Origin of the sequence: Ekhidna sp. (assembly GCF_040220215.1) — a bacterium.
In the GTDB taxonomy this organism is placed as follows: Bacteria; Bacteroidota; Bacteroidia; order Cytophagales; family Cyclobacteriaceae; genus Ekhidna.
Map to the genome: position 1 here is coordinate 691,454 of NZ_JAVJTR010000016.1, position 189,900 is coordinate 881,353.

At 39.9% G+C, this 189,900-nt stretch carries 183 protein-coding genes, 3 tRNA genes and 1 riboswitch (1 of these 187 running past the window's edge); of the genes, 83 read left to right on the plus strand and 103 right to left on the minus strand.

Going from position 1 to position 189,900, the window contains the following annotated elements; all coding sequences use genetic code 11:
• Nucleotides 1-218, plus strand: partial view of a hypothetical protein gene (locus tag RIC88_RS11825; protein WP_350217741.1) — the end only. 352 nt of this gene lie to the left of the window's left edge; only the last 218 of its 570 coding nucleotides appear in the window; its start codon lies off the left edge, out of view; it ends in the stop codon at nucleotides 216-218.
• Here RIC88_RS11825 and RIC88_RS11830 read toward each other — a convergent pair.
• The 7 genes from RIC88_RS11830 to era all read right to left on the minus strand — a co-directional run bounded on the left by RIC88_RS11830 (nucleotide 215) and on the right by era (nucleotide 8,021).
• Nucleotides 215-1,018 carry a ParA family protein gene (locus RIC88_RS11830; RefSeq protein WP_350217742.1) on the minus strand — a complete coding sequence of 268 codons (804 nt, stop codon included), beginning with the start codon at nucleotides 1,016-1,018 and terminating at the stop codon, nucleotides 215-217. The two genes, RIC88_RS11825 and RIC88_RS11830, sit on opposite strands and share 4 nt — an antisense overlap.
• 91 nt (nucleotides 1,019-1,109) lie before the next feature.
• Entirely contained in the window at nucleotides 1,110-1,715 is a 606-nt protein-coding gene (locus tag RIC88_RS11835; RefSeq protein ID WP_350217743.1) for a SprT-like domain-containing protein, read from the minus strand.
• Nucleotides 1,716-1,931 carry a type II toxin-antitoxin system HicB family antitoxin gene (locus tag RIC88_RS11840; RefSeq protein ID WP_350217744.1) on the minus strand — a complete coding sequence of 72 codons (216 nt, stop codon included), beginning with the start codon at nucleotides 1,929-1,931 and terminating at the stop codon, nucleotides 1,716-1,718.
• Nucleotides 1,932-2,170: 239 nt separating this feature from the next.
• Entirely contained in the window at nucleotides 2,171-3,475 is a 1,305-nt protein-coding gene (der, locus tag RIC88_RS11845) for a ribosome biogenesis GTPase Der (protein ID WP_350217745.1), read from the minus strand.
• A gap of 50 nt (nucleotides 3,476-3,525) precedes the next feature.
• Nucleotides 3,526-5,265, minus strand: coding sequence for a DUF885 domain-containing protein (locus tag RIC88_RS11850; RefSeq protein ID WP_350217746.1), 1,740 nt, complete (start codon nucleotides 5,263-5,265; stop codon nucleotides 3,526-3,528).
• A gap of 50 nt (nucleotides 5,266-5,315) precedes the next feature.
• Nucleotides 5,316-7,121 (minus strand): S41 family peptidase, encoded by a 1,806-nt coding sequence (locus RIC88_RS11855; RefSeq protein WP_350217747.1) that lies wholly within the window; start codon nucleotides 7,119-7,121, stop codon nucleotides 5,316-5,318.
• Between the two features lie 15 nt (nucleotides 7,122-7,136).
• A complete protein-coding gene (gene era, locus RIC88_RS11860; protein ID WP_350217748.1) occupies nucleotides 7,137-8,021 on the minus strand; it encodes a GTPase Era in 885 nt (294 codons plus the stop codon).
• A 14-nt stretch (nucleotides 8,022-8,035) separates the two neighbouring features.
• Between era and RIC88_RS11865 the strand changes: the two genes are divergently transcribed.
• Nucleotides 8,036-8,476: a YybH family protein gene (locus RIC88_RS11865; RefSeq protein WP_350217749.1), complete on the plus strand. Its 441-nt coding sequence runs from the start codon at nucleotides 8,036-8,038 to the stop codon at nucleotides 8,474-8,476.
• A 58-nt stretch (nucleotides 8,477-8,534) separates the two neighbouring features.
• Nucleotides 8,535-8,607: transfer RNA gene (locus RIC88_RS11870), tRNA-Met, on the plus strand.
• 442 nt (nucleotides 8,608-9,049) lie between these two features.
• Here RIC88_RS11870 and RIC88_RS11875 read toward each other — a convergent pair.
• The 18 genes from RIC88_RS11875 to RIC88_RS11960 all read right to left on the minus strand — a co-directional run bounded on the left by RIC88_RS11875 (nucleotide 9,050) and on the right by RIC88_RS11960 (nucleotide 24,665).
• Nucleotides 9,050-9,883: a hypothetical protein gene (locus tag RIC88_RS11875; protein ID WP_350217750.1), complete on the minus strand. Its 834-nt coding sequence runs from the start codon at nucleotides 9,881-9,883 to the stop codon at nucleotides 9,050-9,052.
• On the minus strand, nucleotides 9,883-10,440 hold the full coding sequence (locus RIC88_RS11880) for a bifunctional nuclease family protein (RefSeq protein ID WP_288368743.1): 558 nt from the start codon (nucleotides 10,438-10,440) through the stop codon (nucleotides 9,883-9,885). Before RIC88_RS11880 ends, RIC88_RS11875 begins: the two co-directional genes overlap by 1 nt.
• Nucleotides 10,437-11,051, minus strand: a complete 615-nt coding sequence (locus tag RIC88_RS11885) for an urease accessory protein (RefSeq protein ID WP_350217751.1) — start codon at nucleotides 11,049-11,051, stop codon at nucleotides 10,437-10,439. The genes RIC88_RS11880 and RIC88_RS11885 overlap by 4 nt, the downstream gene beginning before the upstream one ends.
• The gene (locus tag RIC88_RS11890; RefSeq protein WP_350217752.1) at nucleotides 11,048-12,148 is read right to left on the minus strand and encodes an NHL repeat-containing protein; all 1,101 of its coding nucleotides are present in this window, start codon (nucleotides 12,146-12,148) and stop codon (nucleotides 11,048-11,050) included. Before RIC88_RS11890 ends, RIC88_RS11885 begins: the two co-directional genes overlap by 4 nt.
• The gene (hypE, locus tag RIC88_RS11895; RefSeq protein ID WP_350217753.1) at nucleotides 12,142-13,161 is read right to left on the minus strand and encodes a hydrogenase expression/formation protein HypE; all 1,020 of its coding nucleotides are present in this window, start codon (nucleotides 13,159-13,161) and stop codon (nucleotides 12,142-12,144) included. The genes RIC88_RS11890 and hypE overlap by 7 nt, the downstream gene beginning before the upstream one ends.
• Before the next feature lie 25 nt (nucleotides 13,162-13,186).
• Nucleotides 13,187-14,290 carry a hydrogenase formation protein HypD gene (gene hypD, locus RIC88_RS11900; protein WP_350217754.1) on the minus strand — a complete coding sequence of 368 codons (1,104 nt, stop codon included), beginning with the start codon at nucleotides 14,288-14,290 and terminating at the stop codon, nucleotides 13,187-13,189.
• A gap of 2 nt (nucleotides 14,291-14,292) precedes the next feature.
• On the minus strand, nucleotides 14,293-14,568 hold the full coding sequence (locus RIC88_RS11905; protein ID WP_350217755.1) for a HypC/HybG/HupF family hydrogenase formation chaperone: 276 nt from the start codon (nucleotides 14,566-14,568) through the stop codon (nucleotides 14,293-14,295).
• Complete coding sequence (gene hypF, locus RIC88_RS11910) at nucleotides 14,559-16,838, minus strand: carbamoyltransferase HypF (protein WP_350217756.1); 2,280 nt, start codon at nucleotides 16,836-16,838, stop codon at nucleotides 14,559-14,561. The genes RIC88_RS11905 and hypF overlap by 10 nt, the downstream gene beginning before the upstream one ends.
• A 3-nt stretch (nucleotides 16,839-16,841) precedes the next feature.
• A complete protein-coding gene (hypB, locus tag RIC88_RS11915) occupies nucleotides 16,842-17,558 on the minus strand; it encodes a hydrogenase nickel incorporation protein HypB (protein WP_350217757.1) in 717 nt (238 codons plus the stop codon).
• A gap of 128 nt (nucleotides 17,559-17,686) precedes the next feature.
• A complete protein-coding gene (locus RIC88_RS11920; RefSeq protein ID WP_350217758.1) occupies nucleotides 17,687-18,031 on the minus strand; it encodes a hydrogenase maturation nickel metallochaperone HypA/HybF in 345 nt (114 codons plus the stop codon).
• Between the two features lies 1 nt (nucleotide 18,032).
• The gene (locus RIC88_RS11925) at nucleotides 18,033-19,514 is read right to left on the minus strand and encodes a hypothetical protein (protein WP_350217759.1); all 1,482 of its coding nucleotides are present in this window, start codon (nucleotides 19,512-19,514) and stop codon (nucleotides 18,033-18,035) included.
• Complete coding sequence (locus RIC88_RS11930; RefSeq protein ID WP_350217760.1) at nucleotides 19,511-19,846, minus strand: hypothetical protein; 336 nt, start codon at nucleotides 19,844-19,846, stop codon at nucleotides 19,511-19,513. Before RIC88_RS11930 ends, RIC88_RS11925 begins: the two co-directional genes overlap by 4 nt.
• A complete protein-coding gene (locus tag RIC88_RS11935) occupies nucleotides 19,839-20,318 on the minus strand; it encodes a hydrogenase maturation protease (protein ID WP_350217761.1) in 480 nt (159 codons plus the stop codon). The genes RIC88_RS11930 and RIC88_RS11935 overlap by 8 nt, the downstream gene beginning before the upstream one ends.
• Nucleotides 20,319-20,375: 57 nt before the next feature.
• Complete coding sequence (locus RIC88_RS11940) at nucleotides 20,376-21,965, minus strand: nickel-dependent hydrogenase large subunit (protein WP_350217762.1); 1,590 nt, start codon at nucleotides 21,963-21,965, stop codon at nucleotides 20,376-20,378.
• A 7-nt stretch (nucleotides 21,966-21,972) separates the two neighbouring features.
• Entirely contained in the window at nucleotides 21,973-22,932 is a 960-nt protein-coding gene (locus RIC88_RS11945; protein WP_350217763.1) for an NADH-quinone oxidoreductase subunit B family protein, read from the minus strand.
• Nucleotides 22,933-23,138: 206 nt separating this feature from the next.
• Entirely contained in the window at nucleotides 23,139-23,681 is a 543-nt protein-coding gene (locus RIC88_RS11950; protein WP_350217764.1) for a TetR/AcrR family transcriptional regulator, read from the minus strand.
• A 7-nt stretch (nucleotides 23,682-23,688) separates the two neighbouring features.
• Nucleotides 23,689-24,042, minus strand: a complete 354-nt coding sequence (locus RIC88_RS11955) for a hypothetical protein (RefSeq protein WP_350217765.1) — start codon at nucleotides 24,040-24,042, stop codon at nucleotides 23,689-23,691.
• A complete protein-coding gene (locus RIC88_RS11960; protein ID WP_350217766.1) occupies nucleotides 24,039-24,665 on the minus strand; it encodes a TetR/AcrR family transcriptional regulator in 627 nt (208 codons plus the stop codon). Before RIC88_RS11960 ends, RIC88_RS11955 begins: the two co-directional genes overlap by 4 nt.
• A gap of 159 nt (nucleotides 24,666-24,824) precedes the next feature.
• On the opposite strand from RIC88_RS11960, the gene RIC88_RS11965 reads away from it, so the two are divergent.
• Nucleotides 24,825-26,363, plus strand: a complete 1,539-nt coding sequence (locus tag RIC88_RS11965) for an aldehyde dehydrogenase family protein (protein ID WP_350217767.1) — start codon at nucleotides 24,825-24,827, stop codon at nucleotides 26,361-26,363.
• 330 nt (nucleotides 26,364-26,693) lie between these two features.
• Here the strand turns inward: RIC88_RS11965 and RIC88_RS11970 are convergent.
• A tRNA-Lys gene (locus tag RIC88_RS11970) sits at nucleotides 26,694-26,769 on the minus strand.
• A 199-nt stretch (nucleotides 26,770-26,968) separates the two neighbouring features.
• On the opposite strand from RIC88_RS11970, the gene RIC88_RS11975 reads away from it, so the two are divergent.
• Nucleotides 26,969-28,267, plus strand: coding sequence for a tyrosine-type recombinase/integrase (locus tag RIC88_RS11975; protein WP_350217768.1), 1,299 nt, complete (start codon nucleotides 26,969-26,971; stop codon nucleotides 28,265-28,267).
• 80 nt (nucleotides 28,268-28,347) lie between these two features.
• Here the strand turns inward: RIC88_RS11975 and RIC88_RS11980 are convergent, their stop codons facing one another.
• The 9 genes from RIC88_RS11980 to RIC88_RS12020 form a co-directional block, all read right to left on the minus strand.
• A complete protein-coding gene (locus RIC88_RS11980; RefSeq protein WP_350217769.1) occupies nucleotides 28,348-28,596 on the minus strand; it encodes a helix-turn-helix transcriptional regulator in 249 nt (82 codons plus the stop codon).
• 37 nt (nucleotides 28,597-28,633) lie between these two features.
• The gene (locus RIC88_RS11985) at nucleotides 28,634-28,888 is read right to left on the minus strand and encodes a hypothetical protein (RefSeq protein ID WP_350217770.1); all 255 of its coding nucleotides are present in this window, start codon (nucleotides 28,886-28,888) and stop codon (nucleotides 28,634-28,636) included.
• 154 nt (nucleotides 28,889-29,042) lie between these two features.
• Nucleotides 29,043-29,420 (minus strand): hypothetical protein, encoded by a 378-nt coding sequence (locus tag RIC88_RS11990; RefSeq protein WP_350217771.1) that lies wholly within the window; start codon nucleotides 29,418-29,420, stop codon nucleotides 29,043-29,045.
• 64 nt (nucleotides 29,421-29,484) lie between these two features.
• A complete protein-coding gene (locus RIC88_RS11995) occupies nucleotides 29,485-29,745 on the minus strand; it encodes a hypothetical protein (RefSeq protein ID WP_350217772.1) in 261 nt (86 codons plus the stop codon).
• Nucleotides 29,746-29,901: 156 nt separating this feature from the next.
• On the minus strand, nucleotides 29,902-30,843 hold the full coding sequence (locus RIC88_RS12000) for a toprim domain-containing protein (RefSeq protein WP_350217773.1): 942 nt from the start codon (nucleotides 30,841-30,843) through the stop codon (nucleotides 29,902-29,904).
• Nucleotides 30,815-31,285, minus strand: coding sequence for a JAB domain-containing protein (locus RIC88_RS12005; RefSeq protein WP_350217774.1), 471 nt, complete (start codon nucleotides 31,283-31,285; stop codon nucleotides 30,815-30,817). The genes RIC88_RS12000 and RIC88_RS12005 overlap by 29 nt, the downstream gene beginning before the upstream one ends.
• 84 nt (nucleotides 31,286-31,369) lie before the next feature.
• The gene (locus RIC88_RS12010) at nucleotides 31,370-31,903 is read right to left on the minus strand and encodes a single-stranded DNA-binding protein (RefSeq protein ID WP_350217775.1); all 534 of its coding nucleotides are present in this window, start codon (nucleotides 31,901-31,903) and stop codon (nucleotides 31,370-31,372) included.
• 98 nt (nucleotides 31,904-32,001) lie between these two features.
• Nucleotides 32,002-32,319 (minus strand): hypothetical protein, encoded by a 318-nt coding sequence (locus RIC88_RS12015; RefSeq protein ID WP_350217776.1) that lies wholly within the window; start codon nucleotides 32,317-32,319, stop codon nucleotides 32,002-32,004.
• A gap of 319 nt (nucleotides 32,320-32,638) precedes the next feature.
• Nucleotides 32,639-33,388: an SOS response-associated peptidase family protein gene (locus RIC88_RS12020; RefSeq protein WP_350217926.1), complete on the minus strand. Its 750-nt coding sequence runs from the start codon at nucleotides 33,386-33,388 to the stop codon at nucleotides 32,639-32,641.
• A 190-nt stretch (nucleotides 33,389-33,578) separates the two neighbouring features.
• Between RIC88_RS12020 and RIC88_RS12025 the strand changes: the two genes are divergently transcribed.
• Both RIC88_RS12025 and RIC88_RS12030 read left to right on the plus strand, forming a co-directional pair.
• On the plus strand, nucleotides 33,579-34,040 hold the full coding sequence (locus RIC88_RS12025; protein WP_350217777.1) for a mobile mystery protein A: 462 nt from the start codon (nucleotides 33,579-33,581) through the stop codon (nucleotides 34,038-34,040).
• Nucleotides 34,025-34,624, plus strand: a complete 600-nt coding sequence (locus tag RIC88_RS12030) for a mobile mystery protein B (protein WP_350217778.1) — start codon at nucleotides 34,025-34,027, stop codon at nucleotides 34,622-34,624. The genes RIC88_RS12025 and RIC88_RS12030 overlap by 16 nt, the downstream gene beginning before the upstream one ends.
• An 82-nt stretch (nucleotides 34,625-34,706) precedes the next feature.
• Here the strand turns inward: RIC88_RS12030 and RIC88_RS12035 are convergent, their stop codons facing one another.
• The gene (locus tag RIC88_RS12035; protein WP_350217779.1) at nucleotides 34,707-34,937 is read right to left on the minus strand and encodes an XRE family transcriptional regulator; all 231 of its coding nucleotides are present in this window, start codon (nucleotides 34,935-34,937) and stop codon (nucleotides 34,707-34,709) included.
• A gap of 110 nt (nucleotides 34,938-35,047) precedes the next feature.
• Between RIC88_RS12035 and RIC88_RS12040 the strand changes: the two genes are divergently transcribed.
• Entirely contained in the window at nucleotides 35,048-35,455 is a 408-nt protein-coding gene (locus RIC88_RS12040) for a hypothetical protein (RefSeq protein ID WP_350217780.1), read from the plus strand.
• Here the strand turns inward: RIC88_RS12040 and RIC88_RS12045 are convergent.
• Nucleotides 35,452-36,249, minus strand: a complete 798-nt coding sequence (locus RIC88_RS12045) for a hypothetical protein (RefSeq protein WP_350217781.1) — start codon at nucleotides 36,247-36,249, stop codon at nucleotides 35,452-35,454. The genes RIC88_RS12040 and RIC88_RS12045 overlap by 4 nt on opposite strands.
• A 208-nt stretch (nucleotides 36,250-36,457) precedes the next feature.
• On the opposite strand from RIC88_RS12045, the gene RIC88_RS12050 reads away from it, so the two are divergent.
• From RIC88_RS12050 to RIC88_RS12115, 14 genes are all read left to right on the plus strand, one after another.
• Entirely contained in the window at nucleotides 36,458-37,339 is an 882-nt protein-coding gene (locus RIC88_RS12050) for a hypothetical protein (protein WP_350217782.1), read from the plus strand.
• 292 nt (nucleotides 37,340-37,631) lie between these two features.
• Nucleotides 37,632-37,943, plus strand: a complete 312-nt coding sequence (locus RIC88_RS12055; protein ID WP_350217783.1) for a helix-turn-helix domain-containing protein — start codon at nucleotides 37,632-37,634, stop codon at nucleotides 37,941-37,943.
• Between the two features lie 117 nt (nucleotides 37,944-38,060).
• Nucleotides 38,061-38,672, plus strand: coding sequence for a hypothetical protein (locus RIC88_RS12060; protein ID WP_350217784.1), 612 nt, complete (start codon nucleotides 38,061-38,063; stop codon nucleotides 38,670-38,672).
• Complete coding sequence (locus RIC88_RS12065; RefSeq protein ID WP_350217785.1) at nucleotides 38,662-39,651, plus strand: DNA-processing protein DprA; 990 nt, start codon at nucleotides 38,662-38,664, stop codon at nucleotides 39,649-39,651. Before RIC88_RS12060 ends, RIC88_RS12065 begins: the two co-directional genes overlap by 11 nt.
• Nucleotides 39,651-40,151 carry an HAD family hydrolase gene (locus tag RIC88_RS12070; protein ID WP_350217786.1) on the plus strand — a complete coding sequence of 167 codons (501 nt, stop codon included), beginning with the start codon at nucleotides 39,651-39,653 and terminating at the stop codon, nucleotides 40,149-40,151. Before RIC88_RS12065 ends, RIC88_RS12070 begins: the two co-directional genes overlap by 1 nt.
• 72 nt (nucleotides 40,152-40,223) lie before the next feature.
• A complete protein-coding gene (locus tag RIC88_RS12075; protein ID WP_350217787.1) occupies nucleotides 40,224-40,571 on the plus strand; it encodes a helix-turn-helix domain-containing protein in 348 nt (115 codons plus the stop codon).
• Entirely contained in the window at nucleotides 40,568-41,500 is a 933-nt protein-coding gene (locus RIC88_RS12080; RefSeq protein ID WP_350217788.1) for a PD-(D/E)XK nuclease family protein, read from the plus strand. Before RIC88_RS12075 ends, RIC88_RS12080 begins: the two co-directional genes overlap by 4 nt.
• A gap of 4 nt (nucleotides 41,501-41,504) precedes the next feature.
• Nucleotides 41,505-43,943 (plus strand): argonaute/piwi family protein, encoded by a 2,439-nt coding sequence (locus tag RIC88_RS12085; RefSeq protein WP_350217789.1) that lies wholly within the window; start codon nucleotides 41,505-41,507, stop codon nucleotides 43,941-43,943.
• A gap of 7 nt (nucleotides 43,944-43,950) precedes the next feature.
• Nucleotides 43,951-44,319, plus strand: coding sequence for a hypothetical protein (locus tag RIC88_RS12090; RefSeq protein WP_350217790.1), 369 nt, complete (start codon nucleotides 43,951-43,953; stop codon nucleotides 44,317-44,319).
• On the plus strand, nucleotides 44,316-45,455 hold the full coding sequence (locus RIC88_RS12095; RefSeq protein WP_350217791.1) for a hypothetical protein: 1,140 nt from the start codon (nucleotides 44,316-44,318) through the stop codon (nucleotides 45,453-45,455). The genes RIC88_RS12090 and RIC88_RS12095 overlap by 4 nt, the downstream gene beginning before the upstream one ends.
• Nucleotides 45,456-47,639 carry an AAA family ATPase gene (locus RIC88_RS12100; RefSeq protein ID WP_350217792.1) on the plus strand — a complete coding sequence of 728 codons (2,184 nt, stop codon included), beginning with the start codon at nucleotides 45,456-45,458 and terminating at the stop codon, nucleotides 47,637-47,639. It abuts the gene before it with no gap.
• 495 nt (nucleotides 47,640-48,134) lie between these two features.
• Nucleotides 48,135-50,885, plus strand: a complete 2,751-nt coding sequence (gene mobF, locus RIC88_RS12105) for a MobF family relaxase (RefSeq protein ID WP_350217793.1) — start codon at nucleotides 48,135-48,137, stop codon at nucleotides 50,883-50,885.
• A complete protein-coding gene (locus tag RIC88_RS12110; protein WP_350217794.1) occupies nucleotides 50,821-51,270 on the plus strand; it encodes a hypothetical protein in 450 nt (149 codons plus the stop codon). The genes mobF (RIC88_RS12105) and RIC88_RS12110 overlap by 65 nt, the downstream gene beginning before the upstream one ends.
• A gap of 308 nt (nucleotides 51,271-51,578) precedes the next feature.
• Nucleotides 51,579-51,968: a single-stranded DNA-binding protein gene (locus RIC88_RS12115; protein WP_350217795.1), complete on the plus strand. Its 390-nt coding sequence runs from the start codon at nucleotides 51,579-51,581 to the stop codon at nucleotides 51,966-51,968.
• Between the two features lie 272 nt (nucleotides 51,969-52,240).
• On the opposite strand, the gene RIC88_RS12120 is transcribed toward RIC88_RS12115, so the two are convergent.
• Both RIC88_RS12120 and mobF (RIC88_RS12125) read right to left on the minus strand, forming a co-directional pair.
• Nucleotides 52,241-52,666, minus strand: a complete 426-nt coding sequence (locus tag RIC88_RS12120; RefSeq protein ID WP_350217796.1) for a hypothetical protein — start codon at nucleotides 52,664-52,666, stop codon at nucleotides 52,241-52,243.
• Entirely contained in the window at nucleotides 52,611-55,451 is a 2,841-nt protein-coding gene (gene mobF / locus RIC88_RS12125; protein ID WP_350217797.1) for a MobF family relaxase, read from the minus strand. The genes RIC88_RS12120 and mobF (RIC88_RS12125) overlap by 56 nt, the downstream gene beginning before the upstream one ends.
• A 220-nt stretch (nucleotides 55,452-55,671) precedes the next feature.
• Between mobF (RIC88_RS12125) and RIC88_RS12130 the strand changes: the two genes are divergently transcribed.
• Nucleotides 55,672-57,195 (plus strand): type IV secretory system conjugative DNA transfer family protein, encoded by a 1,524-nt coding sequence (locus RIC88_RS12130; protein ID WP_350217798.1) that lies wholly within the window; start codon nucleotides 55,672-55,674, stop codon nucleotides 57,193-57,195.
• A gap of 4 nt (nucleotides 57,196-57,199) precedes the next feature.
• Here the strand turns inward: RIC88_RS12130 and RIC88_RS12135 are convergent, their stop codons facing one another.
• Together RIC88_RS12135 and RIC88_RS12140 are read right to left on the minus strand one after the other, a co-directional pair.
• Nucleotides 57,200-57,598, minus strand: coding sequence for a hypothetical protein (locus RIC88_RS12135; RefSeq protein ID WP_350217799.1), 399 nt, complete (start codon nucleotides 57,596-57,598; stop codon nucleotides 57,200-57,202).
• Between the two features lie 62 nt (nucleotides 57,599-57,660).
• Nucleotides 57,661-59,199 carry a hypothetical protein gene (locus tag RIC88_RS12140; protein ID WP_350217800.1) on the minus strand — a complete coding sequence of 513 codons (1,539 nt, stop codon included), beginning with the start codon at nucleotides 59,197-59,199 and terminating at the stop codon, nucleotides 57,661-57,663.
• A 223-nt stretch (nucleotides 59,200-59,422) separates the two neighbouring features.
• Here RIC88_RS12140 and RIC88_RS12145 point away from each other — a divergent pair, with 223 nt between their 5' ends.
• The 6 genes from RIC88_RS12145 to RIC88_RS12170 all read left to right on the plus strand — a co-directional run bounded on the left by RIC88_RS12145 (nucleotide 59,423) and on the right by RIC88_RS12170 (nucleotide 64,098).
• Nucleotides 59,423-60,160 (plus strand): hypothetical protein, encoded by a 738-nt coding sequence (locus RIC88_RS12145; RefSeq protein ID WP_350217801.1) that lies wholly within the window; start codon nucleotides 59,423-59,425, stop codon nucleotides 60,158-60,160.
• A 29-nt stretch (nucleotides 60,161-60,189) separates the two neighbouring features.
• On the plus strand, nucleotides 60,190-61,383 hold the full coding sequence (locus RIC88_RS12150; RefSeq protein ID WP_350217802.1) for a hypothetical protein: 1,194 nt from the start codon (nucleotides 60,190-60,192) through the stop codon (nucleotides 61,381-61,383).
• Between the two features lie 12 nt (nucleotides 61,384-61,395).
• A complete protein-coding gene (locus RIC88_RS12155; RefSeq protein WP_350217803.1) occupies nucleotides 61,396-62,130 on the plus strand; it encodes a hypothetical protein in 735 nt (244 codons plus the stop codon).
• Nucleotides 62,127-62,582 (plus strand): hypothetical protein, encoded by a 456-nt coding sequence (locus RIC88_RS12160; protein ID WP_350217804.1) that lies wholly within the window; start codon nucleotides 62,127-62,129, stop codon nucleotides 62,580-62,582. Before RIC88_RS12155 ends, RIC88_RS12160 begins: the two co-directional genes overlap by 4 nt.
• Before the next feature lie 364 nt (nucleotides 62,583-62,946).
• The gene (locus tag RIC88_RS12165) at nucleotides 62,947-63,390 is read left to right on the plus strand and encodes a hypothetical protein (RefSeq protein WP_350217805.1); all 444 of its coding nucleotides are present in this window, start codon (nucleotides 62,947-62,949) and stop codon (nucleotides 63,388-63,390) included.
• A gap of 39 nt (nucleotides 63,391-63,429) precedes the next feature.
• Nucleotides 63,430-64,098, plus strand: a complete 669-nt coding sequence (locus tag RIC88_RS12170; RefSeq protein ID WP_350217806.1) for a hypothetical protein — start codon at nucleotides 63,430-63,432, stop codon at nucleotides 64,096-64,098.
• 35 nt (nucleotides 64,099-64,133) lie between these two features.
• Here RIC88_RS12170 and RIC88_RS12175 read toward each other — a convergent pair whose 3' ends face one another.
• The 3 genes from RIC88_RS12175 to RIC88_RS12185 are packed head-to-tail and all read right to left on the minus strand — an operon-like array spanning nucleotide 64,134 to nucleotide 66,043.
• Nucleotides 64,134-64,391, minus strand: a complete 258-nt coding sequence (locus tag RIC88_RS12175) for a hypothetical protein (protein ID WP_350217807.1) — start codon at nucleotides 64,389-64,391, stop codon at nucleotides 64,134-64,136.
• A 3-nt stretch (nucleotides 64,392-64,394) separates the two neighbouring features.
• On the minus strand, nucleotides 64,395-64,661 hold the full coding sequence (locus RIC88_RS12180; protein WP_350217808.1) for a DNA-binding protein: 267 nt from the start codon (nucleotides 64,659-64,661) through the stop codon (nucleotides 64,395-64,397).
• A 44-nt stretch (nucleotides 64,662-64,705) separates the two neighbouring features.
• A complete protein-coding gene (locus tag RIC88_RS12185; RefSeq protein WP_350217809.1) occupies nucleotides 64,706-66,043 on the minus strand; it encodes a phage integrase SAM-like domain-containing protein in 1,338 nt (445 codons plus the stop codon).
• A 154-nt stretch (nucleotides 66,044-66,197) separates the two neighbouring features.
• On the opposite strand from RIC88_RS12185, the gene RIC88_RS12190 reads away from it, so the two are divergent.
• From RIC88_RS12190 to RIC88_RS12235, 10 genes are all read left to right on the plus strand, one after another.
• Nucleotides 66,198-66,270, plus strand: a tRNA-Met gene (locus RIC88_RS12190).
• Nucleotides 66,271-66,483: 213 nt separating this feature from the next.
• The gene (locus tag RIC88_RS12195; RefSeq protein WP_350217810.1) at nucleotides 66,484-67,626 is read left to right on the plus strand and encodes a tyrosine-type recombinase/integrase; all 1,143 of its coding nucleotides are present in this window, start codon (nucleotides 66,484-66,486) and stop codon (nucleotides 67,624-67,626) included.
• Between the two features lies 1 nt (nucleotide 67,627).
• On the plus strand, nucleotides 67,628-68,548 hold the full coding sequence (locus RIC88_RS12200; protein WP_350217811.1) for a hypothetical protein: 921 nt from the start codon (nucleotides 67,628-67,630) through the stop codon (nucleotides 68,546-68,548).
• Between the two features lie 157 nt (nucleotides 68,549-68,705).
• Nucleotides 68,706-68,978 (plus strand): helix-turn-helix domain-containing protein, encoded by a 273-nt coding sequence (locus RIC88_RS12205; protein ID WP_350217812.1) that lies wholly within the window; start codon nucleotides 68,706-68,708, stop codon nucleotides 68,976-68,978.
• A gap of 196 nt (nucleotides 68,979-69,174) precedes the next feature.
• Nucleotides 69,175-69,882: a Lin1244/Lin1753 domain-containing protein gene (locus RIC88_RS12210; RefSeq protein WP_350217813.1), complete on the plus strand. Its 708-nt coding sequence runs from the start codon at nucleotides 69,175-69,177 to the stop codon at nucleotides 69,880-69,882.
• Entirely contained in the window at nucleotides 69,882-71,426 is a 1,545-nt protein-coding gene (dnaB, locus tag RIC88_RS12215; protein ID WP_350217814.1) for a replicative DNA helicase, read from the plus strand. The genes RIC88_RS12210 and dnaB overlap by 1 nt, the downstream gene beginning before the upstream one ends.
• A 5-nt stretch (nucleotides 71,427-71,431) precedes the next feature.
• Nucleotides 71,432-71,659 carry a hypothetical protein gene (locus RIC88_RS12220; RefSeq protein WP_350217815.1) on the plus strand — a complete coding sequence of 76 codons (228 nt, stop codon included), beginning with the start codon at nucleotides 71,432-71,434 and terminating at the stop codon, nucleotides 71,657-71,659.
• A gap of 153 nt (nucleotides 71,660-71,812) precedes the next feature.
• Complete coding sequence (locus RIC88_RS12225) at nucleotides 71,813-72,778, plus strand: helix-turn-helix domain-containing protein (RefSeq protein ID WP_350217816.1); 966 nt, start codon at nucleotides 71,813-71,815, stop codon at nucleotides 72,776-72,778.
• Between the two features lie 4 nt (nucleotides 72,779-72,782).
• Nucleotides 72,783-73,280 carry a hypothetical protein gene (locus RIC88_RS12230; RefSeq protein WP_350217817.1) on the plus strand — a complete coding sequence of 166 codons (498 nt, stop codon included), beginning with the start codon at nucleotides 72,783-72,785 and terminating at the stop codon, nucleotides 73,278-73,280.
• A 281-nt stretch (nucleotides 73,281-73,561) separates the two neighbouring features.
• Entirely contained in the window at nucleotides 73,562-73,867 is a 306-nt protein-coding gene (locus RIC88_RS12235) for a hypothetical protein (RefSeq protein WP_350217818.1), read from the plus strand.
• A 29-nt stretch (nucleotides 73,868-73,896) separates the two neighbouring features.
• Here the strand turns inward: RIC88_RS12235 and RIC88_RS12240 are convergent, their stop codons facing one another.
• The gene (locus RIC88_RS12240) at nucleotides 73,897-74,646 is read right to left on the minus strand and encodes a hypothetical protein (RefSeq protein WP_350217819.1); all 750 of its coding nucleotides are present in this window, start codon (nucleotides 74,644-74,646) and stop codon (nucleotides 73,897-73,899) included.
• A 219-nt stretch (nucleotides 74,647-74,865) separates the two neighbouring features.
• On the opposite strand from RIC88_RS12240, the gene RIC88_RS12245 reads away from it, so the two are divergent.
• Nucleotides 74,866-75,888 (plus strand): DNA/RNA non-specific endonuclease, encoded by a 1,023-nt coding sequence (locus RIC88_RS12245; protein ID WP_350217820.1) that lies wholly within the window; start codon nucleotides 74,866-74,868, stop codon nucleotides 75,886-75,888.
• Between the two features lie 33 nt (nucleotides 75,889-75,921).
• Entirely contained in the window at nucleotides 75,922-76,725 is an 804-nt protein-coding gene (locus RIC88_RS12250) for a hypothetical protein (RefSeq protein ID WP_350217821.1), read from the plus strand.
• A 143-nt stretch (nucleotides 76,726-76,868) separates the two neighbouring features.
• Here RIC88_RS12250 and RIC88_RS12255 read toward each other — a convergent pair whose 3' ends face one another.
• The 7 genes from RIC88_RS12255 to RIC88_RS12285 all read right to left on the minus strand — a co-directional run bounded on the left by RIC88_RS12255 (nucleotide 76,869) and on the right by RIC88_RS12285 (nucleotide 82,642).
• Nucleotides 76,869-77,276: a hypothetical protein gene (locus RIC88_RS12255; protein ID WP_350217822.1), complete on the minus strand. Its 408-nt coding sequence runs from the start codon at nucleotides 77,274-77,276 to the stop codon at nucleotides 76,869-76,871.
• A gap of 25 nt (nucleotides 77,277-77,301) precedes the next feature.
• The gene (locus RIC88_RS12260) at nucleotides 77,302-77,517 is read right to left on the minus strand and encodes a hypothetical protein (RefSeq protein WP_350217823.1); all 216 of its coding nucleotides are present in this window, start codon (nucleotides 77,515-77,517) and stop codon (nucleotides 77,302-77,304) included.
• Nucleotides 77,518-77,551: 34 nt separating this feature from the next.
• Nucleotides 77,552-78,109 (minus strand): hypothetical protein, encoded by a 558-nt coding sequence (locus RIC88_RS12265; protein ID WP_350217824.1) that lies wholly within the window; start codon nucleotides 78,107-78,109, stop codon nucleotides 77,552-77,554.
• A 526-nt stretch (nucleotides 78,110-78,635) separates the two neighbouring features.
• Entirely contained in the window at nucleotides 78,636-79,739 is a 1,104-nt protein-coding gene (locus RIC88_RS12270) for a Fic family protein (RefSeq protein WP_350217825.1), read from the minus strand.
• Nucleotides 79,740-79,877: 138 nt separating this feature from the next.
• A complete protein-coding gene (locus RIC88_RS12275) occupies nucleotides 79,878-80,897 on the minus strand; it encodes a metallophosphoesterase (protein WP_350217826.1) in 1,020 nt (339 codons plus the stop codon).
• 78 nt (nucleotides 80,898-80,975) lie between these two features.
• Nucleotides 80,976-82,064 (minus strand): acyltransferase family protein, encoded by a 1,089-nt coding sequence (locus RIC88_RS12280; RefSeq protein ID WP_350217827.1) that lies wholly within the window; start codon nucleotides 82,062-82,064, stop codon nucleotides 80,976-80,978.
• Nucleotides 82,064-82,642, minus strand: coding sequence for an ankyrin repeat domain-containing protein (locus RIC88_RS12285; RefSeq protein ID WP_350217828.1), 579 nt, complete (start codon nucleotides 82,640-82,642; stop codon nucleotides 82,064-82,066). Before RIC88_RS12285 ends, RIC88_RS12280 begins: the two co-directional genes overlap by 1 nt.
• Before the next feature lie 204 nt (nucleotides 82,643-82,846).
• Between RIC88_RS12285 and RIC88_RS12290 the strand changes: the two genes are divergently transcribed.
• Entirely contained in the window at nucleotides 82,847-84,904 is a 2,058-nt protein-coding gene (locus tag RIC88_RS12290) for a helix-turn-helix domain-containing protein (RefSeq protein ID WP_350217829.1), read from the plus strand.
• Between the two features lie 57 nt (nucleotides 84,905-84,961).
• On the opposite strand, the gene RIC88_RS12295 is transcribed toward RIC88_RS12290, so the two are convergent.
• Both RIC88_RS12295 and RIC88_RS12300 read right to left on the minus strand, forming a co-directional pair.
• Nucleotides 84,962-89,938: an Ig-like domain-containing protein gene (locus RIC88_RS12295; protein ID WP_350217830.1), complete on the minus strand. Its 4,977-nt coding sequence runs from the start codon at nucleotides 89,936-89,938 to the stop codon at nucleotides 84,962-84,964.
• A 129-nt stretch (nucleotides 89,939-90,067) separates the two neighbouring features.
• Nucleotides 90,068-91,573: a tetratricopeptide repeat protein gene (locus RIC88_RS12300; RefSeq protein ID WP_350217831.1), complete on the minus strand. Its 1,506-nt coding sequence runs from the start codon at nucleotides 91,571-91,573 to the stop codon at nucleotides 90,068-90,070.
• 80 nt (nucleotides 91,574-91,653) lie between these two features.
• On the opposite strand from RIC88_RS12300, the gene RIC88_RS12305 reads away from it, so the two are divergent.
• Complete coding sequence (locus RIC88_RS12305) at nucleotides 91,654-92,445, plus strand: RMD1 family protein (RefSeq protein WP_350217832.1); 792 nt, start codon at nucleotides 91,654-91,656, stop codon at nucleotides 92,443-92,445.
• A 114-nt stretch (nucleotides 92,446-92,559) separates the two neighbouring features.
• On the opposite strand, the gene RIC88_RS12310 is transcribed toward RIC88_RS12305, so the two are convergent.
• Together RIC88_RS12310 and RIC88_RS12315 are read right to left on the minus strand one after the other, a co-directional pair.
• Nucleotides 92,560-92,769 (minus strand): hypothetical protein, encoded by a 210-nt coding sequence (locus RIC88_RS12310; RefSeq protein WP_350217833.1) that lies wholly within the window; start codon nucleotides 92,767-92,769, stop codon nucleotides 92,560-92,562.
• A gap of 43 nt (nucleotides 92,770-92,812) precedes the next feature.
• A complete protein-coding gene (locus RIC88_RS12315; RefSeq protein ID WP_350217834.1) occupies nucleotides 92,813-93,385 on the minus strand; it encodes an RNA polymerase sigma factor in 573 nt (190 codons plus the stop codon).
• 58 nt (nucleotides 93,386-93,443) lie between these two features.
• On the opposite strand from RIC88_RS12315, the gene RIC88_RS12320 reads away from it, so the two are divergent.
• The 8 genes from RIC88_RS12320 to RIC88_RS12355 all read left to right on the plus strand — a co-directional run bounded on the left by RIC88_RS12320 (nucleotide 93,444) and on the right by RIC88_RS12355 (nucleotide 99,336).
• A complete protein-coding gene (locus tag RIC88_RS12320) occupies nucleotides 93,444-94,178 on the plus strand; it encodes a C39 family peptidase (protein ID WP_350217835.1) in 735 nt (244 codons plus the stop codon).
• Nucleotides 94,156-95,601: a RimK family ATP-grasp domain-containing protein gene (locus RIC88_RS12325; protein WP_350217836.1), complete on the plus strand. Its 1,446-nt coding sequence runs from the start codon at nucleotides 94,156-94,158 to the stop codon at nucleotides 95,599-95,601. The genes RIC88_RS12320 and RIC88_RS12325 overlap by 23 nt, the downstream gene beginning before the upstream one ends.
• 2 nt (nucleotides 95,602-95,603) lie before the next feature.
• The gene (locus RIC88_RS12330; RefSeq protein ID WP_350217837.1) at nucleotides 95,604-96,863 is read left to right on the plus strand and encodes a carboxylate-amine ligase; all 1,260 of its coding nucleotides are present in this window, start codon (nucleotides 95,604-95,606) and stop codon (nucleotides 96,861-96,863) included.
• On the plus strand, nucleotides 96,839-97,561 hold the full coding sequence (locus RIC88_RS12335) for an N-formylglutamate amidohydrolase (RefSeq protein ID WP_350217838.1): 723 nt from the start codon (nucleotides 96,839-96,841) through the stop codon (nucleotides 97,559-97,561). Before RIC88_RS12330 ends, RIC88_RS12335 begins: the two co-directional genes overlap by 25 nt.
• Nucleotides 97,558-97,785, plus strand: a complete 228-nt coding sequence (locus RIC88_RS12340; RefSeq protein ID WP_350217839.1) for a hypothetical protein — start codon at nucleotides 97,558-97,560, stop codon at nucleotides 97,783-97,785. Before RIC88_RS12335 ends, RIC88_RS12340 begins: the two co-directional genes overlap by 4 nt.
• A gap of 53 nt (nucleotides 97,786-97,838) precedes the next feature.
• Nucleotides 97,839-98,198 carry a hypothetical protein gene (locus RIC88_RS12345; RefSeq protein ID WP_350217840.1) on the plus strand — a complete coding sequence of 120 codons (360 nt, stop codon included), beginning with the start codon at nucleotides 97,839-97,841 and terminating at the stop codon, nucleotides 98,196-98,198.
• A 195-nt stretch (nucleotides 98,199-98,393) separates the two neighbouring features.
• Complete coding sequence (locus RIC88_RS12350; protein ID WP_350217841.1) at nucleotides 98,394-99,125, plus strand: hypothetical protein; 732 nt, start codon at nucleotides 98,394-98,396, stop codon at nucleotides 99,123-99,125.
• A gap of 88 nt (nucleotides 99,126-99,213) precedes the next feature.
• Nucleotides 99,214-99,336, plus strand: coding sequence for a hypothetical protein (locus RIC88_RS12355; RefSeq protein WP_350217842.1), 123 nt, complete (start codon nucleotides 99,214-99,216; stop codon nucleotides 99,334-99,336).
• Nucleotides 99,337-99,412: 76 nt separating this feature from the next.
• On the opposite strand, the gene RIC88_RS12360 is transcribed toward RIC88_RS12355, so the two are convergent.
• The gene (locus RIC88_RS12360; RefSeq protein ID WP_350217843.1) at nucleotides 99,413-100,318 is read right to left on the minus strand and encodes a Ppx/GppA phosphatase family protein; all 906 of its coding nucleotides are present in this window, start codon (nucleotides 100,316-100,318) and stop codon (nucleotides 99,413-99,415) included.
• Between the two features lie 59 nt (nucleotides 100,319-100,377).
• Nucleotides 100,378-100,489, plus strand: a riboswitch (SAM riboswitch).
• 45 nt (nucleotides 100,490-100,534) lie between these two features.
• Between RIC88_RS12360 and RIC88_RS12365 the strand changes: the two genes are divergently transcribed.
• From RIC88_RS12365 to RIC88_RS12385, 5 genes are all read left to right on the plus strand, one after another.
• Nucleotides 100,535-101,563, plus strand: coding sequence for a homocysteine S-methyltransferase family protein (locus tag RIC88_RS12365; RefSeq protein ID WP_350217844.1), 1,029 nt, complete (start codon nucleotides 100,535-100,537; stop codon nucleotides 101,561-101,563).
• A 6-nt stretch (nucleotides 101,564-101,569) separates the two neighbouring features.
• Nucleotides 101,570-101,923: a four helix bundle protein gene (locus tag RIC88_RS12370; RefSeq protein ID WP_350217845.1), complete on the plus strand. Its 354-nt coding sequence runs from the start codon at nucleotides 101,570-101,572 to the stop codon at nucleotides 101,921-101,923.
• Nucleotides 101,920-104,613 carry a methionine synthase gene (metH, locus tag RIC88_RS12375; RefSeq protein WP_350217846.1) on the plus strand — a complete coding sequence of 898 codons (2,694 nt, stop codon included), beginning with the start codon at nucleotides 101,920-101,922 and terminating at the stop codon, nucleotides 104,611-104,613. The genes RIC88_RS12370 and metH overlap by 4 nt, the downstream gene beginning before the upstream one ends.
• An 86-nt stretch (nucleotides 104,614-104,699) precedes the next feature.
• Nucleotides 104,700-105,653: a methylenetetrahydrofolate reductase [NAD(P)H] gene (gene metF / locus RIC88_RS12380; protein WP_350217847.1), complete on the plus strand. Its 954-nt coding sequence runs from the start codon at nucleotides 104,700-104,702 to the stop codon at nucleotides 105,651-105,653.
• Between the two features lie 262 nt (nucleotides 105,654-105,915).
• On the plus strand, nucleotides 105,916-106,761 hold the full coding sequence (locus RIC88_RS12385) for a hydroxymethylglutaryl-CoA lyase (protein WP_350217848.1): 846 nt from the start codon (nucleotides 105,916-105,918) through the stop codon (nucleotides 106,759-106,761).
• Here RIC88_RS12385 and RIC88_RS12390 read toward each other — a convergent pair whose 3' ends face one another.
• The 5 genes from RIC88_RS12390 to RIC88_RS12410 form a co-directional block, all read right to left on the minus strand.
• Nucleotides 106,762-109,170 (minus strand): ABC transporter permease, encoded by a 2,409-nt coding sequence (locus tag RIC88_RS12390; RefSeq protein ID WP_350217849.1) that lies wholly within the window; start codon nucleotides 109,168-109,170, stop codon nucleotides 106,762-106,764. It abuts the gene before it with no gap.
• Between the two features lie 130 nt (nucleotides 109,171-109,300).
• Complete coding sequence (gene dprA / locus RIC88_RS12395) at nucleotides 109,301-110,398, minus strand: DNA-processing protein DprA (protein ID WP_350217850.1); 1,098 nt, start codon at nucleotides 110,396-110,398, stop codon at nucleotides 109,301-109,303.
• A 3-nt stretch (nucleotides 110,399-110,401) separates the two neighbouring features.
• A complete protein-coding gene (locus tag RIC88_RS12400) occupies nucleotides 110,402-110,740 on the minus strand; it encodes a MerR family transcriptional regulator (RefSeq protein WP_350217851.1) in 339 nt (112 codons plus the stop codon).
• Between the two features lie 17 nt (nucleotides 110,741-110,757).
• Nucleotides 110,758-111,942 (minus strand): CapA family protein, encoded by a 1,185-nt coding sequence (locus tag RIC88_RS12405; protein WP_350217852.1) that lies wholly within the window; start codon nucleotides 111,940-111,942, stop codon nucleotides 110,758-110,760.
• Between the two features lie 66 nt (nucleotides 111,943-112,008).
• Nucleotides 112,009-112,992, minus strand: a complete 984-nt coding sequence (locus RIC88_RS12410) for a M23 family metallopeptidase (RefSeq protein WP_350217853.1) — start codon at nucleotides 112,990-112,992, stop codon at nucleotides 112,009-112,011.
• A gap of 139 nt (nucleotides 112,993-113,131) precedes the next feature.
• Here RIC88_RS12410 and alaS point away from each other — a divergent pair, with 139 nt between their 5' ends.
• The 3 genes from alaS to RIC88_RS12425 are packed head-to-tail and all read left to right on the plus strand — an operon-like array spanning nucleotide 113,132 to nucleotide 118,322.
• Nucleotides 113,132-115,747, plus strand: coding sequence for an alanine--tRNA ligase (gene alaS, locus RIC88_RS12415; RefSeq protein WP_350217854.1), 2,616 nt, complete (start codon nucleotides 113,132-113,134; stop codon nucleotides 115,745-115,747).
• Entirely contained in the window at nucleotides 115,747-117,207 is a 1,461-nt protein-coding gene (gatB, locus tag RIC88_RS12420; RefSeq protein ID WP_350217855.1) for an Asp-tRNA(Asn)/Glu-tRNA(Gln) amidotransferase subunit GatB, read from the plus strand. The genes alaS and gatB overlap by 1 nt, the downstream gene beginning before the upstream one ends.
• Nucleotides 117,208-117,212: 5 nt before the next feature.
• Nucleotides 117,213-118,322, plus strand: coding sequence for a peroxiredoxin family protein (locus RIC88_RS12425; protein ID WP_350217856.1), 1,110 nt, complete (start codon nucleotides 117,213-117,215; stop codon nucleotides 118,320-118,322).
• 171 nt (nucleotides 118,323-118,493) lie between these two features.
• Here RIC88_RS12425 and RIC88_RS12430 read toward each other — a convergent pair whose 3' ends face one another.
• From RIC88_RS12430 to RIC88_RS12465, 8 genes are all read right to left on the minus strand, one after another.
• Nucleotides 118,494-118,988: a nuclear transport factor 2 family protein gene (locus tag RIC88_RS12430; protein WP_350217857.1), complete on the minus strand. Its 495-nt coding sequence runs from the start codon at nucleotides 118,986-118,988 to the stop codon at nucleotides 118,494-118,496.
• Nucleotides 118,989-119,311: 323 nt separating this feature from the next.
• Nucleotides 119,312-119,560 carry a hypothetical protein gene (locus tag RIC88_RS12435; RefSeq protein WP_350217858.1) on the minus strand — a complete coding sequence of 83 codons (249 nt, stop codon included), beginning with the start codon at nucleotides 119,558-119,560 and terminating at the stop codon, nucleotides 119,312-119,314.
• 4 nt (nucleotides 119,561-119,564) lie between these two features.
• Entirely contained in the window at nucleotides 119,565-120,284 is a 720-nt protein-coding gene (locus RIC88_RS12440; protein ID WP_350217859.1) for a DUF4339 domain-containing protein, read from the minus strand.
• Between the two features lie 271 nt (nucleotides 120,285-120,555).
• Nucleotides 120,556-121,725, minus strand: coding sequence for a type II restriction endonuclease (locus RIC88_RS12445; protein ID WP_350217860.1), 1,170 nt, complete (start codon nucleotides 121,723-121,725; stop codon nucleotides 120,556-120,558).
• Nucleotides 121,682-122,914, minus strand: a complete 1,233-nt coding sequence (dcm, locus tag RIC88_RS12450) for a DNA (cytosine-5-)-methyltransferase (RefSeq protein ID WP_350217861.1) — start codon at nucleotides 122,912-122,914, stop codon at nucleotides 121,682-121,684. The genes RIC88_RS12445 and dcm overlap by 44 nt, the downstream gene beginning before the upstream one ends.
• The gene (locus RIC88_RS12455) at nucleotides 122,874-123,329 is read right to left on the minus strand and encodes a very short patch repair endonuclease (protein ID WP_350217862.1); all 456 of its coding nucleotides are present in this window, start codon (nucleotides 123,327-123,329) and stop codon (nucleotides 122,874-122,876) included. Before RIC88_RS12455 ends, dcm begins: the two co-directional genes overlap by 41 nt.
• A gap of 238 nt (nucleotides 123,330-123,567) precedes the next feature.
• The gene (locus RIC88_RS12460; RefSeq protein ID WP_350217863.1) at nucleotides 123,568-124,254 is read right to left on the minus strand and encodes a response regulator transcription factor; all 687 of its coding nucleotides are present in this window, start codon (nucleotides 124,252-124,254) and stop codon (nucleotides 123,568-123,570) included.
• A 2-nt stretch (nucleotides 124,255-124,256) separates the two neighbouring features.
• Nucleotides 124,257-125,561 (minus strand): sensor histidine kinase, encoded by a 1,305-nt coding sequence (locus RIC88_RS12465; RefSeq protein ID WP_350217864.1) that lies wholly within the window; start codon nucleotides 125,559-125,561, stop codon nucleotides 124,257-124,259.
• A 169-nt stretch (nucleotides 125,562-125,730) separates the two neighbouring features.
• Here RIC88_RS12465 and RIC88_RS12470 point away from each other — a divergent pair, with 169 nt between their 5' ends.
• Both RIC88_RS12470 and RIC88_RS12475 read left to right on the plus strand, forming a co-directional pair.
• Nucleotides 125,731-128,097, plus strand: coding sequence for an ABC transporter permease (locus tag RIC88_RS12470; RefSeq protein ID WP_350217865.1), 2,367 nt, complete (start codon nucleotides 125,731-125,733; stop codon nucleotides 128,095-128,097).
• Nucleotides 128,098-128,267: 170 nt separating this feature from the next.
• Nucleotides 128,268-128,732 carry a hypothetical protein gene (locus tag RIC88_RS12475; protein ID WP_350217866.1) on the plus strand — a complete coding sequence of 155 codons (465 nt, stop codon included), beginning with the start codon at nucleotides 128,268-128,270 and terminating at the stop codon, nucleotides 128,730-128,732.
• Between the two features lie 3 nt (nucleotides 128,733-128,735).
• Here RIC88_RS12475 and RIC88_RS12480 read toward each other — a convergent pair whose 3' ends face one another.
• The 4 genes from RIC88_RS12480 to RIC88_RS12495 all read right to left on the minus strand — a co-directional run bounded on the left by RIC88_RS12480 (nucleotide 128,736) and on the right by RIC88_RS12495 (nucleotide 131,154).
• Entirely contained in the window at nucleotides 128,736-129,266 is a 531-nt protein-coding gene (locus tag RIC88_RS12480; RefSeq protein ID WP_350217867.1) for a YehS family protein, read from the minus strand.
• Between the two features lie 14 nt (nucleotides 129,267-129,280).
• On the minus strand, nucleotides 129,281-129,853 hold the full coding sequence (locus tag RIC88_RS12485; protein WP_350217868.1) for a hypothetical protein: 573 nt from the start codon (nucleotides 129,851-129,853) through the stop codon (nucleotides 129,281-129,283).
• A gap of 3 nt (nucleotides 129,854-129,856) precedes the next feature.
• Nucleotides 129,857-130,378 carry an acyl-CoA thioesterase gene (locus tag RIC88_RS12490; protein ID WP_350217869.1) on the minus strand — a complete coding sequence of 174 codons (522 nt, stop codon included), beginning with the start codon at nucleotides 130,376-130,378 and terminating at the stop codon, nucleotides 129,857-129,859.
• 104 nt (nucleotides 130,379-130,482) lie between these two features.
• Entirely contained in the window at nucleotides 130,483-131,154 is a 672-nt protein-coding gene (locus RIC88_RS12495) for a protein-L-isoaspartate(D-aspartate) O-methyltransferase (protein WP_350217927.1), read from the minus strand.
• 23 nt (nucleotides 131,155-131,177) lie between these two features.
• Between RIC88_RS12495 and RIC88_RS12500 the strand changes: the two genes are divergently transcribed.
• Nucleotides 131,178-131,759 carry a riboflavin synthase gene (locus RIC88_RS12500; protein ID WP_350217870.1) on the plus strand — a complete coding sequence of 194 codons (582 nt, stop codon included), beginning with the start codon at nucleotides 131,178-131,180 and terminating at the stop codon, nucleotides 131,757-131,759.
• Complete coding sequence (locus RIC88_RS12505) at nucleotides 131,760-132,464, plus strand: LytR/AlgR family response regulator transcription factor (protein ID WP_350217871.1); 705 nt, start codon at nucleotides 131,760-131,762, stop codon at nucleotides 132,462-132,464.
• A gap of 13 nt (nucleotides 132,465-132,477) precedes the next feature.
• Here RIC88_RS12505 and hemF read toward each other — a convergent pair whose 3' ends face one another.
• The gene (hemF, locus tag RIC88_RS12510) at nucleotides 132,478-133,380 is read right to left on the minus strand and encodes an oxygen-dependent coproporphyrinogen oxidase (RefSeq protein WP_350217872.1); all 903 of its coding nucleotides are present in this window, start codon (nucleotides 133,378-133,380) and stop codon (nucleotides 132,478-132,480) included.
• Complete coding sequence (tamL, locus tag RIC88_RS12515; RefSeq protein ID WP_350217873.1) at nucleotides 133,380-135,893, minus strand: translocation and assembly module lipoprotein TamL; 2,514 nt, start codon at nucleotides 135,891-135,893, stop codon at nucleotides 133,380-133,382. The genes hemF and tamL overlap by 1 nt, the downstream gene beginning before the upstream one ends.
• A 5-nt stretch (nucleotides 135,894-135,898) precedes the next feature.
• Here tamL and RIC88_RS12520 point away from each other — a divergent pair, with 5 nt between their 5' ends.
• Nucleotides 135,899-136,633, plus strand: a complete 735-nt coding sequence (locus RIC88_RS12520) for a TrmH family RNA methyltransferase (protein WP_350217874.1) — start codon at nucleotides 135,899-135,901, stop codon at nucleotides 136,631-136,633.
• Here the strand turns inward: RIC88_RS12520 and pgi are convergent.
• The 4 genes from pgi to trpS form a co-directional block, all read right to left on the minus strand.
• A complete protein-coding gene (pgi, locus tag RIC88_RS12525; protein ID WP_350217875.1) occupies nucleotides 136,612-138,201 on the minus strand; it encodes a glucose-6-phosphate isomerase in 1,590 nt (529 codons plus the stop codon). The genes RIC88_RS12520 and pgi overlap by 22 nt on opposite strands.
• A gap of 12 nt (nucleotides 138,202-138,213) precedes the next feature.
• Nucleotides 138,214-139,221 (minus strand): calcium/sodium antiporter, encoded by a 1,008-nt coding sequence (locus tag RIC88_RS12530; RefSeq protein ID WP_350217876.1) that lies wholly within the window; start codon nucleotides 139,219-139,221, stop codon nucleotides 138,214-138,216.
• A gap of 114 nt (nucleotides 139,222-139,335) precedes the next feature.
• Nucleotides 139,336-141,060: a phospho-sugar mutase gene (locus RIC88_RS12535; RefSeq protein ID WP_350217877.1), complete on the minus strand. Its 1,725-nt coding sequence runs from the start codon at nucleotides 141,058-141,060 to the stop codon at nucleotides 139,336-139,338.
• Nucleotides 141,053-142,024: a tryptophan--tRNA ligase gene (trpS, locus tag RIC88_RS12540; protein ID WP_350217878.1), complete on the minus strand. Its 972-nt coding sequence runs from the start codon at nucleotides 142,022-142,024 to the stop codon at nucleotides 141,053-141,055. Before trpS ends, RIC88_RS12535 begins: the two co-directional genes overlap by 8 nt.
• A 77-nt stretch (nucleotides 142,025-142,101) precedes the next feature.
• Here trpS and RIC88_RS12545 point away from each other — a divergent pair, with 77 nt between their 5' ends.
• On the plus strand, nucleotides 142,102-143,172 hold the full coding sequence (locus tag RIC88_RS12545) for a DUF1573 domain-containing protein (protein WP_350217879.1): 1,071 nt from the start codon (nucleotides 142,102-142,104) through the stop codon (nucleotides 143,170-143,172).
• 14 nt (nucleotides 143,173-143,186) lie between these two features.
• Here RIC88_RS12545 and RIC88_RS12550 read toward each other — a convergent pair whose 3' ends face one another.
• A complete protein-coding gene (locus RIC88_RS12550) occupies nucleotides 143,187-145,016 on the minus strand; it encodes a M1 family metallopeptidase (RefSeq protein ID WP_350217880.1) in 1,830 nt (609 codons plus the stop codon).
• Between the two features lie 81 nt (nucleotides 145,017-145,097).
• Between RIC88_RS12550 and RIC88_RS12555 the strand changes: the two genes are divergently transcribed.
• Nucleotides 145,098-145,220 carry a hypothetical protein gene (locus RIC88_RS12555; protein ID WP_262485934.1) on the plus strand — a complete coding sequence of 41 codons (123 nt, stop codon included), beginning with the start codon at nucleotides 145,098-145,100 and terminating at the stop codon, nucleotides 145,218-145,220.
• 2 nt (nucleotides 145,221-145,222) lie between these two features.
• On the opposite strand, the gene gyrB is transcribed toward RIC88_RS12555, so the two are convergent.
• A complete protein-coding gene (gene gyrB, locus RIC88_RS12560; protein WP_350217881.1) occupies nucleotides 145,223-147,181 on the minus strand; it encodes a DNA topoisomerase (ATP-hydrolyzing) subunit B in 1,959 nt (652 codons plus the stop codon).
• 305 nt (nucleotides 147,182-147,486) lie between these two features.
• Here gyrB and RIC88_RS12565 point away from each other — a divergent pair, with 305 nt between their 5' ends.
• Nucleotides 147,487-148,281 carry a DUF2490 domain-containing protein gene (locus RIC88_RS12565; RefSeq protein WP_350217882.1) on the plus strand — a complete coding sequence of 265 codons (795 nt, stop codon included), beginning with the start codon at nucleotides 147,487-147,489 and terminating at the stop codon, nucleotides 148,279-148,281.
• On the opposite strand, the gene RIC88_RS12570 is transcribed toward RIC88_RS12565, so the two are convergent.
• Genes RIC88_RS12570 through RIC88_RS12580 form a run of 3 tightly spaced genes read right to left on the minus strand, consistent with a single transcriptional unit; the run spans nucleotide 148,278 to nucleotide 151,430 of the window.
• A complete protein-coding gene (locus RIC88_RS12570) occupies nucleotides 148,278-148,646 on the minus strand; it encodes a CoA-binding protein (RefSeq protein WP_350217883.1) in 369 nt (122 codons plus the stop codon). The two genes, RIC88_RS12565 and RIC88_RS12570, sit on opposite strands and share 4 nt — an antisense overlap.
• Nucleotides 148,643-150,478 (minus strand): toxin-antitoxin system YwqK family antitoxin, encoded by a 1,836-nt coding sequence (locus RIC88_RS12575; RefSeq protein ID WP_350217884.1) that lies wholly within the window; start codon nucleotides 150,476-150,478, stop codon nucleotides 148,643-148,645. The genes RIC88_RS12570 and RIC88_RS12575 overlap by 4 nt, the downstream gene beginning before the upstream one ends.
• Nucleotides 150,471-151,430 (minus strand): tryptophan 2,3-dioxygenase family protein, encoded by a 960-nt coding sequence (locus tag RIC88_RS12580; protein WP_350217885.1) that lies wholly within the window; start codon nucleotides 151,428-151,430, stop codon nucleotides 150,471-150,473. Before RIC88_RS12580 ends, RIC88_RS12575 begins: the two co-directional genes overlap by 8 nt.
• 80 nt (nucleotides 151,431-151,510) lie before the next feature.
• On the opposite strand from RIC88_RS12580, the gene RIC88_RS12585 reads away from it, so the two are divergent.
• Entirely contained in the window at nucleotides 151,511-152,707 is a 1,197-nt protein-coding gene (locus RIC88_RS12585) for an acyl-CoA dehydrogenase family protein (RefSeq protein ID WP_350217886.1), read from the plus strand.
• Between the two features lie 50 nt (nucleotides 152,708-152,757).
• Here RIC88_RS12585 and RIC88_RS12590 read toward each other — a convergent pair whose 3' ends face one another.
• Both RIC88_RS12590 and RIC88_RS12595 read right to left on the minus strand, forming a co-directional pair.
• Nucleotides 152,758-153,291 (minus strand): DUF3124 domain-containing protein, encoded by a 534-nt coding sequence (locus tag RIC88_RS12590; RefSeq protein WP_350217887.1) that lies wholly within the window; start codon nucleotides 153,289-153,291, stop codon nucleotides 152,758-152,760.
• A 27-nt stretch (nucleotides 153,292-153,318) separates the two neighbouring features.
• Nucleotides 153,319-153,501, minus strand: coding sequence for a hypothetical protein (locus RIC88_RS12595; RefSeq protein ID WP_350217888.1), 183 nt, complete (start codon nucleotides 153,499-153,501; stop codon nucleotides 153,319-153,321).
• Nucleotides 153,502-153,806: 305 nt separating this feature from the next.
• Here RIC88_RS12595 and RIC88_RS12600 point away from each other — a divergent pair, with 305 nt between their 5' ends.
• Nucleotides 153,807-154,043 carry a hypothetical protein gene (locus tag RIC88_RS12600; RefSeq protein WP_350217889.1) on the plus strand — a complete coding sequence of 79 codons (237 nt, stop codon included), beginning with the start codon at nucleotides 153,807-153,809 and terminating at the stop codon, nucleotides 154,041-154,043.
• A gap of 15 nt (nucleotides 154,044-154,058) precedes the next feature.
• On the opposite strand, the gene RIC88_RS12605 is transcribed toward RIC88_RS12600, so the two are convergent.
• Nucleotides 154,059-154,871, minus strand: a complete 813-nt coding sequence (locus tag RIC88_RS12605; RefSeq protein ID WP_350217890.1) for a purine-nucleoside phosphorylase — start codon at nucleotides 154,869-154,871, stop codon at nucleotides 154,059-154,061.
• A gap of 86 nt (nucleotides 154,872-154,957) precedes the next feature.
• Between RIC88_RS12605 and RIC88_RS12610 the strand changes: the two genes are divergently transcribed.
• Nucleotides 154,958-156,136, plus strand: coding sequence for an aspartyl protease family protein (locus RIC88_RS12610; RefSeq protein WP_350217891.1), 1,179 nt, complete (start codon nucleotides 154,958-154,960; stop codon nucleotides 156,134-156,136).
• A gap of 5 nt (nucleotides 156,137-156,141) precedes the next feature.
• Here RIC88_RS12610 and RIC88_RS12615 read toward each other — a convergent pair whose 3' ends face one another.
• The 3 genes from RIC88_RS12615 to RIC88_RS12625 all read right to left on the minus strand — a co-directional run bounded on the left by RIC88_RS12615 (nucleotide 156,142) and on the right by RIC88_RS12625 (nucleotide 159,230).
• Nucleotides 156,142-157,326 carry an aspartate aminotransferase family protein gene (locus RIC88_RS12615; RefSeq protein ID WP_350217892.1) on the minus strand — a complete coding sequence of 395 codons (1,185 nt, stop codon included), beginning with the start codon at nucleotides 157,324-157,326 and terminating at the stop codon, nucleotides 156,142-156,144.
• A 75-nt stretch (nucleotides 157,327-157,401) separates the two neighbouring features.
• On the minus strand, nucleotides 157,402-158,358 hold the full coding sequence (locus RIC88_RS12620; RefSeq protein WP_350217893.1) for a transketolase family protein: 957 nt from the start codon (nucleotides 158,356-158,358) through the stop codon (nucleotides 157,402-157,404).
• A 20-nt stretch (nucleotides 158,359-158,378) separates the two neighbouring features.
• The gene (locus RIC88_RS12625; RefSeq protein WP_350217894.1) at nucleotides 158,379-159,230 is read right to left on the minus strand and encodes a transketolase; all 852 of its coding nucleotides are present in this window, start codon (nucleotides 159,228-159,230) and stop codon (nucleotides 158,379-158,381) included.
• A 297-nt stretch (nucleotides 159,231-159,527) separates the two neighbouring features.
• Between RIC88_RS12625 and RIC88_RS12630 the strand changes: the two genes are divergently transcribed.
• From RIC88_RS12630 to RIC88_RS12665, 8 genes are all read left to right on the plus strand, one after another.
• A complete protein-coding gene (locus RIC88_RS12630; RefSeq protein WP_350217895.1) occupies nucleotides 159,528-160,148 on the plus strand; it encodes a hypothetical protein in 621 nt (206 codons plus the stop codon).
• 681 nt (nucleotides 160,149-160,829) lie between these two features.
• Nucleotides 160,830-164,048: a SusC/RagA family TonB-linked outer membrane protein gene (locus tag RIC88_RS12635; protein WP_350217896.1), complete on the plus strand. Its 3,219-nt coding sequence runs from the start codon at nucleotides 160,830-160,832 to the stop codon at nucleotides 164,046-164,048.
• Between the two features lie 20 nt (nucleotides 164,049-164,068).
• Nucleotides 164,069-165,427, plus strand: coding sequence for a SusD/RagB family nutrient-binding outer membrane lipoprotein (locus tag RIC88_RS12640; protein ID WP_350217897.1), 1,359 nt, complete (start codon nucleotides 164,069-164,071; stop codon nucleotides 165,425-165,427).
• A gap of 60 nt (nucleotides 165,428-165,487) precedes the next feature.
• Nucleotides 165,488-166,129: a hypothetical protein gene (locus RIC88_RS12645; RefSeq protein WP_350217898.1), complete on the plus strand. Its 642-nt coding sequence runs from the start codon at nucleotides 165,488-165,490 to the stop codon at nucleotides 166,127-166,129.
• A 1-nt stretch (nucleotide 166,130) separates the two neighbouring features.
• Complete coding sequence (locus RIC88_RS12650) at nucleotides 166,131-167,480, plus strand: M28 family peptidase (RefSeq protein WP_350217899.1); 1,350 nt, start codon at nucleotides 166,131-166,133, stop codon at nucleotides 167,478-167,480.
• A 195-nt stretch (nucleotides 167,481-167,675) separates the two neighbouring features.
• The gene (locus tag RIC88_RS12655) at nucleotides 167,676-170,903 is read left to right on the plus strand and encodes a SusC/RagA family TonB-linked outer membrane protein (RefSeq protein WP_350217900.1); all 3,228 of its coding nucleotides are present in this window, start codon (nucleotides 167,676-167,678) and stop codon (nucleotides 170,901-170,903) included.
• A gap of 21 nt (nucleotides 170,904-170,924) precedes the next feature.
• Nucleotides 170,925-172,310, plus strand: a complete 1,386-nt coding sequence (locus RIC88_RS12660) for a SusD/RagB family nutrient-binding outer membrane lipoprotein (RefSeq protein ID WP_350217901.1) — start codon at nucleotides 170,925-170,927, stop codon at nucleotides 172,308-172,310.
• Nucleotides 172,311-172,396: 86 nt separating this feature from the next.
• Nucleotides 172,397-173,809 carry a hypothetical protein gene (locus RIC88_RS12665; protein ID WP_350217902.1) on the plus strand — a complete coding sequence of 471 codons (1,413 nt, stop codon included), beginning with the start codon at nucleotides 172,397-172,399 and terminating at the stop codon, nucleotides 173,807-173,809.
• Nucleotides 173,810-173,811: 2 nt separating this feature from the next.
• On the opposite strand, the gene bcp is transcribed toward RIC88_RS12665, so the two are convergent.
• The 4 genes from bcp to mtaB all read right to left on the minus strand — a co-directional run bounded on the left by bcp (nucleotide 173,812) and on the right by mtaB (nucleotide 178,136).
• Nucleotides 173,812-174,264 carry a thioredoxin-dependent thiol peroxidase gene (bcp, locus tag RIC88_RS12670; RefSeq protein WP_502880003.1) on the minus strand — a complete coding sequence of 151 codons (453 nt, stop codon included), beginning with the start codon at nucleotides 174,262-174,264 and terminating at the stop codon, nucleotides 173,812-173,814.
• The gene (locus RIC88_RS12675; protein ID WP_350217903.1) at nucleotides 174,261-176,093 is read right to left on the minus strand and encodes a M23 family metallopeptidase; all 1,833 of its coding nucleotides are present in this window, start codon (nucleotides 176,091-176,093) and stop codon (nucleotides 174,261-174,263) included. Before RIC88_RS12675 ends, bcp begins: the two co-directional genes overlap by 4 nt.
• Before the next feature lie 4 nt (nucleotides 176,094-176,097).
• A complete protein-coding gene (locus RIC88_RS12680; RefSeq protein WP_350217904.1) occupies nucleotides 176,098-176,706 on the minus strand; it encodes a fumarylacetoacetate hydrolase family protein in 609 nt (202 codons plus the stop codon).
• A 101-nt stretch (nucleotides 176,707-176,807) separates the two neighbouring features.
• Nucleotides 176,808-178,136, minus strand: coding sequence for a tRNA (N(6)-L-threonylcarbamoyladenosine(37)-C(2))-methylthiotransferase MtaB (mtaB, locus tag RIC88_RS12685; RefSeq protein ID WP_350217905.1), 1,329 nt, complete (start codon nucleotides 178,134-178,136; stop codon nucleotides 176,808-176,810).
• Nucleotides 178,137-178,233: 97 nt separating this feature from the next.
• Here mtaB and RIC88_RS12690 point away from each other — a divergent pair, with 97 nt between their 5' ends.
• Together RIC88_RS12690 and RIC88_RS12695 are read left to right on the plus strand one after the other, a co-directional pair.
• Nucleotides 178,234-180,018 (plus strand): tetratricopeptide repeat protein, encoded by a 1,785-nt coding sequence (locus tag RIC88_RS12690; RefSeq protein ID WP_350217906.1) that lies wholly within the window; start codon nucleotides 178,234-178,236, stop codon nucleotides 180,016-180,018.
• An 89-nt stretch (nucleotides 180,019-180,107) separates the two neighbouring features.
• Nucleotides 180,108-180,869, plus strand: a complete 762-nt coding sequence (locus RIC88_RS12695) for a response regulator transcription factor (RefSeq protein ID WP_350217907.1) — start codon at nucleotides 180,108-180,110, stop codon at nucleotides 180,867-180,869.
• Here the strand turns inward: RIC88_RS12695 and RIC88_RS12700 are convergent, their stop codons facing one another.
• The gene (locus RIC88_RS12700) at nucleotides 180,870-181,544 is read right to left on the minus strand and encodes an arylesterase (RefSeq protein WP_350217908.1); all 675 of its coding nucleotides are present in this window, start codon (nucleotides 181,542-181,544) and stop codon (nucleotides 180,870-180,872) included.
• 100 nt (nucleotides 181,545-181,644) lie between these two features.
• Here RIC88_RS12700 and RIC88_RS12705 point away from each other — a divergent pair, with 100 nt between their 5' ends.
• The gene (locus RIC88_RS12705) at nucleotides 181,645-182,367 is read left to right on the plus strand and encodes an ABC transporter ATP-binding protein (RefSeq protein WP_350217909.1); all 723 of its coding nucleotides are present in this window, start codon (nucleotides 181,645-181,647) and stop codon (nucleotides 182,365-182,367) included.
• A 167-nt stretch (nucleotides 182,368-182,534) separates the two neighbouring features.
• A complete protein-coding gene (locus RIC88_RS12710) occupies nucleotides 182,535-185,087 on the plus strand; it encodes an ABC transporter permease (RefSeq protein WP_350217910.1) in 2,553 nt (850 codons plus the stop codon).
• Nucleotides 185,088-185,285: 198 nt separating this feature from the next.
• On the opposite strand, the gene RIC88_RS12715 is transcribed toward RIC88_RS12710, so the two are convergent.
• The 3 genes from RIC88_RS12715 to RIC88_RS12725 form a co-directional block, all read right to left on the minus strand.
• Nucleotides 185,286-185,660 carry a PIN domain-containing protein gene (locus tag RIC88_RS12715; RefSeq protein ID WP_350217911.1) on the minus strand — a complete coding sequence of 125 codons (375 nt, stop codon included), beginning with the start codon at nucleotides 185,658-185,660 and terminating at the stop codon, nucleotides 185,286-185,288.
• The gene (locus tag RIC88_RS12720) at nucleotides 185,660-185,851 is read right to left on the minus strand and encodes a type II toxin-antitoxin system VapB family antitoxin (protein WP_350217912.1); all 192 of its coding nucleotides are present in this window, start codon (nucleotides 185,849-185,851) and stop codon (nucleotides 185,660-185,662) included. The genes RIC88_RS12715 and RIC88_RS12720 overlap by 1 nt, the downstream gene beginning before the upstream one ends.
• A 171-nt stretch (nucleotides 185,852-186,022) precedes the next feature.
• On the minus strand, nucleotides 186,023-187,195 hold the full coding sequence (locus tag RIC88_RS12725; RefSeq protein WP_350217913.1) for a hypothetical protein: 1,173 nt from the start codon (nucleotides 187,193-187,195) through the stop codon (nucleotides 186,023-186,025).
• 521 nt (nucleotides 187,196-187,716) lie between these two features.
• Here RIC88_RS12725 and RIC88_RS12730 point away from each other — a divergent pair.
• Complete coding sequence (locus RIC88_RS12730; protein WP_350217914.1) at nucleotides 187,717-188,448, plus strand: hypothetical protein; 732 nt, start codon at nucleotides 187,717-187,719, stop codon at nucleotides 188,446-188,448.
• On the opposite strand, the gene RIC88_RS12735 is transcribed toward RIC88_RS12730, so the two are convergent.
• The 4 genes from RIC88_RS12735 to RIC88_RS12750 all read right to left on the minus strand — a co-directional run bounded on the left by RIC88_RS12735 (nucleotide 188,420) and on the right by RIC88_RS12750 (nucleotide 189,706).
• On the minus strand, nucleotides 188,420-188,809 hold the full coding sequence (locus tag RIC88_RS12735; RefSeq protein ID WP_350217915.1) for a type II toxin-antitoxin system VapC family toxin: 390 nt from the start codon (nucleotides 188,807-188,809) through the stop codon (nucleotides 188,420-188,422). The genes RIC88_RS12730 and RIC88_RS12735 overlap by 29 nt on opposite strands.
• A complete protein-coding gene (locus tag RIC88_RS12740; RefSeq protein WP_350217916.1) occupies nucleotides 188,791-188,997 on the minus strand; it encodes a hypothetical protein in 207 nt (68 codons plus the stop codon). Before RIC88_RS12740 ends, RIC88_RS12735 begins: the two co-directional genes overlap by 19 nt.
• A 260-nt stretch (nucleotides 188,998-189,257) precedes the next feature.
• On the minus strand, nucleotides 189,258-189,488 hold the full coding sequence (locus RIC88_RS12745) for a type II toxin-antitoxin system RelE/ParE family toxin (RefSeq protein ID WP_350217917.1): 231 nt from the start codon (nucleotides 189,486-189,488) through the stop codon (nucleotides 189,258-189,260).
• On the minus strand, nucleotides 189,479-189,706 hold the full coding sequence (locus RIC88_RS12750) for a hypothetical protein (protein ID WP_350217918.1): 228 nt from the start codon (nucleotides 189,704-189,706) through the stop codon (nucleotides 189,479-189,481). The genes RIC88_RS12745 and RIC88_RS12750 overlap by 10 nt, the downstream gene beginning before the upstream one ends.
• Between the last annotated feature and the right edge of the window lie 194 nt (nucleotides 189,707-189,900).

The window sequence follows — 189,900 nt, forward strand, 5'->3', positions numbered from 1 at the left end:
ATGACTGCTACTATGAAGAGTGGTTTGAGGATGTAGAAGAGGGTTGGATTGCAGGGGTAAACTTTCAGGAGTTTGTAATTGACGAAATGAAAAATTTCAATATCGATAACTACATCAACATGTCCGGGAGCCTTCAAATAGAAAAGTGGAGGACATTGCCTCCATTAAGATTCTTTGAACTAGTCAATGGATTAATCTCTCGTAGACTGGCTATCTAATGAACAGGTTCGTTGATTTGCTTCAAGGCCTGTAGAAGATCGATACTGTTCATTCGCGCAATTACCTCATCACTGAGTTTGAGAAAATCTTCAGCAACGTCACTTTGCTCTGTGAAAGCATAGATGGGCAAATGCTGTTCATTGGATTCGCTCACCCTGATTGATTCCCTGATCCGTTGATCTAATATCAAATTACCTAGTTCTTTTTCGGCCTCCCTGACAATTTTTTGATGTAACAAGGTTTGCTTTCTGAACTGGTTGAAAAAAATGCCTAGAATGTTTAATGGTTTGTTTCTTTCTACTTCATTCAGATAATTCAGAAGCTTTTTGAAACCTGAAACGGAGAATGATCCCGGAGTTGCAGGTATCAGGATGCCGTTGATGTTGGCAATGAACGACTTGACTGTTATTCCAAAATGCGTGGGAAAATCAAGCAAGATGATGTCGTACTTATGCTTAATAGCCACCAGCAGTTTATAGAAGATGATGTGGGCAAATGAAATGAACTGGGTATTGGATTCCATTTCAGCCATGGAATAGTCTCCGGGTATCAAATGAAGGTATGGATGAATCTCAACAGGGTCAATGTTCGGTAAATCATTATGGAGCAATTTTTTTGTGAGTGTAAACAGAGTGGTTGAATGTGTTTCGGATGTGAGTGCTTGTGTTAGATTAGATTGTGGATCGCAATCAATCACCAAAACCTTAAACGACCGTGACCAGCTATGTGCTAAGCTCAAGGTGGTACTAGTTTTTCCAACACCACCTTTGAAGTTATATACTGCTATTGTATGGGACATCTTTAGGTCAGTTCAATAATTGTCATTCCCAGCAGCGGTGATTAAGTATGTTAAAATAAGGAAAATTTTTCTTAAAATGATCCTAATTTTATTATTCTTCAGATAGGATGACCTCTGCAAGGTCAGAAATTAAATACTTCCTTTTGCTGGTGACTTCCTGGCAGACGGATCGGGTTCGTTTTTTTTCTAGCTTCACGAAAACCTTTTGATTGAACTGGAACATACTTCCAATCGGTATTTCTTTTAGCAAAAGCTTGTCGGATGGCTCGTCAAATTGTTTTAGAATCTGATATAACACCGGATCGGAGCAGCTGGATGCTTTTGGATTTCTAAAATACCTCTTAAGCGCAAGTAGAACACTTTCATGAAATACATCAGGAAGGAGCATAGGTTCAGCAACCTCTTTAAAGCAATTTTTCCATTCTTTTCCATGTGGCTGAATTCTACGCCCGTATTGCTTAAAGGCAATTAGGTGGGCAACCTCGTGAAGGTAGGTTACGAGGAAAGCAAATGGATTAAGGTCATTGTTTACCGTGATGGTATGCTTGTTAGTCTGAGGATTGAATCGATAGTCACCTAATTTGGTCTGGCGGGCTTTTTTTATTTTAAATTCAAAGCCCATGCGCTCGTAAAGCTTCACACAATAGCTGACTGAAGCCTCCGGAACGAACTTTTTAAAGACGTTTTCAGCGGTCAATTAAGCAAATGAAAGTTTCCCTTTTGGTTGAGGAATTAGTCGATTCTCCTCCTTGGCAATTGTCAACCATTCTGAGATTATCTGGTGGGCGTTTTGCAAAGCACTTTCATAGGTGTCTCCATCGGCGATGCACCCGGGAAGCTCCGGTACCTCAGCTATAAATGATTGATCATCTTCGCTCCAATAAATGATGATTTCGTATCTAATATCAAGCATCTTTGAATAATTTATACTTCAAGATAATGTTTCTAACTTGTTTTACTTGATAAGGTTTAGCCTTATTCTTTTAGGCTGAATATTGATAATTTCTTCTATTCCTTCTTTGGTAAAGATGTGATGACTACCCTTTATTCTTTCCCTAAAGGCGAAATTTAGTAAAATAGTTCTAAGAATTTCGAATCTAATTTTAGTATCCTTCGCACCTTATAAGATTGATATAATATCTTTATCACCCATTACTTTTTCCTAAACACCATTTTAATAGGAACTCCTCTGAAGTCAAAATGCTCTCGCATCCGATTGGTCAGGTATCGCTGATACGGCTCCTTTATGTACTGAGGAAAATTGCAGAAATAGGCAAAAGTGGGAGTGTGAGTTGGTAATTGGGTGATGTATTTGATTTTGATATAGTGCCCGCGAACAGCTGGTGGTGGATAATTTTCTATCTCCTTGCCCATAATCTCATTCAGTTTTGAAGTTGAGATTCGTCGCGCTCTGTTTTCAAACACTTGTAATCCAAGCTCCAATGTTTGCATGATTCGCTGTTTGTTGATGACTGAAGTGAAAATAACCGGGATGTAATTAAGTGGCCCGAGTTTCTCTTCCAAAAATTTTCGATAGTTATCAGCTGTTTTGGAATCCTTTTCCTGAAGGTCCCACTTATTCACCATCAGAATAATTCCTTTTCTGTATTTGTGAGCCAGGCCAATGATGTTCATGTCTTGAGATTCTAACCCGGTTTCTGCATCTATCATGACGATGCAGACATCTGAGTCCTGTAGTGCCTGAATCGCACGTAGAACAGAGTAAAATTCAATATTCTCTTTTACTTTCGATTTCTTTCTGATACCTGCAGTGTCCGTAAGAATAAAATCTTTGCCGAAAAGATTATACCGGGTGTTAATGGCATCCCTGGTGGTTCCGGCAATGTTGGTGACAATACTTCGCTCTTTCCCGACCAGTGCATTTACAAAAGAAGACTTCCCAACATTCGGTCTTCCCAAAATAGCAATTCGCGGAATATCCTCCTTCTTCAGTTCCTCATCATCAAACTGCTTTACAACCTCATCCAATAAATCGCCTGTTCCAGCACCACTGGCAGCAGCTATTGGAAACAGGTCTGCGTCTATGCCCAGGTTATAAAACTCATTGGCGGCTAAATGCTTTTCCTGATTGTCTGCTTTGTTGGCTACCAGATAGATTGGTTTGTTAATTTCACGCACCACATTTGCAAAGTCCTGATCCAGCCCGTGAAGTCCGGTATCACAATCCACCATAAAAAGAATGGCTGTAGCTTCTTCCAGTGCTTCTTTAACTTGTGTCCGTATGGCCCCTTCAAATATATCGTCGGATCCTTCCACATATCCACCTGTGTCGATAACGGTGAATTTTTTCCCATTCCATTCCCCGTATCCGTAGTGACGATCGCGAGTTACACCGGATTCATTGTCCATGATGGCTTGCTTCTTCTCCACCAGCCTATTGAAAAGGGTGGATTTCCCTACATTAGGCCTGCCTACGATTGCTAAAATATTTGCCATTTAATGGATGTCAAGAGTTTCAAAGCGCGAAGTTAACGAAAGAGCAAGCGTTAATTTCCTTTTTGTGCCGAGATGTATTTATCTATTTCCTTTTCCAATATTGGGAGCGGTACAGAACCATTCTTCAAAATAGCATCATGGAAAGCCTGAATGTCAAATTGATCGTCCAATTCATCGGTGGCTTTAGCTCTTAATTTTTTGATGGTTAGTTCGCCCATCTTATAGCTTACTGCCTGTCCTGGCCATCCAATGTATCGGTCTATTTCGGTATTTACTTCGTGAAGTGAAAGTGCTGTATTCTCAGCCATATATTTCACAGCTTGTTCACGTGTCCATCCTTTGTAGTGTAGACCTACATCCACTACCAAACGGCAGGCGCGCCACATTTCATAAGTATATCTGCCAAATAGATCATAGGGCGTTTCATACATACCCATTTCTTCTCCGAGGTATTCTGAGTAAAGCCCCCAGCCTTCGCCAAAAGCACTTATGTAGTATCCATTTCTAAATTCAGGAAGACCTTCCAACTCGGAGGCTAATGTTATTTGTAAATGGTGCCCGGGTACTGCTTCATGTAGCGTAAGGGCGGGCAAAGTGTACAACGTTCTGCTTTCCAGATTATATGTGTTGACCCAGTAGATCCCGGGCTTTCCCTGATTTTTGCTTCCGCCCACATATCTGCCACCGGTATATTTGGGAGCAATTGCATCAGGGACTGGCTCAACCGTAAATGGCAATTCATAAAGTTTTGAAAAGAGTTTCGGAAGCTGCCCTTCAGCTTTTTTGCTCAGCCAGGCCGCTTTGTTGAGTAGCTCCTGCCCGGTTTTCGGGTAGAACTGTTCATCGGTTCGTAAGAACTTCAGAAATGCAGCAAAGTCACCCTCAAATTCGACTTCAGCGATTATCTGATCCATTAATTTACGAATTCGTGCCACTTCAGCTAAACCTGTGGCATAAACCGAATCCGGGGTAATATCCAGAGTTGTAAAATGGTGTACTCTGTTTTCATAATAAGCTCTTCCATTTTTTATTTCACTGATCCCCACCTTTTCAGGAGCTGTAGGCAAATAGTTATTTTCAATGAACTGATAAAGGTTTTTATATGCAGGCAGAATGCTTCCATAGATTACCTTTTCCGCTTCTTTTTTGATGGCCAATCGATCTTCATCTGAAATTTCAGCCGGTATATTGAGGATTGGTGCATAGAAGGGATTGGATTGGATATCATCCTGCGTCCAGGACTCCAGTAGGTCAAGTATATTTTGTACAATGATTTTTGGAGCTTGAATTTCTTCCGCGATCCCTTCCTGCATCAACTCCTGGTTGTAAGAGAGGTATTCTGGAAAGGTCGTCAGCCAGGTGAAATAAGCGTCATAATCAGCTTTGGAATTAAATGGAAGATTAGATAGAAAAAAAGAAGGCGAATTGAAGAATCCTCCCTCCGCATTAAAAGGGACTAAGTAGGTTTTGAAATCAATCTGACTTATTTCATTTCTTAATTGAAGTACTTTGATGGATCGATTGATGATTTCCTGGTCGTTCAACTCATTGGACGGAATTTGTTCCAATTCCCGAAGGAGAGGGCGTAGCTGATTTACTTTTTCAACTTTAGAATCAACCTTTTGAAAAATATATTTTTCAGGATGTTTCCCCTGCCAGATAACATTTTCAACTTCATAGGATTCATCCACCTTATCAATTCGGTTCAGGATGGAGGTGAGGCTTTCATTGGATTGAGCCTTTATCAGGATTGAAGCAACCAGAAATAGCAATGCGAGGATGTTTCTCATATTAGTAGTTTTAAAGACAATGAAGATAAGAAACTCTGTCAACGAGTTTGCTATTGTTTTCCGTCTTTGTTGATTTGTAAGGTGTCCATTTGGATTGAATCCATCCGCATATATCTCCTTATAGAATCTTGCCTAATGGAATCCAGCCTTGCAGCTTCTAATCGCGCGGCTTCAGCAAGCACTCGCGCTATTTCCTCTTTGGCTACCTCTATGGCCGTCTCTAGTATTTCATCTCTACCTGCTCGAATTCCAGCGATTGTAGGAGTTACATAGACGTCCTGCGCAATGCCTACCCGTTGAGTAGGCTCCTTATTGGCATAAAAAACTCCCATGCCGGTCATCGAAGTATAAAACCTGGAGTAGATCGGGAAATTAATCGCTTTACCATCTGTGCCGGCTGTTTGACTTCCGATAACCGTCACATTTGGTGCGGTTTGTAAACACATGCAGGTGAACTCCGCATGATCCTGCGTTTTTTCATTGACTAACAAGATCACCTTTCCCTTGTAGTAATCCTCGTTCTTTTCGCCACATTTGTTTTTTCCCTGCCACACAAACTTGCCCGGATAGCTAAAGTCAGGTTTGGTATAGATGGCAAAAGTGGTGTCAGATGTATTTAAATACTTTGAAATGGCCCGGTAGGTACCTTTCGGCTCATTTCTCACATCAAGAATGATGACCGTTTTATCCATAAACTCACCCATCATCTGATCTACGTCCCGCACCAGTAATGCATCCAAATTCACATAGCCGATGGAGTCACCAATGGATTCCCATTTTGGTTTTGGAGGAGACTTGGTGTAGGAGATATCCGAATATTTATACAACAATAGATTTTCCGTTCGGGTAGCTCCATTTCTTTCGATGGTCACTCTTGGAGATTCTTTCAAACCCATAAACAGCGTGTGGTAGATACTTCTGTTTTTCACTGCATCATTCGAGCCCCAGATGTATTTTTTGTTGGCCTTGTGAAGATCGCTTACTGATTGACCGTTGACCGTTTTTATGGCATCTCCTATTTGTAGGTCATTTAATTTCGCTCTTTCCGGATCGATAATTTCTGTGATTACCGCCTGATTTTCAATGTAATCGAATCTGGCTGGTAAGTAATTGCTGTAGGGCATTTCATCTAGAACCGGAGTACTTAAGCCAGCATGGGTATCATCCACTTTGACGATCAGCTCCAGAATGGCAAGATGAAAATCCAGCTTCTTTTCTGCTGCCAGAAATTTTGGAATCATCTCTTTCAAAACTTCATCCCAGTCCTGATCTGTTTGGTATTTGTACGGATAAAAGTATTCGATATAGTTCCAGTACCGAAAGAGTGGAATCAATCGCTCATACTCATCAATCAGGTTCAGGTCATCATGTGGTTGTTCATTTCTTGGTTCAAACAGCTGAAGGTCTCCCTGACCTGCATAGTAGTGATTGCCCTGGAACCGATTGAGCTCAATGTTTTTCAGCGATTTTTTAAGCTCATCGGAAAAGCGACTATCCTGAGTCCACGATAAGTCAAAGTTTTTTAAAAATGCTTCCCCGGACCCGGATTGTCTGCAGGTGGTGCAAGGTGGTACCTGTCCCATGTAGTAGATCCATCGGGACATAAATTCGGAAAACTCAGGATAGGTTTGAATATTCGCTGTGTTCTTCAATACGCTAGCTATTTTATCATCCCAATCAAAAGAACCTTTGCTCACTAATGGATGATAGTATTTCAGAAACCCCCAGATTTTGCAGGTGTAGTAAATCCTGTCAACCTTTGAAAGACTTTGATCAGGATCTGTATTGTGTGGGTTGGCTAAAACGGGAGAGAACAGAAAGCTAAGAACGATTGCAAAAAGGAAAAACTGACGCATGGCTAGTTAGGTTTATTAGTAACCAAACCTAGTCAATTTTCTATCATCTTTTCGCCAGTCTTTTTCCACTTTTACAAAAGTTTGTAGATGGATTTTTTTGTCAAAAAAAGCTTCCATATCTATTCTCGCTTCCATGCCCACTTTTTTGATGGATTCTGCTTTCTTGCCAATGATGATGCCTTTCTGGCTATCCCGTTCTACAAAGATTTCTGCATCGATGTGAATGATCTTTTCTTCCTCCTTGAAGGATGTAACCACCACCTCAGAGCTGTAAGGAATCTCCTGCTGATAGTTCATGAAGATTTTCTCCCGGATGATCTCGGCGCAGATGAAGCGCTCACTTTTGTCTGTGATTTCATCTTTTGGAAAAAATGCGGGATGAACAGGTAGTAATTCCAATATCCGATCCATCAATTCTTGTGTGCCTTGCTGCTCCAGTGCAGATATGTTCATCATCTCCATATCCGGATAAAGCTCCTTCCAGTAGTTGGCCTTATCATATGCCTGAGAACCTTTGCCTGTATCTGTTTTATTCATTAGAAAGATGACAGGAGCTTCGGCTCTTTGAGCCATCTCGATCAATTCCGGGTATTCATTTTTATCCTCAAGAGCTACCATAAACAGGATGATGTCTGCATCGTCCAGTGCGGTGCGCACATATCCCATCATTTTCTCCTGCAGCTTGTACGCCGGATCTATTGCTCCCGGGGTATCGGAAAATACGATTTGATAGTTTTCATGATTTAAGATTCCGAACATCCGGTGGCGGGTAGTCTGTGCTTTACTGCTGGTGATGGCAATCTTCTCATTCATCAGGGCATTCAGTAAAGTGGATTTGCCCACATTAGGACGACCAATGATATTGACAAACCCTGACTTGAACTCTTTCGTTTCTTCCATGAAATGACAAAACTATGCGGATAACACTAACCATACTAATGCTGGCACTATTTACAGGCATAAATGGGCAGGATAAAGAAGTGGAGGCTATAAAATCTCAAATAACACAATTCTCCAAATATCTGATGGCCGGGGAACGGGACAAGGTTGTGGACATGTACACTTCGGATGCGAAAATTTTTCCTTCAGACACTGATATTTTGGAGGGAGAGGAGCTTTCAAATTATTGGAATCCATCGGGAGAAAGAGACTGGAAAACAACCTATCATAAGATAACACCGATTGAAATTAAGTTATTGGGGAATGAAGCTTATGACTATGGATATTATGATGGCACCTCTTCAAATGGAGATCAATCATCTGATTGGCGTGGAAAGTATGTGATTATTTGGAAGAAGGTAGAAGGTGAATGGAAGATCTACCTGGATATTTGGAACAGGATTAAAAATGACTAAGTATATTTTGAATTCTATTTGGTAAGAAAATATTAGCGACGTAATTTTGCAGTCATATCGCGGGGTGGAGCAGTTGGTAGCTCGTCGGGCTCATAACCCGAAGGTCACAGGTTCGAGTCCTGTTCCCGCTACATTGAAAATCAGGCAGTTACGAAAAAGTGACTGCCTTTTTTTTGCTATGGGTAAAACATAGCCAAAACAATTCATTTTTTACTCCTAACATTCTCTGACAAAAGGGCCTCATTTATAGTCACTACAGAAATTCAATAATTTCAGCGCAGTGTAACAATATGATACTGGTTCAGCTTGCAGTAAAAACATGAGCAAGGAGACCACTGACTTGCTTTATAATTGGAAGAAAGCGAACTATACGCTTATCCCAACGACTAATACGGCATAAAACGGATTTTGTGTAAATTTCTTGTTGCTAGATAATGACTACAAGTGGAATTTAAATTTCATTCTTGAATCTAAATGCCTTCATAGTACCAAAATGTAAAAGAGGATTTTTTTTACTCAAAAAGTATTTAGATTGTAATGCAATTTTGGGAAAATCTGAAACGGAGAGACAATCTAATTTGAGGAATGCCTCAAAAAGTAATTATAAATAAGAGTAAGACCTAACACAAAAAGGCCTGCTGTAATTCCCAACATAATATTAATATAAGGTGGAGCTGTTAGTGAAACTCTTATCAGAATTGTAGCAAAAGCAAATGAAGAGTACCTAAATAAATTGTAGTATTTGCTGCTGTATCTTAATGAAAACAATAGAATTAAGATATCGGTAAAAATGAGTACCGTATAGAATGTACTGAATGAATCAACATATTTACCCGTTTGAGCAAAATTCACTAAATCATTTGAACCAAGATAGATAAAGATTAGCAAGAGTATAAATGCTAAAATCTTCTTGAATGATATAAATTCTTGTTGTTCTTCATCTGTTTTTGTAATCTTTTCATGCCTCTGTTTTTTGTAATAAAAACCTATGATAAGGAATATTACCAATGCACCAAATGCGTCACTTAGCATGTGGAAAAGTGGATCATATAAGATGGATGACCATTCTACAGGTTGATTGAAATTGCCAAATTCCTTGAATGCTGATCTTAATAAGATCACTGATAGAATCTCAAATTGCTTTCCTACCGAATCAGCAACTGATCTTGAAAGGACAAAAATCAACCCCAAAATCTCAATAATAAGTAGAATTTGAAATGCAATATCAATTGCAAGAAAGTAGTTGGTTTTAGGAGGAAGGAATGCAATTTCAAAATTTCTTGAAATTGCTACGATCGCTAGCCCAACTAAAAAACCTAAGATCAAGCCTAAACTAATAAAACGGTCTGTCCGATGATTACTCCAGACGTGTCCTAGTGAATCGTATATTCTTACAATCAGATTCATTATTGAATTTTTTTCTTTTGAATGGCATCCCTAATTCTGGTAGCACTCTCGTAATCCTCTTTTTTCAGTACTTTTTCTAGAAGTTCTTCTAATTCGTTTAAAGGAAAATTGATAAAGGATCCCCTTTTATCAACGGGGAGTCCTTCCGTATCAACCGAAAAGCCAGTATTCTCAAGGATAAAGTCAAATGTGTAAATTGGACATTCAAAACGTACCGCTAGCGCAATTGCATCAGAAGTTCTGGAATCAACTGCAATCTTTTCCTGACCTTTACTAAAGATCACTTTGGAGTGATATCGCTCTTCTACTATTTCATTAATGACCACCTCCTCTATTTTCACTCCAAGAGCTTTCATAGAGTTATAAAAAAGGTCATGTGTTTGTGGTCTCAATGGCTTCATTTTTTCTACAACCATTGCTATGGCTTGGGCTTCAACCGCACCAATCGTAATAGGAATTCTTCGCTTCATTTTGACATCCTCAAGTACTAAAGCAAATTGACCAGGATGTGACTCACTATTAGTAAGTGCAACTAGGTTGAGCTCTACTTTTTTCATAGGCCAGAAAAGCTATAGATCATAAATAGGCCATAACCAATACAGAGGATACCTGACAGCATTATAAAACTGTTCTGAATTTTAATGCTTACACCACTTCTAGATCCTATGGGTATTTTAAAGAGCATTGCGACTATTATCATCCCTAAGATAGAACCAGCCCCAAAAAGGAGTATGTAAACAATACTAAGTGAAGATGATTCGATCTCCGACATGGCGATTAGAACCACCGCTCCACTACCTGCCAAACCATGAATTAAGCCGATTGAGTACGCAAGCTTACTATCTGCCGGTGTAGGTTTAGCAATCTTTTGATTGGCTTTTCTCAATTTTCCAATACGAAATATCCCAAGAGCGACTAATGTTACTCCTACGACAACCTCTAAATATTCAAAAGAACCTATGTTTAGCGTGAGTTTACCGACAATGATTATACATCCTACTAGTAGGATTGTAGAGGTATGGCCCAAACCCCAAAAAAGTCCATCGCGTATTGCTTCTAGAAAAGTGTTCCGTCTATTTGCAATGTTACCCACAGCGAGCACATGATCGGCCTCAAAAGCATGGTTGAATCCAACAACAGCAGCAAACAAAAGGGTAGGTAAAGTCATAGATTAATTGATTTTAATAGTACTCGATGATTGCCTGTATCAGCAATCGCTAATAGGTTATCTTCAATACAAATGGAAAAAGGCCAATACAAAGCATTGGCCGTTCCCATCATGGTTTTTGCATTTTCACTTCCAGTCCCAAAATCATCATGACCAATTAGACTATGGGCAGGGGTATTACTTTTTTGGGGAAAGGGAGCAAATCGTAAGATTCGGCTATTGCCTGTATCTGCAACATAAAGGTCTTCTTCATGGAAAAAAGAATCATAGCACCAGTTGAGTGTGAAAGCTGCAGGTTGAAGTCGATATTGATTCTGACCGTTCCCTTCAAAGTCTTCTTGCCCCACAATAACGTCCGCCTTATCTGTCAATCCCTTTCTCCAATCATTCCAAAGTAGCACTCGATAGTACTGTGTGTCAGTGATAGCCATTTTTCCACTTTGACTTATCCTAACAGAATAAGGCCAAATAGGATCGGAATTTTCATAGTCTCTTTCAGTGAAATTTTCTTTCCCTATCACTCCATCAGCTTTTTGATAATTAGTGTTCGGGATTACCTTGTAATAAAGTACCCTTCTGTTACCTGTATCAGCAATCCATAAACTCCGGCCATCTGAATATACACCATAAGGCCAATTAAGACTTCTTGCTGTTGGATCATTACCCACACCACTGACATTGGGTTGATTGCAATCAAAGTCTGGTTGCCCTAAGACAATATCTGCCGGCTGTCCGTTGTGATCTGGGAATTTGTTCCAAATCAAAACACGATGATTCCAAGCATCTGCAATAATCACGCGCTCACCATCTGACCAAATACCTGAGGGGTAGTGTAATGTACTGGCAGATACCTCACTTCCACTGTTTCTTTTGGTGTCTTTTGCCTCAAGTTGACCTAATGTAATATCTGGCTTTTGATACTTTTCTGAAGGAAGTTGATTCCAGATGAAAACCCTATTCTGTCCTGTGTCAGAAACAAACAATTTCCCTTTCTCCATCCACACACCTCTTGGAGCTAGCAAAGGATTACCTTCATCGCCATAAAAGAGCGTACTTTCCAAAAGGAAATCGGTCGTTATTTCATCGAGGTTTAGCATATTCTGGGTAATTGTTCTCCTGGCAGCATGGTAAGTGCACGCTTTCCACCAATTGCACTTGTCATGATTACTTGCTTGGGGTGTTTATCAGTGACAGTTCCTATAATTGAAGCACTTGATGTTGCTTCGTCTCTTTTTAAGAAGTCTACATATTCCTGAGCAATTTCATTCGAAACAATACTTACGAAAACTCCTTCATTGGCCACATACATTGGATCAAGTCCAAGCATTTCGCAAGCACCCTGGACACTTTCGTTGACTGGTATTTGTTTGTATTCCAAGTCCATTCCAAGGTTACGCTTTTCAGCCATTTCTTTAAGCACGGTAGCAACGCCACCTCTCGTGGCATCTCTCAAGACATGAATGTCAGAACCAAATTTTTCAATACTGGATTGAACCACTTTGCTTAGGTTTTTGGTATCGCTTTCAATGTCTGTTTCAAACTCCAGACCTGAGCGGACAGACATGATGGCAATGCCATGTCGAGCGAGTTGATCACTTACTATTATACTATCTCCTGCTTTAATGTTGTTTACCGAGATATTTGACTTTGAATGAACAGATCCAATACCAGTGGTATTGATGAAAATTTTATCTCCTTTCCCTTTATCAACCACCTTCGTATCTCCAGTAACAATTTGAACACCTGCACTTTCTGCAGCACCTTTGATTGAGACCAGTATCTTCCAAAATTCCTCCATAGCTAGCCCTTCTTCTAGTATAAAGCTTAAGGAAAGATATTTTGGAATCGCACCGCACATAGCAAGATCATTGACTGTGCCGTACACAGCCAACTCGCCGATGTTCCCTCCAGGAAAGAAGATCGGGTTGATAACAAAACTATCTGTAGTGAAAGCAGATTCACCTGATAATTCTAAAATAGCTCCATCATGTTGCTCTGAAAGCTTATCATTTTTTAAAAGATCAAAAACGCCCGCATCAAGCAACTTATGAGTCAATATCCCACCACTGCCGTGACCTAAAGTGATTAGATCAAAGTCAAGTTTTGGCATAGGACAACTCAATTCCATTTTCATATCAGGCTTCTGCTAATTCTGTTTCTCCTGAATAATTGTAATAAGCGGCACATGCCCCTTCAGAGGAGACCATAGGGGCGCCGAGCGGGTTGGATGGTTTACACTTCTTTCCGAATTGTGTGCAGTCAAATGGTTTTTTGAGTCCTTTCATGATATCGCCGGCGATGCATTCAGCATGTTCGGGAGCCTCTTCAATAGATACTTCAAATTTTACGTTGGCATCATACTGCTCAAGTTCTTTCTTTACCTGATAGCCGCTAGAAGGAATGACATCCATGCCTCTCCACATGCGATTGGTCACATCAAAAACTTCAAAGATGGCTTGCTTGGCATTGGGATTACCTTCTTCGCTCACCATTCTGGTATATTGATTCTCCAGCTTTGCAATCCCTCCTTCGAGCTGCTTAACTGTCATTAAAATACCTTGAAGTAAATCCACAGGTTCAAACCCTGTTACTACAATCGGAATATTGTACTGCTCGACCAATGGATAATATTCCTCAAGTCCCATGATGGTGCATACATGTCCGGCAGCAAGAAACCCTTGCACCACACTATCCGGATCACTCATGAGTGCAGATATGGCTGGTGGAACAAGTACGTGGGAGGCAAGAATAGAGTAATTAGTCAATTCTGCCCTTTTGCCATGCAATACCGATAGGGCATTGGCAGGAGCAGTGGTCTCAAAGCCTACGGCAAAGAAGACAACTTCTCTTTCAGGGTTTTCCTTAGCAATTTTTACTGCTTCCAACGGCGAATAGAGGATTCGAATATCAGCACCATTCGCCTTTGCTTCTAACAAATTTTTTTCTGAACCTGGTACTCTCAACATGTCCCCGAATGAGCACAGGATTACATCCTTCTCCTCAGCTAGATAAACTGCTTTATCAATCAAATTAAGTGGTGTGACACAAACAGGGCAACCAGGACCATGAACCATGGTAATCTCTTTGGGTAACAAATCCAGTATGCCATACTTTACTAAGCTGTGTGTTTGACCTCCGCAAACTTCCATGATTGTCCAGGGTTGCGTAACGGTTTTTTTGATTTCGTCTAGGTACTGCGTGACCAGCTCCGGATCTCTATATTCGCTCAGATATTTCATGATTATTTATCTTTTAGTTGGTCGATAGAAGCGGGTTCCAACTCATCAAGCTCTCCAGCTTCCTTTAGAAACTCAAACGTTTTTTTGGCTTCCTCTTCATTTACGACACTTATAGCTACTCCCACATGGACAAGGACATAGTCTCCTTCTTTGGCTTGAGGTACCATTTCCAAACTAGCTTCTTTAGTAATGCCCCCAAATTGAACTTTTGCCATCCGCAACATGCCATCCATTTGTGATTCAATGGTCTTTATTTTTCCTGGTATTGCTAAACACATGTTTCTAACTCTTTTAGGTTATGTTTTTTAGTTTTTTTTATACAATTAGCGTATGCGAGCTGCCCATACGCAATATTTTCATCGTTAGGAGAAAGTTCTTCATGGAAGTGCAACTGGAATTCTTTGCCGAGCCTATCGATTAGTAGATCGACTAGAAATCCATTTTGAAACACTCCGCCACTAAAAGCTACATTATGATAGTTTCCTTCTACCGCAATAGATCTCACAATTTCTATGAGCGTTAAATGGAAGCGAGAACCAATAATTTCGGGCCTCTTTACTTTGTCCAGAAACATCTCATCAAAAGCTTCCTCTAAGGAAACTTTAGTTCCTGAAATAGTAAATTGGTAAGGATCAAATTGGTCTACATCAAAGGAGGCCTTTCTAGCTCCTTGCTCTAGTAGCATAGCTGACTGTCCTTCATAAGTGTTTTCAACGGCTAATCCAGATATAAAGGCTACTGCATCAAATACACGTCCCATACTGCTAGTCAGAATCTGTTTTTCTTCAATTGATTTCGAATAGAAGTCCCACTCGGCAGCCTTGAAATAGTGTTCCAGTTTTTCTCTATGATTTCCTGCGAGGGCTAACGCACAAAGTCTGTTATCAATCGACATTCGATCATTGGCTAAATGAGTGAAGTAATCCAGGTGTGCAATTCTTTGAATAGTTCGTGATTCATATTCAAAAAATTCTCCGCCCCAAATGTTGCCGTCTGAACCAAATCCAGTTCCATCCCATACAACTCCTAGCACACGTTCATCCAACAAATTTCTTTCGGTCAAAATACTCATAAAATGAGCCTCATGATGCTGCACTTCAGTCAGCGACAAGTTCTCTTTTGAAGCCAACTCCTTTCCAAGTTGATGTGTAAAGTAGCCGGGATGCATGTCGACAATGATCTCTTCCAGATTCGGCTGAATCAGGTTTTTGAAATCCCAAAGAATACGTTCAAATTGAACCTGATTTTCATACTGACCAAGATTTCCAAGGTATTGAGAAATATAGGTGTTTGAATTGACAGAGAAGCCGAAAGCACCCTTCATTTCAGCTCCTAGCGCTAATCGATCTATGTCCGTATTCTCGATTGCATTAAAGACACTGGGTGCCATTCCCCTTGAGCGTCTTAGGATGATTGGCCGTTTGTGAGAAGGACTAAATTGAACGACTGAATCATCCTGCGGAAATGTAATTACTCTGTTGTGATCAACTATGAAATCAGCGAGCTGAAAGAGGCCTTCTAACTCTTCACCATGAACGATTGGAGCCCCGCTGAGGTTGGCGCTGGTAGCAACCATAGGACCCTTAAAGTTTGAGGAAATCAGCTCAAGTAAAGGAGCGTACGGAATCATGGCACCAATGCTCTCTAAACCAGGGGCAATATGCTTTGAAAGCGGAGAGAAAGCCTCTTTTTTGGTGAGTAGGACGATAGGTGAGATAGCCCCCTCCAACAGTTCTTTTTCTATTTCTCCAATTTGGAATTGACTTTCAATAGATGCTGTATTTTGAAATAGTACAGCGAAAGGTTTGGAAGGTCGTTTTTTTCTCTCCCTTAAAGTTTTAACTGCATGATCAGAATTGGCATTGCAGAGCAATAAGAAACCACCGATTCCTTTTACTGCTATAATTTTATCATCCTCAAGTGCTTCGTTTATATGGCTAAAAACTTCCTCTTGTTTGAGATTGATTTTTCCTTGTGTTGGATCAATTAACGCTAGCTGAATCCCGCAGGTTTGACATGAGTTGGTTTGAGAAAAGTACCTTCTTTCAAATGGATCAGTATATTCCTTTGAGCATGATTCACACATCTCAAATGACTCCATAGATGTGTATGGTCGGTCGTAGGGTAAACCTGTTAGTATAGAATATCTTGGACCACAATGTGTGCAGGTGATAAATGGATATCTATGTCTCCTATTAGTTGAGTCTGAAAGTTCAGATCTACAATCTTTGCAAATACTAAAATCTGGAGTGAGGCTTAATTCAAGCCTGCTATCTTGACTTTCAATGATCTGAAAGCTATCAAACGTTTCAAACTCAACCTTTTCAATAGATGAATCCGTAATGACAGCAAGTTGAGGCTTATGGTAAATACATTTTTGATAAAATTGATTTGCTAGCCCTTCTTCTGCGGAATATCTGATATGCACTCCATCGGTTGTATTGCAAACCCATCCCCTAAGTTGTAACTCAAGAGCCATTTTATAAACAAAAGGTCGAAAACCGACCCCTTGTACTCTTCCTTTGATATGTATATGATACGTATTCAAACTTTAGACAGGCATGCTCTCACTTTCTTTCTTCAACTTCACTTTTTCTTCTAACCAGGAGCACCACTCATCAATACCTTCTCCAGAAGTACTTGATATTTGCAAAGCCTCAATGTCGGGATTCACATCTCTTGCATCCTGAATAGCTGCTTCTACTGAAAAGGGGATGTAAGGAAGAAGATCAGCCTTGGAGACCAACATTAAATCGCTAGTGTAGAACATCTTTGGATACTTTTTAGGTTTGTCATCACCTTCTGTTGAAGCCAGCAGCGTTACTCTAAAATCTTCACCCAAGTCAAATGATGAAGGACATACCAGATTACCCACATTTTCAACAAACAATAATTCTACCCCTTCCAGGTCTATTTGTTCCATTGCTTGCCACACCATTTGTGCTTCCAGATGGCAGATACCTCCTGTTACGATTTGGAGTGCTTCTACGCCAGCTTGCTTGATACGATCTGCATCGCGCTCTGTTTCCAGATCACCAACCAGTACCTTCATTTTGATTTTTGAAGATAACCTCCTGGCAGTTTCCTGCATAAGAGTTGTTTTCCCGCTACCTGCGGAGGAAGTGATGTTAACAAGGAGGATTTGTTTTTCTGCAACGAATTTTCGAATAGTATCTGCTACGAAATCATTTGCCTTTAATAGGTTGAACGAACTGTTGTCACATTGCACGGTACCTCTCGCTGCTTTGTTGGATTTTTCTGCTGCCATAATCAATTTTATAAAAACACTTATTAACTACATCTAGTGAACTAGTCGCTATATGTAGCTATCGAAGATACAATTCGCAAATTGATTAGAAAAGTCTTTCTAGAGTTTAGAAAATTATTTCTAAAATCCTATTCATGGAAATGAACACGTTCAATTGTCAATTCCTCACCTTGTATGATATTTTTAGTTGGGTGTCCGTTACTGCATTTGAAAGAATAGTTTTTGACTTCACTTTCATCTCCACAGAGCTCACACTTAATGATGATGGGTACGACGTTCACTTGCAGCTCAGCTTTCTGGAATCTTTGTTCGTCTTGTGTGACCGCTTCGAATGCATTTTGCATGAGGATAGGTTCTACATTCGATAATAAACCTACCTTGAGATCAATCTGACTTAGCTTTTCAAGCTCATCTTTTTCAAATTCAGCTTCAAGGGTTCTGAAAATGTTTCGAACAAGTGAAATCTCGTGCATATTAGTCTTTCATTATGGCTAAGCCTAGTCCTGATAGTTGATCAAGATGTTCTTGTGCTTGGGCAAGCAATTCCTGATCTTTTGTCAATGCCTTTATTTCTCGCGCCTTTGCCAGCATATCCTTATATCTGGCTCTTTCCATTGTTTTATTAATGTTATGAACTCTCCAGCAAGCCTCCAAATAATTCAAAATGGTGTGAGCTCGTTCAGTTGGGAATTGTTGTGCATCTCTAATTTCTAATGCTTCAAGGTAATAGTAAACTGCTTTTTCTGAGTTGTCTCCTGTCTTGGCTGGAGGGTATTTGAGTAGGGCGTTGGCATAATTATTAGCAACCATCGCGTATTCATAAGGATAAGTTTCTTTCTGATAGAAATCGAGACATTCTTTGAATGATGTGGCTGAAAATGCCGACCACATGGTTTTCTTTTTGTCCTCTACGGGCATTTCAGCATAGATTACAGCTAGGTTATGGTGGATTTCAGCGAATACAGGAGGAAACTCTTCTCTTGTGAATGTCTTCAATGCCTCCTGATAAGTGTCAATTGCTGACTGATAGAACTGTGGGTTTGCATCCTGAGCCCAGGTATATAGAAGCGTTCCCTTTCTCAAGTAAGCCGAAGCTAGAAATTCAGGAAGATCTTCATCTTCATAGATGGAGATAGCCTTTGATATATAGCCAAGAGACTCAGTATAACTTTTTTCAACGTTGGTTACCTCAGATGCACTAGAATATAGACTGGCTGTAGCCCATTGAATCTTTTCTTCTTCGAAGTATTTGATCGAACTCCAAATCATATTTTTCAGTTCTGTCAAATCACTTTCTTTAAGTGAAAATAATTGATCTGATAGCAGTACATTGATCAAGTCGAGCTCAAGGTATCTTTTGGCTTTCTCACTTAAAGCATTTTCATAATATTTTCTTAGAAGGAGTTCCGCCTCCTGATTTTGGCCCCTGTCTAAAAGAAGCACTGAAAGATGCCTCGCTGAAAAAGCTGCGTGCTCATCCGAAGGAGCAACAACAATCGCTTGCTCAAACAATTTTTCAGCAGGAACACCATTATGTAGATGACCTACATAGTGTAACAATATCGCATGATTATGAAGAGAATAATAATCTTCTTCATTGGAGGTGGGATCAAGAACTGATTGTTTAAAATTTCTAAGTTGAAACCTGTATTTCAATGTTTCACTCAGTGATTCAGATCTGCAAAAGCCCAAGGCTTCTTCTTCATATCCAAGCTTAGATAACACAACTGCTAGTAAGTCATCCGTATCGAAAGGGATTGAGTCAAACACTATAGGGGGCTCCATTCCTTCCCATGGGAGAGGTACTTTGATAAAATCAGAATCAATAATCAAATACAGTCCATTTTCATCAATCTCCTTTAAAGATTTTATTTGAACTGACTCGGTCAAGCCTTCAATAGTACTGAGTGTACTTTGTATCTCCTCTTTTTTTTCTTCCGTATAGATTGTGATCATACCTTTTTGAAATTGGGTAATTCAATTTTTAGAAAATTCTTTCTGACATTGATATCGTAATTCAGAGTCTTGTCATTATCATCAATTTCATTATCAATTAATATCTCCCTAATTGCTATGCTTTTGGTGCCCTTCAAATCTTTGCTTTTAACAATAAACTCCAATGATCCATGGAGCTTTGGAAACCAATCGTTTTCTTTGGGCGATACCAAGATCGAATTCAGCTCCTTTTTGTAGGCAACATACGCACTAGTGCTATTACTCAAAACTTGATTTGCTAATACTGCAGGAATGATCAAGTGTGACGACCTTAAGCTGATTTCATTATTCATTTGTAGCAGTTAAGTCGTCTAGCATTAATTGGACTACTTTATCGCCAGCCTCTTTCACTTTTTCTGAAAGTTCAATTTCTAACCTTGTATTATCCACAGCAATGAGGTAGACCTGAATATCTTCTGGATATGCATCAGCCAGGATCCTCTTTGCGTAGGAGAGTGCCTGATCCCATTTCAAACTATGAAGAAATACCATAGGGTCTTCTTGAGGAGCCTTCATGACTTCCTTGGCCGGCACCTTATAGAGTGTTCCAGAAGGCTCACCGGTATTTATCACTGCATCTACAATTAATATCCTATCATGGCCCTTGAGCTGATATAACACCTCAAATGCAGAAGTTCCCATATCCAGGATTGTTACTTCATCGTTATTCCCTAAGGAATCTTTCAACTCCTGGATCACATAGCAACCAATCCCGTCATCACTTCTGACAGGATTCCCAAACCCCATAATTGCAGTTTTGCTCATAAAATCAAAAAAAAACCCGTAAATGAATTTTACGGGTTCTAGTATAATCTTTAATTGTTACAACTTAAACTTTGCAAGCTCTTTTCCAGACTTTTGGTCATGAGCATGAACTGTACAAACCAAACAAGAATCAAAGGATCTAGCCACCATTCCAACTTCTACCGGATCATGTGGATCTTCGATTTCAGTTCCCTCAAGTGCTGCCTCAATAGGACCTGATTTACCTTCAGCATCATTAGGTCCAACATTCCAAGTTGTTGGTGCAACTACCTGGTAATTTTTGATAACACCGCCTTCTATTTCCACCCAGTGTGCTAATGCACCCCTGGCAGCTTCGGTAGCACCAAATCCTTTACCATCTTTTTCTTCTGGTTTGATATAGAATTCATCATCTAGATTGATTTGACTTAACCACTCATCAATGTAATTGTACAACCTTGGTGCTTCATGCACTCTAGCTAATGTTCTAGTGAAAACACTCGGACCTATTTTGTCCATAATGTCTCCAAACAAAGGATCTTGAATTTGATGATCCAAATTGTTTGGGTTTGCATTCATAATTACACGGGAAAGTGGTCCGGCTTCAGCCGCCTGTCCCATGTATCTTGGAGCTTTAGACCAGCTATACTTTCCATTAAAGTCCGAATTTTCCAAATTTTGGGAAACAACAGGAGTAGGAAGCGGCTCATCCCAAGGATGTGCAGGATCTTGATGTTCAAACCATGAATGATCCACATGCTCAAAAATCTGTTTGTGATCAAAATCATGATAGTTTTTACCGTCAAAGAATCCGCTGGAACTAATCAATGCCTGATTTCGTCCGTCAATGGTTGGAGTATTGTATCTGTCCTTGTGTAAATAAGTACCATAGGCAATGTACTTACCAACACCTTGACCAAATTTGTCTAAGCCAAATTCCAGGGAAGCTCTGATGAATAAGCCTAAATCGCTATTGCGCTGTGATTCATTTTCCTCTACCCAAGCCATCAAGTCATCCCATGATTTGATTTGCAAGTATCTCTCAATCGAGCACCCTAGCCATGTAGTTTCCAACCAATCATTTCTAAACTGATTCATAATAGCATGAGCCCTGGTTACATCTTTTAAAGTAGGTGCACACATCACTCCTCCAGGAACCATGTAACTTGAGTGTGGCCATTGTCCACCGAAAAGTGCGTATACTTCCACTGGTCTACCACTGGCAGTCACCCCAGATTGAAATGATGTACCTGTGTATGCTGCAAATCTTTTTACAACCTCTTGATATAGAGGTTTGCTGGCAAACTTCTTATTTGCCATGTCGGTAGCAAAAATTGCGTAAAACCATCTTGGAATACTTTGAATGGTTTCCGTTGCTTGACCAATTGCTCTTAAAAGAAGCGCATTAGGAGAAAGCTTTGTGCCCCATGCGGTATCTAAAGCAGAAGAAGCACAGTAAAGATGCGATCCACCACAGATACCACATATTCGTGGTGTTACTATTAGGCCCGATTGTGGATCTTTTCCGGCCATGATTCGTTCGAAACCACGAAACATTGCAGCTTGGGTGTGTGCTCTCGTCACAACACCACCTTCCATAAAAACTTTTACGTCCAGATCGCCTTCTACACGACCTACTGGAGATATATTTAATTCTTTCGTTGACATTTTTCGATTATTTAGAAGTTTCTGTTACTGCCTTATTAGTTGGCGTTACTTTTTCGATTCCAGCTTTTAGGTAATATCCAACTTTGCTGCTTCCTGTTGGAACTTCTTTAGGAAAAACCCCCATATACTTCATGGTTTTAAGCACGCTTCCTTTTTTAAGGTCATTATGTGGGAATCCTGGCTCGGTACAACCCAAACATGGATGATTTGCTCTTGTCTTACTGGACTGGCGATTCCAAAGAATATTGTTACAACTAGCCCGTGTCATTGGTCCTCTACACCCTACTTCATAAAACAGGCATCCACCTCTTTTCCCAAAACCGCCATCGACCTTTTGTTCGAAGTTTCGAACATTAGGGCAACCAGTTTGTACGAAATCAGTAAAGAACGTTTTTGGTCTGTGATAATCATCAACCAAAACATCACCAATTCTACCTGTTGATATCGCCACAAGAATTTGAGTCACCCAATCTGGGTGAGCAGGACACCCTGGGATATTAATAACTGGAAGACCGCCTTTAGATACGTAATCAGCTCCCAGAATACCGCCTTTTGTCTTCTTAAGGAATTGCATCCCAGTTGATTCACTCGGATTCGGAGGAACTGCAGGGATTCCTCCCCAAGTAGCACAGTCACCAATTGCAACAGTAAACTGAGTAACGGCTGAAAGCTCTTTTACCCACTCCATCATTGGACGTTCAGCGAAGTAATTCATTGTCCCCGTTCCGTTGGGGCCTTGAATGATACTTCCTTCGAAGACGAAAATATCTAACTGAATTTTACCATCAAGGATATCCTTGAGAAGTTCGGTTACTTGCTCACCAATTTCTAATCCGATGGAAGGATGCCAAAGAATGTTAATTCCGAAATCAGTGACTAACTCAACAACTGTAGGCTCCTCAGCATCCAAAAAGGACATTGTGTTACCACTACATGCTCCCCCTTGGAGCCAGAGTACGTTTGCCATGTTTTATTTTGTTAGGTTGAACATTGTTTAATTGATTCGACATTTATTGAAATTTCAATAAAATCTACCCATCAAATTAAGTATAAAGTATGAATTAGAAAAAAATTTCTAGAAAAAAATTTCTAATCTTCAGTAATGTTGTTTGAGGCTACTAGTTGATTGTATTCACCGACTCCTTTCTTAGTCAGAAATGGATAAAGCTGAATCTAAACTGAATTTTTGAAATTGCCAGCTTTCTCTTTTTCACTCTTTATAGCCTGACAGGTATACCAAAATGTAATAATGGTACACATATTATCCGCTACCTGAGAGATATGCTGATCATTCATGCTTTCCTTTATTATTCCCCGGGATTTATTGTACTCCAACCTTTTCTCAAATTGAATACGCATCTTACAAATAAAATCTTTGCGCTCATCGTGTAAGTGGGGGTGATTTCTCTTTACTTCAAGTATATCAATAAAATAGAAGGGAAACTTCTTAATAAATTGATAGTACATGCCAAGTTGATAGTCTAAATCACGCAGATCAGGTGAAGCTCTGTAAGAACTGAGAATTGTGGCTAGTTCCTGACCAATTTGCTCATAGGCCTTAGAAACAATTGCTTCCTTGTTTTTGAAGTGATAGGCTAGGTTTCCAACACTTATTTTCAGATCATCTGCGATGTTTTGTAATCTAACATTAACGAATCCATGCTCGTTGAAAAGGTTTATCGCTGATGTAATTATTCTTTCTTTTGTTTGAGTCATAACGATACTAGTTTTCACAGCTCTTAAAGGTTGTGCTATCGATCTTCAATGTCCCTCGCTGATCCTTAGCTGCAAGCCTTCGCATATAATTGGCTGCAAGTTCGGCCTTCTTTATTGTAGTACATCTGGTTATTTTCTTTTTGATGAGTTTCATTGGATCTAACACATGTGCAAAAACCAAATAAACGTCCCAGTTACCATTCCTTTCAATCACATTGTCAACTACTGCGCTATCCAAAAGCCATTCATCACTGTAGAATAAATCCAAATCCGTGAACTCTCCTCTTTGATCCGAAAATGACTGTATATTCATGAAGTCCATAAGCTTTTCGTAACATCTTCTATCAACATAAACTTTCATAGCGGTATGGATTTGAACTTAATAAGTTGATTGAACTCCTGCCTTCCAATGAGTGAAAGATGAGGAAGTAAAGCCTGCCACATATACGATTTGAAGATTGTGGAATTTGAAAACTCTAGGCCAGATATTAAAGCCCTGGGTAACCATGAATTTTCTATTAACCAAAGTTGCTCAGCTTTTTGCTGGATATCTCCAACTGACTCCATTGGATCTAAGGCACCTCTTGAAACATTAAACTGGATCAACTTAACAAATTGGTCTTTTTCCCAAAAAATATGTTTGCGATACTTTTCTTTAATAGACTCACTAAATCTGAGAACTTCCAATGTGTCCTGATAAAAGAAGGCATATTCTTCTTGCATTTCAAACACATGATCCCAATGCCTATCTAAATTTTCAAAAAGTGGTACCAGGTTTAATTCATTTAAGGATTCTGCCTGTCTTTTGACCAGGTCTTCATAAATTTTATTGAGAATGTCATTCTTAGTTGCGTAGTGATATGCAAGATTTCCAATACTAACATTAGCTTCATCTGCAATATGTTGCAAACGAACACTTGCAAAACCCTTTTTATTAAAGAGAGAAGTAGCAGCGTTGATAATATTGATTTTTGTCTCTTTCACTTTTTCTAGAAACTATTTTCTAATTTATCGAAAATCAGGTAAAAAAACTACGTTCCTCCTTTCGGATAAAATACGGGTTGAATACTCAAATCCCAATTAGAAAATAATTTCTAATAATTAGAATATTTTTTCTAAATTGAAAAATCAGAATTCCTAATTATGAAAAAAATCATCCTACCTCAAGCTGAATGGTCCGTACTCATGGACAGATTGACCAAAGAGTATCCTGAATCATTTGATGAAGAAGGCAATATTCTCAACCTGATCGAGAACAAATGGCAAGAGCCTGGCAATAGAAAGCCTTTTCACTCTGCTGTAGATGGCACGTTGTTGGGTAATTATCCCATGATCACATCTGAGGCTTGTAAAAAGGCAGTGGCGGCATGTTCTCAATCAAAAAGTAAGTGGCGTAAGGAACCTTTGGCCAAGCGTAAGGATAAAGTTTTAAGTGTTCTTGATGATATGGATAAGGCTAAGGAATTTATTGCGTTCCTTTTGGTCTGGGAGATTGGTAAACCTTATGATCAAGCCTTAGACGGTGTTAACAGATGTATTTCAGGGGTTCGTTGGTATCTGGATAATATTGAAGAAATGTTGGGTGATCGTCAGCCAGTAGGTGTGGTGTCAAACATTGCTTCCTGGAATTATCCTTTGTCTGTATTAGTGCATGCGTGTCTTGTTCAATTGCTATGTGGGAATACAGTGATTGCTAAGACACCTTCTGATGGTGGCCTCTTCGCATTGACAGTTTGTTTTGCAATAGGTCACCGGCACGGACTACCCATGTCGTTGGTAAGTGGGTCTGGAGCCGTCTTAAGTGAGGCATTGGTGAAAAATGATCAGGTAGATTGCCTGTCTTATGTAGGAGGAAAAAGTAACGGAAGGATCATAGCAGCCTCTTTGTATGACCGAAATAAACGATACATGCTAGAGATGGAAGGGGTGAACACGTATGGCGTGTGGAACTTTAGTTACTTTGAAGGTTTAGGAAAGCAATTGAAATCAGGCTTCAAATATGGGAAGCAACGATGTACTGCTTATGTGCGGTACGTGATCGAACGATCTTTATTTCCTCAGTTTTTGGAAATGTACTTACCCATTTTGAAATCTCTCAAAGTAGGTCACCCATTATTGGTAGATCAAGGTGAGAGTAAAGCCCCGGACCTTGATTTTGGACCATTGATCAACTCAAGAAAAGTGAGTGATTTGAATGTAATGTTAACTGATGCCATGGGGAAAGGTGCGGTTGCGCTATATCAAGGTAAAATAAACCCATACGACTTTTTGCCCAATCAAGACCTTTCTGCTTATTATGCCCCAACAGCGCTATTGAATATTCCCAAGAATTCGACACTTTATCACAACGAGCCATTCGGGCCACTTGATAGTATCGTTTTGGTAGACTCTAAGGAAGAGCTGGTAAGCGAAATGAATGTTTCCAATGGAGCTCTTGTATCTAGTATTGCTTGTGATGATGAACAAGAAGCAAAGGAAATTGGAGCTCAGCTTAGAGGCTTCAAAGTAGGGATTAATAAGATGAAATCTAGAGGAGATAATGAGGAGACCTTTGGAGGAATCGGCGAATCTTGGAAAGGGTGCTTCGTCGGTGGAAAATATCTTGTCCTGGCTGTTACTACTGGAGATAAAAACGAAAAATTGGTTGGTAATTTTCCGGATTATTCTTTGATGCCTGAATAAATTTTAATTCTACACAAAAATCTTTTTTCTGACCTTGTGTGATTTTAAGCCATTCTGTTTGGGGATTATCAGTCTATGCTAGTAAACAAGTAATCTGGTTGGATGCAAGGAAAAGAATGAATCTGATGTAAGCAAAATAGAAAGCGCTCAGTGGGTGGGTATGATGATCTTGTCGCAAATGAAATTTAACCACGCGTCAGTCCTTTTCGTTTACTCCCGCAACACAAAATTTTGAAGCAACTTGGCATTCTAAGGTTTCAGAATGTTACATATTGTAACATTTGGTAGGTACCCAAAATGGTACCCCAGAGCATATTTTGAAAAAATAAGTGGTGATCGCTCAGGGATTCGAACCCTGGACCTATTGATTAAAAGTCAATTGCTCTACCAGCTGAGCTAAGCGATCACTGCGCGTTTGCGCCAACTTATTTTGAAAATTTCCTTGATGAAAAACATACATTTTTCTCAAAAAAACTCTTTTTGTGATCTTTTAGCTCGACTGATTAAAAGAGGCTAATAATGGAATATTATGGAACTTGACGAAACACAAAAAACGGTCTATAATCATTGATATCATTGACTATTCGCGTTTCAAGAGGTTTCACATGGTTTCAGACGATAATACCATTTTTGGTACCCCAAATGGTACCCCAAAACAAAAAAGTGGTACCCTGAATAATATTGCTTGTAATGAGCTTAGCATAAAGGCGATCAAGCCTAAAGCCAAACGAGTTGATTATTGGTTCAATGATCATCCTGGTTTCGGATTAAGAGTGACACCAAAGGGGGCAAAAAGTTTTGTTTTTGTTTACAGGCTTGCGAACCGAAAATTTAGACTAACCATAGGTCGCTATCCCAGCATCAGTTTAAGAGAAGCGAGAAAGAAGTATGATGAAGCTCTTGATAGTGTCGAACTCGGAGTAAATCCAGTTTTGAAATACAAAAAAGCCAAATCTCGAAGGATAACTGTAAGTGAGGGAATAGATATTTACGAACAACATTGTCTAGCTAAAGGAAAAGTAAGAACCAAAGATGAAATCCGTGCAATAAGAAAGGATTTAGAGCCGCAATTTGGGTCAACCTTTCTCCAAGATATGGAGTCAGAGGATTTTGAAGATGTGATAATGAATGTGCTCGAACGTGGGGCTCCGCAACAAGCTAATCACTTATATGCTTACATGCACAGGATGTGTAAGGTTCTGATGCCAAGATACCTTAAACTGAACCCCATATCGGCACTTGAAAAACCTTCAAGAACTGGAAGGAGAACCAGAGCTTTAACTTTCACAGAAATTCATCAATTGTGGTACACCCTTCCCCAAACACCTATACAATTTCCTATTCAGCTTGCGTTGAAATTCATTTTGGTCACAATGCAGCGTGGTGTAGATGTTCGAACCATGACATTCGCTCAGTACAATCCTAAAGATGCAATATGGACTATTCCAGAGCCAAAGAACAAGAGGGAGTGGCGTGTTCCACTCAATAAATATGGAGTTAATGTTCTTGAAGCAATGAAGCTAATTAGACCAGGATTCGACAAACCGTTTTTGACGGAAACTGGTGAGGAAATGGGTAAGGATACACTTGCTCAGAGTATTAACAAACAAAGAGATATATTAAATATGAGTCATTTTACACCTCATGACCTAAGGCGAACTGCAGCCACCATCATTACTTCTTTGGGTTGTCCTCCGAATTGGGCCGCACTAATGCTCAATCATACCGATAATTCGGTAACCAGTATTTATGACCAATACGGTTATGATTACGAAAAGAGACTAGCAGCTAATGTTTTGGAATTTGCGTTAGACAATATCCTGAGATACAAAAACGCTGATCAAGTTCCCAGCCTTGATGAGATGCGTGAGTTAGTCAAGAAGGCCAACATACTTCAGAGATAAACCATCTGTCTCGATTGCCAATAGTTAATCAAATGACTGAAGTTTCAATTTAGTTTTCCGCGATTTCATTTCAGCTTACCTTAAGCCCGATTATCCAACCAGGTTTGAATGTCGCTTACCCTCCAGCCCTTGATCTTCCCTTTTATGGTCTTCATTTCCGGAAAGGTTCCTTCAATTCTCATGCGGTACCTTTCAGTCCTTGATAGTCCCGTTAATTGTTCAACGGTCTTTTCATCCAAAAACCCATTGAGCTCAATCATCAATGTAGCTACGACTCTTGAGTGATCGGCTTCGGATAGAAGTGGAATGATGGTATTGTCGTTTGGCATTTGTACGTCTCCTTGTTCACGTTTGGTTGGGTTTTAGTCAGTATCCTTTTAAAATCTTCATTAGGTTCTGTTCTGATATGATCATTTTCCGCATGGCTTTATGTAACCGCCATCCGTGTTTGTGCCCCTTGGCCCACTTTTCAACCATTGTTTTTGTAAGCCTTCGGCTTGGATACATCTCATTCCAGCCCCATGACTGAAGCTGTTGAAATGCAGATTCAATATCGTAGTTCCGAGAGATTGATTGTGTTGCAATAGGGTTGGTACCTGAGAGAACATTAAAGTCCTTCATCGTTGCTTTTCCTCCTAAAAAACAAGCTAAGATGATAGCTGCCTAAGTCATTGAAGTAAAACCATTTCTTAGAGGTCGATCCTCTTAGACGTAATGTCTGTGCATTTAAGTAGAGTTACTTTAACCTTAGATTACTTTGCAGCTATAACTAAGATCAAAACAATTCGAGCTGACCTGACAATTGTTTGTCAATATATGTAAGGTGTGCCAGGTCATTGTAGATGTGATTGTGCTTCAAGCTTATATTGGTGTGGACATCACAACAAGGCTCTTGTTTAATCAGACCCTCTTCTAGTCGATATCTATGTAAGGAGAAAGCTAGTTTTCTATATCCGCTGATGTTTTTGTTTAAGGATGAAATGACTTCTTCTTTTAAGGCTTTAAGTTTCGGATCATTGCCGTAAAGCTTACCAATTTCATCTCTCCTGTACCCTTTATAACCAGAAGCGTGAACCAACTTCCATATCTGTTTGATTGATAGTACATCTCCTCCTAAGGCATAATACCAAGGGTGGCCAGAATCATAACTCATGTGTTACTCCTAAAAAGGAGACAAGGGCTAGAAGCCCCTGTCCCAAGTTTTCCTACATAAAACCTTAGTCTTGATAATTGATTTCAAACGTTCTTAAAGTCGTTTTTCCATCAATATCTGGTAACACAGGAATTGCGGTATTGGCCCATGAGATGTAATGAATGTCGCTCTCTTTGGCTTTTTGAAGCCAGCCGCGAGTAATCTCAATGGTTTCCTTGTCCCGGGTCTGCCTTCCATTTGCGTCTATCTTAAAGAATGCTTTTTCTTGTATCAGACGATGTGTGGGTCTGTTTTCCGGGTTTGTGTTTTCACTATTCTCAGTCATGCTATTTCCTTTCTATTTAAGTTGACCGATGGGGCTATGCCCTAGACTGAACCTTCAAATCGTACTCATCTTCAAAAGACAAATTCGAGTTTTCGGGTTCTTTGCATCTCATGATGCAACCTTTGAAGAGCTCACTTGGTGCTTATAAGTGAAGGTCTATATTCCATATTGGGTCAGAACGTCGTTCCAATCCGATCCTCGTTTGAGCGGACTGTGTCGTTCAACCGTGCCTGTGAAAGATGTGGCACTGATTACCTGCTTCAATCGTTTAGCTAAACGATCTCCACCTTCATCGTTATCAACGATCAGTAAGACTCTTTGAATCCACGAAAGCTCAGTGACAAGTCGCTGTATTATTTCTGCTTGCTTTAATGAGAATCCACCGCACGTTGCAGCATAAAAGGCTGAGTTCAGCTCATGATGCATGATCTGGTAACTCATGGCGTCGATAGGAGTTTCTGCAATCGCCAATGTGTCATCGCTTAAAAATCTGTTTGATCGCCAAAGCGTCTTCACACTTCCCTTAATGAAAAGGTGGGTGTTTTCATCAATGAGTTCAAGGCCACATGCTTCACCTTTTTTCAAGTGTGGAAAGACAACATTTCCGAACCGATCACGAAATACTCGCCCTTTAAAACGTTCAGATTGAAGGTCTACATCCTTAATTCCCCTTTTGCGGAGATAGGGGTGGCTTCCCAATGGCATACATGCCTTGAATAACCTTTGGATTCGATTAGGGTCATGGATTCCCCTTTTAGTAATCGAACTAAATCTCTTTGGTATAAGTGAGGGTATGCCAACCCATCTTTCCAGCTCTTTTCCAATTTCATATAAAGACTTGTCAGTCCGATTTTTTATGAAGTCGATAATTGTTCCGTTGTCGCTATCATCATAAACAGAGAAATAAATCCAGACATCTCCTGGCCTTGATATCACAATCTTATCCTTGCCCTTTTGAGACATGACCCAAGAGGTGCCTGTGCTCTTTTTTTTGTCGAGCTCATAGCCTAGTGTATAAGCATATTGAGGAAGGTGAACCTCTTCCTTTATTTTAGAAAAATCAACTTTGTTACCCATGATGAATCCCCCCGCTCTCATTTGAAACAATTGAGCGAAATCCATCAAATGTGACGATTAAATGGTCAAGAAGAGAAATTCTCATCATCTCACCCAGAGACTTAAATCTCTCAGTTAAGCTGATATCTGCTTGGCTTGGCTCAAGGTTACCAGACGGATGGTTATGAGCTAAGATGATGCCGTTGGCTCTTCTCTTTAATGCCGTCGCAAATACAACACGGGGATCAATAATGGCTTCGGTCATCCCCCCGAATGAAAGGGACACTAAGGACATTACCCTCATTTGGCGATCGAGTAATAAGAGTTTACTCTCTTCTATGTTGTCAATTTGATCCTTATCCCAGGAGTTATATAGGATGTTGAATGCATCATTTGCACACTGGACTTTTGGGCGATCTTTCACCTTCATCTTGTTACGATAAACTAGGCGTACTTCTTCAAATTTTGTGAGTAGTTCGTTCATTGGTGGTCTTTCAAAATGGTGTTAAAAAAGTGGGAAAGCCCTCAGGGACAAGGACTTTCCCTAGGTTTGGCGGTGACAAAGAACTTAGGCGGGTTCTACGACTGCTGGTTTAGTGGATTTAGTTGACTTGTTTTTAGTTTCGGATTTGGGAGTATTAGACTGTTCTGGAGTCTTTTCCTTTTTCAAAACGGCGTGATAAGCGAAGATTGTCGAGGCTGTTTGCTTATAGCCTTCCGGTGTATCGAAAGGCTTGGTGCTGTCTTCACCTTTGAAATATGCCCAATCACCTTTCTTAAAACTCTTGGTTAGTTCAAAGGCTTCGTTAAGGTTACTGGAAACCATAACATTGAAGTAATTGGTATTTGTCTTAATCTCACCATCAACTTCATACTGTTTGTTACTGGCAATTCTGACTTTGACATATTTACCGTCTCCTACAATTTCAGGGTCTCTAGTAAGTCGACCAGATTTCATTGTAATATTGGTATCAGCAAATAATTGCGATTGAGAATCATTTGCGTCATCGGACTGTGGGTTTGGTTTGGTTTGCATAGATTTTCCTTTCATGCGGTAAGGGTTGTTGATCTCACTCAAGCAATTCTTGAGGAGGTATTTCATGACGCACCAATAGAGTGCTCGACTCTTGGCTTAGAGCGTCATGAAAATTCGTTAGTAGTGTGGAGGTATTTTTTAGAAAGTAGATTTAGAGAGATGGATTATCGAACACTTTGGCCGCTACGTGAAGCCATGGTGATCATATCCAAGGTATCTAGTTTTTGTCCCTCTAGAAGATGCTCAATTACATCATCAGCATATTCATCGACTGCATTGTCCCAATCAATATGATCGTCATTGCTTAGCTCTTTAACAATGTCCAAGACATTAGCGGCTTTAGCACAAATTGTATAAACCGTGGTGTCTTCGTGGTGCTGATTGATGACTTCATCGATCTGATCCATTTGGTCTGGATTTTGAAAAAGGCGGTTAGACATTCTATCCACCATTTCTCGGTAAAAGAGTTGACTATTACTCATTACACTTCCCCTGTTTTTATAGATAGTTTTTTGAAATGGGGGCGTTAGAAATCTCCCCCGTTGTTCTTATATGATATGACAAAACTTTGAGATATGTCAAGAAAAAATTATCGCATAAGTTGTGAAGCCAATTAATATTTGGCTGAAAAGCTTATGATTTGCGGGGATTCTGTACAACCAGAAATAGTGGCAGGGACACCACACAATGGATAATTCATGCGGGGGAATTACGTCAGAAAAGGGATGTCCCTTGCCTATGTCATCTTTAGATTAACTGGTAGGGAAGACAAGTATTATTGCTTAACTACACACAAGAGTATTAATCGACATAAACATTCTTCCATTCAATAACTTTTTCTCTACCTCGACGATCTATTTCTGTTTTGGCAGGAACTCTTTTGAATTTCCTGTGGAGGCGATGGCCTATAGGTTTGTAAACCTCTTTGCTATTAAAGCTGGAGTCGTAGGCTTTGGAAGCAATTGGATATGCATTTCGTAAGCCGAAGTTGGAATTCATGATTTTCGCAACTTCATCTATCGACGTTTCATTGCTTAGCCAACTCCTGTAAGATTCTGGTGACAAGATCAAGGGCATCTCTTTGCCCATGGGCTGCATACGTTGGTCTGCAGGAGCCATAAGAACGCAGGAAGAAGTCAAAGGCAGATCATACTTATTTGGTTTGAAGCAATCAAAAACAGCCGCAAGACCGAATAAGTGTGTTTCCTCAAGGAAACAAAGAAATGGCGCATCATCATGCCAAGTCAGGTAATAGCTTGCCGGGACTATGCAACGCTGTGTTCTAATCGGTTTGCGTAGCGCTCTTTTCTGAAGAATTTTGTTGGTAGTGGCGGTTGCAGTGTTCTGTGGAAGGTTACTAGAGCTCCACCATTCTGGGACGAGGCCCCAGCGCATATACTTAAGTTTTGCACCTGGAAAGCCCGCTATTACTGGTAGGGAAGAAAAAGGATTTGCATTATAGAACTTATTGACCGGCCTTAAAGAATTCATACTTCCAATCCAATTCAGGAAATGGTCTTTAATCGCCTGTTCATTAAGTGCTAATCCTATTCGCTACATAAAAGTGAAAATACTAATAATTTTAGTAATTCTAATTAAGAAAGGCTCTTGATAGTTCTTAATAAGGTTTTTCTTGAAATGCGTCGATATTTAATATAAGACTTAACTTATTATTTAATTGTATATTTATAATATATATATTATAAGTTAATATTAATTTTATAACCTAAAGCTTATTAAAATGAAATACTGGGAAAAGAAATTGATACGTGAGCAGCTTGATAAGCAATTGTCAGGAACAAACCTGTCGTCATTTCCATCACGTAAGAGCTGGATTAAAGTCATTCGCGAAGCTTTAGGTATGACCCAAAGTCAACTTGCTCAGAGGATGGGTATCTCTCAGCCTCGCGTTATTCAGTTAGAAAAGGCTGAGCCGGATGGAAACCTAAAACTCTCCACAATGGAAAATGTGGCAGAAGGATTGGGGATGAAATTCGTCTATGGATTCATCAGTAAGGAAAGCTTGGAAACCATGGTTCGTGAGCAAGCCATGAAAATAGCTATGCAGCGCATGGGTCGCTTGGATCGTACAATGAGCTTGGAACAGCAAGGCCTTAGCGATGAAGATAAAAAAGCGGCGCTGGAAGATATGGTTGATCGGATTTTATTAGAGGAAGAAAAAGAACTATGGACGACCAATTAATCTTTTCTGAGCCAGAAGGAGCAACCCCTCTTGATCCTGATGAGATTGAGGGGTTACTTCTATCCCACATTCAGACGAAGGCTGAATTAAACCGGTGGGAACAGGACAACATTAATCAAGCTTACACCTGGCTAGAAAGAAGGCGTAACAAAAAGGATGTCATTAGCGAAGAGTTTGTCTTCAAGCTTCATGAAAAGATGTTTGATAAGGTTTGGAGGTGGGCTGGCAATACGCGATTGAGTGACAGAAATATTGGTGTTGATTATCCAAGAATTCGAATTGAACTAGCTCAATTATTGGGTGATGTCCAATACTGGGTTGCGAATGAAACCTATCCTCCTGATGAAATTGCCGCGAGGTTTCATCACAAACTGGTATGGATACATATATTCCCCAATGGTAATGGACGTCACTCAAGGCTTGCTGCTGATACACTACTTGTTGATGTCCTAGGTCAAGAGCCCTTTAGTTGGGGGGATGGAGATTTATATAAGGATGGAGAGATACGCCAAATATATATAGCTGCTTTACGGGCGGCGGATCAACACGATTACGATCCTCTGCTCGCCTTTGTTCGATCTTAGGCAATAGGATTGCATCCGAGCCCTTCTGAGCTCGCCGGTAGCATATAAAGTTTCGTTCGTTGCAACAGAAACAATTAGCAATTTATTTCACACCCTTAAAAAAATCTTCGAGGGAAAGATTGTGAGCATCAACAATACGTAAGAGGGTACTAACCTTGAAGTCGTGTCCCTCTTCCAGTCTCCAATATTGCTTTCCTTGAAAGTCGTGTTTGATGGCAAACTTTTCATAGCTGGTATATCCATTTTCAATTCTTAAGTCTTTTATACGCTTGGCAATTGCCAGTATTCGATCATCTTTTTTTACGTCATCCATGACCGACAAAGTCTGGAATTTATAAGTCAAATATTACGTCATGCATGACGTACTAATGACTATGATTCAGTATATTTACGTCATAAATGACGCACTAAGATTCATCTGTTATGAAAAATTTCCAAATAACGCTTTTATATCTGATTTCATTAGTCAGCATTTTTCTTTCAAATGTGTCTCTTGCACAAGCTGAAATCGAAAACATGTATGATGAGAATTCAGAGCAAACCATCTTTCGTCAAGCTGGGGATTACTCGCAAAAACATGATGTTGTAACAATCGCTGTTTTGAGAGGAACTCATGAGCGAGAGCTGTATGATAGAGTCGTGGCTGTCCTCAGCAGCAAACTTGATTCTCTTCAGGTGCCACATAAGTTCTTTCAGAAGTACCATAATAAGCCAGGAACAGGGTTCGACTATTTTATTGAAAATGATATGAATGGTTCATTTGACGCAAATGAATTTTACGCGTTACTGCCGCATATCCAGAGACGATTTAAGAAAGAATACCCAAATTAATTTAGTCCAGGGAAATTTGATACGCTTATTGTTGTCTTTGCATGTTGGTCAATTTTGTTTTCTTCGATAACTTCATCCGCTTTAGCCGCAACTTCTTCATCATTAACAATCGTTGCTGATCGGTGAAGGGTCTTGCTCCCTACTTCTTGATCTAGTGCCCGAATTGCTGTGACCTTAGCTTCATCAGAAAGAGAGCTGTCTTTTCCGATTATTTCTAATTGTTGTTTTGTGGCAAGTACTTGATCTTCCCTTGCTCGGAAATTCTTATGGTCTGCCTCCATAATGAGGAAGGCCGTATCGAGATCGTCTACCTTCTGGATTGTTTTTTCCCTAACGTCATGTAAATGCGCGATTACTTCTACATCTGTGGCATCATGAGAAACTTCGATTCCTGCTTTTTGGAATGCAGCATAAGCCGCGTCCCTGTCCATATTTCCGCCATCTTCAAAGTTGCAGAACACATCATCGATATCATTTAGGATTTCTGAGTTTAAGTCCCATTCATCTCTATTTTGTTCCATTTCAGTTTCAAGCTCTTTGATGACAGTTCGTAAAGCGTTGAGCTCTGCATTCAATCGTTCCATCAAGGCATCGTAGGCTTCTTGTGCTTGCGTAATTGTATGCAGCAGCTCCGCATAGCGTTCATTCTTCTTACGCTCAGATTTTTCATTGTGCGGATTGTTTTCTGCTTGATCATGAGCAAGTGGAATCGCTCCAATTTCTTCCAAGTCACCTTTTAGTGCATGGTTATGAAAATGCTCTTTTCTTCTTTGTTCTTCAGTAACTTGATCCATAGCCCACTACTGATAGTTGTCATATCGTCCCTATTATTCTGCCATAGATTGGTAAAAATTCAGTTAAGGAAAAGAATGGTTTAGGAATTTTTCAGATGGCTAGTAGAGGTGATATCTGTGGAGTTTATCAAATAACGGCTCTTTTTGATTTTCTTTGAATTGACCTAAGGGATTTAGATTTTAAATTGCTGTTATGTAAACGGTTGATATGAAGAAGTCAGATATTAAGTTTTATAATGATGTATTAATAAATGCAGACCTTGAATTTCTAAAATACCAAATCAAGAAAAGAGGGGTCAATTTGATTTCAGATTCAGGACTTCAGAAACTGATTGATGACTCTGAGGCCTACGTTACTCTTCCGGCGGATGCTCCGGTGTTTAATACCACATTAAAGCCGATATTGGTGCTGTACTCCTTATCCGATGCCCTGCGCATGCTCTGGATGAAGCGGAAAGAGTTTGGAGTTCAGCTATCGGCCATGAATACTGGCAGTTACGCTTATGGAGTTCCTGATGTAGGACATGATCACAATTTTAAAGACTTTGAATTTGAGGTTTACTCGGCAGCATACCTTAATGAATATGGAGTTGAGGCAACACTTCCTCAGAATACTGATGGTAATGATATTTTCTATAAGAACTTGGAGGTTCAATGCAAGCATCCTAATGGTCTTACAAGAGATAAGGTAGATAAATTCCTACGTGAGTTTCAACGCTCTCTACAAAACCGTCAAACCTATGGAGTTTTTGGGATTGCTTTAGATGATTATCTTGAATTTGATGACGATACGTTTCCCACTGATCCAACTGCTTACCATCAAGCCTATCACACTGCTCTACAAAATCATGATACGATTTTGCAGGAAGTTTTTGACTCAACGCTGCCACATTGCCCACGGGTTTTAGGTGTCTTTTCGGTAAACACCTACTTTTCGTTTACCTCAAGTGCAGGTTTGGTGTTAAACAAAACATCGAATTCAGTATTTTGTCAACGACCCAATGCCAAAGCTGTGCAAGAAGAATTGCAAATTCAGGCTTATGAGATCTTATCTGTTTTTAACCCGAAGCCATCGATCAGGACGTATTAGTAGGGTTTTTAGTAACTCATTATTACTTCTTGAATTTACGTAGCTAATATGCTTTGTTTTTTGAGCATCGTGGTAAATCCCACGTGTGGGGACTGCAAACCTCTTTAGCAAGGGTGCCCGAAACTGTTCGGTATTTCTTCGCCTTTTGTGACATCAAAGATGATCCTCCGGTTTCGGCCGGATGGTAAGGAAATGTCCAGGGCAAACGCCTAAATACCTACACCTTCGCTCTTGCAGGGTCTTTGCAGCATCCGGCCACCATCGGCCAAAATTTTACAGTAAAGAGGATTGAATGTCAGGAAACGCAAAAAAAGGAGTTTCAGAAATTGATAGGATTATTGGTAACAATATAAGAATGCAAAGAGACCATGTGGATTTCAGCGCTGAGTATTTAGGCTCAATCCTTGGAGTAAGTTATCAGCAGGTTATAAAATATGAAAAATGTATGAATAAGCTTTCGGCCGCTCAAATACCCATTCTTGCATGTATCCTGGAAGTTCCCGTTATGAGTATATATGAAGGAGTAAATTTGGATATGCTGGATGAATATTGTGAAGGCAGATTACTAACTCATATTAAGAATGGTGCCTTTGATATCCTCTAGGCTAGAGAATCATCCTTATTAATAATCGATCTAATTGTTGACTACGATCAATCTATTGTACGTAACGTTTAGTAAAATATTAGTATCTTTTGCTGGTTTACACCAATTTAACCACATATGATTTTTTTAGAAGCCAACCACCTAGAAAACTTTCGGGCCTTTTGGCATTTGTGCTATTATTTCCCCAAGTCAAGGGATGAATTCTATTCTGCCAAGTTGCTAGATTTTAAGAATGGTGAAGAGGAGGCGATCCAATTTTGGATTGATTGGGTTGAGCATGATTTTATCAATGAAATTTATGATACAATACGTTTTGGATTAATTGTAAGAGTGTTGGGTCATGATGAATTAGAAGTCACGGAAGACAAGCCTTTAGATCAAATAGGAGAAATAATTGCTGATGTTAAGGGTTCTTTATATGAACCAAAAGTGCTTGGAAAGAAGAGAGCTAATAAGAAACTGTCTTTTACTGTGGGCATTGAAGAAAGGCAGGCGGCAATGGAAGACAATTATTATTTAGCGGATGAAGAATTCCAAGATTATGCAGATAATGTGTTGATAATTGATGATATTAAAACGTCTGGGACAAGTCTGTTGGCTGTCCAGGAGACGCTATTGGAAGCTGGGTTTTCAGGGAGAATATACGGGTTTTCACTAGGGCTTACTGAAGGATCAGACTTAACAAAAAATGATGATATTGAGGTTCCGGAATTAGATGATGAGTTATAAAGGGTCAAGTTGGATCATAGCCTTGTTGAATATTCGAGGTATTGGAAGAAAAACAGCATGGGAGTTGGTAAGTAATGTGACCGATCCTGAAGCTGTGGATTTGGAGGAGCTAATAAACCGTAATAAGGAAAAGTTAAGAACAAAGGAATTCTCTTACAATTGGATAGTAGAGGCTGAGGATCGAAGGGATCAAATTTTGGAACAATCCGATGACCACGGTATTAGATGGACAACGATTATTGATGATGACTATCCATCTTCCTTGAAACAAACAACAGACCCTCCATTGGTTCTTTACTACAAAGGGAATATTGATCTTTTGAATGAAAAGAGGGGTGTTGCTATTATTGGTACTCGAAAGCCTACTCCTCATGGGTTGGAAATAGGAAAAAGACTAGGTACAAGGTTTGCCGAGGAGGATTTCAACGTCGTAAGCGGACTGGCTATTGGATGCGATACAGCAGGTCACGAAGGGGCTTTAGCTGGCTCTGGATATACAACGGCCGTCTTAGCGCAGCCTCTTGATAAAATATACCCTAAGGATAATCGACCCTTAGCAGAAAGGATATTATCTCATAATGGGGTGTTGGTCAGTGAATATGCATTTGGTTCAAGAACTGGAAGAAGTGCATTTGTAGAGCGGGATAGAATTCAGGCTGGTTTATCAATGGCCACAGTTGTTGTTGAAACTGATGTAAAGGGCGGAACGATGCACACGGTCGGATTTACACTGGATTATAACCGTTTGCTATTTGCCTACTACAATTCTCAAAAACAAGGATATCACGATAATACTCAAACCAAAGGAAATCAGCTTCTGATAAGTGAAGAGAAAGCAATTCGCTTGTCAAGCGAAGAGGACATTTTGAACGCAGCTAGAATGATTAGAAACAGGATGGCTCACCAAGTTGAAGCCATTAGCCAAAAAAAATCCGATGGTAATACGGATAGTAAGGGCCAGTATAACTTGAAATTTTAATGAATTTGCTTTTTGACTTGGACAACACACTGATCAATTCAGAAAAAGCGAGGCAGTTAAGGACGGGACGACAGTGGGCAAAGGTGTATGCTCAAATCCCAAATTTTGATCCATATGATGATTTGATAGATACCCTAATCGATGTAAACAATAAACATCCTATATACATTATAACTTCTAGCCCAGGAAGCTATGCACAGAGAGTGTGCTCGGCATGGAATATTCCTCATCAAGGCCTCACAGCATATCACGACACGGCTAACCACAAACCGCACCCTCAACCTTTTAGCTATACGCTTGAGCGTTATGGCTTAGATCCTGATGAATGCATTTCTTTTGGTGATGATGTGAAGGATATTGTAGCCTCTCAAAAAGCCGGAATTAGATCCGTAGCTTGCCTGTGGGGTGCCGTTGATGTTAAAACATTGGTTGAAGCAAAGGCTGACCACATTCTAAATACAGTAGAAGAGTTAAGGCCTTTTTTGCAATCTTTGGAGTAATTCGGTGGCTTGCTTGGTATATTTAGCAACGCTTCTTATATTTGCTTGAGATTTCAAGCAAACCAACAAATAATGAGCACTACTGAATATGGTCAATATTTCAAAGCACTACGAGAATCCAAGGGATTAACGCTGAGGAATGTTGAAAAAATCACGGATATATCCAATGCCTATTTAAGTCAATTAGAATCCGGAAAGGTTAAACAACCCTCTCCAAATAATTTATACAAACTCTCTGAGGCTTATGAGGTGCCCTACGAGACCCTCATGGGGAAAGTGGGCTATCCGATACCAAATGGAGGAGACACGTCCTCTGAAAGATCAAAAAGCGCAGAAGTGAGCAATAAGCTTGGTGAGATTTCAAGCGATGAAGAAATCGAACTCCTTCAATATCTAAAATTCATTAGAAACAGAAAGTGAACTGGTCATACTCTGGATATCGCCAATTTAAGAAATGCAACCGTCAATGGTACTATAGCAATATTGTAGCGCATCAGGCGGCCAAAGAGCCGTTCAGAAAAGAAGTTACGATACTATCAAAGCTAAAGACGATAGATGCTTGGCGAGGAGACATTGTAGATCAGGTTATAAGCCAGACCATAATTAATAAGATCCGGAAAGACGAAGGGTTGGATGAAGATAACCTTTTGTGGAGGGCTGATAGGGTTTTTGAAGAGCAGTATGATTTTGCTTTGAAGAAGAAGTATAGAGAGGAGAACTTGGTTCTATCGGAGTATGAATATTATTCAGCCCTAATTGATCTGGATAATGATCGAGGCATCGACCAGGAAACTTTAGACAGAGCTCGGATGGATATTCATCAGTCGCTCAAGAATTTTTTAGATAAAACAGATCTTATTGACTATTTACGATCTGCATCACAATGGCTCACACAGCGGGATATTCAATATCCATTTAGCAGGTTCAGAGCCAAGGGTCGTCCAGATTTAATTGTCTTTTTTGAAGATGAGCCTCCTCATATTTTTGATTGGAAGGTTCACACCTTTGCAACCAAGACATATCAAGACCAACTCCTTTCCTATGCTTTTGCTTTAAACAAAGCAAATGAGATCAAGCCGCACAAGGACTTCCCAAGCAATTTATCGGCGTTTACCGTTTTGGATTATCGTCTCACAGAATTTCAGTTGTTAATCGATGAGGTTCGAGATTACACCATATCTGAAGAGGACATTAATGAAACTGAAAACGAAATTGCTAGTGGCCTGATGGCAATGTACCGAGTTGGTGCCAATAAGAAATATGATGAGTGTTCGTCAGAGGATTTTCCAACGGCTCATAACCCATCATCGTGTGAGAAATGTCAGTTCAAATCAATTTGTAAACAATAGGAGTATGAGAAAAGAGACAAACGTATTTCCGATCAACAATTTAGGTTCATTATCCGCCAACTACCGTCTATTTGAAATTGTGGGACTGAGGAGTACCGGCGATGAATATGACGCAAATATTCAATACATCACCAAGAAACTGTCTTTTTCATTGAGACATCCTGTTATTGTCATTCATAGAGATGGTAAGCCCTATTTGGTAGTCAAAGATGAAGCTGAAGCTATAGGTGCAATACCAAGCGAAGGATTCGAGGCGAAGCGGGGCGAATTTGCGTACTTCAAGGATATCGAAGAGACTAGATATATTGATTTCGAGTCAACCGATGAATCTGAAAAACAGATTATTTTAAGATTCTTACAATTTGACCTTTCAGGGGAAATCAGGAAAGACGATAGACTGTGGCAGCCACGTACGGGGGATGCATTTTTCAGTAAGGAGGATCACAGTAAAGATGGTGACAAGGTGGTTATTTACAATGGGTTTTATGCACGAATTGTAGAGCTTCCAGGCGGTGGATACGGCGTAGCTGTAGACATTACAAAAAAGTATCTTGCCAAGAGATCGTTGCGGGCTCGACTTTCATTAGATGAATTCAATCGTCTGAAGCGTCAAAAGAAGAAACTCATCTATAAATATGGTAAAACCTGGTTTGAAATTAGACCTGATGAGCTCAGTCCTGTTGATATTTCTAAGTATAAATTTAAGAGACCGTCAGATACCACTAGCCTGACTCTGCTTGAGGATATTAAGCAGGTCTACAATGGTACGATGCCCCCTCATTTGGCCAAGCTTCCAGATAGTGCATCAGTACTGGTTTACAGAAATAGAAATGGTGACATGCAATCTAAGGGTGCTCCAGCTGCCATGTGCTATGTGACTTTTGATACGGAAGATTATGAGGTCAAGAAGCTTCACCGGAACTCGATTATTGCACCATTCAAGCGGAGGCGTCTAAGCCGTATGGCAGTAAAAAAATACTTTGGCAAACTGAAGTTTGGAACTACTCCAATAAAATTCGATTTGGAACCAGTAACGCTTGAGTTAGATGTCTTCAAAATGCCTGACCTTGAATTCAATAATGATGTAATTCTGGGATGTGAGCATACAGAGAGAGCGAATATAGAGGTAAAAAAGAGGGAGATTGGTGAGCATAGGAAGAGACTGTTAACGACTGACAATGTGGGCGTTTTTACCAATGGCATCTTTGAGCGTCAGTACATTGTAATTCCAGAGTCTATTTATAACAGCTTCGCCAATGAAACTTACTTTTTAAGAGACCTGTCGGCGGTTGTTGACCAAATGCATCCTACCGATACTGGCTGGAAGCCGATTGTGGTCCCGTACGATGATAGGAACGAACAAAATGCTTTAGAGATAGGCTTTGAAATCATCAATGCCCTAGGAAAGAACATTTCAATGAATAACCGTTCATATGCAGTTGTGATTTTGCCTAGTCACATGCAGAGAGATAAACGGATGCATGATGAAACTGCTGCATTGGTCGTTTCGGAAGCACTAAATGAATACAACGTGATGGCAAGTATTATGCACACCAAGACTTTGGAGATGTGCTTTAGCCATCGGGACGTAAATGGTGAGGCGGAGTATTTCATTAAGCATGATCGCGATAATAAGTTTAAAAGGCTGTATGAGAGATACCTATTTGGTGTGGCATTAAACCAGGTACTTCTAAACAATGAAAGATGGCCTTTCATACTGGCTGAGCCATTGCATGCGGATTTGGTCATTGGGATTGATGTTAAGGAACATGTTGCAGGTTTTACTTTCATCGATAAGCATTCGAAAAATATTCTGACCACTTGGGATAAATCACAGAACAAGGAAAAGCTTACGAAGGATCAGGTCCATCGAATTCTTGTGCAGCATATAAAAACGTTCGCTGAGGATGCAACCGAAGAATTGAAAAATATTACTTTCCACAGGGATGGGCGAATTTTCAGGAGCGAGGTAGATGGGATCAGTGAAGCAATCAGGCACCTAAAAGGTGAAGGATTACTGGCCGAGAGCCTTGAGGTTAGTATTGTTGAAATCCCAAAGAGCTCGAAAATATCCTTCAGAATATTTGAAGTCCAAGAGGAATACGACGTATTGGCAACCTTTAAGGATAATCATAAGGTTAAGAACCCATCAGTTGGAACGTATGTGATAATGAACTCTAACGAGGGTTATGTATGCACGACAGGGAAGGAGTTTAGACGCAATGGTACCTCAAAACCTTTATTTGTAAAATACTTTGAGGGAGCAATGTCCTTTGAACACATAATGGAGGACATATATCGCTTGTCATGTCTCACGTACACCAAGCCAGATGACTGCGCCCGAAATCCTATCACAATTAGTATGACTGATCGGAGAATTAATCTAATGGGCAGCAAATACGATGAACAAAAATATGATCTTTTAAAAACCGTAAATAACTAATAGTCAAATGAGTGATTCAGGATTGAATGCCAATATCTATTATTTAACAAGTAAATATCTTGGGTTGATCAATGATTTTGTGATTGCCATACAAGAAAACTCAGAGGTCTTGCCTACTGAAAAGCGCCAAGAGATTGAAACGCTAATTGTGAGCCTTCAGGATGAAGATATTATTGATACTCGAATTCAAACTTTAAGCATCATAATTGAAAGTGAATTGCGTAAAAGGAGATTATCGCCACCTAAGTTTTATCAGGCATTAAGTGAAGATTTGAATAAGGAAAAGTATGAGGCTTTGGCAAAAAACCTCAATCATGTAATTGATGCACTCGACAATGAATATACAGATGCATTGGCTAAAATGAAGGAAGTATGATGGTGGACTACATAGATGGTGCCATCATGGAGAATATTCAGAAATCGAGGGTTCTGAAGAGCAAATTTCCAAGTGCCAAGAAGTCGAGTCTTTATTTTGAATCTTTAGTTTCTAAAGCGACCTTAGAAATTGAGTCCACTATTCAGGATTTAGTAGGATTACTACATGATCAGGATTATTCTAAGCCAGCCAATTTAAGACGAAAGTTTAGCAAGTTTAAAGCCATTCTTAGTAAGCTTCATGTTTTGGAGAACGTTATCGTTGCCGCCATTAGCAGAAGACATGACGACGATGATTTTGCGAACAAGCTCATGAGAGAGATATGTTCAGAAATCGAGTACCCTACACAAACCCCTGTTGTGTCTTGTCTTTCGCAACATTACTATCGGATATTGCCGTATTACAATTTGGTTTGTATGCCTTTGTTGGAGAGTGATTTTTTGCTACACCTACCAGACCTGTATCATGAAATTTGTCACCCGCTGATTTCCGTAGATAACCCTAAAACTGAGGTTATAAAATCAAGTCGTGGCAAGTTAAATCGAGATGTAAAAAGGCACTTCAATGTGGAAATTGGACGGTTGCAAAAAAACCAGTTTGATAATTCTGAATTTTTAAGAACCTATTACGTGTGGCGTGATAGTTGGATTGATAAATGGTCTGAGGAGCTTTTTTGTGACTTGTTTGCAACGCTTACCCTTGGGCCAGCTTATGTCTGGAGCAACTTACATATGTGTGCGAAGATGGATTGGAACTTGTTCAAAATCCCCTTACTTCAAAAATCCTCACACCCGCCGGCCGGTGCAAGGATGCAGGCGATGTTTTATGGGCTTGATTTGATCGGGTTCAATGAGGAGCGAAAGAAAATTTCTATTAAGTGGGAAGAGTTTATTCAGGTTATAGGTGCTGCACCAGAGCCGGAATATCATATTGCATTGCCTGACAGTTTTCTTAAAAAATCTGCCGAGTATGCTTTGGAAGGTGTTAAGGGGTTGGGCTGCACGCTGGCTTCGGAAAATCAAGATGCCATAATCATCAAGACTCTAAATGAAGCTTGGAAAAGCTTTTGGCGTAGTCCAATGGGTTTTGTGGATACTGAAGAGAGGATTATGAAAGAACTTAAAAAGAATCTGTAGTTGGTTGATTCGAATGAAAATATCGCTTTCGAATTTGTTCGAGATACAAGTAATTCAGTGTTCATCACAGGAAGAGCAGGAACGGGTAAATCTACGTTGCTCAAAAGAATAGTCGATGAAACAGAAAAGAACGTTATCGTACTCGCCCCAACTGGTATTGCTGCATTGAATGTGGCTGGTGCTACTATTCATTCATTCTTTCAGCTCCCGCACAGAACGCTTTTAATCCGGGATAAGGGGATCAAGGCATTTTGGGTAAGTTCTGAAAAGAGGAAGATCATCCGCTCTGTAGACACCATCATCATTGATGAAGTTTCTATGGTTCGAGCTGATGTAATGGATGCAATTGACTATTCATTGCGCATTAATTCAGGGAATCCTCACCTTCCATTCGGAGGGAAGCAAATGGTTTTTGTTGGAGACCTATTTCAACTTGAACCAATTGTTAAGGAGCAGAGTGAAAAATCTTATCTCAAGCAGACCTATGGAGGTCCCTATTTTTTTAATGCTCATGCATTCGAAGAACTAAGCGTAGTAAGCGTCGAGTTAAAAAATGTATATCGACAAAGTGATATGAGCTTCGTTGAAATACTCGATAAAATAAGGGATGGCAGGTTTCAAAGAGATGATCTTGATAAAATCAATGCCAGGGTGATTGATAATGCCAGTGCTCCTGATCGAGCCATAACGTTAACTACTCGGGTGGATGCTTCAGAAAACCTTAATAAAAATAGACTTGACCAACTATCGGGAGAAACGAAAACATACCAAGCTGTTGTCAGTGGAAGTTTTGATCAATCAATATCACCTGCCGACAATAAGCTTACTCTCAAGATTGGCGCACAGGTGATGTTTACCAAGAACGATTCTGAGGGTAGATGGGTCAATGGCACTTTGGGTCGTGTGGTGAAATTAGAAGAGACACAGATTGAGGTGCAATTAAAAAATGGACTTTCTCACAAGGTTGAAAGAGAAATTTGGGACAGTACAAAATACATTTTAGACAGCCAAGCTGAAAGTATCGCTACAGAAAAAACGGGAAGCTACAAGCAGTTTCCGGTAAAGTTGGCGTGGGCCATTACGATCCACAAAAGCCAGGGTATGACATTTGAAGACTTAGTATTGGATTTGGGAGAAGGAGCTTTTGCTAACGGACAAACTTATGTTGCCCTGAGTCGGGTAAGAGCTTTAACAGGCCTGTTTCTAAGCCGTCCAATTCAACAAAGAGATATCCTGGTTGACAGATCGCTTGATGAGATGTGGAACGTGTTCGAACGGGATGAATTGGAAAGTAGGCTAAAGGCGTCCAAAAGTGAGAGCGAGATGAGAAGAGGACGCGGTTTTGTTAGTCTTGGTAATTACTACCTCATGCATGCATTGTCATGTGCTAAGGCTGGATATTGGGGTGAATGCACTGAGTATTTCAAAAATGCCTTTAGTGTATTGCCATCTGATAGTTTTATTGAAAAGAGTCAGGATTACATCACCATGTTACGTGCTGCTAGTGGTATTATTTCCCAGGAGCCTAACCAGCCGGTAAATGTTGTTCAGCAGTTTTCATATGGTATTATCTACTTTCTGGATCATAAATATGGTGAAGCAAAGAAGATCTTTATCAAGGTACTAGAGAAAAAACTGAATGCATTGGTGCTATGCTTATTGGGCCAGTGTCTTCTTGAGGAAAAGCAATATGGCGGTTCGTTGGATTGCATTAACAAATCAATTGAAATTTCACCGTCTTCTCGATCCTACTACTTAAGAGCTTTCATATACGATCCGAAGATTAATCGAAATGAAGATGAAGTTGTCCGAAGCAAGAAATTGTTCATAGAAAATTTGATTTCCGCTTTTAGTGAAGATTTTAGAAATATTGATGCTTTTACAGGTGTTTCCAATTTTGTTATGAATGAGGGGATTGTAATTGAGCGCCTCCCAGATTTAAATAAGTATCGCGAAGAACTACAGAAAACAGAGATAGATACTAGTTTCCTAGATGGCATAAATCAATTGCTACGCAAGAACAAGTCAAAACTCATCCGTATCGCTCAAATTGAGGAGGATGAGAGTGAGAATCTGCAAGACGACTGGGATAACGATGATTCAGATTCATTCGATTTATCAGATGTAAGTGAAGAAGAGCTCTTTGAAGATGAGCTAGACTATTTTGATGAGGATGACTATTAATTTCTTAAGGTCAGATTCAGCAAGATAGAACATGCCTTCCCAGGTGATCCGAAAGACCTTTGTGCAAAAAAAGAAAGCGTAGATGACAAACGAAATTGAAATTAAAGGTGCAAGGACACACAACTTAAAAAACATTGATGTATCTATCCCAAACACAAATTAGTGGCCTTTTCGTATACTCCTCTTTCGTTGTGACCTTCATTGTCAATTAATCTATAATGCAAAAATTTCTGAATGCTGCCAGAAAGGCTTTTCCTACTTTGCTATTTTTTGGCAAAAGGAATTTAGCCAATTAAACGTGTAATTGCGACGAATCTCTGATTTGTATTTAGGGTCTATTTACCATGTTCTCAAGAAGTTTGATTTTTAGTTTTTGCTGGACTCACTGGTAAAGATTTGTTATAACATAACTCAGAACCTAGGAGTATTTTTCAAGCATTACCTTGCTCTCCAGCTTCTCATTTTTCATTTCTCAACAGAACGAATACAGCGCCAATGTTAACGATTACGGTTTCGCATAACGCCGATGGCGCTAAGCGATATTTCACAGATGGCCTGTCCAAAGAAGGTAACTACTACCTTGATCAGCAGATCAAGGCACGCTGGGCAGGCAATACAAGTAAAAGATTAGGATTAGAGGGAATGGAAGTCACCGAAGAGGTGTTTTCCAGGCTCGTTAATAACCTTGCTCCCTATGCTGAGGATCAAACGCTGACACCACGAACTTCTCAAAATAGACGTGCAGGAGTTGACCTAACATTTTCAGCGCCTAAGAGTGTTTCCCTGCTCTATTCACTTACCAAAAATCCTAAGGTTTTAGAGCTGCATCAACAAGCCTATAACAAGGCAATGCGTGAGGTTGAAAGACTCATGTATACTCAAAGCAATACTAGGTATGCTAGAGGGTTTGTTCATACAGGAAATATAGCCTATGCAGCATTTGATCACTTCTTAAGTCGACCTGTAGAGAAGGTAATAGACGGTAAGGTTGTCCATATCTCTGATCCTCAATTACACACTCATTGCTTTCTTCCTAATATAACTTGGAATGAAAAAGCAAGACGTTATCAGTCGTTGGAAATCTATGGTATGCACATGAACTCCGATTACATCCGTTCGGTGTATCACTCAGAATTAAGCAGGGGCCTTGAAAGGTCGGGGTTTCAAACAGAACGTCATCGATCATTCTTTGAACTTGCTGGAGTCTCAAGAGATCTGATTGAGCGTTTCTCATTAAGAAGTCAGGAAATAAATAAAATCTCGAAGGAAAAGGTGCTTTCCGCTCAGCAAAAAGGAGAGCTAGGAAAGAAAACCAGAAACAGCAAGGGTGATCAGTCCCTCAGTGATCAGCAGCTATATAATCACTGGTTAAGCAGGCTAACGGATGAAGAGTTTCATGATTTAAACACATTAAAGGGTAAAGAATTCGAAAGGCCTCCTCCACTCGAGGTTAAGACGGCGATAGACCGGGCGATGGAGCATGTTTTCGAGCGCAACTCCGTTGAAAATCAAAAGAAGGTCATCGCTTACGCCGCCGCCCTTGGATATGGACATCTCAGTATTGATCAGATTGCAAAAGAGCTTCTCTCAAGGGAGAACATTCTCCATTCTCAGTACAACACCATAGAGAATATTACGACGGTTGAACTTGTCCACGAAGAAGATCGAATGATCGATTTGGTAACCTCCGGAAAAGGTAAATTCCCTGCTCTTAATAGGAATTATGAAATAAAGCTCGATTTTCTCAACTCTCAGCAGCGCAAGGCCATTGAGGAAATGTTGAGTACAACTGATCAAACATTCATCTTGAGAGGTGCCGCCGGAACAGGTAAATCAACGATATTTTCTATTGTCAATGACGCCCTTCTACAAACTGGAAGGTCACTGATTGCTATTGCTCCATCCACTCAGGCCGCTCAGGTTCTGGCTCAGAAAGGTTTAGAAAGCTATACCATGGCTAAACTGCTAAATGATCCCAAAGTCCAGAAGAAATTGCAGAACAATGTGCTTCTGATAGATGAAGCGGGAATGGTTGGCGTCAAAAATATGGCGAAGCTTCTAGAGCTTACCAGTAAGTACCAAACCCGAACCATACTAAGTGGCGATACTAAACAACACGGGCCACCAGCGCAATACGGTGATGCTCTGAAAATCTTAGAAAAGCAAAGTCGTTTGCAGGTCTGTGCTGTTAATAAAATAGAGAGACAACGCAATGCACCACCTTATCAATCAGCAGTTCAAGATATTGCTAAAGGTAGGCTTATTGAAGGCTATGAGAAATTAGAGCATCAAGGGGCTATCATTGAAATTATTGATCATGAAAAGAGGATAGAGAGACTGGTGGAAGAATTTGACCGCCTTCACGCTCTAAAGCATTCTACATTGATCGTTTCACCAACTCACCTTGAAGGTGATAAGATTAACAATGAAGTAAGACGCCTCTGGAAGAAAAACAAAAAGCTTCACGGAAAGGATAAAACTTTTGAAGTACTAAGGGATGCAACACTAACTCAAGGAGAAAAGAAAGATCACCTAAACTATCAAAGAGGACAGGTGATAAGGTTTACCAAGAACCAGGTAGGTGGGTTTAAGGCCGGCTCTCATCATGAGGTGGTTGAAATATCCAGGAGCGGAAAAATCGCGATACGTGATCTAAAGACTGGTACTACTTCTCAACTTCCATACGGCAGCCCAGAATTCTATAATGTGTATACTAAACATAGCATCCCTTTAGCTAGGGGAGATCGCATTCGACTGACGAATAATGCAACAACTCTGCAAGGGACGAAGATGGCGAATGGGACTAGTTATACAGTTAAGGGGTTTAGTGAGCAAGGCATTGAGCTAAGCAACAACAAAACAATTCCAGATGACTTGTTTCATTTCAGACATGGATACTGTGATACTAGTCATAGCTCTCAAGGTAAGGATGCTCATACTGTTTTGGTTTCCATGAGTGACTTATCTCAGGGTGGTGTTAATGAGCAATCTTTTTACGTCGGGGTGTCTAGAGGAACGAGGCAGATCAAGTTGTATACCTCTGATAAGGACTCACTGAAAAAATCAATTCTGCGGTCAGCAGATCGGATGAGCGCTGGTGAAGTCGCCAAGGCTGCGCATCTCAAATTACTAATGCAAAAGCAGCGAGCTTACCACAACGAGTTAACCCAGGAAGCTATGAATGAACGAGACAAAAGAGAACACGCACCTTCGCGGAGCATTCCCCAAGACCATACAAGCTGGTAATGGCAATTCGCCCATTGCTGATCTAAACAAGCACAGGAAATCGAGCCAGCTCTTTGCAGTAGCTTCAAAAGGTCAAATTGCAAGTTGCTTTAAGGTGATTACCCGCTATGGAAGGTCTTACTCAATCAAGTATGCCCATTTACCCCATGTGGTTCTTGAAGGTAGTGAGCTCTATATCATACTATATGATTTGCAAGTACTCATTACTGGTAGGGGACTGGAAGTTATTGAGGAGGCCATTGCAAAATCGACCTTGTTTTGGGTCAAGGAATCCCCTTCAGGCAAGGATGATGAAAAATCCAGTGTATTTATTGATGGCATCCAAGTGAAAGGTTCAGTTCATAGGCTGATAGGAAAGTTTGAAAGGTTCAAGGATGACCAATGATACCATGCTCTCGATCAAGTTGAACAGCATCTAAAACATGTAATGGATTCCTCCTCTTTATTCTTGAAGTCTCTACTAGTTTCCTGCAGTGCCTTGTGATGATCAGTCTCTCTTAGGTTATGAAAATATATACGATATTCCTGCAAACGTATTCCCTGTAGTCAATGACGCTGTCCGATAAATCGGATTAACAGCGTTGATTTTTTGTTTCTCAAAAACTTCTAACGCCAGCTATGACAACTAGCTCATAACGCTTGCTTCCTGGAAAGATCGTGATTTTCATTTAACCCAAGAAAGGAACCAAAATCATGACAAATACAGTAACACTGATCGGAAACAAGTCTCTAGAAGTAGATATTTACAATGAAGGAGAAAACCCCTTCGCAGTTTTATCTCTCGCTGAAAACAAACGGTATAGAGACGAGCAAGGCAACTGGCAAACCGTCGACCGGGCAACCTTCCACGATATTTTGCTCTTTGATGATAAGCTTATCAAGCAAGCCAACAATCTTAAAGTTGGCGCTCTCATTAAGGTTACAGGGAGTGTAATTTATCAAAAGAAGCAATTCTTCAAAGAAGATGGATCTCCAGTGTCTGTAAACCAGATGAGCATCAAAGCCCACAAAGTTGAGATGGGAACATTCAGTACTAGTAAGGCTTTAAATAAACACCAAGATAAGGAGGCTGCAAATGCATAAGTAAAAGACCACAATCCAGTAGTGTTTTGGGAAAAAGGAGCTGTAGGACTCCTTTTTCCTTTTTCTTTAAAAGTATGAAGTCATGGCCCCAGCTTATAACAAAAACTGCGAACGCGATGCTTTTTGTCAATGGGCTTGCCGCCGCTATAGCGGTCTCCCGAGAAGCCCATGACAAATTCCCAGATTTGTACGTAGGTCACTTCACGCCTTCAGCGCGAATAAAAGGTGACGCTACGACCGCTTGGTCAGAGGTTCATATATAAAAGTGGTAGTTAGTCCTTGCGTCTATGAATTTGAATCTCACTAATGAATACGTCTCCTTCGCCAGTGTCTTTCCCGCTTTTGCTTTCTTTCAACCATGCCAGTTTTCTTGTTCGAATGAATTTTTTTAAATGATTGAGGCCTCTGCCTTTGACAAGAACCTCATATTCAAAATCCAGAATTCGAAGGATCAGGCCTTCTTGATCATCAGGAACGAACTCTGACCATGGGGTTGGGGCATATGGAATGCCCAAGTCACGTCCGTTCCTGCATTCAATTTCGAGACAAAGGAGCTGATCGGCGTCTAGGTCGACACCATAGTATTTTCCTCCAGCGCCTTTTTGCTTTGAGATTGATGGGGAATCCCCAAGGTCAGGAAGTTCAGGCTTTGTCTGGTTCTCCTCCTTCGAGTGATGTTCTGAGTTCTTGTCTGTCATAGATAGATTTTAATTTCTCAGAAGCAGCAGCTGTGCGCTCCTGATAAAATGCTTTTATTCTGTGTTGTTGCTCTTCACGATCTCTTTGTAACTGCATAGCCTGTTTTTGCCGTTCGGCTTTCTGCTCAATTTCTTTAGCGCTTATTCTGTCACCTGATCTAGCGACAACTTCTCGGAGTGATTGCTTATTGTCAGTATAGACTTTCAAGTTATCCGTTCCCCTTGAAATGCTCACATAAAATTGCTTGTCATTGCCAGCAGCAAAGGATTTTGAACTTTGGCAGAGTAAAACTGTCTCAGAGTTCTTGCTTTGTGCACTATGTGAGGTCCTATAGGTGCCGTAGTTAAAATGCCCAGCATCTTTATGAAGGGTTTTGCCATTGGAAAGCTCAATATGGCCGTCTTGAGTAAAACCCTTGGCATCATAAACCTTACCATTATTAAGGTGTGTCCCTTCGATACTTTTGATGTTTTTGGTAATACGTATTCGATCCTCTTGAGCAAGTGGGATGGTTTGTTTGTTAAACAATTGAAAATGCTCAGCTTTTTCTAATGGGAGAGGCACCGGATGTATGTGCTCATTCCCTCGTACCAATACGTTGTTGTCCTTATCAAATCCCTCGATTTTAAGTTTTGTACCAGCTTTGAATCCACGTACATTCTGATGAAACTCTACGATTTGGCCTTCTTCGTAATTTGAGAAAATTTGACGTTCTGTATCGGTTAGTTGCTGATTGACTAAATGATCAAAAAGCTTGTCTTCCTGTCCCAATCGGTCCTGTTCCTTAAGCTTAGTTCTTATGGCCTTTGTGACGTCCCTGCCCTCACCGTGCGTTGGTGCCACTACAATGACATCATCGGGAGATTTGGCGCTCGCCTGAACATAGTCTTCTGCTATTAGATCATGGCGTTGACCAAGGTTTTCCTCCTCAACTATCAGACCTTGTTTATCCATTTGATCAAAGGCTTCTTTTACTTCAATTTCTCTGTGTTCAGATTTACCTAGGCCTATTCCCTTTGCAACTTTCTCTACTACCTGCTTATAAGCAGGGTTGTTTCTCTGTCGAACGATTTCCTCCACTCGTGTTACAGGCAATCCAGCCTGTTCCATGTGCATCATAGCGTCTCCTCTTTCAATGCTGGGATGCTGTTTCCAGTCTCCGCTTAGCACAATTTTGGAGACTTTCTCTTTCTCGGCTATATCCAGTAATTGGTGCATGGTCGGTGTTCCAATCATGCCAGCCTCATCGATAAGCATGACGTTCCCACGAAGTTTAGACTTAAGCTCAGGGGAGCTTAAGAGTTTGGCTATCGTCTCAGCATTGTCAAATCCTCTATCTCGAAGTTCACCTCTACTTGCATCAGCAGAAGTTGCAAAAGCATACATTTGTTTACCAACGCTTTTAATTGCCTTAGAGAGCTCGACAGCTAGGGTGGTCTTCCCAGTTCCTGCGTCACCACTAATCATGACAATCTTGTTTCGGCTCTTTAGGACATGTTGAACAGCTTCGCTTTGTCCTTCATTTAATAGTGAATTGGTAATCTCATGATCTTCTTTAAGGGGTAGGCTCTTGCCTAGATTGGACATAACCCGTTCTACCAGATAATCTTCCTCACGAATGACATCTTTTGTTGTTATATGTTTTATTGACCCTTCTGTTACATCAACAATATCATCTCGGTTTTTAAGTTCCTGATGGATTTCATTTGGGGGGATTATTCCAGAAGTGAGATCAATTGCAAAACCAAGGACTCTTTTTTCAGGTACTCCACTTTGACGTTCGAAGTAGTGACTGAGTGCAAGATCCACTGCTTTTTGCGCAGTCAGGTTTTCCCTTCCTTTGTCTCCGGATGTAGGGTTATTTCTTTTGAGGTTTTCTACTACTTCAAGCTCAATTGGAGATAGTCTTTTTCTCCATATTTCCGGTAAAACACTATCCTCCACGCTTTTGTGCTTTTCCTTTCTGGTAAGCCTACCGAGCTGAGATTTTGAGCGAGCTGACTTTATGCCGCGTGCCCGAGCTAGTTCTTCAATTTCAAGTGTTCTTCTACTAAACTTATCCCTAATGGCTTTAGTGATTTCATTCACTTCCCAGCGCTTCCCAGTCCCTTTTATTTCATATCCAATTTCCCGCATGCCCAATCCCAATTCACCATGGTAAAGTGCCTCATAGTATGGAGCTAGCTTTTTAACCGACCCAAATTCAACAGCCCTGAATCGATCCTCTTTGTCAAACCAAGTAGCATTAAGAACAGTCGCATGCGTATGGAGCTGCATGTCCGGAACAAACTCTTTTTTCCCGTTTGTCTTTTCACTCTCAAGTGGTCGAGTTGTTTGATGGATAAATTCTGCCCAAATCAGATTGCCAGTTGTTGGATAATGTTTTTGTTTTCCTTGCCCTGATTGTGTTTGGATATCTGCTTCAAGAGCAGCCATGGCACGCCTTACCGCTCGATTATGAATCTGAAGAATTTCATGGTCTCCGGTAAGAGCCAGAAGTATGCTTACTGATTTCGGAGCTGAGAAAGTACAGTCATAGAGGGGGCGTCTGTTGGGAGAATTTCGCGGGGTTAGTCTCTGGTTAGTATTAGGATTAATGTTATCGATGAGTCTCTCGAAGTCGGACTTTTTCACCTCTCCACTCAAGCCCAACATTGCTGCGGTTCTGCCATGCCATTTGCCAGGGATTTCAGCTTTCTCAGAATAGTAGTCTTCGACGGCGAGACTTTCGCGAAAGTATCGTTTTGCTTGTTCAGCATTCCTCGAAGCTTCTATCGATAACATAACTTTTAATGGTCACTTGTGGGTGCAATGCAAACGTAGCTTTTTTATACGTAGACATCTCGTCTTATGATGCTAAGACGTATAATTTAAAGGTAAGGTTTTTCTTATTCGTTTTTAGCATGATCTAGGGAAATTTTTGCGGCTTTCTTGGCTTACTTGCGTTGATGTTCACTATATTCCAAGACATAAAAATCAATGTTTAACTATTAAATTCTCAGTTTTGAAATCGTCAAAAAACTCAGTAAGGGATGTGTTAAATACTTCTCTGTTTCCTTGGCCTGGTCATTCATCAGATAAGTTCACTGTTCGTAATGCAGTCGAGGGAATTCAGATTTTCGGAGCCACCGGTTCTGGTAAGTCCTCTGGATCAGCGAAACGGATAGCACGATCTTATTTAGAGCATGGTTTTGGTGGGTTGGTTCTGTGCGCGAAACCTGATGAAAGAGAGGTTTGGGAGAAGTATATAAAAGAGGCCGGACGTGATCATGATAAGCTTGTTTTTGACAGTGAATCTGGCTTACAATTCAATCCGATACGTTACGAAATGGAACGAGATGGTGAAGGAGCTGGACAGACATTAAACCTGGTTGAGTTGATCATGGTTCTGTTCGAAATCAGCCGTAATTTTTCCGCTGGAGGTGGTGGATCGGGAAAGGACGAAAGGTTCTGGGATAACGCAGTTAAAAGGGCGATTGGAAGGGTTATTGATTTGCTTTACTTGGGTAATCAGGAGGTCACCATAGAAAATATGAGAAAGGTGATCTCTACGGCTCCTAATAGTACAGAGGCCAAACAAGTAGTTGAATTCGTTCAACAAACAAGGAATCCGGAAGAGCAAGAACATGTAATTGAAGAGGCCAACAATGCGCTAGAGCGTTGGAAAAGTCGCAGCTATTGCGTCCGATGTCTGCTAACAGCTTTAGATACTGAAGATTTTGATAAAGAAGAAAGGTCTCGGAATGATCTTGTTCAAAGCTATTTCTTTAGAGAATTTGCACGTCTCGCAGATCGTACAAAATCCATCGTTGAAGAGAGCTTTCTTGGTTTGGTTGAGTACTTCAATTCTGGATTATTGAAGGCTCATTTTTCGGGCCATGTTAGCCCTGAACTCTTCCCGGAACAGGCTTATCTCGAAAAGAAAATTATCATTTTAGACTTTCCAGTGAAAGAGCATTTACTAGCTGGAGTCCTAGCAGCAGGGATATACAAGTATCTGTTCCAACAGTCCATGGAGAGGCGCAAAATTGAAGATAATGGCAATCTTACACCGGTCTTTTTATGGGTAGATGAAAGCCAATTTTACCTATCTCAATATGATCAGCTTTTTGCAACGACAGCGAGATCCTCACTTACAAGCATTGTGTATTTGACGCAAAACATAAATAACTATTATGTAGCGATGGGTGATGATAATTCTGAAGCTAAAACCAAGTCATTGCTAGGTAATTTGACCACTAAAATCTATCATGCGAATTCAGATTTCGAAACAAATGAGTATGCCTCTAAGGCAATTGGAGAGCGCTTTAGGCAGATGACATCCATACAAAAACAATCATCGAACCCTGCTTCTCCAACGTTCTCTGAACAACTATTCCCACAAGTTTTAGCTGGAGATTTTACGACACTTCAGAAAGGGGGAAATCCTTCTAATGGCTATAAAACTGAAGCCATTATTACTCAAACGGGACATATGTGGTCAAATGATTTGAACTATCTAAAAGTGAAATTTAATCAGAGGGATTGATCGATTAGCTGTACTGAAGCTCAAGCTTCTCTGAAGGCCAAAGTATTTCGCTATTTCCAATCAGTCTTTGTTCAGGTATTTTATAGCCATTTCCATGCAATTCATAATAGGCATCTTTTAAATCATCCCAAATTAATACTTCGGAAGGATAAAGGTCGATCAGTCTCATTAAGACACGATGCTTTTCAATGTTATTGAATGGTTGTGGGGTCTGCACGTTATTTTCCATGCCTTGGCCGTCTGATTCCAAATAGATTGCAGCCATTTTTGGGTCCCATTCATTTAGGCTTAAAGCTTTCATATAGCGCAAATATTCGGCTAAGAACCCCGCTGGGAATCCGTTATTAAGCTTGTCATAAGCATGGAGCACGTTCCGATTAAATCTATCTACTAGTACAATCATTTGGTGGCCTATTTGGGCGCTTGGTTGAAAAAAGGGATAACAATATACGTAAATAATTACCCTTAAGGCTGAATAAAGTCAAGAATATCTTTAATTATTTCGTTGTACTCGTTCTCTGGATCGTTGTATTCCCGTGGTACAAATCCAACATTTTTGGCTTTACTAAACCGACTTGAAACGTTATTTGGGTTAAAAACGACCATACAGTGTTTGCAGTGTGCCATAGCCCACCCTAATTGAACCAAAGAAAAAGAGGCCTGATTTGTGCTATTCAATACCAGGATAAAGAACTTTGTTTTCTCCAGATACTTTAAGTTATCGTAGGATGCCAATTCTTCAGCTTCCATATCGTGTTTTCTAAGCCTAACTTCAAGGTCCTTTCCAAATTTGTTTTCTATATCGGAATATATTTTTTCGACAAATTCCTCGTGCTTCCTTTCCTCACCGCTTAGAGAAGTTTTAGGTGAGGCAATGAATAGTCTTGGGGGAAGAGGATCAAAAAATCGTTTTTCTGGACTATTAAATGGGTTTATATCATCAACCCAGTCTTGTAAGAGCTTAATATTACCTAAGGGCTCAGGAGTATTTATGTGATTGTCTTTAGAGAGGGACAAATACTCAATAATATTCTCATCAATTTGTTCGAAATCACCAAGATTTTCTACGTGAGATATGGCCAGGGGCGTAATCTGTTCTTGCAGTTGACGTTTTGAGCTAATGCGCTCGAAAAGTAATTTACCCGAATGAATAGAATGAGAGTCATACGTTGTATATGAACCAAAGAGAATTCTATCGCCTGCACCGAATTCTACTTTAAAATGTAGGTGCCTTTGCTTATCATCTTCGGACGGCCACCAAAGATCAAAAGAATATAGCTTGGGGTGTGCCAATTTAGCCCATTTTCCTGCATAATTTTTACTTACCTCATCCACCAAATTTTTGAGTTCAGCTTTATTATTATCGTAGGCTGTGAGTACTGTTCGAGCAATTTTAGGTATTTCTTTCTTTTGTCCCTTCTTTACAAAATGTAAGAAATATACGTACCAAACCAGCTTTTCACTTTCACTTGAAGACTTTATATCAGATGGGCTATTTGTTACGGTTTCATTAGCTTGGTCGAAGCTTTCTTTGGTGGTTTCAACTGCGGGAACCTTCTTTTCAGTTTCTTCGTAAGCCTCCTTATTACTAATATTATAATCTCTTTCTAGGCGTATACTTCCTTCGATATATAGGTCAGGTCTGTACGCATAGAGGGCTCTCAAATATTTTTCAAACTGTCTAATGTACTTGCGAAGGTGACGATCTTGTATTTCTGGATCTTTGTTCTGCGCTAGTCGTTGGATAAGTGGGGAGATCGTGTCTTTGTATATCTTACTGATGTTACTATAGCTTATACCTCCTCCCTCCATTTTATCGCCAATGGGATATTCTTTTTTAAAGTCCTCATTATCACCTAACCAATCATCCCATTTTAACTTTTTTGTATTGTCCAGACCAATTCCAACGGCTTTACCAAGCTGACAAATCCTGTCGAATAAGTCATTAGTACTTAAGTGGGTTTGATTGACGTATAAGAAAGGAATTTTCTCGTCTTTTCCCATATTTTCCTGAGTTGTCTTGGGTTTTCCTGTATTTTCCAGCGACGGAAATTCTACAATTTTCCTATGTTTTCCAAATAACTGGTTGTGAACCGGTGTTTTCTAGAGCTCGGTGATCAAATGCAGGACAGCGCTGGATACTGTTCATTCCTATGTAACTACCAGTCTTTGAGGCATATAAATCCTAGGTTTAAGCTCGATGTTCCACTAATAAACCCAGGATATTATGCAAGTAGAATCTTTATATAAGAAAGGAGAAAGGAGCCTACATGACACCGTTGCTGATATAATTGGTAATTGTTTAGGGGACTTTGGAGAATATGAGAAGGAGGCTAAAGGCCAAGTGCTTAGTAGTATTCATAAGTCCATTAATAATAGAGGTAGGCAAGCAAAATCACAGCTCAAAACAGAATTTGAGTTCCCGATCAATGATGTGATCAATAAGAGAAAATCTTTAGAGTTTCTATTAACTCTAACTGAAGATGAGCGCGTCAAGCAAGAGTTAGCTAGAACGAGTGTAGAAAAAACCAAGAAGCTGGCTCAGATCAACAAAGAGGCTAATGAAAAGATCATTCCGTTACGAAATGAATCCATTCAGCTAGGAAAAGAGGCTTCCAAGCTTGAAAGAGATGCAGGACGGATTGATTCAACAACTAAAGAACTAAGGAAAAAAGTAAAGAAACACCCAGCTCACAATAATAAGATATATATAGGAGGGCAGCTCCTATTAGGGTTTGGTGATGCCTTAGCGCTTTACATGACCTTGCAAGAAGCGGGGGCAGGAGATAACAAAACAATCATTTTCTTCCTGCCACTTTTTGCTTTTATAATGGCTGGTTTGGCCCATTTCTGGGGAGAGGCTATTCTAGAAAAGAACCGAGTAAGGAAATGGATTTTTGGCTCAATAAGTACACTTATCCTAGTCACTCTGGTCTTAACAAGACTACTTCATTTCAATCTGTAATTAATGTCTAACGCTTAAACAATAAGAAAATGCAATACGAATTATTAACTAATCTTTTTTTCGCGTTAGTGCCAATCGCACTTTTCGTGATAGGACTTTCTTGGGCGCTTAAGAGAGCGAATGCGGAAGAATCCCAAGAAATAGGAAAAATGGAAAAGGAATCTGAAAAAATGAAGTCTGATTCCAAGTCTCTTTATAAAGAGATGAATAAATGCAATAACGATGCGCAAACTCTTACTGAGAATTTGACAAATGATCGAAAAGATCTAGAGGACACATTTCTCAATTTGGCTACAAAGGCGGCAAGTCCGGTAACTATTAAAAGGAAGATAGGAGTTCTTAAGTGTGATGAAAAGTCACTGAAAAACTTTCTTACTACTTCTGTTGAGGAGATAGAACACCATAAAGAGTTAGCGTTGGAAGGTGCTACAAGGAATGCCCCTTTTCAATTCAATTCATCTAACAATGGAATTTCTAAGTCAATGGGTGCAGCAACTGTCATGCTGGCTATTCTGTTTGGGGGGTGTTCTTCAAATGGTTCCAATGATTCCAAGGAGGCTCAAGCAGAATTTGTCTATGAGATTGTCGATGGTGATGTAACAGGTTCTTTTGATGGAAGCATTCCAACAAGCATTACGCCAATTCTTATTTTACCTAGTGCGACACAAGTCAGCTTAGGTAAATACAAGATAAAAGGAACCGTTATTAATAATAGGCGAGTCCAAGAGAGCTTTACTGAATCAATTGATTATGCAGAAGGTTTTTGGGACAGAAAAGATAGAGATAGAATAATGGCGCAGAAGGCTTATCGAGCCAAAATTGATCAAGGATGGATTCAATTTTTAGACGGTGTTGATAAGAATCTGGGAGAGTCGTATATATTCCCGTCTATAAAGGTCAATTGCAATGAGCTTGCGAAAAGCGGAGCTCAAGTGAAACGGTTGCATTTGTATTCTGACATGCTGCCATCTTCGCCAGCTTTCGACATTGGAGATCATGTTCGAAATCCTCAGGTAATATTCAAAAATGGTAAGGCGGAGGAAATCATAAGGAAAATTGATGAACACTTCTATGAACACTCTTACGAGGATTGGTCTGGAATAACAATTATCGTTCACTACAATCCACCCAAAGAGAAAGATGAGTTATTCGCAGCTGCTATGCAGTTGATAAGGATATGGGTTGAAAGCCATAATGCGAGGTTGATTCATCAGGTAAGTTAAGCAAAGTGTACCATGTCCCAGTTAACTGAAAGGATAGATCGGTTCCCGCGTCACAGTGATTTGCTAATCATTATGCACGGCTGGTTGAATAAGGAGTTTTGGTCTGAGGTATACAAATCCATTGTGATGAAACACTACAGTGGCAGAGGGCCGTGGATGAAACTTTACATCGGTGTTGCAGGATTTATGGTTGACGTTGTTAGCCTGCCGAGCAGGCTAACAACACGTTTTTTCTTGGGGAAGCATTCGTATGGTTGGATTCTCTATATAAGTTGTGCGTTCCTTATCACTGTCATCAATTTAAAGAGTGACATTTACGCGGTTTGGGAGTTTGTTAAAGCCTTTGGGCTTACAATTTGGGGTGTGTTCTCTACTCAGGAAACAGATTGGGATTTTTTGAGCAACTTATGGATTCCAAGAAGTATGCCTATGGCTTACTTCCAGATCTGGTTTTATATCATTGGGTTAGCGCAATTAATCTTTTTGTACTTCCCTAAACTAAGGGATCAAAGCAATCCAAGATCACGAGGGCATTCAATTTTTCACCTGCTCTTGGCAAAGCAAATACCAGTTTTAAAGCGCGCGTTTTGGGAGGTAATTTATGAGCCGTGCCTGAATGCTGTGGCAGCATACTTACTCATTGTGTATTTCGACGAGCTAACGTTGGGGATATTCCTTGCCTTTTCCGCATTGTGTTCACTTGTGCCTAGCGCGCTCGATTACGGACAAAAAGAAGCAACACTATGAATAGGTACACTATACTTCTTTTTTCTATTGCGGCATTGCCTGTCGTCCTATATCTACTAAGGGTTGCGCGCCATGGGATACCTAGATTGAAATTATGGTGGTTGTGGTACAGGATCGCTGGCTGGTTTAGATCTAAAAAGGTCAATAAGGCTGAGCCACAACAGCATACAAAGAGGCCTAGAACCAGGGTGACACAAAAGTTCATGGAGAACTTTGAAGCTGTGTTTGGTGTGGGCGGCTCCTTTATTGATCATGATAAGCTGAATGTAAGATCAAAAGTATATGCGGAGCTGTATGATTTTATTGTGGACTCTGATGCTGATACATACAAGTCACTTTGGAGCCAGGTTTTGAAGATGATTCATCCCGACGGGGCAGCAAATAGCCCTTTTACTAGAGACGAACTAGATACGGTTTCACAATACTATTTAGATGTTTTTCCTAAAAAATAATTGACTATGAAAAATCTATCATTCGATAGCAGCTAGTGTACTTCTTGGCTGGTTGCAGAATTGGCAAGTATATCTTGGACATGTAACCCTACTAGGTAACCAAATCTTACCTGGGCCGCTCTTCTTGGGATTTCATGTTCCGGACAATCGCCGGCCATTTCGATTACTTGCTGATAACGATAGGTCATTGATCTGAGCATCTCTTCAGAGACTTGAACACCTGGGCCAGTAAGGCGGGAATTAAGCTCTTTAAAGTACTCTCTCAGTATTTCAGTTTCTGTATCCGATAGCTGTTTACCAATAGTCATCAATTGGCCTTTCTTAAAAAATTACATATCAAAAAGTATAACAAAATATTCAGATTATGGCAACGAATAATAACCATGAGATTTTCAAAGAACTAGATAGCTCATACAGCAAAGAGCTTGAGTCTAAAGAGTTTGAACTGAAAAAGGAGGTCCAAGAAGAACTAAGTAAAAAGAGGTTTGTTGGCACTCCAGACATGCAGCAAGAAGCCAGAGAGGCTGAGCTACATCGGTTGAATAACATTGCTCAAGAGAAGCTTATGGAGTTTGAAACAAAGCTTGAGCCGACCTTTTGGCAGGAGTTTGGAGGTAGCCGTGATGCTGCACTTAAACTTCTAGATCAGGAAAAGGCTAATCCTGAATTTAACAAGCAAAGCTCTGAGGCGAACAAGTATTCAGAGCCTGATAAGCTTGATGAAGCTAAGTCTGACTTCATCGATAATTGGCGGGATTCTGCTGAAGTGAATGAACCTAACATCGAAATCGATAGAGAAGATAGATAGTGCACTCGAAAACTTTCCCATGAACAAAACAATACAATTATGATTACTACAATATTACTCATCATAGGTGCTGTGTTATTACTTATGGCAGCCGTTGAATTTGGAATGGCTATTAATGCAATTTTGGCTTATCCAATTCGGGTGTTGACCAGAATTAAGCCAGGAGTAACAAAAACCAGTGTCATTACTTTCATAGCATGTGTTTTGATGCTGTTATTTATTAATTCTCCAAGTCCAATACTTTCTGACCTACAGTCTTTTGTTGAGACTGGTAAATGGAGTTTTTCATTTGAGTCTGGGTTTTGGGCATTTGTTGATAGATATTGGCAGCCATCATCAAACCAATTGACCGCTTTTACAATTGCGGTGGGGGCTGCTGGAGCTTTTCGAATTTTTTCTTCTTCTTTAGGATACTACGAAAAGCGTTACCCATTCTACGAGGGACAATCAATAGCATACTTTGTAATTGTGAAGTTCTTAAAAGTTGAAGATTCAGGCGGTTGGACACTAATCGAATTAACACCATTTATTGTTGGTGCTATCATTCATCTGAGCTTTGGTGATGGTGTTTTGGGAATCATATTACTGATGTCATTGATAGCCGTTGGATTTCAGTATTTCTTCGAATACATGGAGACGAGACAACAGTATAAAAAACAATCGAGGATTTATAAGCCTAAATCAATTCAATATGAACTCTTTGATTAATTATTACTGACGGTGCTAGAAGGTTCAGGAGAGGGCTAGTCACGGTCAATACCGATGTCCCTTTCTTGATCCTTGCTTTCTTTCCCAATCTCAGTTTCCGATTTTATTAATCCGCGCTCCTTATCTATTGCAAATTGATTGCCACCATCTTTCATACCCTGGATATAGTCGTTTGAATTCTTAACATTGTTAGGAACATTGAGGCCATCAAGAATTTCAGGCATGTGTTGCTTCAATGTATAACCTTGATTAAACCCTTTTTTATATTCTGCTGATACTTCTATTTCTTCCATGTCTTATCGTGGTTCTTGAGCATTGTCCTCTAAATATTGATCAATAGATTCGCTATCATACATGATGATCTTTTTACTTGGTTGTGAAAATCTAATACTTCCACCATCTCTTAAATTCTGAAGGGTAGTGGTTGACTTGATCCCCAACCTTCTCATGGCTTCAGCTCCATCAATCCACTTTTCGTTGGCAGTCTTGTTTTCATGCAGTCTTTCAACCACCTGCTCAACAAGAGAATAAAATGCTTCGGTTTCAATGCAGACAACTTCCATATATCAGGAATGCAAATTGTTAGTATTTATAAATATCATAATCATTAAGCAATTACGCTTTCTAAGGCCTCGTCCGCTTCTTTGTGAATAAAGTTGGCTTGATAATTTATTGTGGTTTTGAGATCTGAATGACGATAAAGTTTTTGCAACATGAGAGGATGTATTCGATCTCCAGCAATATTCCCAAAAGTATGACGCGCAATATGGTTAGATAAATTTTTATCTATACCACACAACTTGGCCAGTCTTTTCAAATACTTATTTAAAAGCCGCGAAGCATTTCTTGCCTTAACAAACATGTCTTGAGGATCGTTAATGTTCGCTTTGTTCATGTATGGAAATACAAAATCGCTCTTTTTAGTTTTTGCATTTCTGTAAAACTTCAATATCTCTTCAGCTTTCTCCGGAACCTTTAAAGAAACTGGTTTCTCATTTTTATTCATAACATAGAATAAGCGTCCGTCATTAAAGTCTCCCCAAATTAAATTCACTACGTCTGTTATTCTGATGCCTGCGAAATAGAACGCAACAAGCCACACATTCCGGGTATGCCAAAGCTGGGAACCTTCCTCAAACTCAATGCCTTCAATTACTTCAACCTCTTCTTTGGTCAGCCCAATTTTCAATCCGGAGCCTATCCGAATTTTTTCCTTCTCTCCTGCAAAAGGGTAGTACTTCTCCTCAACGATTCCTTCCTTAATGGCTTCACTAAACAGTGTCCTAATAAAGATTAGTTGATTGGTGATTGTTCTAGTTTTCATTCCAAGATAGGAGACACAGAAAGTTTTGAACTGGCTTAGGAAAGACTCATTGATGTCTTGAAAGTAAAGGCTCTTGTTTTGATTGAATACCTTAAGCTCATCAAGGAATGAATAGCCAGGTTTCCGTCCCTTGGAGATGCGTTCTTTCCTCCGTTCTTCGATAGCCTTGATTGCGGAAGCACGAGGTTGAGATTTCTTGTGATTAACAAACTCTTCAATGTTGCAGAGGATAGAACGTTCGGCTTTAGCTACGGAATATACTTGACTGTCATATTTACTTTTCACTCGTTGTGCCCCAAAATCAAAAAACGAAACAGTTCGGCCTTTTCTCGCCACCTTCTTCTTTATCTCTTTGCTTGAAGCAACTTCATTATTCTTCTCAACTTCGAGTGCAACATCAGTAGCTTCAGCGAGCTTCGCAAGTAGAAAATTGTTTAAACGCTTTGAGTTTGGATGTGATTTTTTAACTGTTGAGGTCTCGGCGTTCCAGTCTTTCTCAGCTATGTAGTAGCCAGTATAGATGTATTTAGGTTTTCGATCCTTGGTAATTCTTACAACAACAGGGCAGGTGTTGTCCTTTTTCTTCTTATATTTCCATAAAATAAGCTTGACAGAAGACATAATTCGAGCGTTTTAATGAATATAAAGATACGAAATAAAGAGGTAAAACAGGTAAAACATAGCCAAAACATTTGGTGGTTTAACCTGGTTTTATCTGGTCTTATTTGGGACATAATTTTTTCAAAAACGCCATTTAAGACCATACTAAGCATATCGCGGGGTGGAGCAGTTGGTAGCTCGTCGGGCTCATAACCCGAAGGTCACAGGTTCGAGTCCTGTCCCCGCTACTAAGACGGTTCTTTTAGAACTTTACAGACCCCTAAGGCAAATGATTATCAGAGCTTTAGGGGTTTTTTATTGTTTGCTAATGTACGTTAAAATTCGCATTTTTGTTATTAATATTTTTATTAATTCAAAATTAGCTGAAAAAGTACCCTTCCATAACGCCAGTTCACAATAGACTCAACTACCGATCCAAAAGCGGACTTTCACCTGTTTATTTGAGAATTTATTACCAAGGTAAGACAGATTATGTGCTTTTGGATAGGATTCCATCTATCCACAAGCGAGATTGGATTGGGGATCTTCAGCAAGATATTTATGTGCTAAACCCGGAAGTCAACAAAGTAATTAGAGAAATATTATTCTCAACACGAGACTGGGTGCAAAGTAAGGTGCTCCAGGGGCATTCAATTTCTGTTAAGGAAATTAAAGAGCACCTCCAAGGTGCTAAGACTAATGAAACTTTCAATGAGTTTGTTGATCGCTTTATTCGGAATATAAATAAGAGAAGAAGTGATTCAGAAAAATTGGCTTATCGGACGATCCAAACCTATCGGAGTTTTGAATTTTTGCTGAATGAGTTTAGGTCTTCGATCAGGTTTGACGAACTAACTCCATCCTTCGCTTATGATTTCGAACGGTTTTTGGCTATTGATAAAAATCAGAGAGGAGTGACTCGCTCAAAAAACTTTCATAAGTTCAAAATCTGCTATAGAGCTGCAAAAAAAGAAGGGTATGTTCTATTGGATGATAAGATCATGTTTGATGATATCAAAATCAAAGAGGAAAAGAGTCGACGTGTCTCATTAACTCAATCTGAGCTACGAACGCTTAGGGATACGGCATTACCTGATCAGCGTGACGAATATTTCAAGAATGTCTTCTTTTTTGCGTGTATGACTGGTCTCTACTATTCGGATATTAGGCAACTCACTCATGCCAATATAGAGGAAGTTGAGATAGAGGATAAACATGGCAAGAAAAGCGTAAGCTATATAACTGGACTGAGATCTAAGAATGAGGAAGAGTTTGTGATCCCGATTTTTCCGGATACCGAAAAAATACTACTGGAGTATACCTCCTGGAAAGGAGAAAATGGAAAAGAGATTCTTTTTGATTCCTTAATTTCTGATCAGAAGTTTAATGCAAAACTTAAATCAATCGCCTCGCAGCTGGGGATAGATAAGCGGCTGAGCGCAAAAGTTGCTCGTCACACGTTCGCTGAGTTGATGATTTCTATGGGTGTTCCAGTTAAAAAGGTGGGGCGTGCTTTGGGCCATCAGCTTTCTTCCACTACGGAAGTTTACGGCCGACAAAGCAAAGCCAGCGCAATTAGAGGGTGGATTGATTTTAAACTTTGAAATGGATTTAAGAAAAAAAATATATTCCTATACCAATAGCCTAAAAAAAAAGAGAGGTAAGAAAAAACCACATATTCAATTTGATAAATATGAGTTGAAGGAATTTACCGCTGAAAATATAGTTTCAGCTATTTATAATTATTTTCTGTATATCAAGAACACGTCTTTCGAAGATTATTCACGTGCATGGATTGAATATTTAAAACTCCTTGATATTAGAGATGTTAAAACTCCCAGATCTTTAGAGAGTAGGGCAAATCGCATTATCCATTCATCCACATTCTGGCAATCGTCAGTTACCAATCGCGTAATCAATAACAAGTCTCTTTTGATGGTTAACACCTACGATCCGCTGAGATTGAGTATTGGTTTTTATTTTGATAAACAGGGCCCCGATCTAACTTCACTGCATACAGAATGGGTTACGGAATGGCAATTGAAATATTCTGATCCTGATGTTGGTGATCCCGATGGGGTATTTAGATATCATTTACCCACTCTTCCAGGAGAAGATATAATAGAGATTGGCCTTGATTCAGCTACTTTATTTAGTGTTCTAGAAAGAGCAGAAAAGCTACTTGAAGAAAAAAAACAGGTAATATTATTACCCTTGAGTAAGGTACTAAGAAATCAAAATGACATAATCAGGATATTATTGGTTTTAGTGAATCTTAAAATTATAGATGCTAAGCTTTCACTGATTTCAAATCGGAAAAAAATAAACTACGTTATTCATTGGTTGTCAGAGAATAATTTTTTTACCGAGGGTGTAACTTATGTATCTCTAGAAGAAGCATGGAAGAAAACGATTGAAGGTTATAAAATGGAATCTCCGAAGGGGTTAGGATATACCCCTAAGTTCAATGAAGAATTATCTTATACTTTAGAGACAGTTCTTGGGGAAAAAAAAGATAAAATTTGATCTAAAACCATCTTTATGCTCTTGGTTTTTTCCCTTCTACATAAAAGGTCGTTTTGATCCTGCTTTTCTAACAATTTTCCTAGCTATTGACAATCAATCCAAATTTGATATCTCGTAAGCTTGAAGTAAAGTTTTAAGAAACTAAAATTTCAAGAATATGGAATCACAAACATACATAAGTGTACCGAAGGACACTTTCGACAGGCTCGAAAGAGACCTGTCAGAAATAAAAAGCTTAGTCAGAGCAAAGGTTGAGGTCACTCAGAAGTCTCATTACAGCACCTTCGAAACCATGGATCGGCTGCAAATCGGCAGGACAAAACTCAATGATCTGATGAGTACTGGTCATTTGGAGCGTGTCAAGCGCGGACGCAGAGTGTACATCACCAGGGAATCAATTGAGCGGTACCTAGCAACCCCCACCAAATAGAAACGCCAGTCTCAAATGAGATCGGCGTTTTTGTAATGTTTTCACGCTTGGTATTCCCGCACCACGCACTTAAACAATTGGACACCATGAAAATAAGCATTTTTAGCCACATTCCCAGTAAACGTGCCAAAATATTGGACTACTACCACCACACCCGTGCCACTGGTGCGCGCATCTCCAAGGAGGGAGAGAGACCATGAGTCTTCATACTTATTTTTTTAAGCACAGCTGCTCATTACGAGATGATCCAGATTGCCTTTCTATAATAAAAAGATATGGAGCAGAAGGATATGGTATTGCATTGATATTAATAGAATACCTGGGGAACCGTCCTGGCAATAAGGCCCCGCTTAAATCAGTTTCTTCATTAGCCAAGATGTATTCATTTAAGACGATTGTGGCGAAAAATATAATAGAGAAGTACGACTTGTTTCAGAATGAGGATGAGGGAGAGTCGTTCTTTTCTCCATATCTGCGAGAACAGATGATTGAAAGGGAACAATTTAGAAAATGGGGTAAAGAAGGAGGCAGAAAATCGGCTGAAATTAGACAGAGAAATTTAGAAAGGAAGGGGGGGTTAACCCAGGCTTCTAGGGAGGGTCAACCATTAGAGAAGAAAGAGAATGATAGTAAAGAAGAAGAGAGGAAAGGAGAAAAACTAATTCCTCCCTCCCTTGAAAAGGTGATTGATTACTTTTTGGAAAATGGATATGAGAGATCTGCCGCCATTAAATTTTTTGAAGCATACAACTGGGCGGAAAAAAAAGATACTAAAGGCAACGTGATAAAAGACTGGAAAAAGAAGGCTCAAAAAATTTGGTTTACAGATGATCACAAAATAAAAAATAAGCAGAGTCCGGGATCTGGAATTAGAATTCATCAAGGGTTTAAACCATCAAACTAATGACGAAGAAAAAAGAAAAATCAACCGACCGGAGAGAAACCGCCCTTTCCAAACACTTGGGAAAACTACCACCGCAAGCGGTTGAAATAGAAGAAACCGTTTTAGGGGCTTTAATGCTTGAACGTGATCGTATTAATCATGTTCTGGGTTTCCTTCAGCCGGAAGATTTCTACAAAGACGCGCATCAAAACATTTTTAAATCCATCATTAATCTGTTTTCAAAAGATGAACCGGTAGATATAAAAACCGTAACCCATGAACTGAGAGAGGCGGGGACTTTAGAAGTGGTTGGTGGGGCACACTATGTAGCCGGGTTAACTACCAAAGTAAACAGTGCCGCCAACATTCAATCTCATTCCAAAATAGTCAAAGAGCAAGCCCTTAAACGGGCACTTATTAGTTTATCATCCGAAATTCAGCATGACGCTTACGAAGATACCGAAGATGTATTTGAACTAATCGAGCGTGTGGATCTTGCCTTATACAAATTATCAGCCACACTCAGTAGTAGTGATTTCGTTCACCTGGGGTCATTGGATATTGTAAACCAGCTTGTAGACCAGATTACCAGCGCAAAAGAAGCCTACGAAAACAATGATTTGGTAGGGGTGCCTTGTGGTTTTACCGCTATCGACCGTATCACCGGAGGTTTTAGACCTTCCGAACTCATTATTATAGCCGCCCGCCCTGCTATGGGTAAAAGTGCTATGGTAGCCAGCATTATGAAAAATTGCGGAGAGTTTAAGAAATCCGTTGCGATGTTTTCCCTGGAAATGAACTGGACTGAAGTAGGCGTTCGGATGATAGCTATGCAAAGCGAAGTGATGCTGGAAAACCTACGAAATGGTAAAATAAGTGAGCACCAACTAAACCAGGTGATTACCAAATCAGACCACTTAGTAGGCAAACCCATCTATATCGACGACAGCCCCGCACTCACCATCTTTCAGATGCGAACCAAGGCCAGGCTGCTAAAAAAGAGACACAATATCGAACTGCTAATTGTTGATTACATGCAGTTGGCTGAGGGATATAAAGAAGGGAACCGCGAACAGGAAATTTCCAGTATCTCGCGTGGACTGAAGCAAATTGCCAAAGAGCTAGATATACCCGTTATAGCCCTATCACAACTATCACGCGCGGTAGAAACCCGTGGTGGAGATAAACGGCCCATGTTAAGTGACTTACGCGAATCAGGAGCCATCGAGCAGGATGCCGATATGGTCATGTTCCTATACCGACCGGAATACTACGGACTGGAGCAGACAGAAGATGGACAACCTACGGCGGGATTAGGCGAAGTGATTATAGCCAAGCACCGAAACGGACGAATAGGCAGTGCGTGGTTGCAATTCTTAGGCAAGTTCACCAAATGGCAGGACGCACCGCCAAGTGATTGGAACACCAACGAACCATTGGTAGCAAGAGATCTACCCGACAATACTGACTTCACTATCACACTACCATCAAATAACAACGATAAAAAAGATCAACAAACCTTTGAGAGAGAGTCAGCAAAAGGAAATGATCAAAGAAAAAATTAAAAAGAATGAGTTTACCAGAACACGACCCATATGATATTCCACTTTCTGCTTTGAAAACCAAAACGAAAAGAGAATTAGCGGAAGAATATGATGTGTCTGATACTACACTACGTAAGATGATTAGTGAAGTGCCCGGCCTGAGGGAAGAGGTAGGACGCAATAGGAATATGTATCCAGCTCAGCTGAGAAGGTTTTACGAATTTCATGGATACCCGCATGGGAGAAAAGAATAGGGTTACATTTTTTCCCTATTTTTTTTGGGTCCTAGTCCTAAATGTTTCCAACCTATCCGAGCCAAACCTTTCTAATCCGAACTAATCAGAACAGCCGTCTTCGACACCCCAAAACACCTCCGTATAAGTTCTGGAAATCAAAAATTATTAACAATGAACACAGAAGATTTTAATGAAGTGATAAGCCTGCACAATGAAGGTTACTCTCCAGAAGAAATTGCGGAATCAACAGGCAAGAGTAGAGCAACTATTTACAGGTCTTTGGAGCAGCACAAAGCCAGTTTGCACCTTGCCGGGATCCCGGAAGTTGACAATGAAGAAGAAAATTTTGAAGAGTATGAGGAGCCGACCGCAGTGGGGCACGGACTTTCCGGGCTTGAAAAAGCCAATGAACTGAAGGAAAGAGAACTCAAAACTTTGGACCAAAAAGCTAAGGTTGAATCTGAGAAAATAAAAAGAGCAACGCTCAAAGAATTTAAGCGTGTTATCGCTGGGATTAGAGAGTATGCCCAAGGGTTCAAATGGAAGCACGATGATGTGGTTGAGACACGCGATAAACTTGAGAATGTAATTGAACAAGCTCATGAGGCCCTGGCATTTGATGATGAAGTAATAGAGGAAAACTCGATAGTAGAAATTCTCAACATTCTCAAAGAAGAGTTTTCGCAACTGGTTGAATCAGGGAGTAGCTTCTCCTTCACCTTCAATCTAGCACCATATAAAGTTGACCTTTTGGAATTTGCTTTATCAATAGAATCGCTCGACAATACCGAGTTTGATCCTGAGGATTATGTCCGTCAGGGGGTATGGCAGAGATTCCTAGACATAATTGACACGCTGAAAGAGCACGCAGGAACTTCCATTGGAAGTGAAGAAGTAGTTGTGATATCCAAGGAAGTTGAAGGCTTTAAATCAGTGGTGGATGAACTGCCCACCGGTCTAAAAGGTGAGTTTGACTCTGATTTGGATGTGCTTGATTCGGTTTCAGAGTATTTGAAGGAACTAGCTATTCGGATCGATGAAAGTATCTGGGGTTCTAAACGGTTCCTATTGCCAGAGGAAATTACTGAGAAGATCAATGATCTTATAGAAAATGAAGTGGAACCAGAAAATGCATAGTGAGATGATAGACAGAAGAATGAACGGATTTTTTGATATTTTGGATTCAGTCAGTGTGACAACAGGAAAATCGCAATATGTTGATTCGCCAATACCTGAGTTTGGATCAAAACCTTTACCATGGTTGGCTGATGATTATCGCCCAAATACTCAAGAGATACAGGATTACCTGAATAGTAATCCTGCATTAAAAGAGTGGGCAGAATCTAGGGGATGGAATGGATCATCTCTTGTAACCAATACACCTGCTGGACCAATCAGTCTCAAGAATAATTTAGACCCTGTAAAAGCAGTTTCTGAAAGTAAGGATAATGATGAATTCTTGAATGAGTTGACTAAAAGAATAAAAGCGATTGAAAGCCGTAGTAATGTTGAATCAGCTTCTAGTCCGAGTATTGTTACAATCGGACTAATTGCTGGAGTAGTGATTGCTGGAGCGTTGTATTTTATCAGTGAAGATGATGAAAAAGGCATGAATGGGATTATAAAAGAAGTAAAATAACTTTTTGTACGTTGGTCGGTCTCATCAATTGTCTTTTTCGGAGGGGGTGGTTTTATGCCACCCTCTTTTTTTTTGGCGTGCACGCTAATCACACTATTAGAGGCACGAGCAACCACCGCGCACCCCAATCTAAACCAAAAACCCGCTCTATTCTCAAATAGGCCATTCTCATCAATATATAATCGTGCGCACACTGGAGGGTGGAGAAAATGCACGCCAATAGCACACATTACATTAATTGCAACTTGCTAATTTGATGAATTACTAATTATTTTAGCAAAATGGAATATGTAAATAGTAGCAGGAGACAAGGGGTATCCTATCGGCCGTGGGCAGAACACGTAATTGATTTACTGAAGGAACATAACGTAGATATTCCAGAAAAAGAGTATTTCCACGAGTGGTATAACGCTGACTTCAATTACCAGGAGGCACTGCTAAAATGCCAGATTCGACAATTAAAAAGAGTGTGGATGGAAATTCATGTTAAACATGGTTCCGGGGAGTTCTCTACTTCCTTTAAAACCTCCGAGAATGCAAAGGCATTTTTCAAAAAATTTCCGGAACTTAGAAAGGAATTAGACTGATAAAAAAATCAGTTAATAAAGAAGAAATACTAAAGATTTCTGGAAGATTTAATTCGTTTTGATGCGGAAATGGTCTTAAAAAAAAGCCACCATATCAAACCATGAATAATGAAATTTAAGATATAGTTGATCCATGGAGAGTTGAGTATTACAGGTATCAACCCTAGGGCATATTGGCACAATGTTATCATTCCTATTGTGATAACACCCATAACTATAACCCCGAAGATTAAACCGGCGTCAACTGTTCTAGTAAATAAAGTAAAGGGTAGTGTTAGAAGTACAATTATAAATCCCCAAGAAGATGTAATTGTATGATATAGCTGAGATCTTTCGTTTCTCTTTTTCTTATTTGAAAGTTGGTCGGATGAATCAATAATGGTTTTTATTTTTTCTTTATTATCCCAATTGATTGAGTCGTTCCAAACTAAACTATCGTTCCAAATGCTATCCATCATTAAATAACTTCTCTTATCTCCCTCAAGATCTTCCTTGGAGAATAAGTTAGCGAATGATTCTAAGTAAGTCTTCCTTTCAAGAATTGTGTTTTCGGTTTCTTGCAGTTTTAAAAGTACTTTAGGGTTGGTTTTGTATACTTTTTTTAACTCAGCAACATCCTTTAATAACTCAAGTTTGGAGCTTGTTGAATAATTAAATGAAAGACCCCATAAATCATTAATAAATAGTCCTCCAGCTATAATGAAGATTGCAAAAAGAATCTTCAACGGAAATGACTTTATCTTGTCAAGTAAGCCAAATATGCTATTTAGAATATCCATACCAACTATCAAATCTAAATAGTATGTGATAATGTAAGCTGATTCACTTACCAAAAAAATCAATAGCTACTTTTAAGGTAATTAAACATTGGTCGAAGGACTAAAATGGGTCCATTAGGTTCTTATTTGTATTTGAACCATGTGTTTTTACCACTTTTAGGGTATTGATTTTCACCAAAATTATTAGTCACTTAGATGCTGAACCAACAGTTTATAGCCATGACTAAGGTATTAACCATTCTGATTCTATTTTTTTCCTCTTCATCATTGGCTCAGGATGATAAGTATTTACCCAAGAGTTCAGGAGATATTGCTGTAGTCAGCCATACACATTACCATTTGGGGTATTCGGAAAATCACGAACAAGCTGCCTGGGTTGCCTATGAACTAGCTTCATCTGAGATATATGGTAACGTTGATAGAACGGAAGATTTTCGAGAAGATCCTTTAGTTTCAACCGGCTCTGCCTCTCTCGAAGATTACAAAGGATCCGGTTATGACAGAGGTCATTTAGCTCCAGCAGCTGATATGGCTTTCTCAGAACTAGCAATGAGTGAGAGTTTCTTTCTTTCAAATATGAGTCCACAAGAAGCAGGGTTCAACCGTGGAATTTGGAAGAGTCTGGAAAGTCAAGTTAGACAGTGGGTGAGTGAAAAAGGATCGTTATACGTGGTTACTGGAGCGGTTCTCATAGGGTCGATGAAGAAAGAGATTGGTCCAAATGCAGTGGATGTTCCGGAGTATTATTACAAAATCCTTTACGTTGACGATTCTTATCAAATGATTGGGTTTTTGATGAAGAATGAGAAATCAGACAAGGATATTATGTCTTTTGCTGTTTCTGTAGATAAGATTGAAGAAGTCACAGGCCTTGATTTTTTTCACCAGTTAAAAGATCGAGAGGAAGAACTTAAAGAATCTGGGTTTTTATTTTCTGATTGGAAAGTCGATGGTGTGGTTCATGGTTCTAGTCGTGGCAATTCTTCTTCAACTAGATCCACTAATGTGAAAAGTAGTACTTCCGCACAATGTAGTGGGATAGCTAAAAGTACAGGAGTTAGATGTAAAAAAATGACTCTGAACTCTAATGGTTACTGTCATTATCATCAGAGTCAAGTTGGAAATACCAAGCCGACCTCAAAGCCGGCATCAACTTCTGGAAGGTGTACAGCCACGACTAAGTCTGGAACAAGATGCAAAAGAACGGCATCAGCCGGAAGATCTACTTGTTGGCAGCATTGATTTTGTCGGAAGTATTATTTAAAAAATAATAAAATGGATAAAAAACAATATATCGCTCAGCTCAAGAAGCGCTCACTTTCCGCCAAATTGCAAGCGTATATTGGCTTAATGTTGATAGTAAGTATAAGTTTTTATTTGATAATGAATATTGGACAGCTAGATTTTAGAAATCAAGAAAACATTGATAATTCGGATTTAATAATGACTTTATACTCTATAAGTGACCAATATGAAAAATCAAATATCATGGATTGGGAATATCATTGGTATTTTCAGGAAAATAACAGTCCACTTGGATATGACTCGATTCCAATGTTACATATTGGATCATGGGTAGTAGAACCAGAAAGAATAAAAGGAAAAGGACCTGACTCAATATACGTTAAGCTTGTCTCTTCAAGGATTTATGTAGATGATATTACATATTTCAACTTGCTAAAAAACTATGGAGGATTTGTTGCTGAGTATCAAAATCTTGTAAAAAATGAATTGACTCCCCTGTTCAATGATTACATCAAAGAAGTTGAGTCTGCTTCTGCAAAAACGTTCTCAACTTTAGAAGGTATTTCAAGATTGGTAATTAGGGTAGGAACTGTTATTATCGCATTTTACTTAATTCAGATCTTATTAATGTTCACACGATACCAATTCAGGTATTCTGACTTCTTGTCTGGTCTTGCTTTCTCGCTAGAGTACTCTAATGATTCAAAAATTGACTTTGAAACATTGGCTACTAAAATGGACTCTTCTAGAATAATTTTAGGAAAGAGTCCTAAAACTGGTACCCAAGAGATAATTGAAATGATTAATTCCCTGAAAGGGTTAAAGGACAAATGATCATCTTGTTTACAATATGTGCGATCCTTTTTATACCGTGCAAAACTCCACGTATCATGTGCGGAGTACCATCATTTTTATTTCTTCTCTCCAATCAATTTCTTTGAATAGTAATGGCAGCATTAAAGCCATTAAACAATTGGTTATTTCAATGTTGTGTTAGCTTTCAAGACTTCAGCAAGCGGTGACAGGTTAAGGGTGGGTAGAATAAGCAATCTAATATTGGCTTGAAGAGTAATTGTACTGATGAAAGTCCTTAAATAGGGAAATGCAATTGCAGGAGCATTGGTGAAAAAAAACTCAGGAATCTCATTTATTTTTTCTTTAAACTTAAACTTCGTTTCCATTTGAGCTTTTATAAAGTCCTTTTTGGATTCGCTAGTCGTTGCTGTAAAATCAAGCAATAGATCAAACTCTTGGGATTCTTTATTATAATAACCAGATGGATTAATATCGATATTGATTGGGGAATCAGAGGGTATATATTCAAAGCTTACTTTTGAAATTCTATAGTCAACCAATGTGAAGCCTGCTGATTCTGGAGATCCCATATTACAACAATAAACAATTGTTGCATTAGAGAAAACAAAAAACCCCGAAAAATTCGGGGTTTGCGATATTAAAATTCATATTTTCAGAAGGGACAATATCTGGGGGAGATGAACCAGCAAGCAGCATTTTGAACTCACTCACGGAAGGACCATGCAAGTTCATTTCCTCTACTTGTTCCCAAACTGATTTAAGATCCTCCAAGGAGGAATTTTCAATAAGCTCTTTAAATTTTTTCAACATTTCCATAGTTCACGAGAATGCTAAGATAACGGGATTATTCTAAATAATGTTCCGGAAATATAATCTTATAATTTTTAAACCCAACAGGATTCTTCTTTATTATACATACTTGAACTGGAGGGTAAAGATCAAGAAACTGTTTGCCTCCAGTGGTGAAGTAGAGTAAATCCCAATATTCTCCACGTGTTTCCATATTATGTACAATACTCAAAGTGCCTAAAGCTCTGATGGCTGAATAACTCCATATTCTAAGTTTTTTTAAATATTCAATTACCTCGGAAACTAAAGGATCTTTTTTAAGGCCTTTTTGCTTGATTAGTTCTGAAATTTCAGTGAGTTCTTTTCTGTGATCACCATTTCCATGAAGATCAAAGCAGTTTTCTTCATTTAAATCTGCTATAGCCGAGCATATGACGTAGTTGTTTTTATAACCAAATTCACCCCACCAATGCCCCAATTCTAAGTGGGTATCCCAAAAATAGTATCCTGGACCAAGCCATGCTCCGTGATGTCTGCATTCAAATGGGCCGTTTGATTCGATTATGTCTGGGTTGTCCCTGTCTTCTAAGGTTTGAATTAATGTAACTTTCATATGGAAACTAACAAGAATCCATAAATATAACTTAACTCTTTTATCTCTCTAAGTTTTGTTACAGTTCCTTTGACTCGAAAACTGAATGTAAAACAGAATACAATAATTCAAGGAAGTATGATATGTCTAGTGCTTTTTCTTCAGGGATCGTTTGATCATGCATTGCATGTAATAATGACCTTTGCAAACTAATAATAGCGTCTGCGAAGAATGATTTATCTTTAAATTCTCGCAACATCTTGACTTGATCCAATACTTCGATTTGTTGTTTTTCAGACTTCATTTTATTCTATATTTTTTATTAAAAAATTATAAGATTCTGATATTCAGATCCTAACAAAGTCCTGTCCCCGCTACTACAAACCCTCAAAACTGAAGTTTTGAGGGTTTTTTTGTGTCTAAATATGGACGAGAAGTTTATCCTGACGAAGGAAGCCCGTCCTCTACTAAAAAAAATCAATTAGGAAATGGATCGATTCAAATCTACATCATCAAAACAGGAGCCAAATTGCTAATAATTCATGTTTCAATCTAGTTTTAAATTATATCTAGTACTTCGGCCGCCTCCTACAGGGTGTAAAACTCCAATTTCAACAAGATTTTGAAGGTCTCTTGTGGCAGTAGCTTTTGAGGTTTTTACAATACCCATATACTTTCTGGCATTCATTCCTCCTTCAAATCCTCCCGGTCCTTCCTCGAGCATTCTTTGAATCACTTTTATTTGTCGGTCGTTAAAATCAACCTTATGCTTATCAAACAGCCTGGCTTTTTTTAATGTGAAGTTTACCAGTTCTTCAGCTCTAGTTAGAGATTCAATAATTATATCAACGAAGTATTTTATCCAATTGGTTATCTCATTCGTTGATTGAGCTTTTTGTAGTTGCGAATAGTATAATTTTTTATTTGACTCAATCGATTCTGATAAGCTAAGAAGCACTGGATAGCCTGCACCCTGGGAAAGTGCTTTTTCAGAAATAGCCCGGCCGATACGTCCGTTCCCATCCTCAAAGGGGTGTATGCTTTCAAAATAAATGTGTGCTAGCGCTGATCTAACAGGGGGGCTTTTGATCTCTTGCATTCCTCCGGGGGCAGTATTGTTAAACCATTGTATAAAGCTACCCATTTCATCAGGGACATTTGACGAAGGAGGAGCTTCAAAATGCACCTTTTCTTTTCCTAATGCACCTGAAACTACTTGCATTGGTTCTTGGTGGGTTCTCCACTTTCCTGTCTGAATATCACCGGATCTCGTCATTAAGGTCTTATGCCATTCAAATAGCATTGGCTCGGATAGCGACTTTTGATAAAATTCACGCACCTGAGTCATTAACCCAGCTATTCCTTCAGCTCTTTGATCTTTTGTCTCTTCCTGGGGTACAATACCCATATTTCTTTTGACCGAAGACATCACGTCTTTTCTGCTGATATATTCACCTTCAATTTCTGAGGTTTTGATGGCTTCCAGTACAATAATCTCAAGGAGTGTTTCAATTTTAGCTTCTTCCGGGAGTGTGTCCAGGATACCACTCATTCTGGCAGTTCTTTTCGTAAATTCAAGTAGTTGATCCTCAATTTCTTCAATATTGTATTTGAAGTGAGGCCAGTCTGGGAGCTGCCAATTGTATGCCATGAGCCGAATAGATTAATTAATCGGCTCAAATATAATATTATTTTGAGCCAAATAGCAATATTAATCGGCTCAACGAATGGTCTTATTTAAGAATAATGTTTTACATATTGTTTTTTCATTTAACCATTTGATTCTAACTCATTCCCGGTTCAATTCCACCCTTTCCCCACTCTTGGTTCCCCGATAGTATTCTTCACCTAGCAAAAACAATATCTCCCCATATTCTCCTTTTTTGATACTGGAGTCTACACCAAAAACCTTGTTATTATAACGAATCACCACTTCATCATTGGAGCAATGTCCGACTATAATGTGTTCTGATTTTACCTGAGTTAAAATACTATCTACTGTAATCTCAGATATGGGATCATAGAAGTATCCACGATACCAGATTGGTCCGGTGCTACCATAATAGGTACTGTAGAAATCCGTTGATTTCATTTCGTCTTTGCTTCTGTCGATAGACTTTCTCATCGTTTCATTGATCGCTTCGATATCTACACCGGCACTCGTGATAAAATCCTGCGAAATTCCGCCGTGCACAAACAGGTGCTCGTTGATTTTGAGAATGGTATGTTTGGAACGCAACCATCTCCCAAGTACGGTATTACTTCCATATAATTCATCATATTCTGTTTCAAGTAATTCGGAAACAAGCGGATACTTTTCGTGCAGATACCTCAGGTCTTTGTGGAGCACCATGTATTCATGGTTGCCGAGTAAGTAATGAACTCTACCATCAACTGCCCGTGCTTGCTGTTCCAGCTCATAGATCAGCCAAAGTGCTACTGTGACTTTATCTCCCCGATCAAAAATATCCCCCACAATGACCAGGTGACCGTCTCCAAAACTCCAGTTTAACTCAGCATCTATGATTTGATTGTTTCGAAGAATTTCTACTGCTAAATCATATTGACCATGGATATCGCTGAGGGCAGCAATTTTATCGACTCCAGTAAAGATGGAGGGCTGTACCCGGAAGATGGTGTCATACGCATCTGTCAGTTCCTTCCGGACTGCAACCCCTTCAACTACACTTTTTTCTACCAGCTGTTGGTCTTCAATGAAGATGTAGGGGCCGTCATTGAGTGCTTCCTGACCAATTGCCTTTGACAAAATGAAACTGAAGAATACGATAATAAAAGACGATCTGATCATTCTTTAATCTGTTTGATTTAGCGACTGATCAAATATACTATCTTGAAAACAGTAGCACCGGATCTATTTATTTAAGCCTCATAGTACGGGATCAACTTTCAATAAAACCTTTTTCTTAGATTCAGTCTTTAACCCAAATAAAGGCCTCAGAGTACCAATTCTTCGAATCAGAAATTCATATGTCACAAAGCATCCTGCAAACGTGAAAATGTTTAACAAAAGGAACTTGCTAATGACTGAAATATCCAGCTCAAATAGCAGCATGGAACCCAGGTAGAGGAAAAACATGTGAATGATATAGATTGGATAAGCTGCTTGGCTTAAATATGAGAGTTTTTGACTTGGCCTGTTTAAATGCTTATAACCAAATCCAAAGACCGTAAAAACCCAAAGACATGATTCAACAGCAATAAGATAGTTTGGTGCCGCCAAATCGAAGAAAAACAACCTGATGGAATAGAAGGCTGTAGCATTTAAAAGAAGAATCCACCGCTGATGCTGCATCTTTTCCCAAAAGGAATCCCCAACGAAAACGCAACAGAACCCGCTTAGAAATGCTATAAGCCCAAGCCAGAAACCATGAGCAGTCATGGCATATACTTCAAAGTTTTCCGGTTTCAGAATCTCAGCTTCCAGTACAAAGGGGATCATGATGATTAGAAGTCCAAATGGGCCACCAATGATCTTTTTCAGGAATTGATGGATAACACCACCTTCATTTCTTTTTAAATAAAAGAAAAGAGGGGTGAGCACAACCACGTAGATGAAAATATTCCCAAGAAACCAAAGGTGTGCCGGATTGAGAACGTATTGAAAATCCTGATGATAATATTTCTGCCAAATGAAAACATGTGCAGGAACTATTACCGCCATCCCAAATAGGAATGGGAGTAAAATACGTTTAGACCTTTCCAGTAAAAGTTGCTTCCAGTTTCTACGCCGAATGGCAAACCAAACACCCATGCCGGACACAAAAAACAGAAGTGGAATTCGCCAGACATTCAACATGGACATGGGAATCCATATGGCTTCCAGAGGTTCATCAGTTTGGATGAATCCAATAAACACGCCCCAGGGTTGAAAGGCAATTGCGATGTGATAAATCAATAACAACCCAATCGCAATTACTCTCAACCAGTCAATATCAAATCTTCTTTGGGATACCATTACTTGCGTGCTTTTATCATTTCAGCAATAACCGGTCGTGTTTCCTCAATCTGCTTGTAATCAAGCTTTAATCCTAGAGGACCCAAATCTTTGCTGATTTGATCATAGAAAGGTTTCGCATCCTTAAAAGCACCAGAAATTGACTCCAGAGCTGTTGACCCGTAGTTGTTTCTGATGGTCACATCTGCCCCATTGTCCAGCAGCATTTTTGCAATTTCTGTTCTGCAGAAGAAAGCGGCCGAATGCAATGGGGTGGAGCCGTCACCACTTTTCACATTGAGATCAGCACCAGCCTTAATGAGCAACTCAGCAATTTTAGGCTTATTAAAGATTGCAGCAATCGTCAATGGAGCCGAACCATATGCATCTTTTTGATTCAAATCTGATTTAGCGGTAATGTGTGCTTTCAGTGCATCTAAATTTCCCATAAAGGCAGCTTCATGAATATTCATCTTTGGAGCTTTTTCATTCTCCGTGCTTGCTTGACCATTTGAATCACATGATGCAAACGATAGTAAGGCTGCTAAAAGAAGAGCTGAATAGCTGTACATGATAGATTTTTTGTGTAAGGATTTCATAGTGTTTTGTTTTTAAATTTTGATGAGACAAAGGTCTGCTGAGGTTAATAGCTGTTGTTATGACCTATGTTTCGACTTTTGTCAAATATGAATTATCTCTGTTGATTATGCTTCATGACTATAAACTATGATGCAAATGCTCGTTTTTTCGTTGCTGGACGGTATTAATTTGACGATCATTGCGTGCACAATCTGCTACTTATTATGACCGATTTTCTTCATCCTAAAAATGAATTCTTGCAAAAGGTCATTGCAATTATTGAGGAAAATCTATCAGATGAACATTTTGAAGTGCCTGATTTAGCTGAGCAGCTGAATATGAGCAGATCCAATTTGCTTCGAAAAATTAAAAGTATAACCGGGTTTTCAGTTAGTGTGTATATCAGGCAAGTTCGCTTGTATCATGCCAGAGAGATGCTGAAGGGAGATTCATTCACTATCTCTGAAGTGTCTTACAAAGTTGGATTCAGTAGTACGTCTTATTTCACTAAATGCTTTCGGGAAGCCTTTGGTTACCCACCCGGAGAGGAGAGGAGGAGACCACAACCTGAAATTGGTGAAGAAGATGATATTCCGACTAGCAATGGACTTAAGGCGAAAGTTTTAATTATAGCCGGGGCTATAATCGTGATTGTCTCAGCCTTACTCATTTCAAGAAATATTGGCAAGCCTATTGAGCTTGATAAGTCGATTGCTGTCCTGCCTTTTAAAAACGATAGTGATGACTCCTCGAATGTCTATATCATCAATGGTTTGATGGAAACGATTCTGGACAACCTTCAGAAAATTGAAGATTTGGATGTTACCAGTAGAACCACCGTAGAGAAGTATCGGGGAGTGAATAAGACCATTCCTGAGCTGGCCAGGGAATTGCGTGTAAGCTATTTTGTAGAAGGAAGTGGGCAGAAAGTGGGGGACCAAATTCTGCTGACCATACAATTGATCGATGCAAAGAATGACCGACATGTTTGGTCACAGCAGTATGAGCGGGAGGCAAAGGATATTTTCAAGTTGCAGATGGAGGTGGCGAAAAACATTGCTCAAAAAATTGAGGCCATCATTACCCCGGATGAGCAAAGACGGATTGAGAAAATTCCCACAGAAAATCTGGTTGCGTATGACTTCTTTTTAAAAGGCTCAGATTTGTTAAATGAAGCGGAATCAAACGAGCCGCTATACGAAGCAATAGACTACTTCCAACGGGCAATCAAAGAAGACAGCAAGTTTGCTCACCCGTATGCATACATCGCCATTTGTTATTACTACCTGGATATTTATCTGGCTGATAAACAGTTTGGGCAAGCGATAAACACGTACGCCGATAAAGCGCTTTTGTTCGATGAAGAACTGCCTGAGAGTTTGTTGGCCAAAGCGTTGTTTTATATGCAGGATCAGCAATATGAGCTAGCTGCTGACTATTTTGAAAAGACACTTGAATATTCACCGAGTTCAGCAAGGGTTCACAACTATCTCTCAGATATTTACGCCAACTATATCCCTAATACTGAAAAGTATTTAGTGCATGCAATTCAAGGAATAAGAGCAGCTGTTTCTGATCAAGACTCCTCAACGGCAAGTTTTACTTATTTGCACTTAAGCAACGCGTTAGCTCAAACAGGTTTTATCAATGATGCTGAGAAGTATGTTCAAGCGTCGTTGGATTATAATCCCGAGAACCTCTTTGCCGAGTATTTGTATATCTACATCAGGCTTGCTCAAAATTTCAACATGGAGAGAGCAAAAAATGAACTATTGGCAACTCTTAACAAAGACACCACACGACTGGATATCATTCAGGAAGTAGCCAAAGTGTGCTATACCATGGAGGATTATAAAGAGGCCTGGAAGTATTATAGAAAGTTCATCTCATTAAAGGAAATGTGGGGTTTGGACATATACCATTCAGAAGACGTAAAAATTGCTTTTGTGTTGGATAGAATAGGGGAGAAAGGGGTAGCTGGAGAGTATTACAAAGCTTTTTTAGCATTTGCTGAAAGTGACGATTCCATTTATCGTGACCTGAATATGTGTGCCTATTATGCCGCAAAAGGAGATGTGGAAAAAGGGATGAAATACCTGAAAGCATTTACCAAACAGAAAGATTTTCAATATTGGATCGTATTGTTTTTAGAAAAAGATCCAATGATTTTGAGACTTTCAAAACACTCTGACTTTGATAAAACCTTAAAGCAGATTAATGAGAATTTCTGGGCTCAGCACAGAGATATTCGAGAAATGCTGGAAGAAGAGGGGGTGATTTAAAAAAAAGGACGACTCCTGGAGCCGCCCTCATCGCAATCAGCCATAGCTAATGCTGCCTTAGTTTGCCTTTACAATTTTTATTTTTCTTATTTCTGTGTCATTTCTTAGCTCAAGTATATAAATGCCATTACTTAGAGAAGAAAGGTCGATTTTTTGGTCGATCATTAGTTTTGTCTTCACTTTTCTTCCTTCGAGATCAAAAACACTTACTTCAATCAATTGATCACAGTCAATAGTGAGGTAGTGAATGACGGGATTTGGATAAATTTTAATTGCTTCGGGTGACTTTACAGCCAGTACTTGCTCTTCAATCACCTCAAAAGTGATGCTTTCAGAAGTGGCATTGTAGTTCTCATTTCCTGCCTGGCTAACGGACACAATAACAGTCCCTAAAGCCCCATCCAAAATAATGGTAGTGCCGGAAATCTCAGCGGGCCCATCTACCTCATATGTTAACTCAAGATTAGAATCAACAGATGCTGATATTTCGAATGGATCATCAGAGACCAGTTTATCATCTATGGATTCAATTGTTATTATCTGATCTGCTTTGGCAATATTAAACGATTGAGTTACTTCAGTTGCAGCATTGAATTCATCATTACCTGTTTGATTTGCAGCAATGACAGCCGTTCCGGCTCCATTGATTGTTACTTCATTCCCGTTTAGCAAAACAGGGCCAGAAACAACATTAAATTCAACAGGTAGGGAAGAGGTTGCACTTGCTGAAATGGTAAATGAATCATCTCCATATGTTTTATCTGATATTTGATCAAATGATATGGATTGATCGGTTTTGGACTGTTCACTTACTTCAAAGCCGACCATTTCACTTCCTGAATTATAGTTTTCATTTCCATTTTGGCGAACGGTGATAATAACAGTTCCTGCTGAGCCGTCCAAAGTAATAGTAGCACCTGAGATAGAGGCTGGACCGTCCACCTCGTAAGACAATTCAAGCCCTGAATCAACAGATGCAACTACATCAAAGGGATCATCAGTGATTAGCTTGTCTGCAATGGATTCAATGGTAATTGTTTGATCGGCTTTGGCAATATCGAATGACCTGATCACTTCAGGAGCCGGATTATAGCTCTCATCGCCAGGCTGATTGGCGGAAACAACTACTTCACCTGCGCCAGTGATAGTAACCGTAGAGTTTTCTGACAATGAAGCCGGCCCACTAATTATTTCGAAAATAACATCAAGTCCTGATGAAGCGCTGGCACTGAGTTCGAATGTAGGATCACCAAATATTTTATCTGATATTTCATCAAATGAGATTGATTGATCAATCTTTGTCGGATCATTTACCTGAAAAGTAATGGACGCTGATGCAACATTATAGTTTTCATTTCCTAACTGAGTTATTGTGACTTCTACTGTACCAGGCTCTCCATCTAGGGTGATGGTTGACCCTGAAATACTAGCCGGTCCGGACACTTCATAGGTTAATTCTAATTCGGTATTGACGCTTGCTATCACCTCGAAAGGATCATCTGTAGTTAGTTTGTTATTTATTTTCTCAACAGTGATTGTTTGATCGGCTTTTGCAATATCGAATGACCTGATCTGCCCATTAGCGCTATTGTATTCTTCATTTCCTTCCTGATCTGCCCGGATTGAGGCACTACCGGCCCCAATTATTGTCACTTCATCACCATCAATTGAAATGGATCCGCTGACCACACTGAAAGTGACAGGAAGTCCGGAAGAAGCTGAAGCAGTCAAGGTAAATGGTTGATCACCGAATGTTTTGTCATCAGGTGTTTCAAATGTGATCGATTGATCAAGCTTCCCTGCCGTAGTGAAATCCCAATCATCTCGATTTGCCATAACTATACCTGGAAATCCATTCCCTGCGGTATCAGTGATCGTATTCGCATTGATCTGAATCCAATAGTGGGTTTCTCCCTGCAAAGCTCCGGGTGGGTTTATGGTAATTGTATTCCCTGAAACAGACACGTCTTCCGAAGCATAATTGATAACAAATTGATTGATATTGGTATCATAGTACTTCACAAGAAAGGAACTATTCCCCAAGAATACATCCTCATCAAATTCAATGGTCAAATTAGTGCCAGGATCTACGTCAATGCTATTATCAGCAGGTGTTATGGAGATAATTGATGGAGGAGTATCATCAGGAGCTGTTTCTGTGGTAAAGCTCCAGGTCATATTGTCTTCAAATCCTGCAAACGAATTTCCGCTGGCATCTTCCAGTGAATTAAAGGGAATAGAAACGTAGTACTCAGTTTCATATTCAGGAGCAGCATTGGTGTACTCAGCAAGGTGGATGGTCATAGTGTTACCATCAATTGTAAATTGATCTGTCTCGTGAGAAGGTCTACCACCCAGGATTTGTGCATCGGTGGATACTTTCTTTACCCGAACGAAGGCACTACCTGTATAAACCCCCTGAATGGACTCATCAAATGTGATTGTTAGATCAGCATTTAAAGCAACCCCTGTAGCGTTATCCAATGGATTTAGAGAAACTACAACGGGAGGGTCAGTATCTTCCGGAAGTGCTGTAGTGAAGTTCCATGCTGTAGTGGAACTTAAAGCTACAGATTCATTGCCCGCTTCATCCTCTACAAACCCTTGCCCAATTGTGATATAGTACTCCTGGTTGTTTTCTAAATCTTCAAATGGAAATAAGGTAAGTGTGTTTCCCTCGATTTCTACAAACTGGTTATCGTTGTTGAAAAAATCCTGCACGAATGCACCCCCTGTTTTTCTTAACTGGGCTGAAGTTGGACCTTCTCCAAAGAAAATCGGCTCATCGAATGTGATGACTAAATCTGAGCTCACAGAAACGCTTGTTGAATTATCTGGTGGAGATATAGTTACAATAGCTGGAGGTGTTTCGTCCGGAGCAGCCTCTGTGGTGAAATACCATGTGTCATTGTCTGCGATTTCAATAACTCCATGATTTTCAGAAATAAATGCAAATTCGTTCACTCTTACAGCTACTTCCGTATTATGAGGTAAATCACTATCCAGGCTGATGGTGGCAAAATTACCTTCAACCACGCCATTGGTATTTGCATGCACAGATTGTATGAACGATCCGCTCAAGCGATCATAAAAAAGTAAATAGGCATTTCCTGTTGTGACTGGATGTGTAAACTCGATGATAATATCAGAATCAATTGCCACGCCACTTGACTGATGAGCAGGTGAAAAAGAAACAGGTTGAGCGAAAAGTTCCGGATCTGGTTCGATTGTAAAAACGAAGGTTGAATTATTGTTGAATCGATCAGCGGGTATCTCATTTAGGGATCTGATAGGATATCCCAGCATTGTGATGAAATACCTTGTATTATATTCAAGTAGGTGATTCACCTCAAAAGTCACTTCATTACCCTCGATGCTTACAAGTTCACTTTCAAAGTCAAATGATGCAATAATCTCACTTCCGGTATATTTTCTTAATGTATAATTACCATCAAATCCTCTCTTCACATCTTCGGCATAAACAATCTTGATTTCGCCATCAATTGGATTTTTGGTTGAGAAATTTTCAGGAACAAAACCAAGCCTTTCAACAAAATCCCAATTTGCGGTGAACTTCCAGAAGTCTTTACCAATGGGAGTGATATAATTATCACTTAAATCTTTGATCCTATTATCGACAATCGATACATATACTTCTGAGCCTGTAGGAACATCAACAGCAAGTCTGACCTCCATATTATTCCCATCAATTGTCACGTCTTCAACATTAGCAAAGGATAAGAACTGATCGTCAGAATAGCGGTAAATCTCCAATACTCTATCAGACGGTAACCCATCTATGGTAAAGCCTTGATTAAATGAAGCCTCCAGGTATAATACATGTCCATTACTCGAGTTGAAATCAGGAGAAACTGTTTCAATTGCCAGCGGACCAACTTCTGTAGTAAAGCTCCATTCTCCTGAACTTATACCAGGAAAGGGATTTCCGAGGATATCTGTAAAGCAGGTAGAGCAAATGATAACAGTTACTTCACTATTGTAAGGGATGTCATTGATGGGATAGATGTATACGTCATATTCCTCTACCTCTATAGTTTCATCATCGATTGAGATACTCCGTATCAATGAGCCATCAGAAACATCCCTTATTTCAATGTTACCTGTTCCGGGAAGGATGGGCTCATCGAAACCAAATGACAGTCCATTCTCCTCAATATCTTCCAACAACACATCAGTTGTATTGTGTTCCGGATACAAATAATCGATTATTGGAGGATCGAATTCATTGTCCATTGTGGTAAATGACCAATCTGCAGAAGTGTTGAATCCTGCGAATTGGTTGCCATAAATATCTGTAACTGCTCCTGATGAGATCAGGATATAATAAGTTGTTTCAGGCAACAATGTACTGTTAAAGTTTATTCCTAAATAGTCACCACTATTAGAAATGAAGATTGCTTCATCAGTAATGGAAAGACTTTCAATAAGGCCTGATTGGTTATAGAGCTCCACATTACCTGTTCCTTTTTGTATATCTTCTGTGAACTCTATTCCAATTTCTTCATTAATCGGTACACCCGTAGCACCCACACTGGGGTAGATGTATTGAACTTCCGGGACTTGTGTATCTATTGTAAAAAAGTTCCATCCTTCGGCATCCAATATACCCTCGAATGCATTTTCGGCCAGGTCACTAAACGTAACCTGGGTTATATACAAATGATATTCTGCATTTTCATCTAATGAAATTTCATCCAGCTCACCATCATGGTTGAAGTCCACGGATACAATATTTTCATCAATAGTGAGTGCTGGTGTATTGGCTAAGGCGTCAGCTATTCCGTAGCTTTCTGCATCTCGAAGTTGAATCACAGCTGCGGGATGATCTATAAACATCACAGGCTCATCAAATTCAATGGTGAAGGTCCACTGATCTGTAGGGATCTGTGTTGCATCATCCACAGGAGTAACCGATACGATTTGAGGCGGAGTAGTGTCTTGTGCCAGAGTCTTATAGGTTGATAAAGAAAGACACACTAGTAAAACGACTTTAAATAAGTTGAATTTTTTCATGGCAATTGCGATTTTTGATTTCGAATGCCAAGCTCACAAATTGATGAATTTTTTGTTTCACCCACCCCGGGTGATTTTGACCTACCCCCTCGGGTAGTTATAAGAAAAAAATGCTTTTAGCTCTAAAAACTATGATTTAGAAAGGAGTGCTTCCAAAGCTTCTTTTCTATTTGATACACCAAGCTTTATGTAGATATTTTTAAGATGTGTTTTTACAGTATTGACTGAAACAAATACCGTATCGGCAATTTCACTATTGGTCTTTTCAGAAATTGCTTCATTCAGGATTTCAAATTCCCTTTCGGAAAGAGGCTTAAATAATCCCTCGTTGATTTGATCAAGGGTGAGATTTATTTTCTGAGAGCCTACGCCAAAAATGGAATTGATTTGAGCCCGAAGCGTATCTATTTCCTGAAATAGTAACGCTTTTTTAAGACGGAATCGTTGAATTAAAAGTAAAATAGCAATTAGACTAAAAAGTAGAATCGTTCCAATGATGATGTAAAGAAATGTTTGAAATCGTTCTCTTCTCTCAATCTCGGCATTAGCTTCAATGATTTCCTTTTCCTTTTTTGCAGTTTCATACTTAATTTCCATCTCAGCAATTCGTTCTTTCGTTTCTTTTGCATTTAAAGAATCATTTACCAAAATGTATTGATTTCTTTCTGCGAGTGCTTTTTCGAAATTCCCTTTTCTCAAAGCTATTTGGTACAGAATGTCATGTGCATGTTTGGATTGTAGGGGAAATCTGTTTTCTAGTGCTAAATGCAAAATTGCCTGTGTTTCTTTTTCGGCCATTTCAAGATTATTACTCTCAAGGTATACTCGTGCTATTTCAAGAGTTGTGCTTGCGATATTTTCTGTTTCACCCTCTAGTTTAGCAGATTCAAGTGCTTTTTTATGATAATATAAGGAGGAGTCCAGTCGACCAAGTTTTTTATGAATATTACCTAGCGTCTTCTGTATATAAGTCAGCAAAACATAGTTTTCAAGCGTTTGAGCATATTTACTTGCGTTGGAATTGTGAAAAAGGCTAAGATTTAGACTATCAATTTCTTCATAAACTACTGCTAATCTCAAGTGCCCATAAGCCATATTTTCAATGTCTGACAATTCTTTTGCAATTTCTAAGCTTTTGGTAGAATACTTAATTGCTGACAGGTAATCATTCATCTGAAAATATACGCCACCCATGTTTCCCAAAATGGTCGATTCTTCTTTTGGGAATTTACTATTCTCGGCAACAATGAGGGCTTCCTGATAGGTTTGAATAGCCTCTTCATACCTTCCAAAATGAAAAAATACTAAGCCCTTCGCATTGCCGGCCCGAGCTATAAAGTAATGGTAATCCCTGTTAGTGGATATCTTCAGGCACCTGTTTAGATAAAATAGTGCTGAGTCTTCAATGCCAAGTTTACCAAAAGCAATACCCTTTGTAAGGAGGTATACAGTTTTTAAACTATCTGGGAGGTTGTCAGGTGAATGTACTTCACTAAGAAGTTTCAGAACAACATGAGGGTTATTTTCTTCATAGGCTGAGTCCAGCATATTTCTGTTATTCACCTGGCCATTGCTGTTCCATACACAAAAAAGTAGCAAGACTAACAAGGCATATTTTAATTTGAACTGCGGCATACCTTGTATAAAAATAGTAAATCAGGTTTTAGATGTGTGACTTTTCCATTTCTATTCGTCCCATACTTAGCACAACATTTATGGCAGAAAAGAAACTGATATACACAGCTTATTTAGTAGCTGACAAAATTGATCTATTAGCTTACCGGACGGAATATCCGGATAATCTGATTTCATCAAGTTCATCAGAACTTTATTATCAGACGGGAGAAGGTCAGTATTTTTTTCTACTTAGCTATGGAGTGGTAGTCTTTGCCAATGTATCGAAAGGAGACATACAATGGGAAATAAATCGCATTGCACCTTTCAGCACAAATGCTAAAACAAACCTGGTAGAGGATGATTTGGAGGTGACATTTGTTGATGACAAAAAAATCCAAATTGGTTTCAAAGAGAGTAAAATTGGTCGTTTTGATCATTCAGTAAATAAAATGGTGATGATGAACCTGGCACAGACAGTGGCGCTGGATCATTATACCATCCTAGGTGAACAAATTCTACATCAGATTAATGGTCATACTGATCTGATGAGAATAAAAGGTCGCATACTATTGAGTAAGCGGAAGGCTTTGAGATTCATTGGTACGACTTTGACCACCAAAAACACCATCGCGCAACATTTATATATTCTGGATAGCCCGGAAATTGCATGGGAGGACGAGTTTCTAGATCAGCTTCACAAACAACTCGTAAAACATTTTGAGTTGGCCCAGCGCTATCGGGCATTGGAAAACACGCTTCAGATCATTGGAGACAACCTGGATGTCTACCTTTCCTATAATAACCACAGAGAAAGCAGCAGACTTGAATGGATCATTATCATATTGATCGTGATCGAAGTGATTGATATGATGATCGCCAAGTTTATTTGATCAGATCTTAACTGAGATAAATCAAAAAGGTGAACTAACTCCCCTCCATGGAGCGGTTCGACGCATCGAGGTTGGGGGTGGGTTAAGAAATGCTTCTGGCTAATTTTATCTAAATCAGATTGACTGAATAGTCATATCATTCGCTATTCTTTTGATTTTTAAATCATGAATCTTTTGTTGAATCTCTTTGATTCGGCTCATTGACAAGTCTCTCAGGTTAGCGTTGCTCCGCACACTTTCGGATTGAAGATTTGCCAGTATAATATCCATCTCATTAATCAATAATTGGATTTGATCATAATATGGCGTTTTGGATTGATTCATTTTCCGTCTATTCTTAACATTCAGACGGAGAATCGATTAAAAGTCACTTGCCTTGCTTGAGCTGCTCTGCATAAAGCTTATTGAGCATTTCTTTCGCACGCTTGAGTCGCATCTTTACGGCGCTCTCGGAAAGGCCCAATGAATTTTGAATGTCATTGATGGAGTGCTTTTCCTTATATTTCAAAAGTAAAATCAGTTTACCTTCAGGGGTCATCTGATCCAAAAGGGTTTCCAGTATTTCCACTGTTTTCTCCTCCGTCAATTCTTCATCAGCATCTACGATCTCAAAAACCTCATCGGCCAGTTTTTCAGAGATCACATCATGTGTCCTTTTCTTTTTACTTCTTAAATAATCAATGCAGGTATTGTGAATGATGCTAAACAGCCAGGTTGTAAGCTTGGCCTCCTTTCTGAAATTAGCCACCTGCAAAAACACTTTAATCATCACCTCTTGTGAAAGGTCCTCTGCCGAATCTGCATCTTTTACATACGACTTGCATCGTGTCAGGATGTATTTTTCGTATCGATCCGCGAAAACTGAAAAATAGCGATTGTCACCGCTTTTCATTCGCAGTACAAGTTCTTCATCGCTCAGTTTATCGGACGGATTATTCATTGAAAAAAAGATGTGACTTATCAAATATTTAGCGTCCAAGATATAAATAATAACATCCATGCTTTTGCAGGAAGAAAAGAAATATTTGAAGATTCTACCACAGCCGACTGACGTTAGTTGTGGGCCAACGTGCCTTCATGCGGTTTACAATTTTTACAATGATCAGCTAAATCTTGATCAGGTAATTGATGAAGTGAAGCAGGTGACCGGTGGAGGAACGCTTGCGGTAATGCTTGCAAATCACGCTCTTAGAAGGGGTTATGAAACCACCATTTATACTAACAATTTACAGGTTTTTGATCCGACATGGTTTAATGAAGATGTGGATATAGCCGAAAAGCTGAAAGAGCAATTGCGCTATAAAAAAACGAAGCGTATGGCTCAGGCATCAGAGGCATATCTTGCATTCCTGAAAGCAGGAGGAAAACTCAAGTTCGATGAATTGAGCCCGGAGTTATTAAAGAATTTTTTGCAAAATAAGATACCGGTTTTGACAGGTCTTAGCGCAACTTATCTGTACCAGAGCTCACGCGAAATTGGTGAAACAAACGTTTATCACGACACCAAAGGAGAGCCCAGCGGTCACTTTGTGGTACTTAGTGACTATGATGAAGTAGAAGGAAAAGTGCTCATAGCGGATCCATTAGATCCCAATCCTATTAGTGATACAAATCAATATTATGCAGTCAAGATTCAACGGGTAGTAAATGCAATTCTTTTGGGAATTGTAACTTACGATGCTAACCTCTTGATCATCCAACCTAAAAAACATGCAGCGATTAATAGTAACTGAAAATCCTGAAAAATGGACACTAAATGTAGAAGGTGTTCAAATTGTCTCGCCATCTGATTACATCAATGACGAGGAATATGCGAAGCAAAAAAATGTGAAAGTGATCAACCTGTGCAAGAGTTATCAGTATCAGTCTGAAGGATACTACATCTCGCTCTTAGCAGAGGCCAGGGGTCATAAATCTTTGCCGGTCACATCAACACTCATGGATTTTAAGTTGCCGAACCTGGCCCGGGAAGATGCGCAGGACTTTGATAAGCTTATTCAGGATGTACTGGATGTAGCCACAAAAGAGGATAAAATTGAGTTTAATATTTACCTGGGTACGAATAACAATCAGGCATTATCAAGGATCAGCCAGCTGATGTTCAACCTGTTTCAGATGCCTATTCAAAAAGCTTCATTTATCAAAAAAGATAAGTGGCAGTTGCAGTCTTTGAAGCCGTTAAACCTCAAAGATCTTTCGGATGCCGAAAGGGAGGAATTAATGGAGTCTTTAAAATTATTTTTGACTGGGAAGAAAATCGTCCGCAAGAATTATAAGCGCAAGAAATATGACTTAGCAATTCTTGTAAATCAGGATGACCCGAACCCACCGTCTGACTCTAAGGCCTTGCAGAAATTTGTAAAGGCAGCAGACAAGGTTGGATTCAGCACAGAGTTTATCACCAAAGCGGATTATGGTAAACTCACTCAATTTGATGCACTTTTCATTCGTGAAACGACCAATGTAAACCATCATACATTTCGCTTCGCGCGGAGAGCGGAATATGAAGGGCTGGCGGTTATTGACGACTCAAATTCAATTCTTAAGTGTACCAATAAAGTCTACTTAAACGAGCTTCTGGCAGCCAATAATATCCCAACACCCAAGTCAGTTATTATTCAAAAAAACAGGCACGAGGCAATTGATCTAGAGTTTCCATACGTATTAAAGCAACCGGATGGTGCTTTTTCAAAGGGTGTAAAAAAGGTGAAGAATAAGGAGGAGCAGGAAACGCTTCTCAAGGAATTTTTTCAGCAAACCGAGTTGATGATTGCACAGGAATTTATGCCAACTTCTTTTGACTGGCGTGTGGGGATATTAGGAGGGGAAGTGATTTATGTATGCAAATACTTTATGGCCAAGAACCATTGGCAGATCATAGATTGGAAATCAAAGAACAAGGATCGGCTCGGTGATAGCGAGACATTCCCTGTTCACATGGCACCAAAAAATCTAATTGCCATTTCACTTAAGGCTACAAAATTGATCGGGAATGGCCTTTATGGAGTGGATGTCAAGGAAGTAGACGGCAAGTTTTATATCGTGGAAATCAATGACAACCCAAGTATTGAATCAGGTATTGAGGATGAAGTGGATAACATGGATTTATACGAAAAAATCATGTCGCACATGATGAAGATAGTTTTATCACACTAATTATGAGCAAGAGATTACACCTGTTCCAGGGATATGGTATCGAGCTGGAATACATGATTGTAGATAGAGATACCCTTGATGTTAAACCAATAGCTGACGAACTTCTGAAAGAGGTGCTGGGTCAATATGGTGAAGAGTTTGCGAATGGATCAGTTAGCTGGTCCAATGAGTTGGTTTTGCATGTCGTAGAGCTGAAGTGTACTACCCCAACTGCAGACCTTGTTCAGCTGGAGAGTGATTTACATAAAAACATTTTGGAAGTCAATGAGCGTTTGAAGAAATTCAATGCGCGACTGATGCCAACGGCGGCTCACCCATGGATGAATCCGAGAAAGGAGACGTTTTTGTGGCCTCACGGAAACTCAGAAATCTATGAGAAATACAATGAGTTGTTCGATTGTCAGGGTCATGGCTGGTCCAATCTGCAAAGCATTCACCTCAATTTACCTTTTTATGATGATGAAGAGTTTGCAAAACTGCACACCGCTGCAAGGTTGATTTTGCCGATTATACCTGGACTTACTGCCAGTTCACCAATTCTGGATGGAGCCTTCACGGAATACCATGATAAGCGGATGGTTTATTATAAAAACAACCAAAAGCGATTTGAGAGCATTGTTGGAAAGGTGGTGCCGGAACGAGTGACTTCAAAACATCAGTATCATAAATTGATTTATGATCGAATTGCAAAGCAAATCAAGCCATTCGATCCAAATGATATTTTGGAACCGGTTTGGGTGAACTCGAGAGGGATTATCGCCCGCTTTGATCGGGGATCGATTGAAATCAGGATCATGGATATACAGGAATGTCCAAAAGCAGACCTGGCCATTGCCGCTTTGGTAATCAATTCCATCAGGTTATTTTCCGATGGTAAGATGACAGATTTTCATGATCAGCAAATTTGGGAGGTGGATCCTCTGTACGAAATTTTAAGGAAGTGTATCAAGACCAGTAGTGACACGACCATTGCGAATGCCGAGTATCTTAAAACTTTAGGAATGAACGTAACCACGGCACCCGTTTTCGATATATGGAAGCATCTGATGGAGCAGTGTGTAAAACACTATCCGCAGGAAATGAATCATTGGGTTGAGCCATTGAATCAGTTGTTTGAGCGGGGTTCTTTAGCTAAAGGGATATTGGAAGTTGCCAACTGTCAATTCGGTAAAGAAAATCTGAAATTGATTTATCAGGAGTTAAGTCAGAACCTGGAGGAAAACAAACTCTTTGAGCCATGCGACAAGTCCATATCGTTGTAACCTGTGAGCATGCGGGAAATGAAATCCCGAAACCCTATCAACATCTTTTTAAAGATGCTAAGCATGTCCTTCATTCACATAGGGGGATTGATGAAGGAGCACTTTCATTTGCAGAACAGCTTTCGGATGGACTTAGAGTAAAACTCTTCGAAACTCGCATCAGCCGGTTGCTGGTAGAGTGCAACCGCAGCTTATCCAATCCGAGTTTATTCTCGGAGTTTACATCAGAGTTAAAACCGAATGTACAAGAGTCTATACTTCAGCAATACTATCATCCCTATCGAAATATGGTGGAGAAGTACATCGGTGAGAAAATTGTCACTAAACCAGTTCTTCACCTTTCTATGCACACATTCACTCCCATATGGGAGGGAAATGAGCGAAAAATTGATGTGAGTTTGCTTTATGATGAAGAAAGATCATCGGAGCGTACTTTATGTGAAGCCTGGACTGAAAAACTAAACCAATCGTTACCAGGTTTTGATGTGCTGAAAAATGTACCTTATAAAGGGTCTGATGACGGCTTCACTACCTATTTACGGACGAAATTCTCTGCGGATCAATATATGGGTGTAGAAATTGAAATCAATCAAAAATGGGCGTTGAGCGCTCAGGGAGATGATTTTGTTCGTACATTAACCGAAACATTAGAGATGGTTTTGAAAGATTTTAATATCCACGAACCTCAGATGCAATGAAAATAGACAAGACCTTATTGATTGAAGAGTGTCTGGAGCTTATTGCAATGCATAAGAACCATCAGTGCGATCAAAAAGAGACGGAACCTGATTTGAGCTGGTACCTCAGGATACAAGGTTTAATCAGCCAAATTCGAGAAGAGCCCGATCGAAACTCGGCAAAAGACCGGTCAGAAGTCCTGATGAAGGCTTTAAATGAGTTGATTGAGGAGGAGAAGTGCTGAGTTTGTGACTTTCAAGAATAGCAACGTCTAATTGCATAAACAATCAATTAAGTATGAATTTAAAGATAATGGCAATGCTAATTGGCCTTGGATGGCTAGCGGCTTGCGATAAGAAGAAAGAAGAGGTCGTTGTGCTCACAAAGACTGAACTATTAAGCCGGGCTTGGGAAGGACAGTCAGCCGAATTTGATATTACATTTTACAAAAATGGAACACATCAATTTTTTGATAAAGATGGGACAATGGATATAGAAGGAAATTGGTCCTGGACAGATAGTAATGAAACTTCGATCAACTGGCAGGTTGATGACGATGGTATGCCAGAGGATTATGAGGTAGCCATGGTAACAGTCACCAAATCTTCACTCACACTAACTACTTCAGAAGACACCTATTCTTTTACTGCAAAATAAGAGAGAAGGAAGGTTTTTGTAGTTTCATATAGGTTTTGTATTTATTAAAAATATTCTTTGATTTTTAATGTGACCTTTCACAAACGCTCCGTCTTATTATCAGTGATTAGGTAGGTGATATAACCGGCAATTTCAGGGTTAAATCCTTGGGTTGTCGGTTCCTTTTCTGATCGCTAAATAAAATCCAAAAATTAGATGAAATTAAAATTGATGGCTATTTCCATGCTGGTTATAGCTGGATGTAGCAAAATGCAGGAAGAGGCTCAGTTGCAGGAAACGAGCACAGTAGATTCACTACTTCAGGTAGTGGAAGAGCATAGGTATGCAGTGGCTTTATTGGGCCAGGTAGGTATGTACATGGATTCGATTGATGAAAATCGAAAGATGATTGCTGTTGATTTAGAAACAGGTCTTAACGAGGAGGACTACATTCAACGAATGAAAAGTCTGAATGAGTACACTCAAAAAGCAGAATGGACCATTGCCGAGCTTGAAAAAACTAGAGCTGCGTATGCAATTCAGGTTAAAAGATTGAAAAAGCAAATTGCAGAGCAGGGTGATCAAATTGCCATTCTTCAAATTAGTGTTGAGGAATACAAGTTAAAAAATGCAAATCTTGAAGATGAAGTGAAATTAACGAGGGAGCAACTTTTAGATACTCAAGTGGCACTTAATTACAATGAAAATAGTCTGGATGAGGCTCAGGATAAAGTTGCAGAGTTAGATGAAAAGCTAACACTTTCTGAGGCAGAAACATTTTACGCAAAAGGAGAGGGTTTAGAGTTGATGGCTTCACGAATTGAATTTGCTCCTAAAAGGAAAAAGGAAACTTTGGAGCAATCATTGAGCTACTACAAAGAGGCGATAAAATTGGGCTATGTACCTGCAAAAGCAAGGGCTGAATCCATTCAGAAAATGTTAGAATAACCAGAATAGATCAATTGTAAGAAGGAGACCAATAGTCTCCTTTTTTTGTGACTTTTTTTAATTGGTTCGTCATACTATAAAAAAAGAGATGTCTAGAATAATGTTGATCCTGACTGCTTTGATTTCACTTGTATTCGTTAGCCTTCTGGTACACAGTGGTAAAACAGAAAAGCAGGCTGAAATGGAGCCGGACAGTGATGAGGTAGGTTGAATAAGTCAGGAGAATGGATTAATCCTTTTTCCTGATTGCCTTTCCTAAATTAGTATGTGAAAGCAGTTGACAGAAATCAATTCTTCACAAACACCTTCTCGCTTTCAGGATGATGCATTTGATACAAATGATAATTGATCCCATCTTTCAATCCAACATCAGGAACGATAATGCTTTTTGCTTTAGCCGACTTCATGACCTCTATGTAAATGTCGGATGCAGGCACAATCACATCGGCTCTGTCCGGGTTCAATTGCAGTTTGTTTAGCCGGTCATCCAGGGTCAAATTTTTAAGAACATCTTGTGTTCGCATTAAAGTTTTCAGAGACATTTTACGTGTCTTCTTTTCAGGGTTAGAGAGCTCATACAACTTGTTTATGTTACCCCCTGTACCAATTGCTGTAATTTTTTCACCTTTTTTGAATGCATATTTAGCCACCCAATCGCGCATTTCATTCCAGTTCTCAGGAGTATCCCTACCTTCTAGAATTCGAACGGATCCTAGCTTAAAAGATCTGGAATACACTTTTTGATGATTTTCATAGATGTTTAGCTCCGTGCTACCACCACCCACATCAATATGAATGTAATGGTCATTATCAAGCCCTTGCAAGATCACTTTATTGATCATTTCTGCTTCATCTTCTCCTGATATAATCTGAAGCTCGATACCAAGCTCTTTATACACCCGATCCACGATTTCTCTACCATTTTCGGACTCTCGCATGGCAGAAGTGGCACACCCATAGTAGGCATCTATATCATACAAATCGATCAGGTTTTTATAAGCTGTCATTAACTTAAAAAATCGTCCCTCATTATAATCGCTGATCTTACCCTCGGAGAATACGTCATGACCCAAACGTAGAGGAAACCGAACGTACTCCAGCTTCTTAAATGTGATCACTTTTTCGTATTCCAGCACTCTCGTTATCTGTAATCGAACCGCATTGGAACCTATGTCAATCGCTGCTAACTTCATCTTAAGATAAAGGTAACATCCTATTTATTGCTGGGAATTAAAAACACATATATTTGCAATACTTATCAAGAAAGACCGAGGGATTGGGCCCGATGACGTCTTAGCAACCTGATCGCCAGTGTGTGATTTCCGGTGCTACTTCCCAGCCCGCAGTGACGGGAGAGATGAGCGAATCCAATCGGAACTTTCTCTGGTAAGTAAGCTTTAAGCCAGAGAATGAAGAAACAAACTGAACTTTTACATAAAAAAATCTTGGTGCTCGATGGAGCCATGGGTACCATGATTCAACGTCATAAGCTCGAGGAGGGGGACTTTCGAAATGAGTCATTGAAGGATCATGACAAATCATTGAAAGGGAACAATGACTTGCTTTCTATTACCCGTCCGGATATCATCAAAGAGATTCACGGCAAGTACTTTGAGGCTGGTGCTGATATAGCAGAAACCAATACGTTTTCCAGTACCACTATTGCACAAGCTGATTACGGTTTGGAAGATTTGGTTTATGAGTTGAATTATCAATCTGCCAAAATCGCCAAAGAAGTGGCTGATGAGTTCACCAAGAAAGAACCTGAGAAACCTCGATTTGTAGCCGGGTCCATGGGACCAACCAATAGAACAGCATCTCTTTCACCGGATGTAAATGACCCTGGTTTTCGGGCCATCACATTCGAAGAATTGAGAGTTGCCTATAAGCAACAGGCTGAGGCATTAATTGAAGGAGGGGTAGACATGCTTTTGGTAGAAACCGTATTTGATACGCTCAACGCAAAAGCTGCACTCTTTGCCATCGAAGATGTAAAGGATGAAAAAGGAATAGAAATTCCTGTAATGGTTTCGGGAACGATTACAGATGCTTCGGGCAGAACACTTTCAGGACAAACGACAGAGGCGTTTCTGATTTCAATCTCTCATATGGATTTATTGAGTGTAGGGTTGAATTGTGCCTTGGGTGCTGCTCAGCTTCGGCCATACCTTAAAATATTATCAGATAAGTCTGACTTTTTTGTGAGTGCTCATCCCAATGCAGGTTTACCCAATGAATTTGGTCAGTACGATGAAACACCGGAAATGATGGCGGATCAGATCAAAGAGTTTTTAGAAGAAGGATTAGTGAATATTGTTGGCGGTTGCTGTGGTACCACTCCTGAGCATATTGCAGAAATTAGCGCTTTGGCGGCAAGATATCAACCTCGGCTAATTAAAAGTCAACAGTCGACTGTCGACGGTTTGGCTGTTAACTAAAATACTATGGCATTTAAGTTTGAAAATTTAAGAGTTTGGCAAAGGGCATTAGAACTGACTGGAGATGTTGACGAACTAACAAAAAAGTTTCCAACAGAGGAGCGATTTATCCTTACCTCTCAGTTAAAAAGAGCCACTGATTCAATTTGTTTAAATATTGCTGAAGGATCCACTGGGCAGTCCAACAAAGAATTCGCAAAGTTTCTGGGCTATGCGCAAAGGTCTGGTATCGAGGTAGTTTCATGCTTGTATGTAGGTAAGAGAAGAAATATTATTTCCGAATCTGATTTTGATAGATTTTACGAGGAAACGGAAGAAATTATTGTAATGATACAGGCTTTAAAGAAGGGGTTACGATGAGCAGGTCAACAGCATATCAGTCGACTGTAAACGGACAGCCGTTGACTCAAGAAATGAAGCCACTTGTACTCTCCGGCTTAGAACCACTAATCGTAACCGAGCACACCAACTTCGTCAATGTCGGTGAACGCACCAATGTAACAGGTTCCAAGCGCTTCGCAAGACTCATAATAGAAGATAAATATGACGAGGCACTTGAGGTTGCACTTGATCAGGTTAGAGGAGGAGCGCAGATTCTGGATGTGAACATGGATGAGGGGATGCTCGATGGAAAAAAAGCCATGGTTAAATTCCTTCATTTGATTGCTTCTGAACCTGAAATCGCTCGAATACCAATAATGATTGACTCCTCTAAATGGGAGATCATTGAAGCGGGTCTACAATGTGTGCAAGGGAAAGGTGTAGTGAATTCTATTAGCTTGAAAGAGGGCGAGAAGGAATTCATTGACCATGCAAAAAAGGTCAAGCGATATGGCGCGGCAGTAATCGTGATGGCCTTTGATGAAAAGGGCCAGGCAGATAGCTTTGAACGAAGAATTGAGATCTGCGAAAGGAGTTATCGAATACTTGTTGATGTGGTAAAATTCCCTCCACATGATATCATTTTTGATCCGAACATTTTCCCGGTAGCTACTGGCATTGAGGCGCATAACAATAATGCGTTGGACTTTTTCCATGCAACTAAGTGGATCAAAGAAAACTTACCCGGTGCTAAAGTAAGTGGAGGAGTAAGTAACGTTTCATTTTCGTTTCGTGGCAATAATGTGGTGCGAGAAGCGATGCATTCAGCATTCCTCTATCACGGCATTCAAGCCGGGATGGATATGGGTATCGTCAACGCCGGAATGATCGAAGTGTATGATGAGATTCCAAAAGATTTGCTTGAACATGTTGAAGATGTACTCCTTAATAGGAGGGATGATGCTACAGAGCGAATGTTGACTTTTGCTGAAAATGTAAAAGGAGGAGGGAAGAAAAAAGTAGAAGATCTCGGTTGGCGTGAAGCCACCGTGGAAGATCGACTGTCACATGCGTTGGTGAAAGGAATTGTGGATTTTATTGAAGCAGATACGGAGGAAGCAAGAGCAAAATACAATAGCCCCTTACAGGTGATCGAAGGACCTTTAATGGACGGCATGAATATAGTTGGTGACCTTTTTGGAAGTGGGAAGATGTTTCTCCCTCAGGTGGTAAAGAGTGCAAGAGTGATGAAAAAGTCGGTAGCTTATTTGACACCATATTTAGAAAAAGAAAAAGCTTCCGGAAATACCAAAGGAAAAATTTTGCTGGCTACAGTAAAGGGCGATGTACACGATATTGGAAAGAACATCGTAGGTGTGGTGATGGCTTGCAACAACTTTGATATCGAGGATATGGGAGTGATGGTTCCGGCTGATAAAATATTAGACAGAGCAGAGGAAATTGGTGCAGATATCATTGGATTGAGTGGGCTGATCACTCCTTCGCTGGACGAGATGGTGAATGTCGCAGAAGAGATGAATCGAAGAAAAATGAAAACTCCGCTTTTGATAGGTGGGGCAACAACTTCCCGAATTCATACGGCGGTCAAAATATCTCCAAAGTATGATCAAACCGTAATTCATGTCCTGGATGCATCCAAAAGTGTTGGTGTTTCTACTAACTTATTAAGCGATAGGTCGACTGAGTTCAGTAAGCGAATTAAATCGGAATATGAAGTTTTGGCGGCTGATCATGCCTCCAGAACAGAAACGAAAAGCTATATATCTTACGATCAGGCTAAAGCAAATCCTGCTCCCATTGATTGGAGTAAGTCATCAATCCTTAAGCCTAAGAAAGAAGGTATTACGGTATTTAACGATTATGATTTATCTGAAATCCGAAAGTACATCGACTGGACTCCATTTTTCTCCACCTGGATGCTTAAGGGGAAATATCCGACGATTTTTGAGAACCCGACAGTAGGTGAAGAAGCAAAGAAACTTTTCAGTGAAGCACAGGAGATGCTTGATGAAATCATCGAGAACCGCTCCCTTCAGGCGAATGGCGTAGCAGGGTTATTCAAGGTTCGACGTAATGGAGATGACGTTGACATCTTAAATCATGACAAGCAATTCCATTTCCTTAGGCAACAAGGCAAAAAAGCACCAGGCGTTCCTAATCTCTCTTTGGTGGATTTTATAAGTCCGGAGAACGAAGACTATATGGGCGGGTTTGCTGTAACAGCAGGCGTAGGATTGGAAAAACTGGTTGAGCGATATAAAGCGGAACATGATGATTACAAAGAGATCATGGCAAAAGCCTTGGCTGATCGATTGGCGGAAGCATTTGCAGAATTGATGCATGAAAAAATAAGGAAAGAACTGTGGGGATATGCTGCTAACGAAAAATGGTCAAATGAGGATTTGATAAAGGAAAAATACCAAGGCATACGTCCCGCACCCGGCTACCCTGCTTGCCCGGATCACACGGAGAAGAAAACTCTTTTTGAATTACTGGAAGTGGAGAAAAACACAGGCATTATACTAACAGAATCTTATGCCATGTACCCCACAGCTGCCGTCAGTGGGTTCTACTTTTCACACGCTGAATCTAAATATTTTGGACTAGGGAAAATCAGTAAGGATCAAGTGGAAGATTATGCAATACGAAAACAAATGAGCGTAGAGGAGGTTGAAAAATGGCTCTCGCCAAATCTGAATTACAAATAGGATTCCCCCCTGTCTGACCGGCAGGCAGGCTTTGAAGGGGGGAGGGAAGGCTCTGCGATGGCAGGGGGATGTAAAAGAAAACTAATATGAAAGTTGTAGATCACATAAAAGAATCGAACAGTACACTATTCTCTTTGGAAATCATACCTCCTAAAAAGGGGGATAGTATACGGAACTTATTTGATCAGATAGATCCGCTGATGGAATTCAAACCCCCATTTATTGACGTGACATATCACCGCGAAGAATATGTGTACAAGGAGAGAGAAAATGGGTTGTTGGAAAAAAAGAGCATTAAGAAACGTCCGGGTACCGTTGGGATATGTGCCGCTATCCAAAACCACTATAAAATCGATGCGGTACCACACATCATATGTGGTGGGTTTTCCAAAGAGGAAACAGAGAATGCATTGATTGACCTCAATTTCTTAGGTATTGATAACGTACTGGCACTAAGAGGTGATAATATTAAATCTGAACGAGAGTTTAAACCTGAGCCTGACGGGAATGCCTATGCTTCTGAATTGGTAGAGCAGGTTGCTGCGATGAACAGAGGTGTGTATATAGATGATGAGCTTCAAAATGCAATTCCAAGTAATTTTTGCATAGGAGTGGCTGGTTATCCAGAGAAGCACTTTGAAGCACCCAACATGAACTTTGACTTAAAATGGCTGAAAAAGAAGGTGGACTTGGGGGCAGAGTATATCGTCACCCAGATGTTCTTCGATAATAAAGCCTATTTCAAATTTGTGGATGACTGCCGAGAGATGGGTATTAATGTTCCAATCATTCCGGGTATCAAGCCAGTTTCAGTAAAAAGACATTTAACCATCTTGCCAAATATTTTCAAGATTGATTTACCTGACGAGTTGGAGCAGGAAATTACCAAGTGTAAAGACGATGCTAAGGTAAAAGAGCTGGGGATAGAATGGGGCATACAGCAATGTCGTGAGCTGATTGAAAACGGGGCACCAGTGATTCACTTCTACAGCATGGGAAAATCAGATGCTATTCACCGAATAGCGAGGGAGTTTTTTTAGATTAGATGATTCTTATATTTAAATCATGGACTCAAGGACAAAATTATACCTAATTGCATTATGCTTTTTTTTATTAGTAGCTCTTGTTATAGCTATATATCATTGGATTGTATCCTATTTTGAAAATAGAAGAATTAAAAAAAGGAGGGTTGTCTTCAGTAAAGATAAAGGTAGATTAAAAGGATTCTGGGTTAAAGGAGATAAGCTAGAATATGATCCCGATTTAAAGTCTGAGGATGATATTTAATTAATTTTGGCGCCCATGAAGATAATCGAGTGCCCGAGGGATGCGATGCAGGGATTGCATGATTTTATTCCTACAGAAATCAAAATCAATTACATCAACCAACTCCTCAAAGTAGGGTTTGATACCATCGATTTTGGAAGTTTTGTTTCGCCGAAGGCGATCCCTCAAATGAGAGATACTGCTGAGGTGTTGGATGGTCTTAACCTGTCGGACACTCAATCAAAGCTGCTTGCCATTGTAGCAAATATTCGTGGGGCAAAGGATGCTTGCCAATTTGATGAAATCCGATATTTGGGATATCCGCTTTCACTTTCGGAAACCTTCCAGCAACGCAATACCAACCGATCCATTAATGATGCTTTCAATGATCTGGCTGAAATGCAGGAGCTGGCCGAGGATCACGAAAAGGTGTTGGTGGTTTACTTGTCCATGGGGTTTGGTAATCCTTATGGTGATCCGTACGCAATGGATTATGTAGGAGAATTTGTGGATCGACTGGATAGCATGGAAGTACAGGTTATTTCACTCTCGGATACCATTGGCGTTTCTCAGCCAGATAATATCTCCACCTTGTTTGAAACTTTAATTCCAAAATTCCCCCATATCGAGTTTGGAGCGCATTTACATTCCACACCCAACACCATTGAAGAAAAAGTAAAAGCTGCATATGAATCAGGATGCCGAAGAATGGATGGAGCACTCAAAGGATTTGGCGGATGCCCGATGGCGAAAGATGACCTAACCGGAAATATGGCGACAGAGAAGATGCTCCATTATTTCCAATTAAATGGAATCGAAACAGGAGTGGACATGAAGAAATTTGAAGAGGCCATGGCAATGACCCCTTCAGTATTTGGTTAATTATTCATCCTTCAGTACTTCTACAGGATTAATTTTTGCTGCTGCGAATGATCTGGAGCTCATGGTAAGGAAAGAAATCAAAGCAGTAACAAATAAAGCGCCCATCATTATTTCCCAGCCGATATTGATTCGATACTCAAAACCTTCTAACCAGCTGTTCATCAGCCAATAAGATGCTGCGGATGATATTACAAATGCTAAGAGCAATAGAAGCACGACTTCTTTTCCAAACAGGATCAAAATTTGAGAAATATTCGCCCCTATAACTTTCCTGATTCCGATTTCCTTTCGTTTGGAGTTAGCCATGTAATCAGTTAATCCATAAAGTCCTAAAATGCTGATAATCAGAGCAATGCAGACAAAGAAGCTGATAAATTTTGCCATAGTGGATTCAAACTCATAGTGGCTTGCAATCTGATCTTCCAACAATCCATATTCAATGAGTAGTTCCGGGTACACATTATTCCATGTTGCTTCGATAGACTTGATAATCTCTGGTAACTCTGATTGATTGCTATTGGAGAGTCGCATAGCTATTTCATAAAATCCTTGTGGATTGAAGAAGAGTAGGACGGGCATCATTTCCGACTGCAGAGACCTACTATTAAAATCTTCTACAACTCCCACAATTGTACATTTCTGGCCCCAATCTGATTCAATGATTTTACCAAGAGCTTCATGAGGCGAGCCAAGGTTGAATTTCGATAATGAATTTTCTGTGATCAATACATTCGTTCTCGGATCGTTTGAATTTATATTTCTTCCGCTAATTAGCCCAATCTCAAACAATTCAAGATAGTTCTCATCTATGCTTTTTGAGTTCACTGTAAAAGTTTCTTCTTTTCCTACCAAAGGATTAAAATACTTATTTGTATTGTTCCCCATTGCCAAAGGACTTCCTATATGAAGGGAGACCTTATCAAATGTAGGATTAGATTCCAACTGATTTTTTAGACGGGTTTGTCTTTCAGGATCAGGAGATGGAAAACGTAAATTGATGATGCCTTCTGTTCTAAATCCCATGTCATACGAACGCATGTATTCGGTCTGGGAAAAGATGACCATGGCCCCAATAATCAATGAGATGGAAAATCCGAACTGAAGTCCAACCAAGATTTTTCTGACAGGTATTCTACTTTGTTTATCAATATTTGAGATTTTAATTTTAATTGCATTTAAAGCAGAAAATTTAGATAGAACCAACGCCGGATAAAGACCGGACAGGAGTGTCATTCCAAAAAGCACAATGAATGAAAAAACAACCCAGTCAAATATGGTAACATCAATCAAACGCACATCCATGCCAAGCATTTGATTGAATAAAATTAGTATTTGCTCACCGAGCACAAATCCTAAACAAAGCGCAATTGATACAATAACAAATGTTTCCAGAATGAATTGAAGGATTAATTCTGATCTGAGACCGCCCATCACCTTACGAATACCAACTTCACGAGCACGCTTAATAGCTCTGGCAGTAGTTAAATTTATGAAGTTGATACTTCCTATAAGCGCAAGAAATATTGCAATTGTATATGAAATGAGCTTGTATTTTGACTCAAACATCACCCCACTATAATTATATACAGATTCTGAGTGTACATTGGCCAGAGGTTGTAATTCCAGTGTATACCCTTCTTCTTTATAATATTTTTTGAAGGCTGTATTTACTTCCTTTTGAATTTGTGCTGCATCTGATTGTGCTGCCATTTTCATAACACATTGAGTGCCGCCATTCAATGTACCCCATGCTTTTCCTTCATTGAAATACGGATTTACTCCTTCCTGATTTTCATAGGCGGTCATTATTTCAAATGGGAAATCCGTTTTTTTAGGCAAATCTTCGTAAATGCCCTCAACAGTTAAATTATGTTTGTTTGCCAAAACAATCGTTTTACCAATAAAGGACTGTAGCGGTGCATTGTTTCCAAAGAATTTTTGTGCAGTCGTGGCAGAAAGGAATGCGGAATTGGGATTGAAATTAGTTCTTCCACCGGCAGCCCATTTGAAAGTAAGGATCTCAAAAATAGCTGGCTGAACAAACGCAATGTTGTTCTGATTGATTTTAGTTAGAGGTTTTCCGGATTCTTCAATATTGATTTGAGCTGAGAGTAAAAATGTATTACTCATTGCTTCAATGCCCGGAATTTCATCTTTGATGCCATTGCTCAGCGGATGGGGTACAGTCGGTGTTTTCCCTTCTTCATCACCAATTTTATAAGATCCAATTATTCTATAAACCGTATCATAATTTTCCTGATGTTTATCGTAATTACTATGGAAGTTGATGATCGAGTAAAGGGCAATCACACAGGAAATTCCGAGTGTTAAGCCAGTTACACCAAGAAAAAAGTGAGCTTTATTTCTAGCGAGTGATCTATACGAAGTGACGAAGAAATTGCGTAACATGATTTAAGAATTAAGTTTTCGTTCTATTTAAAATAAGAATCATGCCATTTCAAATAAATAATTGATAATCAGAAAGTTATTGATGTATTAAATGATAAAAATGTGCATTTACGTACACTAAATGAACGAATTAGGAAAGACAGCCAAACTTCTTTCCCGGCATGCTTTTCACCAGGTTCTTGAATTCCAAACTAAGCAGGTGTGAGGCTACCTGATTGATGGGTATTTGTGTTTTCATAGCAATCAGATCAATTTCTAAAGGGGCTCTGCTTTCTGTTAGCAATTCAAAAATGGTTTGCTCTGATTCTGAGAGTTCAGGCATGATCTTAGGTGCCTCATCTACCTGATTAACATCCCAGTTCAGGTGATAAATCAAATCTTCTACGCCGGTATAGATCAGTGCTCGCTGTGTAGCGATGAGCTTATTGGTTCCTTCCGAATGCGTATGACCAATATCTCCGGGAACGGCGAAAACTAAACGGTTGTATGAATCTGCAATGTTGGCAGTAATCAAGGCACCACCTTTGGCAGCAGCTTCAACCACGATGGTAGCATCAGTCATCCCGGCGATGATGCGATTTCTCGCCGGGAAAAGATGTGGATCGGGTTTGGTTCCGGGAATACTTTCTGTGATGATGGCTCCTGTTTCCTGCATCTCCTCAGCATATTTTTTATGTACGGAGGGATAGATTCGATCCAACCCGCCGGCCAGAATGGCGATGGTTGGAAGGTTATTTTTCAGGCTCGCCTTGTGCGCCTGAATATCTATCCCATATGCCAACCCACTAATGATGGTCACATCTAAGGCAGACAGGTCTGTAATGATTTTATCTGTTATTCCTTTTCCATACTCCGTGGCTTTCCGGGTTCCTACCACAGCAATACTGCGCCTGGGATTTAGTTCACCTGCGCCTTTCTTATAAATGATATTCGGAGCATCGGGTGCTTGTTTTAGTCGTTTGGGGAATTTGGAATTGGTGTAGTGTAAAACTTCTGCTCCTATCTTCTCGGCTGATTGAACAATTGCTTCCGCTTCTTTAAATGGACTTGCCTGCTTAATTGCGTCGGCCATTTTTCCACCAACGCCTGGAATTTTAAGAAGCTTGCTTTTGGTAGATTTAAAAACTTCAGTAGCTGAGCCACAATAGCTCATGAGTTGCTTGGTGCCTCTATTACCCACTCCTGGAATCAGCTCCAGCGCAATCTGGAAAACCAACTCCTCGGACATATATTATGGAAGTTCGCTTTTAAGTTCTGTTAAGAATTTTCTGATCTTCTTCAGCGATTCAATCATCTCCATTTTATCAGAAGCAGCATCGCCTCCATTGGAAATAAAGTCCCGGGCACCCTGTAGCGTGTAGCCTTTTTCTTTTACCAAATGGTATATAAGTTTTACACTCTGAAGGTCATCTTTTGTAAACTGGCGGTTGCCTTTACGATTCTTTTTGGGTTTGATGTTATCAAATTCGCCCTCCCAGAATCGGATCAGGGAAGTAGCAACACCTAATTCATCGGCGACCTCACCGATGGTGTAATACTTCTTTTCAATTTCCTTTTCCTTGTAAGGCACGGTTGGTGAGTAGGCTTTTATTTTTGAAGATAGATAATTCTTCCCTGATCATCAATGGTCACCGGATTTTCAGGGAAGTCTTCCAAAGATAATCTTTGAATTGTTTTTATCGAAGAAAGATTCAAATCATTTCTTGGTCCATCCGAATAACTTTGACGGAAGGCATGTATTTGACCTGAAATAAACCTCCCGGTTGCATCAGTTCGTACTTCCAGTATAGGTGCCTCGCCAGCCAGCCCTCTTAAATTAAACCTACCATAGGTTAAAAAATTTCCAAGACTGTAGGCGATGATGCGTTCTTTGTAAACTTCAACAGCCCGAACAATATGCGGTCCATGTCCCAAAATAATGTCAGCTCCATTATCAATCATCAGATGTGCAAGCTCATATACATTGCCCCGATCTTCTCCATAGTAGAATTCTCGTTCACGAGTAACATGCTGATGCTTTGATCCTTCCGCTCCGGCATGAAATGAAGCGATGACAATATCCGTGAGTGTATCAAGATGTTGGATAGTTGATTTGATGTTTTCATACTGGTGGATACTCACTGTTCCTCTGTTAGGTGCAAAGGCACAAAAACCAATTTTGAGATGTCCGATTTTTGTAATCGTGAATGGCTGATCAATGGATCCGGCATGAGCAATGTCCAGCGAATCTAAAACCCGCTGTGTGTTTTTCCTCCCGGTTTCTCCAAAGTCATTGGCATGGTTGTTTGCTACACTCAATAAATCAAATCCGTTCTCACGAAAGTTTTCAGCTAAATATTCCGGAGATCTGAACAGGTAGCAAAGCTTAGGGTTATTGCACTCTTTCTGCTCTCCACCATCATTCAGGATAGTGCCTTCAAGATTCCCAAAAGTGATGTCTGCATTTTGTAAAATTGGTTTGACATGATCCCATAAGTGTCTTCCTTTACCCCCGGGCAAATATGATTTATCCGGAAAGTTTGTTCCGACCATGATGTCACCAACTGCAGCAATGGTGACTGTATCCGGTAATAACCTTGAGATTGACAGCTCAACTTCTTCCTCAAGGCCCGGAAGCGTATCGCCTTTTTGTGTAATCAAATAGATGGTATCTATAGCCACATCTTTTGCTACAGTGTCGATGGGTATTACATCAGTGTATCTCTGAGGAGTTTTCACAGTCTTACACGCCCAGGCAGATATCAGGATTAGAAAGAGGTGTCGGATGCTCATTGGCTGCAAATAAAAAAGCGGTTAACCACAAAGAGTAACCGCTTTTCAAATTCTTTCAATGTTTTATTAGTAAGATCCCATTGCTTGATTTTCCCTGGATGCCAACTCCAGAATCTTGGCAAATTCATCATCTGATAAACCTTGGTTAAAATAATAAACCGGATTCCTCTTGCCACCTTTTTCAATCACTTCATAGTGAAGGTGAGGTGCGGTAGACTTACCACTATTTCCTGAGTACGCAATGATTTGGCCTCTTTTCACTTTTTGTCCTGGTTTCACCAAAAACTCACTCAAATGAGCATATTTAGTTACATAACCATATCCATGATTAATCTCAATTTGATTCCCATACCCGCTAAAACTCTTTCTGGTAAGCTTCACAACTCCATCGCCTGTGGAATAAACCGGAGTTCCTTTAGGGATAGAGAAGTCAACACCTTCATGCATCCTTCTTGTTTTTAGGATAGGATCTATTCGATAGCCATATCCGGACGCAAGTCTTTTGAGCTCTTTATTGGAGACAGGCTGGATTGCCGGTAAGCTGGCTAGCATATCCTCCTTGTTTTTTGCCATATTCACGATATCATCATATGACTTTGTCTGGATATACATTTGTTTCTTCAGCTTATCGATGCGCTGCATATTGGTTAGGATCAGCTCTTCTCGCTTCAATCCTTGTTCCAGCAGGTCACGATATCTATTGGCTCCTCCCACACCTGCAGACCTAATTTCATCCGGGATTGGCTCCACTCCAAAAACCACTCTGTAGATGTCATCATCTCTTTCTTCGAGCACAGATAACATTCGGTTTGCTTCGTTCAGGTCTTTTTCCAGTAGTTCGTAATACAGCTTTAGCTCTTCGTTCTCTTTTCTAAGAGATGCTTTGGCCGGAGACTCAAAATAATGATCGGTCACAAAAAATATTCCAAATCCGATAATTGAGGAAACTACAAGAAAACCCATTAGGTTGATCACAATGTCCCATGAAGAGACCTTTATGCGCTCATACCGGCAGGATTCAGTGTCATAGTAGTACTTAATTTTTGCCATGGGTTGATAGGGTAATTGTCGTAATTTTGTAAATGTATTTTAGTAGGTGGTTCACAAATTACCGCTGCAATTTACGGATAATTGAGATTTTTTCATAATTACAAGATTTTACAGTAACATTCTAATTTTTTATTCCTAAATGGATTCTAAATCAATCAGGAAAACTTTCCTTGACTTTTTCGAAGGCAAAGAGCACAAAATCGTGCCTTCTGCGCCAATAGTAGTGCAAAATGATCCTACCCTCATGTTTACCAATGCGGGTATGAATCAGTTTAAAGACTTCTTTTTAGGGAATAAGGTTGCTGAAAATAAAAGAGTGGCCGATACGCAAAAGTGCTTGCGAGTGTCTGGTAAGCACAATGATCTCGAAGAGGTGGGCATAGATACTTATCACCACACCATGTTTGAAATGCTCGGAAACTGGTCTTTCGGAGATTATTTCAAAGAAGAAGCGATAGAATGGGCATGGGAACTACTAACAGAAAAATTTAATCTCCCAAAAGACAGGTTTTATGCCACCATTTTTGAAGGGGATAAATCAGAAAATCTGGATCAAGACAGTGAGGCGAAGGAATTTTGGCAAAAGTATCTCCCAGAGGATCGGGTACTTAATGGAAGCAAAAAAGATAATTTCTGGGAGATGGGCGATACCGGGCCATGCGGGCCATGCTCCGAACTACATATTGATCTCAGGCCTCAAAGTGAGGTAGATAAAGTGCCAGGAAAGGATCTGGTCAATCAGGATCACCCTCAAGTGGTTGAAGTCTGGAACCTGGTATTTATTCAATACAACCGATTATCGAATGGTTCTTTGGAGAACCTTCCTGAAAAGCATGTAGATACAGGGATGGGATTTGAGCGGCTGGCCATGGCTATTCAGGGAAAACAATCCAACTATGACACGGATGTATTCCAGCCATTGATCCAATATGTCGCAAAAAAAGCTAATGTTCAATACGGAAAAGACGAAAAGACCGATATTGCTATTCGTGTCATCTCTGATCACATCAGGGCAATAGCATTCACTATAGCAGACGGACAGCTGCCTAGTAATAACAAGGCAGGATATGTTATTCGAAGGATATTGAGACGTGCGGTGAGGTATGGATATACTTTTCTAGGATTCAAAGAGCCGTTCCTTTATGAGATGCTTAACATCCTTGTTGATCAGTTTGATGGCGTATTCCCTGAGCTTACTGGTCAAAAGGACTTTATTGCAAAAGTGATTAAAGAGGAAGAGCTTTCTTTTCTAAGAACACTTGATAATGGATTAAAGAAACTAGACACCATCACTTCAGGTAGTTCAAAAACTATAGAAGGTTCTACTGCTTTTGAATTGTATGATACCTACGGTTTCCCTTTGGATTTGACTGCTCTCATTGCCAGAGAGAATAATATGGAAGTGGACGAAGCTGGATTCCAAAAGGAAATGGAAGTCCAGAAGAACCGATCCAAGAATGCCGGAAAGCAAACGACTGGAGACTGGACGGTAGTAAATGAGGGTGATGATGTTATATTCTTAGGCTATACCGATACGCAATCAACTACAAAAGTTCTACGCTACCGAGAGGTCAAGCAAAAGGACAAAACACAGTATCAAATCGTGTTGGAGGCTACTCCATTTTATGCAGAAAGTGGTGGTCAGGTAGGGGATACCGGATTTCTTGAATTCAAAGATGAAAAAATTGAGGTAGTCGATACCAAAAAAGAAAATGACTTAATTGTCCATTTTACAAAAAAGCTCCCTGCTTCATTGGAAGGAGAAGTAAAGGCAGTGGTGAATGAGAGCAAAAGAAGATTGACGGAGAATAACCACTCCGCTACTCACTTGCTTCACGCTGCTCTTAGAGAAGTACTTGGCGATCATGTGCAGCAAAAGGGTTCATTGGTAAATGATAAAATCTTACGATTCGATTTTTCTCATTTTTCTAAAATGACTGCAGAAGAGATCGAGGAAGTGGAGCAAATCGTCAACCAAAAGATACGTGAGAATATTGCGCTGGATGAAAAGCAGAATGTCCCAGTTGCTAAGGCACAGGAAATGGGAGCAATGGCCCTCTTCGGAGAGAAGTATGGTGATTTTGTCCGTGTAATCACATTTGACCCGCGATACTCTGTCGAGTTGTGTGGAGGTACGCATGTGCCACGAACAGGGAATATTGGTTTGTTCAAAATTGTAAGCGAAGGATCCAGTGCAGCAGGAGTAAGAAGAATTGAAGCGGTCACTTCGGTGGAAGCTGAAAAATTCTATAAGCAAAAGCTAAATCTGATTACGGAATTAGAGGAAATGCTGAAGAACCCGAAAGACTTGAAAAAGTCTGTTGAAAATCTTGTGAAGGAGAATTTGGCAAACCAGAAGAAGTTGGATCAACTGAACAATCAGCAAGCCGGACAAATCAAAAACCAGTTGAAGAATGATGCTAAAGAAGTAAACGGCAAAAAGCTCATTACCTACAAAGGCGATTTTCCATCAGCTGATAGCATGAAGCAGGTGGCATTTGATCTCAAGAGAGAGGTAGATAACCTGGTGCTGTTGATTGGTGCCAATATCGATGATAAGCCGATGTTGACTGTGATGCTGGCGGATGACCTGGTGAAGAACGGAATGAACGCCAATGAAATCATTCGGAAGATGGCGAGTGCTATTAAAGGTGGTGGAGGTGGACAGCCATTCTATGCCACGGCAGGAGGGAAAGACCTTTCCGGACTGGATGAAGCACTCAAGATTGGAACTGACTTGATTGAAGCTTCTTAATGAGTACGGAAGCTTACAATGAATATCAATTGGTTGTTGGCCTGGAAATCCATATCCAACTTTCAACTGAAAGTAAGCTTTTTACAGCCGAGTCAACAGCTTATGGTCAGCCACCCAATACAAATGTGAGTGTCATCACCCTGGCACATCCCGGGATCATGCCAAAGCTTAATAAAAAAGCGGTGGAATATGCAATCAGGATGGGACTGGCATGCGGATGCGAAATTTCCCGTTATTGCATTTTCGATCGTAAAAATTATTTCTACCCGGACTCGCCAAAGGGCTTTCAAACCACTCAGGATCGAACACCTATTTGTATTGGTGGAGAAGTTCCTGTAAACCTGAAAGATGGTGAAGAGGTAAATGTGAAACTGAATCGGATCCACCTGGAAGAAGATGCAGGCAAATCCATTCACGATGAGCATTCGGATGAATCTTTGATTGATTTGAACCGGGCAGGTGTGCCTTTGATTGAGTTAGTCACTGAACCGGTGATTCATTCAGCCGAAGAGGCCATGGCCTTCATGACAGAAATTAGAAGGATGGTTCGATACCTGGAGATTTGTGATGGAAATATGGAGCAGGGATCCCTGAGGTGCGATGCGAATATTTCAGTTCGAAAGAAATCTGAAACTGAGCTAGGGAAGAAAGTGGAGGTAAAGAACATGAACTCCATCCGAAATGTAGGACGTGCAATCAAGCACGAATTTAAACGGCAGGTAGATTTGATTGAGAATGGGGAACCAATTGCCTCGGAAACACGACTTTTTGATGCCGGCTCAGGATCAACCTTCAGTATGCGTACGAAGGAAGAACTCAACGATTACCGATACTTCCCTGAACCCGATCTGAGTCCATTTGAAGTTTCAGAAGATTGGCTAAATGATATCAAAACACAGATGCCGCCAACTCCCCGGGAATTGAGAGAAAGGTTTGTAAATGAATACGGACTATCCGAGTATGATGCAGAGGTGCTGACAGCAGAAAAGGAGATCGCTGTATTTTTCGAGCAGGCTTGTGGTCAAACCCCACATTACAAGCAAGTAGCCAACTGGATAATGGGTCCAATCAAGTCGCTCTTGAATGAGCTGGAAGGTGGTGAGATTACCATGCCGATTTCTTCAAACCAACTTGCTGAGTTGGTTGAGGCCATTGCTAACAATGGGATTAATTCATCGATGGCCGGTAAGCAGGTATTTCCATACCTCATAAATAATCCTGATAAGACTGTAGTGGATGCAATAAATGAACTTAAGACAGATATATCGGGTGAGGACAACATTTCCGATATAATTTTGGAGGTATTAGAGGCGTTTCCCGAGAAAGTGAAGGCCTATCAAAACGGAAAGAAAAACCTGATAGGAATGTTTATGGGGGAGGTAATGAAAAAGACAAAGGGAGCCGCGGATCCGCAAAAAACGAACGAACTTTTGCGAGACGCGTTGACCCAAAAAGAATGATAGGAATGATGAGATACGTAACGATATTTAGCTTATTGATGGTGTTGGCCGGATGTAGCCAGCAAGAAAAAGAGGGAGTGAAGCTGTCAGGTAATCTGGAGCAACTTCCGGCCGGAGGTTTTGCTTATGTAGAGTACATTGGTGAGAATGGTATTGAGCCATTTGATACATTGGATGTATCGACTAACGGTGATTTTGAAGAATATTTAAGCATTTCTGAACCAGCATTCTTCAGACTGAATTTAAACGGTCGTCAGATCATCACCCTCATATTGACAGGTGAAGAGGAGCATGTAGTAGTCAACGCACATGGAAACGATCCGCAAGGTTTCTATGAAGTGTCGGGTTCATACGATACGGAGTACAAAAATCAAATAGATGCAATGATGCTGACTTATCGGCAGGAGGTTCAGAATTTACAACAGGATCAACGCCAAGCAAGAGCCAATAATGATGCGCAAGCATTTCAAACAGCTCAGGTGCAAATGATGGATTTGGCTAAGCGTACAGAAGGTGAGTTGAAAGAATTAATCCGGGAGGCCAGCCCTTCTTTAGCATCATTTTATGGAATTCAGATGATTGACGCCACACAGAACTTTGAGTTTATCGATTCTATCGCCACTGAAATGCAGGTAGAAATGCCTGAAAATTTTCATGTAGAAAATCTGATCTCACAAGTGACTTCAAAGAAAACCTTAGCTATTGGCAAAATGGCTCCTGAGATCGCACTGGAGAATCCGGATGGTGAAATCATCAAGTTGAGTTCATTGCGCGGTAAATATGTGCTTATTGATTTTTGGGCCGCCTGGTGTGGGCCTTGTAGGAGAGAGAATCCAAATGTGGTGAGAGTATACAATGAGTACTCAGATCGGAACTTCGAGATACTTGGTGTTTCACTTGACAAGACCAGAGAGAAATGGTTGGAGGCCATTGCTCAGGACGGACTGCCGTGGTTACACGTTTCTGATCTGAAATTCTGGAGAAGTCAGGCCGCACAAGACTACCAGGTTAATGCCATCCCTGCTACCTTCCTCATTGATCCGGAAGGAAAAATTATTGCGAAAAATCTTAGAGGAGCCAGCCTGGAGGCGAAGTTGAAGGAGATATTTGGGTAGACTTAGACTTTCCGAGTACAATTCAAAGGAAGTGGGGAACGGTCTCGGCTATGAGTAGTTGCGTGGTTTAGCACTTAATTTTGCAAGTACGCACCAAACTGAAAATCCGCGAGGATTTTCAGAAGTAGACGAGAACAAGCAATTACTTATAGCAATTGTTGGCTGTAGTGTTTACTGTTTATTCATCCATTTATTCGTATTACCTGTCATAGCCCAGAGGATGTTAATAATCTTCCACTCTCCATTTAATTTTCCCAGGTGGATATAATCGACAAATTCAAACTTGTTTGTTACCGCTTTTACAGATGCAATACCATTTGAGATTTCGTAAATAATGACTTCTGATTTTAAAGGTTCTTTAGGGTCAACATCTGCTTTATAGAACAGAGTAAAATCAAAACCTTTGGAGTATCCAATTAAACTTGCTGCGGTCATATTTTCCGGATATTCTATGCCTTCTTTATTTTTCTCGATGGTCCTTTTTGCCAAATCGGGATGCATAGCTTTTTCAATTCTTTGAGGGTTGTTGGTTTCCATTCCTTCAAGATAATTCAGGACTGTTTCCTTTATTTGTGTAGAGTCGTTTGGCGTTTGTGCGAAGACAGGACTATTAAGAATTAATAGCATAACAGCGAAGAAATAAAGAGGTGTCATTATTTTTTTCATATTATATAATTTAAAGTTTGCCTACTCTATTCAGTTTTTGGCTTCCCTGTGTTCAGTTGAACTCAAATGATTATAAGAGTTTGATTTGTCAGCATTACATCCAACGCCCAACTAGCGAGAGTATGCCCACCAGTTGTAAAGAGCACTAAACTAGCGAAACTGCCCAATCCTCACAACAGTAACTACGAAGCACTGCGTTCCGCAAGTCTAAGTCCAGAAAGAAGGAGGGCGGGGTGGGAGATGAACTTCCAGAATGGGCAGAGTAGCGGCGAGTCCCCATGCACTTTCAAATAGCACCAAGACACATGGCGGATGAGCGACTGTTATGTCCTTTTTTCTATATCGCCTTGTTTGCAAGTTATGTTTCTTACAAAGTCTCCATTTTCGTTATACTCTGCTAAAACATAGTCAAAGGTTCCTGTTGTTGTGCTTAGGATATTACCGTTCGAATCTTTTCCGAAATAGAGTCCATCAACCTTGTTATCAGTTGCAGAGTTTCTTACAATTTCATATTTGAAACTGTCCCGTCCAGAGTGATATGTTACATCCGTTCCAATTGCCAGTTTAGTCATAATTTCAAGCTTTTTCCTTAGAATTTTCAGACACCCAATTAACCCCCTTCTTCCCTCCTAAAAACAAATAGCGTCCTATAAATAAAATCAAAAACGCTGCAATCATGACACCAATTGAATAGCCTATCGCTCCTGTTATTTTACGGCCATACCAATATAAAATCCTATCATAATTCCACTCTCTTGTTCCAGAACCAGAAATAGAACCAGCCGGAATATCAACAGACCAAAAATAACCTTGGCTGTCCCATTTTTCGTCTTCAGGTATTAAGTCTACTATTGAGCGTTTAACATCTTCCAGTTGACGAGAGGATGAAAATCTTAGCTCTTCGTATTGATTTTTTAAGCTAATTGCTTTGAACCCTTTAAATGCGAAAATGGGATAAGAAGCTATTCCAATGAGCAAACTGTAAATTAAAATTTTGCCACTGAGTTTAACCTCTTTTGCTGCAACTGTTTTTCTTTTTTGTTCTGTTAGTTTTTCAGCAACTCCTTTAGTTTTTGGTTTTGTGGTAGGAGTATTCTTCTCGGTGTTACTAGGAGGGAGAGGTGGTGGGGTTGTTTTGAACAAGTCTTGAAGTTCCTTTACGTTTCGAGCCTCCGTCCAGTCCGCCAAACCCTCCTTCCAAACTAAAGTTTCAGGAGCTATTTCCCCCTTTTTCAGTTGTTCAATTGTAAAAGGTCCAGTTTGTTCGTTGTTCTCTGCTAGATAGTATTCTGACATTTTCGGTCTCCAGTAAATTGGACATAACGACCAGCTAAAATCCGTAGGCTGGACATCTGTAAATATCGGTAAAGTATCTTATCTCACAAACCTTTGCAAGCACCTCAGTAAGCCTATGGATTTTTAGCATCTGTTAGGTTTTCGTGCATTTTCTCCGTCCTGTTTCTGCGTTCGTGTAAGTTCGTTCGCCTGTGTGCGGGGGGCAGCCATACTCTTTGGCAGGTTTAGGTTGAGGGTTGATATTGAGCGACCTACCAATGTGTATGGATGTTTAGGGTTGGGTTGAGTTCACATATCTCACAAATTGTTCCAAAGTCAGGATGTTAGCCCGATGTTCTGCTGGGAAACTTGACAAATACGCCTTTGGAATTACAAGTTGAACTCCATATTGATTCATCTCTTCCAATTGGTTCTTCGAGATTCCTTGTTGAAGAGTGAATAGATGCTTTGTTCGGATGCGATCTGCTTCGTTAAGAATCTGTCTCCATCTGTCCTTACAAGTGGTTTTTGATGCCAGAATTATCAATTTGCCATTATCAAAGTTAGGATTGTTATACGCTTCAATGTTTGGAAAAAGAAAATCCGGTTTTTTATTATTTTCAGTTGTTACCTGAGTTTGAAAAATCAATTCTGAAATTCTGAATATCTCCTCTAAATGATGCTCAAGTGATTTCCCAGCTCTACTCTTTCTTCTGTTTAGAATAGTGTTGGCAGATTTGACCAGTTCTTCCACCGATTCGAAAGGAGTTCGGATTAACTCTGAATACCGGTCATTTTCAATTGTCTTGAAAAGCGCGTATTCTGCTTCCAACCAATTTAGAAGCTCCTTATCAGGGTTTGATTTGATTTGGTTGGGAGTGATGTTGTACGAATTAACAAAACAAGTTCTTGCATTATTGGCAAGGTCAATTGTCGGAGGAAAATCAATCTGAAGAGATTGGACATAAGCCATGAAACATTGAAGCAATCTATCTTCTGCTGTCTGTTCGATCTGTTTTGGAATTATACCATTCGTCTCTGTTGACGAGATATTAAGTGCTGCGAAAAAGTCCTCAATATCGTCATCGCTACTTAAAACATAACCTTCGAAAAAATCAGCGGACTTTTTTACCAAGACGAGTAAATCACCAACGTTATCATCTGTCAAAAAAGGAAAGCCTCGCCCAAATCTTGTTAATCGGTACTCGTCCCTTGTACCAACGCCATAATAGATAAATCGACTTTCGGTTTCGAAATCATCGTGCCACCGAATCGTGACATATTTGTCCTTATTTGCGCCTTTTTCTCCGGGAGTTTCAAAAAACAGCGGCCATGAGTTCTTGTGCATATGGAACCCCGCTTGGTGACCGCCAGTAGAGCCAGTATCGTTTGGCTTGATGAATTTGCTAAATGCTATTTCAGCCTGCTGCGCTGATTGTATTGCCTTCTCTAATATGCTCATCTAATCTGGCTAGTTCGTTAACAATATTTTCTCCAACCGCTTGCATTAGAGGGCTTACAACAGAATTACCGAATTGCTTGTATGCTTGAGTATCTGAAACAGGAATTTCGAAATTGTCAGGAAATCCTTGTAATCTTGCGCATTCTCTGGGAGTTAGTCTTCTTGGGTTCTGTCCATCTTGCGGAATCAAGACCTCTGATCCGTCTTTATAATATCTGGCGCTTAGAGTTCTTGTGATTCCATCAAGCTCAACTAGCCCAAAGCCAAAGCCATTGCCCTTCGCTTTATGTTTTGCTGAATAGTCTTGAAGGTATTTCCAGAGTTTGTCTGATAAGGTATATTTTGGATCAGGATTAGGCTCTAAAATTTCTTCAATTGCATGGGTTTGTTCGGGCATTTCAGGAAACTCAAATTGATCTTTTGAATTATATCGATCCATATCAAAGCCAACGATTACAATTCTTTCTCGATGCTGCGGCACAAAGTACTTACCATCCAATACCTTAAAATGAACATTGTATCGCAGTTTTTTGAGCGTCTTTTGAATCACTTTAAAAGTGTTACCCTTATCATGGGAAACCAAGTTTTTCACGTTTTCAAGTAGGAATGCTTTTGGTCTCTTTTCAGCGATTATTCTTTTTAAGTCAAAAAACAAAGTGCCTTGAGTTTCATCTTTGAATCCGTGAGCCTTACCCAGGCTGTTTTTCTTGGATACTCCAGCTATTGAAAATGGCTGGCATGGAAATCCGGCAATCAAAATATCATGTTCGGGAATTTCCTTCTCATCAATCTTGGTAATATCACCAAAAGGCACTTCTCCAAAGTTGGCATGATAAGTCTTTTGAGCATATTGATTCCATTCGGAAGTAAACACACATTTGCCACCCAAATTGTGAAATGCAAGACGAAATCCACCTATTCCAGCGAATAGGTCAATAAACTTGAAAGTTCCGTTTTGATGCGGTGGGAAGGGGATATCCCAATCGAAAGGCAAATACCCTTGAAAATACGGTTCATTAACCACCGAAGGGTCAATGGATTTTCCGTATTCTATTGCTGGTTCCTCAAAATAATTTGAAACACCGTTGTGATAGCTTTGGAAGTAATGTGTTAGATGGGCAAGTTCCGTCTGATCGGGTTTCTTAACCTCAATCTTGAGTTTTTCCTTTACTTCCGAGTATTTCTGCATTTTTTTGTATCTGTATTTCTTGCTCAATAGTTAACAGACAAAAATCGACATTTTTTTTGACTTCTCCAGACCAGAACCGAAGAACCTTCCAGCCCGATTCTTGAAGTTTCTTATTAACTGATTCATCTCTTTTTATGTTGGATTCTATCTTATTCCACCAGAATTCACGATTCGTCTTAATTCGGAATTTTTCGGTTTCCCAGTTCCTCCCGTGAAAGTATTCACTGTCCACAAATACGGCTAGTTTGTATTTCTTCAGACTGAAGTCAGGTTTGCCAAAAACGAATTTTGAATTCCTGCGAAATCTGTAACCTCTCGACCAAAGTTCCTTCGCAAGTTTCACCTCCATTTTGGTGTTCTTGCTTTTTATGGCCTTCATGTTTTTAGTTCGTTGTTCGGGAGTATGAACGTCCATGTTCAAATTTACGAACTGCAAAGAGCGGGGGCAAGATTTTAGCTCTTTTGGTTTTTTAGGGTTGGTGTTGCGATGGCAAAAACCAAATGTGCTAAAATGTGCGGTAGGTTTTTCTACGTCACGGCATGAAACCTAACTATAATGTAACGAGCACAAACGCGTGCAAATCGCGATTTATGATCCTTTCATTCTTATATCATTAAATATACCGTTTTGCAGCACAAAGTAATGAAAAGCTCTATTTTTCCTCCAAAATAAACCCCTTCCCATGTACATTCACAATCTGTACCGAAGGATCATCCTTTAGATATTGGCGGAGCTTATGGATAAATACATCCATGCTTTTTCGGTTGAAGAAATCTGATTGTCCCCAAACACTTTTCAGTGCCTTATTCCTGTCCAGGATAGCTTGTTTACTTTCACATAATAGCTGTAGTAAGCGAGCTTCCTTCTCAGTGAGCCTATTCGTTTTTCCATTCAACGACAGTGCCTGATTTGAAAAATCGAAGTGATATTTACCAATCTGGTAATTACAGTTTTTTATAGTTGATTCATTTTCAGCGGATGAGCGTCTGATCAAGGCTTTGATACGGGCAATCAGCAATTCTTCATCAATGGGTTTCACAATGTAATCATCACAACCCAATCTGAATCCTTTGAGTTTGTCCACTTTCAAGGCTTTTGCAGTGAGAAACATAAACGGGATGTCCGGATCTGCATCACGGATTTCTTTAGCCAACGTAAATCCATCCTTGAGAGGCATCATCACATCCAGCAGGCACAGATCATATGAATTTCGCTTAAATGTGTTTAGACCATCTTCACCATTGGTAGCCAATGTGACCGTGTAGTCATTTATCTCCAGGTACTCTTTTAAAATGTACCCAAAGCTTTCATCGTCTTCAACAAGTAAGATTTTGCCCATGATTAACTAAACGGAAAATATAATCTAAACTCACTTCCTTGATTCAGCTTGCTTTGGAGAGCTATGGTCCCTTTATGTTCTTCTATAATCTTTTTCACATAGCTCAATCCCAAACCAAACCCTTTTGCATTTTGAATATTCCCGGACTCAGCCCGGTAAAATTTATCGAAAATGTAACTCTGAATCTCTTCACCAATACCAATTCCATTGTCCTTAATGGAAATCTCAATGCCCTGTGGGTGATCCGAGGTGCTGATAGCTATCTCAGGTACATCGACGGTATACTTAAGTGCATTGTCTATCAGGTTGTAAATGATATTGAGGAGGTGTGTTCTGTCCGCAAATACAGTTGGTTTGGTTGCGTTTAGACGAAGTGAAATGTTGCCATTTCGTTTGCTCACCATCAATTTCACACTTTCGATCACCTGACCGATCACTTCGTGAACATCCAGTTGTTGCTTCTCCAGCGTGAAATTACCTGAATCGATCATCGCAATCTGCAGAACCTTATCTACCTGTCCCTCTAGTCGCTTACTTTCCAAATCAATAAGGTTCAGGTAGTTTGATTTCTTATCCTCATCGAGCGGATTGTTTTCATTTTTCAGCATGCTTGTGGCAAGCGAAATGGAAGCAATTGGTGTTTTAAACTCGTGTGTCAGGTTATTGATGAAGTCATTTTTAATGGAAGACAGCCGCTTTTGTTTTCTAATGACAATTAAAGTGTAAGCAAAGCTGCCGATTAGCAAAGCGATAAATACAATGGATAGAATCAACGCTCCTCTGGACTGGGCAAATACGTAAGCATCCTGACCGGGAAAGAATAAAGCAAGGTGCATATTACCACCGGATGAGCAAGTCAGATTGGCCCAGCCATGACCTCTTTCTTGCGGGTTTGTGCAGTTTTTAAGCTCAAAATCCAGGCTTGCGCCATCATCACCCATCACAAAGCTGAAGCCTTCTCTTTCAGGCTTATGCATATATACAGCGTACTCATAGGCCAGATCAATGCCATTTGCATCAAAAACAGGATCGATGATGCTTGTCATTAATGCATCCGTTTCAGCATCATTCAATTGATTGATTTGCTGTACCCTCGTAGCAGCTTTGTTTAGTTCATCTGCATAGAACGGGCTGGTAACAAACTCATGAGCGATTTGACTTGCAGCCAGGTCTACCTTTTGGAGGAAAATCTGCTTATTTGTTTTAAGTGAAGAGCGCAGGTTTTGAACCTGTAGAACCGATAGCCCCACAAGCGCCAGGGTGGCTATGCCTATGACAATGGTGATCGCCTTTTTAGAAAGATGCATCCGAAATGAATTTGACTTCATTGAATTAACGGAAAGTTCTTAAAAATGGCAAGAGAGAAACGAGGTTTAACTCTTTTTTAACCAATTTAATTTTTCATTATATCTCTTTAACCAATCGTTATTCCACACTGATCAAACAATGCCGTATTGTTGAGTAAACATCAACGATATGCGTATTTTCCTACATCTAACCATTCGAAATTTCCTGAAATCCGGAGGCCTAAACACACTAAACATTTTGGGTTTGTCTCTTGGCCTTATTGCCACGCTACTCATCATTGTATATGCTGACCATGAATATCACTATGATCAATTTCATGAAAAATCAGACAATATTTTCCGTATGGAAGGAAAGACCAACGGTGATCAATGGTTTTCGAATCTAGGAGTGGAGCATGCCAGGGAGTTAATGGCCGGTGCATACCCGGAGGTTGTTAATCGTGTGAATTTGAATAATGCACCCAAGGCTTTTCTGAGCTATGGAGGGAGAAGGTTTGCTGAGACAGAAATCATTCAGACTAACCCAGGATCTGCTTTTTTCGAATTATTTGATTTTGAAATACTAGAGGGAAATCCTGAAAGCTTGCTGGAGGAGCCATATGCGATGGTCCTGACACAATCTACTGCTCAGAAATATTTTGGTGATGCATCACCAATAGGTGAAATCCTAAGTCAGGATACATTGCAGTATAAAGTAACAGGAGTTATTGCTGATCTAAGGTCTGATACACATCTGGATTTTGATTTGATGTATACGAATCCAGCCCTTTATGAACGAGAGCACTTTCATACACAGACCTATTTGCAATTGGTCAATGATGTAAATGTGGAAGATTTGGTAGAGAAAATCCTGGCCATGGATGTGGCTTTAAATGAATTTCATGAGCTGTCAGATGTTCAGCTAATGCCGCTTCGTGATATTTACTTAGAGTCTGACGCAGCGTTTGGTTCCGGAGGCAAGGGTGACCCATTGCAACTGAAAGTATTTCTGATCATTGGGGCGCTTATCCTGCTGATTTCAATTACGAATTATGTGAATTTGTCTCTTGCAATCTATCTCGGGAAAGGACGTGCAGTAGGTATTCGAAAAGTATTTGGAGAATCTAAAAGGCAGTTAATCACCTCTATGTTTTACGAATCACTCGGCATGGTGCTTCTAACCGTGCCGATTATTCTGATAGGCTTCAGTTTTGCGCTTCCTGCAATGAATATCTTTTTGGATGTGAGCCTTGAAAATAAGCTGTTGACCTCTTCAACTTATATTTTAGGAGGATTGGGGTTTCTGGCATTACTTGGTTTTATCACGGTAATTTATCCGGCTCTTGCTTTGAGTAACACAGATGTCAATTTGCTGATGAAAAGTAAGTCAGCGATGAATATTACAGGTGGAACCAAATATAGAAATGGACTTATTTTTTTACAGTTTATTCTGTTGTTCACCTTAGGTATATCCGGTTGGTTTATGAATCAGCAAATCAAATTTCTTGATAATAAGGACATGGGCTTTGATGCAACGAATGTGATCAAGATTGGGAATGCCTTCGAGATTGGGAGCTATGATAACTACAAGGTCTTTAAGACACAGCTTCAATCCCATCCTCAAATTGCGGGAGTGGCATTTGGCCCGATGATAGGGGATGGTATGAGCCCATTGACTTATAAGCCGGAAGGTTCTGACGAGATCTACGAAAACTTACTTTCTTATGGAGTAGATATCGATTATTTCGATGTAATGGGAATGGATATCACACATGGCAACTTCAAGGACGTCCTACAGTCATCCGAAGATGGTCAGATTGTATCACTGGTGAATCACAGCTTTATCAATCGTTATGGGTGGCAAGATGATCCGCTAGGTAAAGAAATCATTCTTAGACCCGGCACTGAAAATGAACTTCACCGTAAGGTTTCAGGTGTATTTAAAGACTTTCACTTTTACACGTTAAAGGAAAAGATCACTCCGCAGATTATCTCACTTCGTCCGGACCCACAGTTTGTGAATACCAATATTCTCATTCGCTCGAATACCAATAACCTTCAGGAAGTAGTCGATCTTATTCAGGATGAGTGGTACAAAATCCAACCCAACATACCGATGGAGTATGATCTCATGGATGAAGCAATAAAAAGACTCTATGATAAGGAGCGTCAAACAGGTCAGATCAGCATTACTTTTTCGGTGTTGGCCATAGGATTATCAGCTCTGGGTCTGGTAGGCTTTATGATCTACATCATTGGCCTCAAATCCAAAGAGCTTACAATTCGGAAAGTGCTTGGAGCTTCACTCGTTCGGATCATTGGTGTTCTAAATCAAGATCTTTGGTTTATTGTTTTAACTGCAGCAATCCTGGGCAGCCTGTTTAGCTACTGGGTAGTGAGTTCCTGGCTGGAAGATTATGCATACGTCATCGATATGAGTATGTGGGTGTATCCAATAGCACTGATGATGGCGTATGGTTTGGTTTTCGCCATCACAGCAATCCGATCAATCAAATGGGCAAGCACCAACCCGGCATTGACATTGAATGAGGAGTAAGACAAGCTAGTACTGTTATGATTAGAATAGTTCTAAAATGGTAGAGGTGAAATTCTATTAAAACCAGAAAGCTTAATTATTTGTGTTGATCAGCTGAGATGATTTAAGAAATGTAGAGAAGAAGTTTTAATGAAAATGGGGGTGAAAGAACCATTAGTTGACATCTATGTATGAAACCTCATCTCACCACCCCTCTCATACTTATTTTAATTTTCATTTCCGGCTTTCAATTAAAAGCTCAGGAGACAGATTCCACCAAAGCGGAGACCATTCTGAAGCTGGAAAACCCATACAAGAAGAACCGGACGAAATGGCTAATCGAAAATGGATTCAACACGGGCACGTACAGTTGGGATGATCCTACCGTCAACCTGTACCTGGATCAGGCAGTAAAGAACCGATCAACAGGAAATGTGTTGGGCATTACGGGAGGTGGAATAGTTGTTCTTGGGTTGGCTATGAATGCACTTGGTTCTCTGGTGAAATCAATATCAGACAGCAACCCGGACGAACCCTATCAGGTAGTTAAAGGACCCTATTATCTGGGAGGTGCCATGGTAGTTACCTCCATAGGATTGCACTTTCAGGCACGTTCGAAACTAAAAAAGGCAAGAGAAGCTCGTAGTAAAAAGTAGTAGCTAATCTCTTTTAGGTCGGGTGATAATTCGCACAGGAGGTTTTTCTGTTTCTGATTCTTCTTCAGGTTTGCCTGTACCTCTATGCTTGATCTGAAGACCCTGAAGGAAATTGCGAAGAAACTGATCCTTGCAAACCCGATATTGCTTTTGTGTAGGCTTGCGGAAAATAGCACTGATCTCGTGCTTGCTCACTTCAAAATTGGCCAAGTCCATTAATGAGATAATATCCTCATCTTTCAGCTCAAGCGCAATTTTCAATTTCCGAAATATTTGATTGTTATTCAGGCTCTTCTCAGGCTTTGGTGTCTCGCCATCTTTTTTACCCCGATGCTTGATGATGAATCCATTGAGGAAAGCTGCCAGGTCTACATCATAGATTGGTTTTTGTGATTCGTCATCATCTTTCTTGAGCCAGTCACTGATTTGCTCACGGGTAACATCCTTGCCTCCATGCTTGAATAGCTTGATGACCTTATCATCACCCAGATTAAAGGTATACCGAATGCGCCGAAGGATGTCGTTGTTGTTCATTCTGAAAACTGTTATCAACTACTTGAAACAAACTTCTGCAACGCTCCCCAGAGCTTTACTTTTTCGTTTTTATCCTTAGCTAAATCAGCCAATGGTTTCGAGCAAAGGAATTCACTGCCTTTGTAAGGAATAGGAGTGTAGAAGGCTTTCGCTTCTGGCACAAACACTAAAGCTTTTTTGAATTTCACTTCCTGATCAAAGCCATTGCTGAATATCTTGTATTGGTCTCCAGGTATTTTGCAGGCATCTATGATTTTGTGCAATAAGTCTATCTCGGCTTCATCGGAACTGCTGTGGAATACTGCAAAAGGAAGCTCTTCGGGTTCTTCTACTTCTGTGATGGGAATCTCAGGGGGCTCCTGTATTGGCTCTTGTTCCTGCTCCCTGTTATCCTCATTAGTTGGTTGTTCCTCTGAATTGGATTCGTCTTTTTTCTCAGCAATAGACTTAAGTTCCGGCTCTGCCAATTGACTAGACTCCTGCACCTCTTCAGACACGTCAACAGTAGACTCATCTTTAATGATTTCGTCTTGCGATAGCAAGTAGATTTCTTCGTGAATAAGTAAGTGCAGGTGTTCCTTTTCCATGGATCAGTCTTCCATATCAAATATAGACCTAAGTTCTTTTGCTTCACTTGGTTTCATGCGTTTACCAAGCACCAACCTCAATTGCCTTCTTCTAAGTGCACCTTCATACAGTTCTTTTTCTAACTCGGTTTCCGGCTCTACCTGTGGAATATCTATTGGCTTACCGGACTGATCCACTGCTACAAAAGTGAAAAAAGCGGTGTTGGTATGTACTTTCTTATCAGCGGGAATATCCTCTGCTATTACCTCTAAATATACTTCCATTGAAGAGCTGAAGGCACGGGTAACAAAAGCTGAGATAGTAACCGTGTTACTTTTTCTAATTGGCTCAGAGAAAGAGATATTATCAACGGATGCCGTTACAACAATTCGGTTAGAGTGCTTTTGTGCGGCAATTGCAGCAGCAATGTCCATCCAGTGCATGAGCCGTCCCCCCATCAGGTTATCCAGTCCGTTGGTATCATTTGGCAGGACCAGTTCGGTCATTGTAACGAAGGAATCTTTGCAATTTTTTACCTTTTTCATGTTGTCAAGTTGATTTTCGGGAGGTGAGTAACCCACCCCCAACCCCTCCAAGGAGGGGAGTTTTTGATTCTTATTTAAATCTGTGCAAAATACTTTCTCAAATATTAATCCCCGCCATTGGCGGGCCAGCCTTTTGTGCCCCGCAAAGGTACGAAGCTAAAATGGTCGAATTGCTTCTTTTTTATTTTGTTTTCGTCGACTTTCTGGATCAAAACCATAGATTGTATGTCATTGTTCCCAACAGGGATTACAAGTCTTCCGCCGATTTTCAATTGCTGAATGAGCTCATCCGGTACAGTTGGTGCCCCGGCTGTCACAATGATCCCATCATAAGGAGCGAAGCGTGACAGTCCTTTTGATCCATCCCCCTGGTACATGTGTGGTTGATAGCCGAGTTTGGGAAGAAATCGTATGGCTTTTTGGTAGAGTTTTTTCTGATATTCAATGGTGTAAACTTTTGCCCCCATCTCCAACAACACACAAGCCTGATAGCCGGAACCAGTTCCTATCTCCAGGATTTTATCTCCCGGTTTCACTTGCAAAAGCTGCGTTTGAAAAGCTACGGTATAGGGCTGACTAATGGTTTGTCCTGCATCTATGGGAAAAGCTTTATCCTCGTATGCGTGTGAGTCAAAGATTTTGTCAAAAAAGTAGTGTCGTGGAATCTTGTTAATGGCATGAAGTACACCTTTATCCCTTATGCCTTTTTTGGCAATTCCCAAAACCAATTGCTTTCGTAATCCCTTATGCTTGTAGGTATCTTCCAATTCACTTATTTTGAAGCTTAAATTTAACAAGCGTGTTTACAGGAATAGTTGAAACTGTAGGGAAAGTAGAAGAAATTCGTCAGGATGGCTCCAATGTGGACTTTATTATCTCTTCTTCAATTTCAGATGAGCTAAAAATTGATCAAAGTGTATCGCACAATGGCGTGTGCATGACAGTGACCAAAGTGGCTGAAGGGAAGCACTGGGTGACTGCCATTGATGAAACAATGAGAAAATCAGTGTTGGGAAAGCTTAAAGTGGGTAGCCAGGTAAACCTGGAAAGATGCATGAAAGCGGATGGGCGGTTTGACGGACACATTGTGCAGGGTCATGTAGACACTACAGCCAGGGTGACAGAAATAAAAGATGAGAATGGAAGCTGGTTGTTCGGTTTTGAGTTGAAAGAAGAAGGGTTAGTGGTGGAAAAGGGGAGCATTTGTGTCAACGGTATCAGCCTAACTTGTTTTAACGTAGAAAAAAAATACTTTTCTGTAGCAATAATTCCATATACATTTGAACATACCAACTTCAATCAGCTAGCAGTTGGTAGCTCGGTAAATATTGAATTTGATATTATCGGAAAGTATATTCACGTAATCGTAAATAGAAAATAAATGGCTCTCAATTGCATGGTAGTGGATGACGACAAGATGTCGCGTCTGGTAATAAAAAAATTCATTGATAAGACTGACTCACTGGTTTTAACACACGATCTGGACAATACGCAGGAAGCACATGACATCCTGTTGGGTGAAAGTGCCAATGATGTAGATATTGTTTTCCTGGATATCGAGATGCCAGGCATGAGTGGGTTGGAGTTGGTCAAAGATTTACAACATGCATATAATGTAATTCTTGTTACTTCAAAGAGTGAATATGCCATTGAGGCGTTTGAGGATGCAGTGGCTGATTACCTGGTGAAGCCAGTGGAATACGAGCGCTTTATAAAGGCGGTAAATAAGGTTAAAGAAAACCTTGAGAAGGAGAAAGCGATTGCTGAGCAGGAAGATCACATTTATGTAAAAAGCGATGGTAAGCTTTACAGATTGAGCTATAATAATATTTTGTTCGTGGAAGCGCTGGCCGATTATGTCATATTTAACACCGCTTCCGGTAAAAAACACATTGTTCATCACACCATGAAGGGCATTGAAAAGCGATTACCTGAAAGTATTTTCAGCAGGGTGCATAGAAGCTACATTATCAACCGAAATAAGATTGATAAGATAGAAGATTTGCAAGTGCACATTGGAGAGAAAACCTTCTCAATCGGTGCTTCATACAAAGAGTCGTTGATGGATAGATTCAATCTTCTCTAGTGCAATAGGAGTATTAAGTATTGATCCAATCAATTCCTCTTTTGAGAAGACTGAGTGTTTCTCTTTGTAAATCATTTGCTGGCTGATGATCATATTCCCAGTTTGCTTCCGGAGGAAGACTCATTAGGATAGATTCAGTACGCCCATTGGTGTCCAAACCAAACTTGGTACCTTTATCATGCACCAGGTTAAATTCAACATATCTACCCCTACGAATTTTTTGCCAGATTTTATCTTCCTGACTCCATTTCCTATTCTTTAAGTCTTGGACTGCATCCTTGTAGGCTGGTATAAAAGTTTCTGCAACATCCTGAACAAATCGCCACTGGTCGGCTTTTGACCTTCCGTCATTGTCATTAATTCTGTCAAAAAAAATGCCGCCAATGCCACGGGTTTCATTTCGATGTTTTACAAAAAAGTATTCGTCGGCCCACTGCTTAAATTTTTTATAGAATTCAGGTGAATGTTTGTCACAAGTCGTTTTAAGATGTTGATGGAAATTTCTTGCTTTTTCAGATATCACATAATGAGGAGTCAAATCAATGCCACCACCAAACCACCAAACCCCGTTGCTCATTTCGAAATAGCGAACGTTCATATGAATGATAGGAACCCAGGGATTTTGTGGGTGTAGCACTATGGAAACACCTGTAGCAAAAAAATCTGCTTGAGGTAGGTTCAAAGCCTTAAGGATTTTATCAGGTGTAGGGCCGGAAACAGCAGAGAAATTTACACCTCCTTTTTCAATTAATTTTCCATCTTTTAGGACTCGGGATCTTCCGCCACCACCCTCCGGACGATCCCATTTATCTTCTTTGAAAGAGGACTGGCCATCCAGCTTTTCCAGCGAGTAACAAATGTTATCCTGCAAATTTTTAAACCAATTGGCTATTTCTGTTTTTGAAATTTCTTCCATTAGAATGGGTATCCTATACCAATGTTTATTTCCGTGTTTCTATTAAAATGTGAAAAGAGTTCATTTCCCACAAAACGCTCCCCTGGCTTTTGAGCCGGGTCTATAAGTTTTATCCCAAGGTCAACCCGGAAGATAAGAAACTGCAGATCGAAACGAAGGCCCACACCAGTTCCTACAGCCATCTCCTTAAGAAAATCTTTTCTGAAAAGGCCATCATCACCATGCACATCTTCTCCGACCAAAGACTCCCTTACTTGCCAGATATTACCAGCATCTATGAAGACGGCACCATCAAGAAAGCCCACCAGGTTTTGACGTAACTCTATACTCGATTCAATCAGTAAATTGCCTTGCTGCTCATTTCTATAGTCTACCTCATCAGTAATGATGTCATTTTGCTCAATAAATTCCCCGTAGGCCCCTGGCCCCAGGCGCCTTGGCCTCCAGGCACGTATACTACTACTTCCTCCGGCAAAGAAGTATTTTGTGTATGGCAGTGATTTATTATCACCATAAGGATATGCTAAACCAATATTAAGCCTAAAGGCGAGATTTGTATTTCGGGTGAGCCGTTCAATCTTACGTAAGTCAATTTGAACTTTAGCAAACTGATAAGTTTCCAAACTATCCCCAAAAAAGGAATTAATAGAATTACCAAGTATATCACCTCCTAATTCTGCGTTAAAACGGACATATCCTCCATCCTGCCCATGTGCATAATCGCCAATAGATAAGTCCGCTTGAAAAGCAGTGGTGCTAACTATACCTGGCTTGAACGCAAGGCCATAAGGGTTATTGGCTTCAATTAGGCTGTCGATGAGCAAAGCAAAATCCCCAATGGTATTAGCATCTGTCAAACTTAACTGTAATGGTGTCAGAGAATATTTTATTTGATCCCTGACCTGCCAGCTATAAGACCAGCGTGCAGTATACTCTTGTCTTCGATACTCATCTACCCGATCCTCAAAGGCATAACTGAGGGATAGCCGGGTCTTTGGGTTGAAACTACCGATTTTGTTTTTATAGTATGACCCCAATGGAAACAAAAACTGAGGAAAAGTTATTGCTCCTTCAGCGCCGAATTGGCGTGAAGTATATATCCCATCAAAATCTGTATTATCGCCCCTGATCGAGCGTAAATCCTCAAGTTTAGCGTTGGCATCAAAACTCAATATTTCCAGCGTGCGAAAAGTGTTTCTATTCTTGAGGTTGATATTGACAAATGGCCCAGGCCTTCCTTGTGTTCTGGACAAGCCAAACTCACTGGATGTTTGAAATCTATCAAATGGAGAGGTGAATATATTAGCTACAAAATGATTTCCAGTTGTATCGTAATTGATATTTATGAACTTATAGTTATCTAGATAAGATAGCTGTCTTTGTGTTTCCAATGTCAAATCCCGGCTGTAAGGATCATCTTGTTCCAATGAGATCCGCCATTCTAAAACTTTCTCTGAATATCTATTCTTAGCAAAACTGAATGTAATGTCCCTGTATTTTTCCTGGGTTCGATCGTATGTTTCGCTGATGCTTGCTTCGGAGATAAAAACAATCGAGTCGATATAGAATATTTTATGATTGTTTTCTCCCGGTGGGTTCTTTACAACCTCCCTTACTATCAGCGAATCAGGCCCTAGCTGCAAGGAGTCGATTTGGAAGCCTATAAATTGCTTTGAAAATTCATAATATCCGTTATTGACTGCCAGGTTGTAGATGAAGTCCCGTTCTTCGCTTAAAATTTCCTGGTCATAGTACCCTTTTTTCAGCGGGGATTCTTCGATATTTTCAAAAATCAACGCACGGAGCACCGTGTCTTCAATTTGATATTGGATAGAATCAATCACAAACCTTGAATTCAGATTAACCTGATATTCCAGATTGATGTAGCCATCCTTCGCTCCAAACCATCCGCTTACCCAGTTTCTAAGATCCCTGCCAAATTTTCCAACAGAACTCAAACTATCGTAGGTTGCAGTATCAATTCGAACTTTAGCATCAAAGTAGCCTTTTGCGGCCAAGAATTGATCAATTTTTTCTGACGTAAGCCGGGTGCTACCGTGATTGTAGATGGCTAGCGGCTCACCCCATCTCATCAATTGATTTCCTTGTTTTACTTTCCTGTTTTTTTTGTCGTATTTTTTTGCCTTTTTATTGCGAAGCTTCTGCTTTTTCTTATCCGTGCTGGCGGCTGCAATTTTGCTATCAAATTTTACTGCCAGCGAGTCCCTTTTGGCGATTGCTTTCTGTTGATTATAACCGGGAAATATCCATCCATTTTCTCCGAGTTGATACAAGTGGGCCAGATGGGTAAATGGGTATCCAAAAAGGATTCGACTATTATTTTGTTGTTCATAGAGGGCCTTGGCATTATCTTTCAATGAACCGGATAATCCAACAACTTTTTGTTTAGCTAGAATGTGCTCATCACCTTTTAAAAACTTAGAGCCAAGGCATGAGGTTAAGAATATGCCTGCGAATAATGATATTTGGCTTAGTTTAAAAAATTGCTTCAAATCAGATGCTCTCTAGGAAGGATCAGAAATTTATAAAATCGCTCAAAGTTAAGAAGTACCGCACTCGTGAGGAATGCTTTTTGATAGAAGGCGCAAAAAATGTGCAAGAGTTGGTTCAATCTGATTTTGAAATTGAAATGGTGGTTGGAACGGAGGAGTTTTTTTCTTTGAATTTGAAAAGCGCAAAGCATAGAAATGAAATTGTAAAAGCAGATTTATTGGGACAGTTGGGCACTTTTAAAACCAATGAGGATGCAATCGCTATTGCTCGAATGAAAAGTTGGACGTTGGAAAACGTTCAATTTAATGACTACTTATTTGTGTTAGATGGTGTTGGTGACCCTGGGAATATGGGTACGATCATTCGAACTTTGGATTGGTTTGGCTTCAATCAGCTTATTTGCTCAACAGACTGTGCGGAATTTTACCATCCTAAAGTGATTAATAGTTCGATGGGATCATTTACAAGAGTGAAGGTAATCTCAACTGATTTGAAAGCGTTCTATGATATAAATGGATTACAAGTCCTTTCAGCAGATATGAAAGGGACTGCAATAGAAAAACTAGCTATTGAGCAACCTAAGGTGATTGTAATGGGGAGTGAATCTCACGGTATTGGTGAAATCTCCAGAAGATATACCTCTGAGTTTATAAGCATTCCCCGTTTGGGAAACGCTGAATCCTTAAATGTAGGTATTGCAACAGGAATAATCGCGAATCACTTACGCATGGATCGGTAAACCTGCATCAATGACTGAGTTGAAGGGTCGTGTTTGCCATCTTTCACTTCTTTTATTTCAGTCAGGATAGGTTTTGAAAGCTGCTTGCCCAGTTCTACGCCCCACTGGTCGAAGCTGAAAATATTCCAAATAATTCCCTGAACGAAAACGCGATGCTCATAATAAGCGATTAGTTTCCCCAAATTTTTAGGAGAGAGTTCTTTTATGAGGATACTTGTGGATGGCCTGTTCCCCTCGAAAACCTTAGAATTAACTAAAATCGGATTTGCACCATCTTCAACTTCTTCAAGAACCTGTTGTTTAGTTTTTCCAGTCAAAAGTGCCTCCGATTGGGCAAAGAAGTTGGCCAAGAGTTTTTCATGATGATCTGCATAACCATGGGCCGGATTGGCAATGCCTATAAACTCGCATGGTACCACTTTAGTACCCTGATGGATCAATTGATAAAAGGCATGTTGTCCATTTGTTCCGGGCTCACCCCAGATTAAAGGTCCCGTCTGGTAATTCACCTTATTCCCGGCTCGATCAATATATTTTCCATTGCTCTCCATATCTACCTGTTGTAGGTAGGAGGGTAGGTATCTCAGCCTATGATCGTATGGTAAAATAGCCATAGAATGGTAGGCCATGAAATTATTATACCATATACCAATAAGAGCTGAAATTACAGGCAGGTTTTCGGATAGTTTGGCTTTTCTAAAGTGATCATCCATTGCTTTAGCGCCGGATAGCAGTGCCTCAAACTGATCATAACCAATTGTACAAGAAATACTTAACCCAATTGCAGACCAAAGAGAAAATCTACCGCCTACCCAGTCCCAAAATTCGAACATGTTTTCACTGGATATGCCAAAATCATTCACTGCCCTTTCGTTTGTGCTGACCGCCACAAAGTGTTTGGCAATCGTTTGCTCACTGCCGCCATTTTTAAGGAACCAATCACGGGCTGAGAACGCATTGGTAATGGTCTCCTGGGTAGTGAATGTCTTTGAAGCAATAATAAACAGGGTGGATTCTGGATTTAGATTCTCCAGTGTTTCATCAAGCTGTGCTGCATCTACATTTGAAATGAAGTGTGGCTCAATATTTTTCCAATATGGTTTCAGGGCATAAGTAACCATTTTAGGTCCCAAGTCTGACCCTCCAATCCCTATGTTTACCACGTCGGTTATTCCTTTCCCGGTATACCCTAGCCACTCATGAGAATGTAGCATGTTACAGAAAACCTGTATTTTTTTTAACTCGCGATTTGCTTCTTCGCTTTCTTTTCCCCTCAGTGCTACATGTAGTACTGACCTTTCTTCTGTCTCGTTTATTTCATCTCCTTCAAACATGCGTTTGATGCTTTCAGGTAGTTTACACTCTTCGGCCAATCCAACTAGCTGCTGAAGTATGTCGGTTGAAACTTCATTTTTTGAAAAATCGAAATAAAAATCACCTGATTCGAATGTAAGCTGATCATTGCGAAATTTGTCTTTTAGCAAATCACTAATATTTGCTTTGTTACGAGCAAGTTCGTCGAGTTTTGCCCAGGACTTGGTCGTCGTTGGGTCAATTTTTGGTAACATGATAAAAGCTGTTTAAAATAATCCTGGAAGGATATCTTCCCTTACAAAAAGGTAATATGAGTAAGCCACAAAGCCAATCAGATAAACCATACCTTCTGCCCTGTCAAGTTTGTATTTATTGAGTGTAAACATGAACAGGAACAGCATCAAAGTTCCGATCATCACAATATAAAGATCAGTATTAAGTGATGGGGTGTAGACAAGTGGCGAATGAACAATTGCTGTGGTGCCTAGGACAAGTAGCAAATTGAAAATGTTGGATCCTACTATATTCCCAACAGCTAAATCTGATTTCTTATGGAAGGCAGCTACTGCAGATGTTGCCAGTTCCGGTAATGATGTTCCGGCAGCAAGTATGGTCAGGCCGATCATCTTGTCACTTACATCATAAAACTTTGCAATCGTTACGGCATTTTCGACAATAAGATTTCCCCCGAATACCAGGCCTACTATTCCCAGAACAATCATGATGGTCGTCTTCAAGCTTCCGTGAATCTCAATATCCTCAACTTCTGCTTCAGGATTCCTACTCAAATTCATGAAGATGTAAATAAGGAAAAGTGCAAACATGATCAGCAGCACGATACCATCTTTCACACCGAGGGAGTTTATGTCCCCATCAAAGAAAAGCACATCATTAACTAGAATAAAAAAGATAAAAGTGGCTAATAGAGAATAAGGAACTTCTTTCCATAGCGCGTTTCGCTCTACGGTGAGTGGGTAAATGATTGCAGATATACCCAGTATCAAGAATATGTTGAAAATATTGGAACCGATGATGTTACCAAAAACCACTTCATTAGCGCCACTTCCAGCATCTTGTACAGATCCGGAGATTATATTGACCACTAATTCCGGTGCTGAGGTACCCATAGCTACCACGGTAAGACCGATGGCTATATCAGAGACATTGAATCTTTTAGCAAGAGAAGAGGCTCCATTGACCAAGTAATCAGCCCCTTTGATCAGTAGGACAAACCCTACAACAACAAGAAAAAAGTTTAATGCTACGCTACTCAATTCAGTTTTCGGTTAGATTGGTGACTCCTGTTTGAAAGACTAGTCTAAATATAGTTTCTAGTCTTCGCAAATTAACACTTTTGATTTATTTAATCCAATTATATTAGTGTAGGATCACAAATTCAAGTCTTTCAGTAAGTTATGGACTTTATTTTTTAAATTTTTCTCTGCTTCGAAGTAGTTATCACTTTCAAATCCTCCCCTAACAGAGAAGTAGAATTTAATTTTCGGTTCCGTGCCTGAAGGTCGAATGCTTACTTTCGTTCCATCTTCTGTAAGATATTGAAGAACGTTTGATTTCGGAAAACTGATCGGCTCCTTTTTTCCATTGGTATGATTTATTATTCCTTCCTGATAATCAATGATCTGAGTGACTGGTGATCCCGCTAAAGTGTGAGGAGGTTGTGATCGAAAATCATCCATCATTGTTCTTATTTCTTCCGCTCCTTTTATCCCCTTCTTAGTAATTGATTTGAGTTCCTCATAGTAGAATCCATACTTTTTATATATCTCTATAAGCAGTTCAAAGACGCTTAATCCTTGCTGTTTTGCCCAGGCAGAAAGCTCTGCAATCATCACACTACTGGCTACAGCATCTTTGTCCCGTACTTCTTCGCCAATCATATAGCCATAGCTTTCCTCGCCACCACCAATGAATAATTCTTTGCCTTCTTTAGTACGAATTAAATCAGCGATCCATTTAAAGCCTGTGAGCGTATCATAGCAATTGACGTTGAAGCTTTGTGCAATATCACGGATCAATTCAGTCGTAACAATTGTTTTACCAATGTATTCATTGCCTTTCAGCCCTTTTTCATTGGTTTTAACAATCAGGTAGTATACCAAAAGTGCTCCGGTTTGATTTCCGTTTAAAAGTTGGAATTCACCTTTTGTATTTTTTACTGCAATTCCTACCCTGTCAGCATCAGGATCTGTTGCCATCACAATGTCCGCATCGGTGGTTTCCGCTTTTTTCAATGCCAAAGACATTGCTTCGGTTTCTTCAGGATTGGGATAAATGACAGTCGGAAAATTACCGTCAGGGACTTTTTGTTCCTCAACTACATGGATATTGGTAAAGCCAAGCTCCTGAAGAGCTCTCGGTACCATGGTTATTCCCGTTCCATGAATAGATGAAAAGACAATCTTAATGTCACCATGCTCCCGGATGGCATCCGGGGATAAAGACAAACCCTTAATCATATCCAGATAAGACCTATCAAGCGTATCACCAATTTTACTGATTAAAGAAGGGTTAGCGGTGAAATTAATCTCATCAATGGATTGTATTTTATTGACCTCTTTTATGACATTTTTGTCATGAGGGGGAACCAACTGTCCACCATCAGACCAATACGCTTTATATCCATTATACTCTTTAGGATTGTGTGAAGCGGTGATTACGACACCCCCTTTACAATCCAGGTGTCTAATAGCAAAGGATAGCTCGGGAGTTGGTCTTAAATCTTCAAACAGAAATACTTTAATTCCATTCGCTGAAAAAACATTAGCTGTGGTTTCTGCAAAGAGCTTGCTATTGTTTCTGCTGTCATAAGCAATTGCCACTTTGACCTCACTTGAAAATTCACTTTTCAGATAATTCGAAAAGCCCTGGGTCGCCATCCCAACCGTATATTTATTTATTCGATTGGTTCCAATTCCCATAATTCCCCTTAGACCTCCTGTTCCAAATTCCAAGTCCTGAAGAAATGATTCATCTAACTCCTCGGGCGATTCTAAAAGCTCCAGAATCTCCTTTTGAGATGTCTCGTCCATATTAGCTGCGTTTAGCCAATTGTTTGCTTTTTGTCTTGCTTCCATTTCCCTTATCTCAGGCATAGCCTAATTTTTTCTTTACTCTCGTTAAAACTTTTTCAGCTATTTCAGCTGCTTTTTTCTCACCTTTCTGGAGTTCATTTTCGAGCTCATCCAGGTTGTTTATATAGTAATCATATTTTTCTCGCTCACCTCTAAACTTATCCAACAAAAGCTCAAAGAGCTCCTGCTTAGCATGGCCATATCCATAGTTGCCACCCTCATATTTCTTACGCATTTCATTCACCTGACTATCCGATGCAAGCAATTTGTACATGGAAAAAACATGACATGTATCCGGATTTTTAGGTTCCTCGATAGGGGTACTATCGGTTACGATTTGCATGACGTTTTTTCTTAGTTTTTTCTCCGGCTGGAAAACATCGATGATATTTCCATAACTCTTGCTCATTTTTTGACCGTCTGTGCCAGGTATGGTCATCACAGTATCATCTATAAGTGATTCGGGGATAACAAATGTTTCTCCAAACTGATGATTAAACGCAGAAGCAATATCACGGGTCATTTCCAAATGCTGCTTTTGATCTTTCCCAACAGGCACATAGTTGGCATCATAAAGTAAAATATCGGATGCCATTAATACAGGGTAATCAAACAATCCGGCATTCACATCTGCCAATCGATCGGACTTATCTTTAAACGAGTGCGCGTTGGCCAACATTGGGAAAGGTGTAAAACAATTAAGGTACCACGTTAACTCGCAGCATGCAGGTACTCTGGATTGTCTGTAAAAGGTATTGGTTGAAGTATCAAACCCACAAGCCAACCAAGCGGCTGCAACTGCGTTTACGTTTTCTGTGCGTAGTTTCGCATCTTTGATGGTGGTAAGGGAGTGTAAATCCGCTATAAAAAAGAAGGATTCATTATCCTTGTTTTTAGATAATTCTATAGCGGGTATAATAGCCCCTAAAAGGTTGCCTAAATGAGGTTTACCAGAGCTTTGGATACCTGTGAGTATTCGTGCCATTATTTAAAAATTTGTGCAAACCTATATAATTTGAGGCTTTGTATTTGAGCCGGGGAAACTGTAAAATGAAATTGAAAATGAGGGATTTTTTTTCTGCGATCATCATGCTGGGTTTTATTACAGCATTTGGTCAGTCAAAATTGGTGTTTGAAGTAACTGATTACAACTTCGGGGATATTCATGAAGCGGGTGGATCAGCCGAATATACATTTAACTTTGTGAATAATGGTGAAGAACCAATCAAAATCACAAACGTGAAAGCTTCTTGCGGATGTACCACACCTGGATGGACAAAAGAGGAGGTAATGCCGGGAGACTCAGGATTCGTAATTGCAAAATACAACCCTAGCAACAGGCCGGGAAAGTTTAGGAAATCGCTTCGAATCACAACCAATGATGCATCATCGAATCAAACTTTATACATTTCAGGCTTTGTAAAAACAAAACCAAAAACCCCAGAAGAAGAGTTTCCAGTATTGGCGGGTGATTTTAGGCTGAAATACAGAGGCTTAAATATTGGCAAAATCACTACAGAAAAACCGGTTGAAAAAACATTTGATGTATTCAATTATTCGGACACCACAGCTGTTTTGAATCCGGAAGAAATGATAATCCCGGATCATATTGAAGTTACTTTGATGCAGGAGTTTCTAAATCCAAGAGAGGTAGGGCAGATTAAAATCACCTATGATCCTGTTAAAAAGAATGATTTTGGGTTTGTGAGTGACAATATTAAGCTCAGTGCTAACTCGGAGGAAGACTTATCAGTAATTGCCGTTATTGAGGAATACTTCCCTGAAATGACAGCCGAAGAATTGGACAATGCGCCTAAGCTTGAAATTTCAAGCAGATCTTATGATTTTGGAAGGGTAGCTGCCGGCGCAGTTTTGGAATCGGAATTTGAGCTAACAAACACAGGTAAGGAAAAGCTCGAGTTACGCGCAGTGAAGTCAAACTGTGGATGTATTACCTATGATTTAAAAAAGAAAGGTATCAAAAAAGGAAAAAGCCAAATGCTTAAAGTCTCGTTTGATACCTCTGAGATGCAGGGAAATCAGTACAAGTCGATCACGATTTACTCAAATGACCCAGTAACACCTACACAAATAATTACCATAAAAGGGAAAGTAGAGAAATCAGAAAATTAAAAACTGGAAGAAGGTTATTCCTTCTCCCAGATATTATTTCCCCTGTTCACATCTGCCATATATCCACTTTCATCAATCCTAATAGATTCGATTTCAGCAAGTGGTTTTTCAATTGTAAACTGATAGGTGGGATGTGTCCATGACCAGTCCGGAAGAATCACTCTTTCCAATCCAGATTCGTTTTCTTTTTCGCCACGCATCATTGAAAGCGGAGCATAATATATTTTCCGGGATCCGTCGACAAAAGTGACATAAACGTCCATTGGCATAGGCATTTTCCCTTTTCTTTCAAGGTCAACTATTGTTTTTCCCTCTGCCTCTGATACCGATCCTATTGCGTAATCAATGGTGTGTGTAGTATTTACCCAATAGTCCAGGTACCAGTCTAATTCAATGTCAGACTCTTTTTCAAAAACCCGAATCCAATCATACATTTCCGGGTGTTTAAATCTCCACTGGTAGTAGTATTTCTTCAGTGCAGAGGCTGTTGCAGACTCACCTATAATGTAGTTCAATTGTGCTAAGGCTACCGCCCCCTTGGTGTAGGCTGCCAGTGAATAGGCAAAATTTGTAGAATAGTGATCAGAATGGGTACTCATCGCCTCTTCCTTGCCGCTATTTACCAGATAAAAATAAGCCTTGTATTTGCTGTCCCAAATGTTCTGGGAGTTATTTAAGTTCGCAATTGTTTTCGTTTCCGCATACTCAGTGAATCCTTCATCCATCCATGCGTAGTAACTTTCGTTCGTCGCTAACAATCCCTGGTACCAGCTATGTAAGGCCTCATGAACGGTAACACCAAGTAGGCTTTGTATACTTCTTTCTCCGGTAATTAGGGTAGCCATCGGGTACTCCATTCCACCATCACCACCTTGAATGACAGAATAGTGAGGATAAGGATACTCGCCGAAGTTTGCTTGAATGTATTCGAAAGCCTTAGCCGTTAATGCCGGAAGCTCTTCCCACGCTTGAGTTTTTACTCCCTTTTGGTAGAAGAAATGCAACTCTGGGCCTCCGTCAACCATAGCTGTAGTGTGGGTGTAATCAGGGTCGGCTGCCCACACAAAATCGTGAACTCTTTCAGCCTTAAACTTCCAGGTTATTTTCTTCTCTTTCCTCTTCACATCAACACCCTCATCTTCATATCCATACCCAATTTCATTTGGATTTTGCAGAATACCAGTGGCAGCAACCACATAATTCTTATCAATACTGAGGTTTACTTCAAAGTCCCCCCAGGGTGCATAGAATTCACGAGCTACATACGGGTGAGCATGCCAGCCTCTCTCATCATACTCTGCCATTTTTGGAAACCACTGAGCCATGCTGTAGTCAATACCTTCTGCATTGTTCCTGCCGCTACGGCGGATTTGAACAGGCACTTGACTTTGAAAATTCATATCGAAAATCGTTGTTGCGCCCGGTAGAATAGGGTCTGCTAAAGAAACTTCTAAAACAGTCCCTTCAACTTGATAATCTAATGGTTTACCATCCTGTTTTAATGATTGGATCTTGTGGAACCCGATCTCTGAATCATCCAATTTTGAAATACGATCCATCACACGCCCGTCCGGATCCTCAATTGTCCTGCTACGGGTATCCATCATGCTGCCCGGCTGGAAAGCATTGAAGTATAGGTGGTAAAATACTCTATCAAGCGTATCAGCGCTATTATTATAGTATTTTAATGTTTGAGAACCTGTAAACTGATGGTTTTTCACATCAAAATCAATATCCATTTTGTACTCAACTCTTTGCTGCCAGTAGTTCTGTGAGTATGAAATCGACGCGTAACAACCAAATAATAGTAGGAAAAATACTTTCTTAATAAAATTATATTTCATAACTGAAAATTAGTTTAACATATCTTCATCTTTCCGGTTAATAAAAACGTATATTGAATAATTGATTAACCTGAAGATTATATGGAAAAAATTTTAGACTTTTTTCTTCTGATCATTTTCGCTTTTGGTTCAGCTATCCTCTTTACGTTCGCCGTAATTTGGAAGTTCATCCAGGCAATGTATCAGATACTTTTATCCAAGTAAGTTTATACGTCAACTTTGGCGTATTTCGCATTTTTCTCAATAAACTCACGACGTGGCGCTACTTCGTCACCCATTAGCATTGAGAATAAATGATCTGCTTCCGCAGCTGACTCTATAGTTACTTGCTTAAGAGCTCTATGTGCAGGATCCATCGTGGTAGTCCATAATTGCTCCGGATTCATTTCGCCAAGACCTTTATATCGCTGCACACTTACCGCATCCTCTTTTCCGTTAGGAGCAACCTCTTTGACCGTTTTCACCCTATCATCTTCCGACCAGGCATAACGCTCAGTCTTTCCTTTCTTGATTAAATAAAGTGGCGGTAATGCGATATACAAGTATCCTTTTTCAATGAGGGCTCGCATATATCTGAAAAAGAATGTCAATATTAATGTACGGATATGGCTTCCATCAATATCAGCATCTGTCATGATGATAACTTTATGATATCGAAGTTTTGCCATGTTCAGCGCTTTTTCATCTTCTTCTGTACCAAATGAAACACCGAGCGCGGTGATCATGTTTTTGATCTCCTCATTGTCGTATATTTTGTGCTCCTGTGCTTTTTCTACATTTAGAATTTTACCTCTAAGTGGCAAAATGGCCTGAAACTTACGATCTCTTCCTTGCTTAGCTGACCCTCCTGCAGAATCACCCTCTACCAAATAAAGCTCACATACTGCAGGGTCTTTATCAGAGCAATCAGCGAGTTTACCCGGAAGTCCGGTTCCGGAAAGCACGTTTTTGCGCTGAACCATCTCACGAGCTTTACGAGCTGCATGCCTGGCTTGAGCAGCTATGATAACTTTAGAAACGATTTGCTTAGCCTCTTTTGGGTGCTCTTCCAGATACTCATTGAGTATTTCACTCACGCAAGTGTCGACAGCTCCCATCACATCAGAGTTTCCAAGCTTGGTCTTGGTTTGACCTTCAAATTGAGGTTCGGCTACTTTCACGGAAATCACTGCCGTAAGGCCCTCTCTAAAGTCATCACCGGATATTTCAACCTTTACTTTATCAAGCAATCCTGACTTATCCGCGTAGCTTTTAAGGGTTCGTGTCAAGGCACGTCTGAATCCTGAAACATGCGTACCACCTTCAATGGTATTGATATTGTTAACATACGAAACCACATTTTCAGTATAGGATGTATTGTAGCTTATCGCTACCTCTACCGGAACTGCTCCTTTACTACCTTCCATGTAAATAGGTTCAGGTATTAGGCTTTCGCGCGTAGAATCCAGATAGGCTACAAATTCTGAAAGTCCACCTTCCGAATGAAAGGTCTCCTTTGCTGGTTCATTGTTATCATCAAGATTCCGATGATCTATCATGTGTATGGTAATTCCAGCATTCAGGAATGACAACTCCCTTAACCTGGAAGCGATGGTTTCTGAATTGTAGTGATTGGCGCTGAAAATATCCATATCAGGCTTGAACTGGATGATCGTTCCGCTAATATCAGTTTTACCAATTTCTTTAACAGGAGCCTGAGGCACACCTATTTTGTATTCTTGTCTATAGATTTTTCCGTCACGATGCACAGTAGCTACCAAATTGGAAGATAGGGCATTCACACATGATACACCTACCCCGTGGAGACCACCTGAAACCTTGTAAGTATCCTTATCGAACTTACCACCGGCGTGAAGGACAGTCATCACGACTTCCAATGCGCTTCGATTTTCTTTTTTGTGGATGTCAATTGGAATACCACGACCATTATCAGTTACAGTGATAGATTCATCTGTATTGATTTCAACAGTAATGGTGTCGCAGTGGCCCGCTAATGCTTCATCTATAGAGTTATCCACGACTTCCCAAACCATGTGGTGAAGCCCTTTCAACCCAATATCCCCAATGTACATTGCCGGTCTTTTCCTCACAGCTTCCAGACCTTCTAAAACCTGTATATTACTGGCAGAATAATCCCCTTTTTTGTTTTGCTTATTTTCTTCCATGTGCAGTGATTAAAAACAGTCTTAAGAGCTTAAATCGATAGAATTCCGAATATTTTTCAAGTGCCTCTCAAGTGTTTAAAATGAAGTATTTTTCAAAGGTCAAAAGTACTAAAAATATCTCGATCTTGAGAGGTTTTTGATGCTTTAAATTGACGTTTTCAAATCAATTAAAAATCAACATTTTTAATCGAGCCTTCATTCTGATTTTTAGCGAGACAAAACGCGTAGGGCAATTATTTTATCCCCAAAAATTAAATTTTCTCCTTTAAATAGTTCAATTTTGGAGCGACCTAACCGCTATGGATATGAATCACATTTTTAGGGTCACTACGTTGGTATGTCTCCTTTCTACCACCTCACTTTTTTCTCAATCGCCACCACTTCCGCAAGAAAAGCAAATCAGTACTTCAGATGGCGTTTGGTTGGGCTTTTATACCAAGTACCACTTCAATGAAAAGTGGGCTTACTATGGTGAGTATCATATAAGAAGAAAAAATGGTTTTGAGGATATGGCTCAAATCTACCTGAGATTCGGAGCTACATACACCATCACCACATATTTGGATTTCACTGCGGGGCTGGTGCTTCCATTTTATTGGGCACCAAACCCTGAAGACCCAAACGTTGATAACATTGTGCCGCAATATCGTTTTTGGCAACAAGCAGTGTTGGCAACTCCATTTGAGCATATTAAGGTTTTTCACCAATTACGTACAGAGCAACGATGGCGTAGGGACTATGTGAAAGACTCGCCATTTGAACTAACACATCGTTTTAGGTACAAACTGACTTTATATGTGCCATTAAATAAACCGGCATTTGAAAATCACACGCTTTTCATTTCATCCTACAATGAGATATTTATTCAGGCAGGGGAGTCGATCGTATATAACCATTTAGAGGATAATCGAGCGTTTGTTGGTCTTGGTTACAATCTAAGTGAGCAGTTTCAAGTGCAAGGCGGTTACATGTTTTCTTATCGTCATAAAGGATCTCCCTATCACTATGAAAAGCGCCACATTTTTCGCTTGAGCTTGTATCACCATATGGATTTACACCTACACAGGCACAGAGAGGAGCGTCCAATTCCTATTCATTAGAATAGACCATTTCCAAGCATTACCAGTGTGCAGGCATTAAGCACTTCAATTCCTTTTGTGGAAGCTTTTTGTGCAAGTGAAGGGTTTTCCGAGCCTGGATTAAATATGATTCTTTTTGGTTCGAGAGAAATGATATAATCTTCCCACTCATTTTGATTTTGGGGTCCAATGTACATGGTCACTGTATGGATTCCTTTATCATGAGGCATTGTTCGAATATCTAAGATATCTGCTCCAAACACTTGTCCTTTCTTGATCCCAATAGGTACGATTTCATGGTTGTGAGCTTTGAGTCTTTCTGCAGCCAGATAGGCATATCTGGCGGGGTTAGTAGTGGCTCCCATGATAACAGTTTTTTTGCTCATTGCGTCTTGCTTTTACTTTTTGTCAATGCAAACCCAATGTTCAGTCCAAAAATGATAGGGAAATGAACGGAGGATTTAATTTCCTGATCAAAGTAATTGTCTAAGACCTGAATAGGTTCATATTGTTTTTTGAAAGACCTTGCCGAAACACCTACACCTAAAAAAGCGTCGATGGTAAGCCCGGAAGAGCCCGGATCTTTCATCCACCTATTACCCACAAATAGCCCATAACCGTATGATGTCTCTACGAGGTTACCAAACCTCCTCGGCATTTGTATGATAAGAGTGTCTGTATGATTTACCTGATTATTTAGGTACTTAAAGTTGACCTCATGACCAAAATAGAACATTCCAAGCTTGGAATCAGCATGGTAAAACTTTTGTCTGAAATGGACTTTGGCACCCCTCCGATACACCTGATAATCACTAATATCACTGTCCGGTGTGAAAAAGGGTGACCGAAGCATATCGAATTGAATCTCGTAACCCAAACGCTCCTGAATGTAATATTCCAAAGCGAACGGCAATTGGTCATCTGCAAGCCAGATTGGATTTGAACCTATTATGATTCCCTTATATTCATTGACCCGAGGAAGAAAATATCTTAGACCTCTTTTTTCAGGGTGATAGTTAGGTTTATCAAGGGATTCCTTGTCAATTTCATCGCTGGTGATCCTGGTTTTGAAAATAGGTTTTTCGTTTTCATAAATGGGACGATAAGTGCCCGCGGTAGTGCCGTCCGGGTTGTACAAGATCCATTCACCAACTCGTTTATCATCTTTTATTTGTCCCTGCATTTTAATGGTTCCATCAGGATAGTATCCGATGTACTTACCTTCACCTTCCTGTAGATCGGCCTCACCCTCCAAATGCCCTTTTTCACTATAGTAGTGCCACTTTCCAGACTTTTTGCTATCTAAGATTTGACCTTTGGATTTTTGACTCCCGCTGGGATAGTACTCATTAAATATTCCGCTTCCTTCATCATATTGGGCTTCACCCATCACCTCACCCGTAGGATAATAAAGCTTCCAGTATCCGTCCTTGTTGTCATTGATGACTTTACCGGATTGGCTGATCTGACCATTTTCATGAAAATATTGCCAATCGCCATATCTAGATCCATTCCGGTAGGTTCCTTTGGCTGCTCTTTCACCATTTTTATGATAATAAGTCCATTCACCTGATTTCAACCCATCTTCAAAACCTCCAATCGCTTCAATCTCCCCGGTTTCATAGTAATAGATCCATTCACCCTCACTTTTTTCGTCTACATTTTTTCCTTCCATTCGACGAGAACCCGATGGGTAAAACTCTGTATAGGTTCCTGTCCTGTTTTCAATAATAGATTGCGCTTTTATTGAACCGTCTTCATAGAAATAGTTCCAAATACCGATTTTACTATCTTTTTTATAATTTCCATTGCTCTTTTCCCCACCTGTTTCATAGTAAAACTTCCACTGACCTTCCTTGGAGTTTCCATTTAAAATACCTTCAGATTTAATGTTTCCATTTTCATAGAAATACTTCCATTTCCCGTTCGGAACTCCCTTCTTGAATCGTCCTTCAGCTTTCTTTCTGCCGTTTTCATAATAATAGTTCCAAACACTATCAGCTTTGTCTTTTTTGTACCAGCCATAGGTTTTTAATGATCCATTCAGGTAGAAAGATTCGTAGGGACCTTGGAGAGAAGAATCTTTCAGTGAGTAATGATAGACTTCCTGTATTTTGGTACTATCTGCATCAAAGTAGTTTTTTCCTTGCTTGATTTGTGCTAACAATAGATTGGTAGCAGCAAGGAAGATGGCGATATAGCCACCCAGTCTATGCATGCGTGCTGGATAATACCCTTTTAAATTTCTGACCCCACTCCTGCATTTCTTCCTGCGTCCACAGCTCAGGATAAAAAATAATTCTTTGCCTTCTTGGAGGAAGATATTTCTGCCAATTGGTCCCTCCGGATGCTTTGATTACTTCAGGGTCACGTTGGAGGTATCGGGTGGCTGATTTTAAGTGTTGTAATGGCCAATCCACATTGGCCTTTTGGTCTAATTTTTTCATTTCTGAAATGATATCCTCATTCCCCTCATAATGATCTTTATATTTCTGTAGGAGATTGCATTCTTTTACGTTTTCTCCCAGTTCTATAAACTCTTTGCCGTATTTCGACTCAAACTGCTTCAGGGTCAATGTTTTTTTTCCGGTTGCCAACTCTGTAGCTCCGGCTTTCCAATACAGCGACTCATAAAGTTCCGGGATTTCATTTACGTTCTTCAATTCCTCTCTTTTCTCAAGGTTCAGCAGGTTTTTAAAATCGGTGGAGAGAATCTCCAACTTTCGATACTGCGCAGACTGAAAACCGCTGGCGGGAAGGAGGGCCATACGGAATGCAAGGAACTGGTCCTGATCCATTCCGTCAGTCATCACATCAAAAGAATCAATTAAGTGATCCAGGTAGCGATTTATCCTCTTTAAACGCTTTTGAAAGAGTTCTTCATCTATCGGGTCGGTAAAAGTTGCCTGCTCCATCTCATTGAGGATCATTCTAAAATAAAGCTCGGTAACCTGGTGATAGAGGATGAAAATTTTCTCGTCTGGAATGGCGGTCCTCGGAGATTGTAAGCTTAAGAGTGTATCCAGGTGGATATAGTCCCAATAGGTGAGGTAGTCCGAATAGAGCAAACCATCTAAATAACTAGACAAATCCTGCCCCATCGCCTCATATTTTTCCTCCAGCTTGTTTAGTTGTTGTAGAATATTTTCATCGATCTTCTTTTCGCCCATCGTAGTTGTTTTTGTTGCGTTTTATGGTTGTAAATTTGGCTCAAAATTTTAACAACTGATATAAAAAACCCTATCCTCTGATGAGTGCAGAAAAACGAAACTTTGTAGACGAATTTGAATCCCCGGACTTTTACGCCCTGGATGATTTGCTAACGGATGAGCATAAGTTGATCCGATCATCGGTCAGGGACTTTGTAAAGAAAGAAATAACTCCTTACATCGAAGGATGGGCTGAGAAGAACCACTTCCCACAGGAGATTGTAAAGAAATTTGGTGAAGTTGGCGCATTTGGTCCGACTGTTCCAGCAGAATATGGAGGAGGAGGATTGGATTACATTTCCTATGGATTGATCATGCAGGAAATTGAGCGTGGGGATTCAGGAATGCGATCAACAGCTTCTGTGCAAGGATCGTTGGTGATGTACCCGATTTATGCGTACGGCTCTGAAGAGCAAAGAAAAAAATATCTCCCCAAACTTGCTTCAGGTGAAATGCTGGGCTGTTTTGGATTGACCGAGCCTAATCATGGGTCCAATCCAAGTGGGATGGAAACTCATTTCAAGGATATGGGGGATCATTACCTGCTCAACGGAGCAAAGATGTGGATTTCCAATTCACCCTACGCTGATATAGCTGTAGTTTGGGCGAAAAATGAGGAAGGCAGAATTCATGGTTTGATTGTAGAGAGAGGAATGGAAGGGTTCACCACACCGGAAACGCATGGCAAATGGTCATTGAGAGCTTCTTGTACAGGAGAACTTGTATTCAGTGATGTAAAGGTTCCAAAGGAAAACCTTCTTCCGGGTAAAAGTGGCTTGGGCGCACCTATGGGTTGCCTGGATAAAGCAAGGTTTGGCATTGCATGGGGAGCAATAGGTGCAGCAATGGATTGCTATGATTCAGCCAAAAGATACTCCTTGGAAAGAGAGCAATTCGGGAAGCCAATCGGGGGGTTTCAGCTTACTCAGAAGAAACTTTCAGAAATGTTAACTGAGATTACAAAAGCACAATTACTTAATTGGAAACTTGGGAAGATGATGGATGAAGGCAAGGCATCTACATCACAGATATCTATGGCAAAACGCAATAGTGTGGAAGTGGCTCTGAATATTGCCAGAGAGGCACGTCAAATACACGGTGGTATGGGTATTACTGGTGAATACCCAATGATGCGCCACATGATGAACCTGGAGTCCGTGGTGACCTATGAAGGAACTCATGATATTCATTTGTTGATCTTAGGAGCAGAAATTACTGGAATTCCTGCTTTCAAGTAAGTAATCAAAACCTTAAAGAAAGAGTAACATTCTTTAAGAATGTTACTCTTTTATTTTAGTGAGTAGCCATCCGTGGAAAAGGCAAACCCTTTATTGCCGTTTTGTCCAACCATGACTGCTTGTATCAGTGGCCGAACGTTTGTGCTTTTAGCACTCAGCTTTACGATGAAATTTGCCCCGGATCCTCCAGCATCATCTTCCCGTTCTATTACATAATTTATGGTTGCCATAGGAGGAAGGCTTATTTGATTGGTCAAGTAGGTTCTTACCAAATCACCAGTAGTATTGAAGTAATCAATTTTTGATATGAAGATAGAGTCCGTACTACTTGTATTTCGGATGCTAAGAGTCGCAGCAAGGAGGGTTTTCTGATTATTTGCATCAAAGTAGATGTCGGAATAGATAGGGACATAAATGACGTCTTCATATTCCATTTCTAGCTTTTTAATCGGATTATCAACTTCAAGAGCAGTCAGTTCATCGGCACCTGTCTCTTCATTTACATTTGGGTCAGGCTTCAAGCAGGAGTTTATTGCAAGCGCAAAAAAAACCAATAATAGTAGATTTGCATTCCTTGATTTCATACTGAAAAGATACAGATAATCCTGCTTTTAAATATCTATTCCATTGGCCATCAATTCTGCTAAAAGTGGGATAATTGACATAATGATCAATTCCATCGCAATGAATTTTTTCATTTTCAAGGCATTCGAAAGCGTCACTTCTTTTGGAGGCTCTTTTATATGTTGCATGAAAACAAGATGAGCGTAGGTATTCAGCGATAGGTTGAGCATGCAAAGTTTTACGACATTCTGTATTGATAGTTATAACCAAAAAGGTCCGACTTGCAAGAAGCAAGAGCCGGACCCAACCAACTATCCTTAGATAGCTCCTATAAATGTTTGAATGATATAGCAGTTCGAGATTAAACACATTCGGTGAGAAGAGATGTATGGATAGATCAAATTCAGCTAAAAATACCCGAAAAAGGGTAGCGTTATTAGTGATTTATTATCATTTGATAAATAAAATACCACTTTTAGGGGATTTACTTTGATGTTAAAGCCTCATATCTTAGCTAAACCTTATCACCACAATCATGAACATAAGATTCATTTTAGTTCTTTCGATATTTGGCCTTTTGATCGCCTCACGATTTAGATTGTATAGAGCCGCTCATATGGAAATGTATGAAGCAAAAGGTATAGAGGTCAATTATTCTGTAATTGATTTGGATGAATTTTGGCCATTTCCAGAAACCATCAGCAAAGCAGATCCTTATATTGGCGAGCTAGAAAAAAAGCTAGCCAAAAACAATGAAGAAATATCACTATAATCTGACTTGGGAAGTCTATAGTTTCTTTATGAGGTCTTTTAGAAGAATCACCAAATCTTTCTCTGCAGCTTTTGCTGTAGCAATGATGTCTTCAATATCAATTGGGTGAAGATTATCCGGATCACATTCATCTGTCAGTACTGAAATAGCTGAAACTGGTAATCCCATTTGATTTGCAGCTATAACTTCAGGAACCGTACTCATACCAACAACATCAGCTCCAATCATCCTTAGAAATCGATACTCAGCTTTAGTTTCCAAACTAGGACCAGTCACAGAGACATAAACTCCTTTGTTCAATTTGATTCCATTTTCTTTAGCAGTGGTCACTAGTTTTTGATTCATTTCAAGGTCATATGGCTGACTCATATCAGTAAAAATCTGACCGAAAGCTGTAGCTTCATGTCCCCTTAAAGGGTTGTCAGGTTGTAGATTGATGTGATCTTCAATTAGCATCAATTCACCTTTTTTCCATTCCAGGTTCATACTGCCGCCCGCATTTGAAATTATTAGTTTCTTAATGCCCAGCATTTGCATCACCCTTACAGGGAATACAATCTGACCCATGCTATGACCTTCGTAGTAATGAAACCTTCCCTGCATAGCGACAACCTTTTTACCTTCAAGCGTTCCATAAATCAATTTGCCTTTGTGAAATTCTACTGTAGCGATAGGGAAGTGCGGGATGTTTGCATACACAAATTCATGCTGAATTTCAATCTCATCTGTAAGTGCACCTAATCCTGTTCCTAAAATGATACCAACCTCAGGATTATCAAACCCTTTTTCTTTTAAAAATTTGACTGCCGCACTTACTTTTTCTATCATTTGCATATTATGTGTGTTGTGTTTTTATCAACTGATTTCTTTAGAAATCTCTAAATTGACTTGAAATTAATTAGACTCCTTTCACAATGAAAAAATTTCTTTTTATCGTATTTATTATCTCACTCGTTTTCGCTCAAAGCCAGACTCCCATTACAACTACGAAAATGCAACTGTTTGGGGATCACATCTTCATCCAATTGAGTGTAGATGGGTCTGAACCACTGGATTTTATTTTTGATACTGGTGATGGACTTCCGGTAATTGATCTGGATGTGGCGATTGAGCTAGGACTTAACCTCCACCATTCTTCAACCAAGACAAGCGCACAAGGGGCTGTGAAAGGAGCACTCATTGATCATAATATCATTACCTTGAATGGAATTGATCTGGAGAAGGACATTCAATTGTATGCTACCAGTTTGCGACACCTGGAAATGAGCATTGGAAAGAATATTGATGGGATTATTGGGTATGATTTGTTGCATCATTTTGTTGTGAGGTTAGATTATGATAATGGGATGTTTGAACTTTATGAGCAAGGTGCTTATGACCATGATGGATCTGGAGAAAGTTTTGAATTTAAGTTAGATAACTACATTCCTCACATTGAAGGAGAAGTGACGCTAAATGATGGAGGAGTTTTGGAAGGGGAATTTTTTATCAATACCGGGGCAGGAACTACTTTGGACTTTAACACCCGATATGCGGATAAAAATGATATTATTGAGCGAACTGGTGAGCACTTCTCATACCCGGTAGCAGGACTAAGTGATGATGAAACAATACATTATGAAGGACGCGTAATGAACTTTGGTTTTGGAAGCTTTGATTTCGAAAAAATGCCTATTGGAATAAGCACTGCCAAACATGGGATTCAAAATAATAAAAAAGTAGCAGGGATTTTGGGCAATAAGGTTTTGAAGCGCTTTAACATCACATTTGACTATTCTAAAAGGAAAATTCACTTTGAAAAGAATCAGGGGTTTGAAGATGCATTTAGTGTAAATGCCAGTGGAATGTACCTTCAACTCAGCAACGATATGAGCAAGGTTTTGGTGCATAGGGTATATGATGCAAGTCCTGCGGAAATTGCTGGTATCAAAACAGATGCTGAAGTAATAAAAGTGAATGGAAAAGCAGTAGAAGAATACACTTTACCTGAACTGAGAAAAATATTGGAGCAAGAAAATGAAGAGGTGGAAATCGTAGTAAACCAAATGGGAGACGAGCAAACCTTTACTCTTGATTTAAAACAATTGATCTAACAACTTCAACCTTCATCAATAGCCTGTAGAATAATTTTGCAGGCTTTTTTTATTTCTTCTTCCGTTATTATCAGTGGTGGGGCTATTCGCATGGAACGGTCGTTGAATAAGAACCAATCAGTAACAACGCCTAATTCGATGGCTTTATCAATGATTGGTTTTAAAACTTCATAGGAATCGAATTCCACCGCCATCATTAATCCTTTACTCCGTATTGCTTTGATTTTTGGATGTTTTAATTCCAGATGAAAGAGTTGTTCTTTTTCTGAAACATCGTTCAATAGATGTTCTTCCTGAATTACGTTCAATGTTGCAAGGGAAGCAGCTGAAGAGACCGGATGGCCACCGAAGGTGGAAATGTGACCCAAAACCGGATTGTTGGTGAAAACATGCATGATTTCTTTGCTTGAGATAAAGCAGCCGATCGGCATGCCGCCACCCATACCTTTGGCACTTACAAGCACGTCTGGTTTAATTTTATAATGCTCAAAAGCCCAGAATTTTCCTGTGCGACCGAATCCACATTGGATTTCATCCAGAACCAGAAGTGTTCCGGTTTCAGTGCATCTTTTCCTCACAGCTTTCCAATATTCAACATCAGCTTGCTGCACGCCGGCTTCTCCCTGAACTGTTTCTACCACAAATGCTGCAGTCTCATTGGTAATCATTGAAAGAGCATCATTATCACCAAATTGGATGTGTGAAATACCCGGAAGAAGTGGTCGATAATTGCGCTTAAACGATTCACTTCCGGTTAAAGACAATGCCCCATGAGAAGAGCCATGATAGGCATCATGACATGCAATTATTTGAGACCTCCCAGTAAATCTCTTCGATAGTTTCATTGCACCCTCAACTGCTTCACTACCTGAATTAACCAGATATACTGAATTAAGATTTTCGGGGAGTGTTTTTGTAAGTGCTTCGGCAAGTTTTACCTGTGGGGATTGCACAAACTCCCCATACACCATTACATGTAGGTGTTTATCTACCTGATCTTTGATGGATTGCACTACTTTGGGATGTCGATGACCGACATTGGAAACCCCAATTCCCGAAATTAAGTCGATGTATTTTTTCCCATTCACATCTGTCATATAGATACCTTCAGCGGATGTCATTTCAAGCATCAATGGTGCTTCTGAGGTTTGGGCTAAGTGATTTAAAAACAGTTGTCTTTGTGAAGGCATGTTGCAAAGATGCATGACAAAAAAAGCCGAGACAATTTATGACCCGGCTTCTATTAAAAAGTGCGTTTTGATATTTTATCCTTTTCTTTTAATTGCTTTTTTCGCTTTTTCAACGATATCGTTTACACTCAAACCATATTTATCAAGCAAATCTGCTGGTTTACCGCTTTCCCCAAACTGGTCATTCACTGCAACAAATTCCTGTGGTACCAGTTGGTTTTTGACAATCGTCTGTGCAATGCTATCACCTAGTCCTCCTGCCATTTGGTGCTCTTCAGCTGAAACCGCACAACCGGTCTTGGCGATTGATTTTAAAATTGCCTGCTCATCCAAAGGTTTAATGGTATGTATATTCACTATCTCAGCCGAAATACCTTCCTGAGCAAGGATGGCTTCCGCTTCTATAGCCCTCCAAACCATGTGCCCGGTAGCAAAAATGGACACATCGGTTCCTTTAATGAGATTAATTGCTTTGCCAATTTCAAATGGTTGTCCATCCATGAACATTGGCCAGCTTGGCCTTCCAAATCTTAGATAAACAGGCCCTTGATGATCTGCGATGGCCATTGTTGCTGCTTTGGTTTGGTGATAATCGCATGGGTTAATCACTGTGAAGTTGGGTAGCATTTTAGTCATCCCTATATCTTCCAACACTTGATGGGTCGCTCCATCTTCACCTAAAGTCAGGCCGGCATGCGACGCACATACCTTCACATTTTTCTCTGAATAAGCAATGGATTGTCTCAGTTGGTCATAAACTCTGCTGGTTGAGAAGTTGGCAAACGTTCCGGTGAAAGGAATCTTTCCGGCTGTTGCCAGTCCGGCGGCAATCCCCATCATGTTGGCTTCTGCAATGCCTACCTGAAAGAAACGTTCAGGAAACTCTTTTTGAAATGCATTCATTTTAAGTGACCCGGTTAGGTCTGCACAAAGGCCAACAATATTTGGGTTTTTCTTCGCAGCTTCTAAAAGGCCATCTCCAAATCCAGAACGAGTGTCTTTTTTGTCGGTATAAGTAAGTTTAGTTTTCATTAACGTTTGTCTGATCTGGTTTAGTAATCTCCTAAAGTTTCTTTTAGTTGGCTCAGGGCGTCAGCAAGCTGTTCATCATTTGGCGCAACTCCGTGCCATTTATGAGTACCTTCCATGAAATCAACGCCTTTACCCATCTCGGTGGTCATTAGTATGATTACGGGCTTGCCGTTACCAGAATTTGATCTTGCTTCTTCCAATGTTTTAATGAGTTCTTCGAGATTGTTACCATCACATGCTAAAACCATCCACCCAAAAGATTCATATTTAGCCCTCAAATTTCCCAAAGAGTTTATGTCTTCGATTGGGCCGTCAATTTGCTGGCCATTGCAATCGATGGTAGCAATTAGGTTATCTACCTTATTGTGCGCTGCAAACATGGCCGCTTCCCAAATTTGTCCTTCTTGCTGCTCACCATCACCCATTAAGACAAAGACATTTCGGTCGTCACCATTTAGTTTTTTTGCCAATGCCACTCCAATAGCAGCGGATAGCCCTTGACCAAGGGATCCGGAGGCAATCCTTATTCCGGGTAGCCCTTCTTCAGTGGCCGGGTGCCCTTGTAGACGGGAACCAATTTTTCTAAAAGTAGCTAGCTCTGACACATCAAAAAAGCCTGCATGAGCCAATGTGCTGTAAAAAACAGGAGAAATATGACCATTTGACAGGAAAAACACATCTTCATTCTTTCCCTCCATGTTAAATGAAGGGTCATATTTCATGATGTGATTATAAAGAGCGACGAAATATTCGGTACACCCAAGAGAGCCACCCGGATGTCCCGAATTTACAGCGTGCACCATTCGGACGATATCACGCCTCACTTGTGAACAGATTTTTTTGAGATTTTCCAGGTTAGGGGAATTTGGCATACGGAAGATTTTTTTAAAGCTGCAAATGTAATGTTTGCGAAAGAATTCATTGCATCAAGAAGGTCAGAGATCAAACACAGCACTGGATGTGGGACTATAAGAATGTCAGGCCAAATGATCTTTAGACAATAAACTGCGTGTCTTATTCAATAAGTAGCGCGGGGAAGGAGCCTGCCAAGCTTTAAGATGGACGAGCAATTAAAGGAAGGAACTACCTTTACTACTGCTTCGATCAGGGGAGTCTTACATTTACTATTAATATTTTACCTGAATTTTGTATTGATTTAAAGACCCTAAATGAAAAAATTACTTCTACTGTTTTTGTTCTTTGGTTTGTTTTCTTGTATGGAAAGCGACAGAGAGCAATATGGGCCTGACCTGTCCGAAAAGTATAAGGGGCAGGATATTGCAACGGATGCAAATGGAGTACAATATCCAGATCTAGACCCGAGAAGGATATACTGTTCTGGGGGTTGGGGATCTAAGTTTTGTCGATTTTTACGCAAGTATGATGGGACCATCTGGGCAGATTCGGAGAATTATTATAGCGAGTTTTCAGACATAAAATTTTCAAACTTTTTTAGCACTGAATATTTTATATCCTTCTTCAATATAGATAGTGTTACTTCATATTGTGACGGATGGAAATTAAGTGAAACAACATACGATGGAAAAAAATGGAAGGTAGAAATCAAACAAGATCAGTGGGATATTCTGTCGTTTGACTATTATTATTATGGCTCTAGTAAAGAAGTTCAATATGTTAAAAGTTATACCTATGAAGTAATTGATGGCTTACTTCATTTTTCAAGTCCTGACGGTGAAACATTCATTTTCCATCCTTCTGAAAAAAATTACTCAAAAGATTTACTTGAAACAGGCAAAATAATTGAATTAGAAGGATGTATGTTCTTCTAATTTCCCTACTGTAATGGCTCATAATCTTATGACACACAGTTTGGACTTTAGGAATTATCTAAGCTAATGGTTTAATTAGTAGTTTGTGATATTAGAATTGCGAAAGGAGCCTGCCAGGCTTTATGAAGGACGAGTAATTAAAAGAAGAAACTATATTTTTTTATTACTGCTTCGGATTAGGGGAGCCTTACAGATAGTATCAAATACGGAAATGCAATAGAGTGAATTTTGATTATGCGGCTAAGTTAACGGCCGTAAATGCAATAAGGCTGCATGAACTGACTTATCCTCATCTGTTTTAAAGGTGAAGGGAAGTTCATGTTTCATAATGTAATTGTAAAGCTCTACGAAATATTCGGTTCAACCAAGTGCCCCCCTGAATGTCCCGAATTTAGGATATGTACCATCCGGACTCTATCACGTCACACTTTGGAGCAGATTTTTTTAAGATTTTCCAGGTTTGGGGATTTTACCATGAGAGCTTTTTTAAAGCTACAAATGTAACCGGATAGTGGAAATTATTAGTTCGTTTAAGAGGTTTATACGCTATTCAAGTTGATAATCTTGGTATAGATGGTGAAATAAAGTTTAATGGAAAGAAAGATTTCTTTGATTAAAGGGATGATTTAATATAAATTTAATCTTTTTAGAAACTTAAATTTTAACCAAACAAAGTAAAGTATGAAGAGGATTTTACTACTTACTACTTTGTTCTTTATGGCTATCTCATGTTTGATAGCTCAAAGAACAGTTTCGGGTAAGGTCACCGATGATTCGGGTGAAGCGTTACCTGGAGTGAATGTTGTGATTAAAGGCACAACAACTGGTGTTACAACAGATTTGGATGGAAATTATCGAATTTCCGTCGAAGATGGTGCAACACTTATTTTTTCTTATGTAGGATTTGAAGCACGGGAAGTTTCTGTCGGTTCGAGAACTACAATAGATTTAGAAATGAGCGGTGCAACAGAACTACAAGAAGTAGTTGTGACTGCCCTGGGTATCTCCAAGAAAAAAGACAATGACATTAGTTCAGCAAGTATTGTGAAAACTGATGCTGTTGAAAGATCTGGAGAGGCTGGGCTGATTCAAGGCCTTGCTGGAAAATCATCAGGTGTATTAATTACGCAAAATACTGGTGATCCGGGAGCAGGTGCTTGGATTCAAATTAGAGGCCAAAACACTATTAATGGATCTACTGGTCCTTTAATTATTGTTGATGGCGTTCCAATGTCAAACAGCTCATATGGCGGTAATACTGCTGGAGTTGTTCAGCAATCTCGTTTGAATGACCTTGCAGCTTCTGACATTGAAAGTATGACTGTATTGAAAGGTGCAGCTGCCGCAGCAGTTTGGGGCACAGCCGCAGCAAATGGTGTTCTTGTAATCAAAACAAAGAAAGGACGTGTAGACGGAGGAAACTTTGCGGTTGATTTTGATGCTTCTTGGTCAATTGATAAGATTAGTAGAGAGCATGAAAAGCAAGGTCTTTATGGTCAAGGTGCTGGCGGAGTATGGAGTGATGGAGCCTCTGGACTATCATGGGGTGATAAAATCGCAGATAGAGCAGGAGGTGCAGACGCAGTAAATACTACTGGGGCTTATTTTGTTGGTGACCAAACAGGAACGACCTATTATCCCATTACTACTAAAAACTCTCGAGAAGTTTACAACGATGTAAATAGAAATCAGGTTTTGAGAGATGGTTCTACAGCTAATTATTCCTTAGGAGTAAGCTATGTAGGTTCAGATCAAAGCAATACTTATTTTGGTATTAATAGATTGGATCAAAAAGGGATAATCAACGGACTATCCGATTACACCAGAAATTCATTGCGCTTGAATCATTCAAGACAATTCAGTGATCGGGTAAGTGGAAGAATTAATGCTTCTTATGTAAATACTGAATCTAATAGAATTCAAACAGGTTCTAACCTGAATGGATTATACCTTGGTTATTTAAGAACTGCTCCGGATTTTAATAATACGGATTATAGTGGTACTTATTACACCGGTCCAAATGATGCCGTTGGGGTACCTAGAAGTCATAGATCTTATAGGTCCAGACAAATTGGACAAGGGGCTGCTATCTATAACAACCCTGGATGGACAATCAATAATAACCTTAACCCGAACAGAACTGACCGAGTAATTTTTACTCCGGAGATGAATGTTAAGATATTGGATAATATGTCAATTACAGCAAGGTATGGTGTTGATTTCTGGTTTGATAAAAGAAGAACTTACTATCAAGTAAATTCTGCCGGTGATTTTACCAGAGGAGGTTACTACAGGGATGATAGAAATGAGAAAACGGAGAACTTTAACATTTTCTTAAGTGGCGATAATGAGCTGGGATCATCAGTATCTTTCAATTGGATTGCTGGCTATATGGTTGAGTCAACAAGTTACGGAAGGTTAAGTACTTCAACGAATGTATTCTTGAATACAGATCCTAGCAAGCAACTTATAACAAACGCTACAAATGACAATATTCTTGGGGAAGAGTATAATAGCTTAAACAAGAAAAATGCTGGATACTATACAATGAACTTCACAATAGCTGAAGATTTATTGTTAGAAACAACCGGAAGATTGGAAAGAAGTACCACACTTACAGACATCAACTTCTACCCAAGTGTTTCTGCTGGATATATTCTTACCAATAAGCTTTTGGGTAATGATGGTTTCTTATCATTTGCAAAACTAAGAGCTAACTGGGGACAGGTAGGTATTGAGCCTCAGCTATATATCAACCGGGACATATTCTTTTCATCAACTGCTGGTTCAGAAGGATGGGGGGATTATCTAGATGGTGCAAACTACGGAGGTACAGTTAGAAGAGGTGCTGTTCAGGGTAATCCAAATCTTACAAGAGAAACTGTAACTGAGTGGGAAGTTGGAACAGATTTCAGAGTATTAAATGACAAGTTAAGTGTTGGATTTACTTACTATGATAGGGTAACCACTGATGCGATCATGGAAATCGAAACTCCTGCTAGTTCTGGTTATTCTTCTGCATGGCAAAATGCTGCTGAGATCAGTAATAAAGGAATCGAAATCGATTGGAATTATAACTACGTTACCGGAAATGGTTTGGATATTAATGTGTTCGGAACGTTTACCCGTTATAAAAACATCGTAGAGAAGCTTCCGAATGTTAGTAGAATTATCCTGAATGGATTTACAAGCACTTCTTCATCAGTCGTTGAAGGTGCTCCATTTGGCGCAATTTATGGAGGTAGATATGCTAGAAATGCAGATGGATCAATAGAGACAGATGCATCCGGATTCCCGGTAATTGACGATGAGCAAGGTGTAATTGGTGATCCTAACCCTGATTGGAGAGGCTCATTAGGAGCATCTGCTGCATATAAAGGATTGAAATTCTCATTTATGTTTGAAACAAGTCAAGGTAATGATATGTGGGCTGGTACATGGGGCGTTCTTCACTACTTTGGAATTGCTCCAGAGACAGCTGTTGAGTCCGTTGCTCCGGTTGAACTTCCAACTTACACAGGAGGTACAATAGCTCAAGGTGCTACATTTAGAGGAAGCGTTGGTGACTTTGGTGGCGGACCTGTTGCCTTGGAAGAAGGATGGTATAGAACTGACGGTGGTGGGTTTGGATCACTTGATGAGCAATTCGTTAGAGATGCATCTTGGACGAAACTTAGAGAGGTTAGCCTTTCGTACATGCTTCCTTCAAACATAGCTGGTAAGCTTGGAATGCAAGAGATAGAGGTTGGCGTTTCTGGACGTAACCTGATTATTATCACAGACTTCCCAGGAATTGATCCTGAAGTTAACTTGACTGGGGCTTCTAGAGGTAGAGGGTTGGATTACTTCACGAATCCTGCAACTCAAAGCTATTTGTTTAACCTAAGAGCTCGATTCTAAAAGATTAAATGACATTAGATATGAAAAGAATTATATATTCATTTATAATACTTCTTATGATTGGTTTTCAATCATGTGAAGATGTTGTTGAGGGTCTGAATAATGATCCCAATAACTTTACAGATGCGCCACTTAACCTTGTTTTGAATCACGCGAACTTGAATGTGGTAGCAATTGCAGAAGCACATCCGACTAGGTTAGCAACAATGTTTACGGATCAGTTTGGTGGTTTTGACCGCCAATATGGAACACTTAACATTTATAGTACTTTGCAGACGGATTATGATGAGATTTGGGAAGATCTTTTTCAAAGAGGAATTTCTCAGGCACAGATTGCAAAGCAAAAAGCACAAGATCTCGGAAATGCTCAATTAGAAGGACAAGCTCAAATACTTGAAGCTTACTTTTTTGGTGAAGCCGCATTGCTATTTGGGGATATTCCTTTTAGTCAGGTAAATAATCCTGACTTCCTTGATCCTGAATTTGAAAGCCAAGTGACAGTATTGAACTCAGTTGTGTCATTGTTGCAGGAAGGGGCCACTCTAGCTGGTACTTCTTCTGCGGATAACAATGTTTTTAATACTTCGTCAAGCTGGGCTCAAATTGCTAATGCACTAAGAGCTAGGTATTTACTTGCTTTGGGTAATAATGCAGACGCTTTGAGTGCAGCTCAGGCTGCTAACTTTACTTCAAAAGCAAATGACTGGGAGATCGTTCATACAACCACGAACTATGCTGAAAACTTATTTTATCAGTTCCAGGTAGAGCAAAGGCAAGATTACCTGAAAGTTCTAGGCTCATTGGATTTTAGTTATATGTCCAAATTATTGAATAGCACAGCTGCTGAATATAAGGGCAATTCTAAAACAGATGAAAGTGGCAGATATGCATATTATGTTGCTACTAATGGTGAAGATTTGAATACTTCTTTAGGTGGATTTGCTGGTATTGATACTAATTTCCCAGTAGTTTCCTATGAAGAGGTGCAATTGATCATTGCTGAAACCTCAATTGGTTCAAATAACACTGCTGCACTTAATGCACTTAATGCAGTAAGAGCTAGTCATGCTGCAATGTTTTCATCTCAATATGACGCATATGTTATTGCTGATTTCCAACCGGGTGGTGAATTATATGATGGATCATCCACTAATAGTTCTTTGATGATGGAAATCATGCTAGAGAAATATTGCTCTGTAATTGGATTACCAACTTATAGTGATGTTAGAAGAACGGATAATATGATTAATGTTCCGATTAAGGGTACAGGTACTACTGTGATACCGCAGAGATTCCTATATCCACAGACTGAATCTGCATCAAATGAAAACTTTCCTGGGGTGGTTGATCAATATACACCAACTCCTGTGAATCAATAATACAATTGAAAGATTATAAAAAAAGGTCACTCATTGAGTGGCCTTTTTTATTTTTGAGCTATGCGCAAGTTAATTTTAATATGCTCAGTTTTTGCGAGTTTTTCATCTCTTAGTCAAGAACCTGAGATAAGTTTGTCTGGATTAGGAATTAGGCCTATTTCATCTATTCACCTGGATGATGGCAACTCAATGGTAATAGGAAGTGCATTCCTCTCCGATGAGTGGAATGACATGCAAATAAAAATGATTGGTCTCGATAAAATTCATCAATATCCATCAAAAATAAACTTGAAGTTAGATTTGATTCATGTGAAAATACGCGGGCAGGAATATGCAATTAAGCCTTCTAATATTGACTATTTACTAGACACCATAAACACTAGAAAATTTATTTATGAACAGGGAATTAAATCCTTGGTTGAGGTGATTTATAGCGCTGATAGCACTTTCCTCTTCAAACAATTTCTTTTAAAGCTTAAAAAAGGAAATTATAATCCTGCACTTGATGCAGGTGAGAAATATGATGAATTGATTCAGGAATCAGTTTATTTTGTTTCCATTGATGGGAATTTGCACGAGTTGAAGAACAAGAAGGGATTGAATAAGTTTCTTAAAGAGCAGGGTTTTAATGTCAAAAATTCTTCAATCCCTGATAAGAACAATGAAAAACAACTGATTAATCTCCTATCAAACCTAAAATAATATGAAGAACCTAATTATTAAGATAATATTTCTTTTTGGGATAATTTCATTATACGCACAGAATGATAATATGATAAGTCCCTATGAGATTATCAGTGATGTTTCAGCAGATCGGATAGAAAAGGACATCAGAAAACTGGTGTCGTTTGGAACAAGGCATACCATGTCAGAAACTGAGTCAGATACAAGGGGAATAGGAGCGGCAAGACGATGGATTCAAGAAGAATTCGAGCGTATAAGTAGTGAATGTGGTGGCTGCCTTGAGGTTTCTATTCAGAGAACACTGGAAAAAGGAAGCGAGAAAACACGAATTACAAAGGATACTGAGATTGTAAACGTGATGGCGGTGATTCGGGGGACTCAATATCCTAATCGATATGTTATCATGTCAGGTGATATTGATAGTAGAATTTCCGACCCGCTTAATTATACGGACGATTCCCCAGGGGCGAATGATAATGCTTCCGGCATGGCTGGTGTAATTGAAACTGCCAGAGTGCTCTCAAAGTACAAATTTGAAAGCTCGATTTTGCTGGTTGGCTTGTCTGGAGAGGAGCAAGGGCTTTACGGGGGGAAGCATTTGGCAGCCAAGGCAACTGAAGAAGGATGGGATATTGTAGGTGTGCTAAATAATGATATGATCGGGAATATTGAAGGAGTGGATGGAGTTATTGATAATCGTTCATTCAGGATATTTTCTGAACCAACAAACCCCATGGATAGTGATTTCGAGCAGCGAATGAGACGATATTATGGTGGGGAAGTCGATGGAATTTCAAGGCAACTGGCCAGATATGTTTACAAGATGACCAAAACCTATATGCCGGAAATGAATCCGATGATGATCTATCGGCTGGATCGGTTTGGGCGTGGTGGGCACCACCGACCATTTAATGATGCCGGATTTGCCGGAGTTCGGATTATGGAGGCTCATGAAAATTATACGCAGCAGCATCAGGACATTCGGGAAGAGGATGGAATAAAATATGGTGATGTAATAGAGCATGTGAATTTTGATTATGCAGCTAAGCTAACTGCAGTAAATGCAATCACTTTGGCAGCTTTAGCTTCAGCTCCTCCACAGCCTCAAAATGTGGCTATTAGTGGTGCTGTTCAACCTTCAACCACACTTTATTGGGACTCAGTTGATGATGAAAACCTTGCAGGATATAAGGTGTATTTTAGGGAAACTACTTCTCCTACCTGGGATATGTTTTATCAAGTGGATAAAGAAAAAACCGAATTCACCTTGAATGGTATAGTAATTGATAATTACTTTTTTGGTGTTTCCGCAGTTGGAAAGGATGGAAACGAAAGTCTGGTGGTGTTTCCCAGTGAAGTGAAAAGATAATTGACGATTGGTAGATTTGCTAAACCACATCCCATACAATAGCTAGTAGGATAATATTTAAGGTTTCATAAACGGTTATTTTGACCCTCTCACGGTTAATTAGAAAAAGGTTGCATTTTGTGTGCAGCCTTTTTTTACAATTAATTGGTAAGCCAGTACGCTAAAATTATAAGCTTATTCAATTAAATAAAGTTTATGAAAAAAGCTTACTTAGTATTAATGGCATGTCTTTTTGTGGCCACAAGCATTATGGCTCAAAGGACAGTGACAGGTAAAGTCACCGATGATGTCGGTGAAGGTATACCTGGTGCGACAGTTCTCGTAAAGGGAACTACTAACGGTGTAGTTACCGACATAGATGGTAATTACAGTTTGACCGTATCTAATGATGATATCATCGTTATATCATTTGTAGGATTTGTAACACAGGAGATTTCTGTAGGGACACGAACAGTTATTGATGTTTCTTTAGGTTCAAACCTTACCGAACTTCAGGAAGTTGTGGTTACAGCAATTGGACTTACAGCTCAGAAGAGAGACCTGGGATACTCTATCCAAGAAGTCGGAGGTCAAGAGGTTGATCGTGCTAATGAGGTAAACTTAGTGGCTTCCTTAGCAGGAAAAGCTGCGGGAGTCCAGGTAACAAGTTCCGGTGGTACTGCCGGTGCAGCGGCTCAGATTAGAATTCGTGGTAATTCAACAATACAGGGATCTAATTCTCCATTATTTGTGGTAGACGGTATTCCAATTGATAATAGCACATTTACCACGGCAGATTCACCGGAAGATGCAATCTCAGATTTAGGTTCAGGGGGAGTGAACAACTCCAATAGAGCAATTGATATTAACCCAAATGATATTGCAAGTTTAACGGTATTAAAAGGGCCTGCGGCTACTGCACTTTATGGTGTAAGAGCCGGTAATGGTGCAATCCTTATTACAACTAAAAAAGGTAAGAAAGGGGCGGCAAAAATTAGCTATTCATTCGGAATGACCTTTGATAAGGTAAATAAGCTTCCTGACTTACAAACAACCTATGCGCAGGGTAATCCGGTCGCCGGTGTTCCAACCTTTCAGGGCCCTATGACAGGCTCCTTTACTGGTAATAGCTGGGGGCCGAGAATTGATGATTTGAGGTATGCCAATGAGCCTTCTATTTGGGATCCAAATGGTCTAATTGTACATTCATCAGACCCTAGAGCTACCAATAGAGTGGCAAAATCCTACAACAATACAGAGGCGTTCTTTGAAACAGGCGTTACAGCGAATCATTATATAAGTGCCAGTGGAGGTACTGATAATACCAGCTATTACCTTTCAGTTGGCTATTTAACACAAGAAGGTATTATTCCTAATAATACATTTGAGAGAACCTCGGTAAAAGCAACAATATCCTCTGATTTAACTGATAAATTGAAGGCTACATTTTCTTCAAACTTCATCAATAGCGGTGGTATAAAAGTTCAGAATGGATCCAATACTTCAGGTGTAATGCTTGGTTTGTTAAGAACTACACCATCTTTTGATAACAGGGGAGGAGTGGATCCTGCGAAGGATCCATCAGGATACCAATTTGAAGATGGAACACCAAGAGCCTATAGAGGTCAAATAGGTGGTGGTGCTATTTATGACAACCCTTACTGGACTGTCTATAAAAACTTCATGAATGATAATGTGAATAGGATGATAGGATATGGACAATTAAGCTATGAGTTTACAGATTGGTTTACATTAAATTCAAGAGTAGGAATTGATCAATATTCTGATTTAAGAAAATTTAGAAATGATATTGGTTCCGGTTCTTTTGGTGTTGGTCAGGTGATAAATCAAGCCATAACTAATACAGATCTTAATGTGGATGTTTATGGAACCTTCCAGAAGGAGTTAAGCTCCAATATTTTCGTAAATGGTACTTTCGGATGGAACTACTATGATAAAAAAGTAGAGAATAGAAGAGAGGATGGTCAGGGATTGGCCTCCAGAGGTTTTTTTAACGCCGCAAGTGCACAAAGCTTTAGCGTTGTAGAAAGACCAACAGCTAAGCAACTTTATGGTGTTTATGGAGATGTAAGGATTTCCTATCAGGAAATGCTTTATTTGAACATTACAGGAAGGAATGACTGGTCATCTACTTTAGGAGCATCAAATAATTCCTTCTTCTATCCGGCAGTTGCAGTAGGGTGGGCTTTTACCGAGAATATTGATTTAGGTAGTGCACTTCCTTATGGAAAACTGAGAGCATCATGGGGTAAAGTTGGAAATGACGCGCCATTCGGAAACACAAATGTAACTTTCACGCAAGCGAGAGTAAGAGATGGATGGACTACTCCAAACGGAGTTTTATTCCCAGCCCTGGGAACCAATGCATTTATTCCAAATAACGTTTTAGGAAATCCTGAATTAGGGCCTGAATTCACTACAACAGTTGAAGTGGGTGCTGATTTAAAATTTTTGAATGGTAGAATAACCACTGATGTCACCTTATATAGAGCTTTGACAGAGGACGCGATTATTAGTGTAGATCTTCCTTTCACCACTGGATTTGCTCAGACGGTAATCAACGCTGGTGAAATTGAAAATAGAGGTATTGAAGCGGTTATTACCGGAAGTGTGATTAGAACGGGTGATTTTGATTATGAAATCGGATTCATTTTTAACAAGTATGAGTCTATCGTAAACGAAATAGCCCCGGGACTTGATGTAATCACGATCGATCCATTCGGTACACAGCGTATACAGAAAGGTGAGCCTTACGGAATTTTCTTTGGGTCAAGATTTCTAAGAGATGATCAGGGAAGAATGGTTATAGACCAAAATACTGGAATGCCGCTGCAAAATCCGGTTGATGGAAAAGTGGGAAACCCGAACCCTGATTTCACACTTGGTTTTAGAAACACCTTTAGCTATAAAAACTTTGAGGTTTCTATGTTATTTGATTTCAGAAGTGGAGGAGATGTGTATAATGGTACATCTGGTGTACTCAATGGTTTTGGTGTAGGTGCTGAAACACTGGATAGAAATGAAAGAGTGGTTTTCCCTGGAGTTGCAGCGGATGCTAATGGAAATCCTACGGAGACCATAAATACAGTAGAGGTTGTGAAAGGAGGAACTGATGGAGGTACCAATTACTACCAAAACTATGGTTTTGTTAATCTAACAGAGTTGACTGTTCAGGATGCTTCCTGGATTCGGTTAAGAGATGTTAACATTTCATATAACCTACCTCAATCACTTGTAGATGGACTTCCATTTTCGGCGGTTTCTATCAACGCCAATGCGAGAAATGTATTCTTGATTACTGATTACACGGGCATTGATCCAGAAACGAATCTAACCGGATCTGCAAGCAATGTATTTGGGTATGATTATTTCAACAATCCGAATACAAAGAGTTATGGGTTTAAGATCAACCTTACCCTATAATTAATCTAAAAAGATAATAACATGAAAATTAAAGCAATATCTATATTGACATGTCTGATTCTAGTCGCAACTTCTTGTGATTTTGATGAAGATATTAACGTAAGCCCGGCAACCCCAGGTGATGTATCAGCACAGGCAATTGTGCCAGCTGCACAAGCCGGAATGGCATGGGTTGTTGGAGGAGAATTGGTTCGGCTGAGCGGTCTTTTTACCCAACAATTTGTTGGCATAAATGCTCAACAAGCCGATAATTATCGATACTTGTGGGTGCCTGCCGATGGTGATGGTATTTTCTTTAGAATGTACGTTTCAACTTTGCAGCCTCTGGTCGTAATTGATGAAAAAGCTACAGCTGAAGAATCAAATCATACTGCAGCAATGGCAAAAATTCTAATTGCTCATGGAATTGGCTCTATGACTGATTTGTATGGCGACATACCATACACTACTGCATTTGGTGCTAGAAGTGGACAGTTGCAGCCAACATATGATACTCAGGAATCGATTTATACAGCTATACATAGTTTGTTGGATGAGGCCATTGCATTGCTGAATGGTCCTGCAGGAGCAGGCCCAGCCTTAGGTGGTGATGATTTGATTTATGGTGGAAACACTGCAAGATGGATTGCAGCTGCTCATTCTTTAAAGGCAAAATATTACATGAGGCTTACCAAAATTAGCCCTACAGCGTATGCAGATGCAGAAGCTGAATTGGCCAACGCTATTTCAGCAACTGCAGGTGATCTTCAATTATCATTTGGTACTTCTCCAAATGAGTCAAATCCGGCATATCAGTTTTCACAAGATAGAGGGGGTAATATTAATATCGATCCTTTCTTCTTTGGCATGCTGAATACATTAAATGATCCAAGAAGATCAGCCTTATTTCTTGCTGATGCTACCACTCCGTCGGGCTATTCTACGACGTTCGATGCAGGTACATATTATACCAATATTAATGCACCGGTAGTGATGACAAGTTATACTGAAATGAAGTTCATTGAGGCTGAAATTGAGCTAATGGAAAACAATGATATTCCTGCGGCTGAGGCTGCCTTGGCTGAAGCTATAGGAGCATCCATTGCTAAATTGACTGGTGGTTCCGATGCAGCCTATGTTGCAGCTAATTCTGCGCTAGCTGGATTGGCTGATAATGCTGCGAGATTGGAGCAAATCATTACTCAGAAGTACATAGCTATGTATTCAAATGGTATTGAGCCATGGACGGATTATAGAAGAACCGGATATCCGAATCTAACTCCGAATCCAAATGGAATCAACTCATTTAACCTGAATGGTGAAATTCCAAGAAGGGTGTCTTATCCTCAGACCGAAATTGATTTGAATAACGCAAATGTTCCTATCAAAGATGGCAATCTACAAACGCCACTATGGTGGGATAATTGATTTTATTAAACCTTATCGAAACCGGGAATCGAAAGATTTCCGGTTTTTTTATAAGTATATAATCATCAATGAATGTTGAATAAATGATGAAGAACTTATTATTTGTTTTCATTTCAGCACTTGGGATTGGTTATTCATTTTCACAGGAAATCCTTCCAAAAGGAGAAGTAATAGAGGAAGTGACATGTGATGAAGATTCTCAGCAGTCATATTCCTTGTATCTGCCAAGCAACTATTCAGAAGATAAAAAGTGGCCGGTCATTTTCGTTTTTGAGCCTGCGGCAAGAGGCCCACTTCCTGTCCGGCAATATGCACCTGTCGCTGAAGAGCTGGGCTATATCATTATCTCATCAAATAATTCAAAAAATGGTGCATGGAATATCGCGTTTGATGCTGCTGAAGCAATGTTTACAGATGCGAAAACGAGGTTTAAAATTGATTCTTCTCGGATTTATACTTCCGGTTTTTCGGGTGGATCCAGAGTGGCGGTCAGCCTTGCGGTAATAAATGATCATATTGATGGGGTTATAGGTTGTGGTGCAGGGCTTCCAAATCTCCCACAATATCGACCAACATCTGCCGACTCTTTTGTGTATGTTGGTTTGGTTGGAAATAAGGACATGAATTATCAGGAGCATTTGGAACTTGAAAAAATGCTGGATGAGCTTGGGATTCTGAATAATAGGATCGTTTTTGATGGCAAGCACCAATGGCCTCCTTCAAGTGTGTTAAGAGAAGCAGTTTATTGGTTGGAATTTCAAGCTTTTAAACAGGGAAAAAAAGTTAGTCAAAATTTTAATTCAGAAACTTTACTTGAACGAGTTGCATTTCGAGGTGATAGCTTGTTGATTAAAGAACGTTTGGTTCAAGCTCTTCATGTATATGAGCAAGCAGTCCAAGACTTTAAAGAAAGTGATAAGGTAGACGATATAAATGATCGATTAGCGGAGGTCAGAGAGGAGAAGAAGTTGAAAAAGTACCTTAGGAGAGATGCCAGATTTAATGAAACTGAGCAAAAATTTCAAATGAAGATACTTAAAGCATTTGCCGAAATATCCCAAACACGGCTCCAGCCAACTTTCGATTCAACGGCTAAAACCAAGTCATGGTGGATGAATACGATTGATTCACTTCAATTAATAAGTAGAAACAAAAACGTCGATAAGAGCAATTCAGCACATCGATTATTGAACCTGATCTGGGCAAAATTTGCCACAGAAAGCTTCACCTATGAAGCTGCTAAAGATTATGAGATGGCCATCTTACTCAGTGAAATCTGGATTCATGCAGACCCTGAAAATGTTTGGGGATTGTGGAGTATGGCCAAATTACAAGCCCAAGTTGGAGATACCGATTTTGCCATGGACTACCTGGAAAAAGCGTACGAAGCAGGAATGAAATTTAAAGCAAGCCTTCGAGTTTCTGAGTTAAACGCGCTCAGAGAGAATCCTCGATTCATTTCACTTGAATCCAAGCTGGAAGTACAAGGTAAACAATAGCACTACTTTAGTATCTGAGCGGTGTGATCTTTGGTTTTCACCTTTTCTATCACCTCTTCGATTTTGCCTGCTTCATCAATGACAAAAGTTGTTCTCACGGTACCCATGTATTCTCGGCCCATAAATTTCTTTAAATCCCACGTCCCATAGGCTTCATGAACTGACTTATCCTCATCCGCGATAAGCGTAAATGGAAGTTCATGTTTAGCAATAAACTTCTGATGTGATTTCTCTCCATCACTGCTTACGCCCAACACTTCATATCCTTGTTTTTGAAGCTCCTTGTAGTTATCACGCAAATTGCAAGACTCAGCTGTACATCCCGGTGTGTTGTCTTTTGGGTAGAAGTATAACACTACTTTTTTACCCTTGTAATCAGAAAGCTTTATTGGATTACCATTCTGGTCCTTACTTTCAAAGTTGGGCGCTTGGTCGCCCGGTTTCAGTGTGATCATAGTTCTTTGGTATAAATGGTTCCGTTATTCGAATTATCAATTACTTCTAATACAAACCTTCCTCTGAATGGAATGTTTTCATTTAGCTTTTGCGACCAAATAAGATTTCGCTTTGGCTCATAGTGCATCAACACAAACTCTCCGTTAATTGTTGCCTTAAAGCTCTTAATGCCTGAAAGATCATCATCAATCCTGAACTTTAGTTGATCTGAATTGGCCATTTTCAAATCAATAGTTGGAGGAATCGTATCTTCTAAAATGGTATACGTGACCAAATCTCTTGTTGAAAAAGTGATGTCACTTGCCTGCCATTCACCTCCCATGTAGTTATATCGTGAACCAAATACAGAATATACCTGAGCTTTTTCCTGATTGTATGATTGCTCTGGTCGCAATGTGATATCGATATTTGATCGGACAGGTTGGGTTGGGTTTTTAAATTCAAACAGCTCTAAATTCTTTGTAGAATCAATTTGTTTTTCAAAAGCCAGATACAGAGTATCAAAGAGTGATCGATGACTAAGATTCAATACAAATTCATTTTGAACATAGCTTATTTTTTGATTCGAAGGGATTAGTCCCACCAGCGAAGTAGCTATCGTTTCACCATCAATAAACAGGCTTTTTGGAGTTCCTTTTCTTAAATCCCAAGTGTAATATTTTTCCTCTTCTTGTTGAGCGTATGGTTGCAACGGAAGCCATTCATCCAACATTACTGATCCTTGCTGGCTTGATTTAAAGTGGAGGTAATTACCAATTTGTTCGGGCTCCCTCAAGCGAGGTGGGTTGATAACTTCATCATTGCTAAGTAAAATTCGCGTAGTAGAAGCGTTTTTGTAGCTATCCTCTGTTTCTATCAAAATCTCTTTTTGTCCGGAAAAATTGATTCCACGATTTACTATCGTGTAAATACTGTGTTCATTCCCATCAGCAAGGTAAAGTTTATTGAACCTCCTGCTTCCCTTTTTGTATGCCGGATAGTTGTAATGAACCAACACATTCCTTTGCTGTCCGAAAGAGAATGCCTCTTTGTATTCAGAAAACAAGGTGTCACCATCCAGGTGAAAGGTTGTTCTGGCAATTCCATTCTTATTTGGGATGCCATCCATGGGATCGTAAGAGTAAATCTCCACCCCAATCTTCCCTTTGAGGTTGATCGGCTCCTTTGTTTGATACCAGCTGTGATTTTTGATAAGATCAAATTCATACCTACCAAAAAATCCATTTACTCTGGCTGTTTCATCCAATGTGACGAAGGCCACTTTTTGAACCACTGGAGGTATGTTATCTCTAATTTCTTTGAACCCCAGCGCCAGCACATCAATGGGTCTGTGATTTGCATCCCTGATTTCAAAATGAAGGTGAGGCCCACTGGAGGAACCAGTATTTCCTGAATATCCAATGATATCACCTCGCTTGTATGCAAATTGGTTGACTTCCGGAAACAGGTCTACTTCAAAAGATTCGTTTTTGTATTGCTGACTAAGTGTCCACTTTGCAATTTTAGGGTCAAATGCCTCTAGATGAGCATACACTGAAAATGTCCCGTTCGGGTGCTTCATGTATAGCGCATAGCCATACCCGGATGCAGAAACCTTGATTCTTGAAATATGACCATCAGCTACTGCATAAACAGGCAGGCCTGTTCTGCCCCCGGTTTTCACATCTATTCCGGTATGAAAATGGGAACTTCTGATTTCACCAACGGTACCGGCCAGGTAATTTTGTTGACCCGGGTTTATCGGAAATTGATATTCAACTCCATTGAAATCCTGTCCGTGAAGATTAAAAAATCCAATTAATAAAATGTATTTGATGCAGTTTCTCACTCAGCTACTTTACTTCAAAATCAAACATTTGATCACCCTCCAAATATCCTACCAAACGATCACCAACTGCAACAGGACCTACTCCTTTAGGAGTTCCTGTGAAAATAATATCTCCGGTTTTCAAAAGAATGAACTGTGAAACATAGGAAATGATTTCATCGATCGGCCAGAGCATCAGGCTGGTGTTGCCATTTTGTACTTCTTCACCGTTTTTCTCTAGTCTGAAGTTAACATTGGTCATATCCCGTTTACCCTTAGAGATAAATTTTGAGATTGGTGCTGAGCCGTTAAAAGCCTTGGCTATTTCCCATGGGTATCCTTTTTCTTTTACGATTGTTTGCCAGTCTCGTGCAGTAAAATCTATACCCAATCCAATTTCATCATAGTACTGATGTGCAAATTGTTGATTAATTGATTTTCCTTCCTTCTTGATTTTGACAAGTATTTCAACCTCGTGATGGATATCTTTCGAAAAATCGGGATAATAGAATGGATCGTTGTTTTTTAGAAGGGCTGTATCCGGCTTCATGAAAATGATCGGATGTTCCGGGCGTTCATTCCCTAGTTCTTCGATGTGTTCAGCGTAATTCCTGCCGATGCAGATGATCTTCATAGTCAATAGTATTAACTCAAAAATAAAGATCATTCTGAGTCATTCTGAACTTGTTTCAGAATCTTTTATGGAAGGGGAAATTTAGATGTGATTGAGGCGAGTTAATGAACGAGGACCTCTTCCGGTTCTTCAACTTCTACATACCCATCGGAATTGATGGATTTCAGCTTAACCGCTTTCAATTCGTTGATTAATATTGGGTCATATTTAGCTGCTACTCGTACGTAATTTTCAGTGAAGCCGTGCATGATACCCTGTCCGTCCGACAGGCGGGCATCCTGAATATCCTCTTCGAAAAGAACTTCAAAATCTTTACCCAACTGCCGCTCATAGAAGAAACGTCGTTTCTTTTCAGAGAGTCCTCTGAGCATTTTGGAGCGCTCATTGCGAACACCCTGATCAACAACCCCATTCATGTCTACCGCTTTTGTATTTGGTCGTTCCGAATAGGTGAAAACATGCAGGTAAGAGATGTCGAGTTCGTTGAGGAAATTGTAAGTGGTTAGGAATTCTTCTTCCGTTTCTCCTGGAAAACCGACGATAACATCCACACCGATACAACAATCCGGCATTAAGGTTTTGATCTTTTCAACCCTGCTTTGATAAAGGTCGCTCAAGTATCGCCTATTCATTTTCTTCAGAATATTGTCGCTTCCTGACTGAAGCGGGATATGGAAGTGAGGAACGAAACGTTTGGACTGAGCTACAAACTCAATCACCTCATTCGAGAGTAGATTAGGTTCGATGGAGGAAATACGGAACCGATCGATACCTTCAACATCATCCAGGGCTTTAACCAGATCAATGAATTTCTCTTTTCTGCGACCATCCTGAATGCCGAAATCGCCGATGTTCACACCTGTGAGTACAATCTCTTTCACATCTGTCTTGGCTATTTCCTTCGCTTGAGCTACAATATTGGCGATAGTATCACTTCGGCTTTTACCTCTGGCCAGAGGTATCGTACAGAAAGCACAACCATAATTACATCCATCCTGTACCTTCAGGAATGTTCGGGTACGATCTGCAATAGAATAAGACGCATTAAAGGCCTTAGCTTCCTTTATTTCTGAGGCGAAAATTCCGCCTTTTGTGAAATCATCCAGGTAATCAAAAAGACGGAATTTTTCAGCAGCACCTAATACGGCATCCACGCCTGGTATTTCAGAAATCTCTTTTGGCTTGAGCTGAGCATAGCAACCGATTATGGTTACGAAGCTCTCGGGTGAGATTTTCTTTGCTTCTTTTACAATCTTCTTGCACTTCTTATCAGCATTTTCTGTAACAGAACAAGTGTTGATGATGAAGATATCCGGATTATCTGTGAAGTCGACTTTCGTATAACCTTTATCCTCAAACATCCTGGAGATGGAGGATGTCTCAGAGTAATTGAGCTTGCAGCCAAGAGTATAAAATGCGACTTTTTTCATTTGGGAGCGCAAAGTTAAAAGAAAAACATAAGATGTAATTCTGGCGAATGATTATTTGGTATTTAGTAAATTATGTTACCATCTGCTTAATAATTTAATGAAGCAAATTCTAAATATCGCCGCTTTGAGTCTTTGTCTTCTATCTTATGGCCAAACTAAAGAGATTGATAGCTTAAAGATTTCACTTAAACAAACTAAGCACGATACTACCAAGGCACTTACATTGCTTCGTATTGGTTTTTTGTATTATCAAATCTCTCCAGACTCCCTTATTAAATACACATCTCTTGGACAAGATTTATCAACTGAAATTGGGTTTGAGAAGGGGCTTGCGAACGCATTGAATAATTTAGGAACACTTGAATATTCTCAATCTAATATCGATGAGGCCTTGGAGTATTACACAGAGTTTCTGAAGATTTCGGAAAAGATTGGGTACCTCAATGGTATTAACAGAGCACTGAACAATATTGGAATTGTAATGAGGATCAAGGGTGATTTTGCCAAAGCCTTAAACTACTATGAGCAATCGCTAAAAGTAAAAGACAAGATTGGAGATATCAAAGGTAAGGGAGGCACATACAATAATATGGGCATGGTTTATCAGGATTTAGGAAACTACACTAAAGCCTTAGAGTGTTATTTCAAGTCCATTGAAATAAAGGAGGAAATTGGTGATGAAGACGCCTTTGCCAGTACATACTCAAATATAGGAGAGCTTTATAAAGAAAGCGGAGAATATGATTTGGCAATGGAATACTATTCACGCTCTAAAGACATACACGTGAAATACAATGAGACCTTAGGGATAGGGACATCATCTCGAAATATCGGAACAGTTTACTTCCTAATGGGAGATGAACAAAAAGCACTTGAGTTTTTCAATAGAGGGTTAGAGATTTCTAATACAGTCGGAAACAAAATTCTCAAGGCAAATTTGAAAAATGATATTGGTAAAGTTTATTTCAGTGAGGGCCAATATGATAAGGCACTAATCCATTTTAAAGAAGCGTATAATCTTTTTAATGAGATAGGGTATAATGTTGGGATAATTGAGAATCTAATTTCAGTAGCCAGCTATTACATGCAGTTTGGACAAATTAAAAACGCTATCGATCATGGAAATGAAGCGTTGACCGTTAGTCGTATACTTGAATATAAAAAAGGAATGAGTGATGCGAGTAAGTTATTATATGAGGCTTACGCCAAGTTAAATGATTTTAAAACAGCCTATGAATATTCACTCATTCATAAGGTGTATTACGACAGCCTGAACTCTGAGATACAGAGTAGAGAAATTGCGATTTTTGAAAGTAGGTATCAGTTGGAGAAAATCTCAACTGAAAATGAAATGCTCGCCAGTCAAAACGAGTTACATCAGGCAGAATTAGAAAAGAACCGACTTCAGATTCAAAGGCAAAATCTGTTAATTTATGGTGGAACAATAATGTTCTTGCTCTCCCTTGGTATGATGTACATCGGATATCGGTATTATAAATCAAGGAAAAGGTCAGTCGAGATACAAAAGAAAAAGAATCGAGAAATTACTTTACAATCAAAAATTCTTGCTGAGCAGGCAGATGAACTGATCAGGGTAAATGAGGAAATTCAAAGTATGAATGAAACTCTTGAGGAAGAAGTTACAAAAAGAACAAAGAAGATTCAGGCACAAAATGAAAAGCTCAAGGAGTATGCATTTTCAAATGCCCACCATGTTCGCGCCCCTTTGGCACGGATTCTAGGCATCACTGCTCAACTAAAGTCTGGCGACCCATTAACTGAAGAACAAAGAAAACGACTCAATGCAAGCATTCTATCCTCAGCAGAGGAGTTGGATCAGGTGATACGAAAGGTGAGCGAAATTCTCAAACCTGAAGATTAGGTTATTTTAACTGTACTCATTTTGGATCTTGCTGAATTAGTATTAGACTACCACAAACGATTATTTACATTGCGATCTAATCTTATCAAATGACAATTCATAACGGAGACCATCTTACCATTGAATATGAAAAAGAAGCTCATCGCTATGTAATGTTTTGGCATAAGCCACCTTCCACTTTTAAGGAATTCCAAAAGGAAATGTTGACGTATACAAAGTATTTCGTTAAGAATGGAATTAATCAAGCACTGTGGCTACATAAAAACTACAACCTGCCATTGACGGAGGAGCAACTTGATTGGGTACAGGAAAACGTTAATGAACCATGTTCTGAAACTGCTGTCAAAGTTGCTTTTGTTGTTGGAGAGGACGCAATAGTTCATCTAATGGTCATGGATCACTTTGACGATAATCCAATTGATAGTGAAGTGAGGCATTTTTCTTCTGAAGAACGAGCACGTAAGTGGCTTAATTATGACCAACAAGAGTTTACTACATCCGGAAAAACCAAAATCACATTCGAGGGTGAAGATGAAAATGGGCACTCTGTTTTCACGGTGAAAACACCTTCAGCAAGTGTGATTAGTGCACTGAAATCTTTTAAGTATCTATCCGAAGAGGGGGAATTTGTAAAACATCATATGAAACAATATTTGCTATTAACTCCACGTGAGAAACAGGTTTTGATTATGATGGCGAAAGGGATGACCTCTAAAGAAATAGCATCTGTTTTGTTTCTATCTGTTCACACAGTTGCTACACACCGAAAAGCAATCAATCAAAAGCTAGAGATCACTTCCGTGATGGAAGCAAAACAGTATGTTGATGCCTTTCAGCTCTACTTTGAGTAATCAGAGCAATGGCTCTAGATGTCTCCAAACAGTCTCAGCAACAATTTTATGACCCTCCGGTGTTGGGTGAATCCCATCTGAGAGATTTAGCTCCGGATTTCCGGCGACACCTTCCAATACAAATGGGATTAGTGTTGCATCATTAGCTTCAGCCAGTTTGGGAAATAATTGACTGAATTTTTTGCTGTAGTCTTGACCAAGGTTTGGTGGAACCATCATACCCGCTATGATGATTTTGACTTCCGGATTCTCCTTTTTTACTGCATCAATAATTGCCTCTAGGTTTTTAATGGTCTCGTCGAGAGGCAATCCTCGTAACCCGTCATTGGCACCCAATTCCAGAAAGAAGATATCCGGGACCGTTCGAAGCACCCATTCAATTCGACTCTTACCTCCAGCAGAGGTTTCTCCGCTGAGGCCGGCATTGATGGTTTTGTAGTTCAAACCGAGTGAATCGATACGCTCTTGAATAAGTGCAGGAAATGCCTGATCCATATCCAGTTGATAGCCAGCAGTAATACTGTTTCCAAAGAACAGTATCACCTTCTTTTCTTCAGTTTGAGTTCGGACTTCCTTTTCGTCTTTTGGACTGGAGGAAGTGTTGCTTTCAGATTCCTTCGTGTTTCCACAACCAATTAAGACGAGTAAAAACAAGATGTTTCGAATGTACGTCATAGTTTTAGCAGTATGATTCCCCATTAACTGGGCTATATGACCAAACATGGAAGTTACAAACATGTAGGCGGGCTTTTCGTTAACTAGTTAAAATTTTTACATGTCGAACGGATCATCAATTTTAGAAGTTTCATCACTTTCCAAGTCATTCAAAAGCGGTTCCAATGAAATTCAGGTGTTAGCAGACATTGAGTTTCATGTCGAAGAAGGATCGTCTCTTGCTGTAGTAGGTCCATCCGGAAGCGGGAAAACCACCTTACTTGGACTTTGCGCAGGCTTAGACCGACCGACTACTGGCTCAATTACGCTTAATCACATTTTACTGGATCGGCTAAACGAGGATGAGTTGGCACAGGTCAGGAATCAGTTTGTTGGGTTCGTTTTTCAAAACTTCCAACTGATTCAAACACTGACTGCACTGGAGAATGTGATGATTCCATTGGAACTTAGAGGGGTGAAGACTGCAAGGAAGCAAGCCAGTCATCTATTAGATAGGGTAGGCCTGGGTGAACGAATGAGCCACTATCCATCACAGCTATCCGGAGGAGAGCAGCAACGAGTAGCTATTGCACGGGCATTTTCCAATGAGCCCAAAATTCTTTTTGCTGATGAGCCTACAGGGAATCTGGATGAAGATACCGGGACATCTGTGGAGGAACTACTTTTCGAAATAAATAGGGAAAAAGGCACCACACTCATTTTGGTGACGCATGATATGGAGCTGGCAAATAAAACGAATCAGATCATACAATTGAAAGGTGGGAAGATTATTGATCATCGAAAAGGTAACAACGAAGTTCATATGAGAACTGCTGCTTCTTGAATTTTAGAAAAATGTCAAAAAGAAAAAACATAAAGCTTACGTCACTTCGAACGCAGTGAGAAGTCTCCCAATTTCTTCAGCATCAATTTGGAGACCTCTCCATTCGTCGAGGTGACGGTATTTTTTCTTGAATTCAGTTGATAAGAGACAAGGTTTGGACCTAATACATGGATAAAAAAATCAAAATAGAAGAAGCAAAGTATAGCCGGTCCTGGCCCTGGAAAATGGCCTGGCGTGATAGTCGGAAAAGTAGAGGCAAACTCCTTCTTTTTATTGCTTCGATATCACTTGGGATCGCAGCGATGGTTGGCATTACTTCCTTTAGGGAAAACCTGATGGATGAAATAGATCAGCAAGCACAAGAACTGGTAGGATCGGATGTACGGATACGGGGAAGAAGAGACCTGGCCGATACCGTTTTACAATCCTTTCGATCCAAAGCGGCTGATTTCTCAAAAGAAAATTACTTCGCCTCGATGGTCTTGTTTCCTGAGACCGGAGGTACCCGACTCGTGCAAGTTCGAGCACTTGAAGGAGCATATCCATACTATGGGGATATTGTTACCAAGCCGATCGAAGCTGCTAGTCAGTTTCAATCCGGAAAGTATGCATTGGTGGATGAAAAGCTGATGATCCAGTATGATGCGCAGGTTGGCGATAGCCTGAGTGTGGGGGCCATCAATTTTGAGATCATTGGAATGATTACCCAAATACCCGGGCAAACGGATGTCTCAGCCTCCATTTCTCCTGTTGTTTACATTCCCCATCAATACCTGGAAGAAACTGGATTAATTCAGAAAGGAAGCCGTGTCAATTATGTGCATTATTTCCAGTTTTCCGAAGAGGTGGACTCTGCCGGCTGGGGAAAATTGGCAGCTAAGACCGAAAGCAAAGGTTTTGATGTCGAGACCATAGAGGAAGAAAAACGAGAGACCGGCGAAGATTTCGATAACCTGTCAAACTTCCTGGAGTTAGTCGCTTTCACAGCTTTACTCCTAGGGTGTCTGGGAGTCGCAAGTTCAATTTACGTGTATGCGAAAGGAAAAGTGCAGTCGGTGGCCGTGCTCAGATGTCTGGGAATGAAAGCAAAACAGGCCGTAGGTGTGTACCTCATTCAGGTTTCCTTGTTTGGTCTCATAGGTTCAATCATAGGGAGTATACTGGGGATGATCATTCACCTCTACCTCCCGGCCATCGTTCAGGATTTTATCCCGATTGATATTGTTCCTGTACCATACTGGCCTGCCGTGTTGGTGGGCGTATTGATCGGAATCGTGATCTCTTTGATGTTTGGATTGCTTTCGCTCATTAGCCTTCGAAACATCAGTCCACTTTCTGCCATACGATTAGGTTTTGGAGAGAACAAACTCAAGTTTGATAAGTACCTGATCCCTATCATCGGTGGTATTCTAATGTTTATCTTTCTATCTGTTTATTGGCAGATTCAATCATTCACGCAGGCACTTGCCTTTTCAGGAATACTGATCGGCGCTATCCTTTTTCTCGGCGCAATGGGAAAGGGGATTAGCTGGCTTACCAGAAAATTGATCCCTGAAAGCCTTTCTTATGTCTGGCGACAGGGATTCTCCAATCTCTACCGTCCAAATAATCAGACGGTCATTCTCATTATGGCCCTGGGGCTGGGGACGGCTTTTTTAGCTACGCTGTACTTCATGCAGGATCTGCTGGTGCAGCGGGTTTCGCTCTCTGCCGCAAATGACAGACCGAATACCGTGCTATTTGATATTCAGTCCAGCCAGCATGAGGAAGTAAAAGCTGTGACAAATGAATATAAGTTACCGATTATTCAGGATGTGCCGATTGTAACGATGCGGTTACTCGAAGTGAAAGGGTTTACAAAAGATGAAGCATTCAATGACACGACCGTTTCCATTTCAGACTGGGCATACAGCAGGGAGTACCGGGTGACGTATCGGGATTCATTGATTGATTCGGAGACGATTGTAGAAGGGGAGTGGATAGGGCAGGTTAGGAATGACAGTATTTTCATCAGTATTGCCGAATCGTTTAAAGACAACCTGGATATCGAGCTTGGTGATGAGCTCTTGTTTAATGTACAGGGAGCAATCATAAAAACTTATGTGGGTAGTTTCAGAGAGATAGACTGGCGTAGGGTTCAGACCAATTTTATTGTGCTGTTTCCTGAAGGTGTGCTGGAGCAGGCACCACAGTTTCATGTGTTGGTGACCCGCATCGATGACATGTTGACTTCTGCGAAGTATCAGCAGGCAGTCGTGAAGCAGTTTCCTAATGTATCCATTATTGATCTGGAGCTGATATTGAAAACACTGGAAGATGTGTTGGGCAAAGTAGCTTTTGTGATTCAGTTTATGGCTTTCTTTAGTATTGGTACGGGCATCATTGTCATGATCAGCTCTATCATTCTCAGCAAGTTTCAACGTGTACAGGAAAATGTACTCCTACGCACGCTGGGTGCATCAAAAAAACAACTCTGGACCATCACTATTGCCGAATATTTCTTTTTGGGAAGTCTGGCTGCCATCAGTGGCATTTTCCTTGCCGGACTATTCTCTACACTGCTGGGACAGTTTGTGTTTGAGTTTACTTTCATTCCAAATCTCGCCCAGATGGTTACAGTGTTCTTTTTAGTAACCGGAATGAGTGTGACCATCGGTTTACTAAATAGCCGAAGTGTGGTGCGACAGTCTCCTTTAGAGGTGTTGAGGAGGGAAGGGTAGTTCGATTTGAGGATTAGACGATTTGGAGATTTTTTTGAGTAAACATTACAATCGTGAACGTCATTCCGAACCTAAGGGACGAAGGTGATGGAATCTCGTTATTTTATAACATCATGAGATTACTTCGGTCTGCCCCGCCTTTATCCGAACACATTCCCTCGTAATGACGGTTATATTCCGACCTGACTTAATGGCAACTTATTCAAACAACTTAAAATCAAAATGCTTTTGCATCAACTTAAAATGCTTATCCAGCGAGAGCAGGTAAAGGTTTTGTTCGATGGTTTGTTGAAGGATAATCAAATCAGGAATTCCAACTTTATTGATCCCATTTTGAAGATTTAATATTTGATATTGCCTGATAAGTTCCCAATCAATATTCAGTTCAGCTGAATCAAGGCTAAGCAAGCTTTCAATGACTTCTTCCTGTTTTTGAAGTTTGAGTGAAGGGATCAACTCTGACAGAATAATCTCATTGGTTACCACCAAATCTTCCTCAATTAGCGAATCCATTCGATCATTTCCATTTCGGAAGTAATCGATCCAAACAGAGCTATCTACGAGTACAGACATTACCTGTTTCTGAGGCTATCTAGATCAATATCAAGGTCTATTTTACCTTTGAATGAAAGCAAGCGCTTCCGTTTGATGCGGTTGATCTGGGCTTCAAGCGCTTCTTTGATGAGCGCGCTTTTGGTTTTTGCTCCTGTCATTCTCATCGCTTCTTTAATCAATTCTTCCGGAAGATCTAATGTAGTGCGCATAATTAATGACGTATGTATGCATAAATATAAGCATAAACTTTCATCTAGTTTATCAATTTCTATTGGAGATGTTGAGACGGGGAGGGGTAGTCGGATCATTTTAAGAGCGTCTTTAAGGCCCTGCCTGCGGTAAGCAGGCTTGAACAGGGATCTATCCAAATACTATTTCGGCTAGCCTGGCTTCTTATCAAACCGTACCCCAAACTTAAACACTAGCGGGCGGGCGTTAAGGTCATTGTTTTTGAAGTTGAAGTCATAGAGAATCGAGGAGGTCATTCGGACAAACCCAACCTTAAATTCCCTTCCGATACCAAGTAGGTAAGCGGACTGCCACCTGGCTGTTGCGGAGCTTTCATTATTAAAAAATGATTGATTGACCTGCCGCTCCATTTCTGCCCAGCCGAAGAATCCTTTAGGGATGTCATATCTGGTAAACAGACTGTAACCATAGCCATCACCCGTGAGCGTGGAGGTAGTGTCCTCGTTGTTAAATTGCTCGCGGAGGATGATGCCAACACCTCCAACCCACTTTTTATTGATCCAATAGCCAAGCTGCAAGTTGGTGTTGATGATTAATGGATCGGTGGACTGAATGGAAAAATTACCTCCGAAGTAAAGCCGCTTTCTAAATGGGACATTTTTTAATGAGTTGCGCTTTGTACCATTTTCAAGATTACGGGTATCGGGCAATTTTTTGTATTTCTTTTTTAGCTTTTCAAGGTCTAACTGAGCATTTTTAAACTGCTCAGGATCTATTTTTTGAAAAAGTATTCTTGCTTTTTCCGGCTTCACAAGGTTTGGATTGGGTCTGGAAGGAGGTCCGACCGGAACTATTCCGTCTACAGGGTTTTTGAATTGCGCTAAAGGGTCCTCGGATGAACTCATCTCTCCTGGTAAAAATTTGCGTGCATCCTCTTCTAAAATAGTGGTAGCTTTAGCAAGTGCGATGCTATCTGCTTCTTCTTTGCTGACTTCCGGTTCTAAGACAATCGCCTCTAAAATCAATTTACGATACGATTCAGGAATATTCGTACTTTCGAAGACCTCCTCTGAAATGGCCAAAGAATCTTCTTTAGTGAATGGCTTGACATCCATATCGTTTAATTGAATGGAATCGAGATGTAGCTTCTTCAAGCTGTCATACTTTGTTTTATATTCTTTCTTTGCTTCTGCCTGCTCCTTAAGCCGCTTGAGCTGGCTTTTTCGTTCCTTGGCTTGCTGCTTGGCTCCCTTAGCTTGATTTATCGCCTTGGCATGTTTACCAGTAGCCTTGGCATCTACTGTTACCTGGGCCGAAAGGCTGAAAATGAGGGAAATGAACAGAAAAGAAAAAAATAATCGCATAGTTATAGGTAGGCGCAAAGATAGGCAGAATTGTAGGTATTAAACCCCCATTTTTTGAAGACTGTAGTGCTTACAGGATCACGTCACTGCGGGGTACTGCGGAGCAATCTTTTACTTTTTACATCATTGCGAAGGAAGCATGACTGAAGCAATCTTAGTCTTCTACCCCTTAACTAGTGCGGAAGTTACTTACGTGCTCATCCATACTTATTCTATGAATTTGATTTCAATCAAACCTTTACCTCCAGCATAGTCGATTGCACTGCTATACAGATAATCTTCAGGATTGTTTCTTTATTCCTCAGAGTCCTTCCCTCCCATTTTTTGCATCCCAAGTGGCTCTGAGAGGGTGAAGGGCTGGAAGGTGCTGTAAGCACCTGAACAGGTCTGGCGTGAAGGATGCAAGCCAACTGATGGCGAACACCGCTTTATCTGTTTCCACCGTAGTTTACGAAGGTGGAATGTGACGAGTACAGCGAGGAAAGAAGGGTGGATTATTCAAGAATCTCTATCTTTCAATTATGATTTTAATAACACCACAAGACATCCTTTATTACGAGTTTTATTTTGATTCATTTGAAGGAACACCACAAAAAGTAACAAAGGGTATTTCTTCAGTTTTATTGTCAGAAGTTCGTTTTTCAGAAGATTTAAAAGTAAAAGACTTCTATTATCACCTTCTTCGGGATAAGGAAATGATAGATCATATTTTTAAGTTCACTACAAGAGGTTATAAAATTGAAAAGTATAAATCTGAATTCGAAGCTGAGCCAGACCCAGCCCGTGATAACTTAAATCATATTCAATTCAATTGGAGAACTACGTTAGAAAAGAAAGATAAGGTTAAACAAGAATGTCAGTTTAGTGGAGTTGGTCATAACTCAGACGGAAATAGAACAAATGGAGTGGAGAGTTCATATGGTATAGATCTTACCCCACTTAATAATTTGGCAAATCTTCCACTAAGATTGAATCACAGATTTTTGATTGAGGAATATTCAAATGGACTAACAGTTCACTTAGCCGCTGAAAAAGAATTCACCTTAATGGATGTTTCGAATGCATTTTTATATACTATAACCTGGAATGGCTATCCCGAGGATAGAGAGAAAGCCGCTATCGAAATCGAAAGAAGATTAGAAAAAGCAGAAAAGCAAATTGAAAGAGGTGAAACCATTTCTATGGAAGAAATGAGAAAGAAGCTTGAGTCTATGAAAAAGAGAATTACTGGTTCAAAAACTTCAAACCCTTAATGAATTTGAAATCCTTCATATTCAAAGTGTAGAGAGGAATATCCTCAGCAATAGCCGTTGCAGCTATCAATCCATCCGGCAGTCCAAGATTATGGCTCAAAGTATATTCCGTCATCAATCGGGTGAATACTTCTCCAACTGAATCAGAAATGTTGAAAGTATGTAAGTGAGACAAATCCTTGTTGATCTGTTTGAGTTCTTTCTTATTCAAAGCTCCAAACAGTAATTCTCCGACAGTGACTATACTAACAGCAATATTTTCCTGACCGATTGACTCAAGATTTTTAAGAATCTCCTGATTCTCTTTGTAAAACTCAATAAGGATGTTGGTGTCGCAAAGGACTAACGAGTTCTTGTCCATGCGTCTTTTCGTAGTTGCTTGGAATCAATATCCCTCCCTTTCCAAAGACCAGCGGAAGCAAAAAAATTGTAGCCTTTTTTTTGCTTCTTCTCTGATTTCTGAATTTCAATGAATTCAAACTGCTTGAGTAATTCAAGCAAGAAACTCACTTTGTTATCGTCTTTGACTGTAAGAGTAATCCGTTGCATAGACTTCTGTTTTAACTACAAATTAAAGCAATTTACACTTTTATGGTGTACACGAAGAGGGCGCATTTTAGTTCACCTCCTTCTTCTCTTCGTGAATGCGATGCGTAGCATGAGTCAAATATTTACATGGATTCAGTGATACCTCAGAGTCCGCTATCCCATCTCCCTTCCCTAGGGTGACTCTGAGGGGAATTACTTATTTTAAAGGCTTTTTGCGTGCAGAACGAATATTGATTAGTTCAATTTGTTTATTTCTTGGCTTAATCCGATAAGTCAAAATGGTGTATTTGTTGATAGGTCCCCCTGCGGAGATACTTCTGCTTTTTTGTGCTTTCAAGAAATTCAGGATATTGACTCAGCAACTTGAAAAATTCATTGGATTGACGAACAAAACGTTGTACTTCCTTCTCGGAAAAATTGGTTTCTAAATAATCAATGATTTTATCGTATCCAGTCTGAGCACGCTTAGTCCAGACAATTTCTAAAGCCATTTCTTGTATTTTGACATGACTTCTTCGTGAGGAATCAACTCGCCATTATCAGCTTGTCTAAGCCCTTCTTCTATTTCTTTCCTTTCTTCAGCACTAATCTCATCCCACCAATCCACTTCTTTCTTCTTTTTGAGTGATATAAACTCACTCAAGGTTTTGGTATCATTAAGCCCTGCAAACCATTCGATTAGTCTTATTTTCTCTGCTTGGATATCCATTCTGTCTAATGCATTTCGATTTGATAAAGGTAAATATTATTGAACTAACGTAAATTAACCTGAGTTCGACGTAAGCATTTTTAAAACCAACAAAAAACCGTCATTCAGAGGCTCACTGGGCTGATAGTGGGTTGGAAGCCGTGGAATCTCTTCGAATAAGAAAGACTCCACGCCTTTTTTCCCTCGCACTTCCA

Coding starts and splice junctions, on each gene's coding strand:
- RIC88_RS12570 (WP_350217883.1), bottom strand. CDS start 148,646: ATGAGCAAAAAAACTGTTATCATGGGAGCCACTACTAACCCCGCCAGA.
- gatB (WP_350217855.1), top strand. CDS start 115,747: ATGAGTACGGAAGCTTACAATGAATATCAATTGGTTGTTGGCCTGGAA.
- RIC88_RS12460 (WP_350217863.1), bottom strand. CDS start 124,254: ATGGGCAAAATCTTACTTGTTGAAGACGATGAAAGCTTTGGGTACATT.
- RIC88_RS12220 (WP_350217815.1), top strand. CDS start 71,432: ATGAGTTTACCAGAACACGACCCATATGATATTCCACTTTCTGCTTTG.
- RIC88_RS11980 (WP_350217769.1), bottom strand. CDS start 28,596: ATGCCAAACGACAATACCATCATTCCACTTCTATCCGAAGCCGATCAC.
- RIC88_RS11935 (WP_350217761.1), bottom strand. CDS start 20,318: ATGAGCAAAACTGCAATTATGGGGTTTGGGAATCCTGTCAGAAGTGAT.
- hypD (WP_350217754.1), bottom strand. CDS start 14,290: ATGAAATATCTGAGCGAATATAGAGATCCGGAGCTGGTCACGCAGTAC.
- RIC88_RS12185 (WP_350217809.1), bottom strand. CDS start 66,043: ATGTCTTCTGTCAAGCTTATTTTATGGAAATATAAGAAGAAAAAGGAC.
- RIC88_RS12340 (WP_350217839.1), top strand. CDS start 97,558: ATGAAAATAGACAAGACCTTATTGATTGAAGAGTGTCTGGAGCTTATT.
- RIC88_RS12455 (WP_350217862.1), bottom strand. CDS start 123,329: ATGGACGTTCATACTCCCGAACAACGAACTAAAAACATGAAGGCCATA.
- RIC88_RS12605 (WP_350217890.1), bottom strand. CDS start 154,871: ATGATAGAAAAAGTAAGTGCGGCAGTCAAATTTTTAAAAGAAAAAGGG.
- RIC88_RS12665 (WP_350217902.1), top strand. CDS start 172,397: ATGAAGAACTTATTATTTGTTTTCATTTCAGCACTTGGGATTGGTTAT.
- RIC88_RS11855 (WP_350217747.1), bottom strand. CDS start 7,121: ATGCGTCAGTTTTTCCTTTTTGCAATCGTTCTTAGCTTTCTGTTCTCT.
- RIC88_RS12520 (WP_350217874.1), top strand. CDS start 135,899: ATGCTCTCTAGGAAGGATCAGAAATTTATAAAATCGCTCAAAGTTAAG.
- RIC88_RS12165 (WP_350217805.1), top strand. CDS start 62,947: ATGGCAACGAATAATAACCATGAGATTTTCAAAGAACTAGATAGCTCA.
- RIC88_RS11940 (WP_350217762.1), bottom strand. CDS start 21,965: ATGTCAACGAAAGAATTAAATATATCTCCAGTAGGTCGTGTAGAAGGC.
- RIC88_RS12440 (WP_350217859.1), bottom strand. CDS start 120,284: ATGTCAGAATACTATCTAGCAGAGAACAACGAACAAACTGGACCTTTT.
- RIC88_RS12320 (WP_350217835.1), top strand. CDS start 93,444: ATGCTTTTGCAGGAAGAAAAGAAATATTTGAAGATTCTACCACAGCCG.
- RIC88_RS12315 (WP_350217834.1), bottom strand. CDS start 93,385: ATGAATAATCCGTCCGATAAACTGAGCGATGAAGAACTTGTACTGCGA.
- RIC88_RS12260 (WP_350217823.1), bottom strand. CDS start 77,517: ATGTTGAAAAAATTTAAAGAGCTTATTGAAAATTCCTCCTTGGAGGAT.
- RIC88_RS12075 (WP_350217787.1), top strand. CDS start 40,224: ATGAGCACTACTGAATATGGTCAATATTTCAAAGCACTACGAGAATCC.
- RIC88_RS12680 (WP_350217904.1), bottom strand. CDS start 176,706: ATGAAGATCATCTGCATCGGCAGGAATTACGCTGAACACATCGAAGAA.
- RIC88_RS12650 (WP_350217899.1), top strand. CDS start 166,131: ATGAAGAACCTAATTATTAAGATAATATTTCTTTTTGGGATAATTTCA.
- RIC88_RS11840 (WP_350217744.1), bottom strand. CDS start 1,931: ATGCTTGATATTAGATACGAAATCATCATTTATTGGAGCGAAGATGAT.
- der (WP_350217745.1), bottom strand. CDS start 3,475: ATGGCAAATATTTTAGCAATCGTAGGCAGGCCTAATGTAGGGAAATCC.
- RIC88_RS12430 (WP_350217857.1), bottom strand. CDS start 118,988: ATGAAAAAAATAATGACACCTCTTTATTTCTTCGCTGTTATGCTATTA.
- RIC88_RS12025 (WP_350217777.1), top strand. CDS start 33,579: ATGAAATACTGGGAAAAGAAATTGATACGTGAGCAGCTTGATAAGCAA.
- RIC88_RS11930 (WP_350217760.1), bottom strand. CDS start 19,846: ATGAATAATGAAATCAGCTTAAGGTCGTCACACTTGATCATTCCTGCA.
- RIC88_RS12590 (WP_350217887.1), bottom strand. CDS start 153,291: ATGAAATCAAGGAATGCAAATCTACTATTATTGGTTTTTTTTGCGCTT.
- RIC88_RS12235 (WP_350217818.1), top strand. CDS start 73,562: ATGGAATATGTAAATAGTAGCAGGAGACAAGGGGTATCCTATCGGCCG.
- RIC88_RS12725 (WP_350217913.1), bottom strand. CDS start 187,195: ATGCGATTATTTTTTTCTTTTCTGTTCATTTCCCTCATTTTCAGCCTT.
- RIC88_RS11955 (WP_350217765.1), bottom strand. CDS start 24,042: ATGAAAGTTTATGTTGATAGAAGATGTTACGAAAAGCTTATGGACTTC.
- RIC88_RS11975 (WP_350217768.1), top strand. CDS start 26,969: ATGGTTTCAGACGATAATACCATTTTTGGTACCCCAAATGGTACCCCA.
- RIC88_RS12405 (WP_350217852.1), bottom strand. CDS start 111,942: ATGAGCATCCGACACCTCTTTCTAATCCTGATATCTGCCTGGGCGTGT.
- RIC88_RS12505 (WP_350217871.1), top strand. CDS start 131,760: ATGGCTCTCAATTGCATGGTAGTGGATGACGACAAGATGTCGCGTCTG.
- RIC88_RS12575 (WP_350217884.1), bottom strand. CDS start 150,478: ATGCATAGACTGGGTGGCTATATCGCCATCTTCCTTGCTGCTACCAAT.
- RIC88_RS12310 (WP_350217833.1), bottom strand. CDS start 92,769: ATGAATCAATCCAAAACGCCATATTATGATCAAATCCAATTATTGATT.
- dprA (WP_350217850.1), bottom strand. CDS start 110,398: ATGTCCGAGGAGTTGGTTTTCCAGATTGCGCTGGAGCTGATTCCAGGA.
- RIC88_RS12030 (WP_350217778.1), top strand. CDS start 34,025: ATGGACGACCAATTAATCTTTTCTGAGCCAGAAGGAGCAACCCCTCTT.
- metF (WP_350217847.1), top strand. CDS start 104,700: ATGAAAGTTGTAGATCACATAAAAGAATCGAACAGTACACTATTCTCT.
- RIC88_RS12300 (WP_350217831.1), bottom strand. CDS start 91,573: ATGCCGCAGTTCAAATTAAAATATGCCTTGTTAGTCTTGCTACTTTTT.
- RIC88_RS12750 (WP_350217918.1), bottom strand. CDS start 189,706: ATGGATATCCAAGCAGAGAAAATAAGACTAATCGAATGGTTTGCAGGG.
- RIC88_RS12010 (WP_350217775.1), bottom strand. CDS start 31,903: ATGAAATACCTCCTCAAGAATTGCTTGAGTGAGATCAACAACCCTTAC.
- RIC88_RS12655 (WP_350217900.1), top strand. CDS start 167,676: ATGAAAAAAGCTTACTTAGTATTAATGGCATGTCTTTTTGTGGCCACA.
- RIC88_RS11850 (WP_350217746.1), bottom strand. CDS start 5,265: ATGAGAAACATCCTCGCATTGCTATTTCTGGTTGCTTCAATCCTGATA.
- RIC88_RS12660 (WP_350217901.1), top strand. CDS start 170,925: ATGAAAATTAAAGCAATATCTATATTGACATGTCTGATTCTAGTCGCA.
- RIC88_RS12005 (WP_350217774.1), bottom strand. CDS start 31,285: ATGAACGAACTACTCACAAAATTTGAAGAAGTACGCCTAGTTTATCGT.
- RIC88_RS12040 (WP_350217780.1), top strand. CDS start 35,048: ATGAAAAATTTCCAAATAACGCTTTTATATCTGATTTCATTAGTCAGC.
- dcm (WP_350217861.1), bottom strand. CDS start 122,914: ATGCAGAAATACTCGGAAGTAAAGGAAAAACTCAAGATTGAGGTTAAG.
- RIC88_RS12145 (WP_350217801.1), top strand. CDS start 59,423: ATGCAAGTAGAATCTTTATATAAGAAAGGAGAAAGGAGCCTACATGAC.
- RIC88_RS11875 (WP_350217750.1), bottom strand. CDS start 9,883: ATGAATCTGATTGTAAGAATATACGATTCACTAGGACACGTCTGGAGT.
- RIC88_RS12550 (WP_350217880.1), bottom strand. CDS start 145,016: ATGAAATATAATTTTATTAAGAAAGTATTTTTCCTACTATTATTTGGT.
- RIC88_RS12745 (WP_350217917.1), bottom strand. CDS start 189,488: ATGGCTTTAGAAATTGTCTGGACTAAGCGTGCTCAGACTGGATACGAT.
- RIC88_RS12230 (WP_350217817.1), top strand. CDS start 72,783: ATGATAGACAGAAGAATGAACGGATTTTTTGATATTTTGGATTCAGTC.
- RIC88_RS12140 (WP_350217800.1), bottom strand. CDS start 59,199: ATGGGAAAAGACGAGAAAATTCCTTTCTTATACGTCAATCAAACCCAC.
- RIC88_RS12365 (WP_350217844.1), top strand. CDS start 100,535: ATGAAGAAACAAACTGAACTTTTACATAAAAAAATCTTGGTGCTCGAT.
- RIC88_RS12435 (WP_350217858.1), bottom strand. CDS start 119,560: ATGACTAAACTGGCAATTGGAACGGATGTAACATATCACTCTGGACGG.
- RIC88_RS12110 (WP_350217794.1), top strand. CDS start 50,821: ATGAACGAGACAAAAGAGAACACGCACCTTCGCGGAGCATTCCCCAAG.
- RIC88_RS12280 (WP_350217827.1), bottom strand. CDS start 82,064: ATGGTATCCCAAAGAAGATTTGATATTGACTGGTTGAGAGTAATTGCG.
- RIC88_RS12545 (WP_350217879.1), top strand. CDS start 142,102: ATGAGGGATTTTTTTTCTGCGATCATCATGCTGGGTTTTATTACAGCA.
- RIC88_RS12205 (WP_350217812.1), top strand. CDS start 68,706: ATGGAATCACAAACATACATAAGTGTACCGAAGGACACTTTCGACAGG.
- RIC88_RS12490 (WP_350217869.1), bottom strand. CDS start 130,378: ATGAAAAAGGTAAAAAATTGCAAAGATTCCTTCGTTACAATGACCGAA.
- RIC88_RS12085 (WP_350217789.1), top strand. CDS start 41,505: ATGAGAAAAGAGACAAACGTATTTCCGATCAACAATTTAGGTTCATTA.
- gyrB (WP_350217881.1), bottom strand. CDS start 147,181: ATGGAAGAAAATAAGCAAAACAAAAAAGGGGATTATTCTGCCAGTAAT.
- RIC88_RS12465 (WP_350217864.1), bottom strand. CDS start 125,561: ATGCATCTTTCTAAAAAGGCGATCACCATTGTCATAGGCATAGCCACC.
- RIC88_RS12035 (WP_350217779.1), bottom strand. CDS start 34,937: ATGGATGACGTAAAAAAAGATGATCGAATACTGGCAATTGCCAAGCGT.
- RIC88_RS11945 (WP_350217763.1), bottom strand. CDS start 22,932: ATGGCAAACGTACTCTGGCTCCAAGGGGGAGCATGTAGTGGTAACACA.
- RIC88_RS12050 (WP_350217782.1), top strand. CDS start 36,458: ATGAAGAAGTCAGATATTAAGTTTTATAATGATGTATTAATAAATGCA.
- RIC88_RS11880 (WP_288368743.1), bottom strand. CDS start 10,440: ATGAAAAAAGTAGAGCTCAACCTAGTTGCACTTACTAATAGTGAGTCA.
- era (WP_350217748.1), bottom strand. CDS start 8,021: ATGGAAGAAACGAAAGAGTTCAAGTCAGGGTTTGTCAATATCATTGGT.
- RIC88_RS12295 (WP_350217830.1), bottom strand. CDS start 89,938: ATGAAAAAATTCAACTTATTTAAAGTCGTTTTACTAGTGTGTCTTTCT.
- RIC88_RS11990 (WP_350217771.1), bottom strand. CDS start 29,420: ATGAGTTATGATTCTGGCCACCCTTGGTATTATGCCTTAGGAGGAGAT.
- RIC88_RS12580 (WP_350217885.1), bottom strand. CDS start 151,430: ATGGGCGAAAAGAAGATCGATGAAAATATTCTACAACAACTAAACAAG.
- RIC88_RS12610 (WP_350217891.1), top strand. CDS start 154,958: ATGAAAAAATTTCTTTTTATCGTATTTATTATCTCACTCGTTTTCGCT.
- RIC88_RS12360 (WP_350217843.1), bottom strand. CDS start 100,318: ATGAAGTTAGCAGCGATTGACATAGGTTCCAATGCGGTTCGATTACAG.
- RIC88_RS11995 (WP_350217772.1), bottom strand. CDS start 29,745: ATGACTGAGAATAGTGAAAACACAAACCCGGAAAACAGACCCACACAT.
- RIC88_RS12635 (WP_350217896.1), top strand. CDS start 160,830: ATGAAGAGGATTTTACTACTTACTACTTTGTTCTTTATGGCTATCTCA.
- RIC88_RS12240 (WP_350217819.1), bottom strand. CDS start 74,646: ATGGATATTCTAAATAGCATATTTGGCTTACTTGACAAGATAAAGTCA.
- RIC88_RS12445 (WP_350217860.1), bottom strand. CDS start 121,725: ATGAGCATATTAGAGAAGGCAATACAATCAGCGCAGCAGGCTGAAATA.
- RIC88_RS12225 (WP_350217816.1), top strand. CDS start 71,813: ATGAACACAGAAGATTTTAATGAAGTGATAAGCCTGCACAATGAAGGT.
- RIC88_RS12425 (WP_350217856.1), top strand. CDS start 117,213: ATGATGAGATACGTAACGATATTTAGCTTATTGATGGTGTTGGCCGGA.
- RIC88_RS12135 (WP_350217799.1), bottom strand. CDS start 57,598: ATGATTGTACTAGTAGATAGATTTAATCGGAACGTGCTCCATGCTTAT.
- RIC88_RS12170 (WP_350217806.1), top strand. CDS start 63,430: ATGATTACTACAATATTACTCATCATAGGTGCTGTGTTATTACTTATG.
- alaS (WP_350217854.1), top strand. CDS start 113,132: ATGGATTCTAAATCAATCAGGAAAACTTTCCTTGACTTTTTCGAAGGC.
- RIC88_RS12285 (WP_350217828.1), bottom strand. CDS start 82,642: ATGAAATCCTTACACAAAAAATCTATCATGTACAGCTATTCAGCTCTT.
- RIC88_RS12270 (WP_350217825.1), bottom strand. CDS start 79,739: ATGGCATACAATTGGCAGCTCCCAGACTGGCCTCACTTCAAATACAAT.
- RIC88_RS11905 (WP_350217755.1), bottom strand. CDS start 14,568: ATGTGTTTAGCAATACCAGGAAAAATAAAGACCATTGAATCACAAATG.
- mobF (WP_350217797.1), bottom strand. CDS start 55,451: ATGTTATCGATAGAAGCTTCGAGGAATGCTGAACAAGCAAAACGATAC.
- RIC88_RS12330 (WP_350217837.1), top strand. CDS start 95,604: ATGAGCAAGAGATTACACCTGTTCCAGGGATATGGTATCGAGCTGGAA.
- RIC88_RS12625 (WP_350217894.1), bottom strand. CDS start 159,230: ATGCCAAATTCCCCTAACCTGGAAAATCTCAAAAAAATCTGTTCACAA.
- RIC88_RS12740 (WP_350217916.1), bottom strand. CDS start 188,997: ATGCAACGGATTACTCTTACAGTCAAAGACGATAACAAAGTGAGTTTC.
- RIC88_RS12630 (WP_350217895.1), top strand. CDS start 159,528: ATGAAAAAATTACTTCTACTGTTTTTGTTCTTTGGTTTGTTTTCTTGT.
- RIC88_RS12060 (WP_350217784.1), top strand. CDS start 38,061: ATGATTTTTTTAGAAGCCAACCACCTAGAAAACTTTCGGGCCTTTTGG.
- RIC88_RS12370 (WP_350217845.1), top strand. CDS start 101,570: ATGGCATTTAAGTTTGAAAATTTAAGAGTTTGGCAAAGGGCATTAGAA.
- mobF (WP_350217793.1), top strand. CDS start 48,135: ATGTTAACGATTACGGTTTCGCATAACGCCGATGGCGCTAAGCGATAT.
- RIC88_RS12730 (WP_350217914.1), top strand. CDS start 187,717: ATGATTTTAATAACACCACAAGACATCCTTTATTACGAGTTTTATTTT.
- RIC88_RS12065 (WP_350217785.1), top strand. CDS start 38,662: ATGAGTTATAAAGGGTCAAGTTGGATCATAGCCTTGTTGAATATTCGA.
- RIC88_RS12585 (WP_350217886.1), top strand. CDS start 151,511: ATGAGTGCAGAAAAACGAAACTTTGTAGACGAATTTGAATCCCCGGAC.
- RIC88_RS12150 (WP_350217802.1), top strand. CDS start 60,190: ATGCAATACGAATTATTAACTAATCTTTTTTTCGCGTTAGTGCCAATC.
- RIC88_RS12275 (WP_350217826.1), bottom strand. CDS start 80,897: ATGATCAGATCGTCTTTTATTATCGTATTCTTCAGTTTCATTTTGTCA.
- RIC88_RS11920 (WP_350217758.1), bottom strand. CDS start 18,031: ATGCACGAGATTTCACTTGTTCGAAACATTTTCAGAACCCTTGAAGCT.
- RIC88_RS12350 (WP_350217841.1), top strand. CDS start 98,394: ATGAAATTAAAATTGATGGCTATTTCCATGCTGGTTATAGCTGGATGT.
- RIC88_RS12090 (WP_350217790.1), top strand. CDS start 43,951: ATGAGTGATTCAGGATTGAATGCCAATATCTATTATTTAACAAGTAAA.
- RIC88_RS12600 (WP_350217889.1), top strand. CDS start 153,807: ATGAACATAAGATTCATTTTAGTTCTTTCGATATTTGGCCTTTTGATC.
- RIC88_RS12645 (WP_350217898.1), top strand. CDS start 165,488: ATGCGCAAGTTAATTTTAATATGCTCAGTTTTTGCGAGTTTTTCATCT.
- hypE (WP_350217753.1), bottom strand. CDS start 13,161: ATGCCAAAACTTGACTTTGATCTAATCACTTTAGGTCACGGCAGTGGT.
- RIC88_RS11890 (WP_350217752.1), bottom strand. CDS start 12,148: ATGCTAAACCTCGATGAAATAACGACCGATTTCCTTTTGGAAAGTACG.
- RIC88_RS11965 (WP_350217767.1), top strand. CDS start 24,825: ATGAAAAAAATCATCCTACCTCAAGCTGAATGGTCCGTACTCATGGAC.
- RIC88_RS12480 (WP_350217867.1), bottom strand. CDS start 129,266: ATGAACAACAACGACATCCTTCGGCGCATTCGGTATACCTTTAATCTG.
- RIC88_RS12735 (WP_350217915.1), bottom strand. CDS start 188,809: ATGGACAAGAACTCGTTAGTCCTTTGCGACACCAACATCCTTATTGAG.
- RIC88_RS12115 (WP_350217795.1), top strand. CDS start 51,579: ATGACAAATACAGTAACACTGATCGGAAACAAGTCTCTAGAAGTAGAT.
- RIC88_RS12000 (WP_350217773.1), bottom strand. CDS start 30,843: ATGAGAGCGGGGGGATTCATCATGGGTAACAAAGTTGATTTTTCTAAA.
- RIC88_RS12290 (WP_350217829.1), top strand. CDS start 82,847: ATGACCGATTTTCTTCATCCTAAAAATGAATTCTTGCAAAAGGTCATT.
- RIC88_RS12095 (WP_350217791.1), top strand. CDS start 44,316: ATGATGGTGGACTACATAGATGGTGCCATCATGGAGAATATTCAGAAA.
- pgi (WP_350217875.1), bottom strand. CDS start 138,201: ATGTTACCAAAAATTGACCCAACGACGACCAAGTCCTGGGCAAAACTC.
- RIC88_RS12120 (WP_350217796.1), bottom strand. CDS start 52,666: ATGACAGACAAGAACTCAGAACATCACTCGAAGGAGGAGAACCAGACA.
- bcp (WP_502880003.1), bottom strand. CDS start 174,264: ATGATCACACTGAAACCGGGCGACCAAGCGCCCAACTTTGAAAGTAAG.
- mtaB (WP_350217905.1), bottom strand. CDS start 178,136: ATGAAAAAAGTCGCATTTTATACTCTTGGCTGCAAGCTCAATTACTCT.
- RIC88_RS12700 (WP_350217908.1), bottom strand. CDS start 181,544: ATGACGTACATTCGAAACATCTTGTTTTTACTCGTCTTAATTGGTTGT.
- RIC88_RS12535 (WP_350217877.1), bottom strand. CDS start 141,060: ATGCCTGAGATAAGGGAAATGGAAGCAAGACAAAAAGCAAACAATTGG.
- RIC88_RS12555 (WP_262485934.1), top strand. CDS start 145,098: ATGGAAAAAATTTTAGACTTTTTTCTTCTGATCATTTTCGCTTTTGGT.
- RIC88_RS12335 (WP_350217838.1), top strand. CDS start 96,839: ATGCGACAAGTCCATATCGTTGTAACCTGTGAGCATGCGGGAAATGAA.
- hemF (WP_350217872.1), bottom strand. CDS start 133,380: ATGGAAGAAATTTCAAAAACAGAAATAGCCAATTGGTTTAAAAATTTG.
- trpS (WP_350217878.1), bottom strand. CDS start 142,024: ATGGCACGAATACTCACAGGTATCCAAAGCTCTGGTAAACCTCATTTA.
- RIC88_RS11830 (WP_350217742.1), bottom strand. CDS start 1,018: ATGTCCCATACAATAGCAGTATATAACTTCAAAGGTGGTGTTGGAAAA.
- RIC88_RS12015 (WP_350217776.1), bottom strand. CDS start 32,319: ATGAGTAATAGTCAACTCTTTTACCGAGAAATGGTGGATAGAATGTCT.
- RIC88_RS12305 (WP_350217832.1), top strand. CDS start 91,654: ATGGCAGAAAAGAAACTGATATACACAGCTTATTTAGTAGCTGACAAA.
- RIC88_RS12475 (WP_350217866.1), top strand. CDS start 128,268: ATGAAACCTCATCTCACCACCCCTCTCATACTTATTTTAATTTTCATT.
- RIC88_RS12385 (WP_350217848.1), top strand. CDS start 105,916: ATGAAGATAATCGAGTGCCCGAGGGATGCGATGCAGGGATTGCATGAT.
- RIC88_RS12245 (WP_350217820.1), top strand. CDS start 74,866: ATGACTAAGGTATTAACCATTCTGATTCTATTTTTTTCCTCTTCATCA.
- RIC88_RS12175 (WP_350217807.1), bottom strand. CDS start 64,391: ATGGAAGAAATAGAAGTATCAGCAGAATATAAAAAAGGGTTTAATCAA.
- RIC88_RS12640 (WP_350217897.1), top strand. CDS start 164,069: ATGAAAAGAATTATATATTCATTTATAATACTTCTTATGATTGGTTTT.
- RIC88_RS12485 (WP_350217868.1), bottom strand. CDS start 129,853: ATGGAAAAGGAACACCTGCACTTACTTATTCACGAAGAAATCTACTTG.
- RIC88_RS12265 (WP_350217824.1), bottom strand. CDS start 78,109: ATGAAAGTTACATTAATTCAAACCTTAGAAGACAGGGACAACCCAGAC.
- RIC88_RS12355 (WP_350217842.1), top strand. CDS start 99,214: ATGTCTAGAATAATGTTGATCCTGACTGCTTTGATTTCACTTGTATTC.
- RIC88_RS12410 (WP_350217853.1), bottom strand. CDS start 112,992: ATGGCAAAAATTAAGTACTACTATGACACTGAATCCTGCCGGTATGAG.
- RIC88_RS12695 (WP_350217907.1), top strand. CDS start 180,108: ATGACAATTCATAACGGAGACCATCTTACCATTGAATATGAAAAAGAA.
- RIC88_RS12325 (WP_350217836.1), top strand. CDS start 94,156: ATGCAGCGATTAATAGTAACTGAAAATCCTGAAAAATGGACACTAAAT.
- RIC88_RS12710 (WP_350217910.1), top strand. CDS start 182,535: ATGGATAAAAAAATCAAAATAGAAGAAGCAAAGTATAGCCGGTCCTGG.
- RIC88_RS12055 (WP_350217783.1), top strand. CDS start 37,632: ATGTCAGGAAACGCAAAAAAAGGAGTTTCAGAAATTGATAGGATTATT.
- RIC88_RS12715 (WP_350217911.1), bottom strand. CDS start 185,660: ATGTCTGTACTCGTAGATAGCTCTGTTTGGATCGATTACTTCCGAAAT.
- RIC88_RS12180 (WP_350217808.1), bottom strand. CDS start 64,661: ATGGAAGTTGTCTGCATTGAAACCGAAGCATTTTATTCTCTTGTTGAG.
- RIC88_RS12705 (WP_350217909.1), top strand. CDS start 181,645: ATGTCGAACGGATCATCAATTTTAGAAGTTTCATCACTTTCCAAGTCA.
- RIC88_RS12255 (WP_350217822.1), bottom strand. CDS start 77,276: ATGGGATCTCCAGAATCAGCAGGCTTCACATTGGTTGACTATAGAATT.
- RIC88_RS11885 (WP_350217751.1), bottom strand. CDS start 11,051: ATGACTTTACCTACCCTTTTGTTTGCTGCTGTTGTTGGATTCAACCAT.
- RIC88_RS11865 (WP_350217749.1), top strand. CDS start 8,036: ATGCGGATAACACTAACCATACTAATGCTGGCACTATTTACAGGCATA.
- RIC88_RS12620 (WP_350217893.1), bottom strand. CDS start 158,358: ATGAAAACTAAACTTACTTATACCGACAAAAAAGACACTCGTTCTGGA.
- RIC88_RS11925 (WP_350217759.1), bottom strand. CDS start 19,514: ATGATCACAATCTATACGGAAGAAAAAAAAGAGGAGATACAAAGTACA.
- RIC88_RS11950 (WP_350217764.1), bottom strand. CDS start 23,681: ATGACTCAAACAAAAGAAAGAATAATTACATCAGCGATAAACCTTTTC.
- hypB (WP_350217757.1), bottom strand. CDS start 17,558: ATGGCAGCAGAAAAATCCAACAAAGCAGCGAGAGGTACCGTGCAATGT.
- RIC88_RS12160 (WP_350217804.1), top strand. CDS start 62,127: ATGAATAGGTACACTATACTTCTTTTTTCTATTGCGGCATTGCCTGTC.
- RIC88_RS12200 (WP_350217811.1), top strand. CDS start 67,628: ATGGATTTAAGAAAAAAAATATATTCCTATACCAATAGCCTAAAAAAA.
- RIC88_RS12045 (WP_350217781.1), bottom strand. CDS start 36,249: ATGGATCAAGTTACTGAAGAACAAAGAAGAAAAGAGCATTTTCATAAC.
- RIC88_RS12155 (WP_350217803.1), top strand. CDS start 61,396: ATGTCCCAGTTAACTGAAAGGATAGATCGGTTCCCGCGTCACAGTGAT.
- RIC88_RS12720 (WP_350217912.1), bottom strand. CDS start 185,851: ATGCGCACTACATTAGATCTTCCGGAAGAATTGATTAAAGAAGCGATG.
- RIC88_RS12690 (WP_350217906.1), top strand. CDS start 178,234: ATGAAGCAAATTCTAAATATCGCCGCTTTGAGTCTTTGTCTTCTATCT.
- RIC88_RS12250 (WP_350217821.1), top strand. CDS start 75,922: ATGGATAAAAAACAATATATCGCTCAGCTCAAGAAGCGCTCACTTTCC.
- RIC88_RS11985 (WP_350217770.1), bottom strand. CDS start 28,888: ATGAAGGACTTTAATGTTCTCTCAGGTACCAACCCTATTGCAACACAA.
- RIC88_RS12565 (WP_350217882.1), top strand. CDS start 147,487: ATGAATCACATTTTTAGGGTCACTACGTTGGTATGTCTCCTTTCTACC.
- RIC88_RS12390 (WP_350217849.1), bottom strand. CDS start 109,170: ATGTTACGCAATTTCTTCGTCACTTCGTATAGATCACTCGCTAGAAAT.
- RIC88_RS12070 (WP_350217786.1), top strand. CDS start 39,651: ATGAATTTGCTTTTTGACTTGGACAACACACTGATCAATTCAGAAAAA.
- dnaB (WP_350217814.1), top strand. CDS start 69,882: ATGACGAAGAAAAAAGAAAAATCAACCGACCGGAGAGAAACCGCCCTT.
- RIC88_RS12210 (WP_350217813.1), top strand. CDS start 69,175: ATGAGTCTTCATACTTATTTTTTTAAGCACAGCTGCTCATTACGAGAT.
- RIC88_RS12615 (WP_350217892.1), bottom strand. CDS start 157,326: ATGCCTTCACAAAGACAACTGTTTTTAAATCACTTAGCCCAAACCTCA.
- RIC88_RS12470 (WP_350217865.1), top strand. CDS start 125,731: ATGCGTATTTTCCTACATCTAACCATTCGAAATTTCCTGAAATCCGGA.
- metH (WP_350217846.1), top strand. CDS start 101,920: ATGAGCAGGTCAACAGCATATCAGTCGACTGTAAACGGACAGCCGTTG.
- RIC88_RS12345 (WP_350217840.1), top strand. CDS start 97,839: ATGAATTTAAAGATAATGGCAATGCTAATTGGCCTTGGATGGCTAGCG.
- RIC88_RS12595 (WP_350217888.1), bottom strand. CDS start 153,501: ATGCTCAACCTATCGCTGAATACCTACGCTCATCTTGTTTTCATGCAA.